The sequence below is a fragment of the Polaromonas sp. P4_F6 genome (genome assembly GCF_056401275.1).
On the sequence record NZ_JBFUJQ010000007.1, the window covers coordinates 62,672 to 279,186 of the forward strand.

193 protein-coding genes, 1 pseudogene and 1 riboswitch (1 of these 195 cut by a window edge) are annotated in these 216,515 nt (G+C 64.6%); of the genes and pseudogenes, 117 read left to right on the plus strand and 77 right to left on the minus strand.

Annotated features, from left to right (window positions below):
- The 9 genes from aceK to AC1DUN_RS16945 form a co-directional block, all read left to right on the plus strand.
- A protein-coding gene (gene aceK / locus AC1DUN_RS16905; RefSeq protein ID WP_477714964.1) for a bifunctional isocitrate dehydrogenase kinase/phosphatase crosses the window boundary here: on the plus strand, window positions 1–473 show its end. The gene continues 1,405 nt to the left of window position 1, outside the view; only the last 473 of its 1,878 coding nucleotides appear in the window; the start codon falls outside the window, past its left edge; its stop codon occupies window positions 471–473.
- A gap of 44 nt (window positions 474–517) precedes the next feature.
- Window positions 518–1,207, plus strand: coding sequence for a hypothetical protein (locus tag AC1DUN_RS16910; RefSeq protein ID WP_477714965.1), 690 nt, complete (start codon window positions 518–520; stop codon window positions 1,205–1,207).
- A gap of 28 nt (window positions 1,208–1,235) precedes the next feature.
- Window positions 1,236–2,429, plus strand: a complete 1,194-nt coding sequence (locus tag AC1DUN_RS16915) for an acetyl-CoA C-acyltransferase (RefSeq protein WP_477714966.1) — start codon at window positions 1,236–1,238, stop codon at window positions 2,427–2,429.
- A gap of 6 nt (window positions 2,430–2,435) precedes the next feature.
- Window positions 2,436–3,110 carry an SDR family oxidoreductase gene (locus AC1DUN_RS16920; RefSeq protein WP_477714967.1) on the plus strand — a complete coding sequence of 225 codons (675 nt, stop codon included), beginning with the start codon at window positions 2,436–2,438 and terminating at the stop codon, window positions 3,108–3,110.
- 45 nt (window positions 3,111–3,155) lie between these two features.
- Complete coding sequence (locus tag AC1DUN_RS16925) at window positions 3,156–4,286, plus strand: acyl-CoA dehydrogenase family protein (RefSeq protein WP_477714968.1); 1,131 nt, start codon at window positions 3,156–3,158, stop codon at window positions 4,284–4,286.
- 11 nt (window positions 4,287–4,297) lie between these two features.
- Window positions 4,298–4,711, plus strand: coding sequence for a rhodanese-like domain-containing protein (locus tag AC1DUN_RS16930; RefSeq protein ID WP_477714969.1), 414 nt, complete (start codon window positions 4,298–4,300; stop codon window positions 4,709–4,711).
- Complete coding sequence (locus AC1DUN_RS16935) at window positions 4,711–5,133, plus strand: YchJ family protein (RefSeq protein WP_477714970.1); 423 nt, start codon at window positions 4,711–4,713, stop codon at window positions 5,131–5,133. The genes AC1DUN_RS16930 and AC1DUN_RS16935 overlap by 1 nt, the downstream gene beginning before the upstream one ends.
- 52 nt (window positions 5,134–5,185) lie before the next feature.
- Window positions 5,186–5,848 (plus strand): HAD family hydrolase, encoded by a 663-nt coding sequence (locus AC1DUN_RS16940; RefSeq protein ID WP_477714971.1) that lies wholly within the window; start codon window positions 5,186–5,188, stop codon window positions 5,846–5,848.
- Between the two features lie 82 nt (window positions 5,849–5,930).
- A complete protein-coding gene (locus tag AC1DUN_RS16945) occupies window positions 5,931–6,317 on the plus strand; it encodes a YciI family protein (protein ID WP_477714972.1) in 387 nt (128 codons plus the stop codon).
- A gap of 166 nt (window positions 6,318–6,483) precedes the next feature.
- On the opposite strand, the gene AC1DUN_RS16950 is transcribed toward AC1DUN_RS16945, so the two are convergent.
- Window positions 6,484–7,278: a hypothetical protein gene (locus AC1DUN_RS16950; protein WP_477714973.1), complete on the minus strand. Its 795-nt coding sequence runs from the start codon at window positions 7,276–7,278 to the stop codon at window positions 6,484–6,486.
- Window positions 7,279–7,455: 177 nt separating this feature from the next.
- Between AC1DUN_RS16950 and AC1DUN_RS16955 the strand changes: the two genes are divergently transcribed.
- The gene (locus AC1DUN_RS16955; RefSeq protein WP_477714974.1) at window positions 7,456–8,613 is read left to right on the plus strand and encodes an aminotransferase class V-fold PLP-dependent enzyme; all 1,158 of its coding nucleotides are present in this window, start codon (window positions 7,456–7,458) and stop codon (window positions 8,611–8,613) included.
- A 33-nt stretch (window positions 8,614–8,646) separates the two neighbouring features.
- Here the strand turns inward: AC1DUN_RS16955 and AC1DUN_RS16960 are convergent, their stop codons facing one another.
- The gene (locus AC1DUN_RS16960; protein WP_477714975.1) at window positions 8,647–9,075 is read right to left on the minus strand and encodes a hypothetical protein; all 429 of its coding nucleotides are present in this window, start codon (window positions 9,073–9,075) and stop codon (window positions 8,647–8,649) included.
- Here AC1DUN_RS16960 and AC1DUN_RS16965 point away from each other — a divergent pair.
- Window positions 9,040–10,341 (plus strand): HipA domain-containing protein, encoded by a 1,302-nt coding sequence (locus AC1DUN_RS16965; protein WP_477714976.1) that lies wholly within the window; start codon window positions 9,040–9,042, stop codon window positions 10,339–10,341. The two genes, AC1DUN_RS16960 and AC1DUN_RS16965, sit on opposite strands and share 36 nt — an antisense overlap.
- On the opposite strand, the gene AC1DUN_RS16970 is transcribed toward AC1DUN_RS16965, so the two are convergent.
- Together AC1DUN_RS16970 and AC1DUN_RS16975 are read right to left on the minus strand one after the other, a co-directional pair.
- The gene (locus AC1DUN_RS16970) at window positions 10,338–11,018 is read right to left on the minus strand and encodes a glutathione S-transferase family protein (protein ID WP_477714977.1); all 681 of its coding nucleotides are present in this window, start codon (window positions 11,016–11,018) and stop codon (window positions 10,338–10,340) included. The two genes, AC1DUN_RS16965 and AC1DUN_RS16970, sit on opposite strands and share 4 nt — an antisense overlap.
- A gap of 52 nt (window positions 11,019–11,070) precedes the next feature.
- On the minus strand, window positions 11,071–12,108 hold the full coding sequence (locus AC1DUN_RS16975) for an AraC family transcriptional regulator (protein ID WP_477714978.1): 1,038 nt from the start codon (window positions 12,106–12,108) through the stop codon (window positions 11,071–11,073).
- Window positions 12,109–12,256: 148 nt separating this feature from the next.
- Here AC1DUN_RS16975 and AC1DUN_RS16980 point away from each other — a divergent pair, with 148 nt between their 5' ends.
- From AC1DUN_RS16980 to AC1DUN_RS17045, 14 genes and pseudogenes are all read left to right on the plus strand, one after another.
- On the plus strand, window positions 12,257–13,879 hold the full coding sequence (locus tag AC1DUN_RS16980) for a carboxyl transferase domain-containing protein (protein WP_477662438.1): 1,623 nt from the start codon (window positions 12,257–12,259) through the stop codon (window positions 13,877–13,879).
- A 24-nt stretch (window positions 13,880–13,903) separates the two neighbouring features.
- Window positions 13,904–15,040 carry an acyl-CoA dehydrogenase family protein gene (locus tag AC1DUN_RS16985; RefSeq protein ID WP_477714979.1) on the plus strand — a complete coding sequence of 379 codons (1,137 nt, stop codon included), beginning with the start codon at window positions 13,904–13,906 and terminating at the stop codon, window positions 15,038–15,040.
- Window positions 15,033–16,190, plus strand: coding sequence for a dienelactone hydrolase family protein (locus AC1DUN_RS16990; RefSeq protein ID WP_477714980.1), 1,158 nt, complete (start codon window positions 15,033–15,035; stop codon window positions 16,188–16,190). The genes AC1DUN_RS16985 and AC1DUN_RS16990 overlap by 8 nt, the downstream gene beginning before the upstream one ends.
- The gene (locus AC1DUN_RS16995; protein ID WP_477714981.1) at window positions 16,187–16,978 is read left to right on the plus strand and encodes an enoyl-CoA hydratase/isomerase family protein; all 792 of its coding nucleotides are present in this window, start codon (window positions 16,187–16,189) and stop codon (window positions 16,976–16,978) included. Before AC1DUN_RS16990 ends, AC1DUN_RS16995 begins: the two co-directional genes overlap by 4 nt.
- Window positions 16,975–17,649 carry a DUF4126 domain-containing protein gene (locus AC1DUN_RS17000; protein ID WP_477714982.1) on the plus strand — a complete coding sequence of 225 codons (675 nt, stop codon included), beginning with the start codon at window positions 16,975–16,977 and terminating at the stop codon, window positions 17,647–17,649. The genes AC1DUN_RS16995 and AC1DUN_RS17000 overlap by 4 nt, the downstream gene beginning before the upstream one ends.
- Window positions 17,642–19,633, plus strand: a complete 1,992-nt coding sequence (locus AC1DUN_RS17005; protein WP_477714983.1) for an acetyl/propionyl/methylcrotonyl-CoA carboxylase subunit alpha — start codon at window positions 17,642–17,644, stop codon at window positions 19,631–19,633. Before AC1DUN_RS17000 ends, AC1DUN_RS17005 begins: the two co-directional genes overlap by 8 nt.
- A 41-nt stretch (window positions 19,634–19,674) precedes the next feature.
- A complete protein-coding gene (locus tag AC1DUN_RS17010) occupies window positions 19,675–20,613 on the plus strand; it encodes a 2-hydroxyacid dehydrogenase (protein WP_477714984.1) in 939 nt (312 codons plus the stop codon).
- A 169-nt stretch (window positions 20,614–20,782) separates the two neighbouring features.
- On the plus strand, window positions 20,783–21,703 hold the full coding sequence (locus tag AC1DUN_RS17015) for a hydroxymethylglutaryl-CoA lyase (RefSeq protein ID WP_477714985.1): 921 nt from the start codon (window positions 20,783–20,785) through the stop codon (window positions 21,701–21,703).
- A 1-nt stretch (window position 21,704) separates the two neighbouring features.
- Window positions 21,705–22,199, plus strand: a pseudogene (locus tag AC1DUN_RS17020) (YbaK/EbsC family protein); the annotation flags it as partial.
- Window positions 22,200–22,208: 9 nt separating this feature from the next.
- The gene (locus tag AC1DUN_RS17025) at window positions 22,209–22,460 is read left to right on the plus strand and encodes a DUF1289 domain-containing protein (RefSeq protein WP_477715139.1); all 252 of its coding nucleotides are present in this window, start codon (window positions 22,209–22,211) and stop codon (window positions 22,458–22,460) included.
- A gap of 21 nt (window positions 22,461–22,481) precedes the next feature.
- Complete coding sequence (locus AC1DUN_RS17030) at window positions 22,482–23,132, plus strand: 2-hydroxychromene-2-carboxylate isomerase (protein WP_477714986.1); 651 nt, start codon at window positions 22,482–22,484, stop codon at window positions 23,130–23,132.
- A gap of 243 nt (window positions 23,133–23,375) precedes the next feature.
- Window positions 23,376–25,034, plus strand: coding sequence for an MFS transporter (locus tag AC1DUN_RS17035; RefSeq protein ID WP_477714987.1), 1,659 nt, complete (start codon window positions 23,376–23,378; stop codon window positions 25,032–25,034).
- 154 nt (window positions 25,035–25,188) lie between these two features.
- Window positions 25,189–25,341, plus strand: coding sequence for a hypothetical protein (locus AC1DUN_RS17040; RefSeq protein WP_477662428.1), 153 nt, complete (start codon window positions 25,189–25,191; stop codon window positions 25,339–25,341).
- A gap of 180 nt (window positions 25,342–25,521) precedes the next feature.
- Window positions 25,522–25,995 (plus strand): hypothetical protein, encoded by a 474-nt coding sequence (locus tag AC1DUN_RS17045; RefSeq protein WP_477714988.1) that lies wholly within the window; start codon window positions 25,522–25,524, stop codon window positions 25,993–25,995.
- Between the two features lie 256 nt (window positions 25,996–26,251).
- On the opposite strand, the gene AC1DUN_RS17050 is transcribed toward AC1DUN_RS17045, so the two are convergent.
- Window positions 26,252–27,364: an ABC transporter substrate-binding protein gene (locus tag AC1DUN_RS17050; RefSeq protein ID WP_477714989.1), complete on the minus strand. Its 1,113-nt coding sequence runs from the start codon at window positions 27,362–27,364 to the stop codon at window positions 26,252–26,254.
- A 190-nt stretch (window positions 27,365–27,554) separates the two neighbouring features.
- Here AC1DUN_RS17050 and uvrA point away from each other — a divergent pair, with 190 nt between their 5' ends.
- From uvrA to AC1DUN_RS17070, 4 genes are all read left to right on the plus strand, one after another.
- A complete protein-coding gene (uvrA, locus tag AC1DUN_RS17055; RefSeq protein WP_477714990.1) occupies window positions 27,555–33,428 on the plus strand; it encodes an excinuclease ABC subunit UvrA in 5,874 nt (1,957 codons plus the stop codon).
- Between the two features lie 194 nt (window positions 33,429–33,622).
- Window positions 33,623–34,237 (plus strand): type IV toxin-antitoxin system AbiEi family antitoxin domain-containing protein, encoded by a 615-nt coding sequence (locus AC1DUN_RS17060; RefSeq protein ID WP_477714991.1) that lies wholly within the window; start codon window positions 33,623–33,625, stop codon window positions 34,235–34,237.
- A complete protein-coding gene (locus tag AC1DUN_RS17065; RefSeq protein WP_477714992.1) occupies window positions 34,234–35,103 on the plus strand; it encodes a nucleotidyl transferase AbiEii/AbiGii toxin family protein in 870 nt (289 codons plus the stop codon). Before AC1DUN_RS17060 ends, AC1DUN_RS17065 begins: the two co-directional genes overlap by 4 nt.
- 101 nt (window positions 35,104–35,204) lie before the next feature.
- Complete coding sequence (locus AC1DUN_RS17070) at window positions 35,205–36,173, plus strand: tripartite tricarboxylate transporter substrate binding protein (RefSeq protein ID WP_477714993.1); 969 nt, start codon at window positions 35,205–35,207, stop codon at window positions 36,171–36,173.
- Here the strand turns inward: AC1DUN_RS17070 and AC1DUN_RS17075 are convergent.
- Window positions 36,160–36,744 carry a TetR/AcrR family transcriptional regulator gene (locus AC1DUN_RS17075; RefSeq protein WP_477714994.1) on the minus strand — a complete coding sequence of 195 codons (585 nt, stop codon included), beginning with the start codon at window positions 36,742–36,744 and terminating at the stop codon, window positions 36,160–36,162. The two genes, AC1DUN_RS17070 and AC1DUN_RS17075, sit on opposite strands and share 14 nt — an antisense overlap.
- A gap of 106 nt (window positions 36,745–36,850) precedes the next feature.
- Here AC1DUN_RS17075 and AC1DUN_RS17080 point away from each other — a divergent pair, with 106 nt between their 5' ends.
- On the plus strand, window positions 36,851–38,089 hold the full coding sequence (locus AC1DUN_RS17080) for an MFS transporter (RefSeq protein ID WP_477714995.1): 1,239 nt from the start codon (window positions 36,851–36,853) through the stop codon (window positions 38,087–38,089).
- A gap of 2 nt (window positions 38,090–38,091) precedes the next feature.
- On the opposite strand, the gene AC1DUN_RS17085 is transcribed toward AC1DUN_RS17080, so the two are convergent.
- Window positions 38,092–38,886 carry an HAD-IIB family hydrolase gene (locus tag AC1DUN_RS17085; protein WP_477714996.1) on the minus strand — a complete coding sequence of 265 codons (795 nt, stop codon included), beginning with the start codon at window positions 38,884–38,886 and terminating at the stop codon, window positions 38,092–38,094.
- Between the two features lie 222 nt (window positions 38,887–39,108).
- Window positions 39,109–39,181, plus strand: a riboswitch (S-adenosyl-L-homocysteine riboswitch).
- A 103-nt stretch (window positions 39,182–39,284) separates the two neighbouring features.
- Here AC1DUN_RS17085 and ahcY point away from each other — a divergent pair.
- From ahcY to AC1DUN_RS17120, 7 genes are all read left to right on the plus strand, one after another.
- Window positions 39,285–40,715, plus strand: coding sequence for an adenosylhomocysteinase (gene ahcY, locus AC1DUN_RS17090; RefSeq protein WP_477714997.1), 1,431 nt, complete (start codon window positions 39,285–39,287; stop codon window positions 40,713–40,715).
- 146 nt (window positions 40,716–40,861) lie between these two features.
- Complete coding sequence (locus AC1DUN_RS17095; protein WP_477714998.1) at window positions 40,862–41,884, plus strand: TlyA family RNA methyltransferase; 1,023 nt, start codon at window positions 40,862–40,864, stop codon at window positions 41,882–41,884.
- Between the two features lie 8 nt (window positions 41,885–41,892).
- The gene (gene metF, locus AC1DUN_RS17100; protein WP_477714999.1) at window positions 41,893–42,723 is read left to right on the plus strand and encodes a methylenetetrahydrofolate reductase [NAD(P)H]; all 831 of its coding nucleotides are present in this window, start codon (window positions 41,893–41,895) and stop codon (window positions 42,721–42,723) included.
- A gap of 24 nt (window positions 42,724–42,747) precedes the next feature.
- The gene (locus AC1DUN_RS17105; protein ID WP_477715000.1) at window positions 42,748–43,347 is read left to right on the plus strand and encodes a septal ring lytic transglycosylase RlpA family protein; all 600 of its coding nucleotides are present in this window, start codon (window positions 42,748–42,750) and stop codon (window positions 43,345–43,347) included.
- Between the two features lie 128 nt (window positions 43,348–43,475).
- On the plus strand, window positions 43,476–44,129 hold the full coding sequence (locus AC1DUN_RS17110) for a GbsR/MarR family transcriptional regulator (protein WP_477715001.1): 654 nt from the start codon (window positions 43,476–43,478) through the stop codon (window positions 44,127–44,129).
- A 2-nt stretch (window positions 44,130–44,131) separates the two neighbouring features.
- Window positions 44,132–45,547 (plus strand): cytochrome ubiquinol oxidase subunit I, encoded by a 1,416-nt coding sequence (locus AC1DUN_RS17115; RefSeq protein WP_477715002.1) that lies wholly within the window; start codon window positions 44,132–44,134, stop codon window positions 45,545–45,547.
- Window positions 45,540–46,571: a cytochrome d ubiquinol oxidase subunit II gene (locus AC1DUN_RS17120; protein WP_074579774.1), complete on the plus strand. Its 1,032-nt coding sequence runs from the start codon at window positions 45,540–45,542 to the stop codon at window positions 46,569–46,571. The genes AC1DUN_RS17115 and AC1DUN_RS17120 overlap by 8 nt, the downstream gene beginning before the upstream one ends.
- Window positions 46,572–46,692: 121 nt before the next feature.
- Here the strand turns inward: AC1DUN_RS17120 and AC1DUN_RS17125 are convergent, their stop codons facing one another.
- The 3 genes from AC1DUN_RS17125 to AC1DUN_RS17135 form a co-directional block, all read right to left on the minus strand.
- Window positions 46,693–48,765 (minus strand): protein kinase domain-containing protein, encoded by a 2,073-nt coding sequence (locus tag AC1DUN_RS17125; protein WP_477715003.1) that lies wholly within the window; start codon window positions 48,763–48,765, stop codon window positions 46,693–46,695.
- 8 nt (window positions 48,766–48,773) lie between these two features.
- The gene (locus AC1DUN_RS17130; protein ID WP_477715004.1) at window positions 48,774–50,759 is read right to left on the minus strand and encodes a sensor histidine kinase; all 1,986 of its coding nucleotides are present in this window, start codon (window positions 50,757–50,759) and stop codon (window positions 48,774–48,776) included.
- A 165-nt stretch (window positions 50,760–50,924) separates the two neighbouring features.
- Entirely contained in the window at window positions 50,925–51,887 is a 963-nt protein-coding gene (locus AC1DUN_RS17135; RefSeq protein WP_477715005.1) for a 23S rRNA (adenine(2030)-N(6))-methyltransferase RlmJ, read from the minus strand.
- A 205-nt stretch (window positions 51,888–52,092) separates the two neighbouring features.
- Between AC1DUN_RS17135 and rplM the strand changes: the two genes are divergently transcribed.
- The 6 genes from rplM to mdtD all read left to right on the plus strand — a co-directional run bounded on the left by rplM (window position 52,093) and on the right by mdtD (window position 56,385).
- Window positions 52,093–52,521, plus strand: a complete 429-nt coding sequence (gene rplM / locus AC1DUN_RS17140; RefSeq protein ID WP_007867557.1) for a 50S ribosomal protein L13 — start codon at window positions 52,093–52,095, stop codon at window positions 52,519–52,521.
- Between the two features lie 10 nt (window positions 52,522–52,531).
- Window positions 52,532–52,924, plus strand: a complete 393-nt coding sequence (rpsI, locus tag AC1DUN_RS17145; RefSeq protein WP_007867568.1) for a 30S ribosomal protein S9 — start codon at window positions 52,532–52,534, stop codon at window positions 52,922–52,924.
- Window positions 52,925–53,144: 220 nt separating this feature from the next.
- The gene (locus AC1DUN_RS17150) at window positions 53,145–53,852 is read left to right on the plus strand and encodes a DUF6776 family protein (protein ID WP_074579768.1); all 708 of its coding nucleotides are present in this window, start codon (window positions 53,145–53,147) and stop codon (window positions 53,850–53,852) included.
- A 55-nt stretch (window positions 53,853–53,907) separates the two neighbouring features.
- Complete coding sequence (locus tag AC1DUN_RS17155) at window positions 53,908–54,309, plus strand: bactofilin family protein (RefSeq protein ID WP_074579766.1); 402 nt, start codon at window positions 53,908–53,910, stop codon at window positions 54,307–54,309.
- A gap of 170 nt (window positions 54,310–54,479) precedes the next feature.
- Entirely contained in the window at window positions 54,480–54,845 is a 366-nt protein-coding gene (erpA, locus tag AC1DUN_RS17160) for an iron-sulfur cluster insertion protein ErpA (protein WP_007867577.1), read from the plus strand.
- Between the two features lie 118 nt (window positions 54,846–54,963).
- Window positions 54,964–56,385, plus strand: coding sequence for a multidrug transporter subunit MdtD (gene mdtD, locus AC1DUN_RS17165; RefSeq protein ID WP_477715006.1), 1,422 nt, complete (start codon window positions 54,964–54,966; stop codon window positions 56,383–56,385).
- 84 nt (window positions 56,386–56,469) lie between these two features.
- Here mdtD and AC1DUN_RS17170 read toward each other — a convergent pair whose 3' ends face one another.
- The gene (locus AC1DUN_RS17170; RefSeq protein WP_477715007.1) at window positions 56,470–57,432 is read right to left on the minus strand and encodes a DMT family transporter; all 963 of its coding nucleotides are present in this window, start codon (window positions 57,430–57,432) and stop codon (window positions 56,470–56,472) included.
- Between the two features lie 129 nt (window positions 57,433–57,561).
- On the opposite strand from AC1DUN_RS17170, the gene AC1DUN_RS17175 reads away from it, so the two are divergent.
- From AC1DUN_RS17175 to AC1DUN_RS17190, 4 genes are all read left to right on the plus strand, one after another.
- Window positions 57,562–58,497, plus strand: a complete 936-nt coding sequence (locus tag AC1DUN_RS17175) for a LysR family transcriptional regulator (protein WP_477715008.1) — start codon at window positions 57,562–57,564, stop codon at window positions 58,495–58,497.
- 67 nt (window positions 58,498–58,564) lie between these two features.
- Entirely contained in the window at window positions 58,565–61,495 is a 2,931-nt protein-coding gene (locus AC1DUN_RS17180; RefSeq protein ID WP_477715009.1) for a DUF2339 domain-containing protein, read from the plus strand.
- Entirely contained in the window at window positions 61,492–62,928 is a 1,437-nt protein-coding gene (locus AC1DUN_RS17185; RefSeq protein ID WP_477715010.1) for a DUF3999 domain-containing protein, read from the plus strand. The genes AC1DUN_RS17180 and AC1DUN_RS17185 overlap by 4 nt, the downstream gene beginning before the upstream one ends.
- A gap of 19 nt (window positions 62,929–62,947) precedes the next feature.
- Window positions 62,948–63,604: an FABP family protein gene (locus AC1DUN_RS17190; RefSeq protein ID WP_477715011.1), complete on the plus strand. Its 657-nt coding sequence runs from the start codon at window positions 62,948–62,950 to the stop codon at window positions 63,602–63,604.
- Here AC1DUN_RS17190 and AC1DUN_RS17195 read toward each other — a convergent pair.
- Complete coding sequence (locus AC1DUN_RS17195) at window positions 63,601–64,086, minus strand: Lrp/AsnC family transcriptional regulator (RefSeq protein ID WP_477715012.1); 486 nt, start codon at window positions 64,084–64,086, stop codon at window positions 63,601–63,603. The genes AC1DUN_RS17190 and AC1DUN_RS17195 overlap by 4 nt on opposite strands.
- A gap of 135 nt (window positions 64,087–64,221) precedes the next feature.
- On the opposite strand from AC1DUN_RS17195, the gene glmS reads away from it, so the two are divergent.
- From glmS to AC1DUN_RS17210, 3 genes are all read left to right on the plus strand, one after another.
- Window positions 64,222–66,072, plus strand: a complete 1,851-nt coding sequence (gene glmS / locus AC1DUN_RS17200) for a glutamine--fructose-6-phosphate transaminase (isomerizing) (protein ID WP_477715013.1) — start codon at window positions 64,222–64,224, stop codon at window positions 66,070–66,072.
- A gap of 663 nt (window positions 66,073–66,735) precedes the next feature.
- A complete protein-coding gene (locus AC1DUN_RS17205) occupies window positions 66,736–67,728 on the plus strand; it encodes an alpha/beta fold hydrolase (protein WP_477715014.1) in 993 nt (330 codons plus the stop codon).
- 120 nt (window positions 67,729–67,848) lie between these two features.
- Window positions 67,849–69,270, plus strand: coding sequence for an MFS transporter (locus AC1DUN_RS17210; RefSeq protein WP_477715015.1), 1,422 nt, complete (start codon window positions 67,849–67,851; stop codon window positions 69,268–69,270).
- Between the two features lie 35 nt (window positions 69,271–69,305).
- Here the strand turns inward: AC1DUN_RS17210 and AC1DUN_RS17215 are convergent, their stop codons facing one another.
- Genes AC1DUN_RS17215 through AC1DUN_RS17225 form a run of 3 tightly spaced genes read right to left on the minus strand, consistent with a single transcriptional unit; the run spans window position 69,306 to window position 77,267 of the window.
- Window positions 69,306–72,155 carry an ATP-binding protein gene (locus AC1DUN_RS17215; protein WP_477715016.1) on the minus strand — a complete coding sequence of 950 codons (2,850 nt, stop codon included), beginning with the start codon at window positions 72,153–72,155 and terminating at the stop codon, window positions 69,306–69,308.
- Window positions 72,148–74,997: an ATP-binding protein gene (locus AC1DUN_RS17220; protein ID WP_477715017.1), complete on the minus strand. Its 2,850-nt coding sequence runs from the start codon at window positions 74,995–74,997 to the stop codon at window positions 72,148–72,150. Before AC1DUN_RS17220 ends, AC1DUN_RS17215 begins: the two co-directional genes overlap by 8 nt.
- Window positions 74,998–75,020: 23 nt before the next feature.
- A complete protein-coding gene (locus tag AC1DUN_RS17225; RefSeq protein WP_477715018.1) occupies window positions 75,021–77,267 on the minus strand; it encodes a TonB-dependent receptor in 2,247 nt (748 codons plus the stop codon).
- 299 nt (window positions 77,268–77,566) lie between these two features.
- Here AC1DUN_RS17225 and AC1DUN_RS17230 point away from each other — a divergent pair, with 299 nt between their 5' ends.
- The gene (locus tag AC1DUN_RS17230; protein ID WP_477715019.1) at window positions 77,567–78,799 is read left to right on the plus strand and encodes a hypothetical protein; all 1,233 of its coding nucleotides are present in this window, start codon (window positions 77,567–77,569) and stop codon (window positions 78,797–78,799) included.
- Between the two features lie 20 nt (window positions 78,800–78,819).
- Window positions 78,820–79,617 carry a hypothetical protein gene (locus AC1DUN_RS17235; protein WP_477715020.1) on the plus strand — a complete coding sequence of 266 codons (798 nt, stop codon included), beginning with the start codon at window positions 78,820–78,822 and terminating at the stop codon, window positions 79,615–79,617.
- 38 nt (window positions 79,618–79,655) lie between these two features.
- On the opposite strand, the gene AC1DUN_RS17240 is transcribed toward AC1DUN_RS17235, so the two are convergent.
- The gene (locus AC1DUN_RS17240; protein WP_074579614.1) at window positions 79,656–80,297 is read right to left on the minus strand and encodes a LuxR C-terminal-related transcriptional regulator; all 642 of its coding nucleotides are present in this window, start codon (window positions 80,295–80,297) and stop codon (window positions 79,656–79,658) included.
- A gap of 346 nt (window positions 80,298–80,643) precedes the next feature.
- Between AC1DUN_RS17240 and AC1DUN_RS17245 the strand changes: the two genes are divergently transcribed.
- The 4 genes from AC1DUN_RS17245 to AC1DUN_RS17260 all read left to right on the plus strand — a co-directional run bounded on the left by AC1DUN_RS17245 (window position 80,644) and on the right by AC1DUN_RS17260 (window position 84,244).
- Complete coding sequence (locus AC1DUN_RS17245) at window positions 80,644–81,888, plus strand: MFS transporter (RefSeq protein ID WP_477715021.1); 1,245 nt, start codon at window positions 80,644–80,646, stop codon at window positions 81,886–81,888.
- 91 nt (window positions 81,889–81,979) lie between these two features.
- Complete coding sequence (locus AC1DUN_RS17250; protein WP_477715022.1) at window positions 81,980–82,756, plus strand: alpha/beta fold hydrolase; 777 nt, start codon at window positions 81,980–81,982, stop codon at window positions 82,754–82,756.
- Between the two features lie 512 nt (window positions 82,757–83,268).
- On the plus strand, window positions 83,269–83,511 hold the full coding sequence (locus tag AC1DUN_RS17255; protein WP_477715023.1) for a DUF2933 domain-containing protein: 243 nt from the start codon (window positions 83,269–83,271) through the stop codon (window positions 83,509–83,511).
- Window positions 83,512–83,575: 64 nt separating this feature from the next.
- Window positions 83,576–84,244, plus strand: a complete 669-nt coding sequence (locus tag AC1DUN_RS17260) for an L-2-amino-thiazoline-4-carboxylic acid hydrolase (RefSeq protein ID WP_477715024.1) — start codon at window positions 83,576–83,578, stop codon at window positions 84,242–84,244.
- A gap of 122 nt (window positions 84,245–84,366) precedes the next feature.
- Here AC1DUN_RS17260 and AC1DUN_RS17265 read toward each other — a convergent pair whose 3' ends face one another.
- Together AC1DUN_RS17265 and AC1DUN_RS17270 are read right to left on the minus strand one after the other, a co-directional pair.
- Entirely contained in the window at window positions 84,367–84,897 is a 531-nt protein-coding gene (locus AC1DUN_RS17265) for a cupredoxin domain-containing protein (RefSeq protein WP_477715140.1), read from the minus strand.
- 45 nt (window positions 84,898–84,942) lie between these two features.
- On the minus strand, window positions 84,943–85,398 hold the full coding sequence (locus tag AC1DUN_RS17270) for a hypothetical protein (protein ID WP_477715025.1): 456 nt from the start codon (window positions 85,396–85,398) through the stop codon (window positions 84,943–84,945).
- A gap of 97 nt (window positions 85,399–85,495) precedes the next feature.
- Between AC1DUN_RS17270 and AC1DUN_RS17275 the strand changes: the two genes are divergently transcribed.
- The gene (locus tag AC1DUN_RS17275; RefSeq protein WP_477715026.1) at window positions 85,496–86,422 is read left to right on the plus strand and encodes a LysR substrate-binding domain-containing protein; all 927 of its coding nucleotides are present in this window, start codon (window positions 85,496–85,498) and stop codon (window positions 86,420–86,422) included.
- Window positions 86,423–86,545: 123 nt separating this feature from the next.
- On the opposite strand, the gene AC1DUN_RS17280 is transcribed toward AC1DUN_RS17275, so the two are convergent.
- The 8 genes from AC1DUN_RS17280 to AC1DUN_RS17315 form a co-directional block, all read right to left on the minus strand.
- Entirely contained in the window at window positions 86,546–86,902 is a 357-nt protein-coding gene (locus tag AC1DUN_RS17280) for a copper-binding protein (protein ID WP_477715027.1), read from the minus strand.
- A 12-nt stretch (window positions 86,903–86,914) separates the two neighbouring features.
- Window positions 86,915–87,400 (minus strand): DUF411 domain-containing protein, encoded by a 486-nt coding sequence (locus AC1DUN_RS17285; RefSeq protein ID WP_477715028.1) that lies wholly within the window; start codon window positions 87,398–87,400, stop codon window positions 86,915–86,917.
- A 25-nt stretch (window positions 87,401–87,425) separates the two neighbouring features.
- Window positions 87,426–87,923, minus strand: a complete 498-nt coding sequence (locus AC1DUN_RS17290) for a cupredoxin domain-containing protein (RefSeq protein WP_477715029.1) — start codon at window positions 87,921–87,923, stop codon at window positions 87,426–87,428.
- Window positions 87,924–87,936: 13 nt separating this feature from the next.
- On the minus strand, window positions 87,937–88,074 hold the full coding sequence (locus AC1DUN_RS17295) for a hypothetical protein (protein WP_477715030.1): 138 nt from the start codon (window positions 88,072–88,074) through the stop codon (window positions 87,937–87,939).
- A gap of 21 nt (window positions 88,075–88,095) precedes the next feature.
- Window positions 88,096–89,508 (minus strand): multicopper oxidase family protein, encoded by a 1,413-nt coding sequence (locus AC1DUN_RS17300; RefSeq protein WP_477715031.1) that lies wholly within the window; start codon window positions 89,506–89,508, stop codon window positions 88,096–88,098.
- 30 nt (window positions 89,509–89,538) lie between these two features.
- Window positions 89,539–90,960 (minus strand): TolC family protein, encoded by a 1,422-nt coding sequence (locus AC1DUN_RS17305; protein WP_477715032.1) that lies wholly within the window; start codon window positions 90,958–90,960, stop codon window positions 89,539–89,541.
- Window positions 90,961–90,970: 10 nt separating this feature from the next.
- A complete protein-coding gene (locus AC1DUN_RS17310; RefSeq protein ID WP_477715033.1) occupies window positions 90,971–91,279 on the minus strand; it encodes a hypothetical protein in 309 nt (102 codons plus the stop codon).
- A gap of 128 nt (window positions 91,280–91,407) precedes the next feature.
- Entirely contained in the window at window positions 91,408–91,794 is a 387-nt protein-coding gene (locus tag AC1DUN_RS17315; RefSeq protein WP_477715034.1) for a hypothetical protein, read from the minus strand.
- A gap of 345 nt (window positions 91,795–92,139) precedes the next feature.
- On the opposite strand from AC1DUN_RS17315, the gene AC1DUN_RS17320 reads away from it, so the two are divergent.
- The 4 genes from AC1DUN_RS17320 to AC1DUN_RS17335 all read left to right on the plus strand — a co-directional run bounded on the left by AC1DUN_RS17320 (window position 92,140) and on the right by AC1DUN_RS17335 (window position 98,684).
- Window positions 92,140–92,538, plus strand: coding sequence for a hypothetical protein (locus AC1DUN_RS17320; protein WP_477715035.1), 399 nt, complete (start codon window positions 92,140–92,142; stop codon window positions 92,536–92,538).
- A gap of 76 nt (window positions 92,539–92,614) precedes the next feature.
- On the plus strand, window positions 92,615–93,901 hold the full coding sequence (locus AC1DUN_RS17325) for a TolC family protein (RefSeq protein ID WP_477715036.1): 1,287 nt from the start codon (window positions 92,615–92,617) through the stop codon (window positions 93,899–93,901).
- Window positions 93,898–95,526 carry an efflux RND transporter periplasmic adaptor subunit gene (locus tag AC1DUN_RS17330; RefSeq protein ID WP_477715037.1) on the plus strand — a complete coding sequence of 543 codons (1,629 nt, stop codon included), beginning with the start codon at window positions 93,898–93,900 and terminating at the stop codon, window positions 95,524–95,526. The genes AC1DUN_RS17325 and AC1DUN_RS17330 overlap by 4 nt, the downstream gene beginning before the upstream one ends.
- Complete coding sequence (locus AC1DUN_RS17335; RefSeq protein WP_477715038.1) at window positions 95,523–98,684, plus strand: efflux RND transporter permease subunit; 3,162 nt, start codon at window positions 95,523–95,525, stop codon at window positions 98,682–98,684. Before AC1DUN_RS17330 ends, AC1DUN_RS17335 begins: the two co-directional genes overlap by 4 nt.
- Before the next feature lie 106 nt (window positions 98,685–98,790).
- Here the strand turns inward: AC1DUN_RS17335 and AC1DUN_RS17340 are convergent, their stop codons facing one another.
- The 12 genes from AC1DUN_RS17340 to AC1DUN_RS17395 form a co-directional block, all read right to left on the minus strand.
- Window positions 98,791–99,942, minus strand: a complete 1,152-nt coding sequence (locus AC1DUN_RS17340; RefSeq protein ID WP_477715039.1) for an ABC transporter substrate-binding protein — start codon at window positions 99,940–99,942, stop codon at window positions 98,791–98,793.
- 141 nt (window positions 99,943–100,083) lie between these two features.
- Entirely contained in the window at window positions 100,084–100,797 is a 714-nt protein-coding gene (locus tag AC1DUN_RS17345) for an ABC transporter ATP-binding protein (protein ID WP_477715141.1), read from the minus strand.
- A 19-nt stretch (window positions 100,798–100,816) separates the two neighbouring features.
- Window positions 100,817–101,569, minus strand: coding sequence for an ABC transporter ATP-binding protein (locus AC1DUN_RS17350; protein ID WP_477715040.1), 753 nt, complete (start codon window positions 101,567–101,569; stop codon window positions 100,817–100,819).
- Window positions 101,569–102,582, minus strand: a complete 1,014-nt coding sequence (locus AC1DUN_RS17355; protein ID WP_477715041.1) for a branched-chain amino acid ABC transporter permease — start codon at window positions 102,580–102,582, stop codon at window positions 101,569–101,571. Before AC1DUN_RS17355 ends, AC1DUN_RS17350 begins: the two co-directional genes overlap by 1 nt.
- A gap of 5 nt (window positions 102,583–102,587) precedes the next feature.
- Window positions 102,588–103,505: a branched-chain amino acid ABC transporter permease gene (locus tag AC1DUN_RS17360; protein ID WP_477715042.1), complete on the minus strand. Its 918-nt coding sequence runs from the start codon at window positions 103,503–103,505 to the stop codon at window positions 102,588–102,590.
- Between the two features lies 1 nt (window position 103,506).
- Window positions 103,507–104,691, minus strand: coding sequence for an ABC transporter substrate-binding protein (locus AC1DUN_RS17365; RefSeq protein ID WP_477715043.1), 1,185 nt, complete (start codon window positions 104,689–104,691; stop codon window positions 103,507–103,509).
- Between the two features lie 73 nt (window positions 104,692–104,764).
- On the minus strand, window positions 104,765–105,085 hold the full coding sequence (locus AC1DUN_RS17370) for a non-heme iron oxygenase ferredoxin subunit (RefSeq protein WP_477715044.1): 321 nt from the start codon (window positions 105,083–105,085) through the stop codon (window positions 104,765–104,767).
- Between the two features lie 3 nt (window positions 105,086–105,088).
- Window positions 105,089–105,577, minus strand: a complete 489-nt coding sequence (locus AC1DUN_RS17375; RefSeq protein WP_477715045.1) for an aromatic-ring-hydroxylating dioxygenase subunit beta — start codon at window positions 105,575–105,577, stop codon at window positions 105,089–105,091.
- Complete coding sequence (locus AC1DUN_RS17380) at window positions 105,574–106,863, minus strand: aromatic ring-hydroxylating dioxygenase subunit alpha (RefSeq protein ID WP_477715046.1); 1,290 nt, start codon at window positions 106,861–106,863, stop codon at window positions 105,574–105,576. Before AC1DUN_RS17380 ends, AC1DUN_RS17375 begins: the two co-directional genes overlap by 4 nt.
- Before the next feature lie 39 nt (window positions 106,864–106,902).
- Complete coding sequence (locus AC1DUN_RS17385) at window positions 106,903–107,598, minus strand: fumarylacetoacetate hydrolase family protein (RefSeq protein WP_477715047.1); 696 nt, start codon at window positions 107,596–107,598, stop codon at window positions 106,903–106,905.
- A 33-nt stretch (window positions 107,599–107,631) separates the two neighbouring features.
- The gene (gene gtdA / locus AC1DUN_RS17390) at window positions 107,632–108,681 is read right to left on the minus strand and encodes a gentisate 1,2-dioxygenase (RefSeq protein ID WP_477715048.1); all 1,050 of its coding nucleotides are present in this window, start codon (window positions 108,679–108,681) and stop codon (window positions 107,632–107,634) included.
- Window positions 108,682–108,718: 37 nt separating this feature from the next.
- Window positions 108,719–109,702 carry a 2Fe-2S iron-sulfur cluster-binding protein gene (locus AC1DUN_RS17395; protein WP_477715049.1) on the minus strand — a complete coding sequence of 328 codons (984 nt, stop codon included), beginning with the start codon at window positions 109,700–109,702 and terminating at the stop codon, window positions 108,719–108,721.
- 152 nt (window positions 109,703–109,854) lie between these two features.
- Between AC1DUN_RS17395 and AC1DUN_RS17400 the strand changes: the two genes are divergently transcribed.
- On the plus strand, window positions 109,855–110,760 hold the full coding sequence (locus AC1DUN_RS17400; protein WP_477715050.1) for a LysR family transcriptional regulator: 906 nt from the start codon (window positions 109,855–109,857) through the stop codon (window positions 110,758–110,760).
- Between the two features lie 103 nt (window positions 110,761–110,863).
- Here AC1DUN_RS17400 and AC1DUN_RS17405 read toward each other — a convergent pair whose 3' ends face one another.
- From AC1DUN_RS17405 to AC1DUN_RS17430, 6 genes are all read right to left on the minus strand, one after another.
- The gene (locus AC1DUN_RS17405; protein ID WP_477715051.1) at window positions 110,864–111,397 is read right to left on the minus strand and encodes an arsinothricin resistance N-acetyltransferase ArsN1 family B; all 534 of its coding nucleotides are present in this window, start codon (window positions 111,395–111,397) and stop codon (window positions 110,864–110,866) included.
- A 235-nt stretch (window positions 111,398–111,632) separates the two neighbouring features.
- The gene (aptA, locus tag AC1DUN_RS17410; RefSeq protein WP_477715052.1) at window positions 111,633–112,982 is read right to left on the minus strand and encodes an omega-aminotransferase AptA; all 1,350 of its coding nucleotides are present in this window, start codon (window positions 112,980–112,982) and stop codon (window positions 111,633–111,635) included.
- A gap of 24 nt (window positions 112,983–113,006) precedes the next feature.
- The gene (locus tag AC1DUN_RS17415) at window positions 113,007–114,299 is read right to left on the minus strand and encodes an NAD(P)/FAD-dependent oxidoreductase (RefSeq protein ID WP_477715053.1); all 1,293 of its coding nucleotides are present in this window, start codon (window positions 114,297–114,299) and stop codon (window positions 113,007–113,009) included.
- Window positions 114,296–115,030 (minus strand): amino acid ABC transporter ATP-binding protein, encoded by a 735-nt coding sequence (locus AC1DUN_RS17420; protein WP_477715054.1) that lies wholly within the window; start codon window positions 115,028–115,030, stop codon window positions 114,296–114,298. Before AC1DUN_RS17420 ends, AC1DUN_RS17415 begins: the two co-directional genes overlap by 4 nt.
- Window positions 115,027–115,689 carry an ectoine/hydroxyectoine ABC transporter permease subunit EhuD gene (gene ehuD, locus AC1DUN_RS17425; protein ID WP_477715055.1) on the minus strand — a complete coding sequence of 221 codons (663 nt, stop codon included), beginning with the start codon at window positions 115,687–115,689 and terminating at the stop codon, window positions 115,027–115,029. Before ehuD ends, AC1DUN_RS17420 begins: the two co-directional genes overlap by 4 nt.
- Window positions 115,690–115,696: 7 nt before the next feature.
- The gene (locus tag AC1DUN_RS17430; protein ID WP_477715056.1) at window positions 115,697–116,455 is read right to left on the minus strand and encodes an ABC transporter substrate-binding protein; all 759 of its coding nucleotides are present in this window, start codon (window positions 116,453–116,455) and stop codon (window positions 115,697–115,699) included.
- 142 nt (window positions 116,456–116,597) lie between these two features.
- Here AC1DUN_RS17430 and AC1DUN_RS17435 point away from each other — a divergent pair, with 142 nt between their 5' ends.
- The gene (locus tag AC1DUN_RS17435) at window positions 116,598–117,392 is read left to right on the plus strand and encodes an IclR family transcriptional regulator (RefSeq protein WP_477715057.1); all 795 of its coding nucleotides are present in this window, start codon (window positions 116,598–116,600) and stop codon (window positions 117,390–117,392) included.
- Window positions 117,393–117,420: 28 nt separating this feature from the next.
- On the opposite strand, the gene AC1DUN_RS17440 is transcribed toward AC1DUN_RS17435, so the two are convergent.
- The 6 genes from AC1DUN_RS17440 to AC1DUN_RS17465 all read right to left on the minus strand — a co-directional run bounded on the left by AC1DUN_RS17440 (window position 117,421) and on the right by AC1DUN_RS17465 (window position 123,140).
- The gene (locus tag AC1DUN_RS17440; protein WP_477715058.1) at window positions 117,421–118,584 is read right to left on the minus strand and encodes a M20 aminoacylase family protein; all 1,164 of its coding nucleotides are present in this window, start codon (window positions 118,582–118,584) and stop codon (window positions 117,421–117,423) included.
- Complete coding sequence (locus tag AC1DUN_RS17445; protein WP_477715059.1) at window positions 118,581–118,964, minus strand: helix-turn-helix domain-containing protein; 384 nt, start codon at window positions 118,962–118,964, stop codon at window positions 118,581–118,583. The genes AC1DUN_RS17440 and AC1DUN_RS17445 overlap by 4 nt, the downstream gene beginning before the upstream one ends.
- Window positions 118,965–119,084: 120 nt before the next feature.
- Window positions 119,085–119,588: an Lrp/AsnC family transcriptional regulator gene (locus AC1DUN_RS17450; RefSeq protein WP_074579680.1), complete on the minus strand. Its 504-nt coding sequence runs from the start codon at window positions 119,586–119,588 to the stop codon at window positions 119,085–119,087.
- Between the two features lie 43 nt (window positions 119,589–119,631).
- Entirely contained in the window at window positions 119,632–121,032 is a 1,401-nt protein-coding gene (locus tag AC1DUN_RS17455; RefSeq protein WP_477715060.1) for an aminotransferase class III-fold pyridoxal phosphate-dependent enzyme, read from the minus strand.
- Between the two features lie 125 nt (window positions 121,033–121,157).
- On the minus strand, window positions 121,158–122,084 hold the full coding sequence (locus AC1DUN_RS17460; protein ID WP_477715061.1) for a 2-hydroxyacid dehydrogenase: 927 nt from the start codon (window positions 122,082–122,084) through the stop codon (window positions 121,158–121,160).
- Between the two features lie 156 nt (window positions 122,085–122,240).
- Window positions 122,241–123,140, minus strand: a complete 900-nt coding sequence (locus tag AC1DUN_RS17465) for a GNAT family N-acetyltransferase (protein WP_477715062.1) — start codon at window positions 123,138–123,140, stop codon at window positions 122,241–122,243.
- Between the two features lie 293 nt (window positions 123,141–123,433).
- Between AC1DUN_RS17465 and AC1DUN_RS17470 the strand changes: the two genes are divergently transcribed.
- The 5 genes from AC1DUN_RS17470 to AC1DUN_RS17490 all read left to right on the plus strand — a co-directional run bounded on the left by AC1DUN_RS17470 (window position 123,434) and on the right by AC1DUN_RS17490 (window position 128,712).
- A complete protein-coding gene (locus AC1DUN_RS17470) occupies window positions 123,434–124,102 on the plus strand; it encodes a haloacid dehalogenase type II (protein ID WP_477662796.1) in 669 nt (222 codons plus the stop codon).
- 19 nt (window positions 124,103–124,121) lie between these two features.
- The gene (locus tag AC1DUN_RS17475) at window positions 124,122–124,481 is read left to right on the plus strand and encodes a cupin domain-containing protein (protein WP_477662795.1); all 360 of its coding nucleotides are present in this window, start codon (window positions 124,122–124,124) and stop codon (window positions 124,479–124,481) included.
- The gene (locus AC1DUN_RS17480; protein ID WP_074579690.1) at window positions 124,478–125,761 is read left to right on the plus strand and encodes an NAD(P)/FAD-dependent oxidoreductase; all 1,284 of its coding nucleotides are present in this window, start codon (window positions 124,478–124,480) and stop codon (window positions 125,759–125,761) included. The genes AC1DUN_RS17475 and AC1DUN_RS17480 overlap by 4 nt, the downstream gene beginning before the upstream one ends.
- A 156-nt stretch (window positions 125,762–125,917) precedes the next feature.
- Window positions 125,918–127,492, plus strand: a complete 1,575-nt coding sequence (locus AC1DUN_RS17485) for an ABC transporter substrate-binding protein (protein ID WP_477715063.1) — start codon at window positions 125,918–125,920, stop codon at window positions 127,490–127,492.
- Between the two features lie 44 nt (window positions 127,493–127,536).
- A complete protein-coding gene (locus tag AC1DUN_RS17490) occupies window positions 127,537–128,712 on the plus strand; it encodes an MFS transporter (RefSeq protein ID WP_477715064.1) in 1,176 nt (391 codons plus the stop codon).
- Window positions 128,713–128,723: 11 nt separating this feature from the next.
- Here AC1DUN_RS17490 and AC1DUN_RS17495 read toward each other — a convergent pair whose 3' ends face one another.
- From AC1DUN_RS17495 to AC1DUN_RS17515, 5 genes are all read right to left on the minus strand, one after another.
- Complete coding sequence (locus AC1DUN_RS17495) at window positions 128,724–129,224, minus strand: Lrp/AsnC family transcriptional regulator (RefSeq protein ID WP_477715065.1); 501 nt, start codon at window positions 129,222–129,224, stop codon at window positions 128,724–128,726.
- A 32-nt stretch (window positions 129,225–129,256) separates the two neighbouring features.
- Window positions 129,257–130,600: an aspartate aminotransferase family protein gene (locus AC1DUN_RS17500; protein WP_477715142.1), complete on the minus strand. Its 1,344-nt coding sequence runs from the start codon at window positions 130,598–130,600 to the stop codon at window positions 129,257–129,259.
- Between the two features lie 5 nt (window positions 130,601–130,605).
- Window positions 130,606–131,652, minus strand: coding sequence for a phosphotransferase (locus AC1DUN_RS17505; protein ID WP_477715066.1), 1,047 nt, complete (start codon window positions 131,650–131,652; stop codon window positions 130,606–130,608).
- Window positions 131,649–132,314 carry a haloacid dehalogenase type II gene (locus AC1DUN_RS17510; RefSeq protein WP_477715067.1) on the minus strand — a complete coding sequence of 222 codons (666 nt, stop codon included), beginning with the start codon at window positions 132,312–132,314 and terminating at the stop codon, window positions 131,649–131,651. Before AC1DUN_RS17510 ends, AC1DUN_RS17505 begins: the two co-directional genes overlap by 4 nt.
- A gap of 159 nt (window positions 132,315–132,473) precedes the next feature.
- Window positions 132,474–133,799: an NAD(P)/FAD-dependent oxidoreductase gene (locus AC1DUN_RS17515; protein WP_477715143.1), complete on the minus strand. Its 1,326-nt coding sequence runs from the start codon at window positions 133,797–133,799 to the stop codon at window positions 132,474–132,476.
- Between the two features lie 345 nt (window positions 133,800–134,144).
- Between AC1DUN_RS17515 and AC1DUN_RS17520 the strand changes: the two genes are divergently transcribed.
- Window positions 134,145–135,137, plus strand: coding sequence for an ornithine cyclodeaminase family protein (locus AC1DUN_RS17520; protein ID WP_477715068.1), 993 nt, complete (start codon window positions 134,145–134,147; stop codon window positions 135,135–135,137).
- An 84-nt stretch (window positions 135,138–135,221) separates the two neighbouring features.
- On the opposite strand, the gene AC1DUN_RS17525 is transcribed toward AC1DUN_RS17520, so the two are convergent.
- From AC1DUN_RS17525 to AC1DUN_RS17540, 4 genes are all read right to left on the minus strand, one after another.
- On the minus strand, window positions 135,222–136,205 hold the full coding sequence (locus AC1DUN_RS17525; protein ID WP_477715069.1) for a threonine/serine dehydratase: 984 nt from the start codon (window positions 136,203–136,205) through the stop codon (window positions 135,222–135,224).
- Between the two features lie 15 nt (window positions 136,206–136,220).
- A complete protein-coding gene (locus AC1DUN_RS17530) occupies window positions 136,221–137,714 on the minus strand; it encodes an aldehyde dehydrogenase family protein (protein ID WP_477715070.1) in 1,494 nt (497 codons plus the stop codon).
- Between the two features lie 149 nt (window positions 137,715–137,863).
- Entirely contained in the window at window positions 137,864–138,790 is a 927-nt protein-coding gene (locus AC1DUN_RS17535) for a 2-hydroxyacid dehydrogenase (RefSeq protein ID WP_477715071.1), read from the minus strand.
- A gap of 5 nt (window positions 138,791–138,795) precedes the next feature.
- On the minus strand, window positions 138,796–140,556 hold the full coding sequence (locus AC1DUN_RS17540) for a dihydroxy-acid dehydratase (RefSeq protein WP_477715072.1): 1,761 nt from the start codon (window positions 140,554–140,556) through the stop codon (window positions 138,796–138,798).
- Window positions 140,557–140,848: 292 nt separating this feature from the next.
- Between AC1DUN_RS17540 and AC1DUN_RS17545 the strand changes: the two genes are divergently transcribed.
- From AC1DUN_RS17545 to AC1DUN_RS17575, 7 genes are all read left to right on the plus strand, one after another.
- Window positions 140,849–141,517 carry a haloacid dehalogenase type II gene (locus tag AC1DUN_RS17545; RefSeq protein ID WP_477715073.1) on the plus strand — a complete coding sequence of 223 codons (669 nt, stop codon included), beginning with the start codon at window positions 140,849–140,851 and terminating at the stop codon, window positions 141,515–141,517.
- A gap of 187 nt (window positions 141,518–141,704) precedes the next feature.
- Window positions 141,705–143,324, plus strand: coding sequence for an ABC transporter substrate-binding protein (locus AC1DUN_RS17550; protein ID WP_477715074.1), 1,620 nt, complete (start codon window positions 141,705–141,707; stop codon window positions 143,322–143,324).
- A 187-nt stretch (window positions 143,325–143,511) separates the two neighbouring features.
- Entirely contained in the window at window positions 143,512–144,468 is a 957-nt protein-coding gene (locus AC1DUN_RS17555) for an ABC transporter permease (protein WP_477715075.1), read from the plus strand.
- Window positions 144,465–145,334, plus strand: coding sequence for an ABC transporter permease (locus tag AC1DUN_RS17560; RefSeq protein ID WP_477715076.1), 870 nt, complete (start codon window positions 144,465–144,467; stop codon window positions 145,332–145,334). The genes AC1DUN_RS17555 and AC1DUN_RS17560 overlap by 4 nt, the downstream gene beginning before the upstream one ends.
- Window positions 145,334–147,175, plus strand: a complete 1,842-nt coding sequence (locus tag AC1DUN_RS17565) for an ABC transporter ATP-binding protein (RefSeq protein ID WP_477715077.1) — start codon at window positions 145,334–145,336, stop codon at window positions 147,173–147,175. The genes AC1DUN_RS17560 and AC1DUN_RS17565 overlap by 1 nt, the downstream gene beginning before the upstream one ends.
- A gap of 66 nt (window positions 147,176–147,241) precedes the next feature.
- Complete coding sequence (locus tag AC1DUN_RS17570) at window positions 147,242–148,693, plus strand: NAD-dependent succinate-semialdehyde dehydrogenase (protein WP_477715078.1); 1,452 nt, start codon at window positions 147,242–147,244, stop codon at window positions 148,691–148,693.
- Between the two features lie 136 nt (window positions 148,694–148,829).
- Complete coding sequence (locus AC1DUN_RS17575; protein WP_477715079.1) at window positions 148,830–150,125, plus strand: D-amino acid dehydrogenase; 1,296 nt, start codon at window positions 148,830–148,832, stop codon at window positions 150,123–150,125.
- A gap of 147 nt (window positions 150,126–150,272) precedes the next feature.
- Here the strand turns inward: AC1DUN_RS17575 and AC1DUN_RS17580 are convergent, their stop codons facing one another.
- Window positions 150,273–150,974, minus strand: coding sequence for an MSMEG_1061 family FMN-dependent PPOX-type flavoprotein (locus AC1DUN_RS17580; RefSeq protein WP_477715080.1), 702 nt, complete (start codon window positions 150,972–150,974; stop codon window positions 150,273–150,275).
- Between the two features lie 121 nt (window positions 150,975–151,095).
- Between AC1DUN_RS17580 and AC1DUN_RS17585 the strand changes: the two genes are divergently transcribed.
- A complete protein-coding gene (locus tag AC1DUN_RS17585; RefSeq protein WP_477662779.1) occupies window positions 151,096–151,884 on the plus strand; it encodes an AraC family transcriptional regulator in 789 nt (262 codons plus the stop codon).
- 39 nt (window positions 151,885–151,923) lie between these two features.
- Here AC1DUN_RS17585 and AC1DUN_RS17590 read toward each other — a convergent pair whose 3' ends face one another.
- The 3 genes from AC1DUN_RS17590 to AC1DUN_RS17600 form a co-directional block, all read right to left on the minus strand.
- Window positions 151,924–152,739, minus strand: a complete 816-nt coding sequence (locus tag AC1DUN_RS17590) for a sugar phosphate isomerase/epimerase family protein (RefSeq protein ID WP_477715081.1) — start codon at window positions 152,737–152,739, stop codon at window positions 151,924–151,926.
- Between the two features lie 148 nt (window positions 152,740–152,887).
- Window positions 152,888–153,928 carry an NADP-dependent oxidoreductase gene (locus AC1DUN_RS17595; protein WP_477715082.1) on the minus strand — a complete coding sequence of 347 codons (1,041 nt, stop codon included), beginning with the start codon at window positions 153,926–153,928 and terminating at the stop codon, window positions 152,888–152,890.
- Window positions 153,929–153,930: 2 nt separating this feature from the next.
- On the minus strand, window positions 153,931–155,172 hold the full coding sequence (locus AC1DUN_RS17600) for an MFS transporter (RefSeq protein WP_477715083.1): 1,242 nt from the start codon (window positions 155,170–155,172) through the stop codon (window positions 153,931–153,933).
- Window positions 155,173–155,258: 86 nt separating this feature from the next.
- On the opposite strand from AC1DUN_RS17600, the gene AC1DUN_RS17605 reads away from it, so the two are divergent.
- Window positions 155,259–156,260, plus strand: a complete 1,002-nt coding sequence (locus AC1DUN_RS17605) for an AraC family transcriptional regulator (protein ID WP_477715084.1) — start codon at window positions 155,259–155,261, stop codon at window positions 156,258–156,260.
- A 42-nt stretch (window positions 156,261–156,302) separates the two neighbouring features.
- Window positions 156,303–156,962: an alpha/beta fold hydrolase gene (locus AC1DUN_RS17610; RefSeq protein ID WP_477715085.1), complete on the plus strand. Its 660-nt coding sequence runs from the start codon at window positions 156,303–156,305 to the stop codon at window positions 156,960–156,962.
- A gap of 45 nt (window positions 156,963–157,007) precedes the next feature.
- On the opposite strand, the gene AC1DUN_RS17615 is transcribed toward AC1DUN_RS17610, so the two are convergent.
- On the minus strand, window positions 157,008–157,703 hold the full coding sequence (locus AC1DUN_RS17615) for a FadR/GntR family transcriptional regulator (protein ID WP_477715086.1): 696 nt from the start codon (window positions 157,701–157,703) through the stop codon (window positions 157,008–157,010).
- A gap of 179 nt (window positions 157,704–157,882) precedes the next feature.
- Here AC1DUN_RS17615 and AC1DUN_RS17620 point away from each other — a divergent pair, with 179 nt between their 5' ends.
- Together AC1DUN_RS17620 and AC1DUN_RS17625 are read left to right on the plus strand one after the other, a co-directional pair.
- Window positions 157,883–158,764 carry a fumarylacetoacetate hydrolase family protein gene (locus AC1DUN_RS17620; protein ID WP_477715087.1) on the plus strand — a complete coding sequence of 294 codons (882 nt, stop codon included), beginning with the start codon at window positions 157,883–157,885 and terminating at the stop codon, window positions 158,762–158,764.
- A 95-nt stretch (window positions 158,765–158,859) separates the two neighbouring features.
- On the plus strand, window positions 158,860–159,861 hold the full coding sequence (locus AC1DUN_RS17625) for a tripartite tricarboxylate transporter substrate binding protein (RefSeq protein WP_477715088.1): 1,002 nt from the start codon (window positions 158,860–158,862) through the stop codon (window positions 159,859–159,861).
- A 28-nt stretch (window positions 159,862–159,889) separates the two neighbouring features.
- Here AC1DUN_RS17625 and AC1DUN_RS17630 read toward each other — a convergent pair whose 3' ends face one another.
- The gene (locus tag AC1DUN_RS17630; protein ID WP_477715089.1) at window positions 159,890–160,816 is read right to left on the minus strand and encodes a LysR family transcriptional regulator; all 927 of its coding nucleotides are present in this window, start codon (window positions 160,814–160,816) and stop codon (window positions 159,890–159,892) included.
- 98 nt (window positions 160,817–160,914) lie between these two features.
- Between AC1DUN_RS17630 and mdlC the strand changes: the two genes are divergently transcribed.
- From mdlC to AC1DUN_RS17670, 8 genes are all read left to right on the plus strand, one after another.
- Window positions 160,915–162,543, plus strand: a complete 1,629-nt coding sequence (mdlC, locus tag AC1DUN_RS17635) for a benzoylformate decarboxylase (protein WP_477715090.1) — start codon at window positions 160,915–160,917, stop codon at window positions 162,541–162,543.
- A 64-nt stretch (window positions 162,544–162,607) separates the two neighbouring features.
- The gene (locus AC1DUN_RS17640; RefSeq protein ID WP_477715091.1) at window positions 162,608–164,059 is read left to right on the plus strand and encodes an aldehyde dehydrogenase; all 1,452 of its coding nucleotides are present in this window, start codon (window positions 162,608–162,610) and stop codon (window positions 164,057–164,059) included.
- 16 nt (window positions 164,060–164,075) lie between these two features.
- Window positions 164,076–165,041: a Bug family tripartite tricarboxylate transporter substrate binding protein gene (locus tag AC1DUN_RS17645; protein WP_477715092.1), complete on the plus strand. Its 966-nt coding sequence runs from the start codon at window positions 164,076–164,078 to the stop codon at window positions 165,039–165,041.
- Between the two features lie 130 nt (window positions 165,042–165,171).
- A complete protein-coding gene (locus tag AC1DUN_RS17650; RefSeq protein ID WP_477715093.1) occupies window positions 165,172–166,842 on the plus strand; it encodes an FAD-dependent oxidoreductase in 1,671 nt (556 codons plus the stop codon).
- A 33-nt stretch (window positions 166,843–166,875) separates the two neighbouring features.
- On the plus strand, window positions 166,876–167,841 hold the full coding sequence (locus AC1DUN_RS17655; RefSeq protein ID WP_477715094.1) for a Bug family tripartite tricarboxylate transporter substrate binding protein: 966 nt from the start codon (window positions 166,876–166,878) through the stop codon (window positions 167,839–167,841).
- 164 nt (window positions 167,842–168,005) lie between these two features.
- On the plus strand, window positions 168,006–168,839 hold the full coding sequence (locus AC1DUN_RS17660) for an intradiol ring-cleavage dioxygenase (RefSeq protein WP_413327935.1): 834 nt from the start codon (window positions 168,006–168,008) through the stop codon (window positions 168,837–168,839).
- The gene (locus AC1DUN_RS17665) at window positions 168,836–169,912 is read left to right on the plus strand and encodes a maleylacetate reductase (RefSeq protein WP_477715095.1); all 1,077 of its coding nucleotides are present in this window, start codon (window positions 168,836–168,838) and stop codon (window positions 169,910–169,912) included. Before AC1DUN_RS17660 ends, AC1DUN_RS17665 begins: the two co-directional genes overlap by 4 nt.
- A 69-nt stretch (window positions 169,913–169,981) precedes the next feature.
- Entirely contained in the window at window positions 169,982–170,692 is a 711-nt protein-coding gene (locus AC1DUN_RS17670; protein WP_477715096.1) for an enoyl-CoA hydratase/isomerase family protein, read from the plus strand.
- Window positions 170,693–170,858: 166 nt separating this feature from the next.
- On the opposite strand, the gene AC1DUN_RS17675 is transcribed toward AC1DUN_RS17670, so the two are convergent.
- The 6 genes from AC1DUN_RS17675 to fdxA form a co-directional block, all read right to left on the minus strand.
- Window positions 170,859–171,800 (minus strand): electron transfer flavoprotein subunit alpha/FixB family protein, encoded by a 942-nt coding sequence (locus AC1DUN_RS17675; protein ID WP_477715097.1) that lies wholly within the window; start codon window positions 171,798–171,800, stop codon window positions 170,859–170,861.
- 13 nt (window positions 171,801–171,813) lie between these two features.
- Entirely contained in the window at window positions 171,814–172,563 is a 750-nt protein-coding gene (locus tag AC1DUN_RS17680; RefSeq protein WP_477715098.1) for an electron transfer flavoprotein subunit beta/FixA family protein, read from the minus strand.
- Between the two features lie 75 nt (window positions 172,564–172,638).
- Window positions 172,639–173,832 carry an amidohydrolase family protein gene (locus AC1DUN_RS17685; protein WP_477715099.1) on the minus strand — a complete coding sequence of 398 codons (1,194 nt, stop codon included), beginning with the start codon at window positions 173,830–173,832 and terminating at the stop codon, window positions 172,639–172,641.
- A gap of 31 nt (window positions 173,833–173,863) precedes the next feature.
- The gene (locus tag AC1DUN_RS17690) at window positions 173,864–174,562 is read right to left on the minus strand and encodes a TetR family transcriptional regulator (RefSeq protein WP_477715100.1); all 699 of its coding nucleotides are present in this window, start codon (window positions 174,560–174,562) and stop codon (window positions 173,864–173,866) included.
- 106 nt (window positions 174,563–174,668) lie between these two features.
- The gene (locus AC1DUN_RS17695) at window positions 174,669–175,442 is read right to left on the minus strand and encodes a ferredoxin--NADP reductase (RefSeq protein WP_477715101.1); all 774 of its coding nucleotides are present in this window, start codon (window positions 175,440–175,442) and stop codon (window positions 174,669–174,671) included.
- A 56-nt stretch (window positions 175,443–175,498) separates the two neighbouring features.
- On the minus strand, window positions 175,499–175,825 hold the full coding sequence (gene fdxA, locus AC1DUN_RS17700) for a ferredoxin FdxA (RefSeq protein WP_477715102.1): 327 nt from the start codon (window positions 175,823–175,825) through the stop codon (window positions 175,499–175,501).
- 276 nt (window positions 175,826–176,101) lie between these two features.
- Here fdxA and AC1DUN_RS17705 point away from each other — a divergent pair, with 276 nt between their 5' ends.
- The 11 genes from AC1DUN_RS17705 to AC1DUN_RS17755 all read left to right on the plus strand — a co-directional run bounded on the left by AC1DUN_RS17705 (window position 176,102) and on the right by AC1DUN_RS17755 (window position 189,111).
- On the plus strand, window positions 176,102–177,739 hold the full coding sequence (locus AC1DUN_RS17705) for a 6-hydroxynicotinate reductase (RefSeq protein ID WP_477715103.1): 1,638 nt from the start codon (window positions 176,102–176,104) through the stop codon (window positions 177,737–177,739).
- A gap of 12 nt (window positions 177,740–177,751) precedes the next feature.
- Window positions 177,752–178,663 (plus strand): UPF0280 family protein, encoded by a 912-nt coding sequence (locus AC1DUN_RS17710; protein WP_477715104.1) that lies wholly within the window; start codon window positions 177,752–177,754, stop codon window positions 178,661–178,663.
- 22 nt (window positions 178,664–178,685) lie between these two features.
- Entirely contained in the window at window positions 178,686–179,327 is a 642-nt protein-coding gene (locus AC1DUN_RS17715) for an amino acid synthesis family protein (RefSeq protein WP_477715105.1), read from the plus strand.
- A gap of 45 nt (window positions 179,328–179,372) precedes the next feature.
- Window positions 179,373–179,957 (plus strand): amino acid synthesis family protein, encoded by a 585-nt coding sequence (locus AC1DUN_RS17720; protein WP_477715106.1) that lies wholly within the window; start codon window positions 179,373–179,375, stop codon window positions 179,955–179,957.
- A 67-nt stretch (window positions 179,958–180,024) separates the two neighbouring features.
- Complete coding sequence (locus AC1DUN_RS17725; protein ID WP_477715144.1) at window positions 180,025–181,215, plus strand: ABC transporter substrate-binding protein; 1,191 nt, start codon at window positions 180,025–180,027, stop codon at window positions 181,213–181,215.
- A 102-nt stretch (window positions 181,216–181,317) separates the two neighbouring features.
- Window positions 181,318–183,216, plus strand: a complete 1,899-nt coding sequence (locus AC1DUN_RS17730) for an ABC transporter permease (protein WP_477715107.1) — start codon at window positions 181,318–181,320, stop codon at window positions 183,214–183,216.
- Window positions 183,213–183,992, plus strand: a complete 780-nt coding sequence (locus AC1DUN_RS17735; RefSeq protein WP_477715108.1) for an ABC transporter ATP-binding protein — start codon at window positions 183,213–183,215, stop codon at window positions 183,990–183,992. Before AC1DUN_RS17730 ends, AC1DUN_RS17735 begins: the two co-directional genes overlap by 4 nt.
- On the plus strand, window positions 183,992–184,729 hold the full coding sequence (locus AC1DUN_RS17740; RefSeq protein ID WP_477715109.1) for an ABC transporter ATP-binding protein: 738 nt from the start codon (window positions 183,992–183,994) through the stop codon (window positions 184,727–184,729). The genes AC1DUN_RS17735 and AC1DUN_RS17740 overlap by 1 nt, the downstream gene beginning before the upstream one ends.
- Window positions 184,722–184,973 (plus strand): hypothetical protein, encoded by a 252-nt coding sequence (locus AC1DUN_RS17745; protein WP_477715110.1) that lies wholly within the window; start codon window positions 184,722–184,724, stop codon window positions 184,971–184,973. Before AC1DUN_RS17740 ends, AC1DUN_RS17745 begins: the two co-directional genes overlap by 8 nt.
- Window positions 184,970–185,467, plus strand: a complete 498-nt coding sequence (locus AC1DUN_RS17750; protein WP_477715111.1) for a (2Fe-2S)-binding protein — start codon at window positions 184,970–184,972, stop codon at window positions 185,465–185,467. Before AC1DUN_RS17745 ends, AC1DUN_RS17750 begins: the two co-directional genes overlap by 4 nt.
- Window positions 185,464–189,111, plus strand: a complete 3,648-nt coding sequence (locus tag AC1DUN_RS17755; protein ID WP_477715112.1) for a molybdopterin cofactor-binding domain-containing protein — start codon at window positions 185,464–185,466, stop codon at window positions 189,109–189,111. Before AC1DUN_RS17750 ends, AC1DUN_RS17755 begins: the two co-directional genes overlap by 4 nt.
- Here the strand turns inward: AC1DUN_RS17755 and AC1DUN_RS17760 are convergent.
- Window positions 189,108–190,334 carry a CaiB/BaiF CoA transferase family protein gene (locus tag AC1DUN_RS17760; RefSeq protein ID WP_477715113.1) on the minus strand — a complete coding sequence of 409 codons (1,227 nt, stop codon included), beginning with the start codon at window positions 190,332–190,334 and terminating at the stop codon, window positions 189,108–189,110. The two genes, AC1DUN_RS17755 and AC1DUN_RS17760, sit on opposite strands and share 4 nt — an antisense overlap.
- A 136-nt stretch (window positions 190,335–190,470) precedes the next feature.
- On the opposite strand from AC1DUN_RS17760, the gene AC1DUN_RS17765 reads away from it, so the two are divergent.
- Complete coding sequence (locus tag AC1DUN_RS17765; protein WP_477715114.1) at window positions 190,471–191,376, plus strand: LysR substrate-binding domain-containing protein; 906 nt, start codon at window positions 190,471–190,473, stop codon at window positions 191,374–191,376.
- On the opposite strand, the gene AC1DUN_RS17770 is transcribed toward AC1DUN_RS17765, so the two are convergent.
- Window positions 191,368–191,763 carry a RidA family protein gene (locus AC1DUN_RS17770; RefSeq protein WP_477715115.1) on the minus strand — a complete coding sequence of 132 codons (396 nt, stop codon included), beginning with the start codon at window positions 191,761–191,763 and terminating at the stop codon, window positions 191,368–191,370. The genes AC1DUN_RS17765 and AC1DUN_RS17770 overlap by 9 nt on opposite strands.
- Before the next feature lie 155 nt (window positions 191,764–191,918).
- On the opposite strand from AC1DUN_RS17770, the gene AC1DUN_RS17775 reads away from it, so the two are divergent.
- Window positions 191,919–192,896: a LysR family transcriptional regulator gene (locus AC1DUN_RS17775; RefSeq protein WP_477715116.1), complete on the plus strand. Its 978-nt coding sequence runs from the start codon at window positions 191,919–191,921 to the stop codon at window positions 192,894–192,896.
- A gap of 33 nt (window positions 192,897–192,929) precedes the next feature.
- Window positions 192,930–193,166 (plus strand): hypothetical protein, encoded by a 237-nt coding sequence (locus AC1DUN_RS17780; protein WP_477715117.1) that lies wholly within the window; start codon window positions 192,930–192,932, stop codon window positions 193,164–193,166.
- 33 nt (window positions 193,167–193,199) lie between these two features.
- On the opposite strand, the gene AC1DUN_RS17785 is transcribed toward AC1DUN_RS17780, so the two are convergent.
- Window positions 193,200–194,207 carry a transporter gene (locus tag AC1DUN_RS17785; protein WP_477715118.1) on the minus strand — a complete coding sequence of 336 codons (1,008 nt, stop codon included), beginning with the start codon at window positions 194,205–194,207 and terminating at the stop codon, window positions 193,200–193,202.
- A gap of 203 nt (window positions 194,208–194,410) precedes the next feature.
- Here AC1DUN_RS17785 and AC1DUN_RS17790 point away from each other — a divergent pair, with 203 nt between their 5' ends.
- From AC1DUN_RS17790 to AC1DUN_RS17850, 13 genes are all read left to right on the plus strand, one after another.
- A complete protein-coding gene (locus tag AC1DUN_RS17790) occupies window positions 194,411–195,415 on the plus strand; it encodes a LacI family DNA-binding transcriptional regulator (RefSeq protein ID WP_477715119.1) in 1,005 nt (334 codons plus the stop codon).
- Window positions 195,416–195,451: 36 nt separating this feature from the next.
- The gene (locus tag AC1DUN_RS17795; protein ID WP_477715120.1) at window positions 195,452–196,465 is read left to right on the plus strand and encodes an ABC transporter substrate-binding protein; all 1,014 of its coding nucleotides are present in this window, start codon (window positions 195,452–195,454) and stop codon (window positions 196,463–196,465) included.
- Between the two features lie 38 nt (window positions 196,466–196,503).
- Entirely contained in the window at window positions 196,504–197,325 is an 822-nt protein-coding gene (locus tag AC1DUN_RS17800) for an ABC transporter permease (RefSeq protein ID WP_477715121.1), read from the plus strand.
- Window positions 197,326–197,329: 4 nt separating this feature from the next.
- A complete protein-coding gene (locus AC1DUN_RS17805) occupies window positions 197,330–198,127 on the plus strand; it encodes an ABC transporter permease (RefSeq protein WP_477715122.1) in 798 nt (265 codons plus the stop codon).
- The gene (locus AC1DUN_RS17810; protein ID WP_477715123.1) at window positions 198,117–199,202 is read left to right on the plus strand and encodes an ABC transporter ATP-binding protein; all 1,086 of its coding nucleotides are present in this window, start codon (window positions 198,117–198,119) and stop codon (window positions 199,200–199,202) included. The genes AC1DUN_RS17805 and AC1DUN_RS17810 overlap by 11 nt, the downstream gene beginning before the upstream one ends.
- A complete protein-coding gene (locus AC1DUN_RS17815) occupies window positions 199,199–200,023 on the plus strand; it encodes a phosphodiesterase (protein ID WP_477715124.1) in 825 nt (274 codons plus the stop codon). Before AC1DUN_RS17810 ends, AC1DUN_RS17815 begins: the two co-directional genes overlap by 4 nt.
- Before the next feature lie 240 nt (window positions 200,024–200,263).
- On the plus strand, window positions 200,264–201,547 hold the full coding sequence (locus AC1DUN_RS17820) for a phospholipase D-like domain-containing protein (RefSeq protein WP_477715125.1): 1,284 nt from the start codon (window positions 200,264–200,266) through the stop codon (window positions 201,545–201,547).
- A gap of 256 nt (window positions 201,548–201,803) precedes the next feature.
- Window positions 201,804–202,451: an aldehyde dehydrogenase iron-sulfur subunit PaoA gene (gene paoA / locus AC1DUN_RS17825; protein ID WP_477715126.1), complete on the plus strand. Its 648-nt coding sequence runs from the start codon at window positions 201,804–201,806 to the stop codon at window positions 202,449–202,451.
- A complete protein-coding gene (locus AC1DUN_RS17830) occupies window positions 202,448–203,404 on the plus strand; it encodes an FAD binding domain-containing protein (RefSeq protein ID WP_477715127.1) in 957 nt (318 codons plus the stop codon). The genes paoA and AC1DUN_RS17830 overlap by 4 nt, the downstream gene beginning before the upstream one ends.
- On the plus strand, window positions 203,401–205,620 hold the full coding sequence (gene paoC / locus AC1DUN_RS17835; protein WP_477715128.1) for an aldehyde oxidoreductase molybdenum-binding subunit PaoC: 2,220 nt from the start codon (window positions 203,401–203,403) through the stop codon (window positions 205,618–205,620). The genes AC1DUN_RS17830 and paoC overlap by 4 nt, the downstream gene beginning before the upstream one ends.
- A 305-nt stretch (window positions 205,621–205,925) precedes the next feature.
- Entirely contained in the window at window positions 205,926–207,476 is a 1,551-nt protein-coding gene (locus AC1DUN_RS17840; protein WP_477715129.1) for a type I restriction-modification system subunit M, read from the plus strand.
- The gene (locus AC1DUN_RS17845) at window positions 207,473–208,714 is read left to right on the plus strand and encodes a restriction endonuclease subunit S (protein ID WP_477715130.1); all 1,242 of its coding nucleotides are present in this window, start codon (window positions 207,473–207,475) and stop codon (window positions 208,712–208,714) included. The genes AC1DUN_RS17840 and AC1DUN_RS17845 overlap by 4 nt, the downstream gene beginning before the upstream one ends.
- 2 nt (window positions 208,715–208,716) lie before the next feature.
- The gene (locus AC1DUN_RS17850; protein WP_477715131.1) at window positions 208,717–211,902 is read left to right on the plus strand and encodes a type I restriction endonuclease subunit R; all 3,186 of its coding nucleotides are present in this window, start codon (window positions 208,717–208,719) and stop codon (window positions 211,900–211,902) included.
- Window positions 211,903–211,929: 27 nt separating this feature from the next.
- On the opposite strand, the gene AC1DUN_RS17855 is transcribed toward AC1DUN_RS17850, so the two are convergent.
- From AC1DUN_RS17855 to AC1DUN_RS17865, 3 genes are read right to left on the minus strand one after another with little or no spacing between them, the layout of a single operon-like run.
- Entirely contained in the window at window positions 211,930–212,709 is a 780-nt protein-coding gene (locus AC1DUN_RS17855; RefSeq protein WP_477715132.1) for a citryl-CoA lyase, read from the minus strand.
- Between the two features lie 19 nt (window positions 212,710–212,728).
- Window positions 212,729–214,255 (minus strand): class I adenylate-forming enzyme family protein, encoded by a 1,527-nt coding sequence (locus AC1DUN_RS17860; RefSeq protein WP_477715133.1) that lies wholly within the window; start codon window positions 214,253–214,255, stop codon window positions 212,729–212,731.
- Window positions 214,256–214,280: 25 nt separating this feature from the next.
- The gene (locus AC1DUN_RS17865) at window positions 214,281–215,276 is read right to left on the minus strand and encodes a Bug family tripartite tricarboxylate transporter substrate binding protein (RefSeq protein WP_477715134.1); all 996 of its coding nucleotides are present in this window, start codon (window positions 215,274–215,276) and stop codon (window positions 214,281–214,283) included.
- Between the two features lie 160 nt (window positions 215,277–215,436).
- On the opposite strand from AC1DUN_RS17865, the gene AC1DUN_RS17870 reads away from it, so the two are divergent.
- Window positions 215,437–216,240 carry an IclR family transcriptional regulator gene (locus AC1DUN_RS17870; protein WP_477715135.1) on the plus strand — a complete coding sequence of 268 codons (804 nt, stop codon included), beginning with the start codon at window positions 215,437–215,439 and terminating at the stop codon, window positions 216,238–216,240.
- Window positions 216,241–216,515 lie beyond the last annotated feature (275 nt).

Here is a 216,515-nt window from a genome sequence, read left to right on the forward strand (position 1 = left end):
CCATCAAGGACCTGGTGGCCGCCAACATCTTCCCCGGCGACATGCTCTGGAAGAACTTCGGCATCACGCGCCACGGCAAGGTCGTGTTCTACGACTACGACGAGATCGAATACATCACCGACTGCAACTTCCGCAAGGTGCCCGCCGCCCGCAACGACGAAGACGAAATGAGCGGCGAGGTCTGGTACTCCGTCGGGCCCAAGGACGTGTTCCCCGAAACCTTTGAGCCCTTTTTGCTCGGCAACGACGCGGTGCGCGAGGTCTTCATGAAGCACCACGCCAACCTGCTGGATGCCGAGTTCTGGCAAAAACACCAGGCCCGCATCCAGGCCGGCCATGTGCACGATGTTTTCCCTTACGAGCGCGAAAAGCGTTTTATCGCGCTGCACAGCCCGGGCGAGGCCCACGACGAAGTGCTGACCCAGCTGCCGCCCGAACCGGCTCTCACAGGCCTCAGCGGCCTGACGCCCTGAACCAGTCCAACAGTGACCGGAACAAACAGCGAGGCAAGAAAGACATGACGATATCAACTCCACTCATCAGGGCTTGGGCGCTTTTTGCGGCGCTGGCCTTTTTCTGCGGTTTCGCTTTCTCGCAGGACATCTCGCTGTTACCCAAATACGGCAATGGACAAAAGAGCGAACAGCAAAAAGCGGCAGACGCCGAATTCCTGAGCCAGGTTGACGCCCGCTACCCGGGTGACAGGCCAAAGGCGGCGAAAGAGGTCTCGGATCGGGGCTGGCAGTTGCTGCGCCAGGGCAATCTGGCAGATGCCATGCGCCGCTTCAACCAGGCCTGGTTGATTGACCCGAAGAGCGTGCCCTCGCTATGGGGAATGGCCGCAGTGTCTTCTTACAGTGACCAGGGCCTTCTCGCTTCATTGAGCCTGTTTGCGGAAGCCGAAAAGCTGGCGCCCGACGACATCGATCTTGCCGTTGATTACGCCAAAACCATCGGTATTGCGGCAGGCGTGGTGAGCAACCCCACCATGATGGCCGAGGCTGTCAGGCGTTATGAGGCCATCTACAAAAAAGCACCGGGCCACACGCTCAACCTGCAAAACTGGGCCATCGCCGAGTACACCAGCGGCAATTACCGTATGGCCTGGACGCACCTGAAGCTCGCCGAGGCCACTCCGAAACGAGCCGATATCGACCCGAATTTCGTCAAGGCGCTGGAGGCAAAAATGCCCCGGCCCGCCAACTAAGCTGAATCAACTGAAAGGAAACACGACCATGTCCAGCTCCAACCAAGATTCCATCGTCATCCTCGGCGCAGCCCGCACCCCCATGGGCGGCTTCCAGGGCGACTTCACCAGCCTCTCGGCCCACGACCTGGGCGGCGCCGCCATCAAGGCCGCCATTGAACGCGCCGGCATCGCGTCGGAGAAGGTCGACGAAGTGCTGTTCGGCAACTGCTTGATGGCCGGCCAGGGCCAGGCCCCGGCGCGCCAGGCCGGCTTCAAGGGCGGCCTGCCCGCCAGCGTGGGCGCGGTCACGCTCTCCAAGATGTGCGGCTCCGGCATGGAAGCCACCATGCTGGCCCACGACCAGCTGGTGGCCGGCAGCCGCGACGTCATGGTCTCCGGCGGCATGGAAAGCATGACCAACGCGCCGCATTTGCTGCTCAAGGGCCGCAGCGGCATCCGTATCGGCCACGACCGCATCTATGACCACATGATGCTGGACGGCCTCGAAGACGCCTACGAACCCGGCCGCGCCATGGGCACTTTCGGCGAGCAGTGCGCCGAGAAATACCAGTTCACCCGCGAAGCGCAGGACGCCTTTGCCACCGCCAGCGTCAACCGCGCCAAGGCCGCCACCGAGTCCGGCGCCTTCAAGGCCGAAATCACCCCCGTTACCGTCAAGGGCCGCAGTGGCGACACGGTGATCTCCATCGATGAAGGCCCGGGCAAGGTCAAGCTCGACAAGATTCCCACGCTCAAGCCCGCTTTCAAGAAGGACGGCACCATCACCGCCGCCTCCAGCTCCTCCATCAACGACGGCGCCGCCGCCCTGGTGCTGGCCCGGGAATCGACCGCCAAGGAACTGGGCGCCAAGCCCATCGCCCGCATCGTCGGCCACGCCACCTTCGCGCAGCAGCCTGAGTGGTTCACCACCGCACCGGTGGGCGCCGTCAACAAGCTGCTCAAGAAGATAGGCTGGAGCGTCAAGGACGTGGACCTCTGGGAAGTCAACGAAGCCTTTGCCGTCGTGCCCATGGCCGCGATGAAGGAACTCGGCATCAGCCACGACATCGTCAACGTCAACGGCGGCGCCTGCGCGCTGGGCCACCCGATTGGCGCATCGGGCGCCCGCATCATCGTCACGCTGATCCATGCGCTCAAGGCGCGCGGCCTGAAAAAAGGCATCGCCACGCTGTGCATAGGCGGCGGCGAAGGCACGGCGCTGGCCCTCGAGTTGGTCTGAACCACGATGAAGGTCCTCGTCATAGGCGCATCGCGCGGCATAGGGCTTGAATTCGCCCGCCAGTACCTGGCCGAAGGCGCGCAGGTCATTGCCACCGCGCGCGACGACGAAGGCCTGCAGCGCCTCAAGGGCCTGGGCGCCAAGGCCTTGCGCCTGGACGTGGCCCAGCCCGCCAGCATCAGCGGCCTGGCCTGGCTGCTCGACGGCGAGGAAATCGACATCGCCCTCTATGTGGCCGGCGTCTTCCCGCACGGCGACGCGCTGACGCCGCCCACACGCGAGGCCTTTGACAACGCCATGCACACCAATGTGCTGGGCGCCATGCAGGCGATTCCGCAGGTCGCGCCCCTGGTCGAGGCGGTGCGCGGCGGCGGTGGGCGCTTTGCCTTTATCAGCAGCGCCATGGCCAAAATAGACGGCGTGGAAAACAGCCGCGGCTGGGTCTACCGCGCCAGCAAGGCTGCCCTCAATATGGTGGTCGCCTCGGCCCAGCACGACTACCCCAAGGCCATCATGGTCGCCCTGTCACCGGGCTGGGTGCAGACTGACATGGGCGGCAGCGGTGCGCCGCTCACCACGGTGCAAAGCGTGACTGCCATGCGCGCCACGCTGGCCGGGCTCAAGCCCGCGCACAAGGGCGCTTTTCTTGATTACGACGGCCGCCGCTTCGGCGCCTGGTAAGCCTTTCACGGCTTTCGTTTTTCCACATTCATCGCAAGGCACAGCATGTTGCTCAACCAGGACCAGGAAATGATCCGCGACGCGGTCCGCGCGTTCGCGAAAGAAGAACTCTGGCCCCATGCCGCGCGCTGGGACAAGGAGCACCACTTCCCCGTCGAAGCCCACAAAGGCCTGGCCGCGCTGGGCGCCTACGGCATCTGCGTGCCTGAAGAGTTTGGCGGCGCCAACCTGGACTACCTCACGCTGGCCCTGGTACTGGAAGAAATCGCCGCCGGCGACGGCGGCACCAGCACCGCCATCAGCGTCACCAACTGCCCCGTCAACGCCATCCTGATGCGCTACGGCAATGCCCAGCAGAAAAAGCAGTGGCTGACAAAGCTGGCGCAAGGCGAGATGCTGGGCGTCTTCTGCCTGACCGAGCCGCATGTCGGCAGCGACGCATCGTCGCTGCGCACCACGGCCGTCAAGCAGGGCGATGAATACGTGCTCAACGGTGTCAAGCAGTTCATCACCAGCGGCAAGAACGGCCACGCCGCCATCGTCATTGCCGTGACCGACAAGGGCGCCGGCAAAAAAGGCATGAGCGCCTTCATCGTGCCCACCAGCGCGCCCGGTTATGTGGTCGCGCGCCTGGAAGACAAGCTGGGCCAGCATTCCAGCGACACCGCGCAAATCAATTTTGACAACTGCCGCATCCCGGCCGAGAACCTGATTGGCAGCGAAGGCGAGGGCTACAAGATCGCCCTGGGCGCGCTCGAGGGCGGCCGCATAGGCATCGCCGCGCAAAGCGTGGGCATGGCGCGCAGCGCGTTTGAATTCGCCCTCGACTATGCGAAAGAGCGCCAAAGCTTTGGCACCGCCATCTTCAACCACCAGGCCGTGGGCTTTCGCCTGGCCGAATGCGCCACCAAGATCGAAGCCGCGCGCCAGCTGATCTGGCACGCCGCCAGCCTGCGCGACGCCGGCCTGCCCTGCCTGAAAGAAGCCGCCATGGCCAAGCTGTTTGCCAGCGAAATGGCCGAACAGGTCTGCAGCGTGGCGATCCAGACCCTGGGCGGTTATGGCTATGTGAACGACTTCCCGGTCGAACGCATTTACCGCGACGTGCGCGTGTGCCAGATCTACGAAGGCACCTCCGACGTGCAGAAGATCATCATTCAAAGAGCCCTGGCCTGAGGAGACAGCAAATGCCCATCACCAAAGGATTCCGCGCCCTGGTCGACGAGGCCATGGCCCAGGTCAAGACTTACAGCGTCGACGAAGTCAAGGCGCGCCTGAACGACCCGAAGGTGCAAATCGTCGACATCCGCGACGTGCGTGAACTCAGCGCCGGCACCGTCGTCGGCAGCTACCACGCGCCGCGCGGCATGCTCGAGTTCTGGGTGGACCCGGCCTCGCCTTATCACAAGCCCCTGTTTGCCGACGAGGGCAAGGAGTTCATCCTATTCTGCGGCGCGGGCTGGCGTAGCGCCCTGGCCACCAAAACCCTGCAGGACATGGGCATGCGCAATGTCGCCCACATAGACGGCGGTTATGCCGAATGGGTCAAACAAGGCGCGCCCACGGAGACACTGGAAGAACGCAAGGCCAAAAAGGGCTGATGGCGCAGATGCCCCAGCCCGCAGCTTCCCAAGCCTGCCCCTGCGGCCGCCAGGCTAGCAAGCGGCCCCTGGCCTATGCCCAGTGCTGCGGCCGCTACCTCGACCACTTTGACACCGCCCCCGCACCCGACGCCGAGTCGCTGATGCGCTCGCGCTACACCGCCTTTGTGGCCGAGCGCGACTACTACCTGCTCGCCACCTGGCACGCCAGCCACAGGCCGACAACGATTGATTTCGATCCCGGCGCCAAATGGCTGGGCCTGGAAGTGCGCAGCCACCGCCAGCTCGACGCCACGCACGCCGAAGTCGAATTTGTCGCGCGCCAGAAAAGCCCGGGCAGCCCGGCCGTGCGACTGCATGAGCGCAGCCGCTTCGTGCGTGAAGCCGGCCGTTGGTACTATGTGGACGGCGACGCGCTCTAGAAGTAGAAGCCCGGCCGCCGTGGCGTGAAGCAACAAAACAGAAAGGCTCCCGGTGAAATTCGACGCGGTGTTATTCGACTGTGACGGCGTGCTGGTCGACAGCGAACCCATTACCAACGGCGTGCTGCGCGACATGCTCGAAGAGCGCGGCTGGAAGCTCAGTCCCGCCGAATGCATGCGCATTTTTGTCGGCAAGGCCGTCAAGGACGAAGCCGCGCTGATCGCCGCCAACACCGGCAGCCCCTTGACCGAAGAGTGGATGGTCCAGTTCCGCGAGCGCCGCAACCAGGGCCTGATGCGTGACCTCAAGGCGATTGCCGGCGCCGTCGACGCCATCGCCAAGGTCCATGCGCTGTACGGCGGCCGCATCGCCTGCGCCTCGGGCGCCGACCGCTTCAAGGTCGAGCTGCAGCTCGAAAAATGCGGCTTGATGCCCTTCTTCAAGGGCCGCATCTTCAGCGGCCACGAGCTGCCGCGCTCCAAACCCTTTCCCGACGTCTACCTGGCCGCCGCCGCGGCCCTGGGCGTGGACCCCAAACGCTGCGCCGTGGTTGAAGACACCGTCACCGGCGTCACCGCCGGCGTGGCGGCCGGCTGCACGGTATTTGGCTACAGCCCGTCTGAAATGGGGCATGACGCCCCGAATGCCCTCAAAGCCAGCGGCGCATCCCAGGTGTTTACCGACATGGCGGACCTGGCGGCCTTGTTAAGCTGAAATTTTTCCCGGCCGGCATGTCGATTCCGGCCTGCCCCGTTCGTCGTAAAGGTGTCATCAACCACTTTTCGAAGGAAACACCATGAAATACCTCTGCCTCGCCTATTACAACCCCGCCGACTTCGCCGCCATGGCGCCCGCCGACGTGCAGGCCCTGGTCAGCCAGTGCCCGCCCAAGGACAAGGAACTCAAGGCCACCGGCCAGCTGCGCCTCAGCGCCTCGCTGGGCGAGCCCGGGCAGACCATTCGCATCCAGCCGCGCGGCGGCAAGCCCAAAGTCACCGATGGCCCCTTCACCGAAATCAAGGAACTGGTGGGCGGCTTCTTCATCATCGAGGCCGACAGCCGCGACGAAGCCGTGCGCCTGGCCTCCATCCACCCGGCCGCCACGCTGGGCGAAACCGTGGGCTGGCGCATAGACATGCACCCCATTGGTTTTTTTGAGCAGTACACCGGCAAGGCGGCCTGAACGCTGAGCCGGGGCGCCCGCGGGGCCAGGGTTAACGTGCATGAGCTACGGCGCACGCGGTCCAACGCGACAAGAAAACACCCATGACCCCACGGGCAACCCCTTCAAGGCCGCCCTCCAGGCAGACAAGCCCCGGATCGGCTCCGATCCGCAGCATGGTTGCCCGCTATGAATAAACCAGCGTAATCACGGTGAAGGCCGCCACAAGGCCCCAGGCAAACGTCCAGTACAGGACCTTGCTCACCGTCATTTTTGTTCTCTTGCGCCATGGCGGAACAGGCCGGCTGGCTTGGCTTGGTGAAGTGATAGGCGCCGGCCAGCTGTAAGGCGCATTGGCGTCAAGAGGCGGCCAGGCCGTGAACGGATATGCGCCTTCGTCAAAAGCACTGCCCATTGCGCGTTCCAGTCCGGCCGCAAAATGCGCGTCTTCCGGCGTGTTTGCGGCTTCTATGTTGCGAACGATTTCCCGCACCTCGTCACGGGACTGTTCCAGGCTGTGAAGTTCGCGCAAGATTCTGGCGAGGCCTGCTTTGCCAGTTGTCGCGGCCGCGTCGCCGGCGATAAAAAAGCGCCCCTTCGTTTCATTCGCCAGGATCGCCGCAGTCAGGGCCTGCATGAAATAGGCCGCCTGCGACCGCCCGCTTGCGCTTCGGGTTTGAAGCTCCCAGGTATAGGCATCGACTTTGGCCAGCAGCGAGGCCGCGCCTTGGGCTGCCTTGGGGTCGGCAGCCACCGGCACGTATCCGAATCCCACCAGCAGTGCCTGGCCCGGCAGGATGCGTTCGAGGAAAGCAGGCGCCTCATGAATGGCCACATACAAGGTGCCCAGGGCGTTCATTTCCAGCAAGCGGTTTTCCGGATGGATCTCAATGCGAAATCCCGCCTCGCTGAATCCTCGAACCAGTCGGGCCTCGAGACCAAGCAGGTCGTTGCCCAGGAATGCGTGAATGTCGATGCTCATAGAGGGGGGGGGGCTGGGTTACGGTTTTGGGCCAGCTTAACCCTGCAAGGGGAGCCTTCTTCAGGTTCCGATCGCAAGACGGTGGGCCTCAAGCGCCAAAACCCTCCCCGATTGTCAAAAAGCGCCATCCTGCTAAGCTGGCTCCCCGACTTTTCAACAAAAGATTGCGAGACAAACATGCCCGGACTTCTGCCTAACGTAGACCCAGACGGTTTGCTGGAATTCTCCGTCGTCTACACCGACCGCGCGCTCAATCACATGTCGCGCAGCTTCCAGGGCGTGATGGGCGACATCTCGGCCATCCTCAAAGAGGTCTACCACGCGCACTCGGTCGCGCTGGTACCCGGCAGCGGCACCTACGGTATGGAAGCGGTGGCCCGCCAGTTCGCCGCCGGCAAACATGTCATGGTGATCCGCAACGGCTGGTTCAGCTACCGCTGGACGCAGATTTTTGAAATGGGCAACATCCCCGCCTCGCACACCGTGCTCAAGGCCCGCAAGACAGCGGCAGGCGCCCAGGCGCCGTGGATTCCCGCGCCGGTGGCCGACGTCGTCGCCGCCATCGCCAAGGAAAAGCCCGCCCTGGTCTTTGCCCCGCACGTGGAGACCGCCTCCGGCATGATGCTGCCCGACAGCTACATCCAGTCCGTCGCCGCCGCCGTGCATGCCGTCGGCGGCCTGTTTGTGCTCGACTGCATTGCCTCCGGCGCCATGTGGGTGGACATGAAAGCCACGGGCGTAGACATCCTGATATCAGCCCCACAAAAAGGCTGGAGCAGCTCACCGTGCTGCGCCATGGTCATGCTCAGCGAACGCGCACGCACCGCGATAGAAACCACCACAAGCTCCAGCTTTGCCTGCGACTTGAAAAAGTGGCTGCAAATCATGGAAACCTACGAAAAAGGCGGCCACGCCTACCACGCAACGCTACCGACAGACGCCCTCACACGCCTGCGCGCCACCATGAAAGAGACGCAAGACTACGGCTTTGCCAAAGTGAAGGCCGAACAAGAGGAACTGGGCAGCAAGGTGCGCCAGCTGTTCGAAAGCCGCGGCCTGCCCAGCGTGGCGGCCGAGGGCTTCAAGGCCCCGGGCGTGGTGGTCAGCTACACCACCGACCCCGACATCCAGTCAGGCAAGAAGTTTTTAAACGAAGGCCTGCAAACCGCCGCCGGCGTGCCGCTGCAATGCGATGAAGGGCCTGACTTCAAGACCTTTCGTGTGGGGCTGTTTGGGCTGGAGAAGTGGCACAACGTGGACCGGACTGTGGCGAATCTGGCCGGAGCTTTGGATGGAATTGGGGTGGGGGTCAAGGCTGCGGAGGCCCTGGTTTGAGTTCAAAATCCTGTGATCCCAGGATTTTGTTGATTAAATATCGGTTTTCCGATAAAAATCCTGTGATCCCAGGATTTTATTGACCAAATATCGGTTTTCCGATAAAAATCCTGCAATCACAGGATTTTTATGCAAATACCTATCCACTCCGTCGCCGAACTTGGCCTTGCGCTTAGGGCGGTGCGCCGCAGCAGCAGAGTCCGCCTCGACGACATGGCTGCCACGGTCGGCGTGAGCAAGCAGTTCGCTTCCGACCTGGAACTCGGCAAGGAAACCGTCCGCATGGGCCTTGTCTTCAAGGTCTTGGAAGAGATGGGCCTCAAGCTTTGCGTCGACATCCCCGACACTTCGGGTGCCGAACTCAGGCTGTTGCAGGGCAAAGCCGGGCGCAAGCCCACCCCCACTAATAACAATAAGCGCTAAGCCGTGCGCACACTCAACGCTTACCTCAACGACCAGCATGTCGGCACCCTCAGTGAGGGCAACGACCTTTGGAGTTTCGAATATGACCCCGCATGGTCGCAGGCCCCCGGCAGCTTCGACCTTTCCCCAGCCCTGGACCGCGCAAACCCGTTGCACCAGGACGGCGCCACCCAGCGGCCCGTGCAGTGGTACTTCGACAACCTGCTGCCCGAAGAAACCTTGCGCCAGGCCCTGCTCAAGGATGCTGGCATCCAGGGTGACGACGCCTTTGCCCTGCTGCAATACCTGGGAGCGGAGTCCGCCGGCTCGCTGGTGCTGCTGCCGCCCGATGCGCAAGCGCCCGCGCGCGGCAACCTCAAAGCCCTGCACGATGAAGAACTGAGTCAACGCATCTGCGATCTGCCGCGCAAATCCCTCAGCAGCGGCGCGCCCAAGCAGATGTCCGTCGCCGGTGCCCAGCACAAGCTGCTGGTGGTCTACCGCAACGGCGATCTTTTTGAGCCCATGGGCGGCGAGCCCTCCACCCACATCCTCAAACCCAACCACCTGAGCGACGACTACCCCAGCTCCGTCATCAACGAATACGCCATGCAGCGCCTGGCCACCCGGCTGGGCCTGGGCGCGCCCGCCGTCTACCGCCGTTATGTGCCCGAGCCCGTCTACCTGATAGAGCGCTTTGACCGCGCCGCGGACGCGCAAGGCATCACCCAGCGCTTGCATGTCGTCGACGCCTGCCAGCTGCTAAACAAATCGCGCGGGTTCAAAAACACGTCCGCCAGCCTCGAAGCCGTCGCCGCCTGCATCACGCTGTGCCGCAACCGCGCCGAAGCCAGGCTGCGCCTGTACCGCTGGCTGGTCTTCAACCTGCTCATCGGCAACGATGACAACCACCTCAAGAACATTTCCTTCCGGGTCAGCGACCAGGGGATAGAAGTCTCACCACCTTACGACATGCTCTCCACGGCGGTGTACCACACGCCCGCGTATGCCGAGGCGCGCGCGATGTGGCCGGACGTCCAGCTCATGATCCCGCTGCCCGGCGCCGTGCGCTTTGGCGAAGTGAACCGAGAGGCCGTGCTGGCCGCGGGCGAAGCGCTGGGCTTGAATCGGCGTATCGGTGAGCGTGAGCTTGATCGTTTGGCCAAGGCTATGCCCGAGGCTATGCAGGCGGTGGCGGCTGAGATCGAGGCTCAGAACACGGACGGACCGGCGGAGGCCAAGGTGTTTTTTGGGGGCGAGTTGAGGCTGCTGCGTGCGGTGGAGCGTGTGGTGTTGCCGTTCATGCTTGGGCGGGTGAGGGTTTAGACATTGCCCGGCCGCATGTCCGGTGCCGGCGTAGTGGGGATGCCCTGGTCCAGCGCGGCCTGGTGTTGCGCCCGCAGGGCACGCTGGAATGCCGGGCGTTGCTCCAGCTGCTGGCGGTAACGACGCACGGCGTCGGGGAATTGCGTTGCCAGGCCAAGGTGACCGGCCAGCATGAGGGCGTAGTGGACAGACACGTCGGCTGCGGTGAAGCGGCCGGCGCAGAGAAACTCCTGTTGTTGCTGCAGGGCGGCGTCCATGGCTTTCAGCCGGGCGAGGAACCAGCGGCTGTAGTCTTGCGCGACCTGGGGCTGTTTGCGTTCCTCGGGTTCGAAGTGGGTATAGCGCAGCACCAGGGTTTGCGGAAAGGTCAGCGTGGCTTCGCCCATGTGCAGCCAGTTCAGGTAAGCGCCATAAGCTGGGTCTGTCAGCGGGACGTCCAGCTGGCCGGGGCTGTGTCGTGCCGCCAGGTATTGGCATATGGCTGCGGATTCGGTCATGCGGGTGTCGCCGTCCACCAGCAGCGGCACGGTGCCCAGGGGGTTGTCCGCCAGGAATTCGCGGGCCAGCGCGCGCGGCGGAAAAGGCAGCATGCGCAGCGTGTAGGGCACGCCCAGCTCTTCGAGCATCCACAAGGGTCGGAACGAGCGGGCGCTGACGCAGTGGTGAAGGGTGATCATGCGCACAGTCTAGGGTGGCACGCGTCACAAGTCCTGCCACGAAGGGGGCAAATCAGGCCAGTGGCTGGTTTCCCTGCCGAAACTCCGCGGGTGACTGGCCGCTCCATTCCCGAAACGCCCTCGTAAAACTCTTCTCATTCCGAAACCCCGAAGCCTCAGCCACCTGCTTGATGGGCTTTGACGTCCGCAGCAACAAGTCTTTCGCTTTTTCAAACCGCACCTCATCCTTGAGCTGCTGCAGCGAAGCCCCTTCCTCCTGAAGCTGGCGATGTAAAGAGCGTGGTGACATGTTCAAAGCTGCGGCCAGGGTTTCCGCGGTATGTGAGGCGCCTGCTGCCGGGTTGGCAAGCGCCTGCCGCACCTGCTCCACGAGCAAACGATCCCGCCGGTACTGCAGCACCGTCAGCGGCAAGGCCCGCTGCAGCATCTGCTGCAAGGCTTTTTCATCACGGCGTAAAGGCAAGGCCAGGTAACGCGCGTCAAATTTAATCTCAGCCTGCGCGGCCTTGAACTGCAGGCCGGGGCCGGGGAACATCAGTGCGTAAGCCTCCACATGGGCCGGCGCCTCAAACGGGAAGCGTGCGCCCTGCAGGGGAATGCGCGAATCCACATACCAGCAGGCCAGGCCGTGGATATTGCGCAGCACATGGACGATGCCGAATTCGCCCACCTGGCCGGGCACCTTCTCTTCGACCGTGATCGCGGCTGTGTCGCCGCTGGTCGTCAGGCGAAGAATGATGTCGTCGGTGATCAGCGCGTGGTGGCGGCACCAGCGTTTGAGGGCTATGCCCAGATTCGGCGAGCTGATCGATGCGCGGGCCAGCATGCCGTAGCTGCCCCAGGGCAGTTTGCGGCCGAAGGCGCCCAGGCCTTCGTCGTCCAGTTCCTGCATGGCGGCGCCGGAGAGGACTTCCATCTGGCGGGCCGTGATGTGGGCGTTGGCCTGTTTGAGCTGGTTTGGCGTGATCTGTGCCAGTTTCAGGGCTTGCTCGGGGCTTTGACTGTAGCGCTTGTAGGCCGCTGTAATGCTTCTGGCAAAGGCCATGGGCGTGGCGGCGATGGGCGGGCTGGCGGGGCTGCGGGAGGGCATGGGTTGATTCTCGGTGCCGTTGGCAGGATTTGCAACCTTGTTGGCGGCCTGCCGGGGGCGGGTTTTCGCTAAGCTGGCTGTTTGGCGCTAAGGTGGGAGCCCTGCGCCTTCTTCATGCCTTTTCAGCGCCCCCATCAGGAAAAAATCCATGTCCGCTCTTGAGACCCAGCTCAACGCCCGTTCCGCCGACTTCCAGGCCAATGCCGCCGCCATGCGCGCGCTGGTCGACGACCTGACGGCCAAAGTCGCCAAGGCCGCCCAGGGTGGCGGCGATGTGGCCCGTGCGCGCCACACCTCACGCGGCAAGCTGCTGCCGCGCGACCGGGTGCAGATGCTGCTGGACCCGGGCACGCCTTTCCTCGAGCTTTCGCCGCTGGCCGCGTTTGCCATGTACCCGGATCGCGACGGCACCGACAGCGCGCCTTGCGCGGGCGTGATCGCCGGCATAGGCCGCATCAGCGGTGTGGACTGCATGATTGTGTGCAATGACGCCACCGTGAAGGGCGGCACCTATTACCCGATGACGGTCAAAAAGCATCTGCGCGCGCAGGAGATCGCCCAGCAGAACAACCTGCCTTGTGTCTACTTGGTCGATTCGGGCGGCGCCAACCTGCCCAACCAGGACGAGGTGTTTCCGGACCGCGACCATTTCGGCCGCATCTTTTTTAACCAGGCGAATATGAGCGCCCAGGGCATTGCGCAGATCGCCGTCGTGATGGGCAGCTGCACGGCCGGTGGCGCTTATGTGCCGGCCATGAGCGACGAGACCATCATCGTCAAGAACCAGGGCACCATCTTTCTGGGCGGCCCGCCGCTGGTGAAGGCCGCAATTGGCGAGATTGTCAGCGCCGAAGACCTGGGCGGCGGTGATGTGCACACCCGGCTTTCGGGCGTGGCCGACCACCTGGCGCAAAACGACCCGCATGCACTGGCGCTGGCGCGCCGCGCCGTGGCCAACCTGAACCGGCAAAAGCAACCCGGGCAGGTGCTGCGCACGCCGGTGCCGCCGCTGTACCCGGCCGAAGAACTCTATGGCGTGATCCCGACCGACACGCGCAAGCCTTACGACGTGCGCGAAATCATTGCGCGCATTGTGGACGGCAGCGAGTTTGCCGAGTTCAAGGCGCGTTACGGCGCCACCCTGGTTTGCGGTTTTGCGCATGTCGAGGGCATGCCGGTGGGCATCATCGCCAACAACGGCATTTTGTTCAGCGAATCGGCGCAAAAGGGCGCGCATTTCATCGAGCTGTGCTGCCAGCGCAAGATCCCGCTGGTGTTCTTGCAGAACATCACGGGTTTTATGGTGGGCAAAAAATACGAGGCCGAGGGCATTGCGCGCCACGGCGCCAAGATGGTGATGGCCGTGGCCACGGCCCAGGTGCCCAAGTTCACCATCATCATCGGCGGCAGCTACGGCGCGGGCAATTACGGCATGTGCGGCCGGGCTTATTCGCCGCGCTTTTTGTGGATGTGGCCGAATGCGCGCATCTGCGTGATGGGCGGCGAGCAGGCGGCCGGTGTGCTGGCGACTGTCAAGCGCGACGCGATTGAAGCCAAGGGCGGCAGCTGGAGCGCCGAGGAGGAGGCCGCCTTCAAGCAGCCGGTGCTGGACCAGTTCGGCCACCAGTCGCATCCCTACTATTCAAGCGCACGGCTGTGGGACGACGGTGTGATTGACCCGGCGGATACACGGCGTGTGCTGGCGCTGGGCTTGTCAGCCACGCTGAACCAGCCGATTCCCGAAACCAAGTTCGGCGTATTCCGCATGTAAGCCAGGCCCTCCACAAAGCCGGCCATGGACAACATCTACATCACCCCCGAGCACGAACTGCTGCGCGAGCAGGTCGCGCGCTTTATCGCGCGTGAGGTTGAGCCTTTTGCCGCGGCCTGGGAAGAAGAAGGCTGCGTGCCGCGCGAGGTGCTGCGCAAGCTGGGCGAGGCCGGCCTGCTGGGCCTGATGTATGAGGCCGACTACGGCGGCGCCGATGCCGATGCCTTGACCAACCTGGTGTTTGCCGAGGCGCTGTCGCAGTCCACCTTTGGCGGCTTCATCATCACGGTGCTGGTGCACACCGACATGGCCAGCCCGCATTTGTTCCATGCGGGCAATGCGGCGCAGAAGGCCCAATACATGCCGGACGTGATTGCCGGCAAGACGATTACCGCGGTCGGCATCACCGAACCCGGCGCGGGCTCGGATGTGGCCGGCATGCGCATGACGGCCAAACGTGATGGCGACGAATGGGTGCTTAACGGCACCAAGATGTTCATCACCAACGGCGTTCATGCCAACCTCTACTTCATCGCGGCCAAAACCGGCACGGCGCGCCACGATGTGTCCATGTTTATCGTTGAAAAAGGCACGCCGGGTTTTACGGTGGGCCGTGCGCTCAAGAAGACGGGCTGGCTCTCGTCCGACACGGCTGAGCTGGTGTTTGACAATGTCCGCATCCCGGCCGGCAACCTGCTGGGCGAAGAGGGCAAGGGTTTTTATTCGGTCATGAAAAATTTCCAGACCGAACGCATCGCCCTCGCGGCCATGGCGGTCGGCCATTGCACCCAGGCCCTCAAGATGACGCTGGACCATGTGCGCCAGCGCCAGGCCTTTGGCGCGACGCTGTGGGACAAACAAACGATTCGCCAGCGCATCGCCATGCTGGACGCCAAGACCCGCGCGGCGCGGCAGTTCATGTACCACTGCGCGTGGTCGGTCACCCAGGGGCGCGACATTGTGCAGGAGGTTTCCATGCTCAAGGCGCTGACGGGCGAGCTGGTCAACGAAGTGTTGTTGACTTGCCAGCAGTTCCACGGCGGCATGGGGTTTATCCGCGAGACCGCGATAGAGCGCCTGTGGCGCGATGCGCGTGTGCTGGGCATAGGCGGTGGTGCAACCGAGGTGATGCTTGAGGAGGTGGCAAAACGTTATGACTGACATCCCTCGTTTATGGTTGCTGGGCGTCTTGCTGTGCACCGGCCTGGCCGGCCAGGTGCGTGCGCAGGAGCCCGAGCTCAATGCGGCGCTCAATGAGTCCGTGCTCATGGTGTCCAAAAAGGCGCTCATAGGCAGCACCGAGCTTGAAACCACGGTGTACAAGCCCGACGGCCCCGGGCCTTTCCCGGTGGTGGTGATCAACCACGGCAAGTCGTTGGGGGACCCGCGTTTCCAGTCGCGCTACCGGCCGTCCATTGCGGCGCGCTATTTTTTGCAGCGCGGTTATATGGTGCTGGTACCTATGCGCCAGGGTTTTTCCAAATCGAGCGGCGGTTATATAGGCGGCGGCTGCAATGTGGAAAGCAACGGCCGTGTCCAGGCCGAGGACGTCAAGGCCGTGCTCGACTACGTGCTGGCGCAGCCCGATGCCGACAAAAACCGCATCCTGGTGCTGGGCCAGTCGCATGGCGGCTGGACCACGCTGGCCTTCGGCACGCTGAATTACCCCGGCGTCAAAGGCCTGGTCAACTTCGCGGGCGGCCTGCGGCAGGAAAGCTGCGCGGGCTGGCAGGCCAACCTGGCCAGGGCCGCGGGCAGCTACGCGGCAGAGACCCAGCTGCCCTCCCTATGGTTTTACGGCGACAACGACAGCTATTTTTCGCCGTCCACCTGGCAGGACATGGCGGCGCGCTACAACAGCGGCGGCGAGAAAGCGCGTGTGGTCGCCTTCGGCACCTTCGGCAGCGATTCGCACAGCATGTTCGGCTCCAGCAAAGGCCAGGGCATCTGGCAGCCTGAAGTCACGCGTTTTCTTGAAAAGATTGGCCTGCCTAGCCAACCCCTGCCGGCGTATGCGCGCTTTGCGCCCTCGGGCCCCAAAACCGAGCTGCCGCCCAAGACCGATTTTGCGGCCATCGATGAGGAGCCCAAGGTGCCCTCGCTGTCGGCGGCCGGCAAGGCGGGCTACAAGGTCTTCCTGGGCAAGGATGTGCCGCGCGCCTTTGCCATAGGCCCCGCCGGCGGCTGGGGCTGGGCCGAAGGCGGCGACGATCCCGCCAAACGCGCGCTGGACAGCTGCAACCGCCACGCCACCACCGCAAAATGCAAGCTCTATGCCGTCGATCACGACGTTGTCTGGACCACACCATGAACCACCTGAGCATCCATACCGAGGCGCTGGTCGCCACCGTCACCCTGAACCGCCCCGAGGTGCGCAACGCCTTTAACGAGGAGGTGATCGCCGAGATGACCCAGGCCTTTGTCGAGCTGGGCATGCGCGACGAGGTGCGCTGTGTGGTGCTGGCGGCCCAGGGGCCGGCTTTTTGCGCGGGTGCGGACCTGAACTGGATGCGCAGCATGGCTGACTACACCTACAAACAGAACATGGAAGACGCGGGCCGCCTCGCGACCATGCTGCAGGCCGTTTATGAATGCCCCAAGCCCGTCATTGCCCGCATACAAGGCGATGTGTATGCGGGGGGCATGGGACTGGTGGCGGCTTGCGACATGGCCGTGTCCGTCGATACCGCCGGCTATTGCCTTAGCGAAGTCAAGCTGGGCCTGATCCCGGCCACCATCAGCCCTTATGTGATTCGCGCCATGGGCGAGCGCGCGGCGCACCGCTACTTTTTGACGGCCGAGCGTTTTGACGCGGCCGAGGCGCTGCGCATCGGTTTTGTGCACGAGGTCGTGGCGGCCGAGGCGCTGGACGCCAAAGTCGCCGAGCTCGTGAAAGCCCTGGTCAATGCCGGCCCCGAGGCGGTGAAGCTGTGCAAAAAACTGGTGCAGGACGTGGCGGGGCAGGCCATCACCCACGAACTCACGCAGATGACGGTGCAGGCCATTGCCGATGTGCGTGTGAGCCCCGAGGGCCGCGAGGGCGTGCAGTCCTTTTTGCAAAAGCGCAAGCCCGACTGGTTGCCGGCCAAACCATCATGAACACCCTGGACACCGCACAACTGATCGCCCTGGCTGGCGCGCTGGGCTGGGCCAGCGGCGTGCGCCTTTACCTGGTGGTGCTGCTGACCGGACTGGCCGGTTTTATGGGCTGGGTGCAGCTGCCGTCGGGCCTGCAGCTGCTGGCCCATCCGGTGGTGCTGGGCATCAGCGGGTTTATGGTGTTTGTGGAATTTTTTGCCGACAAGATCCCGGGCCTGGATTCCTTGTGGGATGTGGTGCACGGCGTGATCCGCATCCCGGCCGGCGCGGCGCTGGCGGCCGCGGTGTTTGGCGGCGACAACGGCCTGGGCGCGCTGGTCGCGGCCCTGCTGGGCGGCACCTTGGCGGCCACCAGCTTTGCCGCCAAAGCCACCAGCCGCGCGGCCATCAATACCTCGCCCGAGCCCTTCAGCAATATTGGCGCCTCGCTGCTCGAGGACGGCCTGGTGCCGCTGGGCCTGTGGCTGGCGATTGTGCATCCCTTTGTTTTTGTGGCGCTGCTGGCCCTGGTGCTGGTGCTCAGTGTCTGGCTGATACGGGTGTGCTGGCGATTCTTGCGCCAGCTCTTTATCCGTGTCGCGCGGATTTTCAGCGGCAGGCCGGACCCGGGAACCACCGCCGCTTTTACCTTGAAGTCTCCTTTCTCAAAACAGAACGACCACCATGTTTAAAAAAATACTGATCGCGAACCGCGGAGAGATCGCTTGCCGTGTTGCAGCGACCGCCAGACGCATGGCCATCCAGTCCGTCGCCGTGTATTCCGATGCCGATGCGGGCGCCAAACATGTGGGCTTTTGCGACGAGGCGGTGCACATAGGCGGCAGCGCGCCCAAGGGCAGCTATTTGCGCTGGGAGCGCATCATCGAAGCGGCCAAGGCCACGGGCGCCGAGGCGATACACCCGGGCTATGGCTTTTTGAGCGAGAACGAGGAGTTTGCCCAGGCCTGCGCTAGCGCCGGCCTGGTCTTTATAGGCCCGCCGGCCTCGGCCATCAAGGCCATGGGCCTGAAGGCCGAGTCCAAACAGCTGATGGAAAAAGCCGGTGTGCCGCTGGTGCCGGGTTACCACGGCAGCGACCAGGACCCGGCGCTGCTCAAGCGCGAGGCCGACCGCATTGGCTACCCGGTGCTGATCAAGGCCAGCGCGGGCGGCGGCGGCAAGGGCATGCGTGCGGTCGAGAAAAGCGAGGACTTTGAAGCCGCGCTGGCATCCTGCAAACGCGAGGCCATCAACAGCTTTGGCGATGATGCGGTGCTGGTCGAAAAATACGCGCAGCGCCCGCGCCATATCGAGATACAGGTGTTTGGCGACACGCATGACAACTACGTTTACCTGTTTGAGCGCGACTGCTCGGTGCAGCGCCGCCACCAGAAGGTGCTGGAAGAAGCGCCGGCCCCCGGCATGACCGAGGCCATGCGCAAGCAGATGGGCGAGGCGGCCGTGGCGGCCGCGCGCGCCGTGAACTACGTGGGCGCCGGCACCGTGGAATTTATCGTCGAGCAGCGCAGCGATGGCTCCATGAACTTCTTCTTTATGGAGATGAACACGCGGCTGCAGGTGGAACACCCGGTGACCGAAGCGATTACCGGCCTGGACCTGGTGGAATGGCAGTTGCGCGTCGCCTCCGGGGAAAAGCTGCCGCTGGCGCAAGAGCAACTGCGCATCACCGGCCATGCCATCGAGGCGCGCATCTGCGCCGAAACACCCGACAACAATTTCCTGCCGGCCACCGGCAGCCTGCATGTCTATAAAAAGCCGGCGCACACGGCTTTTGAAAGAGGGCAAGTGCGTGTGGATGACGGCGTGCGCGAGGGCGATGCGATCTCGCCCTATTACGACTCCATGGTGGCCAAGCTCATCGTGCATGGCGCCACGCGTGAAGAGGCGCTGGCCCGGCTGGACGACGCGCTGGCCCAGACCCGCATCGTGGGCCTGAGCACCAATGTGCAGTTTTTGCGCTATGTGGTGCGCAGCCCTTCGTTTGCCAAGGCCAACCTGGACACCGCGCTGATACAGCGCGAAGAAGCGGTGCTCTTCAAGCAGGAGCCCGTGGGCCTGGCCATGGCGGCCGCCGCGGCGGTGGCGAAACAGCTGCTGGACGAACGCGCCCTGGCGGGCGACGACCCGTTCAGCCGCCGCGACGGCTGGCGTTCGCATGGCGTGGTGCAGCGGCGCTTTGAGTTTGAATTCCATGGCGAGCCGGCCAAGGCGGTGTTGACTTATGGGCATGACGGTGCGCTGCATCTCGCGCTGGGCGATGTGGCGGGGCCATTGCTGTTTGCTGAAACTGCGCAGGGCATAGAGGTTCAATTCGCGGGCCGGCGCATGACGGCGGCCGTGTATGCGCAGGGCGAGTTGGACCATGTGTTTACCGCCAAAGGCGCGACGCAAATCCTCTCCATAGACCTGCTGGCCCATGCGGGCGAGGCCCAGGCCGAGGGCGGCCGCCTGACGGCGCCCATGCCGGGCAAGGTCGTGTCCTTTGCGGTCAAGGCCGGCGACAAGGTGAGCAAAGGCCAGCCGCTGGCGGTGATGGAGGCCATGAAGATGGAGCACACGATTGCCGCGCCGGCCGACGGCACGGTGCAGGAATTGCTCTATGCGCCGGGCGACCAGGTCAACGAGGGTGCGGAATTGTTGAAAATAGCCGTTTGAATTTGTTTTGGCTCCAAACGTAATTTCAGCGGGATTTTTTCATGCGCATCAGTTTTTGCTGTTCCGACACCAAACCCCAGCCCTGGGTGGACGGCCTCAAGGCCGCTTTTCCGGATGCCGATGTGGCGCTGTGGTCCGCAGGCGCCGAGCCGGCCGACTACGCGGTGGTCTGGCAGCCGCCCCAGCAGTTCTTTGACGAGCAGCAAGCGCTCAAGGGCATCTTCAACATAGGCGCTGGCGTCGATGCGCTCATGAAGCTGAAGCTGCCGGCCGGCGTGCCGGTGGTGCGGCTGGACGATGCCGGCATGTCGGCACAGATGGCCGAATTTGTCTGCCATGCGGTGATACGCCACTTCCGCGAGCTGGACGGCTACGAGGCCGACATTGCCGGGGGCAAGTGGTCTTACCGCAAGCCGCGTTTGCGCACCGACTATCCCATAGGCGTGATGGGCCTGGGCGTGCTCGGTGAACGTGTGAGCCGGGCGCTCGCGCAGTTTGATTTTCCAGTCAATGGCTGGAGCCGCTCGCCCAAGGTGGTGGAGGGCGTGCATTGCTTTTCAGGCGAGGTCGGCAGTGCGGGCTTCCAGGATTTCCTGGCGGCCAGCCGCATCCTGGTCTGTTTGCTGCCGCTGACGCCGGACACCCAGGGCATCATGAACCGCGACACGCTGTCGCGGCTGCGGCCGGGTGGCTATGTCATCAATGTGGCGCGCGGCGCCCACCTGGTGGAGGAGGACCTGCTCGCGCTGATAGACAGCGGCCAGCTGGCCGGCGCGACGCTGGATGTATTCCGCACCGAGCCGCTGCCGGCGGAGCATGCCTTCTGGAAACACCCCAAGGTCACCATCACGCCGCACACCTCGGCCCGCACGCTGCGCGAGGAAAGCATTGCCCAGATCGCGGGCAAGATACGCAGCCTGGCGAGTGGCGCGTCTATAAGCACCCTAGCCGGCGTGGTTGACCCAAAAAAGGGATACTGAAGATGTGGCCCCCACGCTCCCCCACTGCGTGTAGCCTGCGGCTTCTCCCTGCCCCTTTCATCACGGGAGGGGCCGCTGCGCCTGCGGCCCGGCAAAGCCGGTTCCGCGGCCCCTGCTTGGTTGAGAACCGATTGCCGGTGGGCGACCACCCGTCTCCTGAAAGAGCCCCATGAAACTACCTTCCAAAGTCAAGCTCGTCGATGTCGGCCCCCGCGACGGTTTGCAGAATGAAAAAGCCCAGGTGCCGGCCGCCGTCAAGATAGAGCTGGTGCACCGGCTGCAGGACGCGGGCCTGACCGAGATTGAGGTCACCAGCTACGTCTCGCCCAAGTGGGTGCCGCAAATGGCCGACAACGCCGAGGTGATGGCCGGCATCCAGCGCAAGCCCGGTGTGCGTTATTCGGTGCTGACGCCGAACATGAAGGGCTTTGAAGCCGCGATTGCGCCGCCGCGTGAACTGTGGCCCGACGAGATCGTGGTCTTCGGCGCGGCCAGCGAGGCCTTCAGCCAGAAGAACATCAACTGCTCGATCGCCGAAAGCATTGAGCGCTTTCGCCCCGTGGTCGAGGCCGCGCGTGAAAAAGGCATTTATGTGCGCGGCGCCATGTCCTGCACCGTGGGCTGCCCTTACGAGGGCGAGATCGCGCCCGAACGTGTGGACATGCTGGCCGGCCTGATGAAGGGCATAGGCGTGCAGCATGTGGGCGTGGCCGACACGATAGGCGTGGGCACGCCGCTCAAGGTGCAGCGCGCACTCGACGCGACGCTCAGGCATTTCGACATCAACGATGTGTCCGGCCATTTCCACGACACCTACGGCCAGGCCCTGGGCAACACCCTGGCCTCGCTGCAGATGGGCGTCTGGCAGTTCGACACCTCCTCGGCCGGCCTGGGCGGCTGCCCCTTTGCCAAGGGCGCGACCGGCAATGTGGCGACCGAGGACGTGGTCTATCTGCTGCACGGCATGGGCATTGAAACCGGCATAGATCTGGACAAGCTGATTGATGCCGGAAAATTCATCAGCGACTTCCTGGGCCGCAAACCGAATTCCCGCGCGGCCACCGCGCTTCTGAATAAACGAGCGAATTGATATGTGTGGTGCTGAATTAAAGACTTTGCCTGAGGGTGTTCAACGTGTGGCGGCTGTGCTGCGCGAATGCGGCCATCCGCATATGCCCGTGATGCTGGACGACGCGGCGCGTACCGCGCAGCAGGCGGCCGATGCGCTGGGCGTGCGCCTGGGGCAGATCGCCAAGAGCATCATCTTTCGCCGCAAGTCGGACGATGCCGCGGTGCTGGTCGTGACCTCGGGCGACAGGCGGGTCGATGAACGCAAGGTCGAGGCCCTGGTCTGCAGCGACGGCAAGCGCGTGGGCCGGGCCGATGCGGATTTTGTGAAAAGCAAAACCGGTTTTTCCATAGGGGGCGTGTCGCCCGTGGGGCACATCAGCCAGGCCGTGGTGCTGGTGGACCTGAGCCTGATGCGCTTTGACGAGGTCTGGGCCGCCGCCGGCCATCCGCATGCGGTGTTCAAGCTGATGCCGCAGGAGCTGGAGCTGCTGACCGGCGCGCCGGTGGTCGACGTGGCCGTGGATATGGGCGAGGAGGCCATCGCGCGCGAGCAGGCCGTGGCCCGGGTGACGGAGCGCGGCCGCACGGTGGACGCCGCGGGCGACGATGTGCCCTCGCCCTGTATCTCGGTGTGCCGCGTCAATGCCGACAGCGGGCTGTGCGAAGGCTGCTTTCGCACCCTGGGCGAGATATCGGCCTGGGCGCGCTCCGGCCCCGAGGCGCAGCGCGAACTCTGGCGCACCATAGGCCAGCGCATGGCGGCCGTACGGGCCTGAACATTCAAGGCAGAGGGTTTCATGAAACACATCACTTTTTATTTTGATTTCATCTCTCCCTATGCCTACCTCGCCTTCGAGCAGCTACCCGAAGCCCTCAAGGGCCTGAGCTACAGCGTCAGCTACCGGCCGGTGCTGTTTGCGGCGCTGCTCAAGCACCACGGCCAGCTGGGCCCGGCCGAGATCGCGCCCAAGCGCGACTGGACCTACCGGCAGGTGCTGTGGCATGCGCACAGCAAGGGCATCGCCCTGCAGATGCCGGCCAGCCATCCCTTCAACCCCTTGCCGCTGCTGCGCCTGGCCAGCGCCTGCGGCACGCCCGACGATCCGGCCAGCCCCAACCGCTATGTCTGCGAAACCATGTTTCGCCATGTCTGGCAGGGCGGCGCCGAGGCCGCGGATGCGCAGCGGCTTGCGGCGCTCGCGGCGCAGCTTGCAGCGCAGCGCACGCTGGGTGATGACGAGGCCAAGGCGCAACTCAAAAAGAACACCGACGAAGCGATTGCGCACGATGTGTTCGGTGTGCCCGCGATGGAAGTCGACGGCAAAATTTTCTGGGGCTTCGATGCGCTGCCCATGCTGCGCGAATACCTGCTGGGCAACAGCTGGTTTGAAGGCGAAGGCTGGAATGGCGTGAGCAAGGTCGCCGTGGGCATTTCGCGCAAGGCCTGAGCGCGTAAGCACGCGTGCAGGCGTGTAAGCGAGTTTTACGCCGCGCGTAAAAAGGTTCTAGGCGTTTTCCCGGAGCGGCTTCGTATGCTGAAAAGTTTCTCAAGGGTTTCCCCTTGAGTTGTCAGCCACGCATAAGTTTCACGCAAGCTCCTGTTATTTTCACGTCAGAGCTAGGTCAGGGACTCCAAAAATAATCAGTGCAGCTTCCATACCGGAGGCCTTCACTATTTGGAGACACACATCATGGCAACAGCCGTCGACAACAGACCCATGACCGCCGAGCAGAAGAAGGTGATCTTCGCCTCTTCGCTCGGCACGGTATTCGAGTGGTACGACTTCTACCTCTACGGTTCATTGGCCGCCATCATCGCCAAGCAGTTCTTCAGCGGACTGGACGCGGGCTCGGCCTTCATCTTCGCGCTGCTCGCGTTCGCCGCCGGCTTCATCGTGCGCCCCTTCGGCGCGCTGGTGTTCGGCCGGCTGGGCGACATGATCGGCCGCAAGTACACCTTCCTGGTCACCATCGTGATCATGGGCTTGTCGACCTTCATCGTGGGCCTGCTGCCCAACTACGCGTCCATCGGCGTCGCCGCGCCGGTGATCCTGATCGCGCTGCGCATGCTGCAAGGCCTGGCGCTGGGTGGTGAGTACGGCGGTGCCGCCGTCTACGTGGCCGAGCACTCGCCCCAGGGCAAGCGCGGCGCCTACACCTCCTGGATCCAGACCACGGCCACGCTGGGCCTGTTCCTGAGCCTGCTGGTGATCCTGGGTGTGCGCACCGCCATGGGCGAAGCCGCTTTCGCCGACTGGGGCTGGCGCGTTCCGTTCATCGTCTCCATCCTGCTGCTGGCCGTGTCGGTCTACATCCGTTTGTCGATGAACGAATCCCCCGCCTTCCAGAAGATGAAGGCCGAGGGCAAGACCTCCAAGGCCCCGCTGTCCGAGTCCTTCGGCCAGTGGCGCAACCTGAAGATCGTGATCCTGGCGCTGATCGGCCTGACCGCCGGCCAGGCCGTGGTCTGGTACTCGGGCCAGTTCTACGCGCTGTTCTTCCTGACGCAGGCGCTGAAGGTGGACGGCCCCACGGCCAACATCCTGGTGGCCTACTCGCTGATCCTGGGCACGCCGTTCTTCGTGATCTTCGGCACGCTGTCCGACAAGATCGGCCGCAAGCCCATCATCATGGCCGGCTGCCTGCTGGCCGTGGTCACCTACTTCCCGGTGTTCACCGCGCTGACCAAGGCCGCCAACCCCGACCTCGCCGCCGCGCAAGCCAAGAACAAGGTGATCGTGACCGCCGACCCGAACGAGTGCTCGTTCCAGTTCAACCCGACCGGCACCGTCAAGTTCACCAGCTCCTGCGACATCGCCAAGCAGGTGCTGGCAGGCGCATCGGTGAGTTATGACAACGTCGCCGCACCCGCCGGCACGGTGGCCAGCATCAAGATCGGCGAAAACGCCATCCCCAGCTACACCGCCAAGGGCCTGAGCGCCGACGACGCCAAGAAGAAGGACGCCGAGTTCAAGAAACTCATCGCGGACGACCTGAAGGCCGCCGGCTACCCCAGCAAGGCCGACCCGGCCAAGATCGACAAGATCACGGTCACCCTGATCCTGTTCTACCTGGTGGTGCTGGTGACCATGGTCTACGGCCCCATCGCCGCCATGCTGGTCGAGCTGTTCCCGACCCGCATCCGCTACACCTCGATGAGCCTGCCGTACCACATCGGCAACGGCTGGTTCGGCGGCCTGCTGCCGACGACCGCCTTTGCCATCGTGGCGCAGACCGGCAATATGTACAACGGCCTCTGGTATCCCATCATCGTTGCCGGCATGACGCTGGTGGTGGGCACCTTGTTCATCAAGGAAACCAAGGACGTGGATATTTACGCCAACGACTGATTGGTGTGATCGCCGGGCGGGCCCAGCGGCCCGCGCCGGTTTGTGAGGCTCAAGAGCCTTGTGATATTGCAGGCCCTCGTCATCCATGTGCCGGGGGCTTTTTTTTGGCCTTTTTTTGTTTTGTTTTGTTTTTGTTTTTTTGGAGAAGAGAAAAATGTGGAAACTCGTGCTCGGATTTATCGTGATTGCAGGCCTGGCCCTGTTCCTCTTGAACAAGGGCGGTGACATAGACCTCAGCGGTGAAAAGCATGGCGCCTTGCCCGCGCCGGCAGCGCCGGCCGCCGCCGCTACTCGCGCCGTGGCGTGAGGTATTGCCGCAAGAAGCGTTTCCAGTTGCAGGACATGGCCGCGACCCGTGCCCAAAAAGGTGCATTGGTGCTAAAAATGGGGTAAATTGAATCAGGGGCAACAAAAAAGTGTCACAAATGTCTCTGCATTACGCACAGCTGTCTGCGTTCCCCCTGGCGTACTTACTGGAGACCCGCTGATGATTTACACCAAGACGGAATTGGGCCAATCCGCATTGCAAGACCGTTCCATCCCGATGACACCGAGGCAACGCTCGGCCTTCATCATGTTTGACGGCAAGCGCAGCATGGAAGAGGTGGTCAAGGCCACCGCGGGCCTGGGCGTCACGGCTGAAGATATTTCCCACCTGCTGTCGCTGGGCCTGCTGGCGCCCGCCGCGGTGCAGCCGCCGGCCCCACCCGCCGCCCCGGCGCCCGCCGTGTCCGCGCAGAACGCCGACGGCTCACCCACACTGAGCGCACAGGAACACTATTCCAGGGCCTACCCGATCGCGACGCGGCTCACTGCCGGCCTGGGCTTGCGCGGTTTCCGGCTCAACCTCGCGGTGGAAGCCGCGACCGACATCGACAAGCTCAAGGAGCTCGCGCCCAAGATCAAGGAAGCCGTGGGCCCCGAGAAGTTCAAGGAACTCGAGAACGCGCTTTACTTCTGAGCCAGCCTGACGGCCTCACTGGCCTGGCGCCGCGGGTTTGCGAACTTGCAAGTGGGGGCCGCGAACCGGCTCTGCCGGGCGCAAGGCGCCTGTCCCCCACGGGGGGAGGTGACGCTACACGAAGTGAGCGTCGGCAGGGGGGGCGAATCCACGGGGCCGCGAACCGGCTCTGCCGGGCGCAAGGCGCCTGTCCCCCACGGGGGGAGGTGACGCTACACGAAGTGAGCGTCGGCAGGGGGGCTACCTTTTAAGGGGGCTACCTTTTAAATTTGCCGTCCGTGCCGATGATGGACAGGTCGGCGAAATCCAGGCCGGTGTGGTCTTCGGGGCTGTAGCTCACTTCCAGCCCGCCTATGTCGTACTTGCGCAGGCCTTCCAGCGCCGCCTGCAGTTTTTCGCGCGTGGGCTTGGCGCCGGCGCGGCGCAGGCCTTCGACCAGCACCTTGGCCGCGGCAAAACCTTCGAGCATGGCGGGGCTCACGTCGGCCTGGCCCTTGGCCTTGGCCAGCTCCTGGGCTTCCTTGACCATGGGGAAGGCGATGGAGCGCTCATACGGAAAGACCTGGGTCACGATCACGCCGCGGGCGTTGTCGCCCAGGCTTTTCACAAAACCGCCCGAGGCGTTGTTCGACAGCGTGACGAGCTGTGCCGTGGAGCCGGCCGCGCGGAAGGCCTTGATGCCGTCGACCACGGCCTGGCCCGAGGCGACCATGATGACGGCCTGCGCATTCGACTGGTAGACCTTGGGCGCGATGGGCCCGAAGTCGGGCTTGCTGCGGTCGAATTTTTCAAGGATGGCCGGCTGCAGCTTGGCCGTGGCCAGGCCTTTTTGCGCACCCATCACGCCGTCGGCGCCGAAGCTGTCGTCGGCATAGACGATGCCGATGCGCGTGATGCCCATGGAGGCGAGGTGGGTGACGGCTTTTTCGGCCTCACGCTGGTAGGTGGCGCGCACATTGAACACATGTTTCCTGACGGGCTGGTGCAGCACCATGGCGCCGGTGGACGGGCCCACCAGCGGCACGCCGTATTTGTCGAGCAGGGGGATGATGGCCTCGGTGTGCGGCGTGCCGCGCGTGAGGAACAGGGCCACCACGTTTTGCTCTTCCACCAGCTTGCGGGCGTTTTCCGCCGCGAGCTTGGGATCGAACTTGTCGTCGACCGACACCAGTTCCACCTTCTGCCCGTTCACGCCGCCCTTGGCGTTGACGGCATCGATATAGAGCTTGGCGCCTTCGGTGGTTTCCTTGACGCCGGCGCCCACGGGACCGGTGAAGCCCGCGGTCTGCCCAACGAGTATCTGTGCCTGGACCAGCTGGCCCAGGGCGGCCATCACAAGGGCCGCGCACCAATGTTTTGTTGTTGACATGGTATGTCTCCTTAAATCGATCCCAGGTCGGCAAAGTTAAACACGAAAGCGCGAAAACAGTCAGCAGGAAAACCAGAATGCGCCCTAATTGGCGGCGGCAAAAGTGCACAAAAGGGGCATTAATCCGCATACTCCGCACGGCCAGAGGCTTTGCCTAGAATGTTTGACCTCTTCAGGAAAGACCGCACTCATGTCCCAGGGAACCATCCGCATCCGCGGCGCGCGCCAGCACAACCTCAAAAACCTCGACCTTGATATTCGCACCGGTGAAATGACGGTGGTCACCGGCCCCAGCGGCTCGGGAAAATCCTCGCTGGTGTTCGACACCCTGTTCGCCGAAGGCCAGCGCCGCTATGTGGAAACTTTCTCGGCCTATGCGCGCCAGTTCCTGGACCGCATGGACAAGCCGGCCGTCGACAAGGTCGAGGGCGTGCCGCCGGCCATCGCCATCGACCAGACCAACCCGGTGCGCAGCTCGCGCTCCACTGTGGGCACCATGACGGAGCTCAACGACCACCTGAAGCTGCTTTATGCGCGCGCCGCGCAGCTCTTCGACAAACAGACCGCGCAGAACGTGCGCCACGACACGCCCGAGTCGATTTACGCCGAACTGATGGCGCGCACCCAGGAAGGCGACCCGCGTGTGGTGCTGACCTTCCCGGTCGAGCTGCCCGGCAACACCAGCGCCGAGCAGGTCGAGCAGTGGCTGTCGGTCAGCGGCTTCACGCGCGTGCATGCGCAGCGCGATGTGGCCACGCCGGCCGGTCCGCACAAGCTGCTGGACGTGGTGGCCGACCGCTTTCGCACTCACGCGGTGGAGAAGTCCCGTGTGATGGATGCGATTGAAACCGCGCTCAAGCGCGGCGGGCGCCTCAATATCTATGTGCAACATACGGAGGATGGCCAGCCCGACGTGATGTGGCGTTTCTCCACGGGCCTGCATTGCCCCGACAGCGACCTGCGCTACACCAACCCCACGCCCTCGCTGTTCTCCTTTAACTCCGCCATGGGCGCCTGCGAGACCTGCCGCGGTTTCGGCCGCGTGATCGGCGTCGACTACGGCCTGGTGATTCCCAACGACAAGCTGACCTTGCGCGCCGGCGCGATCAAGACCATACAGACGCCGGCCTGGAAGGAAGCCCAGGACGACCTGATGCGCCACGCCGAGGCGGCCGGCATCCCGCGTGACACGCCCTGGTACAAACTCACGCCGGCGCAGCAAGGCTGGGTCATCAACGGCATGCCGGGCTACAAGGACGGCAGCTGGAAGAAGCAGTGGTACGGCATCAAGCGTTTTTTCGAGTACCTCGAAAGCAAGGCCTACAAGATGCACATCCGCGTGCTGCTGTCCAAGTACCGCAGCTACACGCCTTGCGAAACCTGCGGCGGCGCGCGCCTCAAGCTCGAATCGCTGCTGTGGCGCCTGGGTTCCAAGGAGGCCGCCGACGCGGTGCTGCCGCCGGTGCAGCGCTTCATGCCGGTGGGCGTGCAGTGGAGCCGCGAGCAGCTCGAGGCCCTGCCGGGCCTGGCGCTGCACGACCTGATGCGCCTGCCCATAGACAGGCTGCGCGAGTTCTTCAGCGGCCTGTCGCTCAACGTGATGGGCGACGACGCCGAGATCCAGGCGCTCAAATCGCTGTTCGAGGAAATCCAGACGCGCGTCAAATACCTGTGCGACGTGGGCATTGGCTACCTCACGCTGGACCGGCAAAGCCGCACGCTCTCGGGCGGCGAGGTGCAGCGCATCAACCTCACGACGGCGCTGGGCACCTCTCTGGTCAACACGCTGTTTGTGCTGGACGAGCCCTCCATAGGCCTGCACCCGCGCGACATGAACCGCATCACCCAGGCCATGCACCGCCTGCGCGACGCCGGCAACACCCTGGTGGTGGTGGAGCATGACCCGGCCGTGATGCTGGCGGCCGACCGCATGATAGACATGGGCCCGGGCCCGGGCGAGAAGGGCGGCCAGATCGTGTTCGACGGCACGCCCGAGGACCTCAAACATGCCGACACGCTGACCGGCGCCTACCTGGGCTCACGCAAGCAGGTGGGCATGGGCTTCAAGCGCGCGGTGACCGAGAACACGCCCCGCCTCATCCTCGAAGGCGCGCGCGACCACAACCTGAAAAACCTCACGGTGGACTTCCCGCTGCAACGCCTGGTCTGCGTGACCGGCGTCAGCGGCTCCGGCAAGTCCACGCTGATGCAGGACATCCTGGCGCCGGCGCTGCTGCGCCAGTTCGGCAAGGCGACCGAGACGCCGGGCCTGCACGACCGGCTGCTGGGCGCCGACCACCTGACCGACGTGGTGTTTGTCGACCAGTCGCCCATAGGCAAGACGGCGCGCTCCAACCCGGCCAGCTATGTGGGCGCCTGGGATGCGGTGCGCGACCTGTTCGCGCTGGCGCCGCTGGCCAGGCAGCGCAGCTACACCGCCACCAAGTTCAGCTTCAACAACGGCGACGGGCGCTGCCCGACCTGCGGCGGCTCGGGTTTCGAGCATGTCGAGATGCAGTTCCTGAGCGACGTCTACCTGCGCTGCCCCGATTGCGACGGCAAGCGCTACCGCGCCGAGATCCTCGAGGTGACGATTGAGCGCAAGGCCGTGGGTGACCTCAAGCCGCGGCTGCTCAATGTGTCCGACGTGTTGGACCTCACGGTCAGCGAGGCGATTGCGCTGTTCGCGCAGGACCGCGAGGTGGTGCGCTCGCTGCAGCCGATTGTGGACGTGGGCCTGGAATACGTAAAGCTGGGCCAGCCCGTGCCCACGCTGTCGGGCGGCGAGGCGCAGCGCCTGAAGCTGGCCGGCTTTTTGGCCAATGCCAGCAAGACGGCGAGCGCGAGCAAACAGGCGCTGGCGCTCCGGCAGCCCGGCCGCGGCACGCTGTTCTTGTTCGACGAGCCGACCACCGGCCTGCACTTTGACGACATCGCCAAGCTGATGCGCGCGCTGCGCAAGCTGCTGGAGGCCGGCCATTCGCTGATCGTGATCGAGCACAACCTCGACGTGATCCGCTCGGCCGACTGGCTGATAGACCTGGGTCCCGAAGGCGGCGAGGGCGGCGGCCTGCTGGTGGCCCAGGGCACGCCCGAAGAAGTGCGCAAGCACCCGACATCCCATACGGCGCTGGCGCTGCGCGAGTACGAGCAGGCCATGGGCAAGGTGCACGGCGTGGAGGAATCGCGGCCCAAGGTGTGGGCCACGCGGCCGGTGTTCTCGAACCTGATCCAGATCGTCAACGCCAAGGAGAACAACCTCAAGAGCCTGTCGGTCGACATTCCGCGCGGCAAGTTCAATGTGGTAACCGGTGTCTCGGGCTCGGGCAAGTCCACGCTGGCCTTTGACATCCTGTTCAACGAAGGCCAGCGGCGCTACCTGGAGTCGCTCAACGCTTATGCGCGCAGCATTGTGCAGCCGGCGGGCCGGCCCGAGGTGGACGCGGTCTACGGTATCCCGCCCACCGTGGCCATCGAGCAGCGCCTGTCGCGCGGCGGGCGCAAGTCCACCGTGGGCACGACCACCGAGGTCTGGCATTTCCTGCGCCTCTTGTATGTGAAGCTGGGCATACAGCATTGCATCAAGGAAGGCGCGGCCGTGATGCCGCAAAGCCCCGAAAGCATCGCGGCCCAGCTGCTCAAGACCTACCGCGGCCAGCACATAGGCCTCTTGGCGCCGCTGGTGATCGCGCGCAAGGGCGTGTACACCGAGCTGGCCGACTGGGCGCGGCCGCGCGGCTACACACATTTGCGCATAGACGGCGAGTTTTTGCCGACCACCGGTTTTCCGCGCATAGACCGCTTCAAGGAGCACACGGTGGAGTTGCCGGTGGCCGACATCCATGTGTCGCCCGAGAACGAGGCCGCCCTGCGCGCCGCGCTGGCGACCGCGCTGGAGCACGGCAAGGGCGTGGTCCATGTGCTGGCACCGCTGGACGGCCTGCGCGGCGCGATGATGGCCGGCGCCAGCGCGAAGAACATCGGCAAGCTGATTGCGTTTTCGACCAAGCGCGCCTGCCCGGTCTGCGCCACTTCGTACGCTGAACTCGACCCGCGGCTCTTCAGCTACAACAGCAAGCACGGCTGGTGCCCCGACTGCGTGGGCACGGGCGTCAAGCTCACCAAGGAACAGCGCAAGGTGTTTGACGACTCGGTGATGGACGACGACAACAAGGGCCGCGAGCAGAGTTTTGCCGAGCCCGAGGTGGAAGACGTGGCCGGCACCGCCTGCCCGAGCTGCGAAGGCACACGCCTGAACGCCACGGCCCGCGCGGTGAAGTTTGCCGGCGTCGGCATTGCCGACATCGCGGCGCTGTCGGTGACCGATGTGCGGCGCTGGGTGGAAAAGCTCGCGCTGCTGGGCCGCGAGGCCGGCATTGCGCGCGACCTGATTCCCGAGATCAAAAGCCGGCTCGAGTTCCTCGAGGACGTGGGCCTGGGCTACCTCACGCTGGACCGCGGCGCGCCCACGCTCTCGGGCGGCGAGGCGCAGCGCATACGCCTGGCGGCGCAGCTGGGCTCCAACCTGCAGGGCGTCTGCTACGTGCTGGACGAGCCGACGATCGGCCTGCACCCGCGCGACAACCAGATTTTGCTGGGCGCCTTGGGCAAGCTCAGCGACCGTGGCAACACGCTGGTGGTGGTCGAGCATGACGAGGACACGATTCGCCGCGCCGACAACATCATCGACATAGGCCCGGGCGCGGGCAAGCGTGGCGGCACGCTGGTGGCGCAGGGCACGGCGGCGCAGCTGTCGGCCGTGCCTGAGTCGCTGACGGGGCGCTACCTGGCGAATCCGCTGATACACCCGCTGCATGCGCGGCGCGAAACGCGCAAGGGCGCGGCGCCGGTGGCCGTGGTGAGGGAGGCGCCGGTCGATACAAACGCCAAGCCCGTGAGCAAACAGAAGGCGGCCCTGCTCAAGGCCGCGGCGCTCAAAGCCGCCGCGGCCAGCGCCAGTGCGCTGCACAACGCGGCGCCGCTGGCGGCCGGGCCTTTCACATCCTGGCTCACGGTGGTCAATGCCGACCTGCACAACCTCAAGGATGTTTCGGTCACCGTGCCGCTGTACCGCTTGGTGGCGGTGACGGGCGTGTCGGGCTCCGGCAAGTCGACGCTGGCGCGCGACGTGCTGCTGACCAATGTGCATGCGGGTGTGACGCAGCGCTCCACCAAATCCGGCCGCGACGCCGACGACAAGGGCAAGACGCCGGACTGGACCGGCTGCGAGCGCATCGAAGGGTATGCGGCGGTGGACCGCGTGCTCGAGGTTGACCAGACGCCTATCGGCAAGACGCCGCGCTCTTGCCCGGCCACCTACATCGGCTTCTGGGACACGATTCGCAAGCTGTTTGCCGACACGCTGGAAGCCCGCGCGCGCGGTTACGGCGCCGGGCGCTTTTCCTTCAACACCGGCGAGGGCCGCTGCCCGACCTGCGAAGGCGCGGGCGTGCGCACCATAGGCATGAGCTTTCTGCCCGACGTGAAGGTGCTCTGCGAAACCTGCCACGGCGCGCGCTTCAACCCCGAGACCCAGGCCGTGACCTGGCGCGGCAAGAACATCGGCGACGTGCTGAAAATGGAAGTGGACGAAGCGGTGGACTTCTTCGCCTCCATGCCCAACATCAGCCACCCGCTGCAGCTGCTCAAGGATGTGGGCCTGGGCTACCTCACGCTGGGCCAGCCTTCACCGACGCTGTCGGGCGGCGAGGCGCAGCGCATCAAGCTGGTGACCGAACTGAGCAAGGTGCGCGACGACATCACGCGCCGTGGCCAGAAGGCGCCGCACACGCTGTATGTGCTGGACGAGCCCACGGTGGGCCTGCACATGGCCGACGTCGAAAAGCTGATCCATGTGCTGCACCGCCTGGTCAATGCCGGCCACAGCGTGGTGGTGATCGAACACGACCTGGACGTGATCGCCGAAGCCGACTGGGTGATTGACCTGGGACCGGACGGCGGCAATGCGGGCGGGCGTGTGGTGGCATCGGCGCCGCCCGAGGCCGTGGTCAAGCTGGGGACGCATACCGGGAAGGCCTTGCAAAGCGTATTAGCGCGGGCTTGAACATCCCCGTCCAGGCTCACTGCGTGTAGCCTGTTTCCCCCTCTCGAGGGGGCGGCGCCTGCGGCCTGGCAAAGCCAGTTCCGCGGCCCCTGCTGGCTTGCGGCCCTTGCGATCACGTGTGGCTGGGTGGATTTGTTCCAATAATTCGTCGAATATTTGCATTCGACGAAAAAATGGAACATACTCCTGGGGCCATGAACCCCCAATCCAAGGTCATCCATACCCAGCGCGTTCTTGATCTGGCCCGCCAGAAGGGCATGCTGCGCCCTGGCGACCTGCAAGGCGTCGGGGCTGCAAGGGTGATGCTGACCCGGATGACGGCCAGCGGCCAACTCGAAAAAGTGGGGCGCGGCCTGTACCGGATTCCGGGAGCCAGTACCTCGGAGCACGAAACCCTCGCCACGGTCGCGACGAGGGCGCCGCAGGCGGTGTTTTGCCTGCTCACAGCCCTGCAGTTCCATGGCCTGACCACCCAGCTTCCGCGCCAGGTGTGGATCGCCATGCCGCGCGGCAGCCATGTACCCAAACTGGATTACCCGCCGCTGAAGATGGTGCAGTTCACCGGCGATGCCTATACAGAAGGCGTGGAAGTCTTTGAGCGCGATCAGGTGCCTCTGCGCGTCTACGGCGTGGCCAAAACCGTGGCCGACTGCTTCAAGCACCGCAACAAGATCGGCCTCGACGTGGCGGTGGAGGCGCTGCGGGATGCGCGTTCGCAAAAAAAGGCAACGGCCGACGAGCTCTGGCATTTCGCCAAGATTTGCCGCGTAGCCAATGTGATGCGCCCCTACCTGGAGGTGATCGAGTGAGCAAAGACCTGGCCGCATCAGTGCGGGCGCGCCTTTTGAACAAAGCGAAAGCCGAACAATCGGACTTCAACGGTGTGCTGGTCCGTTATGCGCTGGAGCGCTTGCTGTACCGCCTGAGCCAGTCTGCACACGCCGACCGCTTCCTGCTTAAAGGCGCAATGTTGTTCACGCTCTGGTACGACATGCCGCACCGGCCCACACGCGACGTGGACCTGCTGGGCTTTGGCCCCAGCGACCTGGCGTCCACCACGCAAACCTTCAGGGAGATTGCCTCCGTAGCGGCAGAGGACGGCATGCGCTTTGATCCTGAAAGCGTGCTTGCTGAAGAAATCCGTAAAGAGGCGGGCTACGCCGGGGTGCGCGTTCTCCTTAACGCGGAGTTGGCCGGTGCGCGCGTGAAGACACAAGTCGACATCGGTTTTGGTGACGCGGTGACGCCCGGGCCGGTACACGCTGTTTATCCCGTCATGCTGGATGATTTTCCGGCGCCGACGCTGCAGGCCTATCCGGTGTACACCGTGATTGCGGAAAAACTGCATGCCATTGCCTTGCTGGGCATGACCAACAGCCGCCTGAAGGATTACCTGGATTTGTCCGTGCTGCTGGAACGCGAGGTGCTGGACGCGGACATTCTGGCGAAAGCGATTGCCCAAACTTTTCGGCGGCGCGGCATGCAGGTGTCGACGGCGCTGCCCATAGGGCTGAGTGACGAATTTGGGAATGACGCATCACGGCAGGCTTTATGGCGGGCCTTCCTCAGGAAGAATCAACTCACCGGAGTGCCACTGCCCGAATTGGTCGCTGCGTTGCGCGCCCGATTTGAACCCGCATTGCAAGGCGCTTCGTTGGCGGCTGGGTTGCAATAAGCCGGCTGACACTCGTGCGACAGCCCTTCAGGTGTTGCCCTGATTCGCCAAAGCCAATCGCCGGGCATGATGGCAATATTCCAAAAAAAGGAGACACGCCCATGCAACGCCGCCCTTTTCTGCACACCGCCGCCGCCCTGGCCCTGATCGCCGCGGGCGCCATGCCGGCCCAGGCGCAGACCTTTCCGGCCAAGCCCATCAAGCTGGTGATCGCGTTTCCGGCCGGCGGGCCGACCGACATCACCATGCGTTCGCTGGCCGACAACGCCGGCAAGATCCTGGGCCAGACGGTGATCGTGGAGAACAAGCCCGGCGCGGGCGGCACCTTGCCGGCCCAGCAGATGCAAAGCGCGGCGGCCGACGGCTACACGCTGGCGCAGATCCCGCTGGGGGTGTTCCGCCTGGGCTACACGACCAAGATCAACTGGGACCCGGTCAAGGACATCAGCTATGTGATCAATGTGACCGGCTATGCGTTCGGCATCGTGGTGCCGGCCGACAGCCCGTTCAAGACCTGGGCCGATTTTGTGGCCTATGCCAAGGCCAACCCGGGCAAGCTGACCTACGGCTCCACCGGCACGCTGACCAGCCCGCACCTGACGACGGAACTGGTCGCGCAGAAAGCCGGCATCGAGCTGCAGCACGTGCCTTACAAAGGAAGCGCCGATTTGATGCTGGCGCTGGTCAGCGGCCAGCTGATGGCCGGCGCCGACAGCACCGGCTTTGCGCCGCAGGTCGAAGCCGGCAAGCTGCGTGTGCTCAATACCTGGGGCGAGAAGCGCCTCGACAAATTCCCGAACGCGCCCACGCTCAAAGAGCTGGGCTATGACATCGTGCAGAACTCGCCCTTTGGCATAGGCGCGCCCAAGGGCACGCCGCCCGAGGTGGTCAAGCGTTTGCACGATGCCTTCAAGAAGGCCATGGAGGAGCCGAGTTATGTGGCGGCGCTGGCCCGCTATGACATGCTGCCGAACTACCTGAGTTCTGCGGATTACACCAAGTTTGCGCAGGACACGGTAGTCCGCGAAAAAGTCTTGATCGACAAACTGGGCCTCGCTAAACCCAACTAGCGGGCTCGATACCGGCCAGCACAAACAATTCATCGGCTAATTGATCGGCTAGCGCCGGCTCCACGCCCGAACCAAAAATCAACCGGTAAACAATGGGGGCCATCATGTGGTCCAGCACCTGCTGCACCGTGGGTGTGGCGTCGCCGCGCGCCTGGGCCCGGCTCACCAGCAGCGTGGCTTCGGCGCGGCGGTTTTTCAGGCAGTTGGTGTCTTCCGGGCCGGCCAGCGCGGCCGCCGCCTTCAGCATGGAGGTGCATCCGGGCTTGTTGAGGTGGGTGATCAACTCCCGGGCCCAGGCCGCGAGTTCAGCCTTCAGGTCGCCGGTTTCGGGCAGGGGGCGGTTCGGGTCCAGCCGCTGCGTCGCGGTTTCGCCGAGCAGGCCGTTCACGTCGCCCCAGCGCCGGTAAATGCTGGAGGCGCTGACACCGGCGCGCTCGGCCACGGCCGGCACGGTCACCTTGTCGCGGCCTTCCTGGGCAATCAGTTCTTCGAGCGCCTTGCGCACCACGGCCTGCACCTGGGCGCTGCGGCCGCCTGGGCGCTTGTTCTGGGGTGTTTGTGGAATGCTCATCAGGGCCGATTTTAGCCTAAAAGCAATGATCTTTGCGTTAATTTTCAAACCGGTATAGAATTCGCAAACGCAAATAAATTCGCTTTAAGAAAGTCGAGCGTTTCCCATGAGCACACCCGCCGCCCCCTCTTTGCAAGCCTCTTCCGCCGCGACGGCGCCGCGTTGGCAACTGCCGCCCGCGGCTGCTTTCCCGCTGCTGGCCGTCCTGTTGTTCGCATTTTTTGTGGCGGGCAGTGCGCCTTCGCCGCTGTTTGTGGTGTTCCAGCAGCAATGGGGCTTTTCGCCGGCGCTGCTGACGGTGGCGTTTGCGATTTACGCGATCGCGCTGCTGGCCTCGCTGCTGGTGGCCGGCTCGCTGTCCGACCACATAGGCCGGCGCCCCGTGGTGTTTACCGCCTTGCTGCTGCAGGCCGGCGCGATGCTGACCTTTCTGCTGGCCGAGGGCATCAACGGCATCATTGCCGCGCGCATTGTCCAGGGCATCGCGACCGGCATGGTCAGCGGCGCATTGACGGCGGCGGTGGTGGAGGCGGCCCCGGCCGCGCAAAAACGCCTGGGCGCGATGATAGGCAGCGTCTCGCCGCTGGCGGGCCTGGCCGTGGGCGCGCTGCTGACCGGCGTTGCGGTCAAGTTTGCGCTGCACCCGGTGCCGCTGGTGTTCGGCGTGCTGGCCGCCATTTGCGTGACCGGTGCGCTGGCCACCTTGTTCCTGCCTGAAAGCGTGACGCCGCGTCCCGGCGCGCTGGCCTCGCTGGTGCCGCGCATTTCGATCCCGGTGCAGGCGCGCGGCGAGTTTGTGCGCGGTGTGCCGACCATGCTGGCGGTCTGGTCGCTGGCGGGCCTCTACCTTTCGCTGGTGCCCTCCATGCTGCAGCAGATCTTCGGCATCCACGACGGCATCGTCAACGGCCTGGCGATTGCCACCTTTTTCGGCCTGGGCGCCGCGTCGCCGACCTTGCTCAAAAGCCTGCCGCCCGTGCGCATGAGCGCCCTGGGCATGAGCTTGCTGGCTGTCGGCGTGGGCCTGGTGGCCGTCTCGCTGGCCGCCCATTCCGTGGCCTTGTTTTTTGCGGGAACGGCGCTGGCCGGTTTCGGCGGCGGCTCGGCCTTTTCGGCCCAGGTGCAGACGCTGGCCCCGCTGGCGCAACCGCATCAGCGCGCCGAACTGTTCGCCGCGCTTTATGCCACCAGCTACCTGGCGTTCAGCGTGCCGGCCATGCTGGCCGGCCGGCTGATCGCGCCGCTGGGCCTGCCGGCCACGGTGGAGGGTTATGCCACGCTGGTGCTGGCCGTGGCCGCGCTGGGCGCCTGGCTGCGGTGGACTTCGGTGCGCCGCGCGGCTTAACCCTAACCCAGAAGGGCGCGGGCTACTTCGGTAAAGCCCGCGCCGCGCTCGCCACGCGTCACATAACGCGGCAGGTGTGCGAGCTGCGGCACAAAACGCGCAATATTCGCCACGCCCACGCTGTTGGCAAAGGTCTTGAACATCAGCTGGTCGTTGGTGGAGTCGCCCACATACACCCATTGAGCGATCTCGGCGTCCAGGTCACGCTGCCAGAGTTCACGAACAATCCAGCGCGCGCCCTCCAGCTTGTTGTGTTCGCCGTACCAGCCGTTGATATGGATGCTGCTCACGGTGGCATGCATGCCCTCGCTTTTCATGAGCGCCACCACGGCGGCAATCTGCGCGTCGCTGAGCTGCACGAACTCGCTGTGGTCTATGGCGATGTCGGTCTCGCGGCCCGGCGAGTCGGTGGCGCGGGCCACGCCGGGCATCTCGCGCTCTATGCGCGCCAGCACGGCCTGCATGCGCGCGAAGTTGTTGCTGCGCGTCGCCGCATCTTGCTGGTAGATTTTGGACAGCGGTCGTGGCGCGGCGCTTGTGGCATCCGGCAGCAGCGCCACGGCGCCGTTCTCGGCCACGATGGCATCGACGGGCCAACGCGCCGCGAAAGGCTCACTCCAGCCCACGGGCCGGCCGGTGATGGCCACCACCCTGAGTCCTGCGGCCTTCAAGGCACCCAAAGCCTGCAGCGCATCGGTGGTGATTTCCCCCTCGGTGGTCAGCGTGTCGTCGATGTCGGTAAAGAGGCCGGTGACGGCCCGGCGTTGCGCGGCGGGCCAAAGGGGGAGTTCTTGCATGGTGAAATTTTCTCACGGGGATGTGCGTCATCAGTAGGTGCCGCGGAACCGGCTTTGCCGGGCCGCAGGCACCGTCCCCTGCAAGGGGAGAAGGGCTACACGAAGTGAACCCGATAGGGGTGTGCCAATTTTTCGGCTTTGCCGGCCCCAGGCGCCGCCCCCTTGAGGGGGGAGCAGGCTACACGAAGTGAGCCTGAACGGGGGAGTTCGGTATAATCATGGCTTCCTGAGGAGCGTTGCAAGCCACACCACGTGGACCAGGCTCAGGACTTCATTGCAACCACGCTCACCCGCATGCGCTGTCTCTCAAGCCGGGTGAATGACTGAATTCCCCCTCCCTTGAATGCCGCATGCCCGTGGCGATTTTGCCCAGTTACGTTTGATTTTTGGAGAACCGTATGAGCGCCGTCCTGAAGCCTTCCACCGACCACATCATTGCCGACATTTCGCTTGCCGCCTGGGGCCGCAAGGAACTGAACATCGCCCAGACCGAAATGCCCGGCCTGATGGCCATCCGCGAAGAGTTCGCCAAGGCGCAGCCCCTGAAGGGCGCGCGCATCACCGGCTCGCTGCACATGACCATCCAGACCGGCGTGCTGATCGAGACCCTGCAGGCCCTGGGCGCCGAGGTGCGCTGGGCTTCGTGCAACATCTTCTCGACGCAGGACCACGCCGCCGCCGCGATCGCCGCCGCCGGCACGCCGGTGTTCGCCATCAAGGGCGAAACCCTGGCCGACTACTGGGACTACACCCACCGCATCTTTGAATTCAGCGGCGCCAAGGGCACGCCTGAAGAAGGCCCCAACATGATCCTGGACGACGGCGGCGACGCAACGCTGCTGATGCACCTGGGCAGCAAGGCCGAAAAAGACGCCAGCCTGATCTCCAAGCCGACCAGCGAAGAAGAAACCTGTTTGTTCAATTCGATCAAGGCCAAGCTCGCGCAAGACCCGACCTGGTACAGCCGCCGCCTGAAGAACATCATCGGCGTGACCGAGGAAACCACCACCGGCGTGCTGCGCCTCAATGAAATGTCGGCCAAGGGCACGCTGGCCCTGCGCGCCATCAACGTGAACGACTCGGTCACCAAGTCCAAGTTTGACAACCTGTACGGCTGCCGCGAATCGCTGGTCGACGCGATCAAGCGCGCCACCGACGTGATGGTCGCCGGCAAGGTTGCCGTGGTGGCCGGCTATGGCGACGTGGGCAAAGGCTCGGCCCAGGCCCTGCGCGCACTGAGCGCCCAGGTCTGGGTGACCGAGATCGACCCGATCAACGCCCTGCAGGCCGCGATGGAAGGCTACAAGGTCGTGACCATGGAATACGCCGCCGACAAGGCCGACATCTTTGTGTCCGCCACCGGCAACAAGAACGTCATCACCTACGCCCACATGGCCGCGATGAAAGACCAGGCCATCGTCTGCAATATCGGCCACTTCGACAACGAAATCGACGTCGCCTCGCTCGAGAAATGCAGCTGGGAAGAGATCAAGCCGCAAGTCGACCACGTGATCTTCCCGGACGGCAAGCGCATCATCCTGCTGGCCAAGGGCCGCCTCGTGAACCTGGGCTGCGGCACCGGCCACCCGAGCTTTGTGATGTCGTCGAGCTTTGCCAACCAGACCATCGCGCAGATCGAGCTCTTCACCAAGAAGGACGCTTACGAAGTCGGCAAGGTCTATGTGCTGCCCAAGCACCTCGACGAAAAGGTCGCGCGTTTGCACCTCAAGAAGGTGGGCGCGGTGCTGACCGAGCTGAGCGATGAGCAGGCGGCTTACATCGGTGTCTCCAAAGCAGGCCCGTACAAAGCCAATACCTACCGCTATTAAGGGCTTCCCCCTCTCCCGCTGGGAGAGGGCAGGGGTGAGGGCCAGCGGCGACAAGGGCCCAGCGAGATTTTTTGAGGCCACCGGCCCTCACCCTGACCCTCTCCCAAAGGGAGAGGGGACAAGACCGGCCCATTCCACGGAGCACCATGCGCGCAGACCTCTTCCTCGTCGACCACGGCCATGCCGCCACCCGCTCCCAGGCCCAGCGCCTGATTGCCTCGGGCGTGCAGTGGCGCGCGGAAGCGGACGCCCCCTGGAAAAAGATCGCCAAGAACGGCGACGAGATTCCTGAAGGCGCCGAGCTGCAGCTGCTGGACACCACCGAAGCCAAGTACATCTCGCGCGGCGGGCTCAAGCTCGAAGGTGCGCTCAAGGCCACGGGCCTGTCCGTGGCCGGCCTGCGCTGCCTGGACATAGGCCAGTCCACCGGCGGTTTTACCGATTGCCTGCTGCAGCACGGCGCCGTGCAGGTGGTGGGTGTGGACGTGGGCCACGGCCAGCTGCATGCCAGCCTGCGGGGCGATCCGCGTGTGGTCTGCATCGAAGGCCTCAATGCGCGTTCCATGACGGCCGCCGACCTGGTGGCCGGCCATGCGGGCGACAGCGGCGACATGGACTTTGGTGATGACTTCGACGATGAAGATGAGGGCGAAGAGGGCGAAGAAGACCCGGCCATTGAAGCCAACTTCGACTTCCTGACCGGCGACCTGTCCTTTATCTCGCTCACGCTGGTGCTGCCCGCGGTGGTGCGCCTGCTCAAGCCCGGCGGCGATTTGCTGATGCTGGTCAAGCCGCAGTTCGAGCTGCAGCCCGGCCAGGTCGGCAAGGGCGGCATTGTGCGCGACCCGGCGCACTTCGCGTTTGTGGAAAAGCGTTTGCGCGATGCCTGCGCGGCCCTGGGCCTGGAGGTCAAGGCCTGGCTGGACTCGCCGATTGAAGGCGGCGACGGCAACCGCGAATTTTTTATCCAGGCCGTCAAAGGTAGTGATGTGGCCGGCGAGGACCAGCCGCTGCCGGCCGCGCCGCAGCGCAAGGTCGCCAAGCGTGTGCCGCGCGCCGAGCTGCGCGCCTCCCGCGCGCCGCACGAAGACTCCGAACTCGCGCATGCCGGCCAGCCCGGACCGGCGCGCGGCAAGCGGCGTGACAAGAAAACCGATAACGACGAGTGAGATCCGAGATGAACCTGCCCCTGAGTTTTGAATTTTTCCCGCCCAAGACGCCCGAAGGCGCGGCCAAGCTGCGTGCGGCGCGCCAGGCGCTGTATGCGCACAAGCCCGAGTTCTGCTCGGTCACCTTCGGCGCTGGCGGCTCCACGCAAGAGGGCACCTTCGGCACCGTGAAGGAAATCCTGGACGAAGGCATGGCCGCGGCCTGCCATTTTTCCTGCGTGGGCGCGACCAAGGCCACAGTGCGCAAGCAGCTGGCCGAGCTGCGGGCCATGGGCGTCAAGCGCCTGGTGGCGCTGCGCGGCGACCTGCCCAGCGGCTATGGCGCCGGTGGTGAATTCCATTACGCGAGCGACCTGGTGGCCTTTATCCGCGAGGAAACCGGCGACGCCTTCCACATCGAGGTGGCGGCCTACCCCGAAGTCCACCCCCAGGCCCGGTCGGCCGACGCCGACCTGCAGGCCTTTGTCAAAAAGGTCAAGGCCGGCGCCGATTCGGCGATCACGCAGTATTTTTTCAATGCCGACGCCTACTTCCGCTTTGTCGACGATGCGCAGGCTCTGGGCGTGGACCTACCCATCGTGCCGGGCATCATGCCCATCATCAGTTCCACGCAGCTCATGCGCTTTTCCGACGCCTGCGGCGCCGAGATTCCGCGCTGGGTGCGCCTGCGCCTGCAGGGCTTTGGCGACGACACCGCTTCCATCAAGAGCTTCGGCCTGGATGTGGTCACCGGCCTGTGCGAGCAGCTGTATGCCGCGGGCGTGCCCGGCATCCATTTCTACACGATGAACCAGGCCGCGGCGACGGCCGAAATCATCGGGCGGCTGCAGCGGGCCTGAGCCCGGCCACCGATGCGCGAGGGTGTGGTCCGCAGTCTTCGTGCCGCTGGTGCGGCAGCCTTGATCGCCTGGCTGGCGGCCTGCACGACAGCGCCGACCGCACCACCAATCGGCCCCCGCGCGGCCACGCCCCGGCCCGCCCCGGCGCCGCAGCATGACGCGCCCGGCCAAGCCGTCGATGAAGTGCCGGCCCCTGTCCCCCTCACCGAGCGGCCCCGTCCCGAACTGCTGGGTGGCGAAGTGCCGCGCGAGTTCCAGCGCGGCACCGCCTCCTGGTACGGCCCGCGCTTTAACGGCAGGCGCACCGCCAGCGGCGAGCGTTTTGACATGCGCGAGTTCACCGCCGCCCACCGCACGCTGCCCTTCGGCACCCTGGTGCGCGTGCACAGCCTGGTCAACGGCCGCGACGTGGACGTGCGCATCACCGACCGCGGCCCCTACGCCGGCAACCGCATCATCGACCTGAGCCGCGCCGCGGCCGAAGAACTGGGCATGCTGGGCATGGGTTTCAAGGAAGTGGTGCTGCTGGTGCCGGAGTCCACACCCGAGGTGGCAGTGGCGCCGCCGCCGGCCAGGAAGCCGGTGCGCAAACCGCGCCGCGCTTCGCCCGCCAGTCGGCGCTAGCGGCCTAAGCCGGCGCCTGACCGACCGGCTCGCAGGGTTAATCCAAGGTGGCGTCTGCAACAGTGGTTTCAATTTATTAGAATTTCAGTAATTCCTGAAAATTCAATAAGTCAAAGAGGCCCGGCGCCATGAATCTTCCCCCCTTGACCCAGCGTTTTGTCCTGCATTTCGGTGAAATGGGCAGTCGCTGGGGCATCAACCGCACCGTGGGGCAGATTTATGCCCTTCTTTATGTGTCCCCTCGGGCCTTGAATGCCGATGAAATCGGTGAGGCGCTGGCGTTCTCGCGCTCCAACGTCAGCATGGGGCTCAAGGAGCTGCAATCCTGGAACCTGGTGCGCCTGCAGCACCTGCCCAATGACAGGCGCGAGTATTTCCAGGCGCCCGAAGACGTCTGGGCCATCTTCCGCACCCTGGCCGAGGAGCGCCGCAAGCGCGAGATCGACCCGACGCTGTCCATGCTGCGCGATGCGCTGATGGAGCACCCCGCGCATGCGGACGATATCCACGCCCAGGCGCGCATGAAGCAGATGCACGACCTGATCGAGCTCATGACGGGCTGGCTGGCCGACGTGCAGAAAATGGACTCGGCCACGCTGGTGAGTCTCATGAAAATGGGCGCCAAGGTGCAGAAGCTGCTGGAGATGAAAAACAAGGTCGCCGGCAGCATGAAGGCAGGTTTGACAGGCCGGGCGGCATCCCCCACAGTGGCAGCCACGCCTTCCGATGCGCCCGAACCCGCGGCGGCGCCTGCCAACCTTCCCGATGACACCAGGAGTTGACGATGGACGGACTTGACGCATTCCTGTTGGCCCGCATCCAGTTCGCGGCCAACATCACTTTCCACATCCTGTTCCCGACCATCAGCATCTCGCTGGGCTGGGTGCTGCTGTATTTCAAGCTGCGCTTCGTCAAAAGCCAGGACCAGTTCTGGATGGACGCCTACCAGTTCTGGGTGAAGATCTTCGCGCTCACCTTCGCCCTGGGCGTGGTCAGCGGCATCACCATGAGCTTCCAGTTCGGCACCAACTGGCCGGGTTATATGCAGAAGGTCGGCAACATCGCCGGGCCGCTGCTGGCCTATGAGGTGCTGACGGCCTTCTTCCTGGAAGCCACCATGCTGGGCGTGATGCTGTTCGCGCGCGAACGCGTCAGCGAGACCATGCATACCGTGGCCACCCTGCTGGTGGCGGGCGGCACCACGCTGTCGGCCTTCTGGATCCTGGCGCTCAACTCCTGGATGCAGACGCCCGCGGGTTTTGAAATGATCAACGGCCAGGCGCATGTCGTGAGCTGGCTGCAAGTCATCTTCAACCCGTCCTTCCCTTATCGCCTCGTGCACATGCTGCTGGCCTCGGGGCTCACGGTGGCCTTTCTGGTGGCGGGCGTGTCGGCCTACCGCTGGCTGCGCGAGGACCGCGGGGCCGAGGTGATGGCCGGGCTGAAGACCGGCATCTACATGGCCGCGATGCTGATCCCGCTGCAGATCGTCGCGGGCGACCAGCACGGCCTGAACACGCTGGAGCACCAGCCGGCCAAGCTGGCCGCGATGGAGGGCATCTGGAAAACCGAAAAAGGCGTGCCCGCGATCCTGTTCGCGCTGCCGGACGAAAAAGCCAGGGAAAACCGCTACGAGATCGCGATCCCCAAGCTGGCCTCGCTCTACCTCACGCATTCGCTGGACGGCGAGGTCAAGGGCCTGGACCAGTTCGAGGGCAAACACCCGCCCGTGGCGCCGGTGTTCTGGGCCTTCCGCATCATGGTGGGCGTGGGCATGCTGATGCTGGCGGTGAGCTGGGCCAGCGTGCTGCAGCTGGCGCCCTGGAAGAAAGACCCGTCGCGCACCCTGACGGTGTGGCACGCCCGCGTGCTGGTGGCCATGACCTTCGCGGGCTGGGTTGCCCTGGTCGCCGGCTGGTATGTGACCGAAATCGGCCGCCAGCCCTGGCTGGTGACGGGCGTGCTGACGGCGGCCGACGCGGCCTCCAAGGTGCCGGCGCCGCGCATCGCGCTGACGCTGTCGCTGTACCTGTCGCTGTACGCGGTGCTGCTGGCGTCCTATGTGTCTGTGGTGTTTTACCTGGCGCGCCACAAGAAGCACGCGGACAAGCCTTTCGGCGAGGACCGCAGCGCGGGCGAGACCGAAAAGGACCTCAATGTCGTGAACTATCCCGAAAAGGAAGGAGCTCCCCATGCTTGACCTGGCCCCTGACCTGACGCAAGCCGCCGGCTGGATGCCCATCGTCTTCCTGGTGGTGATGGGGCTGGCGATGCTGGCCTATGTGATCCTGGACGGCTACGACCTGGGTGTGGGCGTGCTGATGCGCCGCGCCAGCGACGACGACAAGGACACCATGATCGCCAGCATAGGCCCCTTCTGGGACGCCAACGAAACCTGGCTGGTGCTGGGCGTGGGCATTCTGCTCACGGTGTTCCCGTTGGCGCACGGCGTGATCCTGGGTGCGCTCTACCTGCCGGTGGCCTTCATGCTGATAGGCCTCACGCTGCGCGGCGTGGCCTTTGACTTTCGCGTGAAGGCGCGCGCCAGCCACAAGCCGCTGTGGAACCGCATGTTCTACACCGGCTCGCTGCTGGCGAGCTGGTCGCAGGGCTATATGCTGGGCTCGCTGATCACCGGCTTCGCTGCCACCTGGTGGACGATTGTGTTCAACGCCGTTATCGGCGCCGCACTGGTGGCGGCCTATTGCCTGCTGGGTTCGGGCTGGCTCATTATCAAGTCCGAAGGGGCGCTGCAGCTGCAGGCCGTGCGCTGGGCGCGCGCCAGCCTGTGGTTCACCATGGCCGGGGTGGCGGCAATCTCCATTGCCACGCCGCTGGTCAGCCACAGCATCTTTAACAAGTGGTTCTCTTTCCCCAACATCGTGCTGCTGCTGCCCATTCCCGCCGCCACGCTGGTGCTGTTCGGCGTGATCTACCGCAGCCTGCAGCGCCTGCCGGTACGCCTGGCGCAGGGCAATGAGTACGGCGCCTGGGTGCCCTTCGGCGCCACGGTGGGGGTGTTTTTGCTGGCCTTTTACGGCCTGGCCTACAGCCTGTTCCCGTGGCTGGTGATAGACAGCCTGGACATCTGGAAAGCGGCCGCCGCGCCCGAAGCCATGGGCGTGATCCTGGCCGGGGCGGCGGTGGTGCTGCCGATGATCATTGGCTACACCGTGTTCGCTTACCGTGTGTTCTGGGGCAAGAGCACGGCGCTGAAATATTAGCCCCCACGCTCCCCCACTGCGTGTGGGTCGCTGCCCCCCGAGGGGGCCGCTGCGCCTGCGGCCCGGCAAAGCCGGTTCCGCGGCCCCTGCTGGTGCAGAGAGAGCCCCTCGGTCTCCGTGTTTACAAGCTGATTTCGGGCGCAGGGGCTACCGCTTCGAGCTCCAACAGGAAGGCCTCTGCCGATTCGTAGCGCTGCTCGGGGTCTTTGGCCATCAGCTTGTTGACGACGCCCTGCAGGTCGGCGTGGGCGGCCGGCAGCGGGGGCGTCTCGGCGTTCAGGTGTTTGGCCAGCAGCAACTCCAGCGACTCGGCGATGTAGGGCCTGCGGTGGGCCAGCATTTCGAACAGCATCACACCCAGGCTGTAGAGGTCGGACTTGGCCGTCACCTTGCGGCCGGTGGCCTGCTCGGGGCTCATGTAATAGGGTGTGCCCACCACGTCGCCGTGGTGGGTTTGCGTCAGGCCCATGTTTTGCGACTGCATGATGGACTTGGCGATGCCGAAATCGGCCAGCGCCACGCTGCCGTCGGCGCGCAGCATGACGTTTTCGGGCTTGATGTCGCGGTGCACGATGCCGTGCGCATGGATGGCCGACAGGGCCTGGGCGACCTCGCGCGCCACCGTCAGCGCCTGCGGCCGCGTCAGGCTGGGGCCGAACAGGCTGCGCAGGTCGCCGCGTTCGAAGTACTCCATCGCGATGTAGGCGTGCTCGTCGGTAAAGCCCTGGTCATAAATCTTGATGACGTGCGGATGGTCTATCTTGCAGAGCAGGGCGTATTCCTGGATGAAGCGCACCAGGTGCTCGGAAGCCTCCTTGCCGCGCGAATCCAGCACCTTGAGCACGATGGGCAGGCCGTCGGATTCGCGCTCGCTCAGGTAGACCTCGGTCATGCCGCCCGCGCCTATCTTGCGCGTGATGCGGTAGCCCTTGAGCCGCACCGGCTCGCTGCCGGCGTCGAAACGCAAATCCTTGAGTGCCGAGAGCTTGGAGTCCAGCGCGCCCTTGACGGCGCGCGCGGTGATGTCGGAATTGGCGCGCACCGCGTCGCTGATTTCGCGCGCGCGCTCGGTCAGGCTGGCCATGCCGTGGATCTTGTCTTCCATGGTGGTGACCAGGCCGGTGACCTCGGCCACGTCGATGGCCAGGTTTTTGCCCGGCACCACCAGCGAGGTGTGGGTGCCGGTCTGTATGCCGGTGCCGGCCAGGGCCAGGGCCTCTTCGCTGGCCATCACCGTCCAGCCCATTTCCTCGGAGGCGCTTTCCAGGCGCGCGGCCAGGGTCACGGTTTCGCCCACGGGCGTGACTTCCTTGTTCTGCTGCGTGCCGAGCTGGCACAGCGTGACGGCGCCGCTGTGGATGCCCACGCCCATGGCAAAGGGCGGCAGGGCGCGCGCGCTGAAGCGTTCGTCGAGCCAGTCGCGGAATTCATGCGTGGCCAGCGCCATGGCCAGGGCGGCGGAAATCGCGCGCCGCGGGGCCGGCAGCGGCGAGCCGGTCATGGTGTCGGAAAACACGGCCATCAGGCCGTCGCCTATGAACTTGATGTGGCGGCCGCTGTTCTTGAGCACGGGCTCGGAGGCACGCTCGAAGTATTCGGTGAGCAGCTGCGAGACTTCGGCGGCGCTGAGCTTTTCGGCGATGGAGGTGAAGTTGCGTATGCTGGCGACCAGCACGGTGGCGCTGGAGAGCTCCTCGGTCTGCGCCGTGGCCGGGATGTCCATGGGGATGGAGTCGGGCTGGTCGCCGCTGATGCGGTGCGAAAAGGCCGCGCGCAAGCGCTGTTCGCCGGCCGCCACCTCGGAATCTATGGCTTCGCGCACACGCGCTTTTTTCTTGAGCTGCGCGTTCACCGCGTCCAGCAGCTCGGCGCGGCTGAAGGGCTTGGACAGGTAGTCGTCGGCGCCGGCCGTCATGCCGCGGCGCATGCTGTCGCGGTCGTCGAGCGCGGTGAGCAGCATGAAGGGGGTGTTGGCCAGTTCACGGTCGGCGCGCACGGTGGCCAGCAGCTCGAAGCCGTTCATGCCGGGCATGCCGACGTCGGAGATGATCAGGTCGGGCCGGCTGGCGCGGGCCAGCGCCAGGCCTTGCAGGCCGTCGGGCGCGGCGGCGGTCTCAAAGCCCTCAAGCTTGAGCAGGCGCACGATGTTGCTGCGGATGGCGTCGTCGTCTTCAACGATCAGGATCAGGGTCATGTCTATCCTCAGGAGATGGGCAGGCTGACCGTGAACCGGGTGCCCGCGCCTGGCGTACTCGCCACCTCGATTTTGCCGTGGTGCAGGTCGACCGCATGTTTCACGATGGCCAGGCCCAGGCCGGAGCCCTGCCGGTTGCCCACGTTGGAGCCCCGGTGGAAGCTCTCGAACAGGCGCGGCAGGTCCGACGCCGGTATGCCTATGCCCTCGTCGCCGACCTGCAGGACCAGCTCGTCACCCTCCTGGCCTTGCCGGCGGTCCAGCGTCAGCACCACCACGCTGCCGGGGGCCGAATATTTGCAGGCATTGGTCAGCAGGTTGGTGCAGATGTGGCGCACCAGCCGCTCGTCGAGCATGACCAGCTGCGAAAACGCATCGTGGCCGACCGGCGCCTCGAATTCGATGGCGTGCTGGCCGGCGTCGCTGGTGTGCACCTCGGTCACCAACTTGCGGCACAGCGCCGCGATGTCCAGCGGCCGCAGGTTGAGCCTGAGCTTGCCGGCATCGGCCTGGCCGACGGTCAGCATGTCCTCGAGCATGCCCTGCATGCGCTTTACCGCGACCACCAGGTCGGCCATGATGTCCTGGCGCTCGCGGTGCGTGATTTTTTCGCCGTAGTGCTCGATGAGTTCGGCCGAGGAAAGAATCGTGGCCAGGGGCGTGCGAAATTCATGCGAGGCCATGGAGACGAAGCGGGTCTTGAGCTCGCCCAGTTCGCGCTCGCGCACCAGCGCGCGCCGGGTTTCCTCGTCGGCCTCCTTGCGGCGCGTGATGTCCACATAGGTCCAGACCGAGCCGTCCTCGGGCCGGCTGCGGTCCAGCGCCGAGCCGTCCAGTTGCACCCAGATCAGCTCGCCGTTCTTGCGGCGCATGCGCGCCTCGGCCGAGAACAGGCCGGTCTGCATGATCTGCGTGTAGGCCAGCGCGCCCAGGCGTTCGAAGTCCTCGTCGCTCGGGTAGTGCACCCGGGTTTCCTGGCCCAGCAGCTCCGCCGGGCTGTAGCCCAGCATGGCGGCCAGCGTGCGGTTGAGCCACTGGTGGCGCCGCTCCTTCAGGAAGGTGACGCCGACGGCGGTGGTTTCCAGGATGGCCTCGCGCTGCACCAGCGCGCTCTTGAGCTCCTCGTCGAGCCGGCGCCGTTCGCTGATGTCGGACATCAGCACCAGCAGGGCCGGCTCGCCGTCCCATTCGATGCGCGTGCCGTAGATGCTGGCCCAGCCGGTGCGCAGCGCGGGCGCCATGGCCTCGCGCGGCGGCGTGATGAAACGGGCCTCGTAGGCGTTGACCATGGTGCCCGACTGCATGAGCTCGCGCCGCTGCTGCACCATCAGGCGGTCGTCCGGATGGATCAGGTGCATGGAGGGCAGGCCTATGAGCACGCCGCCGAACAGCGCCTGCGCGCTTGCGTTGGCGAAGCGGACTATGCCTTTTTGCACCACCAGGATGGTGTCGTTGACGTTTTCCACCACGGCGCGGTAGCGCTCGGCGGCCGAGCGGGTCAGGGCCTCCAGCCTCTTGCGTTCGGTGACGTCCTTCAGGAAAAAGAGATCCGCCGGCGCACCCTCCCAGTCCACCAGCACGCCGTTGATTTCCACCCAGGAGACGGTGCCGTCGTCGCGCTGGAATCGCGCCTCAAAGGCTGGAACGACGTTGCCGGCGGCGCGCAGCTTGTGTTTGCCGGAAACAAAGTCGCGGTCTTGCGGATGGATGAACTCGATCATGGGCCGGTCGGCCATGGTCTCGGCCTGCGTGCCCAGCAGGGCCAGGCAGGGCGGATTGGCAAAGCGCAGCAGGCCGCCCTGGCCGACGCAGATGTTTTCGGTCGCGAGGTCGACCATGGTCTGGTAGCGCGCCAGCGAGGCCGTCAACTCGCGCGTGCGCAGCGCGACCCGGCGCTCGATTTCAGCTTCCAGGGTGTCTTCTTTGGTCGCGCTTCGCCCGCGGCCGGGTGCGGCCGTCGTGGCGGAAGAGCTTGGATGGGCCTGGGCGGGCATGGAAGATCGTGAAGCGCCGGTGGGAAAAGAGATGGGTGGAATGCGGGACAGGGGGTACGGGCAACCTTGCCACAACTCATTGCGGCGGTAAAGACAGGAAAACATGCGCGCCGCGCGGCGCAAACCGGCTAGGCGGCGCGCGCAGTGTGTTGTCCCCGTGATGCCTTAGCCGCCGTGCTCGAGCGTGAAGCCCGCGTTGCGGTCCTGGCCCAGCAGCGCGACCATTTGCGGCAGGGCGGCCTGCAGCCCGGCCTTGAGTGTGTGGGGCGGGTTGATGACAAACATGCCGCTGGCGGGAAGCCCGGGGCGAACGACCTCGCCGCTTGTATCTGTCGTTAATTTGCTCGATTTGACCGTTAAAGTGGCATTCAGCCAGCTGCGGCTGCTTTTGACGGCCAGGGTTTTGAGTTTGCGCGGCAAATCGTGCGCTTCGGGCCGCGGAATGATGGGGTACCAGACCACATAGGTGCCGGTGGCAAAGCGCTTGAGGGCGTCGGCCATGCAGGCCGCCACGCGCCCGTAGTCGCTTTTCATCTCATAGCTGGGGTCGCACAGCACCATGGCGCGGCGGGCCGGCGGCGGCAAAAAGGTTTTCAGGGCTTCAAAGCCGTCTTCGCGGGAAACCGCAACCTGGCGGCCCACGCCCAGCTGTTCGATGTTGCCGGAAAGCGACTTGAAATCGGTGGGGTGCAGCTCGAACAGCTTGAGCTTGTCGCGTCCGCTGAGGAATTGCTGCTCGATAAAGGGCGAACCCGGGTAGATCTTGAGGTGGGCGATGTCGCCGGTTTCGGCGAACTGCGGGTTCAGGCCGCGCAGCAGGTCGATATAGTCCTGCAGCAGCGGTGCCATGGCCTCGGGTGCTACGGTTTTAGGAGCGGCTGGCGCCTTTTTGGCGGGGGCGGGAGCCGCTTTGGGCTCGGACAGCAGGCGGAAAATGCCTTCCTGGGCTTCGCCGCTGGTTTCGGTGTAATCGCCGTCCAGCCGGTACAGGCCCGCGCCCGCATGGGTGTCGATCACGGTCAGCGCCGTGTCTTTCTGGGTCAGGTACTTCATCAACGCGATCAGCGTGGTGTGCTTGAGCACGTCGGCGTGGTTGCCTGCGTGGAAGGCGTGGCGATAGGAAAACATGGCCTATCCTACCTTCTTGCCGGGGGGAAATGCCTTAAAAACGGCCGAATATTGACGCAAGTCCTTGATTTTTCATATAATCGAGGGCTCTGCAGCGCCTAGTGGTTCCGCGGCAGGGCTCGCAAATACTGCCTAAGAGGTTCTCATCAGAAGAACACCGACCGCAGAAAAGAACCCGACAAACCATTTTTTCGAAAGAAAACTCATGAAAACGTTCAGCGCAAAACCCGCTGACGTGACGCACGAGTGGTTTGTGATTGACGCGACCGACAAGGTCCTCGGACGAGTAGCCAGCGAAGTTGCTCTCCGTTTGCGCGGCAAACACAAGGCCATTTACACGCCTCACGTCGATACCGGTGACTTCATCGTCATCATCAACGCAGCCCAGCTGCGCGTCACCGGCGCCAAGTCGACCGACAAGATCTACTATCGCCATTCCGGATATCCAGGCGGCATCACTGCCACCAACTTCCGCGACATGCAAGCCAAGCACCCCGGCCGCGCTTTGGAAAAAGCCGTCAAGGGCATGCTGCCCAAGGGCCCGCTCGGCTACGCCATGATCAAGAAACTCAAGGTGTACGGTGGTGCAGAGCACCCGCATACCGCCCAACAGCCCAAAGTGCTGGACATCTAAGGAGCTATTGATGATTGGTGAATGGAACAATGGCACCGGCCGTCGCAAATCCAGCGTCGCCCGTGTGTTTATCAAAAAAGGCACCGGCAAGATCACGATCAATGACCGTGACATCCAGGTGTTCTTCGGTCGTGAAACCTCGATCATGATCTGCCGCCAGCCCCTGTTTCTGACGAACCACGTCGAGACGTTTGACATCATGGTCAACGTCCACGGCGGCGGCGAGTCCGGCCAGGCCGGCGCGGTGCGCCACGGTATCACCCGTGCGCTGATCGATTACGACGCAACGCTGAAGCCGGCCCTGAGCCAGGCCGGCTTTGTGACGCGCGATGCACGTGAAGTCGAACGTAAAAAAGTCGGTTTCCGTTCTGCCCGCCGCCGCAAGCAGTTCAGCAAGCGCTAATCCGCTTCGCTCCCAAAAAAGCCGCCTGGTTTGCGCCAGGCGGCTTTTTTCATGGCCGATGCGTTTTTTCGGCTGTTTCGGCTGCCTGCTTGCCGTTAAGGGTGTGGACGGGCAAAACACCCGGATGCAAACCCTTACCTCGGTTTGCCGGGTTAATACTCGATGCGGGCCCCGTCTGCGTGCACAATGCACTCCCGAACCGAAAACCGCAGGGCCTTCCTTGAAATTTCGCCTGTTCCGCCGCCGCCTGACCATCAGTTCCCCGCGTATGTCGGTGCGCAGCTCGCTCCCCTGGCCACTGCGCTGGATCGCCGGCGCCCTGATGCTGGGATTTTCGGGCGCCATCGCGCTGTGGGCCTTTGAATTCGGCAAGGGCATCACCGGCACGGACAGCGGCAGCAAGGAGGAACTGGTCCTGCTGCGGCAGGAAGTGGCCAACCTGCGCGCCGACCGCGACAAGGCCCAGTCCATTGCCAACACCTCGGGCAGCCTGCTGACCGCCGAAAAAGCCGCCCAGGAAAAAATGATGAGCCAGATCCGGCAGCTGGAGGCCGACAACCGCGGCTTGCGCGACGATCTCGGCTTTTTCGAAAAACTGCTGCCGGCCGGCAGCGCCGAAGTCGCCACCATTCGCAGCCTGCAGGCCGAAAAACTGTCCGACACCCAGCTCAGGTGGCAGGTGCTGGTCATCCAGGCCGAGAAAGCCGCCCCGAATTTCAACGGGAAACTGGACCTGACCGTCCATGGAACCCAGGCCGGCAAGCCCTGGAGCATGACTTTGCCCGGAGGTCCGCAAACTTTACAGTTCAAACAGTACCGGCGTGTGGAAGGTGTCCTCGACTTGCCACCCCAAGCCGTGGTACAAACTGTTACAGCTAAGGTCATTGAAGGAACAACGGTCAGATCCGCCCAGACCTTTAAGCTTTGAATTTCCCCCCCGCCATCCCGCCCACCGCCACACCGACCCAGCACAGGAATCTTGTATGTTTGGAAAAAAGAAACAGCCGCCCATCAAAAGCCTGATTGCCCAGGGCAGCTGTATTGAAGGCAACCTCAAATTCACCGACGGCCTGCGCATAGACGGCGAGGTCATAGGCGACATACGCGCCGCCGAAGGCGGCTCCAGCATCCTGGTGATCAGCGAATCCGCCACCGTGACCGGCTACATCCACGCCGACCACGTCATCATCAACGGCCGTGTCATGGGGCCCGTCCATGCTTCCGAGCTGCTGGAGCTGCAGCCCAAGGCCAAGATAGAGGGCGACGTTTCCTACAAGGCGCTTGAAATGCACCAGGGCGCCGTCATCTTTGGACAGTTGCGCCCTACCACGCACCCCGAGCTGGAAGAAAAGCCCACGCTCAAGCTGGCGGCCAACAACATCTGAGCCGGCAGGCCCAGTTTTGCGAGTAAGCGCTCACAAGTAGGGCGGTGCGGCCTAACACGCATGGGCGTTATGGTTGATTGAATTGCTGTACTATTTGCCCATCAGCGCCGCCAGAGCCTGAGCCCTGAATCGCGGACGCTGTTCGCCCTGATGATCAATTGGAGTTCCCCATGAGTGCCGTAGCCGAAAATATCCAGACCGACATGCCCGCGCCCTTTGTCTTCACCGACAGCGCCGCGTCCAAGGTGGCCGAGCTGATCGCCGAGGAAGGCAATCCCGACCTGAAGCTGCGTGTGTTTGTGCAGGGCGGCGGCTGCTCCGGCTTCCAGTATGGTTTCACCTTCGATGAAATCACCAACGAAGACGACACCACCATGACCAAGAACGGTGTGTCCCTGCTGATCGACGCCATGAGCTACCAGTACCTGGTGGGCGCCGAGATCGACTACAAGGACGACCTTGAAGGCGCCCAGTTCGTCATCAAGAACCCGAACGCCACCAGCACCTGCGGCTGCGGCTCCAGCTTCTCGGCCTGAGGCGCTTCCCAACGCTCCCGCTTTAAAAGCCGCCCTTGAGGCGGCTTTTTGCTGCCCGGCGATTTCCTTCCTCTGTTCAAGGCGGTGAACCAAGTCCGCTATTTCCCCTCTCTCATCCATGCAAGCAGAAGAAAAATCATTGCGTGTGCTGCTCTGGCTGGTGGCCATAGGCTTCTTCATGCAGACGCTGGACGCCACCATCGTCAACACCACCCTGCCGGCCATGGCCCGCAGCTTTGGCGAAAGCCCCCTGCGCATGCAGTCGGTGGTGGTGGCTTATTCCCTCACCATGGCCATGCTGATTCCCGCTTCGGGCTGGATCGCCGACCGCTTCGGCACGCGGCGTGTGTACGTGGGCGCGATTTCCTTGTTCGTCATCGGCTCCATTGCCTGCGCAATGTCCGCCAACCTGATGCAACTGGTGGCGGCGCGTGTGATGCAGGGCATGGGCGGGGCGCTGCTGCTGCCGGTGGGCCGGCTGGCCGTGCTGCGCGCCTTTCCGCGCGAGCGCTTTTTGCAGGCCATGAGTTTTATCGCGATCCCGGGCCTGGTCGGCCCGCTGATAGGCCCTACCCTGGGCGGCTGGCTGGTCGAGGTGGCCACCTGGCACTGGGTGTTCCTGATCAATATTCCGGTGGGGCTGCTGGGCGGCGTGGCGACAGTGTTCTATATGCAGGACAACCCGCGGCCGCAGGTGCCGCGCTTTGACCTGCCGGGTTACCTGTTCCTGGCCTTCGGCATGGTGGCCGTGTCGCTGGCGGTCGACGGGCTGTCGGGCCTGGGCCTGAAGCAGGCCGGTGTGCTGGTGCTGCTGGTGTTCGGCCTGGCCAGCCTCACCGCCTACTGGCTGCACGCCGCCAGGCGCCCCGACCCGCTGTTTTCGCCCAAGCTGTTTTCCGTCCCCACGCTCAGCATAGGCCTGCTGGGCAATCTGTTCTCGCGCCTGGGCAGCTCGTGCATGCCCTTCCTGGTGCCGCTGCTGCTGCAGGTCAGCCTGGACTATTCGCCGCTGCAGGCCGGCATGATGATGGTGCCCGTCGCCGTGGCCAGCATGCTGGTCAAGCGCGTCACCACGCCGCTGATCACTCGCTACGGCTACCGCCGGGTGCTGGTCACCAACACCGCGCTGGTGGGTTTCACCATGGCAAGTTTCGCGCTCGTCACGCCGGCCCAGCCGCTGTGGCTGCACATCGTGCAGCTGGCCTGCTTTGGCGCGGTCAACTCCATGCAATTCACCGCGATGAACACGGTGACCCTGCGCGACCTCGACAGCGGCATGGCCAGCAGCGGCAACAGCCTGCTGTCCATGGTGCAGATGCTGGCCATGAGCATGGGCGTGGCCGCCGCCGGCGCGGTGCTGGCCGCTTTCACGGGCTTTTTCGGCACCGGCGAAGTGCAGCAAACCCTGCACGCCTTCCAGGCAACTTTTGCCGCGATGGGGCTGATCACGCTGGCCTCGGCGGGAATCTTCTGGCAGCTTTCGCCGGAGGTGAGGGTGGTGAAGAAGGCTGAAGCGTCCGAGGCGTCGGGACAAGGGTAGTTTGGCCGGTTCTTGTTCCCCGGCGGGCGGGGAGGGATGGGAGGCGCGCGCGCCGGGGAGCAAACCAGCCAAATACCCAATCGCTTATTTAACGCGATTCACCAAAAACACCCCAAAAATCGCCAACCCCCCACCGACCAAAAGACTCGTACTCAAAGGCTCACCGAGGATGAGCCAACCCAACAACACCCCAAACACCGGCACAAGGTTGTTGAACACCACCGTGCGTGCCGCACCCAGCTGCCGCAGGCCTTCGTAGTACCAGACAAAAGCCACGGCCGTGCCCAGCACGCCCAGGAAGGCCAGGCCGGCCCAGACTTCGGGGGTGAAGGAGTCGGCATGCACATGGGGCATGTCGCGCAGCGCCAGCAGGCCTAAAAACAGCGTGCCCCATATCGCCGCCCACAGCGTGGCGAGCACGGGCGACAGGCCTTGCAGCAGCTTGCGGCCGACCAGGGTGTAGACGGCCCAGGCGCAGACGGCGCCGAACATCGCGAGCTCGCCCTTGCCCAGCGACTGCATGAGTTGCGACAGGTCGCCGCGCGTCACCACCACCCAGACGCCCAGCAGGGCCAGCGCCACGCCCAGCCAGCGCGTGGCCGACAGCCGGTCGCCCAGCAGCGCGGCGGCGATCAGCAAGGTGACTACCGGGTTCAGGGCAATGATCAGCGAGGTGCGCCCGGCCGGCAGCACCGACAGCGCGGTGAAGAACAGCAGGTTGTAGGCAAAGATGCCGGTCGCGCCCAGCGCCATGGTGCCCAGCAGCTGGCGCCGCGTGATGCGCGTGAGGGCGCGCAGGCCTTCGGTGAAATGCAGCGTGACCAGCAAGGCCAGGGTGGCGAACACAAAGCGGATAAAACCCGCGGTAGCCGGCGGCAGGTGGGCCGAGATCACGCGCCCGGCGATAAAGGTGCCGCCCCACAGGACCGGCACGCAGGTCAGGCGCAGGTACAGGCTCCAGAGCTTGCGGCTGGCGGGTGCGGGCGTGTGTGGAACCGGCGCGGCGGCGGTGGAAGCCAGGGTGGCGGATGGGGAGGCAGTGGTCATGAGAGGAGGGCTTAGGCCTGGAGGGCTTGGGTTGAGGGAAAACCGTCAATCAGGTAGATTTGATGCATGAGATTAATTGTTAAATTACTCACTATCAAATGAGTATTTACTCATGAAGGTTTGTTCACCATGACCCTGGCCCAGCTCGAAGTGCTGATCACCCTGGACGAATGCCGCAGCTTCTCGCGCGCGGCCATGCGCCTGGGCACCACCCAGTCGGCCGTCAGCCATGCGCTGCGCGCGCTGGAGACCGAATTCGGCGTCAAGCTGGCGCTGCGCGATGCCTCCGGCGTGTCCATGACCGACGCCGGCGAGCGCCTGCTGCTGCGCGCCCGCGAGATGACGGCGCTGGCCGCCACCATGGCGCAGGAGCTGGGTGACGCAAAAGAACTCAAGACCGGCACGTTGCGCATAGGCTCATTCGGCCCGACCTCCACCGTCAACCTGCTGCCGCCGCTGCTGGCCGCCTTCAAGCAGGCCCACCCCGGCGCGCAGGTGCGCATCGAGGAGGAGAGCGACGAGGTCATCGACGAGTGGCTGCTGCAAAAACGCGTGGAGCTCGGTTTTGTTGTGGTGCCCGATGAACGCTTCGAGGTGCTGCCGCTGGTGCAGGACGAGTTTGTCGCCATCCTGCCCGCCGGCCATGCGCTGGCCGCGCACCCCGCCGTGCCCGTCAGCGCGCTCAACGGGCTGGACTTTGTGCTGACCGAAGCCGGCTGCGGCCCGGTCATCGTGCCCATCCTGCAGAAAAACATCACCCTGCCCAAGGTGCTTTACCACTTCACCCAGATCATCTCCATCCTGCAGTTTGTGCAGCGGGGTCTGGCGGTCTCGGTCGCCGCGCGCCTGGCGCTGCCCGATGCGCCCCAGGGTGTGGTCTACCGGCCGCTGCTGCCGGCGCAGCCGCGCACCGTGGGCCTGGCCTGCCTGGACGTGGCCAAACTCTCGCCGCTGGCGCGGGCCTTCTGGGAGACCGCGCGCGAGCGGGCACGTGCACAGGCCGGGCCCAAGCCGGCCCCCGCCGGCAAAGCCCGGGCCGTTCGCGATGCGCCGGTCGGCGTCTGAGGCGCGCCGGCCACCGTCGACCCATCAAGTACCATCAGCCCCATCCATAAAAGGGGAGGGCTGGGCCATGATCATCTGGAGCATTGTGTGGGGCGCCATCCTGGGCTGGTTCTGGCCGGGTTATGGCGATGCCGGCGTTTTCCTGGGCGCTTTCCTCGGCTTTTTTGCCGGCCTCTCCTTGCGCTGGGCCGTGCGGGCCGAAGTGCAGGCCGCCTGGAAAAAAGCGCCGCAGCCAGCGGCGCCCGCCGTTCGACAGGCCCCGGCTGCACCCAGGGAGAGTGAAGAAGAAGCCCACGCGCCGACGGCTTCATCGCCGCTGCCGGTTCCCATTCCCCCGCCACCCGCCAGCGCCGCCGACAACGAAGCAGCACAGGCGCCAGACCTGGCACCCAACGGCCTGCCGCGCGCGCAAGCCGCCGCGGCGCCCGCCGCCCCCAGCGCTGCTGCACGGCCTGCCTACAAACCGGCCGAACCCAACGCCGTGGAGCTGGCCCTGCTCGCCGCCAAAAACTGGTTCCTGGGCGGCAACACCATTGTTCGCGTGGGCTTGGTCATCCTGTTCATAGGCCTGTCATTCCTCGCGCGTTATGCCGCGTCGGCCGGGCTGTTCCCGGTGGAGCTGCGCCTGGCGGCCATAGGCGCGGCGGCCATCGCGCTGCTGGCCGTGGGCTTTCGCAAGCGCCACGACAAGCCCGGCTTCGCGCTCGCGCTGCAGGGCGCCGGCGTGGCGGTGATGTACCTCACGGTGTTCGCGGCCTTTCGCCTCTACGGCCTGCTGGAGCCGCTGCCGGCTTTCGCGCTGATGATCATCGTCTGCGGCCTGAGCTGCGCGCTGGCGCTGCTGCAGGATTCGCGCGCGCTCGCGGTGGCGGCCTTTGCCGGCGGCTTTGCCGCGCCGCTGCTGCTGTCGACCGGACAGGGCAGCCATGTGGGGCTCTTCAGCTACTACACGGTGCTCAACCTGGCGATCCTGTTCATCGCCCACAAGCGTTCCTGGCGCGTCCTCAACGTGGTCGGTTTTATCGCCACCTTCGGCGTGGCCACGGCCTGGGGTGTGCTCAAGTACGCACCCGCGCATTACGCCAGCGCGCAGCCTTTTCTCATAGTCTTTGTGCTGATCTACCTGTTCACCGCCATCCTGTATGCGCGCAACACGCCGACCCGGCTGGGCAACGCGGTCGACACCATGCTGGTGTTCGGCACGCCGCTGGCGGGCTTCGGCCTGCAGGCCGGACTGGTGCGCGGCATGGAGCTGGGCACGGCCTTCTCGGCGCTGGGCTTTGCCGCGCTGTACCTGCTGGCGGCCATGCTGCTGGCGCGGCGCGCGCTGGCCGGCTACCGCCTGCTGATTGAATGTTTCATCGCCGTGGGCGTGGGCTTTGCCACGCTGGCCGTGCCGCTGGCGCTCGACGCGCAATGGACCTCGGCTGTCTGGGCACTCGAGGGCGCGGGCGCTTTCTGGGTCGGCATGCGCCAGGCGCGCTGGATGGCGCGCGCCTTCGGCCTGCTGCTGCAGGGCGTCGCGGCCATGGCCTTCCTCGGCGGGCTCGACGGCGCGGCCGGCGGCCTGGGCCACCATGTGTATGCCATTCCTTTCGGCAACCCGGCTTTTATAGGCGCGATGCTGATCGCCTTGCCCGCGCTGCAGCTGGCCTGGTGGCTGCGCAAGCCCTTGCCGCACAGCGAGTCGTCCTGGGCCAAGGGCTATGCGGGTGTGGAATCGCAGCTCAGCGTTCCCGTCTATCTTTATGGCTTTTTCTTCTGGTGCCTGGGCTGGCTGCTTGAAATCGCGCGCCGCGTGCCGGCCCTGGAGGCCGACGCCATGCCTGTGCATGTCTTTAGCGAGCGCACCACCGGCCTGCTCATGATGCTGGCCGTCGTCGCCAGCGCGGCCCTATCCATGCTGCTGGGCCTCAAAAAACAATGGCCGGTCGCGACCTGGCCCGCGCGCATCAGCGTTGCCGTGCTGGCGCTGGGCTACCTGGCGCAGACCGGCGAAGGCTACCGCGTACTGGCCACGCCGGCCTGGGCCGTCTGGCCGGTGGTGCTGGTGCTGCACTACTGGATGCTGCGGCAGACCGACCGCCTGGCGCAGGCCCCCGTGCTGCCCGGCGGCGAAGGCCGCGCATCGCCTTTCGGCTTTCTGCATGCGGCCGGCGCCTGGCTGGTCACCGTGCTGCTGGCCGATTGCCTGTGGTCGGGCATAGGCAAGGCCGAACTCTGGCGCACCTCCTGGGCCGGCGTGGTGCTGCTGGTCAGCGCCATCGCCGTGCTCATGCTGCTGGCCACCTGGGCCGGCAAGGCCAACCGGCAGGCGCAGCGCCAGGGCTTCGCCTGGCCGCTCAATCCGCATGCGCAGGCCTATTACTGGCTGGCGGCCCTGCCGCTGGTGGTGCTGGTCTTCTGGGGCACGCTGCTTGCTGCCGTGCACTCCTCGGGCCATACCGCGCCCCTGCCTTACATCCCGCTGCTCAACCCCACCGACCTGGCCCTGGCGCTCGCGCTGGGCGCGCTGGTGTTCTGGCGCCGTGTGCTGGTGACGGCCGCGCCGCCGCCGGCCGGCGCGGGCTGGGCCATGGGCCGCAACGCGCTGGTGGCGCTGGCCCTGCTGGTGTTCATCGCGGTCAACACCGTCTGGCTGCGCGTCGCCCACCACTTTTTCGGCGTGCGCTGGGATGCCGGCGCGCTGTTCGAAAGTTTTGTGGTGCAGACGGGCTACGCGATTTTGTGGACCTTGCTGGCGCTGACCCTGATGGTGCTGGCGCACCGCCGCGTGCAGCGGCCGCTGTGGCTGGTGGGCGCGGGCCTGCTGGGCCTGGTGGTGCTCAAGCTGCTGCTCATCGATCTGTCCAACGCCGGCGGCGCCGAACGCATCATCGCCTTCATCGTGGTCGGCGTGCTGATGCTGGTGGTCGGCTACTTCGCGCCGCTGCCGCCCAAGGCGCAGGCCGCCGCGCTCCCCGATGCCCAAGACCTGAAAGAAGAGGCCCAGCCATGAAAAGACATCTTCGGTTTTTAACGCTCGCGCTGTCGGCCGGCCTGGCCGCGCCGCTGCCGCTGCTGGCGGCCGATCCGCCGGACGCCGGCAACGCGAAGTCCTATGCCATCCGTATTCCCGTCGCGCCGGCCGACGCCCCGCTGCAGCGCCTGCTGTTGCCGGCCGAGGCGCTGGTGCGGCTGCAAAACGCGGGCTATGCCGACCTGCGCCTCTTCAACGCCGCCGGCCAGCCCGTGCCCATGGCGCTGGCCAGCGTGCCGACGCAGACCTCCACGCAGGAGCACAGCGTGAAGCTGCCCGCCTATCCCATCCTGGGCGCGGAGTCCGCCGCCGCGACGGGGCTGGAAGGCCTGTCGCTGCGCATCGAAGAGCGCCAGGGCAAACGTGTGGTGCAACTGAACACCAATGGCGGCACCACCACTGCCGCGGCCGGGCCGCAAAAAGTGCTGGGCGTGTTGCTCGATGCGCGCAAGCTCAGCGAGCCCGCGGCCGGCATGACGCTGGACGCCGACCTGCCGGTCGGCCAGCCCGTCACGTTTAACGTGCAGGCCAGCAAGGACCTCAAAAGCTGGCGGCCGCTGGCCGGCACCGTGCTCTACCGCGCCGATGCCTCGGCCTCAGCGGCCAGCCTGGGCGACACCCGCCTGGACCTGGCCATGGCCGACCTCAAGGACCACTATTTGCGCGTCAGCTGGGGCACCGCCGCCGTCACCGTGCGCGGCGCCACGCTGCTCACCTCCCAAAGCACCGCCGTGCGCCAGCGCGTCAGCGCGAGCATGGCCGTACCCGCGCTCACCAATGCGCATGAGCTGGCGTTTACGCTGCCCTTTGCCACGCCGGTGGCCGCGCTCAAAATCACGCCGCAGGGCAGCAATGTGCTGGTGCCTATCCGCGTGCTGGGCCGCAACCACCGCGAGCAGCCCTGGGCCTTGCTGGCCACCACGGTGGTCTATCGCCTGGGCGCGGCCGGCAAGGAGCAGGCCAGCGGCCCGGTGGAGATCGGTGGCGCCTCGGTGCGCGAAGTGAAGATAGAAGCCGACGCCAAGACGCCGGGCTTTGCCGCCTCGCCCGAGATCACTTTGCAGTTCGAGCCCGCGCAAGTCGTGTTCCTGGCCAGCGGCCAGGGCCCGTTCACGCTGGCCGCCGGGCTGGCCGGCCCCGCTGGCGCCGCGGGCGCTTTCCTGCCCATGGCCAGCCTGATCCCGAACTACCAGCCCTCGCAGGAAAACACGCTGCCCCTCGCGCGGGCCGATGTGTCCAAGGCCGAGGCCAGCGGCGGCGCAGTACTCGCCGGCCCGCTGGTGGCCGCCGCGCCGCCAGCCGGGGGCTTGCCCACGCGCAGCCTGGTGCTCTGGGGCATCCTGCTGCTGGGCGTGCTGGCCCTGGCCGGCATGGCCTGGGGCCTGCTCAAACAAACCAAAAAGACCGCCTGACCCTGCCCGGACATTCGCCATGAGCAATAACACCTTCCCCAAAGACATCTACACCGAACCCGAGGTCGATCCCGACACCCTGGCCAACCTGGGCCCGCTGCGCGCCATGGCCGGCATCTGGGAAGGTGCACGCGGCGCCGACGTCAAACCCGTGGCCACCGGCACCAAGACACAGGCTTATATAGAACGCTACGAGCTGCACCCGATAGACGCGCAAACCAACGGCCCGCAGGCGCTCTATGGCTTGCGGTATCACACCTTCATCCACAAGCCGGGCTTTACCAAGACCTATCACGACCAGGTCGGCTACTGGCTGTGGGAGCCCGCCACCAGCACCGTGTATCACACGCTCGCGATTCCGCGCGGCCAGGTGGCCATGGCCAGCGGCAAGGTCGCCGCCGATGCCACGCAGTTCGAGCTGGTCTCCGAGCGCGGCAGCCTGACCAACGGCATCGTCTCCAACCCCTTTATCGAACACGCCTTCACCACGCTGGCCTGGCGCATCGCCGTCACGCTCAATGCCGATGGCAGCTGGTCCTACTTCCAGACCACGGTGCTGCAGATAGAGGGCCGCGACCAGCCCTTTGACCACACCGACCGCAACACCCTGGTCAAGGTCGGCGAGCCCGCGCTCAATCCCAAGGCGCTGGCGAAGCAGCAGGGCGGCGGCGCCTAGGGTGCAAGCAAGACGCGGGGCGAAAACTTCGCGCGCCGCGTGCTGAAAAAAGCCTTCACATTGCGCACATTCGCATCGCTGGTAAACAGCCGCTGCGCCAGCGCCAGGTAGCGCGGCATGTCAGCCACGTGCACCACCAGCATGAAGTCCGGCCCCGGCGACACGCGGTAGCACTGCTGCACCGCTTCATCGAGCACCACACGCGCCTCAAAGGCCTCCTGCTGCTCGGCGCCTTGCCGCTCCAGCGTGATCTCCACGAGTGCCGTGAGCCCATGGCCCGTGATCGCGGCCAGCTTGTCGACATTGAGCAGCGCGACATCGCGCTCCACCAGGCCCGCATCGCGCAGGCGCTTGACGCGGCGCAAGCAGGTGGGCGGCGAGATATGGACCTGCTCGGCCAGGGCCTGGTTGCTCAGCGAGGCGTCGGTTTGCAGGCTGTCCAGCAGCTTGAGGTCTGTCTCATCAAGTGCTATTTGTTCCATAATTGAACTTTAAATGGAATAAGATTCAATCGGCAAAGAAATATGAAATTAAATTCCATAAATAGACAAAAATCAATCACATAACAAAATCTCAAGCACGTAGCATCCACACATCGTTCTTCAGGAGACCTCCCCATGTGCGGCATTGTTGCTTCCGTTTCGACCCGAAATATCGTTCCCATCCTGGTGCAGGGTTTGCAGCGCCTCGAATACCGCGGTTATGACTCCTGCGGCGTCGCCGTCTATGCCGACGGCCTCAAGCGCGCGCGCAGCACCTCGCGCGTGGCCGAATTGCAGGAGCAAGTGAGCGCAGACAAACTCGAAGGCGCCACCGGCATCGCCCACACGCGCTGGGCCACCCACGGCGCGCCCGAGGTGCACAACGCCCACCCGCACTTCAGCCACGGCAGCGGCGCCGCGTCGCAAAGCAAACCCGGCAAGGTCGCGCTGGTGCACAACGGCATCATCGAAAACTACGAAGAGCTGCGCACCGGCCTGAAGGCCAAGGGCTATGTCTTCGAAAGCCAGACCGACACCGAGGTCATCGTCCACCTGATGGACAGCCTGTATGACGGCGACCTCTTCGAAGCCCTCAAGGCCACCGTCGCGCAACTGCACGGCGCGTATGCGATTGCCGCCTTCTGCAAGGACGAGCCGCACCGCGTCGTCGGCGCGCGCGCCGGCTCGCCGCTGATCCTGGGCGTGGGCAAGGACAAGAGCGAGAACTTCCTGGCCAGCGACGCCATGGCCCTGGCCGGCGTGACCGACCAGATCGTCTACCTGGAAGAGGGCGACATGGTCGACATTCAGCTCGGCAAGTACTGGATCGTCGGCAAGGACGGCAAGCCCGCGCAGCGCGAGGTCAAGACCGTGCAGGCCCACAGCGGCGCCGCCGAGCTGGGCCCCTACCGCCATTACATGCAAAAAGAAATTTTCGAGCAGCCGCGCGCGATTGCCGACACGCTCGAAGGCGTGGAAGGCATAGTGCCCGAGCTCTTCGGCGACCAGGCCTTCCGCGTGTTCAAGGACATAGACTCCGTCCTCATCCTCGCCTGCGGCACCAGTTATTACAGCGGCTGCGCCGCCAAGTACTGGCTAGAGTCCATCGCCGGCATCCCCACCCAGGTCGAAGTCGCCAGCGAATACCGCTACCGCACGTCGGTGCCCAACCCCAAAACCCTGGTCGTCACCATCACCCAGAGCGGCGAAACCGCCGACACCCTGGCCGCGCTGCGCCATGCGCAAAGCCTGGGCATGACGCAGACCCTGACCATCTGCAACGTCTCCACCTCGGCCATGGTGCGCGAATGCAAACTCGCCTACATCACGCGCGCCGGCGTCGAGATCGGCGTGGCATCGACCAAAGCCTTCACCACCCAGCTCGCCGGCCTCTTTTTGCTCACGCTGGCTCTGGCCCAAAGCAAAGGCAAACTCAGCGAGGAAGAAGAAGCCGGCCACCTCAAAGCCATGCGCCACCTGCCCGCCGCCCTRCAAGCCGTGCTGGCGCTGGAGCCGCAAGTCATCAGCTGGGCCGAAGACTTCGCCAAAATGGAAAACGCGCTCTTCCTCGGCCGCGGCCTGCACTACCCCATCGCCCTCGAAGGCGCGCTCAAGCTCAAAGAGATCAGCTACATCCACGCCGAGGCCTACCCCGCAGGCGAACTCAAGCACGGCCCCCTGGCCCTGGTCACCAGCGCCATGCCCGTGGTGACGGTGGCCCCCAACGACACCCTGCTCGAAAAACTCAAAAGCAATATGCAGGAAGTCCGCGCCCGCGGCGGCGTCCTCTACGTGCTGGCCGACGCCGACAGCCACATCGAAAGCGGCGAAGGCCTGCACGTCATCCGCATGCCCGAACACTACGGCGCGCTCAGCCCGCTGCTGCATGTGGTGCCCCTGCAGTTGCTGGCGTATCACACCGCTGTGGCGCGCGGGACGGATGTTGACAAACCAAGAAACCTGGCCAAATCCGTCACCGTAGAGTGACGGATTTGGGGCGGCGTGGAACGCCGCCCGGCGAAGCCGCCAGGTTTATTGGTTTGGGGGACGCTCACTTCGCGCAGCGAAGTTATGCGGCCACACAAACCGTTTTCAGCGTGAGGGGAGCACTCATATCGCGAAGCGATGTGATGTGATCACCACACGCCCCGCAACTTGGCAAAGTCTGTGACCGTCGAATGACGGTCACAGGTGCGCGCTAGCGCACTGCGGGGTTTGGTGGACGCTCACGTCGCGCAGCGAAGTTACGCGGCCACACAAGCCTCTCCCCTCGCAATCTTGCAAAGAGCGTGACCGTCGAATGACGGTCACGGTGCGCGCAGCGCACTGCGAGGCTTGGTGGACGCTCACTTTGCGCAGCAAAGTTATGCGGCCACACAAACCGTTTTCAGCGTGAGGGGAGCACTCATATCGCGAAGCGATGTGAGCGGCCATACAAGTCGCACCCCCTCGGGCCAGACGAGATACCCCCATGTCGGAGTCCGTGGGCGAGCCCGGCAAACCAAAAACAGTGGCAAAGACCCACCAATAGGCCAAAAGGCAGAGATTTTGCTAGCCCAAGCAGACAGGGAATTCTTGTTCATCCGAAAGATGACCTGCAAGCAGTTGGATTAAAGAATGAGATCTCTTCAACCAATACCTGGACATGCAATGACTGACCCCGCCAAAGCCGATCGTTCCTCCCCAATCCCTTTCACTCGCCGCGGCATGCTGGCCAACGTAGCCATCCTGAGCGGGGCTTCCATCGGTCTGATGGCCACTGCCTGGCCGGCGGTCGCTGCATCTGCTCCGGTCGCCAATGAAGGCCGGGTTCCTGGTTTTGTGGCGCGCAATGCCGACGTCAACGGCACGCGAATTCACTATCGTGTGGGTGGCAGCGGCCCGGCTGTCGTGCTTCTGCACGGCTATGCGGAGACCAGCCACATGTGGAACCCGTTGATGCCGCAACTTGCGAAGACCCATACTGTTATCGTCCCCGACCTTCGCGGCGCCGGCGGATCGGCCAAGCCAGAAGGTGGCTACGACAAGAAGAACATGGCCGTAGATATCCATGAACTTGTGAAATCGCTGGGCATTCACAACGTCGCTGTTGTGGGCCACGACATTGGGCTCATGGTGGCGTACGCTTATGCCGCTCAGTTCCCGGGCGAAACCAGCCGCGTGGTGCTGATGGACGCGTTCTTGCCGGGCATCGGCAACTGGACAAATGTCTGGCTCTTGCGTGATTTGTGGCATTTCCATTTTCACGGACCGACGCCGCTGGCGCTCGTCAAAGGACGTGAACGAATCTACTTCGAACACTTCTGGAACGACTTTGCGGCCAACCCCAAGCGCTCGGTGTCCGAAGCCGACCGCCGCCTTTACGCAAGTGCCTATGCGCAAGAAGGAGGCATGCGCGCAGGCTTTGAGTACTTCAAGAATTTTGAAAAAGATGCCTCCGACTTTGCGGCGCTGGGCAGTGCCAAGCTCACCATGCCCATGCTGGTGCTCTCGGGCGAGAAGGCCGGGGGTACTTTTTTGATCGAGCAAGGCCGGCTCGTTGCGAACGATGTCAAAGGCGTGGTCGTGAAGGGCTCCGGTCATTGGCTGATGGAAGAGGCGCCTGACCAGGTGATTCCTGAGCTGCTGCAGTTCCTGGGTTAGGCACGGATCGTGCATTCGTGCCAACCAGCCATGGCTCTGCGGTAGTCGGCCACGTACTAGATGGTGCACTGAACGGCAGCTTCGGCAAGCTGCGGTTGCTGGTCAGTCAATATGGTGCGTATGCTGCTCATCGCAGGTGCTGCGCAGCTGGAGGTCATGGCCTCAATCAATCGCTACACGTTATCATGCGACACCATTGACCGGTACGAATCGAACTCTCCGATGCCATTGACCTCCGACGCAAGCATCACCTCACCTCCAGAACGCATCTCCCGCCTGCAAGTGATTGCGTTGCTGGTTTGTATAGTTGCCTTTGCATTTGATCTGTTCGAGATATCGATGGGCAGTGTTTTGTCCGCCGTTTTTTCAGCGCCGCCTCATCAGATACCGGCTCCGGACCTTGCCTGGCTTCTTTCGTCTGTCTATATAGGCGCCATCATCGGTGCACCCACCTGCGGCTGGCTGGCTGACCGATATGGCCGGCGGCTTGTGCTGGCAGGCTGCCTGGCGTGGCTGTCTCTGGCGTCGCTTGGCGCCGCATACAGCGCGCAGGCGTTGCCGCTTGGAATTTTTCGCGGTTTGTCCGGTGTCGCGCTGGGGGCGTTCCCCCCATTGATGGTGGCCTATCTGGCAGAAATCATGCCGGCTTCGCGGCGGGGCATGCTGTTGTTTATAGTCTCCGCGCTGGCCTTCCTGGGCCCGCCGCTGGGCATCTTTTTGATTCGTGTGATGGCGCCGCTTCAGCCTCTGGGGATGGAATCATGGCGCTGGGCTTTCGTGGCCGGCTCATTGGGAGCAGCGATCACCGCCGTATTTTTCCTGTGGCTTCCCGAATCGCCCCGATGGCTGCGGGAAGGTCAACAAGGACAGTCGCCGGGCCAGCGTTCGGATGCAAGTGCGTCGCGTTGGGCAGCCTCGCCGACCGCCATCAGGCTGCGCTCCCGCGTGAGCGACGGACCCTCTACCTACCAGGCGACAGATTGGAAAACGCCTCGCAGCCGGCATGGTGTGCGTTTGGCTCTGGTGTATTCGCTCAATTTCCTCAGTCCGTGGTTTAGCGTCGGGTTCATTCTGGTGTCGGGTGCTTTGCTGGTACAAAAAGGCTTCCAGCTCTCCGATACCCTGTTGTACATCGCCGTTTCCACCATGGGTCCGACGATCGGCTCATTGATCGCCTCCGCCGTGGTGGATCATGTGCCGCGGCGACTGGTGTTGGCGGTATGCGCAGCAACCATGCTGGTGGCCGGGGCCATATTCTCCGTGAGCCAGACCCTGTTGCCGCTGGCCGCTGCCAGCCTGCTTTTCAGCATTTGTTTTGCTTTGTACGTTCCAGCCTTGAACTTGTATGTGGCAGATCTGTTTGCCACCCGCGTCAGGGCCTGGGCGATCGCCACCGCGTGGACTTTCAACCGCATAGGTGCCGCGTTGCTGCCATTTGTGCTGCTGCCGGTCCTGAAAAGCGCTGGGCCCGTCGCCATGTTCTCAATCATTGCCGCTGCGCTCGTTGCGACCCTGGCGCTGCTGAAGTTTGACCCGATCTGAGCCAGGCGGGGGGTGCGATCCTCAGCGGCAAGAGCTCAGCCGGATGCGGATCTTTTTTGCGCCAGCTCGGCCAACAACGATGCCGCAGCTCTCAGGTCTCCAGTGCCATGCCCTTCCTGGAACCGCGCGTAAATTGCCGCAAGCGCTTCGTGTGCCTGCTCATACCTGCCGCTCAAGCCCCAAACCCGCGCCAGGCTCATGGTCGCGCGCAGCTCCCAAGCCAGCGCGCCTTGTTGCTTCGCCAACGCTTTGGCCTCTTCCAGTAGCAAGCATGCCGGCGCAAATGCCGCGGCGTCACCGGATTGCAGCAATGCCTCTGCCTGACTCCTCAGTGCCTCGGGAGCACACCATCCGAGCGAGCCGGCACGCACACGCCTGAGCGTGTCCTGCCCCAGCAAGGCGGTATTGAAAGTACACAGGTGGTCGCGCATCTTCGCGCTGGACGGCTCCGTGGCCTCAACCAGGCTTTGAAGCCGGGAAGATATCCCGCCGTCGGTCTCAACAGCAAGACTGAAGGCCGTCTCCCACTCCTGCCAGAAACTGAAATTAAAGCTGCGCGCCACTTGTCGAAGGCAACTTAGCCTTGTGCGCGCCGCCACCATATCCCCTCGCCATAGTGCGATGGGAATGGCCGCGAGCGCATAGACCTGGCAGAGAACCGCCGAATTGTCATCGTGGGTCAGAGCCAGGGCCTGTTGAACAAGTTCCTCGGCCTGCTCCGGCATCCCCATGATCCATCGCTCCCGGGCCATGACGATGCGGATCGAAACACCCATCGCCACATAAGACCCATAGTATTTAATCGGAATTCCGAGTGCCTGGTTGGCGTACACATACTGGATCGGTTCCACCGCTTCGGCGTACCGACCCTGAAAGTGCAGCGACTGCGCCAACATCCTGGAGCCTATCAATTTGCATACCGGATCCGTTGCAAGCACTGCCACACGAAGCATCTCCCGTGACCAATATTCACTCTCCATGTACTCGGCCATCTGGAGCGCAATGCTGAAATGCACGATCATGGGAGCAGCGGCCAGTTCAGGCATGTCGGCAGCGTACGACATGGCGATAGCCCGGTTCAAACGCTCTGCATGCACTTGCTGGTCCTGGGGTAGCTTGTGCGGCAGCAATAGCGGAATGGACAACAGGCGTATCACGGTCTCTGGGTCGGCGTCAGGTATTCGGGGGAGGGCTTCCACCGCTTTGTTGGCCCACTCGTCATACTCCAGCAGCAGTGTGGTCTGAGTTCCCAGGGCGACTGCCGACAAAGCCAATTCCAGGCTGAGGCGAATGTCACGCTGAGAGGAAAAAGCCCAATTTGAGGCGGCCCGCAGGTCGTCGGCATAGAAGCTGTAGGTTCGTCGCCACTCTTGCCTCGGCAAAGTCGTCCATACTTTTTCGGCATCGCGCAGGACATCGCGCACATACAGCGCATGTTGCCGTGCCACTGCGTCGTGTTCGGAACTCAGGGCCAATTTTTCCCTCGCATAAGCGCGGCTGGTATCCAGCAATCTGAGCACCGCATGGCCCCGAGCGTCGCTGCTGGCAAGCAAGGACTTGGCTATCAGGTTCAGTATGGTTTCAGTAATCTCGTCGGGGTCGTCTTCCTGGAACGAGACTACCCGACTGGCTGCATCCAGATGGAAGCCTCTTGGAAAGATGGCCAGCCGGCGAAACACAGTCTGCTCCAGCCCGGAGAGCAATCCGTAGCTCCAGTCCAACATGCGGGCCAAGGTCCGGTGTCGCTCAGGTCCTCGATGGATGGGGTTGGCAAGGGCCAGTAAATGTATTTGCATCTGCCCCACAAGTGCTTCGGTTCCCAGGGTGGGTGCGTAAGCCGCGATCAGCTCGATCGCCAGTGGTATGCCATCCAGCTGCCGGCATAAGGCCACCGCGGATGCAACGTTGCCGTCCGTCAATTGGTAGTCTGGCGCACTCCGACGCGCGGCCTGGGCGAATAGCTGAATGGCCGGGAAGTTCAACGCTTCGTTCGCCGACAGATGGTTCTCGATATCGGGCAAACCCATCGGATCCAGACGGTGCAGGCGCTCACCGAGCGACTTCAGCGGCTCCCGGCTGGTCGCGAGGACATGAACCTGCGGGCACGCCGACAAGATTTTCTCGACCAGATTCGCCACGGGTCCCACGATGTGTTCGCAGCTGTCCAGCACCAGCAACAGATGCTTTCCGCGCATCAGATTGATCAGGACCGTCGCGTCCGAAACCATCTCTACTTCCATGGCCGAGGCGATGGTGCCTACCAGCAGCCGCGGCTCCGTGATGGGCGCCAAGTCGACGAAACTCACGCCATCGGCGTAGCCTGTGCTCAACAGTTGCGCAGTTGCGATGGCCAAGGTCGTTTTTCCCAGCCCCCCCGCTCCCAGGACGGTGACCAGGCGGTGCTGAGACAGCTTGGCGGCAACTTGGTGAATGGCCTCTTCGCGCCCGAACACCGGCGCTCGCCTCGCGGGTAGGCGCGATGACCGGTGTGAGGCGGTCTCAGGTCCGTCGACGGCCTCCACCCCCACCGAAGCGGGCAACACCAGGCTGAATCCTTGTGCGGGGTGAAAAGCGATGTAGCCCGCAGCCGGAGACAGCGCTTTCAAACGCCTGTTAAGCCCGGCAATGCGGGACCACAACCGGTTGTTGCTCCCAGCGACCAAAGCGCCCATGTGCATGGCCAGCGCGGATCGGCTCACCGCTTCGCCAGACTGCTCGACCAGGACGGACAAGATCGCCAGGTCCCCGCCGTCCAACGCCAGCAATTTCCCGTCGAAATGGAGTTCGCCCGCGGCGGAAAACCACTGATAGAGTCCATAGGCGGGGCCGTCGGCAGCATCACCGGCGGCAGCCCTGCGGCTGTCGATACTGTTTCGGTCAGGCATGCTGTGCAACGCTGCTCGCCAGTTGCGACTCCAGCTCACGCATCAGCAAGCGGGCTGCGGTGTGGTCTGCGGTCTCGGCTCCTTCCGAAAACTGATTCAAGGTTCGCGCCAGAAGCGCTTGACCTTTGTCCAGGTTTCCCCGAAAGCTCCACAACCTGGCCAGACTGTGCGCACAACGCAGTTCCCACGACAAGGCGCGTTGCTGTTGTGCCAATTGCAAGGCTCGGTTCAGAATGGCCTCGGCCTCATGGATTCCAGAAGGCCCCGATTTCTTGTACAGGCTCTCTGCCTGCGCGCGCAGGACTTCAGGCGCGCACCACCCAGCCATGCCGCTTTCAGCGCGGAGCACGCTGTCCACCGTCACCAGATCAGTACACAGCGTGGCCAGCATGTCCGAGCTGACCGGGTTGGACGAATCTTTCAACGCCGACAGCACGTCGTTGGCGTCCATGGGACGCCGATGCATGGCCCAGCCCATGTGCAAAACGCGGTGCCACGCTTGCCAATAGCTCTGTGAATAGCGCACGGCATACTGTCCCAACGAGCCTAGCAATAGTTCGGCCCGGGCGTCACCTCGCCAAATGGCAATCGGCACCGCCGCGAAAGCCATTGCGTAGGGGTAGGCCGATGGGTGTTCATGGACGCTTAACTCGACGGCGCGCTCCGCCACCACGACGGCTTGGTCTACGAGCCCCTGGATCCAGAGGATGCGCGCGAGCATGATGCGCATGGAAACTTGCGGGGAGATTTGATGGTAATACCGGCTGGAGGGGTGGTCGACGGGATCCTCCAGTACGCGCTCAATGATCGCTCGAGCTTGTTGGTGTTCACCGAGGTAGTGGCAACTGAGCATCATGAATCGGTCCGACAGCAGCTTGGCGGAGGGGTCATAGGGATGCTCGGCTATTTGGCCAATGCGTGCGGCGACCTCCTTGGATCTTCTGTAGTCTCCAGACCCGAACGAGCGGGTGCACATGCTGTAGAGCGCCTCCACGGTATACCGCGGCGAGTTGGTCTCCTCGATCAGCGCAGTGATGCGGGTGAAGATTTCCTCCTGGCCGGCAGCACTGCTGACTGCCAGGCTGTTGGAAAAACACAAAGAAGCAAGCAATCGCAGTTCAAGAACCGGGGGTAGTGCGGCCACCCGTCTCATGGCTTCCATGGCAACTTTTACGCGGGCCAGGTGAATGTCGAAATTGTCCAGTTCGTAAGTTAGTTCCAGCGCGGCACATGTCAACATGACGCCGAGAAGATCGTCACCTCCGGGCGAAAATGCCCAGTCGAGCCCGGCGCGCACGTCGTCCTGGCACGTGCCGTAAATGGCCATCCATTCTGATCGCGGAATTTCGGTTTTCTTCATGCGGGAGCGATCAAGGAATGCTTGAAAGTGTTGCGCATGGCGGCGTGCAAGTTGCCGGGCTTCACCGCTGCCCTCGAGCTTTTCTTTCGCATAAATGCGCGTTGTCGACAACAAACGGTACTGGATGACGTTTCCGCTGGTGTCGGTGACCACGAGCGACTTGGCCGCCAAGCTGGCAAGGCTATCGATGACGTCCGACGGCCCGACGTGATCGAACGAAACAACGCTGATGGCTGATTCCAGAGCGAACGACGAGCTGAACACGGACAGGCGCCGCAGCACGATACGTTCGAACTCATTGAGCAGGTCGTGGCTCCAATCGAGCAGCGCCTGCAGCGTCTGATGACGGGGCAGCGCGGTACGGCGCCCCCGGCGCAGCAGCCTGAACATGTCATCCAGTCGATTGACAAGGCCTCGCAGGCCAAGGCTGTCGATGCGACCGGCAGCCAGCTCAATAGCCAGCGGCATACCGTCCAGTTGCTGGCACAGATGGGCCACCAGCGGATAGTTATCGGGAAGCACGGCAAAGCGATCGTTGTCTGCGGTGGCACGCTCGATAAAGAGCTGCAGCGCAGGGTACTTGATGGCCTGCTCAAGACTGTCGGACACCGAAACGTCCGGCAGGCCAAGTGCGGCCAGCCGGTATACCCATTCGCCCTCGGATTTCAGCGGCTCCCTGCTTGTCGTGAGCAGATGGATGTCAGGCGCACTTCTGGCGATATGCTCGGTCAGTTGTGCCGCACCGTCGATCACGTGTTCGCAATTGTCGAGGACGATCAGCATCCGGCGTTCGGCCAGGTAAGACCGCAACGCGAGCAATGGGTCCCTGGCTGGAAGCGAGATCCCCAAGACGGAGGCCAAGGCGTTCGAAACCAAGGCGGCGTCGGTGAGGGGCGCGAGATCCACGAACCACACACCGTCGACGTAGTTGGCCAGTCGCTCTTCCGCAACCGCGAGCGCCACGGTGGTCTTGCCCATGCCCCCGGCCCCCACGATGGAGACGAAACGCCTGGCCTCCAGATGTTTGTGCAGGTCGGACACCGCGTCGGATCGCCCTATGACCTTGGACAGTCGAATCGGCAGGTTATGCATGACCGCAGGAGCAGCCTTGGGCACAGCTTCTGTGGAGAGCGAAGGCTCTACGGCATGCTTGATGGCCATGACAAAGCTGTATCCACGGCCAGGCACGTTCAGAATGTAGCGCTCACTGACGCCGCCATCGCCGAGCGCTTTTCGCAGTGCGGAAATATGCACGCGCAGACTGGTGGCCTCCACCACCGTGCGGGGCCAGACGTAGGACTCCAGTTCCTCGCGGCTGACGACATCGCCGGCCCGGTCAACAAGGACGATCAGCAGATCCATGGCCCGGCTACCCAGCCGAACCGGCTTTCCGGCTTCGATCAGCAGCTTACGGTGTGGATAAAGCAGGAATGGGCCGAACGACAGTGCGGTATCCGGGGAAGTAGCGCGTGCGTCTGTCATGGGAATTCCTGAAGCGATAAGCCCTAGAAACTGTATCTTGCGGTCAGCAAGGCGGTCCGTGGAGCGTTATAGAACACCGAATCGACCCCTACCGGAGCAATGCGGGTGCGTACGAGAGCATAAGTCTTGTTCAGCAGGTTCTTGATCCTGAGCGACACACTCCATCGCCCGTTCGGGTCGGTGTAGGTGGCATCCACATTGACATAGGTCTGCTCCGGCGACTTCAGGTCGGGCGTGTTGGCCACGTCGGTGAATTGGGGTGCGGTGTATTGCACGCTGCCAGTCAGCGCCAGGGCCCCGCCACCCGACATGGGCACCAGGTGACGCAAGCTGGCACTCAATGACACATGAGCCGCATAGGGAAGATCGTTGCCGGTAAAGTTGCTGGCAGCAGCTCCGGTGGGGTTTGCAAATTGATCAAATCGCGCTTGCAGAAATTCAGCCGCCAGTGTCCATTGGGTTTGGCGCGCGAGCTGGCCGGCCAGTTCCACATCCAGGCCATAGGTCTTGGCCCTGCCCGCATTGACCAGCACGGGATCCGTTACCACCACCCCGTTGACAACGCTGTTGGACAGCGAAGCCAGGTAGTCCCGGTACTGGTTGTAGAACAACGCGGCGCTGGCCGTGAGCTTGCCGTCAAAGAAGCGCCCCTTGCTCCCCAGCTCATAGGTGGTCACGCGCTCAGGATTGGCCGCTACCTGCGCGGACAGCAGGGACTCGGCCGCGCGATTGAAGCCGGCAAATTTTGCGCCTTTGGTGTAACTGCCGTAGAGGAATATGTCGGGTGTCCACTGATGCTCAAGGCTGATCCGGGGCAGCAGGCCGCTTGTTGCGGTAGACAGGTTGTTGGCGTCGTACACCTGTGTCGTTCGCACCTGTTGAGCCTGCGTCAGCCAGAATCGGTTGAACCCGGTTTCCTGGGTGTGATATGCGCGCAAGCCCATGGTGAGTGCCGTTTGCGCTGAAAACGCATGCCGGAGCTGGCCATAAAGGCCGACATCGCGTGTCTGCTGATACGTCTGTGCTTCGGTGTATCTGGTAGCCGGTGCACCGGGCGGTGTCGCCGCAAGAAAGCGATCGAATGCGAAGTTGTCCGCGATAAACATCAGCCCTACCGTCCACTGGTTTGTGCCGGCGTCGCGCTGCAACTGCAATTCTTGAGACAACGTCCGCTGTTCCACGGTCTGGGACAATGTGTACCGCTGCACGGCGAGTCCGCCGAAGTCGGCCACTGTCGGGTCATCACGGTAGCCGCGCAATGCCGTGATGGACTTGAACACGGTGTCCGGGTTGACTTGACTGGTGATCTTCAGCGACGTACCGCCTGCGATGCGCTTGAAGGCGCCAGCGTCCACCGCGGTAAAAGTGACGCGTGGGGCTGCTCTTGGATCATTCAAAGGAAAGTTCGATGTGTTGGTGTCCGACGTGTCTTTCAAGCCGTCAATAGACCACACCACACTATTTCCGCCGGATGTCTGCCATCGGAATTTCGCTCGAAATTGCGTGGCGTCGAGCCTGTTAACGTCTTTATTCAAGGTGGCGTTGTGGCCAAATCCATCGTTGCTACGGCGGGAAAAGGCGATGCTGGCGGTTGTCGGCTCCTCGGCCGTTCCACCTATGGCGCCGGTTGCAAAGCCATGAACTTCTCGCGCCCCCTGGCTGCCAAAGCCCGCGGATAGCCAAGCCGAGCGTTCAACAGTGGGATCGGCAGAGATGAGCTTCACCGCGCCGGCCGTCAGATTTTGTCCATACAAGGTTCCCTGCGGCCCGCGCAACACCTCAATGCGTTCCATGTCCGGCAGGTCCCACAGGGCGTTGGCATAGCCGCGCACAAGCGGCACATCGTCGACGTAGATCCCCACCGCCTGACTCATGGCCGGTAATGACACGCCGACCCCACGGATGCCTACGGCCTGCGGCTGATTGCTAAAGCCATTCGGCACTGCAACGCCAGGTACAAGCGCCACCAAGTCACTAAGTTGGGCTACGCCCTTGGCCTCGATCTCGGCCTCGCCCACCACGCCCACAGACATCGGCGTTTTGCGCAACACGGTTTCGCGGCGCTCAACGGTTACCACCACTTCCTTGAGAGATGGAGTCGCTTCTGAATCTTCGACCGGCAAGCCCTGCGCATTGACCTCCGTTAACCCTGAGACCACCAGTAACGGAGTGAGCAGTCCCGCTGCCACACGTCTGCACGCCCGATATGTTCTTTTTTGCATTTGAATTCCCGCCACGATGGCCCATTTTCGGCACTGATCCAGAATCATGCAGCGCTGCATTGCGTGCAGTGTTAATCGTTGTGAATTTGATTTGGAAGCGGCTCAAACGGGCGTCGTTTCGGGTGATTCGAAGCATTTCCGCTGCGAAAGGTTGTTAAAGAACAACACCGCTTGCAGCAGCGACGTTCCCGCTACTGCCGAGACCGCTCCATCCAAAAGAGGTAACAAAAAGGGGCCTCTTGGCCGATAGACCTGGCCGGGCCGCGCGAGAGATAGTTGCCTGGCGCGGATGGCTGAAGGCCGCGCAGTTCCCAACGCATTTCATCCACTATTTGTAAAAGGCCGATATGACATTCAAGCCTCTACTAGTGCTGGCAGCTATGACGCTGCTATCTCACGTTAACGGGGCGCTCGCCAGTGAGCGCATCGCTTCCGCCACCAAATTGACCTTTGGCGATGCGAGCACTCTGTTTATTGCGGATTGGAAAAATGGGCGCATTCATGCGGTTACCGTTCCGATCTCTACGGCAAAGGCGGACGCCCCTGCGCCCTTCAATCTAAGCGACATCCAAGGGCCAATCGCCGGCGTGCTGCGCGTGAGCCGCAGTTCGCTTCGGTTTGAGGACATGGTGGTGCAGCCTGGCACCGGCCTTGCGTACGTCGCAGTGACCATTCAACAGGGCAAGGCGACGACCCAGCCCGCAGTGGTGACGATTAACTCCGCGGGCAAGGTTCAAAGGATTGATCTGGCGAATATCGCCCAAAGGTCCACTGCAGTTACCGACCTTCCAGGTGCAGACGCAAATTTCTGGCGTACCTTGCCGTATCGAAGCCTGACGGTTACCGACATGAAGTTTTACGAGAACAAACTGTATGTCGCGGGGCTGTCTAACCAGGAATTCGCATCCACGCTGCGTGTATACGACTACCCATTCACCGGCAAGCCTTCAGCTACGACGGTTGAGATTTACCACCCAGTCCATGATCAGATCGAGACGCGGGCACCCATTCGGGCTATGACCATCATGTCACTGTCGGGTGTGCCCACCTTGGTGGCCGCTTATACCTGCACGCCGCTCGTCACAATTCCGTTAACCGATCTGAAAGCCGGCACGCACATTACCGGCAAAACCGTGGGTGAGCTCGGTTGGGGAAACGCGCCGACCGGCATTGTCACGTTCAGCGCTGGAGAGGAAAACTATGCCCTGATCACCAATAGCAGCCGCGCCGCGGACCTGCTTTCGTTTTCGGTGATTTCGGATGCCGCCGCCAAGCCAGGGTTGAACACACCCATCAAATGGCCGACAGAGCCCTATCTAGGGGCCAAATCAGTCATGGTGCCTATGAGCACCGTTATGCGGCTGGACAACCTCAGTAAAGAGCTTTTGCTGGCGCTCCGGCGCGATGAGGCATCGGGGCGGATGCAACTGGTATCCATTCCCAAAGGCGCCTATTTGCGTTTGAGCGATTTTGTCAATGAGTACGACTTCAAAGATTACAAATACCCGCCTAACGACAAGTGGAGCGGTTACCACAAGTATTTCCGTGCCATCGAAGGTTTCTCCGAGCTGTCTCAGTGAGAAAAAAGGCGGGGCAGCTTATGAAAGTGGTGTTCACATCAGCACTGACCATTGTCATTGCCACGATGTGCGGCGCTGTGAGCAGTGCCCCGAAGATTCTGCCGTCGGGCGAGAGCGTGCCTGAAAATCTCTTGCGGATTGAACTGGTATTGGACAGGCCCCTGGGAGGTGTGTTGGACATTTCCCGCGTTTCACTGATGGATGACAGGGGAAATCCAATAGCTGGCGCTTTTTACGACATCCCGCTGGCCAGCCCAGACGGGAAGCGAATTGCCATACTGATGCATCCCGGGCGCGTTAAAACGGACGTTGGGCCCAATAGGCAAGCAGGCTTGGCGCTTCGGAACGGCCAACGCGTCGCCATGACCATCGCCGATCCCCAGCTTCCTCGTCCCATTAGAAAATCGTGGAACATATCACCTGCGATTCGTGCCCGGATCGATACCCAGGCGTGGCGGCTCCTATTGCCCAAGCCTGGCGGTCGCGAGCCTCTGGAAATCCAGTTTCCTGCCGCGCTGAATGCGAACGCCAAGGACCTGATTGCGGTGTCAGCCTCGGATGGACGGCGCCTGGAGGGGCGCGCGACCTTGTCACAGGGGGAAAGGCATTGGCGATTTCGACCCGAAACGGTTTGGAAGTCGGGTCATTTCGAGGTACGGGTGCATGCAAGCCTCGAGGATCCTCAGGGCAATCGCATGTGCGCGGCCTTCGAACAGGCCGGGCAAAGCGCGATCGCCTGCGACGAAGATGCCCGGATTCCTTTCGAGGTCATCAATGAGACGGCGCGACGGGGACTCCGAAAATTGCGGGAGCTCTAAACATGGGCGCCTGCCGGGGAGCGCTACCGACGCCCCCACTAGGCAGAAGTTGCTACCCTCGGCGACGCGGCCACGTCGGCCGGCGAAGATGACAGCAAACCCCGCCGCTCAGCCAGCTTTGCGACCTCTGTTCGGCTCTTGGCTCCGAGCTTTTCAAAAATCGTCTTGAGGTGCGACTTGACGGTGCCGACTGCGATGTCGAGCTCGCGGGCGATCACCTTGTTGCCGCAGCCTTCAACAACAAGGCGCAAGACCTCGACTTCCCGGTTGGTCAAAGTCGCATGTGCCATGCTGTCCGCCAGACGCCGAGCCGCAGGCGCGCACAGGTGGCGCATCCCACGGTGCACGGTCCGAACCGCGACCATCAGTTCTGGCAGGTCGCATCCATGAACCAGGTAGCCTCGCGCGCCTCGCTCCAGGGCTGTCCTGATCTCCCACTCGCTTTCGCGAGCGGTCAGTATCAGTACTTTTTGGCGATAGGGGGAGGCGCTGCCCTCCGCCTTGGCCTCGTCGATAAGCTGCAGGCCCCGTTCGTAATCTGCGACGACGACATCGGCATTGGCTTCGCCCTGCGGCACCCAGGCTAGATCGGGCTCTTCGCCAAATGCCGCCTTAAGCCCGGTGCGCACCAACGGGTCGCTGCAAAACACCTGCACCCCGATCCTGAGGGAATTAAGCATGGTCTGACTCCACGGTTCCTATCGGCGGGCGAAATGCACGCCGGTGGTGTAGCCGATGATCGTTCCTCTCCTTGCCGAGGGGGAAGTGAATTGCTGTGAATTCCATTTGACGCCCTATGCGGAACACTACACGGTGTGAATTTGTGTGAATGCAACCCGCCTGAGCGCGCGATTTCCTTGCATCACGCCGGCAAGCGCGGTAACTCCTCCAAAAGGAGGACGTGCACATCTCCCATTACGCCGCCATGAAGGCCTTGTTTCCGGGAGATGTGACGACTTGAGCCCGTCCGTATTCTTCAATCAAACCACTAACGCTTCAGAAAACGGCCACCACGGACGACATTCAATGAACAAGCCGGGCACCTTCACCTCGAGCTCGCCGATTCCGGTCGGCAAGCGGTCCTCCATGGCCATCTACGCGCTGACGATAGGCGCCTTCGGGATTGGCACGACAGAGTTCGTCATCATGGGTTTGCTGCTTCAGCTAGCGGCAGACATGCATGTCAGCGTACCCACGGCGGGGCTGCTGATCTCGGGCTACGCATTGGGCGTTTTTGTGGGTGCTCCGGTACTGACGGCGTTGATGAGCCGTGTGCCGCGCAAGAAGGCGCTTCTGGTCTTGGTGGGAATCTTCACACTCGGAAACATGGCCTGCGCGCTGGCACCCAACTATGTGGCGCTTATGGTCGCCCGCGTCATCACCTCACTTGCACACGGAACATATTTTGGCATTGGCGCCGTCGTAGCCACGAGCGTGGTGTCGGCAGATCGCAGGGCGGCAGCGCTGTCAACAATGTTCACTGGACTCACGGTAGCGACCCTCCTGGGTGTGCCGGCCGGCTCGTGGCTCGGGTTGCATTTTGGATGGCGTTCCACGTTTTGGGCGGTATCCGTCATCGGCCTTGTAGCGATAGCCGTCCTTGCCATCTTTGTGTCGGCGAAAGAGGCTGGCTGCGGTAGCCGTGTGTCACTACGGGAGGAATTCACGGTCCTGGGCCGAGCTCATGTGTTGCTGGGACTGGGAGCGACCGTCTTTGGCTTCGCTGGCGTGTTTGCAGTCTTCACATATGTTCAGCCCTTGCTGACGCAGGTCACGGGATTCGTGGAGTCGCAGGTCTCAGTGATTTTGCTGATGTTTGGCGTGGGCATGGTTTTGGGGAACGTCATCGGTGGTCGCTTGACAGACCGCGCACCGGTGCGAATGCTGCTTGGATCGCTCACGGCATTGGCCGTCATCCTCGTGTTGATGGGGTTCGCCATGGAAAACCGTGTGACCGCAGTCCTTTTTGTCGGACTGCTTGGCACAGGAGCGTTTTCTACAGTGGCGCCACTACAGCTGCGAGTGCTGAACAAGGCGCAGGGGGCCGGGCAGAGCATGGCTTCCAGCCTCAACATCGCTGCGTTCAACCTCGGAAACGCCCTGGGAGCATGGCTGGGTGGTGCGGCCATCATTCAAGGAGTCGACCTGGCGCACCTTCCATGGGTGGCCGCAATACTGACACTGTCCGGCTTGGCCTTGGCCGCCTGCAGTGTTCTAAAGGAGCGAACTTTCGATCTCAAAAGATTGCCCTCGGGCGTAGCCGCCGGATAAGCCGCTAAGCGCCGCCGCGCCCGAATCGACCGGCCTTGACTGTTTCATCAACCGCGCTGACGGGGTCGGCGCATTTTCCAAAGGAGATTCCATGTTCAAGTTAATCCCGCGTACCCTTGTGGTCGGCATATTGGCCTTCTCGGCCGTAAGCGCAGGGGCCGCCGGCCCCAAGCCGACGATCGTCCTTGTCCATGGCGCTTTTGCCGGCTCGTCCAGTTGGAATGGAGTCGTTGCGGAGTTAACCAGGCAGGGCTACCCCGTCGTTGCAGCAGCCAACCCCTTGCGCGGCGTGGCAAACGATGGTGCGTACGTGGCGTCGCTGATGAAGTCAATCGCCGGCCCGGTTGTGCTTGTCGGGCACTCATACGGCGGCTCGGTCATTTCGGCCGCAGCCAATGGTCTCGACAAGGTCAAAGCACTCGTGTTCGTCGCAGCCTTCGCGCCCGCCGAGGGCGAGAGTGCGCTGGCCTTGACCGGGAAATTCCCGGGTTCGACGCTGCCGCCGGCCCTGGCTGCACCAGTGCCACTTCCCGATGGCGGTGAAGACCTTTACGTCCAGCAAGCCAAGTTCCCGCAACAGTTCGCAGCGGACGTTCCTCTCGCCGAAGCCAGGGCCATGGCGGCCACACAGAGGCCGGTCAAGGCAGCGGCCCTGCAAGAAGCCTCTCCCGCGCCGGCTTGGAAGTCAATTCCCAGCTGGGCCATTTATGGTACGGATGATCTGAACATCCCGCCAGCAGCGATGGGCTTCATGGCCGAGCGTGCCCAAGCCAAGAAGACTGTGGTGGTCAAAGGCGGATCCCATGCGCTGATGGTTTCGCATCCCGCAGAGGTGGCTGCACTCATCCAGGAAGCAGCGGCAAACTGACGTCCATCGCAAGTTGAGTCTGAATAACGTGTTGCCGCCGAATTTCCGGTGGGGGTTGCGGGCACGAATCCGAATCCATGCATTTCAGAAGGGGTCCGCCGCTGTTTACGACTTCAGGTTCGTTAGTTGTAAATTCTTAACGCCGCGGACCCGCATGGATCTTCGGCCCCTGTGTACGACTTTAATTTCTCAGAATAACGCCGCCCGGCGAGGCCGCCAGGTTTATCGGTTTTGGAGAGCGCTCATATCGCGAAGCGATGTGATGTGATCACCAAACGCCCCTCGCAATCTTGCAAAGAGCGTGCCTGTTGAATGATGGTCACGGTGCGCGCAAGCGCGCACCGTGGGCCCGGTCTCATCCGGCCGCAGGTACTCCTTTGCTGCTTCGGCGGCACCCGAGCGGCAAGTGCTTGCAGATGCGGCTGCGGCCCCCGAAAGTCCGTCTCGGTTGATGCAGGTCAAGTGCCCGCACCGGCCGCCGGCGCATGCTGCGGGTAACTCAGGAGCCCCCCATGGACCCGCATCACACCCGCCCTTCATTCTGGAAGACGCCCTTCGGCATCGTCTCCACCATCGTCGCCCTGGTCGCGAGCGCCTGCCTATGGGTCGCACACCGGGATCACGTGCTCGCCCTGCTGCCCTTTGCACTGCTGGCCGCCTGCCCGCTGATGCATGTCTTCATGCACCACGGACACGGCCATGGCGGCCATTCGCACGCCGGGAGCCAGGACAGCAATGGCCCGCGAAACGGCTAAGACAGCCGAGCCCGCCTCGGGGCGGGACGGCAGGCGTGGAAGAGGACTCGCGCAGGTCCGCAAAATGAATGCCACTTCTCACCTGGACCCGGCTCTCGAGGCCCGTCGCCGCCTGGGAACCCTTCTTGTCACGGTGCCAGGCTTGCTGAACCGACATTTGCGGCCAGTGCTGGGGTGGCACCGTTTCGTCTTCATTCCAAAAGTGTTCGCCCTTGCCGGGACTTACAAGAAACAATTTTCCAGGCCGGAAGACGACGCGCAGCTGCGGCGCGTTAAAGCTACTTTCCTGCTGGTCGGTATCCTCTACAACGAGCTGGCGAAAATGAAGGGCGCCGAACGCGCATTGTCGACAACACAATCCTTCCTGCATGACCTGGGTTGCGCCGTGCAGCGAAAAGCCTACTTCCCGCCTGACGGTGAGGCCAGGACTTGGGATTATTTTCATGATGCGCATGAGACGCAGATGCGAGAGGGCTTCATCAGCACGAACGAGAATGACGGTATCCACCGTTCGGACGAACGGGTCGCGCTCGACATCGTTCGCTGCCGATTCCACGAGTGCTTCAGGGACATGGGCAACCCGGCCATCACACTGGCGTTCTGCCGCTCTGACGAGACGGTGTTCAACGAATATTCGCCGATGATGCGCTTCCACCGGGGGCCCGCGCCGGCGAACACGATTGCGCGCGGGGCGGCGCGCTGCACGTTCATTTATGAACGGCAGTCTCCCTGAAGCCGAGGCGGATCGTGCTTGTTACGCAGTTGCCGCAGCCTGGCGGAAGATGCGAGGAACGGCCTCCCCGGAGCGCCTGACAGGGCTTTGGGCGTCACCTTGACGGTGCACCACGCTCGCAGTTAGTGCTTGTGAGCCTTGCCGTGGCCGTCGCTCTTTTCCGCGGCAAGGACCTTGATCTTGCCGACCATTCCGGCTTGGTAGTGGCCGGCAATCAGACATGCGAAGTCGAAATCGCCTGAGCGGTTGAAGGTCCAGACCAATTCACCGGCCTCGCCGGGCGCCACATGGGCCATGTAGGGCTCGTCGTGCTCCATGGCCGGAAACTTCGCCATCAGGGCGGCGTGCTCGTCAAGCTCCTTCTTGTTGCCGATCACCATTTCGTGCAGCATCTTGCCGCCGTTCTTCACGACGAACTTGACGGTCTCGCCCTGTCTGACTTCGATTTTGTCCGGGGTGAAGCGCATGCTGTCCGTCATGACCAGTTCAACCGCGCGGTCGGCCGCCTTGGCGTCGCCCGCGATGCCCCAGGCCTTCTGTTCCTTCTTGACCGGCCCGGTCTTCTTCTTGCTGTGGTCTTCGCCTTCATGAGCCGCGGCTCCCTGCGACACGCCCATCAGTGCCGCGGCCAGCAGTGCGATTCGTACTTTCATCTGGATGTCCACGATTGCGTACATTTGCAGCAGTCTTTTGGCGTCTTACCTGGACGGGGCAGCCTCGATCAGCTTGAGCGCCTGCTTCATGCTCTCCACAGCCTCGGTCTCCAACGCTTCATAGACCGGCTTCTCGTGATTGAGCTGCGCGAAGATCTCGCGGGCCTTGGCGACTTTCGCCGGGTCGTTGATCTTGGGGTTGGCCAGTGCCGCCTCGAGCCGCTTGTACTCACTGGAAAGGAACGCGGGCTGCTCACCGAGTTCGCGCAGGCCGGCGTTGGTGAGGCTTCGAATGCGCAGCAGCATCTTGACGTCAGCCTGGTCCATCTGGCCCTGGGCACGCTCCAGTGCCAGGCGCGCCTGGATTGCCTCGTTGCTATCGAGCTTCTTGCTCGCCGCGACTTGCTGGTATCTGGCGATGTCCGGGCCGAAATCGTGCGCCTGGGCGCCGGCCATTCCCTGCACCAGCGCGGCTGCAATAACAGCGATTCGAATGTTCATGTCAGTTTCCTCTTGGTGGGTTGAACGCATTTGCAGTCTAAGATCGACTCTATAAGATATTGGATAGATTTGTTTTCACTCAATAATGGAAAGTTATATGCGTGTGAATGAGATCGAGACCTTCCGGGCCATCATGTCGAGCGGCTCGGCGCGCAAGGCTGCCGGCCTGCTGGGCGTGACGCAACCTGCGATCAGCCAGTCGCTCAAGCGCCTGGAAGCCGAGGCCGGCTTCGCCCTCTTTCAGCGCTTGCGCGGGCGGCTGCAACCCACCCCCGAAGCGAAGGCCTTGCTGGTGGAGGTCGAGCGCGTATTCGTTGGCCTGGGAGCGATTGAACATCGTGTCAAGAGCCTCAGGGAATTCGGGGTCGACCAATTGCAGGTGGCCTGCTATCCCGCGTTCGGACTTGGTTTCATGCCGCGATGCCTGAAGCAACTGATGGCCTCTGCCGCGAAGGGTCCCCGGCCCCATGTATCCCTGCAGATCCTCAGCTCAAAAGAAGTGAAAGATCGGGTCGTATCCGGGTTGGCCGACTTCGGATTGATGGCCGATGAGGTGTCCGTGGACGGCCTGGAGCCGACGACATTCGCGACATTTCCCGGCGTGGTCGTGATGAAAAAAGGGCACCCGCTCGCCAGGCACAAGCAGATCCGGCCGGAACAGCTTGCCGAGTTGCCTTTCCTGGCGTTGAATCCCGAAGATGCATCGAGGCGGAGGTTGGACGCGAAGCTCGCCGAGCATGGTGTCACCCTGTCGGTGTCTGTTCACACGCCCTATGCGGTCAGCGTGTGCGAGATGGCGCTGCACGGCCTCGGCGTGGGCGTCGTCAATCCGATCACGGCGCTGGATTACGCCGACCGCGGCCTGGTGGTGCGCAAGTTGAGCGTGGATGTGATGTTCTCGTGCCTTTTGGCGATCCCGGCGGGCCAGGTCTTGTCGGGCACCGCGAAAAGATTCCTGTCGCTCATGCGGGCTCAACTGAAGGCCGACGAACAAAAACTGCAGGAGTATTTGAAGGCGGCTTGATCAACATTCGAACAGGGAGCGGCGGTTTGACGCCATGCCCTTGACCGGAGCGCATCAGATCCAATGGGTCGATGCCCCGGGCCCGCCGCGGACCGTCACCGACCCACGGCGACCCGGGTCGCCCTATTGGGTTGGCTGAATTTCCGTGACCACAATAGCGCCGCCAGCAGATTCGGCCCTGAACCGGATCTTGTCGCCCGCTTTGACGGTGTCCAGCATGGCTGCGTCCTTGACCTGAAACACCATGGTCATGCCCGGCATGTCGAGATTTTTGATTTCGCCGTGCTTGATGGTGATCTTCTTGGCTTCTTTGTCCACCTTGCGGATTTCCCCATCGGCCATCTCGGTCGAAGGTTTCGCAGCCTCTTTTTTCGCTTCACCCATCGGCATGGCGCCGCTAGCGGGCTTCGCGGTCGATTGCGCGTGTGCGGCGCCGGCAAACAGGGCAGCGAGGATCAGAAGGGTTTTGAGGGATTTCATGGTCAGTTCCTTTCAGGAAGCAGTGGAAGATTTTGAGAAATAAGACTTAAAAATGCTGGTGCTGCCATCGGCTTTGACCAGCAGCACGTCATAAGCGTCTTTGCGTTTTCCGTAGACGGGGCCGTCCATGCCCGGTGAGCCCACGGGCATGCCGGGCACCGCCAGGCCGACCGCTTTCGGGCGTTCTGCCAACAGGCGCTGAATGTCACGGGCAGGCACATGGCCTTCAAGGGCATAGCCGTCCACCTGCCCGGTGTGGCATGAGCCCAGCTTGGCAGGAATGCCGAGCCGGGCCCTTGCCGCCGTATTGCCGCTGTCGTGGACCCGCACATCAAAGCCGCTGTCCTCCAGGTGTTTCACCCAGTCTTTGCAGCAGCCGCACTCGGGGTCTTTCCAGACTTCGACCAAGGGACGGGTTTTGGCGGACACCGCGCCACCCAGACCGAACTGGGCGCCGGCCATTATCGAAAGAGCTTTGAGAAACGAGCGTTTTTGCATGGGGTCCTCCGTCGGGATTCAGGTGTTATTTGGAAGCCACCACCGTGACTTTGCCCATCATCCCGGCCTGATAGTGGCCGGCGATCAGGCAGGCATAGTCAAAAGTGCCTGGCTTGTTAAAGGTCCAGATGATTTCGCCGGTCTTGCCGGGGCCAACGTGGGCCATGTAAGGCTCCTCGTGCTCCATGCCGGGAAACTTCATCATCAGCGCGGCATGGTCGTCCAGGTCCTTTTGGGTGCCTAACACCATTTCGTGCATGGTTTTCCCGCCATTCTTGATGACAAATTTGATCGTCTCGCCTTGCTTGACTTCCAGTTTGTCGGGATCGAAGCGCATGTTGTCGGTCATGGTGAAAGTCACTGTGCGGGTCACGGTTTTAGCATCGCCGGCAATGCCCCATGCCTTCTGTTCCTTTTTAACGGGGCCTGCCTTTTTGGCGTGGTCTTCGTCGCCGTGCGCCATGGCGAACGTGCTTGTGCCGGCGATCAGAACGGCGAGGATTGCGGTGTTGATTTTCTTCATGGGATTCCTTGGGTTAGCGTTGATGAGAAGGTGAAGGGGAAGAGTCAGCGGACGCGGTGTACACGCGCAGCTGGGCATGGCGACTGACCTGCTCCGAAGCCAGGCGTTCGGTGCAGGGAAGGGAGAACTTGAGAGCCGTTGTGTATTTCATGGGTTTTCCTTGGGTAGGGGATCAATGCTTCATGCCGCCCATGGGCTTGCGCACCTGGACCTCCACTTCCTTGGCGGGCATGTTCTGGACCGGCATGGACTTGCCGCCCTCCGCGGCAAAGCGCGCGGGATTGGGCAAGGAACCCGTCCATTCATAGGCCACCTCACCGGCGGGGTGCTTGTACCAGCCCGGATCCTTGTAATCGCCGGCCTTCTGGTCCTTGCGCACCTTCACCACCGAGAACATGCCGCCCATCTCGACCGAGCCGAAAGGTCCGGTGCCGGTCATCATGGGCGCGGTATTGTCGGGAAGGGGCATTTCCATCTCGGCCATGTCGGCCATGCCGCGTTCGCCCATCACCATGTAGTCGGGAATCACGTTGGTGATCTCCCGGGCGACCTTGCGGTGATCCACACCAATCATGGTCGGCACGTCGTGACCCATGGCATTCATGGTGTGGTGGCTCTTGTGGCAATGGAAAGCCCAGTCGCCTTCCTCGTCAGCCAGGAACTCGATTTGCCGCATCTGGCCCACGGCGACATCGGTCGTGACCTCGTACCAGCGCGTGGATTTGGGCGTTGGTCCGCCGTCGGTGCCGGTCACCAGGAACTCGTGCCCGTGCAGGTGAATCGGGTGGTTGGTCATCGTCAGGTTGCCGATGCGTATGCGCACCTTGTCATTCTTGCGAACGACGAGAGGATCGATTCCTGGGAACACGCGGCTGTTCCAGCTCCACAGGTTGAAATCGAGCATGGTCATGATCTTGGGGGTGTAGGCGCCTGGATCAATGTCATAGGCATTGAGCAGGAACACAAAATCGCGGTTCACCTCATCGATCAGCGGGTGCTTGGCCTTGGGATGGGTGATCCAGAAACCCATCATTCCCATGGCCATCTGCGTCATCTCGTCGGCATGCGGGTGGTACATGAAGGTGCCGGGGCGTTTGGCCACAAACTCGTAGACAAAGGTCTTGCCCACGGGAATGGCCGGCTGGGTCAAGCCCGATACGCCATCCATGCCGTTGGGCAGCCGCTGGCCGTGCCAGTGCACGCTGGTGTGCTCCGGCAGTTTGTTGGTGACAAAGATGCGCACCCGGTCGCCCTCGACCACCTCAATGGTGGGCCCGGGCGACTGGCCGTTGTAACCCCACAGGTGCGCCTTGAAGCCGGGCGCCATCTCTCGCACGACTGGCTCCGCCACCAGGTGGAACTCCTTGACGCCGTTGTTCATGCGCCAGGGAAGCGTCCATCCATTGAGGGTCACCACCGGGTTGTAAGGCCGACCGGTGTTGGGCACCAGGGGCGCCATGGTGTCGGGCTTGGTCTGCAGCACGGGTTCGGGCAGTGCCGCCATGGCGACCCTGCTGACCGCAGCGGCGGCCACCGCGGTGGTCAGCGCGCCGGCGCCGGTCAGGAAATTTCTTCTGTTTGTCATTTGGTTTTCCGTAAATTGTTGGGGCCGGGCTTAGTGGCCACCTTCGGCGCCAGCACCGGCAGCGCCCGACACGGACATCGCGCCCATGGCAGTCGGTTTGCCGATCATCGAAGCAGCCAGCGCGGCGTCGGCCAGCCAAAACTGCTGGTAGGCGTTGATGGCGGCCGTGACGCTGGAGATCTGCTCACGGGTATCGGCCAGAAGCTCGAAGACACCGATCAGCATCCCGTTGTAGCGAAGCACGTTCTCTTCGGCCATCGTCTTGCGCAGCGGAACGACCTCGTCGCGGTAATGCCTGGCGACGTCATAGGCCGTGCGATAGGCCGAATAGCTTTCGCGCAGCTGGGACGAGGCGCCGCGCACCGTGCTTTCGTACCGGTTGGCCGCGGCCAGGGACTGCGCGTTCATCGCGTCGCGCCGGGCCGATCCCCAGTCGAAGATCGGCAGGCGGATGCCCAGCTCGTAACCCCTGCGGGACTTCCTGGTTCCCTCCGCATCGTCGAAGACGGTGTCGCGGCGGATTCCGAGCTCCACATCCACCAGGCTGGTGAGCAGGTTCAGGCCTTGCGAACGCCCGGCCACGTCGAGCTGATGGCGCGCCATCTGGACGTCAATGCGCTGCTCGGTCGCGTTGGCGCTCACCGAAGCAGGCTGGCGAGGCTCTTTGGGCAGATCGGGCAGGCGTTCAGGCAGCTTCAACCGGTCGGCCTGGGCATCCGTCAGGCCCAATTGCCGGATCAACTCCTCCCGCGCGGCCGTCGTGGCGTGCCGGGCGGATGCCAGCAGCGCTGCCGAGTCGGCGTAAAAGCTCTGCTGGCGAGCCCGCTGCAGTTTGTTGAAATTCCCCACCTGCTGCATGCGCCTGGCGAGTTCGGCGCCTGCTTGAGCGGCCGTGTTGACCTGTTCCGCGTACTGCAGGCTTTGCTGCGCGGCAACGGCCCGCACCCAGGCCTGGCGCACCTGCGTCACCTGCTCGACCACGCTGGCACCGAGCTGCACCTTGGCCTGGGCGACCTGCCCGCGCGCAATCGACACGCGCTGGGGCAAGGTCAACAAGTCCAGCAAGCCAAACGACAGCAGACGCCCAAGCTCCAGTTCCGGGCCCATGCGGGTGCGCTCAAAGGTAAACAGCGGATTGGCGATACGGCCGTTTTGGCTTGCCGTGGCCATATCGGACCAGCTTTGGGCCAACAGGGCCTGCACCGCAGGGCTGTTGGCCAGCGCCAGCTGGACGGCGTCGTCCATGCTCAGCGGCTTGGCCAGCAATTCGTCCGTGAGTTTGCCGCGCGCCTGGCGCTGCTGATCGGTACGGCTGAGTTCAAGCTTGCCCTGGCTGAAGCTGTTGGTGCTGCCGTTGGTGTCCTCAAGGGTCTGGTCAAAGTTGACCGAGGCGCAACCGGCCAGCACAAGGGTCGCTGTGGCGAGCGCGCCGAGTTTAAAAATGGTGTTCATGGTGCCTCTGTCAGGGTTTGGCCGGCGCGTTTCGCGCATCGCCCGACGGCGCTGCTTCAGGCGCCTGCGCTTGCCTGGCTTCCTTGGCGTACACACGCCAGCCGCCAATTCGGGCGGCGGCGTCGTTGGCTTCCTTCCAGTTGACCGTGGCTTCCTCGGTGTAGGGCTTGTAGCCGTCCATGGCCGAGCGAAAGGCCGGAGGCGGGCTCGCCTGGGTGGTGGGCGCCGGTGTGGCGGCCGGTGCGGGGCTTTGTGCGGTCGACAGGCCAGGCAAAGCAGATATCAGAACCAGCCCGTAGGCCAGCAGGGGTTTAAACATGGGATTCCTCGCGGTTTCATGGAACGGCGACAACAAAGGCATCCCCCTCAAGGGAGATCAGCTTTGATGGCGAACGATGAAAAGCACCCGCGCTACGGACCGGGAAGGTCCGCAGCCAGCCGGGTGCGTCAGGCGCGAGGTGGTTTCTCGGGCAGGGCCGAGGGAACGCTGTGGATCAGGGCCGAAGGCTCGACGTATGCAGCGTTGGGAGCGGAATGAATTGCCACTGTCTGAGGGGCGGCGGTCATGCCGACAAGGTTGCAGCAAGAAGCACATACGCCGCATTTGTGGGCAGCGTCGGGCAACTGGTTTTGCACGTCCAGGGCCTGTTCGGAATCGGCGGCCTGCGTTGCCTCTGCATGCATTGCGTGCTCGTGACCATCATTGGAGGCATCCGCATGATGATGGTGAGCCTCCGGATCGCTTGGCGCCTGCAGAATCATATGGTCGGCGCTCTTGCCGCAATATTGCATGGATGCCGAGGCAAAGCCCTGCATGGGCAAAGCCAGCATCATGAGCCAGAGCAGGAAGGTGCAAAAACGCGACATAGGGTCTTGATTCTATAGATTCATTTTGGTTCCGCGTGAGCGCGCGATAGCGAGCATGCCGTGGGGATGCTTCGCGAAAGTGGAGGAATACCCGCGACGGCAAACTATGGCACAGCGACACCGTTCAAGCACTTTAAACCTTACCCCTATGGCAAGGTCAAGCGTCTTCGTCGAAGCTCCTGTAAGAATTTGAAGCGCAGTACAACATGACACGGGCGACCAGGCTGCCCGCTGCAATGCAGCCGAGTGATGCGGCCCAAGCTGAAACTTTCCCGCGTACCTCTGGTCACATATGTCCATTAAACTCAGCCCATGACCCGAAACCGTCGCCACCGCCTGATCACAGTGCTCTTCGCACTGGTCAGCTTGCTGTTCATGCAGCTGGCGGTGGCTGGCTATGTTTGCCCCGGTTCCGGATCCAAAATCGCCGAAGCGGCCGCGATGGCCGAAGCCGGCATGCCTTGCGCCGAATCCATGCCGCTCAGCATGGACGACCAGCAGCCCAACCTGTGCCATGCGCACTGCCAGACCGGCCAGCAGTCCGCCGATAAGCACGAACTCAGCTCTCCCATTTCTCTAGGCGCCTTGCCCGCCAATTTCAGTTTGCAGGTTGCCATCCCGGTGTTCTCTGAAGCGCCGCTGCAGGCGCCTCATTTGCAGCGCACCACCGCGCCCCCTGCCTCCATCCGGAACTGCTGCTTCCGCCTCTGACCTTCCAGACCGCCTAGCTCCTGTCTGATGCGTTTTCCGTGCATCGACAGGTCGTTACCCGTGCTCTGGAGGTTTTATGTTGATTCCCTTTCCGATTTATCGGATTGCCGCTGCGGCCTTGATGGTCGCGATGGCGTCCGCGTCGTGGGCCGCTGACCCTTTGACCCTGATCGAGGCACAGCGCATCGCCGTCGGCCGGTCCCAGCAATTGGTGGCCCAAGGCGCGCTGACTGTAGCGGCTCGCGAGCAGGCCATCGCGGCCGGCCAGCTCCCCGACCCGGTGCTCAAATTCGGCATCGACAACCTGCCGGCCGACGGTGCGGACCGCGGCAGCCTGACACGCGATTTCATGACCATGCGCCGCATCGGCGTCATGCAGGAAATCACCCGCTCCGAAAAGCGCCAACTGCGCTCGGAACGTTTTGAACGTGATGCGCTGCGGGTGCAGGCGCAGCGCCAGCTAACCCTGACCAACCTGCAGCGCGACACGGCGCTGGCCTGGCTGGACCGCTATTACACCCAAGCCATGCGCGAACTGGTGCAGCAGCAGATTAAGGAAACCCGGCTGCAGGTGCAGGCGGCCGACATCGCCTTTCGAAATGGCCGGGGCAGCCAGGCGGATGTGTTCGCCGCCCGTAGCGCGGTGATCCAGCTGGAGGATAGGCTCAGCCAGATTGACCGGCAGTCACGCAACGCCGGTTTGATGCTGGCCCGCTGGGTGGGCGCGCCGGATGCAGAGCGACCACTGTCCGGATCGCCGCCCTGGCAAACCACTCCGTTGCAGGGTGAGGTTTCAAGCGAACACCTCAAGCAGCACCCTGATCTGCTGGCCATGAGTGCAGAAGTTGACGCCGTGGAAACCGATGCCAGATTGGCCCAAGCGAACAAACAAGCCGACTGGAGCGTCGAGGCCAGCTACGCCCAGCGCGGCCCGGCGTACGCCAACATGATTTCCATCGGTGTCTCCATTCCGTTGCAATGGGACCAGAAGAATCGCCAGAACCGCGAGCTGGCCGCCAAGTTAGCGATGGTGGACGAAGCCAAGGCCCGCTACGAGGACATGCTGCGCAACCATGAGGTCGAAGTCCGTGGCTGGCTCAGCGACTGGCAAACGGGCAAGGACCGGCTAGCCCGGTACCGCAATGAGCTGATCCCTACAGCCCGCCAGCGCACCGAGGCTGCACTGACAGCCTATCGCACAGGCAAGAGCGACCTCGGCGGCGCGCTGGCCGCACGCCGCGATGAGATCGATACCCGTATGCAGGCCCTGACGCTGGAAATGGAAACGGCGCGATCCTGGGCCCAGCTCAATTTCCTCGTCCCCGAACACAGCATGCCGGCACAGGCCAAGGAACAGCCATGAACAAAAAATACCTTATTACCGCGCTGGTCGCTGCCGGCGTTCTCAGCGCTGCGGGCTATGGCCTGTACGTCCTGGGCATAAAAAACGGCAGCAGCATGGCGGCAGTCGCCCCACCCAGTGAAGCGCCAGCGGCTCCAGCAGCTTCGCCCACAGCCGGCCCCCAAGGCATCGCCGAAGGTGAAGAGGCCACGCGCCGTCACATCAGCGCGGGCCTCAAGGCGGGTGATACCGATCCCGTCACCGGCCGCAAGATCCTGTACTACCAGGACCCCATGGTGCCGGGCAGCAAGTTCGACAAACCCGCCAAGTCACCATTCATGGACATGATGCTGGTGCCGGTCTATGCGGACAGCGGATCCGATCAGGGCAAGGTCACCATCAGCCCACGAATCCAGCAGAACCTCGGGGTTCGCACCGCTACCGTCACCGAAGGCACGTTGTCGCCTCAGGTCTCCGCGGCCGGCAACATTGCTTTCAACGAACGCGACCAGGCCACCGTGCAGGCCCGGGCGACAGGTTATGTTGAGCGTCTTCATGTACGCGCCACGCTGGATGCGGTGGCCAAGGGCCAGCCTTTGGTGGACCTGTATGTCCCGGACTGGGTGGCGGCTCAGGAAGAGTTTTTGTCCCTCAAACGCATGCAGGGCAATGACCTCGGTTCGCTGGTCGACGGTGCGCGCCAGCGCATGCGCCAGGTGGGCATGAATGACGAACAGATCCGCCTGGTGGAGGCCAGCGGCAGGGCGCAAGCCCGCACCACGATCATGGCGCCATTGGGCGGTGTGGTGGTGGAGCTGCTGGCACGCGAAGGCATGACGGTGTCGGCGGGGATGACCCTGTTTCGCATCAACGGACTCTCCACAGTCTGGGCCAATGCCGAAGTACCCGAGAGCCAGGCGGCGCTGCTGCGTCCCGGCGCCAGGGTACAAGCCCGCAGCCCGGCCGTGCCTGGTACGACCTTCGAGGGTAGGGTGCAAGCCATCCTGCCGGACGTCAACGCGGCGACGCGTACGCTGAAAGCCCGGTTGGAGCTGGTCAATCCGGGTTCACGCCTGGTGCCGGGCATGTTCGTGACCATGCAGTTCATGGACATGCGCGCCGAGAAGGCTTTGCTGGTCCCCACAGAAGCCGTGATCCAGACCGGCAAACGCACGGTCGTGATGCTGGCCGAGGAGAACGGCCGCTTCCGGCCCGTAGCGGTCGAAGCTGGCATTGAAAGCGGCGGCCAGACAGAAATCAAAAGTGGCCTGCAGGCGGGCCAGCGTGTGGTGGTGTCCTCGCAATTCCTGGTCGACTCGGAAGCCAGCCTCAAGGGCGTGGAGGCCCGCCTCAACAGCGAGGCTGCCCCGCCACTGGCGCGGCATCCCGGCGAAGCGCAGGTGATCGCCATCGACAAGGACGGCGCCGTGCTGGCCCATGGCCCGCTGCCCACGGCCGGCATGGGCGCCATGACCATGGAGTTCAAGGCGCCGGCCGGCGGCATGCCGCGCAATGTGGCCAAAGGGGACAGGGTCCAGTTCGAGTTTGTGATGCCCAAGGACGGCGAGCCGACCTTGACCTCCATCAAGCCTGTGGCACCTGCTTCCCCAGCGCCAAAAACTCCGGCCTCGGGAGCTCAGCGATGATGGCCCGCCTGATTCGCTGGTCCATAGGCAACCGCTTCCTGGTGCTGCTGGCCACGCTGATGATCGCCGCCTGGGGCGTGTACTCGGTGATGAGAACGCCGCTGGACGCCTTGCCCGACCTGTCGGATGTGCAGGTCATCATCCGCACCACCTATCCCGGCCAGGCGCCCCGCATTGTGGAGAACCAGGTCACCTACCCATTGACTACCACCATGCTGTCGGTGCCGGGGGCCAAGACGGTGCGCGGCTATTCGTTTTTTGGTGATTCCTACATCTATGTGCTGTTTGAGGACGGCACCGACCTGTACTGGGCTCGCTCCCGCGTGCTGGAGTACCTGAACCAGGTCCAGTCGCGCCTGCCGGCGGCGGCCAAGGCCTCGTTGGGACCGGACGCCACCGGTGTGGGGTGGATTTACCAGTACGCCCTGATAGACCGCAGCGGCACCCAGGACGCCGGGCAATTGCGCGCCCTGCAGGACTGGTTTCTCAAGTACGAACTCAAGACCGTGCCCAATGTGGCCGAGGTCGCCTCGGTTGGCGGCATGGTGCGCCAATACCAGATCGTGCTGGACCCGGACAAACTGGCCTCCTATGCGATTGCGCATACCAAGGTGGTCGAAGCCATCCAGAAGGCCAACCAGGAAGCCGGCGGCTCGGTGCTGGAGCTTGGGGAGGCCGAGTACATGGTGCGGGCCTCGGGCTATTTGCAAAGCCTGGAGGACTTCCGCGCCGTTCCGCTTATGACCTCGGCGGCCGGCATTCCGGTGCGCCTGGGCGATGTGGCGCGCATCCAGATCGGCCCGGAGATGCGCCGCGGCATTGGCGAACTGGACGGCGAAGGTGAAGCCACCGGCGGCGTGATCATCATGCGCTCCGGCAAGAATGCGCTGGAGACGATTGCTGCCGTCAAGGCGAAGCTACAGACCCTGCAGGCCAGCCTGCCTAAGGGGGTTGAAATCGTCCCGACCTACGACCGCTCAGGCCTGATCGAGCGTGCCGTGGACAACCTCACGCACAAGCTACTGGAAGAATTCCTGGTGGTGGCCGTGGTGTGCTTCATCTTCCTGTTCCACCTGCGCTCGGCTTTTGTGGCCATCATCTCGCTGCCGCTGGGCATCTTGGCCGCCTTCATCGTGATGCACTACCAGGGCGTTAACGCCAACATCATGTCGCTGGGCGGTATCGCGATTGCCATCGGCGCCATGGTGGACGCCGCCGTGGTGATGATCGAGAACGCCCACAAGCACCTGGAACATTGGGGTCACAATCACCCAGGCGAAACCTTGGAGGGTGATGCGCGTTGGCGGGTGATTGGCGATGCGGCGGCTGAGGTCGGACCGGCGCTGTTCTTCTCGCTGCTGATCATTACCTTGTCGTTTATCCCGGTGTTCACCCTGGAAGCCCAGGAAGGACGCCTGTTCTCGCCGCTGGCATTTACCAAGACCTACGCCATGGCGGCAGCGGCCGGGCTGTCGGTGACCTTGATTCCGGTACTGATGGGCTACCTGATTCGCGGCCGGATTCCCGATGAGAAGTCCAACCCGCTGAACCGCCTGCTGATCGCCCTTTACCGGCCGATGCTGGAGGTAGTACTGCGCGCGCCAAGGCTCACCTTGCTGGTCGCCGGTATCGTCCTGGCTATCAGCCTCTGGCCGTTGCAGCATATCGGCGGCGAGTTCATGCCGCGGCTGGACGAGGGCGATTTGCTCTACATGCCGTCCGCGCTGCCGGGCCTGTCGGCCGGCAAAGCCGGCGAGCTGCTGCAGCAGACCGACCGATTGATCAAGACCGTGCCCGAGGTCGCCAGCGTGTACGGCAAGGCCGGCCGCGCCGAGACAGCGACTGACCCGGCCCCCATGGAGATGTTTGAGACCACCATCCAGTTCAAGCCGCGCGAGCAGTGGCGAGCCGGCATGACCCAGGACAAGCTGGTGGAAGAACTGGACCGCATCGTCAAGGTGCCAGGCCTCTCCAATATCTGGGTGCCGCCGATCCGTAACCGCATCGACATGCTGGCCACCGGCATCAAGAGCGCGGTAGGCGTCAAGGTGGCCGGCGCCGACCTGGTCACGATAGACCGGTTGACCGGCGAGATTGAGCGGGCGCTCAAGGACGTTCCCGGCGTAACAAGCGCCCTGGCCGAGCGCCTGACCGGCGGGCGCTACATAGACGTCAATATCAAGCGCGATGCGGCATCCCGCTTTGGCCTGAACATTGCCGACGTTCAATCGGTCATCAGTTCTGCCGTGGGCGGCGAGAACATCGGCGAGACGGTCGAGGGTTTGCAGCGCTTTCCGATCAACATGCGCTACCCCCGGGAAATCCGGGACTCGCTGGAAAAGCTGCGCAGCCTGCCCTTTGTGACGGAACGCGGCCAGCGCCTGGTGCTCTCGGACGTGGCCGACATCCGCATCACCGACGGCCCGCCCATGCTGCGCAGCGAAAACGCCCGCCTGTCAGGCTGGGTCTATGTAGACATCCGAGGGCGCGACCTGCGCTCGGCCGTGCAGGACATGCAGAAAGCGGTCGCGGAAAAGGTCAAACTGCCACCCGGCTATTCCGTCTCCTGGTCCGGCCAGTTTGAGTTCCTGGAGCGTGCCACCGCCAAGCTCAAGGTGGTGCTGCCGTTCACCCTGCTGATCATCTTTGTGCTGCTGTATCTGACCTTCAGGCGCTTTGACGAGGCCTTGCTGATCATGGCTACGCTGCCGTTTGCCCTGGTGGGCGGCATCTGGCTGCTGTACCTGCTGGGCTACAACCTGTCGGTAGCGGGCGCCGTCGGGTTTATCGCCCTGGCCGGGGTTTCCGCCGAGTTCGGCGTGATCATGCTGCTGTACCTGAAGACCGCCTGGGATGACCGACTCTCCCAAGGCAAGACCACGGCGGCCGACCTGCTCGATGCGATCCAGGAAGGTGCGGTATTGCGCGTGCGGCCCAAGGCGATGACGGTGGCGGTCATTCTGGCCGGCCTGTTTCCCATCATGTGGGGAACGGGAACCGGTTCCGAGGTCATGCAGCGCATTGCCGCGCCCATGGTCGGCGGGATGATCACCGCTCCCTTGCTGTCCATGTTCGTCGTTCCAGCCGTGTATCTGCTCATGCGCAGGCCTCGGGAGCACCGGGTCGCCGGCAAGCTGCTGAATTCCATCGAAATCTGACCCAGGTATGGAGTGAACCCCTAGGACTGGACCACGGGGCCCACTCTCATTGGTGTTCGACGTACTTCATTCATGGCAACCCGCGCACTGCGGGGTTTGGGGGCGCTTATTTTTGAAGGTTGCCGCTGGAATTCACGATGGAGAGGTCTACACCCCCCCAGCCGGTCCGCTGGCTGGCTGTGTAGTTGACAAAGACACCTCCCAGGTTGTATTCGCCCAGGCTGGACAAGGCTTGCAGCACGCCGGCGCGGGTCGGCGTCTTGCCCGCGCGCCGGACGGCTTCCACGGCAATCTTGGCGCCCATATAGCCTTCGAGGCTTGAGAAAGACAGGGCCTCGCCCGGTGCGTACTTCTTCATGTCAGCTTGATATTCGGTGATGACCGGCTTGGAAGGAACAAAGGGGAAAGGCACCGCCTGGCTCAACACGATGCCGCGTGCCTTGTCCTTGCCGACGGCATTGACCAAACCGTCGTGCAGCAGCACCGACAGGCCGTAGATCTGCACCGCCCCCCCGGGGACGTCGCGGACAGCCTTGACGAATTCAAACGCAGGCTTTCCCGCGGCCAGCAAAATAATGCCCTTGGGGCGGATCTCCGTGATGGCGGCTGCGGCTGCGCGAACACTCGCATCCAGCTTGTCGGGTGCGGCGTCAAGCACCTGCTGCGTCACGATTTTGACGCCCTGCGGCCCGCTGAGCTGGGTCGTCAACTGCGCCAGGGGCGGGCCGAAGGCGACGCTCATATTGACGATGGCCAGCGAGTCCTTGCCCCAAGTCTTGGCTTCCTTGAGCAGGCTGCCAACTTCATCCGCATAGCCGCTGCGCAGGGGAAACACATTGCTGGCGGAAACCACATTTTTATCGCCCTGCAGCGGCGCGATCAGCGCGATGCCGTTCTTGCCCGGCAAGTCCTGTTTGGCGATTTCGGCGAGTCCGCCGCTGTTGAGAAAGCCCAACAGCCCTACCACCGCCGGATCGCCGATGAGTTGCTGGGTCAGCTCAAGCATCTTCGGGGCCTGCAGGCCGTCGTCAAGCGTGACCAGCTTGAGCTTGTTGCCCTGCAGGGTGCTGCCCGCATTGACTTTGTCGAAATAGGCCTGGATACCTGCTGCCATGCCTTTGGCGTTCGCCGCCGATGTCGGATTGGTCTGCGAAGCGACCTGCCCGAAGACAAGCTCGATGGCGTGGCTGGACATCGGCAAGACCAGGATCACAAGCGCGGCCATGGTGGCCTTGAGGTGGGTGCAATTGAGAGCCATGTTGTCTCCTTTATTACTTTGGCCAGTACATCACCAAAGAAAAGTAATTCAAATGGGTTAAACCCCGAGATGTCGTACTACGCTGACCGAACGCAGCCCTCAAGCAATAAGTTCGGTCGCCGAACTTGCTGTGAAGGTGATTCAGACGCCCAGGTATTGGTGAACGATTTCTGGCTGCCCGCGCAATTCATCCGAGCTGCCTTGCCAGACCACGCGGCCTTTTTCAATCACAAAGTGCCGGTCGGCCAGGCCCATGAGCGCTTTCACGTTTTTATCGATGACGATCTGCGACAAGCCTTCCTTCTTCAAGTCAGCAAGGGCACGCCAGATTTCGTTTCGAATCACAGGGGCCAGGCCCTCCGTTGCTTCGTCGAGCACCAGCAGCCGCGGGTTGGTCATCAGCGCGCGGCCGATGGCCAGCATTTGCTGCTCGCCCCCCGACAGCTGTGATCCCAAATTAGCGCGACGCTCTTTCAACCGTGGGAAAAAAGCATAGACACGGCGCAGGTCCCAGGGTTCTCCGTGGCTCTTTTTGTCGTCCCGGGCGGTCGCCACCAGGTTTTCCTCGACCGTCAGATTGGGAAACACCTGCCGGCCTTCGGGCACCAGCGCCAGGCCCTGGCGCGCGATGCGGTGCGAAGGTAGACGGTCTACACGGGCGCCAGCCACCGACACGCTACCGGAGGCCACGGGCAGCATGCCGAACAAACATTTGACGGTGGTGGAGCGGCCCATGCCGTTGCGCCCCAGCAGGGTGACCACCTCACCCGGGCCGACGTCGAACGAGATGTCAAACAGCGCCTGCGCATGGCCGTAGGAAGCCTGCAGGCCTTGGACGGATAAAAACGGTGTCATGATTTTTTCCTTGTCCGCTTCATGCTTCGGCTTCTTCACCGAGATAGACCGCCCGCACTTCCGGATGGTTGCGGATTTCCTCAGGCGTTCCGGTGAACAAAATCTTGCCGTAGACCAGAACGCTGATGCGGTCTGCCAGCGCAAACACCGCATCCATGTCGTGCTCAACCAGCAGGATGGTGTAGAGCCGTTTCAGACTTTTCAGCAGCGAGATGACGGCGGCGGATTCCTGAACACTCATGCCGGCCATGGGTTCGTCCAGTAGCAGGAACTTCGGCCCGGCGGCCAGGCTCATGGCCAGCTCCAGCTGCCTGCGCTCGCCATACCCCAGGTCGGCCGCCGCAACATGGAGGCGATGCGCGAGGCCGGTGGCTGCCAGCGCTTCTTCGGCGAATTTGCGTGCTTTTTTGTCCGCCAGCATCGGCATCCAGAACTTGAAGGCATGCTGGCGTGAACCGAGCGCCGCGAATGTGGCGTTCTCCAGCACGCTGAAGTCCTCAAAGATCGAGGTGATCTGGTACGAACGCAACAAGCCAAGCTTTGCGCGTTCATGAATCGGCAAGGCGGACACATCCGTGCCCTCGAACCAGACGCGGCCGCTGTTCGGCGCCAGCTCGCCCGACAGCTGGTTGATCAGCGTGGTCTTGCCGGCACCGTTGGGGCCGATGATGGCGTGCAGTTCTCCCTCGCCGATGTCGAGCGACACCGCGTCGGTGACCAGCAGCGCGCCGTAGCGTTTGGTGAGTGATTCGGTGCGAAGTACGCTGGCCATTACAGGGCTCCTTGCGCGGCATCCGTCGCCGCAACGACCGATGGAGCGGCTTTGGGGACCGGCTTTTCCCGGGAATCAAAGCGCTGCAGCAGCCCGATGATCCCGCGGTTTCCCAAGAGCGTGACAATGACGATGAAGGGACCGAAGATGACCATCCAGTGTTCGGTGTATCCCTTCAGGATTTCTTCCAGACCGAGGAAAACCAGCGCCCCCATCAGGGGGCCGAACACCGTGCCCAGGCCGCCGATCACCACGATGACGATCAGCTCGCCCGAGACCGACCAGGCCAGCGTGCTGGGCGAGGCGAAGGCATTGAGGTTGGCCAGCAGCAGGCCGGCCACGCCGCACAACATGCCCGACATCACATAGGCCAGCAACTGGTAGCGCAGCACCGGGATGCCGGCGGCATTGACGCGTCGCGTGTTCTGTTTGGCCCCCCGGATCACCATGCCGAAGGGCGCGACGCGCAGCCTGGCCAGCCACCAGATCGACAGGACCAGGACCACGAAGGCCACAACGTAGACGCTGGTCGCGGACGACAGGTCGAGCGGGCCGAAACGGCTGGGCTGGGCGATGGACATTCCGTCATCGCCGCCGTAGTTCTTCAAGCTCACGAACAGGAAGTAGCCCATCTGGGCGAAGGCCAGCGTGATCATGATGAAGGCGATGCCGCTGGTGCGCAAGCTGATGGCGCCCGTGACCAGCGCGACCAGGCCGCACGCACCCAGGCACAGCGCGAGGTGCATCCAGCCGTTGCCGATGCCGTGAAAAGAGGCCAGGCCGACGGCATACCCTCCGAGCCCGAGAAACAGCGAATGGCCGAAGCTCACCAGCCCGCCGTAACCCAGCGCCATGTTCAGCGCGCAGGCGGCAATGGCGTAGATGATGATGCGCGCGAAGAAGGCGACATAAAACGGCTGGCCGGTGGCCTGCGCGACGAAAGGCACGGTCGCCAGCAACAGCAGGACCAGCAAGGGAACCCAGGTGCTGGGGCGTGAAAGAAGTGGGTTCATGGTTGTCACCTGTTGGCTGGAAAGAGGCCTTGCGGACGCCAGGCCAGAACCACCGCCATCAGCAGGTAGACCAGCATGGAGGCCAGCGCCGGGCCGGCCGCGTCGGCGAGCGAGCGTTCGGTGACCTGCCGCAGCATGAAGGGCAAAAATGCGCGGCCCAGGGTGTCGACGATGCCGACAATCAGCGCAGCATAAAAAGCGCCTGTGACCGAGCCGATGCCACCGATCACGATGACGACCAGTGTCGTGATGAGCACCGACTCGCCCATGCCGGACTGCACCGACAGGATGGGCCCGGCCATCGCGCCGGCAAGGCCTGCGAGCATGGCACCGACCGCAAACAGCATGGCGTTGAGCAGGCGGATATTCACGCCGAGCGCGGCGACCATCGCGGGGTTCACCGCGCCGGCCCGGATCAGCATGCCCACGCGGGTCTTGTTGATCAGCAGCCAGGAACCCACAGCAACCACCAGTCCGACGACGATGATGGCAAAGCGGTAGGCCGGGTAGCTGAAGCCGGCGACGGGGATGGCGCCGCTCAGAAACTCCGGCACCTGCAAAAAAACCGGCTGCGGGCCCCAGATGATGCGCACCAGTTCATTGAAGAACAAGACCAGGCCGAAGGTGGCCAGCACGTGGTCGAGATGGTCGCGCCGGTAGAGGCGCGCGACCGCGACGAACTCCAGCGCCAGGCCCAGCAGCAGCGAGCCCAGCATGGCCGCCAGCAGCGCCAGCCCGAAGGAGCCGGTGTACTGGAAGGCCGTGGCCGCGAAGTACGCGCCCATCATGTAGAGCGAGCCGTGCGCCAGGTTGACGAAGCTCATGATGCCGAAGACCAGCGTCAGGCCTGCCGCCAGCAAAAACAGCAGGACGCCGTACTGCAGGCCGTTGAGCAACTGCGCGAAAACAATCGTGCCGTTCATGTCACTTCAGCGCGCACTGCGCATGGTAGGCATCGGACTGCTTGGGCAAGGGGGTTGCGATGAGCTTTCCGACGACATTGCCGCCGCTCTTGACGGCTTCGAACGCGTAGTAGTTCTGCACCGGCAGGTTGTTGTTGTTGAACGCGAATGTGCCGCGCACCGACTTGAACTCGCTGCCGGCCGCCTTGACCGCCGCGGCGAGTGCCTTGGCATCGCCGGCCTTGGCCTTGCCCAGGGCGATATTCAGGATGTTGGCCGCGTCGTAGGCCGTCGCCGCGTATGCGCTGGGCGTGCGTTTGTATTTGCGTTCGAAGTCGGCAACGAACTTTTTGTTCTCCGGCGTGTCAAGCGCCGCGTCCCACATCGCGCCGCTGATGCTGCCAAGGGCCGCGTCGCGCAGGCCCGGCAGGGTTGTGCCGTCGACGGTGAAGACGGAATACAGCGGCACTTTGGCCATCAGGCCGGCCTGGCTCATCTGCTTGATGAAGTTGACGCCCATGCCGCCCGGGTAGAACACAAATACCGCATCGGGCGCGGCAGCCTGCAGTTGCGCCAGTTCGGCGGAGTAGTCAGGCTGGTTCACCTGCGTGTAAACCTCGTCCACGACCTGGCCCTTGAAGTAGCGCTTGAAGCCGGCCAGCATGTCTTTGCCGGCCTGGTAGTTGGGCGCCATCAGGTAGACCTTTTTCAGGCCCTTGTCCTGGGCCAGCTTGCCCATGGCTTCGGCCGCGCCGTCGTTCTGCCATGCGGCGGAAAACACATTGGCCTTGCAACCCGCGCCGGCCAGCGGCGACGGGCCGGCATTCGTGGCGATGGCCACGGTGCCCGACTCGACGATGCGCGGCAGGCTGGCCATCAGCACATTGGAAAAGCTCAGGCCCACGATGGCATCGACCTTGTCCTTGTCGATGAACTTTCGCACGATCTGGCTGCCGATCTCAGGCTTGAGCTGGTCGTCTTCCTTCAGCACCGTGGCGGCCTGGCCGCCTAGCTTGCCGCCCAATTGCTCGACCGCCAGCATGAAGCCGTCGACCTGGTCCTGGCCGACGATGGCCTGCGGGCCGGACAAGGGTGCCATCAAGCCGATGGTGGCGGCGGCGCTGAACTGGCTGGCGCCGGCCAATACGAGCCCGGCCGCGGCGGTCAATGCATTGCGGCGAAAAGGCGTTTTGGGTGCTGGGTTCATGGTGTGTTGTCTCCTGTTTATCGTGTGGTCGGGTGGTCGGGTGGAATGGCGAAGGGGCTGAAAGGCTGCGGGTTCAGTCGGAAATTTGCACGAAGACGCGGCCGCCCTCGATACGCACGGGGTAGCTGCGAACGTCCTGCGTGATCGGCGCGCAGGTGCCGCGGCCGTTGCGCACGTCGAACTTTCCCTGGTGCAGCGGGCATTCAATTTCATAGCCGTCAAGAAAGCCGTCGCACAGGCGGGCATGGCCGTGGGTGCAGATGTTGTCGGTGGCGAAAATGCTGCCCTCGACCTTGTAGAGGGCGATGTCGCGGCCGCCGACCTGCAGGCCGATCACGTCGTCTTCGGGAACGCCGGCTTCTTCGGTGGCGTCCAGCCAGTTGGAGTTGCTCATGATTTAAATGGGGTAGATGATGGAATTGGGGATCATTTCGCTGTCGTATACGCACAGCCGCGAAGCGAACTTCAGGCCTTCGGGGGTGCGCACGATCACGTCGATGTAGCGGCCGACGTTGAAGACCGTCGACTCTTGCGACAGCTTGGTGCGAAAGACCGCGTAGTTGGCCTCCGACTCAAAGCGATCGCCGCCGGCCGCGCGAATCAGCGGCGCACCGACGACGTGGCGCTGGTAGTAGGGGTCATGGAACAAGGTCTCGCGGATGCCATAGACACGGTCTTTGAGCATGCCCTTGCTTTCAAAAAGCAGGGTTGCCAGCGGAAAACCGCGTTCATGGTTTTCCCGCGGGACCAGCTTGTAAAGGCAGTCCTCGGTGAAGAACTCCGGCCACAAATCCCAGTCGCCCGAATCGACCGCCTGGGCGTAGTCGGCATACAGCTGCGAGATTTGCAGATAGTCTTCGAAATTGACGGCGGCGGCGGTGGTCATACATCAGCCTCCATCACTTCACGCCAGTATTGGTACATGCCGCGTATCAATGTTTCCGTGACCATGTGGTCGGTGTCCTCGACGGTGCGCCCGCCGAGCTCGGCCAGGGTGCGGTGGCCTGGCTTCTGCTCGAAACCCTGTTGCGAGAACTCGATCACCTCACCATCGTCGGCCGACACAAAGCCGGCCGGGCCGAACAGGTTGGCCTGGCGCAGCCGGCGCTGCGTCATCTCTGGCGTGTCGTCCTCAAAGCCAAAGTGCGTCCATACGAAATCGAAGGAACCGTGGCCGTCGGGCTGGATGTGGCGCGTCGATACGCTGTTGACCTGCTGCTGCAGGATGACGCTGGGAAACAGGGTCATCATCACCGCGGTCGGGCCGCCCCACCAGGGCTCGGGCACGATGTCAAGAAAGCGCGGATCGTTGAGTTCCATGCTCTCTTTGAAGCTGGACACCTGGGTGACCTGGTCCGCCTTGCCCGACTGGCCGCGCGTGGAAATCATCGCGGCGTGGCGGTGGCGCGCATCCATTTTGAGTTCGGACTTGTTGTCCGCGCGCCAGAGGCCGAAGGTGACAAACCAGGTGTGCAGCAGGCCGGGGTGGTAGGGGTCCTTGATGTTTTCCTGCATCAGCTTCCAGTTGCCCGGGATGCGCTGGCGGTTGTAGCCCAGGATCTTCAGCTTCCGGCCGTCAAAGAGACGGTCGAAATAACCGAGGATCACCGGTCCAAGAAAGTCCTCGAGGGATTCGATGCCGTGGTCGAAGCTGGCAAATACCACGCCGCCGCGCGTGGCGACCTTCAGCTTGTTGAGGCCGTGGTCGGTGGTCTTGAAGTCCGCCGGCATACCCCCGTTGACCTTGCCGTCCTGCTTCACGCCGCGCCGGAACGGCACGCCCTGCAGGTCGCCCTTCAAGGTGTAGCTCCACTGGTGATAGGGGCACACAAACTCTCTTTTGTTGCCATGGCGTTCGCGGCAGAACTGCATGCCACGGTGGGCGCAAACGTTTTCGACAACACTGACGCCGCCGTCGGTGTCGCGCACCATGATCACCGAGCGTTCCCCGATCACCGTGCGCTTGAAGTCGCCGGCGTTGGGGATCTCGGCGTCAAGGCCGACGTAGTTCCAGTGTTTGGTGTAGAAAAAACGTTCAAGCTCTTTCCTGTGCTGGTCCGGGTCGGTGTACGCCATGAAGGGAATCCGGCTTGTGCCTTCGGACTCCCAATGGATCTTGATGGGAAAGGTGCCGGTGGATCCGGTCGTTGTTGGGGTGGTCGATGCGGTCATCGCTGTCTCCTTTTTCTTCGGTTAATCAGCGCCCGTGCTTCAGGCGGTCACCGTGACCGTGATGCCCGCCAGGCCGGCGATATCGCCTTGCATGACATCGCCCGCAAGCACGGCGTTCACGCCTTCGGGGGTCCCGGTCATGATGATGTCGCCGGGCTCCAGCGTTTCATATTCGGAAAGATAGGCGATGCATTCCGGGACCGACCAGATCAGCTTGGCGATGTCTGAGGATTGGCGGGCGTCGCCGTTGACGGTGACGCTGATGGCGCCTTGCGCGACATGGCCGCCGTCGGCCACGCGTGACAGCGCGCCGACGGGGGCCGACAGCGAGAAGGACTTGCCGAATTCCCACGGGCGGCCCTTGTCGCGCGCGTCGAGCTGCAGGTCGCGGCGTGTCATGTCCAGCCCCACGCCGTAGCCGTAGACATGGTCCAGCGCATCGGCCGCGGCGATGTCGCGGCCGCCCTTGCCGATGGCGACGACGAGTTCGATTTCGTGGTGGAAGTTGTTCGTCTTCGGCGGATAAGGAATGCTGACCGGCGACGACGCATCGACGGCCGCGTTGGCCGGTTTCATGAAAAAGAACGGCGGATCGCGATCCGGGTCCTTGCCCATCTCGCGCGCATGCGCGGCGTAGTTGCGGCCCACGCAAAAGATCCGGTTGACGGGAAAGCGCTCGCGGATGCCTGCGACGGCGAGCGTGGGAGTGGCGGCGGGTTCGATGGCGTAGTTCATGGGATGGTGTTCCGTTGAAAAGTTGAAAGTCGTTCAGGCGCGGTGTTCGCGCCACAGGCCGAGGGCCTGCTGCACCGGGCGGTCCGAATAGCTGAAGAGCACGGTATCCGGACCGGCGCGGAACTGGTGGCTATGCCAGGAGGGCACCACCATCACGTCGTTTTCATCGAGGCGGACGGTCTTGCCTTCAATGCTCGCTTCGGCGTGGCCGCTGAGGCACACGTACACCGTGCCATCGGTGCAGCGGTAGGGCCGTGTCTCAAAGCCTGCGGGAAGCAGCTGGGAGAACGCCGCCATCGTCGGCATGGGCGAGCGGCCGGTGGCCGGGTTGACGTAACGCTGCTTGTGGCCGAAGTGCGCGTCAGGCTCGCTGCCTGCGGCAACGGATTTCAACGATGCCAGCGTGCGCTCCCAGGGATAGACAAACACCTTGGTCGGCTCGGCAGGCTGCTGGTAAAAATCGACAGGCACCATGTTGGCGCCGTAGCGCGCCAGCGCATCGCCCTCCGGCCGGACGACGGCCTGGTAGTTGCTGTCGCTTTTCTCGGCGAATCCCGCATCGAGGAAACGCACAATGGGAATGTCCAGTCCGTCGAGCCACACCACCGGCTGATCGCCCGGGTTGCCGTGGTCGTGCCAGGTCCAGGCCGGTGTGATGATGAAGTCGCCGCGGCGCATGGTCGTGCGTTCGCCATCGACCGCCGTGTAGGCGCCTTCACCGTCCAGCACCAGCCGCAGCGCGGACTGGGTGTGGCGGTGCGCCGGCGCCACTTCCCCCGGCATGATGAGCTGCAGGCCGGCATACAGCGACTGTGTGATGCAGGATTGGCCGCGCAGCCCGGGGTTTTCCAGAATCAGCACGCGGCGTTCCGCCTCAGCCGCGCTGATCAGCGTGCCCGCTTCCATGACCCGTTGGCGCACGTCGGCGTATTTCCACAGATGCGGGACCGCCGGCGACTTCGGCGAGTGCGGCACCAGCGCGCCCAGCACTTCCCATAAGGGCGTCATGTTGCCCGCGCCGATGCGGTCGTAATAGGCTTTGCGGCTCAGCTGGGAATCAAGGTCGGTATTTCTGCTGTTCATGGGGGTTCCTGTTGTTCGATCTGATCGGTCTGATCGCTCAAGTGCCGCTGGCATAAAACGCGTCGGCATAGATTTGTTCGGGCAGCACGCCCATCTGGCGCACCAGCAGGCTGGTGGCCTCAACCATGGGGGGCGCACCGCAGAGATAGGCACGGAAGCCCTCAAGCCCCGGCCAGTCCTGGGCAATGGCTTCGGTGACCAGGCCGGTGCGGCAGCCGGGCGCCTGGCCGGATGCCAGCACGAGGTGCACCTTCAGTTGCGGATGCTGGCGCTGAAGCTCCGCCAGCCACTCGCGGCCATAGACGTCGCGTTCGGAACGAACGCCGAAATACAGGTGGATGCTGTTGCGCATGCCTTCGGCAATGACGCCGCGGATGATGGACAGAATCGGCGCCAGGCCTGTACCGCCGGCCACGCAAAGCATCGGCCCTTCATGCTTGCGGCGCAGGTAGGCCGAACCCAGCGGGCCGCTGACGCGCACCGCGTCGCCGACCTTCAGCGTATTGGCGATATAGCCCGTAACGCGGCCCTCGGCGACCAGGCGCACGTGGAACTCCAGCTCGCCGTCGGCACACAGGCCCGCCATGGAGTAAGGCCGGATGTGCTCGGGCGTGAACTGGAGCTGGGCGTACTGCCCCGGTGAAAACTCGATGGGCTTGGCCGGTTTCAGCCGCAGGCGTTTGATGTCGTGGGTCTGGTCTTCCACCGCGACGACGGTGGCCTTGACGATTTTTGCCGTATGGACAACGACCTCGTCGGGCTCGGGGATCTCGACAATGCAGGATTCCGTCAGAAAGGTCTGGCAGGCCAATACGTACTGGTCGCCATCCGCCACCGGCCGCTGCGCTTCCCCGCCCGAGGCGAGCACTTGCCCTTCGACGAGCTTGCAGCGGCAGGTGCCGCAACGCCCGGCCAGGCAGCTGTAGGACACCGGCACGTCGTTGGCGCGCAGGGCGTCGAGCAAGTTCACCCCTGCGGTAACGCTCAGCGTACGCTGGAGAGGGCGGACAAAAATTTCCATCGTGCTTGATCTGGTGGGTCTCGTGGGCAGCGGCAATCAGGGGCATCCGCTGCAATGAGGCCATGATCAAAGACCCACCAAAATCAGTCAATACAATGGCGTTAATGTTCTATATCATTTGAATCAATACTCCATACCACGAGGGGCCACAGATGGAACTCAAGGACATTGACCTGAACCTGCTGGTGATCTTTAACCAGCTGCTGACCGAAAGAAAAGTCTCCAAGGTGGCGGAGAACCTCGGGCTGGGACAGCCCGCCGTCAGCAACGCCCTGGCGCGCCTGCGCAAGCTGTTTGGGGATGAGCTTTTTTTGCGCACGTCGAGCGGCATGCAGCCCACGCCCTTTGCGGACCAATTGGCCGAATCGATAGGTTATGCGCTGGGCATGATCCACGGCGCGATCAACGTCAAGAATTCATTCGACCCCGCCAGCAGCAAACGGAGCTTTACCGTCGGGATGACCGACATCGGCGAAATCTACTTCCTGCCTCTCTTGATGGAAAAAATCCAGAAAGTGGCGCCCGGGGTTTCCATCAGCACGGTGCGCAATACCACCGTCAACCTGAAAGATGCCATGGAGGCGGGACACGTCGACCTGGCCATCGGGCTGTTACCCCAATTGAAGGCCGGATTCTTCCAGCAGCGTCTGTTCTCTCAACAATACGTTTGTGTGTTTCGCAAAAACCATCCACTGGACAAGCGAAAGATTTCCCCAGCGGATTTTTTTGCAAGCGACCACGTCGTGATTGCGTCCGCGGGAACCGGACACGGGAAAGTCGACGAAATTCTGGACAGCGGTTCACAAAAAAGACGCATACGCCTCACGGTTCCCCATTTCGTCGCGATTGGCCATATTCTTCAATCGACCGACATGGCGGCCACGGTTCCCGAGCGCCTGGCCGAAAAAATGGCGACGCCATTTAATCTCAGATACGTCAACCATCCCGTCAAGTTGCCGCAAATCGCCATCAATCTTTTTTGGCACGCCAAGTACCACAAGGACCCGGCAAACCAGTGGCTCAGGTCGCTTGTCTTCGAGACGCATTCGGACCGTTGATCCGCCGGCCCCGGCTTGTCTGGCCGGCAGTGAAAGCGCGTGGCCGCCGAGGATGCGGTTTCCGGCAAGTTCAGAAGGAAAACCCGCCGCGACAGGCCGGGATTTACCGGCCCTGATACGCCTTCAGTGGGCCAGGTTGCGCAAGTGCCTGAAGGGAGCGCTGCCACCAACCCACGTCGTGCCAGGCATTCAACTTGTAGCCGACCTTTCGGTAGATTCCGAGCGGCTCAAACCCCATCGATTCGTGGAGCGCCACACTCGCAGCGTTCGGAAGGGCAATACCGGCAAAGGCTTGCGCGTAGCCCAGCGTCTTCAGCTCCTCCAGCAGCGATTTGTAAAGCTGTTTGCCGATGCCTTGGCCGCGGGCGTCACTGCGCACATAGGCCGTCACGTCCACGGACCACTGGTAGGCGGCCCGTTCGCGATGCTTGCTGGCATAGACATAGCCGCTGACCTGGCCTGAAGCATCAAGACTCACCAGCCAGGGAAAGCGCTGCAGCGTGGTCGCTATGCGCATCCCCATTTCGTCGGCCGTTGGCGGCTCCAACTCGAACGAAATGGCTGTCTCGCGCACGATCGGGGCGTAGATCGCGGCAATGGCGGGTGCGTCATCTGTCGTGGCGGTACGGATATCCATGGTTAAACGCGCGCGGTAAAGGAGTGGCCAAAGTTTTCTTGTCCGGCATTTTGGGCGGGAGCAGCGGCACCCCAAATGCGCGGATCCCAAGGGCTGCGGAAATCCACAAGGGCCCCGTCAGTAGACATCGATCGGTTTGAACTGTCCAGAAGAGATTTTTTTCTGGAAGAGATGCGAGCTTGGGGCGGTATGAAGTGCTGTGCCGGAGAAACCGGCGGGGTGGTGGCTTGCCGGCTCAGCTGGTCTGCATCAGCGTATCGCCCAGCGCCGCAACAAGGCTGTCGATTTCCGCCTTCGTGGCGATGAAGGGCGGCGCGAGCTGGATGGTGTCGCCGCCGTAGCGCACATAAAAGCCCTTTTTCAGCATGGCCATCGCAATCTCGAAGGGCCGGCGTGCCGGCTCGCCCGGGTGTGCGTCTATGGTCAGGCCCGCCGCCAGCCCATAGTTACGGATGTCGGCAACGTGCTTCACACCCTTGAGACCGTGCACGGCGGCTTCGAAATGCGGCGCGAGGGCGCGCACGCGGCCGATCGCGTCTTCCTTGCGCAGCAGGTCGAGTGCGGCCACGCCCGCGGCGCAGGCCACCGGGTGGGCCGAGTAGGTGTAGCCGTGCGGGAATTCGAGCATGTAGTCGGGCCCGCCGGCCGCCATGAAGGTGTCATAGATTTCCTGCCTCGCCACCACGGCGCCCAGCGGCTGTACGCCGTTGGTGACCTGCTTGGCCAGGTTCAGGATGTCGGGCGTCACGCCGAAAGCCTCAGCCCCGGTCCAGGCGCCCGCGCGGCCGAAGCCGGTGATCACCTCGTCGAAAATCAGCAGGATGTTGTGGGCGGTGCAAATCTCGCGCAGGCGTTGCAGGTAACCCACGGGAGGGATCACCACACCGGCCGAGCCCGAAAAGGGCTCCACGATGACGGCGGCGATGTTCGACGCGTCGTGCAGGGCGATCAGGTTCAGCAACTCGTCGGCAAGCTCCGCCCCTTGCGCCGGCATGCCTCGCGAGAAGGCATTTTTCTTCAACTGGGTGTGCGGCAGGTGGTCGGCCTCCACCCCCTGGCCGAAAAGTTTGCGGTTGGCGCCAATCCCGCCCACCGAGATGCCGCCGAAGTTCACACCGTGATAACCTTTCTCCCGGCCGATGAGGCGCGTCTTGCTCGCCAGGCCCTTGGCCCTCCAGTAGGCGCGCGCCATCTTGAGCGAGGTGTCGGCGGCTTCCGAGCCCGAGCCGGTAAAGAAGACGCGGTTCAATCCCGCGGGCATGAACTCGACAATGCGATTGGCCAGCTCGAAAGACAGCGGGTGCCCGAACTGGAAGGCCGGCGCGTAGTCGAGCCGCGCCATTTGTTGGCTCACCGCGTCGGTCAGTTCCTGGCGCCCATGGCCTAGCCCGCAGCACCACAGCCCTGACAGCCCGTCGAAAATCCGGCGACCGTCCGCGTCCTGGTAATAACTACCGCTGGCGCTCACCATCATGCGCGGATTGGCCTTGAATTCGCGGTTTCCGGTATAGGGCATCCAATGCGCGGCCAGCCAGGCCGCGTCGGTGCGCGCGGTGCCGGGCGCGCCTTGTTCGTTTGTCGTCATGATGTCGGTTCCTTTCGAGTCGAGTCAGCTGAAGCGGTCCAGCAGCGAGTACCAGGCCACACCGGCGGCGATGTAGAGGCGCTGCAGCCCGTGCAGCGGGATGGGGCGTATGGGGCTGATGGGAAACGGGAACACATCGGTGCTTCCCGTCATGCGGGCGGCCAGGTGTTTGCCCATCGACGTGGCCATGGCGATGCCGCGGCCGTTGTAGCCGAGGGCGATCGTGATGCCGGGAGCGGGCTCATGCACATGCGGCATGAAGTCGCGCGTGATCGCTATCCGGCCGGACCAGCGGTACTGGTACTTCACGGCGCCCAGCTGCGGAAACAGCAATTCCACGGATCGTTCGAGATGCCGGAAATCCGCCGGTCCGCTGGGGTCGGCGAAATGGCCGCGCCCGCCCATCAGCAGGCGGCCCTGCGCGTCGCGGCGAAAGTACAGCAGCAGCCGCTGCGTGTTGGACGCCGTCTGGCCGCCGGGCAGGATGGTGTCCGCCGCCGCCCCTTTCAAGGGTTCGGTGGCAACGATAAAGCTGTTGGCCGCGAGCACTGTCTGCTCAAGCTGGGGCCACAGCGCGCCGGTATAGCCGTTGGTGGCGAGCAGCACACGTTCGGCGCTCACCGTCGGGCCGCCGGCCGTGTGGACGATCCAGCGCCCCCCCTCGCGCTGCAGGCCGCTGACCAGTGTGTTGCCGTAGATGCGTGCGCCTTGCGCGAGCGCGGCACCCGCCAGGCCGCGCGTGAAGGCCAGCGGCTGTATGCTGCCCGCGCGCGGGTCGAGCCAGCCGCCGGCGAAAGCCTCGCTGCCGACCCGGCGCGCGACCTCGGCGCGATCCAGTACCTGGGTTGGCACGCCGCGGCGCTGCCATTGCTGCGCGCGCGCATGCAGGCCCGCGACCGCTTGTGGCGAATGGGCCAGTTGCAGCCAGCCGCGGCGCAGCGGCTGGCAGTCGATAGCGTGGCGCTCGATCAAATCAAACACCAGGTCGCCCGAGCGATCCAGGGCGTCAATCAGCCGCTCACCCTGCTTCGCGCCCAGCAGGTGCACCAGCGCATCGGGATCGTGCTTGAGCGTGGGGTTGACCTGGCCGCCGTTGCGTCCCGAGGCGCCCCAGCCCGGCTCGCTGGCTTCGAGGACGCAAGTGGACACCCCGGCCTCGGCCAGGTGCAGGGCGGTTGACAGCCCGGTGAAGCCTGCGCCGACGATGGCCACGTCGGTTTGGATCGATTCGCGCAGCGGCGGTGTGGGCGGCGCGGGGGGCGCCGTGGCCGCCCACACCGATTCGGCGGCGGGCAGCCCGGGACGGGAGATTTTCATGGTTGCGGTCTGAGGACGCGCCGCAGGAAGTCCTGGGTGCGCGCATGTTGGGGTGAGGACAGCAGCTGTTCGGCGGTGCCGGCCTCGACGATGCTGCCGCTGTGCAGGAAGCAGACGCGGTCGGCGACTTCGCGCGCGAAGCCCATCTCGTGGGTGACGACCACCATCGTCATGCCCTCGTCGGCCAGGGCGCGCATCACGGTGAGCACCTCGCCCACCAGCTCGGGATCGAGCGCCGAGGTCGGCTCGTCGAACAGCATGGCCTTGGGTTTCATGGCCAGCGCGCGGGCGATGGCCACGCGCTGCTGCTGGCCGCCCGACAGCTCCGCGGGCCAGGCCTCGGCCTTATGCGCCAGGCCCACCTTGTCGAGCAGCGCCATCGCCTCTTGCCGCGCCGTTTCCGCGGGTTCGCGCTTGACGTACAGCGGGCCCTCCATCACGTTCTCCAGCGCCGTGCGGTGCGGGAACAGGTTGAAGCGCTGGAACACCATGCCGACGCTGCCGCGCAGCGCGTGGATGGTTTTGGCATGGCGGTCGACGCGCTCGCCGAGCACGCGGATCTCGCCGCCCTCGTAGGACTCCAGCCCGTTGATGCAGCGCAGGGCGGTGGACTTGCCGGACCCGGACGGACCGATCAGGCATACCACCTCGCCGGCGCCCACCTTGAAGCTCACGCCTTTGAGCACCTCGTTGTCGCCGAAGCGCTTGTGCAGGTTGTCGACTTCGATCATCGTGTTTTCCTCGCGCCCATGCGCGCTTCCAGCCGGCGCAAGCCATAGACCAGCGGCAGGCTCATCAGCAGGTACAGCAAGGCGACCAGGGTGTACACCGTCATGTTCTGGAAGGTGGAGGACGCAATCAGCTGGCCGGCCCGCGTCATCTCGGCCACGGTGATGGTGGAAACCAGGGACGAGTCCTTGAGCATCATCACCAGCGTGTTGCCATAGGGCGGCAAGGCGATGCGAAAGGCTTGCGGCAGGATCACGCGCCGCATGATCATCGGCATGCGCATGCCGATCGCCTGGGCCGCCTCCAGCTGGCCGGCATCCACCGCCTCGATGCCGGCGCGAAAGTTCTCCGCCTGGTAGGCCGAGTACGCAATACCCAGGCCTATGACCCCGGCCTGGAAGGCGCTGAGCTGCACGCCGAACTCGGGCAGCACAAAGTAGATGTAGAACAGCTGCACGATGATGGGCAGCCCGCGGATCACGTTGACCAGCGTACCCGCCGCAAGAGAGAGGGCCCGCCAGTGCGAGACTTTCATCAGCGCCAGCACCAGGCCCACGACGCTGGAAAGCACAAAGGACAGCACGGTCACCTGGATGGTGACCCACGCACCCTGCAGCAGGATAGGCAGGAACTCGACCGAGTGCTGGACGAAGCTCGTCATCGCGGCCTCACAGGTTCCACTTCTTGATGATCTTGGCCAGCGTGCCGTCGGCCTTGATGGCCGCGATGCCCTTGTTCACGCGCGCCAGCATTTCGGCATCGCCCTTGCGCACCACCAGGCAGACGTCGCCCACGTTGCTGGCTTTGTAGTCCTTGGCCAGCTTGACGTTCGGGTTCACGCCCTGCGACAGCTGGTAGGCGACGATAGGCTGGTCGCCCAGCCCGGCCTTGATGCGGCCCAGTGCGATGTCGCGCATCATGTCGGCGATGGAGTCGTAGCTGCGGACCTCCTTGAAGCCGCCTTTCTTGTTGAGCATGTCGATGAACACGGTGCCCACCTGCGCGCCGACCGCCTCGCCCTTCAGTTCGTCGAGCGTGGCATAGGGCTTGGCGTCATCGGCCTTGACGATCAGGCCCTCTCCGTAGGAATAGACGGGCTGGCTGAAGTCGACGACTTCGGCGCGCGCCGGCGTTTTGAGCATGCCGGCCGAGATGATGTCGATCTTGCTGGCGGTCAGGGATGGGATCAGCGCCGAAAACACCGTCTGCTGCACCGCCACCTTGAAGCCGGCGGCCTGGCCGACAGCCGCGGCCGTGTCCACCATCATTCCCTGGACGGAGTTGGTTTTGACGTCAAGAAAGGTGAAGGGCACCCCGGTGGCGGTGGCGCCGACGTTGTAGGTCGCCTGGGCGAAGGCTGCGGAAACCAGCGCGGCCGAGGACAGGCCAAGTGCCAGGCGGGCGAGAGTGCGAAGAATCGATTTCATACATGCTCCTAAAGGGTGCGGTGGACGGATGATGAATCGAATATAGCAATCAACATGCCAGTATTCAATTCATGTGAATCGATATGCGATACGATATAGAATGGGATTTACCCCAATAAAGCGCCAATAAAGCGTCGAATCCATGGAAGAAACCCTTGCCGCGACCCCTCCGGACCTGCTCTTTAACCAGTCGCTGGAAAAAGGCCTGGCCGTCCTGCGCGCCTTCAATGCCCAGCGCCGCACCATGACGCTGGGCGAGGTGGCCGCCGCGACGGAGATGACCAAGAGTTCCGCGCAGCGCATGGTCTACACGCTGGAGCAGCTGGGTTATGTGCGCAAGCACCCGCAGACGCGGCGCTACCAGCTGACGCCGCGCGTCATGCAGATCGGGTTCAACTACCTGGCCGCGGACGCGTTGATCGACATGGCAACGCCCTTCCTGTCCGAACTGGCGCGGCTGACGGGCGAAACCTGCAACCTCACCGAGCCCGACGGAACCGAAATGGTGTACGTCGCCCGCTTTGTGAGCGCCAAATTCGTGCCCATCCACATGCCTATCGGCAGCCGCATCCCCATGTATTGCACCGCGTCGGGCCGCGCTTTCCTGAGCACGCTGCCCGAAGACGACGCGCGCCAGTTGCTCGCCCAATCGGATACCGTGGCGCACACCGAGCACACAACCACGGATGTCGAGGAGATCATGGCCCTGCTGCGCACCGCGCGGCGCCGGGGTTATGCGATCAACCGGGAGGAGCTGTACCTCGGCGACATGACCGTCGCCGCGGCCATCGTCGGCGCGCAGGGCATGCCCATGGGGGCGGTCCATGTGGTGGCACCGACCAGCCGCTGGACCCTGTCCGAGCTGGAGCAGCGGCTCGCCCCGGCGGCGCTCGAATGCGCGCGGGCGATCAGCAACTCGGTGCGCGCTTTGGGTTGATGACGGTCACGGTGCGCGCAAGCGCATATCAGCCCGCGAGCGCAAGGCTCGCCACCTGGACAAACCAGCTGATGCCCAATGGCAGCACCTCGTCGTTGAAGTCGTAGCTGGGATGGTGCAATGAGGGGCTGTCTTCGCGCCGCGGGCCCGCGCCCTGGCCCAGCCAGAGGTAGGCGCCGGGCCGGGCCTGGAGCATGAAGGCGAAGTCCTCGGAGGTGAAGGCCGCCGAGGGCGCCATCGAGGCCTTCAGCCCCGCGGCTTCGGCGGCGCGCAAGGCCAGCGCCGCTTCCTGCGGCGTGTTCACGGTGGCGGGGTAGTAGCGCACATACTCCACCTCGATCGCGGTGCCTGTCGCCTGGGCCACGCCTTGCGCGATCTGCCGGATGGACGCTTCTAGGGTGTCCTGCACGTCCGCATCAAAACTGCGCACCGTGCCCGTGAGCTCGACCGCCGAGGGCAGCACGTTGTGCGACTGGCCGCCGCTGATGCGCGTGACCGAGAGCACCGCGTTCTCGGTCGGCGGAATCCGGCGCGACGTGATGGTGTGCAGCTGCGAGACCAGCTCGCTCGCGGCAAGCACCGCATCGGGCGTGCGGTGCGGCTGGGCCGCATGGCCTCCCCGGCCGCGGACCACGATGTCGAAGCGATCGGCCGCCGCCATGATGGCGCCCGGCCGCGTCTGGGCGGTGCCGGCGGGCAGCTCCGGCCAGTTGTGCAGGGCATAGACCGCGTCGCAGGGGAAACGCTTGAAGAGCCCTTCCTGGACCATCACGCGTGCGCCGCCCCGGCCTTCCTCGGCCGGCTGGAAGATGAAGTTGACGGTTCCGTTGAAGCGGCGCGTGCGCGCCAGGTGGCGTGCCGCGCCCAGCAGCATGGCGGTGTGCCCGTCATGCCCGCAGCCGTGGTGGATGCCGGGGAAGCGGCTGACATAAGGCTTCTCGCCTTGTTCAAGAATCGGCAGCGCGTCCATGTCGGCGCGCAGGCCCACGCTGCGCCCCGCGGTGCCGGCGCGCAGCACGCCGACAACACCGGTGCCGCCTATGCCTTCATGCACTTCCAGCCCCAGGTCGCGCAGGGCCGAGGCGACGATGCCGGCGGTCCGGTGCTCCTTGAAGGCGAGCTCCGGATGCGCATGCAGGTCGCGCCGCAGCGCGACCAGCTCGGGCAGCAGGTCCGCAATCTCCCCGGTCATTGGAAGGCCTGGCGTGCTGCCCGAGGCTGGCTGGCAGCCGTGAGGTACTGCCCGGGCGTCATGCCGAACACGGTCTTGAAGTGCCGCGAGAGATGGCTTTGGTCGTAAAAGCCCGCCTCGCTGGCCGCGCTGGCGACCGGCATGCCCTGCCGCATCAGGGCTTGCGCGCGCGCCAGGCGCAGCCGGCAGATGTAGCGATGCGGGGACACACCGACTTGCTGGCGGAACACGGTGGCAAAGCGCCATATGCTGAGCCCGGCGAGATCGGCCAGCTCCGTCAGCGATAGCGCCTGGTTGAGGTTCTCGTTGATGTGCCGTTGCACACGCTGGATCACTGCGGCCGAGCGGGCAGGCGCCGGGATGCGGGGAGGAGGGTTCATGCTGCAAGCGTAGGCCGGCCCCGCCGGAGATGGCACCGGAAACGGGCGCCGGCGCAGCAGCAAATGTCGAATCAGGCCGGGCTGCAGCAAAAGCTGCGGCCCCCGGCCTGCTCAGCCCGCTCAGGCGTGGGGCTGCATCAGCTGCTCGATGGGGTAGTAGTTCTTGACGAAGGGTGTCTTGATGACGATGTAGCTGAAGTATTTTTCGATGCCGATGTTGGCCTCCAGCAAGCCCTCGACGATCTCCTGGTAGTGGTTTACGCCGCGCGTGACGAACTTCAGCAGGTAGTCGTAGCCGCCGCTGACCAGGTGGCATTCCACGATCTCGTCGATGGGGCGTATGCTCATCTCGAACTTGACGAAGTCCTCGCGCTTGTGGTCCTGCAGCGTGACCTCGGTGAACACCAGCAGCGTGTCGCCCAGTTTCTCGAGCCGGATCTGCGCGCCGTAGCCGGCGATGTAGCCGGCCTGCTCCAGCCGCTTCACGCGGACCAGGCAAGGGCTGGGCGACAGGCCGACGGCGTCGGCGATTTCGACGTTCGAGGCGCGCCCGTTCTTTTGCAGATGGCAGAGGATGCGCAGGTCAAGGCGGTCGAGTTTGGGGTTGCCGGTAGAGGTATTCATTGTTAACCCCTTTTATGCAAGTTCCGCGCCCAAGTCAATCAGGTCAAGCCAGTGCGCGCCGCACGTCGGGCTGCTCGAGCACGGTGTCCAGGGTGCGGTTCAGCCGCTCGAACATCTGCTCGAACTCCGAGGGCGTGAAGCACAAGGCCGGCGCAAAACCCAGGATGCTGTCGCCGAAAGCGCGGAAGATCAGGCCGTTCTCGTAAGCCGCCTTGGCGATGCGGTCGGGCAGCTGCAGCGCCGGGTCGAAGCGGGCCTTGGTGTATTTGTCGCTCACCAGTTCGAGCGCGCCCAGCAGGCCGCGCGAGCGTGCATCGCCCACCAGCGGATGGCGCAACATGGAGCGCAGCCCCGCTTCGAAGTGGGGCGCGACGCGCTGGCCGTTGGCGAGGATGCCGCCCTCTTCGTAAAGGCGTATGACTTCCAGCGCTACGGCGGCGCTCACCGGGTGCGCGGAGTAGGTGGCGCCGTGGCCCACCAGCGCACCTTCGGGCGTGCCGTCGGCAATACCCGCGTACACGCGCTCCGACATCAGCAGCGCGCCCATGGGCGCGTAGCCGGATGTCAAGCCCTTGGCCACCGTCATCAGGTCGGGCGATACACCCTCGGCGTCGCAGGCGAACATGGGGCCGGTGCGGCCGAAGCCGGTGATCACCTCGTCGGCCACGAACAGGATGTCCAGCTCGCGGCAGGCCTGGTGCATGGCCTTGAGCCAGCCCGCGGGCGGCACGATCACGCCGCCCGAGCCCTGGATAGGTTCGCAGAAGAAGGCCGCGACGTTCTCCGCGCCCAGCGCGTTCACCTTCTCGCGCAATGAGGCTACCGAAGCCGCGATCAGCGCCTGCGGGTCATTGCCCGCGGGGCTGCGGTAGAGGTAGGGCGAGGGGATGTAGTGCTGCTCGGGGCGCGGCAGGTCAAAGCCGCGGTGGAAGGCGGGCAGGGCCGTGAGGCCCGCGCCGGTGGACGATGAGCCGTGGTAACCGCGTTCCAGCGCAATGAAATGCTTCTTGGCCGGCCGGCCCGTGCTGTTGTAGTACTGCACGATAAGCCGCACGGCCGCGTCCACCGCCTCGGAGCCGCCGAGTGTGAGGTATACGTGCTTCAAGCCCGGCGGCGCGATCTCCACCAGCTTGGCGGCCAGGCGTATGGCCGGCTCGCTCGCGTAGCTGAAGTAGCCGGTGGCGTAGGGCAGCTCGCGCATCTGGCGCGCGGCGGCCTCCACCACACTTTCGTGGCCGTAGCCGATATTGACGCACCACAGGCCCGCGAAGGCATCGAGCAGTTCGCGGCCGTCGGCGTCGCGCAGCCAGGCGCCCTTGCCGGAGCGCAGCACCGTGGCGCCGCGCTGCTCATGGCCGCGCCAGTTGGCCACGGGGTGGATCAGGTGCGCCCGGTCGAGCGCCACCAGCGAAGAATCGAGGGAAAGGGTTTTGGTGGACATCATGGGCACAAGCTTAGGCGCGAGTGCGCAGCGGGTGCTGCGGCTTGTCCCCTTGCGCGCGCACGACCATGCTGTTGTTTGCGGGCCTACGGTAGAAGATTCTGCGGGTCTGGGGCCCCTGGACGAGCCTAGTACCCGCGCGAGCGGTCCACCACGCCTTCAAGCGGCAGGCCGAAGGCGTAGCGCCGCAGGTTGTCCAGCAGCGCCTCGCCCGCGGTTTCCGCCTGGGTCGCGCTGGCGATGTGGGGCGTAAGCCAGATGCGCGGGTGCTGCCAGAACGGGTGGCCCTGCGCCGGGGGCTCCGGCTCGCAGACATCCAGGACGGCGGCCGAAAGCCGCCCGCTGTCCAGCGCGCTGAGCAGCTCCGCTTCCACCAGGTGGCCGCCGCGCGCGGCGTTGACCAGGCAGGCGCCTTGCGGCAGCGCGTCGAACACGCGCCGGCCCAGGATGCCGCGTGTTTCGGGGGTGAGCGGCAGCAGGCACACCAGGATGTCGGTGCGGGCCAGGAACTCGTCCAGCTGCGCCTCGCCGCTGTAGCAGCGCACGCCTGGCTCGTTGCGGCTGGAGCGGTTCCAGCCCGCGCAGTCAAAGCCGAGCAGCCGCAGCTGCGCCAGGGCCGCGCGCCCCAGCATGCCCATGCCCATCACGCCCACGCGCCGCGTGGAGGCCGGCCGCACGGGCCGTTCCTTCCATTGGCTGAGGCTTTGCTGGTGCAGGTACAGCGGCATCTCCCGGTGCAGCGACAGCACGGCCCAGCTGATGTATTCGCACATGCAGGCCGTCAGGCCCGGCTCCACCATACGCACGACGGTCAGCCCGGGCGGCAAGGCAGAGAAGTCGAACTGGTCCACGCCGGCCCCGACCGAGAACAGGATCTCCAGCTTGGGAAGGGTTTCGGCGATGCGCGGCGGGGGCTCCCAGGCCGCGAGAAAACGCACCTGCGCCGGGTCTTCGATTTCCGGCCAGGTCCAGAACGGCAGCTGCGGCATTTTGCGGGCGAACTGCCCGGCCCACACCGCCCCGCGCTGCGCGGGGCCTTTATATAAAAAAGCCATGTCAGTTTTCCATGATGCCGCGCACGGTTCGCGACGCGTGAGAGCCAATGTTCAATACAAGTGCCCGCGCGGAACCGGCTTTGCCGGGCCGCAGGGGGCGTCCCCTGAGGGGGGAGCAGGCTACACGAAGTGAGCCTGAACGGGGGTGGGCCATTCCTAGCCCATAGCCTGACTGACCAGCGCCCAGCCACCAAATGTCGGCCCGCGCTCCAGCGGCCCGCCGCGCACCATGGTCGTGACCGTGTCCACGCGAGGCAGGCCCTGTGCCTCCAGCCATTCAGGCAGCCCGCTGGCGGCGTCGACGTCGATGCGCAGGAACTTGCCGGCATAGTGGCTGCACCAGTGGCCTATGAGTGCCTGCGCCCCCGCAAGATCGGGTGCCACCACGGGGCCGATGGCGTGGCCGCGCCCGAAGCGCCGCACGACGGAAAAGCCGACCGCTTCGCCCCCGCTTGCCAGCACCACCGCTTCGCCGTCGGCCAGCAGTTTGCGCAGCATCGCTTCACGCGGCATGCCGGCGCTTCGCGCATCGAGCGCGGCCAGTGTCTTCGCGTCGTTGCGGCCCAGCGGGCGCAGCCGCATGCCTTGCGGCAGGGCCACCAGCTGGGCCGGGGCCGCCAGGCCCTGGTGCTGCCGGACCTCGCCCGTGATCGCAAAGCCCATGCGTTCGTACAGGCCGCGGCCTTCGGGCGTGGCGTGCAGCAGCACGGTGCGCCCGTCCAGCCCGGCCATCACCGCGTGCATGAGGTGCTGGCCCACGCGCTGCCCCTGCATGCGCGGCGCCACCACCACCAGGCCCACCGTCGCGTGCTGTTTGCCCCACTGCCAGTGCACAGCCGTGCCCACCAGTTCACCGTCGCGCACCGCGGCCACGCCCTGGCCGTGCGCTACGGCGAACTGCCAGTCTTCCAGCCGGTGCGGCCACTGGAACTCGCGCGACAGCGCCTGCGCGGCTTCAAGGTCATTCGTCGTCAGGCGCCGTAACGACACCCCGTCGGGCAGGGCGCGGCCCACCGCCGCAAGTGCGGCCTGTGGATCAAATATGTGGTCGGACATAGGGCTTTCCTTCAAAACTTCCGCTCGTCAATACATCGATACATCGATCGCGGTTTGGGGGTGATGATGCTTGGCGGGGTGATTTGAGGCTTGTACGATCTTGGCGCCCGCCGCCGCCGCCCGCAGAACGGCACAAAGCGCCTCGTGCCCGCCGCAGTCCGGATGAATACTTTGCGCGCGCCGCGCAGAACCGCAACAACTGCGGCGAATGCTGCCTACGATTGCTCCTGTATTGAACCGTCGCCTTAATCCTTTCTTCTTCACCACCGCCACCACAACCCACGAGGCAAACCATGATCTTCCGTCCCAAGTACATCACCTTCGACTGCTATGGCACGCTCACCTACTTTCGCATGCACGAAGTGGCCCACGGCATTGTCGGCGACCAGCTGCCCGCCGAGCGCATGCAGCAATTCATCAAGGACTTCAGCGCCTACCGGCTCGACGAGGTGATGGGCGACTGGAAGCCTTACGACCAGGTGCTCAAGTCTGCCTGGCAGCGCGTGTGCAAGCGTCACGGCGTTCCCTACCGCGACGAAGACGGCCAGAAGTTCTACGACGCCGTGCCCACCTGGGGCCCTCACACCGACGTGCCTTTCTCGCTCACCCGCGTGGGCCAGAAGATCCCGCTGGTGATCCTGTCGAATGCGATGAACGAGCAGATCCATTCCAACGTGCGCAAGCTCGAGGCGCCCTTCCACAAGGTGTACACCGCCCAGGACGCCGGCGCCTACAAGCCGCGCCTGCAGGCCTTCGAGTACATGCTCGACCAGCTGGGCTGCTCGCCCGACGACATCCTGCACGTGTCTTCCAGCCCGCGCTACGACCTGATGTCGGCCCAGGACATGGGCATCAAGAACAAGGTCTTCGTCAACCGCGGCCACGAACCCAAGCCCAGCGAGCTCTACAGCCACGCCGAGATCCGCGACATCAACGGCCTGCCCGCGCTGGTCGGCCTGTGACCTGAAAGGAAAAGACACTGTGAGCAACCTGACTTTCTTCAAGCTGGATGACCTGGGCGAGGGCCGCGAGAGCCTGCCGGTGCCCGAGAAGCTTTTGGCGGGTGACCCGCGCTTCACGAACTGGGACGTGGATCAGACCGCCGACGGCAAGCTGCGCACCGGCGTGTGGCAGACCACCCCCGGCACGCTGCGCTCCATCAAGGGCGGCGTCTGGGAGTTCTGCTACATCCTGTCGGGCGTCTCGGAGCTGGTCGAGGACGGCGGCAAAACCTACCGCGTGCAGGCCGGTGACGCCTTCGTGATGAAGCCGGATTGGGTGGGCGTGTGGCGCTGCATCGAGACCACGCGCAAAATCTGGACCATTTACGGCAGCGCATGAAGCTCGAATCCTTCTGGACCGATACCACCGCGCCCTTCGAGGGCCGCAGTGACGAGCTGCCCGCCAAGGCCGACGTGGTGGTTGTGGGCGGCGGCTTCACCGGCCTGTCGGCGGCCCGCAGGCTGGCCATGCGCGGCGCCCGCGTGGTGGTGCTGGAGGCATCGGTGGTAGCCGCGGAGGCCTCGGGCCGCAACGGCGGCCATGTGAACAACGGCCTGGCCGTGGACTATGCCACCGTCGCCGCGCGCGTCGGCGTCGAACGCGCCGCCGCCTGGTACCGTGCCTACGACGACGCGGTGGACACCGTGGAGCGCATCGTGCGCGAAGAGGAGATTGCCTGCGATTTTCACCGCCGCGGCAAGCTCAAGATCGCCGGGCGGCCTGCCCATTACGAGGCGCTGGCGCGCGGCTTCGAGCGCCTGCGCCGCGAAGCGGATTCCGAGGTCGAACTGGTGCCGCCGCAGCGCATCCACGAAGAGGTCGCTTGCGACCGGTTCGCCGGCGGCCTGCTGTTCAAGAAAAGCGCGCAGATGCATATGGGCCAGTTCGGCCGGGGCCTGGCGGAAGCAGCAGCCCGGCGCGGCGCGCTGATCTATGACCACGCGCCGGTGCAAAAGCTGCAGCGCCTGCACGGCCATGCCTACCGCGTGCACACGCCGCGCGGCACCGTGGACGCCGACCAGGTGCTGGTGGCCACCGGCGCCACGCGCCATGGCGCGTTCTCCAGCTTCTCTTACTGGCGGCGCCGCATTGTGCCCATCGGCAGCTTCATCATCGTGACCGAGCAGCTCGATCCCGCCATGGTGAAAGCGCTATTACCGCAGCGCCGCACCTACACCACTACCGACACGCTGCACAACTACTTTCGCCTCACGCCGGACAACCGCCTGGTGTTCGGCGGGCGCGCGCGCTTTGCGCTGTCCAGCCCGCGCTCCGACGCCAAGAGCGGCCAGGTGCTGCGCGAGCAGATGGTGGCGATGTTTCCGCAACTGCGCGACGTGCGCATCGCCTACTGCTGGGGCGGCATTGTCGACATGACGCAGGACCGCCTGCCCCACGCCGGCGAAACCGAGGGCCTCTATTACTCCATGGGCTACAGCGGCCACGGCACGCAGATGTCGGTGCACATGGGCGAGTGCATGGCCCGCGTGATGGCCGGCGACCTGGCGGCCAACCCCTGGCGCGACAACCCCTGGCCCGCCATCCCGGGCCATTTCGGCACCCCGTGGTTCCTGCCCGCCGTGGGGCTGTACTACACGATCAAAAACAAGTTCGCCTGAGATCAGGGCCCACCCCCGAAGCGCCTCCGGCGCCTCCCCCTCAGGGGGCGCACCCAGTGGCCCGGCAAAGCCGGTTCCACGGGTGCCCTCGATAACACCCCTGGACTGCGTAAGCCGTGGGCGCTGCGCACGACGAGCCACTAAAAGGAGACATGCATGAACGACAACAACCTACTCATTCCAAGCCGGCGCGACGCGCTGGCCGTGCTGATGGCCGGCGGCATGCAGGCCACATTGGCGGGCGGCCTGGCCTGCGCGGCGGTGGCGGCGCAAGCGGCAGCGCCGCGCAAGGGTGGGCGCATCAAGGTGGCCGGCGCGGCTGCCTCACTCAACGACACGCTGGACCCGGCCAAGTTCTCCAACCATAGCGACTACATCCGTGGTTGCATGTTCTACAACGGGCTGACCTCACTGGATGGCAGCCTCACACCCCGGCCGGCGCTGGCTGAGGAATTCATCACCACGGACGCCACAACCTGGGTGTTCAAGCTGCGCCGGGGGGTGACCTTTCATGACGGCAAACCCTTCACGCCGGCCGACGTGGTGTTCTCCATCATGCGCCACAAGAACCCGGCGACCGGCTCCAAGGTCAAGGCGCTGGCCGAGCAGATCGAAGAGGTCAAAGCCACCGGACCGCATGAAGTGACCATACGCCTGGCGGCGCCCAATGCCGACCTGCCGGTGATCCTCGGCACCTGGAGTTTCCTCATCCTGCGCGACGGCGTCAGCGACGTGAACGCGCACATGTCGGGCGTGGGCACAGGCCCCTACAAGCTCAAGGACTTCAAGCCGGGCGTGCGCTCGCTGGCGGTGCGCAACGACAACTACTGGAAGCCCAACCGCCCTTATCTGGACGAGATCGAGTACGTAGGTATAGGTGACGAGGCAGCGCGCGTCAACGCATTGCTGACCGGTGAGATCGACCTGACCATGGCGATCAAACCGCACTCGGTGGACCGCATCAAGAGCAGCAAAAAGCACGCCATCTTCGAGACCAAGGCGGGCCTGTACACCGACCTCATCATGCGCCGTGACAGCGGGCCCGGCGCCAACCCGGACTTCGTGCTGGCGATGAAGCACTTGTTCAACCGCGAGCAGATGCTCACGTCCATCCTGCTGGGTTACGGCGAGGTGGCCAACGACCAGCCCATACACCCTAGCGACCGTTTCTATTTCAAGGGGCTCAAGCAGCGGGCCTACGACCCCGAAAAAGCCAAGTGGCATGTGCAGAAGGCCAACCTCGGCAGCGCGGCCATCCCGGTGGTGGTGTCGCCCGCAGCCTCCAATTCGGCGGAGATGGCGCTGGTGATGCAGCAGGCGGCGGGCCAGATCGGGCTTAACCTGGAAGTGCGCCCTATGCCGGCCGACGGCTACTGGTCGCAGCACTGGATGAAGCACCCCGTGGGCTTTGGCAACATCAACGCGCGGCCGTCGGCCGATTTGATGTTCACGCAATTCTTCAAATCTGATGCGCCGACCAACGAGTCTGCCTGGAAAAACCCCAAATTTGACCAGCTGCTGCTGGCCGCGCGCGCGCAACCCGACCAGGCCAAGCGCGCCAACATGTATGCCGACATGCAGGTCATGATCCACGAAGACAGCGGCATCGGCATTCCCCTCTTCATGTCCAGCATTGACGGGCACAACAAAAAGCTCAAGGGCCTGTCGCCGATCCCGCTGGGCGGCTTGATGGGCTACAACTTTGCCGAGAACGTCTGGCTCGACGCGTGACCAACAGCCTGGCCTGACGGCTGCGCTCACAACCTTGCCATCTGATGCCTGAGTCCTCGCGACCCCGGCTGCGGGGACCAGGCGGCGAGCTGGCCCGGCTGATGCTGGCGCAGCTCTTCCTCAACGCCTGTTTCACAGGCACCCGCATGGCCGCGCCGCTGCAGGCGCTGCGCCTGGGCCATGGCGAGGCGGCCGTGGGCTTGCTGATCGCCCTCTTCGCACTGGCCCAGGTCTTTCTTGCGCTGCCCGCGGGCCGCTACTGCGAGCGCCATGGGCTGAAGCGGCCGATTGCGGCCGCGGTGGTGGTGGCCGTGGCGGGCGGCGGGCTGGCGGCGGCGTGGCCGGTGTTCCCCGTGCTGTGCGTGGGCGCCTTCCTCACCGGCGGTGCGGGCGGAGTCGCGATCATTGCGATGCAGCGCCACATGGCGCGTGTTGCGAGCGAGCCGGCCGCACTGAGGCAGGCGTTTTCGTGGCTGGCGATCGGCCTGGCCTTGTCCAATTTCCTGGGCCCGGTCCTGGCCGGCGTGGTGATCGACAGCGCCGGCTTCCGTGCGGCCTTCCTGGCCATGGCCGCGCTGCCGCTGATCGGCTGGCTGTCGCTGCGAGGCGCGGCCGACCCCGTGCCTGCCGCGCCTGGCGGCACCGGCCGCAGCGCCGGCGCCTGGGACCTGTTGCGTGAGCCGGGCCTGCGCAGGCTGCTCATCGTCACGGGCCTGCTGTCGGCGTGCTGGGATGTTCATACCTTCGTGGTGCCGGTGCTGGGGCACGAACGAGGCTTGCCCGCATCCGTCATCGGCGGCATCCTGGGCGCCTTCGGCATCGCCGCGGCGGCCGTGCGCCTGCTGACGCCGCTGGTGGCGGCGCAACTGCGCGAATGGGTGATCCTGTTCGGCGCGATGCTTGCCACGGCCGTCCTGTTCGGTGTGTATCCGCTGGTGCAGGCGCCGCTCGCCATGGGCGTGTGCTCGGCGCTGCTGGGTTTCAGCCTGGGCAGCACGCAACCCATGGTGATGAGCCTGCTGCACCAGCTGTCACCCGAGAACCGCTACGGTGAAGCGGTCGCGGTGCGGGTGATCGTGATCAACATATCGAGCGTGGGGATTCCCATGGTGTCGGGCTTGGCCGGTTCGCTGATCGGGGCGGCGGGCGTCTTCTGGGCCGCGGGGGTGATGGTCGGCGCAGGTGCCCGGCTGGCGGCCGGATTCAGGCCGCGGGCTTGAGGATCGGCGCGTCAGCCTCTCTCCAGCTGCGCCGCGATGAGATTGAGCGGATGCGTGCGCTTGCGCGATGACTGGCGCAGGACGATGCGGCTGGTGAATTTCCCGATTCCGATATCGTCCTGCAGCAGGCGCTCCATCAGTGCCTGGAAATGGGCGACATTCGGCGCCACGATTTTGAGCAGGTAGTCGTAGCCGCCGCTGACGTTGTACCACTCGACGATTTCGCCGTGCTGGTCAATGGCCTGCTCGAACTTGCGGAAGTCCGGAGGCCGGTGGCTGCTGATCGTCACTTCGGAAAAAACCACCACGCAGTTGCCCAGCTTCTCCAGCGCGATGTCGGCGCCATAGCCGCGAATCACGCCGATGTCCTGCAGCCGTTTTGTTCGCACCAGACAGGGGCTCTGGCTGAGGCCCACGGCTTCCGCCAACTCGACATTCGAGCAACGCCCCTCGCGCTCAAGGTGCGCGAGGATCTTGAGGTCGAAGCGGTCCAGGGACATTGCTGGGGTCATGGCCGGATGGTAGCGCCGGATGCCGGTTGCGGCTAGGCCGTTCGCGCTTCAGCCAGGGATTCGTCGAGCGCCTGGATGACGAGGCCGGCTTGGTCCGCCGAGAGCACCAGGGGCGGGCGGATCTTGAGCACGTTGTGCCCCATCGCGCAGGCGCTGATCAGCACGCCCTTGTCGCGCATGCGGTTGACCACCTGGCTCGTCAGGCCGCGGTCCGGCGCGCGCGATGCCCGGTCGGAGACGAGTTCGACCCCGACAAACAGGCCCGCCCCGCGCACGTCGCCGATGGCTTCGTGCCGGGCTGCCAGGGCGGCGATGCCGTCGTGAAGAATCTTCCCCACTTGGGCGGCATGCTGCACCAGCCCGTCCCGCTCTATGGTGTCCAGCACCGCCAGCGCCGCCGCGCAGGAAACGGTATTGCCCGCAAAGGTGTTGAAGTAGCGCGAGTGCTTACCGAATTCCGCCAGAACGTCGGCGCTTGCCAGCAGCCCCGCGATGGGTTGGCCGTTGCCCATCGGTTTGCCCATGGTGACGATGTCGGGCTGCAGGCCGTGGCGCTGGAAACCCCAAAGATGTTCGCCCGTGCGCCCGAAGCCGGGCTGGACTTCGTCGGCAATGAAGAGGCCGCCGGCCCGTTTGATCGCGTCAACCGCGCCCTTCAGGAAGCCCGCCGGCCCGGGGAGTATGCCGTCGCTGGTGAACAGCGAATCGACAATCAGCGCGGCCGGCTTGATGCCATGGCGCCGCAGGTCGGCGATGGCCGCCTCGACGTCGCGGGTAAAGCGTTCGGACAGGTCGGCGCCCCCGGCGTGGTACAGGCGCGGTGCCGGCACCAGGCGCACATGCGCGCCGAGGTCGACGCTCACGCCCAGCGAGGGCGAGAACTTGGACACGGCGTCGGTGATGCCGTGGTAGGCGGTGTCGGTCACGATCATGCCGGTGCCGCCGGTGCGCACCTTGGCGATGCGATAGGCGAGGTCGTTGGCCTCGCTGCCCGTGCAGGTCAGCATCAGGTGGGCGAGCTCGGTACCCGGCACGCTCGCCAGCAGGCGTTCGGCCAGTTCCAGGATCGTGTCATGCAGGTAGCGCGTGTTGGTCGCCAGCGTCTGCACCTGGCGGCAGATGGCCTCGGTCACCGCCGGGTGGCAATGCCCCAGCGAGGTCACGTTGTTGTAGGCGTCGAGGTAGCGGCGCCCTTCCGGGTCTATCAGCCAGGCGCCTTCGCCCTTGACGATGTGCAGCGGCCGTTCATACATCAGGCGGTAGGCCGGGCCGAGCAGTGCGTCGCGGCGCGCAATCATCTGCTCGGTGGCCGGGCCCACGTCGGCGCGGCCGGGGACATAGGCATTGACCATGTTGAGGTCTATCGTGCTTTTCATGCTTTTCATTGAGTGGCTCCTGTGGGTAGGTGTACGCCGGCCAGCAGCCGGTCGCGTGCGGTGTCGCGGGAAAGATCGGCCATCTGGGCCAAGCCTTCCCACGCCGCGGGGTTGTGTCGCATGATGTAGGCGCGGTTCTCGGGATAGCGCGCGGCGCGCCATTCCGAAATCAGCGCCGTGATGAGGTGGCGCGTGGCCAGGAGGTCGGCAACGATTTCCTGCTCCGCGCCGGCCAGCGGCAGCACCGCGTGGTAGGCGGCCACGAACTGGGCCGGCCCCTCGAAAGGGTCGGGGCAGCCGGCCATATGGAAGGCGGCGGCTGTCGCCACCTCGCCGACCAGCGGCGCATGCACCATGTCGCCGAAGTCGATGATGCCCACGATGCGCGCTTGATCGTCGGGAGCGACCAGCACGTTGTAGAGGTGGTAGTCATTGTGGATCACCTGCGACCGCAGCGATGCCAGGCGCGGCAGCACGTGCACCTTGAAGCGCTCCATGAATACCTGGGCCAGCGCGCGGCGCTTGCCGTCCACGAGGCTGTCCAGCTGTTCGGTCAGCCGGTGCGCCGTGGCGACGTTCCACAGCAAGTCATGCGCCGCGCCCGGATGCGCGAAGCCGTGCAATGCGTGGTTCAAGCCGGCAAGCCCGGCCCCCATGGCGCGTCGCTGCGCGGCGGTGCGTTCGGTCTGGCGGATCTGGATGCCGTCCAGGTAGCTCAGCATGCGCACGCGTGTCTGAACACCCTCGGCGAGCTTGATGGTGTCATGCGTGTGCCCTTGCAGTGTCCGCACGACGCGGGGCACCGGCTGCTCGGGCGCGGCGCGGGCAATGTGCTCGAGCGCCGCGATCTGGAAGTCGACCACTGCGGGCGGTTCGGAGGGGTTGCTGATCTTGAAGACGTAGCGGCGGCCGTCCGACGCCTCCACCAGGCAGTTCTGGTCGCGTTCGCCCGCCAGCGGCTGGGTGCTGCCCTCGATGCCGTAGAGACGATGGACCAGCGCCTCCACCGCCGCGGGGGCCAGGTCGGGCGCGGTGGTGCTCAGCTGGGTCATAGGCCGAGCAGACCGGGAAGCTGGCGGACGTCGGTCAGCCTGCTGACGCCGAAGTTTTCAGACGTCGGCTCGTGGCCGCGATCAATAAAAGCCTTGGCCATAAAGCCCAGGTCGGACGCCGTCATCAGGTCGTAGCGAAAGCTCGACGAGACATGCATCATCTGGTCGGGCGCGCAGCCGAGCTGGTCGAACATGTATTCAAAGGTCTGGAAGCGCGGTTTGTAGGCGCGCGCCTCTTCGGCGGTGTAGACCGCGTGGAACTTCGCCTTGAGGTGGGCAACGCTCGCCGGGATCAGGTCGACCATCGAATTCGACAGGATCACCAGGGGCACGTGCGGCGCGATGGCCTCCAGCACCTCGACGACGTTGGGGTGCGGTTGCCAGGTCGGGATGGCGTCGTACAGCGCCACGGCGTCCGACGGTTGGTAGTCGACACCGTGCGCCTTGCATGCCCGCATGATCGAGTTCTCGACAACATTGAAGAATGGCTTCCACTCGCCCAGGACCTCGTCAAGGCGATAGGCCCGGAAGCTGTCGAGGAAGGCCGGCATGCGGCCGGCCGGCACGCGGCCTTCGAACAGGCGCTTGGCGGTGGGGCCCATCTCGAAGTTGATGAGCGTGCCGTAGCAGTCGAAGCTGATGAATTTGGGTTTGAATGTCATAGAAGATCCACGCTGTTGGGGTGGATACAAGTCTATGAATTCGCCGCCTTTTGAAATGCCGCAATCACAGGCGGCGCAAGTGGAATCCGTTTCAATCCGGGGCCTTGCCGGAATTTTGCATGGCCCCGGCTTTCAGCCGCCGCGTCCGCGGCGCGCCTCTTAGAAATCCGCCACCTTGCCCCAGGCCGATGCATTGAACCGCGCAGGATCAAAAGGCTTGGGGTCAAAGATCGGCTCGGCCCCGGACACGATGTCGGCGATCAGGTGGCCCGCGCCGGGGCCTATGCCGAAACCGTGGCCCGAAAAACCCGCGGCCAGGATCAGCCCGGGCACCTGCGGCAGCTCGCCGATGCCCGGCACACCATCGGGCGTGCTGTCGATATAGCCCGCCCAGGTGTTGGCGATGCGGGCTTCACGCAGTGCGGGCAACAGCTTGACGGCACGGCGGTGGGTTTCGCGGACACCCGCGGCGTCGGGCCTGGGGTTGAGGATGCGCGCCCGCTCCATGGGCGTGATGTCGTCCAGCTTCCAGCGCGCGCGGGTTTCGTGGCCCCAGCGCATGCCTTCCAGGCCGCCGGGGAACACATTGCGCCAGCGCTTGGCGAACATGGGGATGAACTGCGGCGCAAAGCGCAGCAGCTGCGGCGTGGGGTCGGCGCGCCCGCGGCCGCTGATGGCCAGCACGTAATGGCCGTCGGGGCGCCGGGTGACGGCGACGTTGGGGCCGGCCAGCGCGGCCGGCAGTTGCTGCGCCAGCGGAGCCACACGCACGATGGACTGGCGTATCGTGGCCAGCGGAAACCGCACGTCAAGCTGGTTGCAGAAGGACGATGCCCATGCACCGCCCGCGAGAACGGCGGCGCGGGTTTTGATGGTCCCGGCTTCGGTGACGACGCCGCTGAGGCGGCCGCCCTCCATCTCGATGCCGCGCGCGGCGCAGTTCTGGTGGACCGTGCCGCCCAGCTTGATGAGCGCGGCCGCAACGGCGGGCGCTGCCTTGGCCGGGTCGGCCGTGCCGTCGCTGGGCGAGAACACGCCGCCCTTCCACGCGCGGCCGGTGGCCCGCCCGCGTTCGGAAGCTTCGCTGCCGCTGAGCATGTGGGTGGTCACGCCGGCGGTGATCGCGAATTCGCGCCACTTGGCCCAGCCCGCAATCTGGGCCTCGTCATCGCTGAGGTAGAGCAGGCCGCAGCGCTTGAAGCCCGTGTCTTCGCCGCTGTCGGCGGCAAACTGGTCCCAGAGCTCCAGGCTGCGGGTGGCCATGGGCAGCTCGCGCGCGTCGCGGTTCTGCTGGCGGCACCAGCCCCAGTTGCGGCTCGATTGCTCGGCGCCTATGCGGCCTTTTTCGATCAGGGCGACCGACAGCCCGCGTTTGGCCAGGTAGTAGGCGGTAAACACACCGATGATGCCGCCGCCGATCACGACGACGTCGGCGCTGGCCGGCGGGGTGGACGAAGTTTCCAGGAGGCGCAGCGGTTGCGGCAGGGTAGGTGGCATCGTCGTTGCCGCGCCCTGGGCGCGTTGCATGGTCAGCGGTGGGTTCATGCTGCCATGGTAGAGGCTGGCGGGCAACCGGTGCTGCCGGATTGCGGCCTTCTTGCAACGAACAATGCTGTTCTCGGTGGATGGGAAGGAGATTCTGCTCCAGGGCCGCCGCGCCATACAACAGCCCATGCAAAGCCCGACTGGCCCGGCCGGCTGCCTGTGCCGCGCGGCGCCCTGAATACCGGGGTTTCTGTGCGGCGGCCGTGTGAAAACAGGATTTTGTGCAGGCCCTTCGTGTTGTACTTGTCCATGCAGGAATACAGAACGACCAGAGAGAGACCACCCGTGAAAACACTGCTGCTCAAGAAAGAAGAAGTCCGCGGATTGATCCGCATGAAGGAAGTCATAGGCACGGTGGAGGAGGCCTACAAGGCCTTCAACAGCGGCCAGGTGATGCAACCTCCCTACATCGGCATCGACCTGCCTTCCCACCGCGGGGAGATTGACTTCAAGCTGGGCTACAACCAGGGCAACGAAATGATCTCCATGAAGGCGTCCTCGGGCGGGTTTACCGGCAACCCGGAGCAGTACGGGGTGCCCAACGGCATGGGGACCGTGCTGCTGTTCGACGGCATGAGCGGCGCCCTGGTCTGCGTGATGGACGGCAGCCTGCTCACAGGCCTCAGGACCGGCGCGTGCGGCGCCGTCTCGGTCAAGGCGCTCGCAAGAAAGAACGCGAGCAGGATCACCTCGATAGGCACCGGCAACCAGGCCAGGATGCAGGTACGCGCCATCAGGGAGGTGATGAAGATCGAAGAAATCCATGCCTGGGACCATCATCCCGAGACACTGGCCAGGTACAAGGCGGACATTGAAAGCGAATTCGGCATTCCCGTGGTCATGGCCAACTCCAAGCAAGAGGCTGTAGCCAACGCCGACATCCTGATCACCACCACCCGCGGGAAAGGCTCGCTGGTGGAAGCCCAGTGGATCAAGCCCGGCACCCACATCGTCGCGATCGGCACGGATGCGCCAGGCAAGCAGGAGTTCGATCCGCAGATATTCCGCGGCGCGAAAGTTGTCGTCGACTCCATCGCCCAGTGCATCGAGAAGGGCGAAACACAGCACCCTTTGAAGCAGAAGATCATGGCCCAGGGCGACATCCACGCGGAGATCGGCGAGATCCTGCTGGGCAAGAAGCCGGGGCGCGCGAATGACGACGAGATCACGATCTTCGATTCCACCGGCATGGCCATTCAGGACAACACGACGGCGGCGAAGATTTACCGCAACGCCATTGAGAACAAGGTCGGCGCCTTCTTCGATTTCCTCGAATAAGATTTCACCGGAGCCATAAAAAAAGCCGCTCAGCGGCTTTTTTTTGCTCCAAATGCTTGCTCCGGGTATTTGCTCGAACTGCGCTTATCCAGCGTCTTTGTAGATCTCGGCCAGGTCGCACAGGTCCCAGTTCCCGCCGGTCAATACCGTGCAGACCTTCTCATTCGGCCTCAGCTTGACAAGGCCGGCCAGCAAGGCCCCGACGCCGATGGAGGCTGCGGGCTCGGCGATCAGCTTGGCATCCCTGGCCAGCGCGCGCATGCCGGCGACGATGTGCTCGTCTTCCACGAGGATGATCTCGTCCACATACTTCTCGATGATGGGGAACGGGTTCTGGCCCGGAACGCTGATTCGCAAGCCATCCGCGATGGTGTTTTTCAGCGGAAGCGAGGTGCGTTGCTTGTTGATCCGGCTCTGGAAGTACTTGGGCGTCAGGGCGGGTTCCGCGCCTATGACCCGCACCGACGGCTTGGTTTCCTTGATGGCGGTGGCGATTCCCGAAATCAGGCCGCCGCCGCCCAGGGGAACGATGACCGTGTCCACATCCTCCAGGTCCTCCAGGATCTCGCATCCTATGGTTCCCTGGCCGGCCATGACCAGCGGGTCTTCGAAACCGTGGACCGCCGTGTACCTGTTCTCTTCGGCGATCTCGCACACCCTTTTCCAGCGGGCGGCCGTGTCCCCGTCGAAAAGAATGACTTCCGCTCCCAGGGCCTGGGTGTTCTCGATCTTGATCCTGGGCGTGGTCACCGGGACGACAATGATCGCCTTGACGCCCAGCATCCTGGCGGCATAGGCGATGCCCTGGGCATGGTTGCCCGAAGAAGTCGCAATGAGGCCGTTGGCGATTTGCTCTCGTGGCAGCGACAGCGCCTTGTTCAAGGCGCCCCGAATCTTGAAGGCGCCCGTGATCTGCAGGGTTTCAGGCTTGAGGTAAAGCTGGCAGCCAAGGGCTGGCTCGATCTTCTCTGCCCGCAACAAGGGCGTATGCCGAATGTGCGGCTTCAGCCGTTCCCGGGCTTCCCGGATGTCCTGGAGGGTCGGGTAGTTGCGCATCTTGGCTGTCACTTTCGAATGTTGTTGTCAGTTGGGCTCGCCCTGCCAGCCCAGGATGGACTTGGTCTCCAGGTACTCCTGCAGCCCCTCGACCCCATACTCGCGCCCATTGCCCGAGTGCTTGTAGCCGCCGAAGGGGGCATGCGGGTTCCAGGGCGGGTTGTTGATGTGCACCTGGCCGGAACGAATCCTGGCCGCGACCGCGCGCGCCGCGGCCAGGTCCCGGCCCTGCACGTGCGCGCCCAGCCCGTAGACGGTGTCGTTGGCGATCTCCACGGCTTCATCCACGCTGTCATACGGAATGATGGCCAGCACCGGCCCGAAGATCTCTTCCTGCGCGATGCGCATGCGCGTATGCACGTCGGAAAAAATCGTCGGGCGCGCGTAAAAGCCGCGTTCCAGGCCCTGCGGCCGGCCGGGGCCGCCGCAGACAAGCCGCGCGCCTTCGGCGATGCCCGCATCAATCATTTCCTGCACACGGTTGAACTGCGCGCGGTTGGCCACCGGGCCGTGCGTGGTCTGCGGCGAACGCGGGTCGCCCACCACCAGGGTGGCGGCCGCCTCGCAGGCGATGCGCTCGACTTCCGCCAGGCGCTCGCGCGGCACGATCATGCGCGTCGGGGCGCTGCAGGACTGGCCCACGTTGCGAAAGCCCGCCGCCACGCCGGCCGCCACGGCACGCGTGAAATCCGCATCCGGCAGGATGAGGTTGGGCGATTTGCCGCCCAGCTCCTGGGCCACGCGCTTGACGGTGGGCGCTGCAGCCTGCGCCACCAGGACACCGGCCCGGTTCGAGCCGGTGATCGAGATCATGTCCACGTCGGGATGCGCCGACAGCGCGGCGCCCACCTCCAGCCCGCTGCCGTTCACGAGGTTGAACACACCGGCGGGGATGCCGGCGTCGCGCAGCACCTGGGCGAAGAGCAGGGCGCTCAGCGGGGACAGCTCGCTGGGCTTGAGCACCACGGTGCAGCCTGCCGCCAGGGCGGGGCCGACCTTGGCGGTGATCTGGTACAGCGGCCAGTTCCAGGGCGTGATCAGCGCGCAGACGCCGATGGCCTCGCGCATGATGGCCACGCCCTCGCGATGGATGAGGAAGGGATAGCTGCCCGCGAGGTCGCGCGCCACGCGAATGTGCTCCGCCGCCATGGGCACCTGTGTGCCGCGCGCCGTGCTGATGGCGGCGCCCATCTCGAGCGAGATCGCCTGGGCGAACAATTCCGCCCGCTCAAGGATCAGGCTGTGCACGCGGTCCAGCAGTGTGGCCCGGCTCTGGGGGGAACTGACAGACCAGCCGGCGAAGGCGCGCCGCGCCGCGATCACTGCCTCGTCCACGTCCTGCGCATTGCCCCGGGCGATCTCCGCGATGGTCTCCTCCGTTGAGGGGTCGACGACGGCGGCCCGGCCATGGCCCAGGGGCAGCACCCATTCACCGTCTATGAAAAGGCGGTCCAGGTGGCCGGCACTTGCAAGCTGTTCAACGAGGCGCATTCCCTCGTCGATGGCGTCGTTTTTCCCCATGATTGCCTCTCAAAAGAATTGAAGTCATGGTACTGCCGGGGCCTGAAACAGGTGTGCCGTTTCGCTGTGGGGATTCGGCATGAATGGTGCGCAAGCGGGGCATAACCGCAGCATCTGCGGCGGGGATTCGATGGGATGCGCTGCGTGCCTCAATACCCCCGCCCCCGGTCAACCACATCCCTCAGCGCTTCCCCGCGCTGAGCCCGCCGGATGTTCTCCAACAGGATCGGCGCCGCGCTCTCGGGCTGCGTCATGCTCGCCACATGCGGCGTCACAAAAACCCTTGGATGCGCCCAGAAAGGATGCTCGGGCGGCAGCGGCTCCGGTTCAGTCACGTCGAGGATGGCGCGCGACAGCTGGCCTGAATCCAGGGCTTCAATGAGATCGGCATCCACCAGATGCGGCCCACGGCCCACGTTGACCAGGGCCGCGCCTTTGGGCAGCGCCGCAAACAGCTCGCGATTCAAAATGCCTTTTGTCGCCGGGGTCAGCGGCAGCAGGCAGATCAGCACATCACAGCCCGCCAGGAAAGGCTGCAGCTGGTCGGCGCCGGCAAAGGTTTCCACGCCCTCCAGGGTGCGTGGCGAGCGGTTCCAGCCGCGCAGCTTGAAGCCGAACGCCGCCAACCGCTCCAGCACTGCGCAGCCCAGGCTGCCCAGGCCCATGACGCCCACGGTGCGGGCCGAGGCGGGCGGTACTTCGAGCGGGTTCCACACGCGTGCCGCCTTGTGCGCCATGTAGTCAAAAAAGTCGCGGTGCAGGGCCAGCACGGCCAGGCTCACGTATTCGACCATGCCGTTGATGATGCCGGGCTCGACCATGCGCACCAGCGGAATGTGGGCGGGCACGGCGGACAGGTCCACGTGGTCTATGCCGGCGCCCGAGGAGAACAGGACTTTAAGGTTCGGCAGCTCAGCGAGAAAGCCCGGGGGGGCCTGCCAGGCGATCAGGTATTCCACTTCCTTGAGGTCGCCGGCGTTGGGCCAGACACGGAAGTCCAGGTCGGGTGCGTGCCGGGCGAAGTACTTGGCCCAGCCTGCCGCGCGCGCGGCGTCGGATCGGTAGAGGATGCTCATGGGTCTTACCAGCCTCCCACCCAGCCGGTGAAGAGGCCTTCAGGAAGGGTGTCTTCGTCGGCGCCGCGCAGGAAATCAAAGTCGCAGCCCAGGTGGGCCTGCTCGATGTGCTCGTCGTAAAGCTTGCGGTAGCCACGGTGGTGCGTGCGCGCCGGCGCTTGCCATTCCTTGCGGCGGCGCTCCAGTTCCTCGGGGGCTACGCAGAGTTCCAGCCGGCGCCTGGCAACGTCAAGCTCGATGATGTCGCCGTCGCGCACCAGGACGAGCGGGCCGCCAATGGCGGCTTCGGGCGAGACATGCAGCACGGCGGCGCCGTAGCCGGTGCCGCTCATGCGCGCGTCGGAGATGCGCAGCATGTCGCGCACACCGCGCTCCATGAGCTTGCGCGGGATGGGAAGCATGCCCCACTCGGGCATGGCCGCGCCCACGGGGCCGGCGTTGCGCAGAATCAGCACGCTGTTCTCGTCAATGCCAAGGGCGGGGTCGTCAATGCGGTCGGCAATGGTCTGCACATCTTCGAACACCACGGCGCGGCCGCGGTGGCGCAGCAGTTTCGGGTCGGCGGCGCAGGTCTTCATCACCGCGCCGTCGGGTGCGAGGTTGCCTTTGACGACGACCAGCGGCTCGCCGGGCTTCACGGGCTTGTCCAGCGGGCGTATCACCTCGGTGTCGGTGACCTCGGCGGCCGCGATGATGTCGCCGATCGTGCGGCCATCGACGGTACGCGCATCCAGGTGCAGCAGCGGCGCCAGGGTCTTGAGCAGGGCGGGCACGCCGCCGGCCGCCATGAGGCGCTCGGTCAGGTGCTCACCGGCCGGCTGCACGTTGGAGATCAAAGGCGCGCGGCGGGCAATTTCGTCGAAGCGGTCCAGCGCCAGCGGCACGCCCACGCGGCCGGCCAGGGCCAGCAGGTGGATGATGGTGTTGGTCGAGCCGCCCACCGCGCACAGCAGGGTGATGGCGTTGTCAAAGGCGCGCGCGTCGAGAATTTCTTTCGGGCACGGGCCTCCTTCGCCGGCCATGCGGGCGCTGCGGCGGCCCACTTCGCGCGCGATCTGGGTGCGGCGGCCGTCGACCGCCGGGACCATGCTGCTGCCGGGCAGCGCCACACCCAGGGCCTCGCCAATGGCCGCCATGGTGGAGGCCGTGCCCATCTCGGCGCAGTGGCCCGGTGTGCCCATCACGTTTTTCTCGAAGGCCGCGAACTCGCACTGCGACAGCTTGCCGGCGCGCAGGCTGTCGACGATGCGCCAGACGCCCGTGGCGTTGCCCAGGTCGCCGCCTGTCATGGAGCGCGGCGTCGCCGGGCCGCTGGCCAGGAAGATAAAGGGAACGCCGGCGCTGGCCGCGCCCATCATGAGCGCCGGTTGCGTCTTGTCGCAGCCGCCCAGCAGCACCACCGCATCGAAGGGATGGGCGCGTATGCATTCCTCCGTCTCCATCGCCAGCAGGTTGCGAAAGGGGAAGGAGGTGGGCTTGATGATGTTCTCGCTGAGCGACATCAGCGGCGCCTCAAACGGGATGCCGCCGGCTTCGAGGATGCCGGTCCGTACCTCCTGCGCCAGCACGCGCAGGTTGGAATTGCAGGGGTTGATGTCGGACCAGGTATTCAGGATGCCCACAACGGGGCGCGTCATCAGGTCTTCACGGCTCCAGCCGGCTGCAGCCAGGGTGGAACGGTGCACAAAGCCGGGAAGGTCGTCCTTGCGGAACCAGCGTGCGCTGCGCAGCGGCCGGCCGGAGGAGGTGGTGTCGTTGTTGTCCATGATTGCCCTCGATAAATGCCTGCTTAAGGCGCGCTGTAGGCCAGCGAAAGACCCACGAAAGGCCCACTGAAGAATCGAAGTCATGGTACCCACCCGGGCCGGATTTGATGTGCCGTTTCGCCGCGGGCATTCGGCATGAACGATGCGCACGCGGCGCACAACCGCAGCATCTGCGGCGGCGCTTCAATAGCATTCATGGCATGGCAGCGGATTCGCTCGCGGCCCCTTTCATGACCTTGACCTTTCATGATCTTTCAATGACCTTCCAGCTACTTCCCAAGGAGACGCTTTCATGACCTTTCGCCCCAAGTACATCACCTTTGACTGCTACGGCACGCTGACCTATTTCCCCATGCACCAGGTGGCCTACGACCTCTACGAAGGCCAGCTGCCGCCCGAGCGCATGCATGTATTCCTGAAGGATTTCGCCGACTACCGCTTCGACGAAGTCATGGGCGACTGGAAACCCTACGACCAGGTGCTCAACTCGGCGCTCAAGCGCGCCTGCAAGCGCCACGGCCTGGCTTTCAAGGACGAGCATGCGCGCACGGTTTACGACGCCGTGCCGACCTGGGGCCCGCACGCCGACGTGCCGCACGCCCTCACGCGCGTGGGCAAGAAGATTCCGCTGGTGATCCTGTCCAACGCCATGAACGAGCAGATCCATTCGAACGTGGCCAAGCTGCAGGCGCCCTTCCACAAGATCTACACCGCGCAGGATGCCGGCGCCTACAAGCCGCGGCTGCAGGCTTTTGAGTACATGCTGGACCAGCTGGGCTGTGCGCCTGAGGATGTGCTGCATGTGTCGGCCAACCCGCGCTACGACATCTTCCCGGCGCAGAACCTGGGTATCGTGAACAAGGTGTTCGTCAACCGTGGTCATGAACCGCGCCCCAACGATGCCTGGAGCTTTGCCGAGATTCGGGACATCAACGGCCTGCCGGGCCTGGTCGGCTTGTGAAAACCCGTTCGCGGCCCCGGTTAGGCCGCGAACAGGTTCCGGGACGTTCGGCAGCGCACCGCACACCATGCCGCCGGCCGTCCACAAAACCGCAGTTTTAACCACGCACCCCCGTACGATCAAGGTATATCCCCGGCCGCGCGGTGCTCCAATGCCTTTACCCCCCACGAGAAACCAGGAGAACACCATGGCAGATAAGAAGCAACTAAGCGGCCTGATCGGCCCTGAAGAGAGCACGCGCATTCTTGGTGCGCTGCAGCGCGGTGCAAACCGCCGCGACGTGCTGGCCATGCTGATGGCCGGCGGCATGCAGGCCACGCTGGCCGGCGGCATCGCGGGCGTTGCTACCAGCGCGCATGCGCAAACGCCGCGCAAGGGCGGCCGCATCAAGGTCGCCGAAGCCAGTTCCGGGGTGAGCGACACCCTGGACCCGGCCAAGCAGGGCAACGCGACCGACTATTCCCGCGGCTTCATGTTCTACAACGGATTGACCTACCTGAACGGGAGCCTGACACCGCAGCCCCAGCTGGCCGAGGAGTTCAGCACCAAGGACGCCAAGACCTGGATCTTCAAGCTGCGCAAGGGCGTCACCTTCCACGACGGCAAGCCGCTCACGCCGGCGGACGTGGTGTTCTCCATCATGCGCCACAAGAACCCGGCCATCGGCTCCAAGGCCAAGGTGCTGGCCGACCAGATCGAAGACGTGACGGCCACCGGCCCCAATGAAGTCACCATCCGCCTGGTGGCGCCCAATGCCGACCTGCCGGCCATCCTGGGCACCTACCACTTCCACATCGTCAAGGACGGCACAACCGATTTCAACGCGGGCATTGGCACGGGGCCCTACAAGGTCAAGGAGTTCAAGCCCGGCGTGCGCGCGATCGCCGTGCGCAACGAGAACTACTGGAAGCCCAACCGGCCTTACCTGGACGAGATCGAGCACGTGGGCATCAGCGACGAAACGGCGCGCGTGAACGCGCTGCTGGCGGGCGAACTTGATCTGATCGCCCGGGTCAACCCGCGCTCCATCGACCGCGTCAACGCCAGCGGCAAGGCCGTTATCTTCGAAACCAAGGGCGTTTCGTACACCGACCTGATCATGCGGCGCGACAGCGGCCCGGGCGCCAACCCGGACTTCGTGATGGCCATGAAGCTGCTGTTCAACCGCGAGCAGATGCTCAAGTCCATCCAGCTGGGCCGTGGCGTCGTGGCGAACGACCAGCCCATCAATCCGGGCGACCGCTTCTTCTTCAAGGGCCTGAAGCAGCGCCCCTACGATCCCGAGAAGGCGAAGTGGCACTTGCAAAAGGCCAATCTGGGCAGCGCCGCCATCCCCGTGGTGGCCTCAACGGCCGCCACCAGCTCGGTGGAGATGGCCCTGGTGCTGCAGCATGCGGCGCGGCAGGCCGGCCTGAACCTGGACGTGCGCAACATGCCGGCCGACGGCTACTGGTCGCAGCACTGGATGAAGCACCCGGTCAATTTCGGCAACATCAACACGCGCCCCACGGCCGACCTGGCGCTGACCCTGTTCTTCAAGTCCGACTCTCCCACCAACGAGTCCGGCTGGAAGAACGAGAAGTTCGACCAGTTGCTGGTGGCCGCGCGCGGCGAAACCGACCAGGCCAAGCGCACCCAGATGTACGCCGACATGCAGGTCCTGATCCACAACGAAGGCGGTATCGGCATTCCGATGTTCCTCTCCAGCCTGGACGGCCACAGCAAGAAGCTCAAGGGCTTGCAGGCGATCCCGCTGGGCGGGATGATGGGGTCGAGTTTCGCGGAACACGTCTGGTTGGACACTTGAAACACCCCCGAAGCGCCTTTGGCCTCGCGGCTCCCTCAAGGGGGGCGAGACCCGCGGCTCCAGACCGACCTGCGTCGGTCTGGACGGGTCGAGCAGTGGCTGCCTCTGGCAGCCACGCGGCCTGCAAGGCACCTCTGCGGCCCGGCAAAGCCGGTTCCGCGCGGGCACTTGGAACGGAAAAAACGCAATGAACCTTACCATCCTTAAATTAGTGGCCAACCGGATTGTTGCCGGCCTGGCTTCGCTGCTGGCGGTGTCGGCGGTGGTGTTTGCCATCACCGCCGTGCTGCCGGGCGATGCGGCCGAAGAGAAGCTGGGGCAGGACGCCACGCCCGAGGCGGTGGCGGCGCTGCGCAAGGAGATGGGCCTGGACCGCAGCGCGGTGCTGCGCTACTTCGACTGGCTGGGCGGCATGGCCAGGGGCGATGCGGGCAAGTCGGTGGTCACCGGCATGCCGGTGGGTGAGGCCGTTAACAGCCGCCTGCCCGCCTCGCTGCTGCTGGCCGCGGTGACGACGGCATTTTCCGTGCCGCTGGCCCTGGGCCTGGGCATCCTGTGCGCCTTGCGGCGCGGATCGGCCTTCGATCGCTTCATCAGCATGGCGACGGTGGCTGTCGTGTCGGTACCGGAATTCCTGGTGGCCACGCTGGCCGTGCTGGTGTTCGCGGTGCAGCTCAAATGGCTGCCTGCGCTCTCCTACGATGTCAACATTTCCTCGCCGGGCGAAATGCTGCGCTCCTTCGCCTTGCCGGTGCTCAGCCTGGGCAGCGTGATCGTGGCGCAGATGCTGCGCATGACGCGCGCGGCCGTCATCGACCAGATGGCGGCGGCCTATATCGAGATGGTGCGGCTCAAAGGCGCGAGTGCCGCGCGCACCGTGCTGTTCCACGCGCTGCCCAATGCCATCGGCCCCATCGCCAACGCGGTGGCGCTCAGCCTCTCGTACCTGTTGGGCGGTGTGATCATTGTTGAGGTGATCTTCAATTACCCGGGCATCGCCAAGCTCATGGTGGACGCCGTCTCCCAACGGGACATGCCCCTGGTACAGGCCTGCGCCATGATCTTCTGCGCCGCCTACCTGATCCTGGTGATGCTTGCCGACGTGTGCGGCATCGTTGCCAACCCACGATTGAGGCACCAATGAACGTCGCCACTCTTGTACCTTCGACGGCGGCCACGAAGCGCCGCGCCTGGCTCTCGGGCTGGTCCCGTGCCGGCAAGTTCGGCCTGGCCGTGCTGGCCTTCTGGGTGGCCGTGGCGATCTACGCCTGCTTCGTGCCTGACAACGCGCTCGGCGAGATGTCCGATGCCGGCGTCTTCCAGGGCATGAGCGCGCAGCACTGGCTGGGCACCGACTACCTGGGCCGCGACATGCTCCTGCGCATCGTTGCGGGCACGCCCTACACCATAGGCGTGGCTTTCATTGCGACGCTGATCGCCTGCGGCGTAGGGGCGGTGCTCGGCCTGCTGGCCGCCGTGACGGGCGGCGCGGTCGACGCGGCGCTCAGCCGCGTGCTCGACACCCTGGTCTCCATCCCGAGCAAGATGTTCGCGCTGGTGATCATTGCCGGCTTCGGCTCCTCGGTCCCGCTGCTCATTGCGGTGACGGCCATCGTCTACATGCCGGGCGCCTACCGCATCATCCGCTCGCTGGCCGTGAACATCAACGCCATGGACTACGTGCTGGTGGCCCGCGCCCGCGGCGAGCGCCACGCCTACATCATGCGCCGCGAAATCCTGCCCAACATCACCGGCCCGCTGCTGGCCGACATGGGGCTGCGTTTTGTCTACGCCCTGCGCCTGCTGGCGAGCCTGAGCTTCCTGGGCCTGGGCGTGCAGCCGCCCATGGCCGATTGGGGCTCGCTGGTGCGCGAGAACCTGGGCGCCTTGCCGGTGGGCGGCGTTTCGGTGCTTGCCCCCGCCCTTGCGATCGCCGTGCTGACGATCGCGATCAACCTTGTGATCGACAACTTGCCGGGCCACACCGACGCCGATCGGGAGAAACATTAATGGGCGCTACTGTCCTTGTCAAAGAACTGCGCGTGGTCGCGCAGGCCGCCGGCGGCGGCGAAACGGAAATTGTCAAAGGCGTGTCCTTCCGCATCGAACCCGGCGAAGTGCTGGCGCTGATCGGTGAGTCCGGCTCCGGCAAGACCACCATAGGCCTGGCCCTCATGGGCTACGCGCGCAGCGGCTGCCGCATCGCCGGGGGCAGCGTGCGCATCGGCGACACCGACGTGCTGGCGCTCACCGAATCCGAACGCCGCCGGCTGCGCGGCCGCCGCGTTTCGTACATCGCGCAGAGCGCTGCCGCTTCGTTCAACCCCTCGCGTACCATCATGGACCAGGTGGTCGAGACCGCGCACATCCACTCGCTGATGCCGCGCGCCGAGGCCGAGAAAAAAGCCGTGACGCTGTTCCGCGAGCTGGCGCTGCCGCAGCCCGACACCATAGGCCAGCGCTACCCGCACCAGGTTTCGGGCGGGCAGTTGCAGCGGTTGATGGCCGCGATGGCGCTGATGAGCGACCCGGACCTGGTGATCTTCGACGAGCCCACCACGGCCCTGGACGTCACCACCCAGATCGAGGTGCTGCACGCCTTCCGCCGCGTGGTGCGCGAGCGCAAGACCACGGCGGTTTATGTCACCCACGACCTGGCGGTGGTGGCCCAGATGGCCGGCCGCATCCTGGTGCTGCGCGACGGTGCCGAGCGCGAGATTGGCACCACGCAACAGATCATCACCACACCGAAAGACGACTACACGCGCAGCCTGATCGCCGCCGCCAACCCCAAGGCGCGCACCGGTGAGGCGCACGCCGAGGGCGCCACGCCGCTGCTGGAAGTGCGCAACCTGGTCGCCGGCTACGGCCCGCTGGACAAGCACGGCCGGCCCGCCTCCCCGGTGCTCGACGACGTGAGCCTGCGCCTGTACCGCGGCCAGGCCATCGGTGTGATCGGTGAATCGGGCTCAGGCAAGACCACGCTGGCGCGCGTGGTCGCCGGGCTGATAGGCCCCGCCGGCGGCCAGATCATGTTCGACGGCAAGCCGCTGCCGCGCCTGGTATCGCAGCGAACGCCCGAGGAACTGCGCCGCATCCAGATCGTGTTCCAGATGGCGGACACGGCGCTCAATCCTTCGCACACCATCGCCGACATCCTCGCCAGGCCGCTGCAGCTGTACCGTGGCCTGAAGGGCGAGGCGCTGGACAAGCGCATCGCGCAGCTGCTGGACCTGGTGCAACTGCCGCAGGCTTGCGCACGGCGCTTGCCCGTGGGGCTGTCCGGCGGACAGAAGCAGCGCGTCAACCTGGCGCGCGCGCTGGCTGCCGACCCCGACCTGATTCTGTGCGATGAAGTGACCTCGGCGCTGGACACCGTGGTGGGCGCCGCCATCCTCGACCTGCTGGCACAGCTGCGCAAGGAGCTCGGCGTGTCCTACATGTTCATCAGCCACGACATGAACACCGTGCGGGCCGTGTGCGACGAGATCGTGGTGCTGTATGCCGGCCAGAAGGTCGAGTCGCTGACCCGCTCGGCTTTCGCGCATGCGCCGCGCCATCCCTACTTCCATCTGCTGGCGAACTCCGTTCCGGAATTGCGCCAGGGCTGGCTGGAAGAAGTCGGGGCGGCGCAGCGCGCGGCCCTGCCGCTGGTGCAGGCGCCCGTAGACCGCGCGGGCATCTGCAGCTTCCTGGACCGCTGTCCCTTGCGTGTGGCCGGCCTGTGCGACAGCAAGACGCCGCCGCGGCGCGAGCTCGAAGGTGGGGTGGAGGTGTTTTGCCACCGCAGCGCCGACGAACTGCTGCAGCTGCAAAAGACCAAGGCGCAGCCGCAGGAATGCACGGCCTGATCCGCGGCCGTTGCATACGAATTGAATTGCCCTGAACCGAACTGAACTGAACTGAACTGAACCGACATGGAAACACTGAACTTCATTGAAGGCCGCTGGCAAGCGGCCCAGGACGCCCGCCAATTCGAGGTGCGCAACCCGGCCGACGACAGCCTGATCGCCACCATCGCCGATGGCGGCGCCGCCGATGCGCGCCTGGCCGCCGATGCCGCGGCCGGGGCGCTGCACGCCTGGAAGGCGCGCCCGCCGCGCGAGCGTTGCCTGATCCTCAAGAAATGGCAGGCTCTGATAGAGCGCGACGTGGAGCCGCTGGCCGCGCTGATCTCTCGCGAGCAGGGCAAGCCGCTGGCCGAATCGCGCGGCGAGATCGCCTATGCCGCGGGTTATGTCGAATGGTTCGCGGAAGAGGGTGTGCGTGCCCACGGTGAAGTCATCGCCGCGCCCGTCACCTCCAAGCGATACATCGTGCTGCGGGAAGCCGTCGGTGTCGTGGCCGTGGTCACGCCCTGGAATTTCCCGGCCGCGATGATCGCGCGCAAGATTGCGCCCGCGCTGGCCGCCGGCTGCACCGTGGTCGCCAAGCCCGCCGAAGACACGCCGCTGACATCGCTGGCGCTGGTGAAGCTGGCCGAGGAAGCGGGCGTGCCACCGGGCGTGCTCAACATCGTGCCCGCCTCGCGCGATCGCACGCCGGAAGTGGTCGGCGAATGGCTGGCCGACGGGCGCGTGCGCAAGATCAGCTTCACCGGCAGCACGCCGGTGGGCAAGCTGCTGGCGCGTGAGTCCGCCACCACGCTCAAAAAGCTGTCGCTGGAGCTGGGCGGCAACGCGCCCTTCATCGTGTTCGAAGATGCCGACATCAACGCGGCCGTCGAAGGCCTGATGGCCTCGAAATTCCGCAACGGCGGCCAGACCTGCGTGAGCCCCAACCGCGTGTACGTCCACCAGACGGTGCACGACCGTTTTGTCGACAAGCTGGCGGCCCGCGTGGGCGCGCTGAAGGTCGGTCCCGCAACCTGGCCGCAGGCCGAGATCGGTCCCATGATCAATGCCCGTGCGCTGGACAAGATAGAGCGCCATGTGAACGACGCCGTGGCCAAGGGCGCCAAGGCGGTGGTGGGCGGTTGCCGCGTGCGCAACGACGTGGCCACCGGGCCCAACTACTACGCGCCCACGGTGCTGACCGGTGCCACCAAAGAGATGGCCCTGTCCTGCGAGGAAACCTTCGGCCCCGTGGCCGCCATCTTCCCCTTCGCGACCGAAGAGGAAGTTGTCGCATTGGCCAACGACACGCCTTACGGCCTGGCCGGTTACTTCTATTCGAACGACGTCAAGCGCATCTGGCGCGTGGCCTCTGCGCTGGAGACCGGCATGGTCGGCATCAACGAAGGCGCCATCGCCGCGCAGGCTGCGCCCTTCGGTGGCGTGAAGGAATCGGGCTACGGCCGCGAAGGCTCGCACTGGGGCCTGGACGACTACCTGCACACCAAGTACCTCTGCCAAGGTGGATTAGCGTGACACCCCCGAAGCGCCTTCGGCGCCTCCCCCTCAAGGGGGCGCACCCTGCGGCCCGGCAAAGCCGGTTCCGCGAGTGCTCTCGCTTGGCACCTCGACCTGCGCACGCCTTGTGTTTCTTGCAGTTTGAGGAGCGAACATGAAAGTACTTGTTCTGGGCGCCGGCGTGATCGGTACCACCACGGCCTACTACCTGGCCCGGGCGGGCCATGAGGTGACGGTGGTCGACCGACAGGCCGGCCCCGCGCGCGAGACAAGTTTTGCCAATGCCGGCCAGGTGTCGCCGGGTTATGCCGCACCCTGGGCCGCGCCCGGCGTGCCGCTCAAGGCGCTGCGCTGGATGTTCCAGAAGCATGCGCCGCTGGCCATAGGCCTGGACGGCAGCATGGACCAGCTGCGCTGGATGTGGCAGATGCTGCGCAACTGCAGCCCGCGGCGCTATGCGGTCAACAAGGAGCGCATGGTGCGGCTGGCCGAGTACAGCCGCGACTGCCTGGCGCAGCTGCGCGAGGGCACCGGCCTGCGCTATGAAGGCCGCGAGGGCGGCACACTGCAGGTGTTCCGCACCCAGGCGCAGCTCGATGCTGTCGGCAAGGACGTGGCCGTGCTGCGCGCCGCGGGCGTACCCTATGAACTGCTGGGCCCCGAAGACCTGCTGCGCGCCGAACCGGCCATCGCCACCGGGCCGCTGGTGGGCGGCCTGCGCCTGCCCGGCGACGAAACCGGCGACTGCCACTTGTTTACCACCGGTATCGGCCACCTGGCCCAATCCATGGGCGTGCGTTTTTCTTTCGGCGAGGCCATAGACCGTGTCGAAGTCTGTGCCGGCCAGGTGGCCGGCGTGCTGCAGGGCGGCCGCCTGCTGAAAGCCGATGCCTATGTGATGGCGCTGGGTTCGTATTCCACGGCCATGCTGGGCGAGGCCTTGAAGATCCCCGTCTATCCGGTCAAGGGCTATTCGATCACCGTACCCATCGCCGACGCGGGCCGCGCGCCGGTGTCGACCGTGCTGGACGAGAGCTACAAGATTGCCATCACCCGTTTTGACCGCCGCATCCGCGTGGGCGGCATGGCGGAACTGCGCGGCTTTGACCTGCGCCTGAACCCGCGGCGCCGCGAAACGCTGGAACTGTGCCTGAACGACCTGTTCCCCGGCGCCGGCCATGTCGAGGACGCCACCTTCTGGACCGGCCTGCGGCCCATGACCCCGGACGGCACACCGCTGGTGGGCCGCACGCCGCTGCCCAATCTCTACCTCAACACCGGCCACGGCACGCTGGGCTGGACCATGGCCTGCGGCTCCGCGCGCCTGCTGGCCGATGTCATGAGCGGCCGCGCACCCGAGATCCGCGCCGACGACCTTTCGGTGCAGCGTTATGCGCAGCCGGAATCACGGCCATGGGCCGGCCCTTGGGGGGCGGTCCAATTCGACTAACTGCTTGTGAACTTGTTTACGACTATTGCCCAGAACAAGCGCACTGCGGGGTTTGGTGGACGCTCACTTCGCGCAGCGAAGTTATGCGGCCACACAAATCCTCCCCCAATCTTGCAAATAGCGCGACAGTCGAATGGCAGTCGACCTTCAGTACAGGTCATTGCGCACTGATTGATCGTAGTGTTTGTTGATTTGCTGAACCTGCGCGTCATCGAGATCGCTGGAGGCATCGTGGAGCCGGCTGATGGCCGCGAGCATGTCACCCACTGTGGGCAAGGTGTCGCGATCCAGCCTTGAGCTGTGCTCCCAGAGCTGGGCACGATTGACGGCCTTGCCGCAGTGGAACAGCACCTCGTCGATCTGCACGACGGTTGCTGCCTTGGGTGTGCGCATCCCTTCGCGAAGATCGGACAACAAGTCATGATCGGTAGAGACGCGTCCCCGGCCGTTGATGCGAAGAAAGATCTCCAGCCCCGGGAACAGAAAGACCATTGCAAGCCGCCGGTCGCGCTGCAGGTTTCGCAATGATTCGATCCGGTTGTTGCCCGGCCAGTCGGCAAATGCGACCGTGTTGTCGTCGAGTACGTGAACAAAGCCGGGCGGGCCGCCGCGCGGCGAGGCGTCCAATCCATGCTCGCTCCCCGTCGCCAGGCAAAAGAATGTGGCTTTGCGCAGGTATGCCTTGTGAAAGTCGACCAGGTGGTCCAGCACGGCACGCTGGATTCTTTCGGACGGCGGCGCATAGAGCGCGTCGAGATCAGCTTGCGGCACTTGGGCGTCCGCTTGCGCTTGCCGGGGCTTCGCTGGGGTCGCGTCTTGGGTGGGCGATCCGGCGTTTTGTGTCTTCATGAGAGGGCCTTCTTAAAAGTAGAAGAAGTAAAAGAAGTAGAAGAAGTAGAAGACCCCAAGCCTAAGCACGATTCAATGGCTCCCGTAAACTGTATCGGCCATTCAATATCTCAAATCCGCCATGCACGACCCCATGAGCCACCTGGACGACTACATCAACCTGGCGGGCGGCCCGGTGCTTTTTGCCGCGGAAGGCCGCCATGAGGATGAGCTGGCGGCGCAGCCGCACCAGCATGCGCGCGGCCAGCTTTTCGGTTCCATGCGTGGTTTGTTGTCCGTGGGTGTGCAGGAAGGGGTCTGGCTGGTGCCGGCGATCCACGCTGTGTGGCTGCCGCCTCGCCAAATGCATTCCGGACGCACGCATGGGCCTTTTCACGGCTGGAGCGTGTATGTTGCGGAGTCCGCCTGCGGCGACTTGCCGCCACAGCCTTGCACCATCCGCTTGTCCGGGCTGCTGCGTGAAGCCGTGCTTCGCGCCGCACGCTGGCCTGTCAATGCCAGTGAACCCCTGAGCGGCGCGCAGGCGCACCTTGCCGGCGTCATCCTGGACGAAATCCGGACACTGCCTGTTGAGCCGCTCGGCCTGCCTTTGCCGAAAGACCCGCGCCTGCAGCGTGTCGCTCGCGCCCTGATCGCGGATCCGGCGGATGATCGCGACATGGCGCACTGGGCTGATTTCGCGGCCGTGAGTACGCGCACCTTGACCAGGCGCTTTGTTGCCGAGACAGGCTTCAACTTCACGGAATGGCGGCAGCGTGCCCTCTTGATGCGGTCGCTTGAAATGCTGGCGGCGGGCGCCGCCGTGACGACGGTGGCCCTGGACCTGGGCTATTCCACCGCGAGCGCCTTCATCACGCTTTTCCGCCGCACCTTTGGCGAGACCCCCGCCGCCTACAAAGCCCGCCTGTGAAGCCGCGCGGGCGGCACGGCGAGGGGGCGCTCTCCTTCCTCACGCCGCAAGCCGGGCCAGCACACGCCGCGTGGCGGCAAGCGCCCGCCGCGCACGTTCCGTGGCGCCGACAGTGAGCGCCAGCGTATGCGCCGGCACTTCGAGGCTGAGCGGGATGTCGCGCGGCGCCGCGCGCAGAAGGCCGGGCAGGTCCACCTCGCCATCACCGGGAAACAGGCGCTCGCCGCGGGCCTCGGCGAGGATGGCGTCCATCGTCGGCGGAATGGCCGCGGGCACGTCACACAGCTGCATGAAGCGCAAACGCGAGGGCGGGATGTTGGCGATGTCCGTGATGCGGCTGCGCGAGCGGCTCAGGTGGAAAGCATCGATCAGCACACCCGCGTTGCCGCGGCCGGCGTGCTCGACAATGCGCGCGGCCTGGGCCAGGTCTTTCGCGTCGGTCCAGGGCATGAACTCCAGGGAGGGGGCCAGCCCATAGCGCCCGGCGAGGTCGCAGAATGCGGCGAAGGTGTCGGTCAGCCGGGCCTCATCGGAATCGTTGCCGGCCACGAGCAACTCGCTTGCGCCCAGCCGGGCGGCGGTGGCCATCGCGGCTTCGTAGTCGCCGATCCGGGTGTCGGGCTTGAGACGAAAGATCTCCACATCGAGCACCTTGACGCCGGTGTCCGCCAGGCGAGCCTCGACTTCGCGCAGCATAGCCGTGTCTCCCACGATGTCGTATTGCGGCTCGGTGGGCGTTGCGGGCAGCAGGCGAATGCCGACATGGCTGAAGCCGGCATCAAAGGCGCAGCTCACCATCTCGGGTGGCGTCAGCTCCAGCACGGTCAGGGCGGCGAGTGAAATGGGGCGGGTCATGTTTTTGGCGCTGGCTCTTGGGACAGGGGTCTGGACAACAGCAATTTACCGCCAAAACAAGCGAGGGCTTCAGCGCGACCGGGAAAGTTTGAGCGGCCGCGCACCCGAGATCCGCGCCGACGACCTTTCGGTGCGGCGCTATGCGCCGCTACGCCTCCAGGCGCACGACCACCTTGCCGGCGTGCCGGCCCTGCAGCAGGTCTGACAAAGCGGCGGGCGCATTTAAAAGGCCGTCTACAACGCTTTCCCGCGCCTGGATCTGCCCGTTGTCGACCCATTGCTCCATGTCGCGGCGGAACACATCAAAGCGCGGGCCGTAGTGGTCAAGAATGATGAAGCCATGAACCTGCACCCGCTTTTGCAGGATGGCGGCCAGGAACTGCGGCATGTGATTGGCGCCGGATGAACCTGCCGCGTCGTTGTAATGCGCGACAAAACCGCACACCGGCATGCGGGCGCCGATATTGAGCAGCGGAAGCACCGCCAGCAGCACCTCACCGCCGACGTTCTCAAAGTACACGTCTATGCCGGCCGGGCATGCGGCGGCAAGCTGCGCCGCAAACAAGGGCTCGTGCCTGTCAATGCAGGCATCAAAGCCCAGCTCGGCTACGGCCTGCCGGCACTTGTCAGCACCGCCGGCAATGCCCACGACGCGCGCGCCCTTGAGTTTGGCGATCTGGCCGACCATGGCGCCCACCGCGCCGGTCGCGGCGGCGACCACCACGGTTTCACCGGCCTTGGGCCGGCCTATGTCCAGCAGGCCGACATGCGCCGTGAAGCCCGGCATTCCGAGCGCGCCCAGCGCCAGCGAAGGCCTGGCCATGTCGCCCAGGGCCTGCAGCTCGTTGCCGTCGCTCACGGCGTAGTCCTGCCAGCCGCTGTTGGCGAGCACCAGCTCACCGTTGCGATAGGCGGGATGCCTGGATTCGATGACGCGGCTGACGGTGCCGCCCGGCATGGTGCCGCCCAGCGGAACGGGTGGCGCGTACCCAGGCCCGGTTTTGTCCATCAAGTTGCGCATATACGGGTCCAGCGAAAGGAACTGCGTTCGCAAGAGCACCTGGCCTTCACCCGGGCGCGGCACGGGCCCGGTCACAAGGTGGAAGTCGGACGCGACGGGCAGGCCGCGCGGGTGCGCCGCCAGAGTGATGCGCCGGTTGATGGGGGCGTGTGCTTGCGGACTTGTCATGATCAGCTTCGCACCCCGGCCATGGCGGGAACAGGGCCGCGCCGCCAGGCCAGCAGCCCGCCCAGGGCCACGGCCACCATGGCAAATGCGGGGGCGCCGAGTGCGCCGGTCCGGTCGACGATCAGGCCGCCCGCGATGGCGCCCGTGGCAATCGCAACCTGGAAGGCGGCGACCAGCAAGCCGCCCGCGGCTTCCGCCTGGTCGGGCGCGGCGCGCACTATCCAGGTCTGAAAGCCCACCGGGAATGCGCCGAAGGCGAAGCCCCACAAGCTCACAGCCACGGCGGTGACCACGGTGGAGCTGCCGCCCACCAGCAGCGCAGCTGCCAGCACGGCGATCATTGCGCTGCCGGCGACGATGGCGTAGCGCTCGCCGTGCCCCGCCAGCCAGCCGCCCGCGAAGTTCCCGAAGAAACCGCCTATGCCGTAGCCCAGCAGCACGGCGGAAATCGCCGCCACGGGCAGTTTGGTCACGTCTTCCAGCACGGGCCGGATATAGGTGAAGCCCGCGAAGTGGCCGGATATGACCAGCAGCACCGCCAGCAGCGCAATGCGCACCGGCCCGCGCGTGAGCAGGTCGCGCAGGCCCTTCAGGCTGGCCTGGTCGCGCGGTGGCAGGGCCGGCAAGGCCGCCAGCTGCACCACAAAGGCCAGCAAGCCGACAACGCCTGCCGCGACAAAAGCGCTGCGCCATCCCCAGAGACTGCCCATCCAGGCGCCCACGGGCGCCGCGCAGACGGTGGCAATGGAGACGCCGGTCAGCACCAGCGACATCGCGCGCGGGAAGAGCCGCTCAGGCACCAGGCGCATGGCCAGCGCCGCCGCCATGGACCAGAAGCCACCGAGCGCGACACCCAGCACCACACGCGCGAACAGCAGCACCGAAAGCGAGCCGGCCGTTGCGGCCAGCAGGTTGGACACCAGCAGCAGCGTGGTGAGCGCCAGCAGCACCCGTTTGCGGTCAAAGCGCGCCGTCAGCAGGGGGATGGTGGGCGCGGCCACCGCGCCGACCAGCGCCGTGGCCGTGACGGCCTGGCCCGCGGCACCCGCCGTGACGTGCAGATCGGCCGCCATGGCGGTCAGCAGGCTGGCCGGCAGGAATTCCGCCGTGACCAGGCCGAACACGCCCAGGGAGAGGGACGCGACCGCCGGCCAGAGCGCGGCGGCCTCGGCGGGTGGATGGTTGGCGGGAGGAGCGCCTGCGGACAGTGGATCCAGGCAGGCAGAGCAGGAGTTGGATGACATGGGATATGAAGCCTTGAAGCCTTGTTGGAGACAGGGTTGCCAGCTTAGGCCTAGCATCGACAGCTTTCCATGGCGAAAGAGCCGAAATGCTTGACGATTCCTCCAGAACTTTCACGCCCGTCGTTCAGCCTCCCCATGAATACGGGGGTCTGCCCGCTGCGGGCCCTGATCCCCTCACCCAGGTCCTGCTCGGCCTGCGCCTGGAGGGCGTCGAGTACGGCCGCTGCCTCGTGCACGCGCCCTGGGCCATTTCCTTTGACGCGCAGCCCGCCGCGCGCTTTCACTTCGTTGTCAGCGGAGACTGCTGGATGCACACGCCGCAATCCGGCTGGATGGCGCTGAAGGCCGGTGACGCGGTGCTGCTGCCGCGCGGCACGGCCCATACCCTGGCCAGCTCACCCGAGGTGCCGCCGCTGGACCTCGCGAGCTTTGACCGCCAGCGGCTCGCGGACGACATCTACCTGCTGCGCGATGCAACGCCCGCGGCGCAAACACCGTCCCACACCATGTTCTGCGGCAGCATGACCTTTAACCTCGACCCCCTGCACCCCTTGCTGGCCATGATGCCGGAGGTGATACGCGCCAGCGAGCTGGCCCAGCGCGACCCGGGCGTGCCCATGCTGCTGGAGGCCATGGAGCGCGAAGCCTCGCTCAACCGCATAGGCGCTTGCGGCATCCTGGCCCGCATGGCCGACGTGCTGGCCGCGAGCATCATCCGTGCCTGGGTGGAATGCGCGTGCAGCAACTCGACAGGCTGGATCGCGGCACTGCGCTCGCCCGGCGTGGGCAAGGTGCTGGCCGCCATCCACGCCTCGCCCGAGCAGGACTGGAGCGTGCCGGAACTGGCGAACATCATGGGCGCCTCGCGCTCTCGGTTTGCCCAGGCCTTCAAGGAATCGGTGGGGGAGAGCCCTGCCCGCTACGTGGCCCGCATCCGCATGTTCCAGGCCCGCAACTGGATCGCGCAGGACGGCATGCGCGTCACCACGGCCGCCGACCGGCTGGGTTTCGACTCCGAAGCCTCCTTCAGCCGGGCATTCAAGCGTGTCATAGGCCACCCGCCCAGCAAGGCGCGCGCTGCCGTGTGAGCGAGGCATTGCCCCGCTGTTTCATGCGAGAGGACAAACAGGATGGCAAGGTTTGTTTTGGTGCCGGGTGGCTGGCATGGGGGCTGGGCCTTTGAGGCGGTCAGCAAGGCGCTATCCCATGAAGGCCACGAAGTCCAGGCGCTCACGCTATCCGGACTGGGTGACGAGCCCTCTCATGGCGCCAATCTCGACACCCACATCAGCGAGGTGATTCAGGCGCTTCGAGCGCACGATACGCCTGCCGTACTTGTCGGCCATTCGTATGGCGGCATGGTCATCACCGGCGCGGCGGACCGGCTCCCCTCGGGCGTCAAGGCCCTTGTGTATGTCGATGCCTATGTGCCCGACAACGGTGCCTCGCTCTGGTCGCTCACCACCCCGAACTACCGGGAGCGCTTCATCGCCGGCGCGGCCGCGGACGGCTTGTGCTGCGCACCGGCCGCCCATCTCGACAAGCGATGCCGCCCCCATCCCATGGCCACCTTTCTGCAGGCCATCAAATTGACCGGCGATTGGCGCCAGGTCCCCGGCAAAGCCTTTGTCGCGGCCTTCGGCTGGGAGGGCAGCCCCTTCGTCGCGTTGTACGAGCGCCTGCGGCTGGACCCTGGATGGGCCACACATCGGCTTGAATGCGCGCACGATGTTCCGCGGCTGGCGCCTGAAGCGCTCACGAAGATTCTCTTGAACTACGTGCAGGCCTGAACGAGCCCTTGGCAGGGCGTGCGCGTATGCCGGCGGAGTGATCCCTCAGGAGCCCAGCAGGTTTCGCCGCACATGCAGCAAATGCTCCCTGGTGTAACTGATGGCGCGCTCCAGGTCGCGGTCCGCCAGTGCATTGACCAGCTGGCGGTGTTCCGCCTGGTAGGACAGGCGCCTGTCCGGCGTCAGGCTGCGGCGTTTGAGCGCGCCCCAGTCATCCTGGTCGCGCGCCCGGTTGATCAACTGGAAAACATGGGTGACCAGGGAGTTGTGGGCCGCCAGCGCGATGGTTTCGTGCAGCCTTCCGTCCCAGACTTCGAACTCTTCCATGCTTTGGGCCGCCTCCGCCTTGTCGCAGCAGTGCAGCATCTTCGCGAAGTCGCTTTGGGAGGCGTTGCGAATCACCATCTCGACAATGCTGGGCTCGATCGCAAACCTGAATTCCATCAATTCGGCGGGACTGATATTGCTGGAAATGCCCGCCAGCGCCTCGGTGAAGCCAGCCGCGGCAACCGGCGCCATGGCTTGCGGCTGGAAGTCCTTGCTGACATAGGTTCCGCTTCCCACGGTCTGGGTGATGAGCCCGGCCGTTTTCAGCTGTGCCAAAACCCGCCGTACCGTGGACCTGCCGATGTTGAAAGACTCGCTGAGATGCCGCTCCGTATCAATCCGGTGCCCGGGCGCCCATTCGCCTGAATTGAGCTTGTCCAGGATTGCGTCCTTCAGTACCGCCGCGTTGTCCATTGCTTGTTCCCTTGAATGCCAAATCATAGCAAGATGGTTGGCGTGATCCACCTTGAATCAGCCCAATTTAAACCAATTTGAGAATTTAAGCTGAAATTTCGCCTCGATATTGTCGATATTGGTTCTAAAATAAACCAAGACGAGCAAATTGGGTTGATCGTCGAACCAATTGGAGTGTTATGAAAATCGGACGCGTTTCTTACCAGGGCCGGGTGCGCATGGTGCTGGTCGATGAGGCCAGCAGCAAAGTTTCTTTTGTCGGCGGAAGTTTTGCCCAGCACCTGAACCCGGTGCAGGCTGTGATCGAGCGCCGCATGACCGCTGCGGAACTGAAGCCACTCATCGAAGGTGAAGCCGGTTTTGCGGACGTCAGCTTCCTGGCCCCGGTTTCGGTGCCCGTGCGCAATATCTTCGCCGTCGGCAAAAACTACACCGAGCATGCCGCGGAGTTCGACAAGAGCGGCTTTAACGCGACCAGCGGCGCGGCGGCCGTTCCCGCCTTCCCGCAAATCTTCACCAAGGCGACGACCTCGCTGGCCGGCCCGCGAGACGATATCCGTTTTGACCCGGCGCACACCAGCTCCGTCGACTACGAAGGCGAAATCGGCGTGGTGATAGGCGCGGAATGCCGCAATGTTTCCAAGGCCGATGCGCTCGGCAAGGTGTTCGGTTTTATCGCGCTCAATGACGTGACGGCGCGGGACCTGCAGAAGAACCATGCGCAGTGGTTCCTCGGCAAGTCATTGGATACCTTCTGCCCGCTCGGCCCCTGGATATCCACCGCTGACGAGTCGCCCATCGCATCGCTCAAGGTCCAGACCTGGGTCAACGGCGAGTTGCGCCAGACCGGCGTGCTGGCCGATCTGATCTTTGACGTGCCGACCCTGATCGCGACGCTGTCCAAGGCGATGACCCTGCTGCCCGGCGACATCATCGCGACCGGCACGCCCGTGGGCGTCGGCATCGGCTTCACGCCGCCCAAATTCCTGAAGGATGGCGACCTGGTTCGCGTGGCGGTGACCGGCCTGGGCGAGCTGAACAACCGCGTTCGCCCACTGTGACGGCGGGGCACTCCGCGAGGAGTGCCTGCGCGGTGTTCACGCTCCGCGCATCAGGCAAGCAAAGACAAATCAATTCAATGGATGGAGACAAGAAGATGAACGACTCAAGCAGGAACCGGGCGCCCGTCGCATCGGCGGCAGTGGCGGTGATGGCTGCGATGGCGCTCTTTAGCGCCTTGCCGGTGATGGCGCAGGAGGCCTACCCGGGCAAGCCCATCACCATGGTCGTGCCCTTCCCGCCGGGCGGCGCGGCCGATATTGTGGCGCGGCCTGTCGCGGAGGCCATGGGGCGCTACCTCAAGCAGCCCGTCGTGATCGAAAACAAGGCCGGCGCGGGCGGCGGCATCGGCATGGCGCAGGTCGCCAAGGCCAGGCCCGACGGCTACAGCGTGCTGCTGGCGCTGTCGTCCATCGTCGTGCTGCCTGAAGCCGATGCGGTGCTCAAGCGCGCGCCCATGTTCGCGCTGTCGCAGCTCAAGCCCATCGCGCGCTTCACCGCCGACCCGGTCGTGCTGGTGGTGAATGCCAACAGCCCGTGGAAGGATTTCAAGCAGTTCAGCGCGGCCGCCAAGGCCAAACCCGGCGGCTACTCCTTCGGCTCCTCGGGCAACTACGGCACCATGCACGTGCCGATGGAGCAGCTGAAGGCCGCCACCAACACCTCCGTGCTGCACATCCCCTACACCGGTGCGGGGCCGGCGGTGGTGGCGCTGCTGGGCGGCCAGGTCGATCTTCTCGCTACCGGGCCTTCCACGGTTACCAGCCACATCCAGGCGGGAAAGCTGAGGGCGCTGGCCCAATGGGGCAATGGACGCATCCCCACGCTTGCGGACGTTCCCAGCCTGAAGGAGCTCGGCATTCCCGTGACCTACTCGCAGTGGACGGGGCTGTTTGTGCCGGCTTCAACGCCCGATGCCGTGGTGGCCCGGCTGCGGGAGGCCGCGAAGTTCGCGGCGACCGACGCACGCGTCGTGCAGTCCCTGCAAACCGCCGGCACTTATATGCAGTACCAGGACACGCCTGAGTTCACCAGCTTTGTGGCCCAGGAAGCGGGCGTCATGGCCAAGGTCGTGCAGCGGATCGGCAAGCTGGAGTAAGGGTTTAAGCAGGCCTGAATGGAGGCCTTTATGGGCGGAGCCCGCTCGCGGGTTTCGCCTCGTTTTTGAACAGCTCCACAAAAAGCCGCCGCATCCATTGGTGGGCCGGGTCGAGGTTGAAGCGGTGGCTCCAGTGCAGCGACACGGTGAAAGTGCTGCGCGGCAGGGTGTTGGACAGCAGGGCGTAGCGCTCGGTGTTGGTAAAGCGCATCGCGATGGCGCGCGGCATCACCACCGCCAGGTCGGTGCGCTCGATGATGGCGGGCAGGGCCAGAAAATGTTCCGACGTCAGCACCAGCCGGCTGTCCAGCCCGAGTTCCTGCAGGATGCGGAAGGTCTCGGAGTGCGAGCGCACGGCGACGAACTCCAGCCGCCGCAGGTCCTGCACCTTGCCTGCTTTGTGTTTCGCCGCGAGCAGCGGGTGCCCGGCGCGCACCAGCACGGCATAACGGTCGCTCAGCAACTCCATGCGCTCCGTGCCGCTGACGGAGGGCAAAAAACCCAGGGCAAAGTGGATGGCACCGGTCTCCAGCGCATCGGCGATCTGGGCGTGCGGCAGCGGTGCGGTCTGCACGCGTATGCCCGGCGCTTCGCGGTGCAGCGCGGCCACCAGCTCGGGCAGCAGCCGGGCTTCACCGATGTCGCTCATGTGCAGCCGCAGCGTCATGGTCGAGCGTGAGGGGTTGAAGGCGTCGTCTTCCCGAAGGACGTCCTGGATGGACGCAATCGCCGGCTGGATCACGCTGGCCAGGCGTTCGGCGCGCAGTGTGGGACGCATGCTGCCGCCGGTGCGCACGAACAGGGCGTCGCCGAGCGCGAGCCGCAGCCGCGTCAGGCCCTGGCTGGCCGCGGGCTGCGAAAGGCCCATGGCGTCCGCCGCGCGGCTGACGCTGCCCAGCCGGTAGACCGCCTCGAAGAGCCGAAGCAGGTTCATGTCCAGCTGGTCAATATTCATACGGTGAATTTTACGGTATACGTTTCATTGCATTGACGCATGTTGCCGCCCTTGCGAGACTTGCCTTCATTCAAGTGCCATTCAAGTTGGAGACATTCATGGATCAAGTTGTTGTGCCGGCCGCGACCCGCCAGGGCGAAGCGGTGGAGTTGGTAACGGTCAGGGAGGCGGTGTTCCGGCTGCTGCGCTCCTTCGGCATGACCTCCGTCTTCGGCAACCCGGGCTCGACCGAGCTTCCCATGTTCATGAACTTCCCGGAAGACTTCCACTACGTCCTGGCCTTGCAGGAATGTGTGGTGCTGGGCATGGCCGACGGCTACGCGCAGGCCACGCGCAACGCGGCCTTTGTGAACCTGCACTCGGCCGCGGGCGTGGGCCATGCGATGGGCAACATCTTCACCGCCTTTCGCAACCGCACGCCGCTGGTGATCACGGCCGGCCAGCAGGCGCGCTCCATCCTGCCCTTTGATCCCTTCCTCGGCTCCACGCAGGCCCCCGAGCTGCCCAAGCCCTACGTGAAGTGGAGCGTGGAGCCCGCGCGCGCCGAGGATGTGCCCCTGGCGATCGCGCGCGCTTATTACATCGCCATGACGCCGCCTTGCGGGCCGGTGCTGGTGTCCGTCCCCTCGGACGACTGGGCGGTGAAAACGCTGCCGGTCGACGCGCGCGAGGTCAGCCGCTACCTGCGTCCCGAGCCCGGCCTGCTCGCCAAAATCGGCGATGCGTTGGACGCCGCCCGCGCGCCGGCCATCGTGGTCGGTGCCTCGGTCGACCGCGACGGCGCGTGGAACGAGGCCATCGAGCTGGCCGAGCGCCACAACGCGCGTGTCTATGTCGCGCCCATGTCGGGGCGCTGCAGTTTCCCGGAAGACCATCCGCTGTGGGCCGGCTTTCTGCCGGCCATGCGCGACCGCATCGTTGAACGGCTGGCCGGCCACGACCTGGTGTTCGCCCTTGGGGCGCCGGCATTCACCTACCACGTCGAAAGCAAGGGCGCGCACCTGCCCGACGGGGCCCGGCTGGTGCAACTGACCGAAGACCCCCAGGTCGCCGCCTGGGCGCCGACGGGGACCTCGGTGGTCGGCAGCATACGGCTGGGCTTGCTGGACTTGCTGGCCCGCCCCGCGCCCGCGCCGAGGGCGGCGCCTGCGCTGCATGTGCGGCCCGCCCGCGTGCCCGAGCCTTTGCCGGGCGAGCGCCTGCCGGTGGCCTGGGTGCTGCAGACGCTGACCGATGTCCGTCCGCGCGACAGCATCATCGTCGAAGAGGCGCCCAGTGCGCGGCCCACCATGCACGGCCACCTGCCGATTTTCGAGTCGGAAACTTTTTACACCATGTGCAGCGGCGGCCTGGGCTGGGGCTTGCCCGCGTCGGTCGGCGTTGCCATGGGCAAGCCGGGTGCGCGTGTCATCGCGCTGGTGGGGGACGGCTCCGCGATGTACGCGATCCAGGCGCTGTGGAGCGCCGCGCAGCTCGGCCTGGCCATGACCATCGTGATCCTGAACAACCGCCGTTATGCGGCGCTGCACGACTTCGCGCGCATCTTCGGCTACCAGCCAGATGAACCCGTGCCGGGCACCGAGCTGCCCGACCTTGACTTCGTCGGCCTGGCCGCCGCCCAGGGCGTTCGCGGGCTGCGTGTGGCGCGCGCCGACCAGCTGCGCCCCGCGCTCGAACAGGCTTTGCGGTCCACCGAGCCCATGCTGGTCGAAGTCGAGATTGCCTGAAGGAGACAGCAAGGCAAAAACCAAAAACAACAAACACGGTTCAAAACACAAGGAGACAAAAGACATGAGCAAGATATCGATGTTGATCAATGGCGAGTCGCGGCAGGCCGCCAACGGCGCCACTTTCGAGCGCCGCAACCCGCTCGACGGCACGGTGGCCACCACCGCCCCCGCGGCGACGGTGGCCGACGCAGTAACGGCGGTCGATGCGGCCGCCGCCGCGTTTGAGACCTGGTCGCGCACCGGTCCCGGCGAGCGCCGCGCGCTGCTGCTCAAGGCGGCGCATGCGCTTGAAGCCAAGGCAGAGCAGCTGACGGCGGCCATGGCCGCGGAAACTGGCGCGGCCGCACCCTGGGCCGGCTTTAACGTGCACCTGGCCGCCGGCATGCTGCAGGAAGCGGCCGGCCTCACCACACAGATCAGCGGCGAGGTCATCCCCTCCGACGTTCCCGGCAGCCTGGCGCTGGCGGTGCGCCGCCCGGCCGGCGTGGTGCTGGGGATCGCGCCCTGGAATGCGCCGGTGATCCTGGGCGTGCGCGCCATCGCCACGCCGCTGGCCTGCGGCAACACGGTGGTGTTCAAGGGCTCGGAACTGAGCCCCGCCACGCACGGCCTGATTGTGGAAGCCTTCAAGGACGCGGGCTTTCCGCCCGGCGTCGTCAACTTCATCACCAACGCACCGGCCGATGCGGCGGCCGTGGTGGAGGCCATCGTGGCCCACCCGGCCTTGCGCCGCGTGAACTTCACGGGATCGACCCGTGTCGGCAAACTGCTGGCCGCGACCTGCGCCAAATACCTCAAGCAAGCGGTCCTCGAGCTTGGGGGCAAGGCGCCCATGGTGGTGCTCGACGACGCCGACCTCGACGCCGCGGTCAACGGCGCGGCCTTCGGCGCCTTTGCCAACAGCGGCCAGATCTGCATGAGCACCGAACGCATCGTGGTCGACAACAAGATCGCCGATGCCTTTGTCCAGCGGCTCGCCGCCAAGGCGGTGAAACTGCCGCTGGGCGACCCGCGCAAGGGGCCGGTGGTGCTGGGTTCGGTGGTGGATGCCAGCCCGGTGCAGCGCTGCAACGCCCTGATCGACGATGCGCTCGCCAAGGGCGCCAAGTTGGTCTGCGGCGGCAAGGCGGAGAACACCCTGATGCCCGCGACCCTGCTGGACCATGTGACATCCGCCATGCGCATCTACCACGACGAGAGCTTTGGGCCGGTCAAGCCCATCGTGCGCGTCGACGGTGTGGAAGAGGCCGTTCGGGTCGCCAACGACAACCCCTACGGCCTGTCGGCCGCGGTGTTCGGGCGCGACGTCGCGCGCGCCTGGGAGGTGGCCAACCGCATCGACACGGGCATCTGCCACGTCAACGGGCCCACGGTGCACGATGAGGCGCAAATGCCCTTCGGCGGCGTCAAGGACTCGGGCTACGGCCGCTTTGGCGGCCGCGCCGGCATCGATGCCTTCACCGAGTTGCGCTGGATCACAGTGCAGACCACGCCCCGCCACTACCCGTTTTGACAGCAGGAGACCCACCATGAAACCATTGCTCGCATCCCTCCTGCTCGCGGCCGGCCTCTGCGCGGGCCTGCCCGCGCATGCCCAGAACTGGCCGAACAAACCGATCAGGATCATCGTCAACTTCGCGCCCGGCGGGGCGGCCGACCAGCTGGCCAGGCTGATCGCCCCGCCGCTGCACGAGGCGCTGGGCCAGCCCGTGCTGATCGAGAACAAAGGCGGCGCGGGCGGCAACCTGGGCGCCGAGTCCGTCGCCAAGTCGCCGGCCGACGGCTACACCCTGCTCATGGCGTCGGGCGGCACGGTGTCCATCAACCCGCACCTGTACACCAAGATGAGCTTCGACCCGGCGAAAGACCTGGTACCGGTGGCTTCGGTCGCCCGCGTCCCTTTCTACCTGGTGGTGCGCGCCGACAGCCCGGTCAAGGACTTCAAGGGCCTGATCGCCGACCTCAAAGCCCACCCCGGCCAGCGCGCCTTCGGCTCGCCCGGCAGCGGCAGCTCGCCGCACCTGGCCACGGAAATGATGAAGAGCGAGACCGGGACCTTCGCGGTGCACGTTCCCTACCGCGGCGCGGCACCGGCCCTGACCGACCTGCTGGGTGGGCAGATCGACTTCCTGTTTGATCCCGGCATCGCGCTCCAGCATGTGAAGACCGGCAAGCTGCGCATGCTGGCGGTCGGCAGTCCGCAGCGTGCCCCGCAGGTGCCCGAGGTGCCCACGCTCGATGAACTGGGGCTCAAGGGTTTTGATGCTGATGCGGTGTTCGGCCTTTACGCACCCGCGGGCACGCCGCAGGCCGTGATCGACCGTGTCAATACCGAAGTCAATCGTGTGCTGAACCAGGCGGCGACCAAGGAGCGCATTCTTGCGATCGGCAACGTGGCGCTGCCGCTCAAACCCGCGGAGTTCGGCCGCAAGGGCGCGGAAGACTCCAGGCGCTTCGGCAAGCTGATCCGCGACCGCAAGATACAGGGCGACTGAGCGCGGCGGCCCTTGCCGCCAGCCTGTCGGGCTTTGTCTCTCGCACGGGCCGGCCACCCCGGTCATTGCGGCTGCGCCATGGCTGAGGACAAGGTCTTCGGCAAACACCACCACAAAGGAATAAAACGCCATGCCTCCCCCAACCGAGCCGCAGCTGCTCGAGACCGATGTCCTGGTCGCCGGCGGCGGCCCCTGCGGCCTGATGCTCGCGAACGAACTGGGCCGACGCGGCGTGTCTTGCCTGGTGGTCGATGCCAAGCCCGGCACCGCCTTCAATCCGCAGGCCAACGCCACCCAGGCCCGCACCATGGAGCACTTCCGGCGCCTGGGTTTTGCCCACGAGATACGCGCGCTCGGCTTGCCCGCCGACCACCCGACCGACATCGCCTACTTCACACGCTACGCGCGCCATGAGCTGTCGCGCATCAGCCTGCCCACCGCGGCCGAGGCGCAGGTCAGGATCAAGTCCATGACCGGCTCGTGGAGCGCGGCCGAACTGCCGCACCGCGTGTCGCAGAAATTCGTCGAGCAGGCCCTGCGCCGCCATGCCGAAGCCTGGCCCTCGGCCGAGCTGCGTTATGGCTGGTCGCTGGAGCGTTTCGTTGAAGAAGAAAGCGGCGTGAGCGCGAGCGTGCGCCCTACCGCCGGCGGCCCGGCGCAGGAAGTGAAGGCCAAATACCTGGTCGGCGCCGACGGCGCGCGCAGCCTGGTGCGCCGCCAGCTGGGCATCGAATGGGGCGGCGTCACCGGCATACAGCGCGAGTTCATGGGCGGAAAGATGTTTGCCGTCTACCTGCGCGCGCCGGGTTTTCTGTCGGTGCTGCGGCATCCCAAGGCCTGGATGTATGTCGCGGTCAACCACCAGCGGCGCGCCTTCATGGCCTCGGTCGACGGTGTTTCGGAGTACGCCTTCCATGCCGCGCTGCGGCCCGGGGAAGACGCCGACAACTGGACCGAGGACGACGCCCGCCGCGTCTTCGCCGAAGCCGTGGGCGTGGAGCTGCCCATCGAGATACTGTCCATGGGCACCTGGCTGGCCGGCCATGCGCTGGTTGCCCAGCGTTTCCAGCAGGGCCGGGTGTTTATCGCCGGCGATGCGGCCCACCTGTTCACGCCGACCGGCGGCCTGGGCTATAACACCGCCATCGAGGACGCGGTCAACCTGGGCTGGAAACTCGCCAGCGTTGTGCGCGGCCAGGCGCCCGCGGCGCTGCTGGACAGCTATGCGGCCGAGCGCAAGCCGCTGGCCGAACGCAACACCGGCTACGCGCGGCGCTTTGCCGATTCAGTAGGGCTGTTCGCCGCCAAGGCCGAGCTCGACGAGGCTTCGGAGCAGGGCGAGGCCGAGCGCGAGCGCGCGGCCCGCTACTTCGGCGAGCACGCCAGGCTGGAGTTCAACATTCCCGGCGTCACCTTTGGTGGCCGCTACGACGGCTCGCCCGTCATTGCCGGCGACGGCGCGGCGCTGCCGCCCGATGAGCCCAACCGCTACACCGCCACCGCGAGCCCGGGAGGGCGGCCGCCGCATGCCTGGCTGGACGACGGCCGCTCGCTGTTTGATTGTTTCCACAGTGAATGGACGCTGCTCGCGCTGGGCCCGGATGCGCCTTCCACGGCCGCTTTCGAAACCGCCGCGCGAGCGCTTTCAGTCGACCTGCGCGTGGTGCGGCTGCCGCAGGCCTCGCTGCGCGAGCTGTATGAAGCGCCGCTGGCGCTGATACGCCCCGACCAGATTGTTGCCTGGCGCGGTGCGGCGGCGAGCGACGCGGCGGCCGTGCTGATGCGCGTCACGGGCCGATGACAACGCCATAACAACAAAAATAAGGAGACTTGAATGAAAAACGCAATCCGCCAAATCCTCCAACTGCCGGCCGTTGCAACGGCCTTGGCGCTGCTCGCACCGGCGCAGGCCCAGACCTGGCCCAGCAAGCCCGTGCGCATGGTGGCCTCCTTTCCGCCCGGCACGCCGGGCGACTTGATTGCCAGGCTGATCCAGCCCGCCCTGCAGGCAGCGTGGAAACAGCCCGTCATCGTCGAGAACAAGCCGGGGGCGGGCGGCAATATCGCGGCCGGGGAAGTGGCCCAGGCCAGGGATGAGCACACCCTGCTGGTCGGCCCCGACACCGTGCTCACGATCAACCCGCATCTCTACAAAAAGCTGGGCTTCGATCTGCGGCAGTCGCTCAAGCCGGTGACCTACTTCGCGAGCTTTAACCAGATGCTGGTTTGCAACCCGGCCTCCGGCGTCAACACACTCGCCAGGTTCACCCAGCTTCCCGCCGGCAACACCTACGCCTCCGGCGGGCCGGGCACGCCCAGCCACATGGCCATGGAAATGCTGCTGGCGGCCACCGGCACCCGGCAGACCCATGTGCCCTACAAAGGGCCGGGGCCGGCCGCGCAGGACGTGCTCGCGGGCCATGTGGGCTGCGGTTTTATCGTCTCTTCCGTGGTGCTGCCGCATGTGCAGAGCAACCGGCTCCTGGCGGTCGCCGTCTCCAGCAAGGAGCGCTCGGTGCTCCTGCCCGCGGTGCCCACGGTGGCCGAGAGCGGCCACGCCGGTTTCGACGCGACCTTCTTCGAAACCCTGATGGCGCCCGCAAGCCTGCCCGCCGCCGTCGCGGAAAAAATCCATCGCGACGTGCGCGCCGCACTGATGGCGCCGGCCATCAAGGCAAGGCTGGCGGAAATGGACCTGCGCGTGGAGGCCGGCACGCCGCAGGAATCCGAGAAGCGCAGCCGCGAAGACTTCGCCAAGTGGGGGATGATTGCACGGCAGACACAACTCCAGCTGGACTGAGATGAAACACCCCCTGAGTCGCTTCGCGCCTTCCCTCTCAAGGGGGACGACGCCTGTGGCCGGGCCAAGCCCGTTCCACGGCGTCCGCTGGCCTTGCGCGTGCCAGTTTCATGCGATGTGGATGGCGCGCAGCGCAACAGATTACCGAAAAAAGGAGAGCCGCCATGCGCAACCTTGACCGCAACACCATCACCGAAGCCGTGCTCGCGCGCCATGCCGCGGCGGCGGACCCGCGCTTCAAACACATCATGACCAGCCTGGTCAATCACCTGCACGCCTTCGCGCGCGAGGTCGAGCTCACCGAAGAGGAATGGTTCAAGGGCATTGAGTTCCTCACGCGCTGCGGCCACATCACCGACGACAGGCGCCAGGAGTTCATCCTGCTGTCCGACGTGCTGGGCTTGTCGATGCTGACGGTGGCGATGAACAACGACAAGCCGGCAGGCTGCACCGAGGCCACGGTATTCGGCCCCTTCCATGTGGAGGGCGCGCCGCACTACGAACTCGGCGCGGACATCGCCAACGGTGCGCGCGGCATCCCTTGCCTGGTTCGCGGCACGGTGCGCGGCGCGGCGGGGGAGGCGGTGCCGGGCGCCCACATCGATGTCTGGCAGTCCGACGAAGAAGGCCTGTATGACGTGCAGCATGCGGAGATCGACCATGCGCAGGCGCGCGGAACCTTCAATGCCGATGCCAAAGGGGGCTACCACTTCCGCTCCATCCTGGCCGTGCCCTATGCCATACCGCATGACGGCCCGGTCGGCGACCTGCTCAAGGCGGCGGGCCGCCACCCGTGGCGGCCCGCCCACCTGCACTTCATGATCAAGGCCGAAGGCTATGAAACCCTGATCACCCATGTGTTCCGCAGCGACGATGCCTACCTCGACTCGGATGCCGTGTTCGGCGTGCGCCAGTCCCTGGTCGCCGACTGGAAGCCCCAGCCCGACGGCAGCTACCTTGTCGAATACGACTTCGTGCTCAATCCGTCCCGGCCATGAAGGAGTTCATCTACAACGGCCAACCCTCGCGCGTGGTGTTTGGTGCCGGCGCGCTCCAACACCTGGAGCGGGAAATCGAATTGCTCGGAGCGCGCAAGGCGCTGGTGCTGTCCACGCCTGAGCAGCGGGACCAGGCGCAAAGGGTGGCCGACCGCCTTGGGAGCCGCGCCGCCGGCATTTTCGCCAGGGCCGTCATGCATGTGCCGATAGAGACGGCACGCGAGGCGCGCGAAGAGGCGCGCCGGCTGGGTGCCGATTGCGCGATTGCCATCGGCGGCGGCTCCACCACCGGCCTGGGCAAGGCCATCGCGCTGGACTCGGGCCTGCCCATCCTGGCCATCCCCACCACCTACGCCGGCAGCGAGATGACGCCCATCTACGGCATCACCGAGGCCGGCTTGAAAAAGACCGGAAGGGATGCGCGCGTGCTGCCGCGCACGGTCATTTACGACCCGGCGCTGACACTGACTTTACCCGTGGCGCTGAGTGTGACCAGCGGCATGAATGCGATAGCGCACGCCGCCGAAGGCCTGTATGCCCAGGACAGCAACCCGGTGATGGACCTGATGGCCGAAGAGGGCATACGCGCGATCGCGCAGGCCTTGCCCGGAATTTGCCGGCGTGCCGATGACTTGGGCGCGCGCGGCGAAGCGCTGTACGGCGCCTGGCTTTGCGGCAGCGTGCTGGGCAACGTGGGCATGGCCTTGCACCACAAGCTGTGCCACACCCTGGGCGGCAGCTTCAAGCTGCCGCACGCCGAAGTGCACACCGTCGTACTGCCCCAGGCCATGGCCTTTAATGCAGAGGCCGCGCCCAGGGCCATGGCCCGCATCGCGCGCGCTCTTGGGGCCACGGGCCGCAGCAGCGCCGCGGCGGGGCTGTTTGACCTGGCCCGCGACAACGGCGCGCCGGTGGCGCTCAAGGACATAGGCATGCAGGCCTCGGACCTGGACCGCGCGGCCGACCTCGCCGTGCAAAACCCCTACTGGAACCCGCGCCCCATTGGGCAGGCGCAGCGCGGCGAGATCCGGCAATTGCTGCAGCGCGCTTATGAAGGCGTCCGGCCGGATTGAGTGGCTGTCTTTGCGGCGATAGAGTCGCCGAGCAGCACGCGGGTGGTTTCCTGGTTCAGAATCACACCCATGACAAGCCCCAAATTGCTCATCGAAGTCGCGGACGGCATCATGGCCGTCTCTTTGAACCGCCCCGACAAACTCAATGCCATCGACAACGAACTGGCCCGCGCGCTGCTTGGCGCGATTGAGCAGGCCGCGCGCGACGACAAAGTCAGGGTGCTGCTGCTGCGCGGCAATGGCCGGGCGTTTTGTGCGGGCAGGGATGTCAGCGCACCGCCCACGGAAGACGACCTGGTGCTGGTGCAGGCGGTGGCCCAGGCGCTGGTGTCATTGCCCAAGCCGGTTGTCGCTGCTGTCCATGGCTGGACCGTGGGCGCCGGCTTTGAGTGGATGCTCAATGCGGACATCGTGCTCGCGGCGGAAAGCGCGCGTTTCAAGCTGCCCGAGGCATCGCTTGGGGTTTTTGTGACCGGCGGATTGACGGCAACGCTGCCCGCCTACGCGGGTCTTGCGCGCGCCAAGGCGTTGATGCTGCTGGGCGAGGAGTTCTCACCCGCGCAGGCGCAGGCCTGGGGACTGGTCTGGAAAGTGGTTCCCGACCTCGAACTCGAATCGGCTTCGCGGCAGACAGGCGACAGGCTGGCGGCGCTTTCGCCGGAAGTCGCGGCCAGCTTTAAACGGGTCCTCAACGAAACCGGGCTTGGTCGCTTTGAGGGGGCGATTGCGCTGGAGAATGAGGCCCAGCGGGCGTTGGGAGGTCAGGCCGAGGCAGCCTGACAGCCAGCAATTTCGCTGCTTGTCTCCAAATTTCTCGCTCCTTCCCCCTTTGGGGGAAGGTTGAGATGGGGGCCTTTGGCCGTGGCAAAAAAAGCGCTTGCTCAAGCGCAGCCGGCCCCCACCCCTGCCCTCCCCCAGAGGGGGAGGGAGTTAACTCACTAACACTTCACAAAGCCGCAACCAGCTCAGGCACAGCCGTGAACAGGTCAGCCTCCAGGCCGTAGTCGGCCACGCTGAAGATGGGCGCTTCGGGATCCTTGTTGATCGCCACGATGACCTTGCTGTCCTTCATACCGGCCAGGTGCTGGATTGCGCCGCTGATGCCGGCCGCGATGTAGAGCTGGGGCGCCACGATCTTGCCGGTCTGGCCCACCTGCCAGTCGTTGGGGGCATAGCCCGCATCGACAGCGGCGCGGGAGGCACCGAGTGCCGCGCCCAGCTTGTCGGCCAGCGGCGTCAGCACTTCGCTGAACTTCTCGCTGGAGCCCAGCGCGCGCCCGCCCGAGACAATGATCTTGGCGGCCGTCAGCTCGGGGCGGTCGCTCTTGGCGATCTCGGAGCCCAGGAAGCTCGACTTGCCGCTGTCGGCCACGCCGGCCGGCGTTTCAATCGCGGCCGAGCCGCCGCTGGCGGCCGCCGCGTCAAAGCCCGTGGTGCGCACGGTGATGACTTTGGTGGCGTCCAGGCTTTGCACGATGGCGATCGCGTTGCCGGCGTAAATGGGGCGCTCAAAGGTGTCTGCGGCGTCGACCTTGGTGATGTCGGAGATCTGGCCGACATCCAGCGTCGCGGCCACGCGCGGGGCGATGTTCTTGCCCGAGGCGGTGGCGGGAAACAGGATGTGCGAGTAGTTGCCGGCAATGGCCACCACCTGGGCGGCCATGTTCTCGGCCAGGCCGTGGGCGAAGTGCTCGCCTTCGACGTGGATCACCTTGGCGACGCCGGCAATCGCGGCGGCGGCCTTGGCGGCGGCTTCGGCGCCCTTGCCGGCCACCAGCACGTGGACCTCACCACCACACTGGGCGGCGGCCGTCACGGTGTTGAGGGTGGCGGGCTTGATGCTGGCGTTGTCGTGTTCTGCTACGACGAGTGATGCGAGTGTGGTCATGTCATCAGTCCTCTTAAATTACTTTGGCTTCGTTCTTGAGCTTGTCCACCAGGGCGGCCACGTCGGCCACCTTGACGCCGGCGCTGCGCTTGGGCGGCTCGCTGACCTTCAGGGTCTTGATGCGCGGCTTGACGTCCACACCGAGGTCTTCGGGCTTGAGGCTGTCGAGCTGCTTTTTCTTGGCCTTCATGATGTTGGGCAGGGTGACGTAGCGCGGCTCGTTGAGGCGCAGGTCGGTGGTGATGATGGCCGGCAGCGTGAGCGAGAGGGTTTCCAGGCCGCCGTCGACTTCGCGCGTGACCTTGGCGGTGCCGCCTTCGACTTCGACCTTGGAGGCGAAGGTGGCCTGGGGCCAGCCCAGCAGCGCGGCCAGCATCTGGCCGGTCTGGTTGCAGTCGTCGTCGATCGCTTGTTTGCCGAGGATGACGAGCTGGGGTTGTTCTTTCTCGACCAGGGCCTTGAGCAGCTTGGCCACGGCCAGGGGCTGCAGTTCCTCGGCGGTTTCGACCAGGATGGCGCGGTCGGCGCCTATGGCCATGGCAGTGCGCAGGGTTTCCTGGCATTGCGCGACGCCGCAGCTGACGGCGATGACTTCGGTGACGACGCCTTTTTCTTTCAGGCGGGTGGCTTCTTCGACGGCGATCTCGTCAAACGGGTTCATGCTCATCTTGACGTTGGCGATGTCGACACCGGTGCCATCGGATTTGACGCGGACTTTCACGTTGTAGTCGACTACACGTTTGACGGGGACCAGAACCTTCATTGACCCATTCCTTGATGCTTGATGAATAAATGGCGCGCAGGGCTACCCCCGCGCGCGGGAAAAATGGAGGCGGCCTCAGGCCGCGACGATCTGGGGAATCTGCGTGGCCGGCGGCGTATTGCGGCTGCGGCCGCAGCGCACCAGGCCGTCAATCATCACCATGCCGACGCCGGGGATGTCGCCGCGCTGGATGCTGTCGAGGATGTCGCGCCCGGCGGAATGCTGGGCTTTGTCCATGAAAACAAAGTCGGCATCGCGGCCGGTTTCTATCAGGCCGCAGTTGAGTTTGCGGATGCGTGCCGTGTTGCCGGTGGCAAAACAGAAGGCCAGCTCCGGGGGGATGTTGCCCAGGCTGCAGAGCAGGGAGATCAGGCGCAGCATGCCCAGCGGCTGGACACCCGAGCCGGCCGGGCCGTCGGTGCCCAGGATGACCCGGTGCGGGCACTTGAGCTGCAGCGCTGCCTGGGCGGCGGCGATCGCGACCTTCTCATTGCCGTTGTGGACGATCTCGATGGCGCGCGAGGACTTCTCGCAGAGTTCGCAGACATGCGCCTCCGACAGCGCCGTGTGCCCGCCGTTGATGTGGCCTATCACGTCCGCATCGGCTTCCAGCACCACGTCCTTGTCGATCAGGCCTGAGCCCGGAATCGACGGGCCGCCGGTGTGTATGGTGCTCTGGATGCCGTACTTGCGCGCCCAGCCGACCATCTCCTTGGCCTCGTAGCCGGCCTTGACGGAGCCCAGGCCCACTTCGCCGAGCAGCGTGACGCCGGCCTCGGCCAGGTCCTTGAAGTCCTGCTCGGTCATGCCTTTTTCGATGATGGGCGCGCCGGCCAGGACCTTGACGCCACCCGGGCGGAAATTGTCGAACGCGCGCTGCGCGGTGATGGCCAGCGCCTTCAGTCCCACGATGTCCTTGGGCCGCCCCGGCAGGTGAACTTCGCCGGCCGAGATCATGGTGGTGACGCCGCCGTGCATGGTCGAGTCTATCCAGCCGATCTGGTTCTGGCGCGGCGTCCAGTCGCCGAAGACCGGGTGCACATGGCTGTCGATCAGCCCGGGCGCCACGCAGGTCTGCTGCGCGTCGATCACGGTCTGCGCGTGCGCGGTGTCGCAATCCTTGGCCTTGCCGACGGCCACGATCAGGCCGTCGTTCACGACGATGGTGTCGGCGTCGAGGATGGGGCGGTCTATGTCGCCGGACAGCAGCAAGCCGATGTTTTTGATGACGACTTTTCCTGACTTGCCGGTCGATGCTGCTTCTGCCATGGGTGGCCTCTTTTCAGTGTGTGTGGGGAAATCAGGGGTTCAGCATGACGGTGCGCAGCACGGTGCTGATGATGAAGGCCTGCCACTGGGCCAGTGCTTCAGGCGACTGCAGGTCTTCGCCGAGAAAGGCCGACAGCGTGTGGCGGTTGGAGATGTAAAAGTAGCCTGTCGCCGCGATCAGCAGGTAGACATTGCGGGCGGAGATGTCGGAGCGGAAGATTTTCTTGCGCACGCCGCTTTCCAGCAGCTGCCGGATGATGGCGATGGCAGGCGACGAGTAATCTCGCGCGCGCTGCGACTTGGCGATGTGCTTGCCGCGGTGCAGGTTCTCCGTGTTGAGCAGCGTGATGAACTCCGGGTTCTTGCTGTAGTAGGAGACCACGAAGCAGATCACGTCCGTCAGGGACTCGATGGGATGCTCGACGTCCAGCGACAGCTCGAGCTCCGCGTCGTTCATGCGGCGGTACATGTCTTCGAGAACTTCGATGAACAGGCCTTCCTTGCTGCCGAAGTAGTAATAAATCATGCGGTCGAAGGACTTGGCCGACTTGGAGATTTTCTCCACGCTGCCGCCGTCGTAGCCGTAACGCGCGAAGACCTTGGTGGCCGCGCGCAGGATGTTGTCGCGTGTGGTTTGCGCGGCCTGCTCCCGCACGCCGGGCCGTTTGGCTGCCGCGCGTTTGGGTGTCGCGGCGCGTGGCGTGGTGGTTTTGGCGGTCTTCACTGTCATGGATGGGTGTCCGGTCGCGGTTGGCAAAGGGGCGGGCGCAAGGCCGCCGGGGAAGAAATTTCCCGGGTAGTGTAGGGCGGAAGCAAACGCCGGGCCATCTTCTTCCTCATTGCTCGGCGAAGGCGCGTTCAATCACGAAGTCGCCCGGCCTGGAGGTGTTGCCTTCCGTGAAGCCCTTGCCCTCGAGCATGTGCTTGAGGTCCTTGAGCATGCCGGGGCTGCCGCAGATCATGACCCGGTCGTGCGCCGCGTCCAGCGGCGGCAGGCCCAGGTCCGCCTGCATCTTTCCGTTTTCGATCAGGTCGGTGACGCGCCCCATGTTGCGGTAGGCCTCCCGCGTGACGGTGGGGTAGTACAGCAACTGCTTGGAGATCAGGTCGCCGAGGAATTCGTGCTGGGGCAAATGCTCGACGACCAGGTCGTGGTAGGCCAGTTCGTCGGCCTGGCGCACGCCGTGGACCAGCACGACCTGCTCGAACTGTTCATAGGTCGCCGGGTCGCGGATGATGCTCATGAAGGGCGCCAGGCCGGTGCCGGTCGAGAGCAGGTACAGCCGCTTGCCCGGCAGCAGGTAGTCGATGACCAGCGTGCCGGTGGGCTTGCGCCCGACGATGATCTTGTCGCCGACCTGGATGTGCTGCAGGCGCGAGGTCAGCGGGCCGTCTTCCACTTTGATGCTGAGGAACTCCAGGTGCTCTTCATGGTTGGGGCTCACGATGCTGTAGGCGCGCAGCAGGGGCTTGTCGTTGACCCTGAGGCCGATCATGGTGAAGTGCCCGTTGCTGAAACGCAGCGAGGTGTCGCGGGTGGTGGTGAAGGTGAACAGGCGGTTGGTCCAGTGGTGGACGGACAGGACGGTTTCTTCGTTGAATGCGCTCATGGTGGTGGGGGTGTAAAGAGTCGGTATGAAAGAGTTGCGCGCCGGGCCGCTGGCCTTTAGCCGAGATCCAGGCCCGCCAGCTTGTCGGTCTTGTCCTTCCACAGCTCGGCGTCCGGCAGGGGCGCGATGCGTTTGGAGATGGTGGGCCACAGCTTGGCCAGCCTTGCGTTGATTTCCAGGAAGGGCTTGAACTGCTCGGGGGTGTCGGTGTCCGCGTAAATCGCGTTCACCGGGCATTCCGGAATACAGACGGCACAGTCTATGCATTCGTCCGGGTCTATGACCAGGAAGTCCGGGCCCTGCTTGAAGCAATCCACCGGGCACACGTCCACACAGTCGGTGTATTTGCATTTGATGCAGGCGTCGGTCACTACGTGGGTCACAAGAACTCCTTTGCGCGGCGGTTCGGGCCGGCTATCGTCGATGCAGGCAATGTGCCACATTAATGTAGTGGACGCAACATTTAAGTTAAGTGTTCACAACATTTTTAAAAATAAATTGGAGGCCGCGGTGCAAATCCTATTGCGCGGCAATTCCGTATCCGCTACATTGAATTTAAATGTAGCAAATGCAACATGTAAATTAAGTGCGCACTACATTGGGGATTGCGCCCCGGAATGGCGCCCCGGGATGGGGCCGGTGCGAACAAGGTGAACACGATGACCGAACACACAAAAACGGACGGCCTGCCGGGCATGGACGGCCTTCCCCAGGTGCTGGAAAAGGCCAGGCCGCGCAATGAGCGCATGAACAGCGAGAAGATCGAGTGCAACGCCTGCCCGGTGCTGTGCCAGATTTCCGACGGCCGCAGCGGCGCCTGCGACCGCTATGCCAACCACGGCGGCACCCTGGTGCGTGTGGATCCCGTGCTGCTGCTGCGCCGCACCCTGTCGGGTTCGGAGCCGCAGCTGGTCTCCTTTGCGGGGCGTGAAGCCGCGGCGCAACCCGCGCCGCAGGGCGGCGTTGCGGGCGGCCTGCCAGCGGCGGCACCGTCACCGGCCTGGAGCGGCGACCTGTTGCTGGCCGACGAGGTGTTTGTCACCGGCGTCGGTTCGTCGACGACCTACCCCGACTACAAACCCGCGCCCTTCATTGTGTCGTCGAAGGCGGCCGGCGTCGACATGGTCACCGTGGTCACCGAAGGGATCTTCAGCTACTGCAGCTTGAAGGTGAAGATAGACACCGACCGCTTCCTGGGCGCGGAGCAGGCCAATGTGCGCTGCAAGGGCGAAGTGGTCGGCCACGTGACGACGGCCGAATACGGTTCCCAGATGCTGTCGCTGGGCGGCGTGCACCACCTGACCGGCGGCAGCAAGAAGGAAGGCCGCGTGACGGTCGAGATGATGCAGGCGCTGGGCAACAAGCAGGCCGTGGAGTTCACCATCGACGGCGGCTCGCAAATCCTGATCCAGGCGGGCCGCGCGCCCATCGTGAACGGCGTGGAAGAAAAACGCATGCGCGTGGGCTGCGGTTCGGCCACGGTCGGCATCTTTGCCAAGCAGCTGTTCGGCAAGCTCGACGAGGTCGTGGTGGTCGACGACCACATCACCGGCGTGCTGACCGAGCACCAGGCCGGCCGCTGCCTGGACATGCCGCCCTCCGGTATCAAGATGCGCGGGCGCAAGTCGACGCCGGGGCGCTATTTCCAGGTCGCCAATCCCGGTGTGGGCTGGGGCGGCACCGACATCGCCGACCCGCTGTCCATCATCGAAACCTGGGATGCATCCGTGGCCTGGCCGGGCCTGCGCCTGCTGATGACTTCCACCACCGGGGAGCATGCGAGTTGGTATGTGCTCGACGAAGCGCTCAACCCGGTCGAGCAGGAGATGCCGCCCGAAGTGCGCCGCATCGTGGAGCGCATCGGCGAGAACTGCGAACCTTCCCTCTCCACCGTGCTTTTCCTCGGCGGCGCCGGCGGCAGCCTGCGCGCCGGCGTCACCGAAAACCCGGTCCTGCTGACGCGCGCCATCAAGGACGCGCTGGTGAACGTCACCTGCGGCGGCGCGCCGGCCTATATCTGGCCGGGCGGCGGGATCACGGTGATGGCCGACGTCATGCGCATGCCGGACAACAGCTTCGGGACCGTGCCCACGCCGGCCATCGTCGCGCCGATTGAATTCAGCATGAAGCTGGACGACTACCGCGCGCTGGGCGGCCACATGGACCATGTGCGCACGCTGGAGCAGGCGCTGCACCGCGGCGCCTGGCACAACGAAGGCGCGCCCACGGCCCTGGCCTGGGCCGCGCTGCCGGCGGCCAACCCCTGGCCGCTGGCGCGTCCTCCGCTGCTGGGCTGAGGCTTTCCCGCCATGAACGCCCAACGCACGCAACTGCCCGACGGCCGCTGGCATTTCCAGCATGGGCCCATGGACATCGTCATAGGCGCCAACGGCAGCCCGGCGGCGGTGGAGGCGGCGCATGAGCAGGCCTGGCAGCGCTTTGGCGGCATTCTCGGCGAACTGGTGCGCGAGCTGCCTGTGCTGCGGCTGCCCGTGCAAGGGCCGTGTCCGCTGAGCGGCCCGGTGGCGCGGCGCATGTGGCATGCCTGCCGGCCCTACCGGAGCGGCTTCATCACCCCCATGGCCGCGGTGGCCGGCGCGGTGGCGCAGGAGCTGGTTGCCTGCTACGCGGCAAGCGGCATCACGCGGGCCTGGATCAACAACGGCGGCGACATCGCGCTGCACCTCGTGCCTTCGCAGTCGGTGCGCATAGGCCTGTATGCGGATATCGAGCGCCTGGGCGTCGATGAAATCCTGGACGGCGTGCAGACCGACGGGCAGTTCGAGGTCGACAGCGCCCTGCCCGTGCGCGGCGTGGCCACCAGCGGATGGCGCGGCCGCAGCTTCTCACTGGGCATCGCCGACAGCGTGACCGTGCTGGCGCGCACCGCCGCCGAAGCCGACGCGGCCGCGACCGTGATCGCCAACGCGGTGGATGTCGCCGATGCGCGCATCCGGCGCCTGCCTGCCTGCGAATTAAAGGACGACAGCGACCTCGGCGCCATTCCCGTCACGGTGGAGGTGCCGGCGCTGGAGCCCGAGCTGGTGAGCCGCGCGCTGCACGCGGGCCTCAGGCGCGCCCAGACCTTGCGCGCGGCGGGCCTGATCTGGTCGGCGGTGCTGGTGTGCCAGGGCCAGTTCATGACCACCGCCGCCGGCGCTTCGGTGCAAAGCCTGGACAGCCACCGCGGCGGCCGGCAAGCTGGTTCGGTATTTGCTTAATGAAATGAATGGACCTTCAACCATGATAGAAATCAGGCGCATCTTTACGCACGTGGAGCAGATACGGCACGAGTTCGGCCCCGAGGCGCCCACGCCGCTGCTGCGCGGCGCGATTGCCGCGGTGCTGGCCAACCCCTTCGCCGGCCGCTATGAGCCCGACATCCTGCCCATGATGGATGCGCTGCAGCCGGTCGGCATTGACATGGCCCAGCGCCTGCGCGCCGCGATGGACGTCCCGGCGGAGCGCATCGAGGGCTACGGCAAGGGCGCCATCGTCGGCGCGGCCGGGGAGCTTGAGCACGGCGCGCTCTGGCATGTGCCGGGCGGCTATGCCATGCGGGAACTGCTGGGCTGGAAGGGCGACCGCAATGCCTACGCCAAAGGCAAAGCCGAGGAAAAAACCGGGCAGCCCGGCAACGCGCTGTCCATCGTGCCCTCCACCAAAAAAGTGGGCGGACCGGGGACGGCGCTCGATGTGCCGATGACACACGTCAACGCCAGCTATGTGCGCAGCCACTTCGATGCCATCGAAGTGCGCGTGCCGGGCGCGCCCCTGCCCGACGAAATCGTCTTCATCCTCGCGATGAGCACGGGCCCGCGCATCCATGCGCGCGTAGGCGGCCTGGCCGCCAGCGTGATCGCCAAATGGGACGGCCTGCGCTGAGTTCGGCGTGAGCAGCATCCACATACATTGAGACAAGGAAACACCATGAGCGCGAAGATCCGAAAAATCATTGTCCAGGTCGATGAGACGCTGATCGAAATGGGCAAACCCGTCACGCCGCCCACACGCCGGGCGCTGGCCATGGCCGTGATTGAAAACCCCTTTGCCGGGGCCTACGTGGAAAAGCTCGACGCGCTGATCGCCATCGGCGAAGAACTCGGCGGCCTGCTCGGCCAGAAATGCGTGCAGGCCCTGGGCATAGAGCCGGGCCAGGCGCAGAGCTACGGCAAGGCCGCGATTGTGGGCGAGGCCGGCGAGCTCGAACATGCCGCGGCCATCCTGCACCCCAAACTCGGCGCGCCCCTGCGGCAGGCGGTGGAAAAAGGCGCGGCCCTGGTGCCGTCCAGCAAAAAGCGCGGCGGCCTGGGCACGGCCATCGACGTGCCGCTGGGGCACAAGGATGCGGCCTTTGTGCGCAGCCATTTCGACGCCATGGAAGCGCGTGTGGCCGACGCGCCGCGCGCCAATGAAATTGTGGTTGCTGTCGTCGTCACGGACAGTGGCCGGCCACTACCGCGCGTGGGCGGATTGCAGGTCCACGAAATCAAGGGCGAGGACGGGCTGCGCTGACGCGGGGCCTGCCAGCCATCAATCTGATCCACGACAAACAGGAGTATTTATGAAGATGCACCCCAAGATGCTGAGCGCCGTGACCCTGCTGGGTCTGATGGCTTCGATGATGATGACGGCGCGTGCGCAGGACGTCATCAAGATCGGCGAGGTCAACAGCTACAAGGCCCAGCCCGCCTTCCTGGAGCCCTACAAGAAAGGCATGGAGCTGGCCGTCGAAGAACTCAATGCCGCGGGCGGCATCAACGGCAAGAAGGTGCAGCTGTTCATCCGCGACGACAACGCCAATCCCGGTGACGCGGTGCGCGCCGCCGAGGAGCTGGTCTCGCGCGAGAAGGTCGACGTGCTGACGGGCTCCTTCCTCTCCAACATCGGCCTGGCGCTGACCGACTTCGCCAAGCAGAAAAAATTCTTCTTCCTGGCGGCCGAGCCGCTGACGGACAAGATCGTCTGGCAAAACGGCAACCGCTACACCTTCCGCCTGCGCACCTCGACCTATATGCAGGTCGCCATGCTGGTGCCGGAAGCCGTCGCGATGAAGAAAAAACGCTGGGCGGTGGTCTATCCCAACTATGAATACGGCCAGTCCGCCGCGGCCACCTTCAAGACCCTGCTCAAAGCCGCCCAGCCCGATGTGGAATTTGTGGCCGAGCAGGCCCCGCCCCTGGGCAAGGTCGATTCCGGCAGCGTGGTGCAGGCCATGGCCGACGCCAAGCCGGACGCCATCTTCAACGTGCTGTTCGGCGCCGACCTCTCCAAGTTCGTGCGCGAGGGCAACACCCGCGGCCTGTTCCAGGGCCGTGAAGTCGTGAGCCTGCTGACCGGCGAACCCGAGTACCTGGACCCCCTCAAGGAAGAAACGCCCAACGGCTGGGTGGTGACCGGTTATCCCTGGTACGGCATCCAGACGCCCGAGCACAAGGCCTTCTTCCTGGCCTACCACGGCAAATACAAGGACTATCCGCGCCTGGGCTCGGTCGTCGGCTACAGCGCCATCAAGTCCTTGGCCGAAGGCATGAAAAAAGCCAAGTCCACCGACACCGAGAAGCTGATCACGGCCTTCCGCGGCCTGCATGTGAGCACGCCCTTCGGCCCCGTGGTGTTTCGTCCTGAAGACCACCAGTCCACCATGGGCGCCTATGTGGGCCGCACCAAGAATGAAGGCGGCAAGGGCGTGATGGTCGATTACCGCTACATCGACGGCGCCAAGGTCCAGCCCAGCGCCGCCGAAGTCAAGAAGATGCGCGCCGCCGACTAAAAGCACGGGCGCACCGGCCCGCCCGGTGCGCAGGGGCCCCGGGCGCGGCGGATAGGCCGCCGCGCCCGCGGGCTGCCGGTTTCCCGCAAAAAAGGTTTATTCATGAGCTTTTCAGGCTTTATCGTGCAACTGCTCAACGGCCTGGCCGGTGCGTCCTCGCTGTTCCTGGTGGCGGCGGGGCTGTCGCTGATCTTCGGCGTCACGCGCATCGTCAACTTCGCGCACGGCTCTTTTTTTATGGTCGGCATTTATGTCGCCTATTCCCTGGTGGCCGCGCTGGGCAGCACCCTGGGCTTCTGGCCGGCCCTGCTGCTCGCGGCGCTGGCCGTCGGCGTGCTGGGCGCCCTGGTGGAAATCCTGCTGCTACGCCGCATCTACCGCGCGCCTGAGCTGTTCCAGCTGCTGGCCACCTTTGCGCTGGGCCTGGTGATCAAGGACGGCGTGCTCTGGTTCTGGGGCGCTGAAGAGCTGCTGGGCCCGCGCGCGCCCGGCCTGACGGGTTCGGTCTCCATCCTCGGGCGGCAGTTTCCCTCCTACGACATCTTCCTGATCGTGGCCGGCCCCGTCGTGCTGGGCCTGCTCTGGCTGCTGCTCACCAGGACGCGCTGGGGCACGCTGGTGAGGGCCGCCACCCAGGACCGCGAGATGGTGAGCGCGCTCGGCGTCAACCAGGCCTGGCTGTTCACGGCCGTGTTCGCGCTGGGCGCCTTGCTGGCCGGCCTGGGCGGCGCGCTGCAGCTGCCGCGCGAACCCGCCAACCTCGAGATGGACCTCAACATCATTGGCGCCGCCTTTGTGGTGGTCGTGGTGGGCGGCATGGGCTCGATTCCCGGCGCCTATGTGGCGGCGCTGCTGATCGCCGAGCTCAAGGCCATCTGCATCTGGCTGGGCCTGGTCGAGATCGCCGGCATCAGCATTTCCTTTTCCAAGCTGACCCTGGTGGTGGAGTTCCTGGTCATGGCCGTGGTGTTGGTGGCCAGGCCCTGGGGTTTGTTCGGCCGGCCCCAGGCGCCCAGCCGCCATGCGGGCGCGGCGGAGGAACCCCTGCGCCGACCGCAGCGTCTTTATAAGGTCGGCGGTGCGGCCTTGCTGCTGTTGCTGGCCCTGGTGCCCGCGCTCGCGGCGCAATCGCCCTATGTCACCGTGCTGCTGATCGACCTGCTGGTGGCGGTGCTGTTTGCGGCCAGCCTGCACTTCATCATGGGCCCGGCCGGCATGCATTCCTTCGGCCACGCGGCGTATTTCGGCCTGGGCGCTTATGGCGCCGCTTTGCTGGTGCGCAGCCTGAACCTGCCCATGGAGCTGGCGCTGGTCGTGGCGCCCCTGGTGGCGGCGCTGGGGGCTTTTGTCTACGGCTGGTTCTGCGTGCGCCTGTCGGGCGTCTACCTCGCGATGCTGACGTTGGCCTTCGCGCAAATCACCTGGGCCATCTGCTACCAGTGGGACGCCTTCACCGGCGGCAGCAACGGGCTGACCGGCGTCTGGCCGGCCGCCTGGCTGGCCGACAAGCGCGTCTACTACTACCTGACCCTGGTCCTGGTGGTGGGCGCGGTGCTGTTCATGCACCGCATGCTGTATTCGCCCTTCGGCTACGGCATGCGCGCGGCGCGCGATTCGGTGCTGCGCTCGGACGCCATCGGCATGAACGTCAAGCGCATGCAATGGGCGGCCTTTGTGATTGCGGGCGCGTTCGCGGGCCTGGCCGGCGCGCTCTACGCCTTTTCCAAGGGCAGCATTTCGCCCGAGAGCCTGCATGTGGGCAAATCCATCGACGGGCTGGTGATGGTGCTGCTGGGCGGCATCCAGACCCTGGCCGGGCCGGTGGTGGGCGCGGTCACCTTCACCTGGCTGCACGACACCGTGGCGCGCAACACCGACTACTGGCGCGCCATGCTGGGCGCCATCATCCTGATCCTGGTCTTGCTGTTTCCGCAGGGGATCGCGGGCTTTGCCAAACAGCTGCTGGCCAACCGGCGCGGCGCGGCGGGAGAAAAATCATGAGCTTGCTCAAGGTCACGGGCCTGGGGAAATCGTTCGGCGGCGTGCGCGCGGTGGACGGCATCAACTTCGAACTCGCCGCCGGCGAACTGCTGGCCCTGATAGGCCCCAACGGCGCCGGCAAGTCGACCACCTTCAACATGGTGAACGGCCAACTGCGCGCGGACAGCGGCTCCATCCAGCTCGACGCCCAGGAGCTCGTCGGCCTGGCGCCGCGCGACATCTGGCGGCGCGGCGTCAGCCGGACTTTCCAGATCGCCGAGACCTTTTCCTCGCTCACGGTGGTGGAGAACGTGCAGATGACGCTGCTGTCGGCGGACCACAAGATGTTCTCCATGTGGCGCCGCGCGGCGGACCACAAGCGCGATGAAGCGCTGGCCCTGCTCGAGCAGGTCAACATGAAAGCCCAGGCCGACCGGCCCTGCAGCGTGCTGGCCTATGGCGACGTCAAGCGCGTGGAGCTGGCCATGGCCATGGCCAACAACCCCAAGCTGCTGCTCATGGACGAGCCCACCGCGGGCATGGCGCCGCGCGAGCGCAACGAGCTGATGGCCCTGACCAAGCAGCTGGTGCTGGACCGCGGCATGGCGGTGCTGTTCACCGAGCACAGCATGGACGTGGTCTTCGCCTATGCCGACCGCATGATCGTGCTGGCGCGCGGACGGCTGATCGCCGAAGGCAAGCCGCTGGAGATCCGCGATCATCCCAAGGTCCAGGAAGTCTATTTCGGCAGCGGCAAGACCTTCGAGAAAAAAGCCCTGGTAAAGGAAGCAGCCTGATGAGCACCGCGAAGGAAGTCCTGTTGCAGGCCACCGGCTTGTCGGCCTGGTATGGCGCGGCCCAGATCCTGTTCGACGTCGGCCTCAATGTGCGGCGCGGCGAAGTCGTCGCCCTGATGGGGCGCAACGGCGCCGGAAAATCGACCACGCTCAAGACCCTGATCGGCATGCTCGACAAGCGGCGCGGCAGCGTGTCCTTCCTCGGCAAGGACATTTCAAGAAGCGAGCCCCACCATGCGGCCCGCATGGGCCTGGGTTTTGTGCCGGAAGACAGGCGCATCTTCACCGACCTCACGGTGACGGAAAACCTCGAGGTCGGGCGCCAGCCCGCGCGGCGCTGGCCCGACGGCAGCGAAGCGCCGCTGTGGACGCCGCAGCGGCTCTTCACCCTGTTTCCCAACCTCGGTGAAATGCCGGGCCGTGCCGGCGGCCGCATGAGCGGCGGCGAGCAGCAGATGCTCACCGTGGCGCGCACCCTCATGGGCAACCCCTACCTGGTGCTGCTCGACGAACCCTCCGAGGGCGTCGCGCCCGTCATCGTCGAGCAGATGGCCCACATGATTCTGGAGCTCAAGGCCCAGGGGGTCAGCATTCTTTTGTCGGAGCAGAACATGCACTTTGCCGAACTGGTGTCCGACCGGGCCTATGTGCTGGAGAAAGGGCAGATCCGCTACGAAGGCTCCATGGCCGACCTGGCGGCCAACGACGAAGTGCGCCGTGCCTACCTGAGTGTCTAGCTGTCTCCACCACCAGGAATCCTATGAAGCTGATCCTCCATGCACGCCGCCTGGCCCCGGCCCTGCCGGCCCTGAAACTGGCCGCCGCGGGATTCGCCCGCGCGAGAACTTCATCGCGGCCCTGGAAGGCGTGGGCACGCTCGATGTGGGCGACTTCCGCGTGGAATACGGCCCCGGCAACCACAACGGGTCCGGTTTTGTGGAGCTTGAGATGTACACCGCAGCGGGCAGCCTGATCCGATGACCCTGAATGCCGTCACACTGTCCGTCAACCGGGTGGAGCGCACGCTGCCGGTGCCGGCCGGCACCTGCCTGCTGACGGTGCTGCGCAACGACCTCGAACTGAACAGCCCCAAATACGGCTGCGGCCTGGGCGAGTGCGGCGCCTGCACCGTGCTGGTGGACGGTGTTGCCGCGCGTGCCTGCGTGATCCCGGTGGGCGGCGTGGCCGGCCGCGAGATCACCACGCTGGAAGGACTGGGCACGCCTGAGGCGCTGCATCCGGTCCAGCAGGCTTTCATCGAGGCGCAGGCCGCCCAGTGCGGCTACTGCCTGAACGGCATGATCATGATGACGGTGGCCTTGCTGGCGCGCAACCCTTCACCCGGCGAGCATGAGATACGCCGCGAGCTGTCGGGCAACCTCTGCCGCTGCGGTACCCACCTGGAGATCATGCAGGCCGTGCTGCGCGCGGCCGAACTGACCCGGCAAAACATTGCCCAGGGGAAGGCGGCATGACGCGCCGCGCCGACACGCCGCGCACGCGCGCGGATTTCCAGGCGGCCGCCGGTGTGCTGCTGGTCAGCCGCGAACCACCCCCGCCGCCGCCGCCGGCCAAGGGCCAGCCGGCGCTGGTCAGCGGCAACCCGCGCGAAGGCCTTGAAATCCTGGTCGCCGTCTGGGACGACGGCAGCGTGACGGCGCTCAACGGCCATGTGGACCTCGGCACCGGCCTGCGCACGGCGCTGGCCCAGATCGTGGCCGAGGAACTGGACGTCGCGCTGGGGCAGGTCAACATGGTGCTGGGCGACACCACGCGCGCGCCCAACCAGGGCGCGACCATCGCCAGCGCCTCCATCCAGGTACACGCCATTCCCTTGCGCACTGCCGCGGCGCAGGCGCGGGCCTGGCTGCTGGCGCGCGCCGCCGCCGTGCTGCAGGTGGATGCCTCGCTGCTGTCGGTGCGGGACGGGCGCGTGTGCGTCATCGGGCAGGAAAGCCGCGCTGTGGACTACGGCGCTTTGGTGGCGCTGCAGCACACACAGCTTCTGCTGGCGCCGGACACGCCGGTCAAGGCGGCGGCGGACTACCGCATCGTGGGCACCAGCACGCCGCGCGTCGATATCCCGGCCAAGGCCACCGGCGCGCTGACCTTTGTGCACGACATGCGCGTGCCCGGCATGCTGCACGGCCGTGTGGTGCGCCCGCCCTATGCCGGGGCCGACCACGGCGACTTCATCGGCAACACGCTGGAGTCGGTTGATGAATCCTCGATCGCGCACATCCCGGGCATACGCGCCGTGGTGGTGATACGCGATTTTGTCGGCGTGGTGGCCGAGCGCGAGGAGCAGGCCGAGCAGGCGCTGCGCGAGCTGCGCGTCCAGTGGAAATCCTGGCCCGGGCTGCCCAGGCTGGACGACCTCGAGCAGGCGATCCGCAACAACCCGTCCACGCAGCGCAAGCTGGTCGACGAGGGCGACGTCGATGCCGCCATGGCGGGCGCGGCGCAGGCGCTGGCGCGCAACTATGTCTGGCCCTACCAGATGCACGGCTCCATAGGCCCTTCCTGCGCGGTGGCCGACTGGCGGGCGGAGCGCCTGACGGTCTGGGCCGGGACCCAGAACCCCCACGTGCTGCGCGCCGACCTCTCGCGCCTGACCGGCCTGGCCGATGTCGACATAGACGTGATCCGCATGGAGGCCGCCGGCTGCTACGGCCGCAACTGCGCCGACGACGTGGCGGCGGACGCGGCCCTGCTGTCGCGCGCCGCCGGCAGCCCGGTGCGCGTGCAGCTGACCCGCGAGCAGGAACACGCCTGGGAGCCCAAGGGCGCCGCGCAGCTCATGCAGGTCAACGGCGGGCTCAACGAAGACGGCTCGGTTGCGGCCTATGACTTCCAGACCTCCTACCCCTCCAACGGCGCGCCCACGCTGGCGCTGCTGCTGACGCGCACCGTGGAGCCGGTCGCGCAGGCCTTCGAGATGGGCGACCGCACCGCGCGCCCGCCCTACGACTACGGCAACCTGCGCGTGGCCGTCAACGACATGCCGCCCATGCTGCGCGCCTCCTGGCTGCGCGGCGTGTCGGCGCTGCCCAATTCCTTCGCGCACGAATCCTATATCGACGAGCTGGCCACCGCCGCCGGCGTGGACCCGGTCGAGTTTCGCTTGCGCTACCTCAAGGAGCCGCGCGCCGCCGAGCTGGTGCGCGCCACGGCCGAGCGCGCTGGCTGGGTGGCGCATACCGGGCCGCAGCAAGGGCTGGCCGGCGAGGCGGCAGACATCCTGCACGGGCAGGGCTTCGCCTATGCCCGCTACGTGCACAGCAAGTGGCCGGGCTTTGGCGCCGCCTGGGCCGCCTGGGTGGCCGACGTCGAGGTCAACCGCAAGACCGGCGAGGTGCATGTCAGGCGCGTGGTCGTCGGGCATGACGCTGGCACGCTGATCAACCCGGCCGGCGTGCAGCACCAGATCCACGGCAATGTGGTGCAGACCACCAGCCGCGCCCTGACAGAGCAGGTCACGGTGGAGCCGCAAAAAAACACCGTCGTCGGCCTCGAATGGGGCAGCTACCCCATCCTGAATTTCCGCGACGTGCCGGTGATCGAAGTCGTCACCATGGCGCGCCCCGGTGAGCCGCCGCTGGGCGCGGGCGAGTCGTCGTCGGTGCCGGGCACGGCGGCCATCGCCAATGCGATTTTTGACGCCACCGGTGTGCGCTTTCGCCAGCCGCCGTTCACACCCGAGGTGGTGCGCGCGGCGCTCAACCCCGAGCCCGAAAGCCCACCGCCCGCCTTGCCCTTGCCCGAGCGCCGCGCCGTGCGCATGCCTGGAAGTGCCGCATGGCCCAAGGGATTGGGCGCCTGGTCGCGCGCCGGCGCCCTGCTGGCGGGCGTGTTCGGCGTTGTCTGGGCCTTGCTGGGTGGGCGCTCGGTGATTGCGCCCATGACGCCTATGGCACAGTCCGGCGCCTCCATCTACACCGCGGCGACGCTGGAGCGCGGCCGCCAGCTGGCGGCCGCCGGCGACTGCGTGGTCTGCCACACCGCGCCGGGCGGCATTCCCAATGCCGGCGGGCGGTCCATGGACACGCCCTTCGGCAAGATCATCACGACCAACCTCACGCCTGACGTCGAAACAGGCATTGGCAACTGGTCCTTCAGCGCCTTCCAGCGCGCGATGCGCGAAGGCATTTCGCGCGACGGCCGTTACCTGTATCCGGCCTTTCCCTATACCGCCTTCGCCAGGACCAGTGACGAAGACCTGACCGCGCTGTATGCCTACCTGATGGCGCAGCCCGCCGTGCACTCCGCCCATCCAGCGACACGGCTGGATTTTCCTTTCAATGTGCGGCCCCTGATGGCCGGCTGGAACGCGATGTTCCATGACCCCTCGCCCTACAGTGCCGACCCGGCGCGCAGTGCCGAATGGAACCGCGGCGCCTACCTGGTCAACGGCCTGGGGCATTGCGGCGCCTGCCATACGCCGCGCAACGCCTTGGGCGCTGAGCGCGGCGGCCAGGCTTTCCTGGGCGGCGCCACGGTCGACGGCTGGGAGGCGCCCGCGCTCACGGCGCTGTCGCGCGCGCCCGTGCCCTGGACGTCTTCGCAGCTCTACGCCTATCTGCGCAATGGCTATGCGCCGCAGCACGGCATTGCCGCCGGCCCCATGGCACCCGTGGTGAAGGAACTGGCCGTGCTGCCCGATGAAGACATTCGCGCCATGGCCAGCTACCTGGCGTCTTTCAACGAAGCGCTGCCTGAGGCCGAAAGCGCCGAACGCGCGCGGCAGGCGGTGCTGTCCGTCCAGCAGTCCGCCACCAGCCTGCTGGGCCCGGGCCAGCGCCTGTTCAACGGCGCCTGCGCCTCCTGCCACCACGACGGTGACGGCCCCCGCCTGCTTGGCGTGAACGTGCCGTTGGCGCTCAACAGCAATCTGCACAGCGCCCGGCCCGACAACCTGGTGCGCACGATTTTGCAAGGCATCAGCGCGCCCGCCGGCAAGGACATCGGCTTTATGCCGGCCTTCCGCCACAGCCTGGACGACAGCCAGGTCGCGGCGCTGGCCAGTTATATGCGCAGCCGCTATGCGCCGGCCGAACCCGCCTGGCAGGGCCTGCCCGCCACGGTGGCGCGCCTTCGCGCGACGCCGGGCGAGCACTAGGTGTGCTGGCTCGCGGCGCCACCGGCCAGCCACTGCGCCAGCACCTCGGCCGTGTGCTGGCCCAGCAGCGGCGGGGGCCTGTGGTAGCTGACGGGCGAGCCGGAAAGGCGTATGGGGTTGGCCACCAGCGGCACCTCGCCCGCCAGCGGGTGGGGCAGGGCCATGCGCAGGCCGCGGGCTTGCACCTGCGGGTCGGCAAACACTTCGTCGATGCGGTTGATGGGGCCGCAGGGCACACCGGCGGCTTCCAGCGCGGCGATCCAGTCCGCCGAGCTGCGCATCACCGTGGCTTGCCTCAGCAGTGGCAGCAGCACGGCCCGGTGGGCCACGCGCTGCGCATTGCTTGCAAAGCGCGCATCCCGCGCCCATTCGGCATGGCCCGCGACGGCGCAGAAGCGGGCGAACTGCTCGTCGTTGCCGACCGCCAGGATGATGTCGCCGTCCGCGGTCGGGAAGTCCTGGTAGGGCACGATGTTGGGGTGCGCATTGCCCATGCGGCGCGGCAGCTGCCCGCCGGCCAGGTAGTTGGAGGCCTGGTTGGCCAGGCAGGCGACCTGCACGTCCAGCAGCGCCAGGTCGATGTGCTGGCCCAGGCCGGAGCGTTCGCGCTCCGCCAGCGCGGCCTGCACCGCCACCGTCGCATACAGGCCGGTCATGATGTCCGTCAGCGCCACGCCGACCTTTTGCGGGCCGGCGCCCGGCTCGCCGTCCGCGCCGCCGGTCACGCTCATCAGGCCGCCCATGCCCTGGATCAGGAAGTCGTAGCCCGCGCGCGACGCATAAGGCCCGGTCTGCCCGAAGCCGGTGATGGAGCAATACACCAGGCGCGGGTGGCCGTCCTTCAGGCTGGCGTAGTCCAGGCCGTAGCGTTTGAGGCCGCCCACCTTGAAGTTCTCCAGCAGCACGTCGGCCTGGCCGGCCAGCGCCCGCACCTGCGCCTGGCCTTCGGGCGTGGCGATGTCAATGGCGACCGAGCGCTTGTTGCGGTTGGCGCACAGAAAGTAGCTGGCCTCGCCGGTGTCCCGGCCCGAGGCGTCCTTGAGGTAGGGCGGCCCCCAGGCGCGGGTGTCGTCGCCGCCCTGCGGCTTTTCGACCTTGACGACGTCCGCGCCCAGGTCGGCCAGCAGTTGCCCGGCCCAGGGGCCGGCCAGCACGCGCGACAAGTCCAGCACGCGGATGCCGCTGAGCGGTGGCGGGCGCACTGCGGAAGAAGGGGAAGCCATGGGTGGGAATCTCCGGGAAAGAAGCAGTCAATGGGAAAAGCTTAAAGGCGCAAGCCGCCCTTCGCAAACGATGATTCGGCACCCGTGTGTGCCCAAAAAGAATTCCGACAACCTTGCCCGCAGGAAAGCCCACCCCATGCGCCGAAAAATCCCCTCCACCACCGCGCTCGCCTTGTTTGAATCCGCGGCGCGCCACCAGAGCTTCACCCACGCGGCGCAAGAACATTCGGTGACCCAGAGCGCCGTCTGCCGGCAGGTCGCGGGGCTGGAGGATTTCCTGGACGTCAAGCTCTTCAGGCGCACCAAGCGCGGCGTGCTGCTGACGGACGCGGGCATGCACTACGCCCGCCGGGTGCGCGCGCGGCTGGACGACGTGGAGCGCGACACGCTGGAGATGATGGCCAGAGGCGGCACGGGCGGCGTGCTGGAACTGGGTGTGGTTCCCACCTTCGCGGCGAAGTGGCTGCTGCCCAGGCTGGGGGGCTTCCAGCGCCAGCACCCCGAGATCACGGTGCACCTGTCGTCCCGCACACGGCCTTTCCTGTTTGCCGAAACCACGCTGGACGCCGCCATCTGCGCCGGCGAGGCGGGCTGGCCCGGCACACAATCGTCCTTTTTGATGGACGAAAGCATGGTGGCCGTCGGCAGCCCGGCGCTGGTCACGCCCCGGCGCGTGCTCAAGGCCGACGATGTAGAGGGCCTGCCGCTGCTGCAGATGAGCACGCGGCCCTATGCCTGGCGCCAGTGGTTCGCATCCCTGGGGCTCGAAGTTGCCGGCGACATGGCCGGCGCGCGCATGGAGCTGTTTTCGATGGCCGCGCAAGCGGCCGTTCACGGGCAAGGCCTGGCGCTGATCCCGCGCTTCCTGATCGAAGACGACCTGGCGCAGGGCCGCCTGGTGCAGCTGACCCGGCACGAGTTCCTCAGTGACCGCCGTTACTACCTGGTCTGCCCCGAACAGAAGCTGGGCAACAGCATGCTGGCCTTGTTCAGGGCCTGGGTGGAAGCCGAGGCCGCGAAGTACAGGGAATCATCAGGCTGATGGGAGTTTGGCAATCACCTTGATCTCGAACTGAAAGCCATAGAGCCAGGTCACGCCGACGGCCGTCAGCGTGGGGTGGGGTGCCTCGCCCCAGTACTCGGGCACCACCTTCCAGATCGTTTCGAAGGTCGATTGCGGATCGACCATGAAGACGGTCACGTCCACCACGTCCTCGAAGCTGCTGCCCGCCGCTTTCAGGATGGCGTTCAGGTTGTCGAAGGCGAGGCGGACCTGGGTTTGAAGGTCGGGCTCGGGGGAGCCATCCTCGCGGCTGCCGACCTGGCCCGATACAAACAGGAAGCCATTGGACTTCAGCGCCGGTGAATACCGGTTGCGGTCATAAAGCGCCCGGCGCCCGGGCGGAAAAACAACTTCACGTTGTGCCATTCATCTTTCTCCTTGCAAATAGGCCGAAACCGGCCTGTGGTTGACGATGAAGACACTGTAGGGCGCAGTGCCTTCCCGATAAACAGGCAAGCCTGTCCATCACTGTTCGTAAAATCCAAACAATCACCCAAGCCGGGAAAGCACGGGAAGCACAGATGGACCGTTTCGACGCAATGCAGGCCTTCGCGCGCGTGGTGGAAGCGGGCAGCTTCACCAGGGCGGCAGAGACTTTGCACATGAGCAAGACCAGCGTGACCCAGCTGGTGCAGCAGCTCGAGGCGCGGCTGCGCGTGCGGCTGCTGAACCGCACCACACGCCAGGTCAGGCTCACCGCCGACGGCGCGGCCTATTACGAACGTGTGTTGCGCGTGCTGGCCGATGTGGACGATGCCGAGACCAGCCTGTCCAGCGCCTCGGCCTCGCCCAGGGGCCGGCTGCGGGTCGATGTGCCCAGCCCGCTGGCCCGCATGATTCTGGTGCCGGCCCTGCCGGACTTTCATGCGCGCTACCCCGAGATCCAGCTCGACATGGGCGTCAGCGACCGCGTGGTCGACGTGATAGGCGACAACGTGGACTGCGTGGTGCGCGGCGGCGAGCTCACCGACCAGTCGCTGGTGGCCCGCCGCGTGGCCGACCTGCAGCTGGGGGTGTATGCCGCGCCCGGCTACCTGGACCGCGTCGGCACGCCCTCGCACCCGCGTGAGCTGGAGGGAACGCTGCACCACATCGTGGGTTTTCTGTGGGCGCGCACCGGCAAGGCCTTTCCCTATGCCATGCACCGCGGCGAAGAGAGCCTCAAGGTGCAGGGCCGCCACCTGTTCGCTTTTGACGACGGCAACGCCTACCTCGCGGCCGGCCTGGCCGGCCTGGGCGTGCTGTGGCTGCCGGACTATATGGCCGGGGCGCATGTGGACAGCGGCGAGCTGCTGCCGCTGTTCCAGGACTGGCGCCTGGACCCCATGCCGCTGTATGTGGCCTTTCCGCCGAACCGCCATGTCAGCGCCAAGCTGCGGGTGTTTATCGAGTGGGTGGCCGAGTTGATGGCGCGGCATGCGCCTGTCGGCGGCCCGCTTGATCGCAAGGAACGGGCGAGTCCAGCCCCACGGCCGCGCAGGTCGCGAAAGACCTCCTAGCCCTGGCGACATTCAATTCAAGGAGTATTCAACATGGACATTCTTCGCGAGGCCCTGCTTTGCGCGCGCGCGGGCCGCTGGGATGAGGCGCACACCCTGGTGCAAAGCGACGAGTCACAGACGGCCGCCTGGCTGCACGGCATCCTGCATGTCCAGGAGGGCGACCTGGGCAACGCCGCCTACTGGTACGGCCGGGCCAAGCGGGATTTCGGCGGGCGCGGGACCGTGGATGAAGAGCTGGCGCGCTTTGAGGCCGGGTTGCCCTCCTAAGCGCTTCGTCCCCCAGGCGTTTTACAGGCCCGGCTATTGCTTCTGCCGGTAAACGTACAAGGCCGCAAAGGCGGTGAAGACGCCGATGATGGCGACGATCACCATAAAGCCGTGCGGGTGCTGGGCCAGCGGCACGCCGCCCACGTTCATGCCCAGCAGGCCGGCCACGATGTTGATGGGCAGGGCCAGCACCGTCACCATGGTCAGGGTGAAGACGCTGCGGTTGGTTTCCTCGCTGACCTGGGCGGCGATCTCTTCCTGCAGCAGCTTGATGCGCTCCTTGAGCTCCGACAGGTCGCGTATGGTCAATGAAAACTCCTCGGTGGCCTGGCGCAGCTCCTCGAGGTCGCCCTCGCTGACCCAGGGCGGCGGCAGGCGCAGCAGGCGGAACAGCGCGCCCGGCTCGGGCGCCAGCAGGCGCTGCAGCCGCACCAGCACACGGCGCAGCTTGCCCAGGTCGGCGCGGCGGTTGTGCAGCCGGCCCACCAGGAATTTGTCTTCCACCACGTCGACCTGCACCGTCGCATCGCGCACGATGCGCACCAGCACGTCGCCCTGCTCGCGCAGCAAGTGGTTAAGGAAGGACACCGAAGACGCCAGCGGCTTCTTGCCGTTCTTCACCGCGTCGCGCAGCCGGTCTATGGAGCGCAGCGGGTGCGAGCGCGCGCTCAGCGCCATGTGCGGCCCCACGTTGAGCCACAGGCTGGCCATCTCGGCCGGGTCGAAGGCGAATTCGTAGGCCACGTCGTTGACCACGGCGATCAAGGTGTCGTGGGCGTCCTCGATGCGCGTGGAGCGCGAGCCCTCGTGCAGTGCCTCAAAAAACTCCGGCACCGGGTTCAGGTGCTTGCGTATGCTGGCCTCGGCCACCGCATCGCTGAGGTTGAAGTGCAGCCAGACAAAATCCGACTTGCCCTTGGGCTCGCCATTCTTGAGCCAGGCCGCCGCCTCCATCAGGTCCACAGGCACGCCGGGCGCGCCGTTTTCAAAGCGGTAACCGCAGAGCAGGCCGGTCTTGTCGGCGCCGTAAGTGATGTCCATTCAGGGAGGGGCGTGAAGCTGGCAGTAGGGCAGGGGAGCTTGGGGCTCAGATTCTGAAAGAGGTCCCACAGTGTGTAGCCCCTTCATGACGGTTCGGTGACAACCAAGCCAAGCCAGGGCGCGAGTCCGGGCCCATCCACCTCTATGTCATAAAGAGGTCATTTTTGGCGGCTCCAATGTAAACGATTACATGAGGAGTGCGAGTGAGCATTCAGGCAGTGGCGGAACAGGCGGGCGTGTCGGTGGCAACGGTGTCACGGGTGTTTAATGCGCCCGGCAAGGTCAGCCCCGAAACCCGTGCGCTGGTCGAAAAAGCCGCACGTGAACGCGGCTACCTGCCCAATGCCAGCGCGCGCTCCCTGCGCACCCAGCGCAGCCGCGTGCTCGGTGTGGTGCTGCCCACCTTGCTCAATCCGGTGTTTGCCGAATGCCTGGAAGGTATCGCGCGCGCGGCCACGCGCGCCGGCTATGCCATCCTGCCGCTGACCACCAACTACCGGCTTGAAGAGGAAGAGCAGGCCGTCAACCTGCTGCTGGCCGGCCGCGCCGACGCCATGATCCTGGTGGTCTCCAGCCCTGAGACCTCCGCCGCGCTGCAGCGGCTGGGCGCCGCGCAATTGCCTTATGTGCTGGCCTACAACCGCCACCCCGCCCACCCCTGCGTGTCGGTGGACAGCGAGCAGGCGGTCGCGGCGCTGGTGGCGCGGCTCGCGGCCCTGGGCCATACGCGCATCGCCATGGTCAGCGGCCAGCTCAGCGCCTCCGACCGCGCCCAGCAGCGCCGCCGCGGTTTTCTGCAGGGCATGGCGGCGGCCGGCCTGGCCAACCCGCGGGTGCTGGAAGTGCCTTTTGTGGAAACCGCTGTCAGCGACATCACGGCCCTGTTGGTGCGCGAGCCGCAGCCCAGCGCGCTGGTTTGCTCCAACGATTTGCTGGCCATACGCAGCCTGCGCGCGGCGCACCTGGCCGGGCTCTCGGTGCCGCGCGACCTGAGCGTGGTGGGTTTTGACGGCATCGCGCTCGGCGAGGACCTGCGGCCCATGCTGAGCACCATCACCCAGCCCAATGCCGACATAGGCCGCTGCAGCGTCGAGCTGCTGGTGCAGGCGCTGGCCGGCGGTGCCGCCCTGACACCCGATAGCAGCCTGTCGCTGGCCCACGGTTTTCGCGAAGGCGAATCCTGCGCCGCGCCCTCAGTCAACCCCTAGTCCCCTCACTCTCACTTCATCCACAACGGAGTTCTTATGAAAACATCTTTGCAACGACTCGCCCACGCCGCCGTGCTGGCGCTGGGCCTGGCCGCCGGCGCCAACGCGCTGGCCCAGACCGCCATCTGCTACAACTGCCCGCCCGAATGGGCCGACTGGGGCACGCAGCTCAAAGCCATCAAGGCCAAGACCGGCGTCACCGTGCCGCCCGACAACAAAAATTCCGGCCAGTCGCTCGCGCAGATGATGGCCGAAAAAACCAACCCCGTGGCCGACGTGACCTACCTGGGCGTGACCTTCGCCATCCAGGCGCAAAAAGACGGCGTGGTCGGCACTTACAAGCCCGCCGCCTGGAGCGAGATTCCCGACGGCCTCAAGGACCCGCAAGGCCACTGGTTCACCATCCACTCCGGCACCTTGGGTTTTATGGTCAACGTCGATGCGCTCAAGGGCAAGCCGGTGCCGCGTTCCTGGGCCGACCTGCTCAAGCCCGAGTACAAAGGCCTGGTCGGCTACCTCGACCCGGCCTCGGCCTTTGTCGGTTATGTAGGCGCGGTCGCCGTCAACCAGGCGCGCGGCGGCACACTGGACAACTTCACGCCCGGCATCGAGTACTTCAAGGCGCTGCAGAAGAACGAACCCATAGTCCCCAAGCAGACCTCGTATGCGCGCATGCTGTCCGGTGAGATCGCCATCCTGCTGGACTACGACTTCAACGCCTACCGCGCCAAATACAAGGACAAGGCCAACGTCGAGTTTGTGATCCCGGCCGAAGGCACCATCGTCGTCCCCTATGTCATGAGCCTGGTGGCCAAGGCGCCCAATGCCGACAACGGCAAGAAGGTGCTGGACTTTGTGCTGTCCGACGAAGGCCAGGCCATCTGGGCCAATGCCTACCTGCGCCCGGTGCGCGCCAGCGCGATCTCCAAGGAAGCCCAGTCGCGCTTCCTGCCGGCCAGCGAATACGCGCGCGCCAAGAGCGTGGACTACGCGCGCATGGCCGCCGTGCAAAAAGGCTTTTCCGACCGCTACCTGAAAGAAGCCCAGTAAGAGAAGCCCAGTAAACCGGCCTGGTAACGAGAGCAGCCATGAGTTCCTCCACCTTCGCGCCCCCGCGCCTGCTGCTGGCCTGCGCGGCGCCGGCAGCCGCTTTCTTCGCGGCCTTCTGGCTTTTGCCGGCGGTGCAGCTGCTGGCCTTGCCCGGCAAGCTGGGGTGGGGGACTTATTTTGTCGTGCTGACAAACACCCGCTACCTGCAAAGCCTGCTGCAAACCCTGGGCCTGTCGCTGGCGGTGACGCTGGCCACGCTGGTGCTGGGCGGGCTGGTGGGCATCACGCTGGCGCGCGCGCGCTTCGCGGGGCGCAAGCTGCTGCTCTCGCTGCTGGCCTTGCCGCTGTCTTTTCCGGGCGTCATCATCGGCTTCTTCATCATCCTGCTGGGCGGGCGCCAGGGCCTGGTGGCCGACCTTGCCGATGCGCTGGGCCTGGGCCGCGTCACCTTTGCCTACGGCCTGGCCGGGCTGTTTTTCGGCTACCTGTATTTTTCGCTGCCGCGCGCCATCGTGAGCTACACCGCCGCGGCCGCCGCCATGGACTTCCCGCTCGAAGAGGCCGCGCGCTCGCTGGGCGCCTCGCGCTGGCGTGTGGTGCGCGACGTCTGGCTGCCCGAGCTTGCGCCCACCACCCTGGCCTGCGGCGCGATTGTGTTCGCCACCGCCATGGGCGCTTTCGGCACGGCCTTCACCCTGGCCAGCAAGTTCGAGGTGCTGCCCATCACGATTTACAACGAGTTCACCAACTACGCCAACTTCGCGCTGGCCGCCAGCCTGTCCATCACGCTGGGCCTGATCACCTGGCTGGTGCTGTTTCTTTCGCGCCGCGCCGCCGGCCCGGCCGCGGCGGGGGCTTGACGCCATGAAAACCCCTCGCCAGGTTTCCCTGCCGCTTGTGCTGCTGACGGCGCTGGTCGCCGTGTTCATGCTCGCGCCCATCGCGCTCTCGGTGCTCGCCGGGCTGGTCAACAACTACAGCGCCGGCCTTAAAAGCGGCCTCACGCTGCGCTGGCTGGGCGAGGTGTGGGAGCTCTACGGCGGCACCGTCGCCGCCTCGCTGCTGCTGGCCCTGCTGTGCGTGCTGGGCAATTTGTTCATAGGCATTCCCTGCGCCTATGCGCTGGCGCGCAGCCGGTCGCGCATCGCCCGGGTGTTTGAGGAGCTGCTCACGCTGCCGGTGGCCGTGCCCGGCCTGGCCACCGCGCTGGCGCTGATCCTGGCCTATGGGCAGATCAGCGGCTTCCGGCAAAGTTATGCCTTTGTTCTGGTGGGCCACATGGTGTTCACCTTGCCCTTTATGGTGCGCACCGTGTCCTCGGCCTTCCAGCGGCCCGAGCTGTATTCATTGGAAGAAGCCGCGCGCACCCTGGGCGCCGGCTTCGCGCAGCGCTTTATGGGCGTGCTGCTGCCGGCCGTGCTGCCCGCCATCGTGGCCGGCTGCCTGATGGTGTTCACGCTCTCGGTCGGCGAGTTCAACCTGACCTGGATGCTGCACACGCCGCTCACGCGCACGCTGCCCGTGGGCCTGGCCGACAGCTATGCCTCCATGCGGCTGGAAATCGGCTCGGCCTACACCCTTGTCTTTCTTCTTGTCATCCTCCCCGTGCTGTGGGGCCTGCAGGCCGCCGGCACCCTGATTGAAAAACACCATGGACGTTGAACGCACACGCGTGGACATCACCCGCGTAGATATTTTCCACTGCGCCAAAACCTATGCCGACGGCACGCGCGGCCTGCAAGCCACCTCGCTCTCGGTGGAACCCGGCGAGGTGCTGGCCCTGCTGGGCCCCTCCGGTTGCGGCAAGACCACGCTGCTGCGCCTGGTCGCCGGGCTCGAAGTGCCCGACGCCGGCAGCCGCATCTTGTTTGGCGACACCGACGTCACCCACCTGCCGGTGGAGCGGCGCGGCATAGGCATGGTGTTCCAGCACTATGCGCTGTTCCCGCAGATGAGCGTCGAAGCCAACATCGCCTACGGCCTGCGCGTGCGCGGTGTGGACGAAGCCGAGAAGCGCCGCGTGGTCGGCGAACTCATAGATCTGGTGCGCCTGAACGGCCTCGAGACAAAACGCCCGGCCGAGCTCTCGGGCGGCCAGCGCCAGCGTGTGGCCCTGGCCCGCGCCGTGGCCGTGCGCCCGCGCGTGCTGCTGCTCGACGAGCCGCTGACCGCACTCGATGCCAAGCTCAAGGAATCGGTGCGCGATGAACTCGCCGAGCTGCTGCGCCGCCTGCACATCACCGCCATCCACGTCACCCACGACCAGCAGGAAGCGCTGGCCATTGCCGACAGGCTGGCCGTGATGCAGGCCGGCCGCATTGTGCAGGTCGGCCGCGGCGAAGCGCTGTACCGCACGCCCGAGCATCCATTTGTCGCGAGCTTTCTGGGCCGCGTCAATCGGCTGGAGCGCGACGAGGCCGCGCGCGCCGCCCATGTCGTCAGGCTGGGCGACATGGACATCGCCTGCCCGCCCGCCTGGCAGGCACAGGACAGTGTGCTGGTGCGGCCCGAAGACATCGAGGTCGGCGAAGTCACCGCCGGCTGGAGCGATGCCGTGGTGTCGCAGCGCGTCTTCCTGGGCGACCGCATACAGCTCAAGCTCTTGCTGCCCGGCCAGGCCAGCCTCAATGCCGAAGTCGGGCGCGACCACCCCGCCTGTATGGGCGACGCCGTCGGCATACGCATACAGCCGCAGCATCTCATGCCCGGCAGCGAACTCTCACCTACATCCTTATGACCACCTCACTGCTGCAACTCTCAGACCTGCACATACGCGAACCAGGCCGCCTGGCTTATGGCCGCATCAACACCGCGCCCTACCTCGCGCGGGCGGTTGCCTCCATACTCGCGCTGCCGCAACAGCCCGATGCCGTCGTCATCACCGGCGACCTCACCGACTTCGGCCGCGCGGCCGAATACGCGCATCTGCGCGAGCTGCTCACGCCCCTGGCCATGCCGGTCTACCTGATGCCCGGCAACCATGACGAGCGCGCGCAGCTGCGGTCAAGTTTTCCCGATCACGCCTACCTTCGAAGTGATGGCTTTGTGCAATACAGCATCGCCATAGGCGGCCTGCAGCTGATCGCCCTGGACACCGTGGTGCCCGGCGCCAGCGAAGGCAGCCTGTGCGAACACAGGCTGGCCTGGCTGGCCCGCGAGCTTGAGGCCCATCGCGGCCGGCCCGTGGTGATTGCCATGCACCACCCGCCCTTCCAGACCCTGATAGGCCATATGGACGACATAGGCCTGCTCAGCGGCGCGGCCGAGCTCGAGGCACTGGTCAGCCGCTACCCGAATGTCGAGCGCATCATCTGCGGCCATTTGCACCGCGCCATCCAGGTGCGCTTTGGCGGCACTCTCGCGGCCACCGTGCCTTCACCGGCCCACCAGGTGCGGCTGGACCTCGCGCCCGACGCCGCCTCGGCCTGGATGCTGGAGCCGCCCGGCTTTGGCCTGCATGTGCTGCCGGAGGGCGGGCGCCTGGTCAGCCATACCGTTGCGAGCGGCGAGTACGAAGGCCCTTTCCCTTTTCATGAAGGCTCGGTGTTGATCGACTAATGCTGGAGCTATGGCGAGGGTCGTAATAAAAGAGTTATCCGCAGATTTCGCAGATTTACGCAGATAAAGACAAAGCGTGATGCGGGAATGGGGACAAATCCCTTCTCTTCAATCTGTGTAAATCTGCGAAATCTGCGGATATGAATTGACTTGCGACGGCGCAAAAAAGCTTCCCGGCCTCACGCTTTTGGCGTCCGCTCCTACCCGGCCGGCGGATGGACCCCTCCAGAATGCCAGGCCATGCGAACACGTTTTTCCCCCTGGCTCACGGGCCTCGTGGCCTTTGTCGCGGCGCTGGCCGCCGTCCTGCTGGCCCTTAATTTTTCCGCCGGTGAGAAGAAAGTCCGGCAGCAGCTGGTGCGCGAGTACAGCGTGGCGGACCCGCAGTTCCACCGCGCCATGGGCAGCCTGCTGAGCCCCGGCATTGTGGGCGGCAACCAGGTGGTGGAGCTGCTCAACGGCGACCAGATCTTCCCCGCCATGCTGGGTGACATCAAGGCCGCCAAAGCCACCATCAACTTCGAGACCTATATCTATTGGTCGGGCGCCATCGGCAAGCAGTTTGCCGACGCCTTGTCCGAGCGCGCCAAGGCCGGCGTCAAGGTTCACATCCTGCTCGACTGGGTTGGGAGCGCCAAGATGGACGAAGCCCTGCTCAACGAAATGAAGGAATCAGGCGTCGACGTGCGCAAGTTCCACAAACCCGCCTGGTACAACTTCGCCAAACTCAACAATCGCACGCATCGCAAGCTGCTGGTGGTGGACGGCCGGGTGGGCTTCACCGGCGGCGTGGGCATCGCCCCGAAATGGACGGGCGCCGGCCAGGACCCCGAGCACTGGCGCGACTCGCACTACCGGGTCGAGGGCCCGGTGGTCGCGCAGATGCAGTCCACCTTCCTCGACAACTGGCTCAAGGCCAGCGGCCAGGTCCTGCACGGGCAGGCCTACTTTCCCGAGCTCAAGCCCGTGGGCGACATGCCGGCCCAGATGTTCTCCAGCTCGCCCACCAGCGGCAGCGAGAACGTGGAGCTGATGTACCATCTGGCCCTCACGGCGGCCAGCAAAACCATAGACCTTTCCATGGCCTACTTTGTGCCCGATGAGATCAGCATGGGCATCCTGCTCGACGCCATGCGGCGCGGCGTGAAGCTACGCCTGATCACGCCCGGCGAGATCACCGACACCGAAACCGTGCGCGCCGCCTCGCGCGCCACCTGGGGCGCACTGCTGGCGGCCGGCGCCGAGATTTATGAGTTCCAGCCCAGCATGTACCACTGCAAGGTCATGATCGTCGACGGCTTGATGGTGTCGGTAGGCTCCACCAATTTCGACAGCCGCTCTTTCCGCCTCAACGACGAGGCCAACCTCAATATCTACGACGCCGCCTTTGCCGCGCGGCAGACGGAGGTGTTTGAGCAGGACCTCAAGAAGTCCCGGCGCGTGACGATCGAAGAATGGGCGAACCGTCCGCTGAGCGAGAAGTTCAATGAAAAGCTGGCGTCGCTGTTGAATTCGCAGCTTTAGGGCGTGTTGTGTGCATGTCATCGAAGGTCTTCATCTGGGCAAATCTGCGTAATCTGCAGATAAATTTCTATCCACAGATTTCGCAGATTTACGCAGATTGAAAACAAAAAGTCTGCGACCCTGGGTGCATAAATTGCGTCAGCCGACCATAAGCCTGGGCCGACGGGCTGGCCAGGTGACGTCCTACATGGTGCCTTGTGCCACACGCGGATGCTCGATCTTCGCTTTGCTGGTTTAATCACAAAGGTGACCTCCCATGAACAACCCCGACCGCCTCACCGTATCCCGGCGAGGTGTGCTGATCGCTGGCGCCGCCTCGGCGGCCGCCGGCTCACTACACACTGAAACCATGGCCGCACCTGTATCCCCCCAACCTGCCGCTGGCGCCGTGCCCACGGCCCGCGTCACCCTCGAAGTGAACGGCCAGGCGCACACGCTGGACCTCGACACCCGCACCACGCTGCTCGACGCCCTGCGTGAACACCTGCACCTGACCGGTACCAAAAAAGGCTGCGACCACGGCCAGTGCGGCGCCTGCACCGTGCTGCTGGACGGCGAACGCATCAATGCCTGCCTCACGCTGGCCGTGATGCACGAGGGCACGAAAGTCACCACCATAGAAGGCCTGGGCACACCGCACAGCCTGCACCCTATGCAGGCCGCGTTTGTCAAACACGACGGCTACCAGTGCGGCTACTGCACGCCGGGGCAGATCTGCTCGGCCGTAGGCGCGCTCGACGAAATGCGCCGCGGCATTCCCAGCCATGTGAGCGCCGACCTCAACACCCGCCCCCTGCTGTCGCCCGATGAACTGCGCGAACGCATGAGCGGCAACCTCTGCCGCTGCGGCGCCTATTCCAATATCGTCGAGGCCATCACTGAAGTTGCAGGGAGGGCGGCATGAAACCTTTCAGCTATGAACGCGCCGGCAGCCCGGCCGAGGCCGCGGCCGCCGTCATGCGCCACCCCGGCGCCAAATTCATCGCGGGCGGCACCAACCTGCTGGATCTCATGAAGCTGCAGATCGAGGCGCCCACGCACCTGGTCGACGTCAACGGCCTGGCGCTCAACAAGATAGAAGCCACGCCCGAAGGCGGGCTGCGCATAGGCGCTCTGGTGCGCAACACCGCGCTGGCCGCCGACGAGCGCGTGCGGCGCGACTACGGCGTGCTCGCGCGCGCGGTGCTGGCCGGCGCTTCGGCCCAGCTGCGCAACAAGGCCACCACCGCCGGCAACCTGCTGCAGCGCACGCGCTGCCCTTATTTTTACGACACCGACCAGCCCTGCAACAAGCGCCAGCCCGGCAGCGGCTGCAGCGCCCTGGGCGGCCACACGCGCCAGCATGCGGTGCTGGGCGCCAGCCAGGCCTGCATCGCCACCCACCCCAGCGACATGGCCGTGGCCCTGCGTGTGCTCGACGCCACGGTGGAGACCGTCAAGCCCGACGGCGCGAAACGTGTGATCCCGATTGCCGACTTCCATCGCCTGCCCGGCGACACGCCGCATGTGGAGACGGCGCTGCAGCCCGGCGAGCTCGTCACCTCGGTCAGCCTGCCCAGGCCGGCGGGCGGCACGCACATCTACCGCAAGGTGCGCGACCGCGCGTCTTACGCCTTCGCGCTGGTCTCGGTCGCGGCCGTTGTGCAGCCTGACGGCTCGGGCCGTGTCGCCCTGGGCGGCGTGGCGCACAAGCCCTGGCGCGACGATGCGGCCGATGCCGCCTTGCCGCAGGGCGCCAAAGCCGCGGCGGCGCACCTGCTCGCCGGCGCCACCACCACCGAAGACAACGCCTTCAAACTGCCACTGGTGGAGCGCACCCTCGCCGCCGTGCTGGCCCAGGCCAGGAGCGCCGCATGAAATTCGATACCCCCGCCACCAGCAACCCGATTGACCAGCTCAAGGTCATAGGCAAACCCACGGACCGCATAGACGGCCCGCTCAAGACGACCGGCGGCGCGCCCTATGCCTATGAGCGCCACGACGCCGTGCCGGATCCGGCCTATGGTTATATCGTCGGCGCCGGCATCGCCAAGGGCCGCATCGCCTCCATGGATTTGGACGCCGCGCGCGCCGCGCCCGGTGTGCTGGCCGTCGTCACCGCGCGCAACGCCGGCAAGCTCGGCAAGGGCAAGTTCAACACCGCCAAACTGCTGGGCGGGCCCGAGATAGACCACTACCACCAGGCCCTCGCGCTGGTGGTGGCCAACACCTTTGAACAGGCGCGCGCCGCCGCGCAGCTGGTGCGCATAGCATACGAACGCGCGCCGGGCAAGTTCGACCTCGCCGCGCAAAAAGAAACCGCGCCGCTGGCCAAGCCTTCCGATTTCGCCGGGCCGTCCGAGACCCAGGTCGGTGACTTTGCGGGTGCTTTTGCCACGGCGCCCGTGCAGCTGGACGCCAGCTACAGCACACCCGACCAGTCGCACGCCATGATGGAGCCTCACGCCACCACCGCCGCCTGGCAGGGCGACAAGCTCACGCTCTGGACGGCCAACCAGATGATCGACTGGAGCGTGGGCGACATGGCTGCAACGCTGGGCATCCCCAAATCCCATGTGCGCCTGGTCTCGCCCTTTATCGGCGGCGGTTTCGGCGGCAAGCTCTGGGTGCGCGCCGATGCGCTGCTGGCCGCCCTGGGCGCGCGCGCGGCGGGGCGGCCCGTCAAGGTGGCGCTGCAGCGCCCGCTGATGATCAACAACACCACACACAGGCCGGCCACCCTGCAGCGCATACGCCTGGGCGCGGGCCGCGACGCCAAGCTCACCGCCATAGGCCATGAATGCTGGTCCGGCGACCTGCCCGAAGGCCAGCCCGAAACCTCGGCCAACCAGACCCGTTTGCTGTATGCCGGCGCCAACCGCTTCACCGCCACACGCCTGGCCGTGCTGGACTTGCCCGAAGGCAACGCCATGCGCGCACCCGGCGAGGCGCCCGGCTTGATGGCCCTGGAAATCGCCATGGACGAGATGGCCGAAAAACTCGGCCTGGACCCGATTGAATTCCGCGCGCTCAACGACACCCAGGTCGACCCGGAACAGGCCGGGCGGCCTTTTTCGCAGCGCCGGTTGATTGAATGCCTGCACCTGGGCGCCGAACAATTCGGCTGGAATCGGCGCCAGGCCCAGCCCGCCCAAGTGCGCGACGGCCGCTGGCTGGTCGGCATGGGCGTGGCCGCGGCCTTTCGCAACAACCTGCTCATGAAGTCAGCCGCGCGCGTGCGGCTCGACAACACCGGTGTGGTCACGGTGGAAACCGACATGACCGACATAGGCACGGGCACTTACACCATCATCGCGCAGACCGCCGCCGAGGTCATGGGCCTGCCGCTGGACAAAGTGCAGGTGCGCCTGGGCGATTCGGACTTCCCCGTCTCCTGCGGCTCAGGCGGGCAGTGGGGCGCCAACAGCTCCACCGCCGGCGTGTACGCGGCCTGCATGAAGCTGCGCGAAACCATTGCCACCCGCGCCGGCTTCACGCCACTGGGGGCTGTTTTTGAAGACGGCATGGTCCGCGCCGGCGACCGCGCCGTGCCGCTTGCCCAAGTCGCCCAGGAGGCCGGTGACAAGGGCCTGGTCGCCGAAGACTTCATGGAATACGGCGACCTCGGCAAAAAATACCAGCAGTCCACCTTCGGCGCGCATTTCGTCGAAGTCGGCGTCGACGCCGCCACCGGCGAAATCCGCGTGCGCCGCATGCTCGCCGTCTGCGCCGCAGGCCGCATCCTGAATCCCAAGGCCGCACGCAGCCAGGTCATAGGCGCCATGACCATGGGCGTGGGGGCGGCACTGATGGAAGCACTTGTGGTCGACAAGCGCCACGGCTTTTTTGTGAACCACGACCTCGCAGGGTATGAGGTGCCGGTGCATGCCGACATCCCGCATCAGGAGGTGATCTTTCTTGATGAGACTGATCCGGTGTCTTCGCCTATGAAGGCCAAAGGGGTAGGGGAGCTGGGGATTTGTGGGATTGCTGCCGCCGTCGCCAATGCGGTTTACAACGCGACTGGGGTGCGGGTGAGGGACTATCCCATCACGCTGGATAAGTTGCTGGATCGGTTGCCGATGGTGGTTTGAGGAGCTGCCGGCAATTCCCCCATCAACGAAGTCTTTGCCTGCATGACGGCCATAGCCACGCCGGTACTTTCCCCCACGGACGCAATCGGCGTGGTCATGATTGCGGGCCGCTGGTGCGCTTGATCGAGGCGCGGATGGAGGCGTTAGCTGAAGCCTTGAAGGCTACGGTCGAGGAGACTCGGGTGGCCAGTGGGGCCTCGGGATGTTTAAGAAGAGGGTGCAGGGGAATTTGGGAAAATATTAACAGGCTATGACTATGTGCTTCCTCTGTCAGAATACAAGCGATTCAGACATTCAAGGGCGACATGGCATCAGATCTCGTAGCAGTTGAAAGCCGCCTGTGGGCAGCAGCCGACCAATTATGGGCCAACACTGGCCTCAAACCTTCCGAATTTTCGACGCCCGTTCTGGGTTTGATATTTCTTCGATATGCCGACAAGCGCTTTAGTGAAGCCTGCGAAGCGCTTGAAACTAAAGGTATTCCTGTCGACGAACGCGAGCCGATCGATTACCAAGCCGAAGGCGTAGTGTTCCTGCCGGAAGAGGCCCGATTCTCCTACTTGATCGAACTTACCGAAGGGGCTAATCTTGGCAGAGCCTTAGGAACAGCTATGGCGTTGGTCGAAGAGCACAACCCTGAGTTAAGGGGCGTGCTTCCGCGTGGGTACAACTTACTGCCGAATGCTACGCTGGTGGAACTGCTGCGTCTACTGGCTCCGTTAGACTTGAAAGGCGATGCTTTCGGAAAAGTGTATGAGTACTTTCTAGGCAACTTCGCGCTGAAAGAAGGTCAGAAAGGCGGCGTGTTCTACACGCCTACCAGCATCGTGCGGTTAATCGTCGAAATCTTGCAACCATTCCATGGCCGAATTTTTGATCCTGCTTGCGGCTCAGGGGGGATGTTCGTGCAGTCGGCGGAGTTCGTGCAACGCCATCAAAAGAACCCCACCCGTGAACTTACCGTGTTCGGTACCGAGAAGGCCAGCGATACTGTCAAACTGGCCAAAATGAATCTTGCGGTGCACGGCCTGTCTGGTGACGTGCGTGAGGCTAACACCTACTATGAAGATCCGCATAAAGCCCTTGGCCGATTCGATTTCGTGATGGCCAACCCGCCATTCAACGTCTCCGGAGTGGACAAGGATCGGTTAAAAGACGACAGTCGCTTTGCATTAGGCCTTCCAAATACGGATAACGCCAACTATCTGTGGATTCAACTTTTCGCAGCGAGTCTTAACGAAAATGGTCGCGCAGGCTTCGTGATGGCCAATTCGGCCGGTGACGCGCGTGGTAGCGAACTGGAGATTCGCAAGAAACTCATCCAAAGCGGTGCAGTGGATGTGATTGTTGGAATTGGCCCCAATTTTTTCTATACGGTTACTCTGCCTTGCACGCTGTGGTTCTTCGACCGAGCCAAGACGCGTGGACGACGGAAAGACAAAGTACTGTTTTTGGATGCGAGATCCCTCTTCAAGCAAGTAACGAGAGCGATCCGTGAGTTCACGCCGCAACAATTGGAATTCTTGGCGAACATTGTTCGGCTCTATCGCGATGAGGCACCGGAGTTTGCTGAGGGTAGCAAGACCATGTTCGCGGAGAAGTTTCCTCTGAACTCCTATGGTGATGTTCCGGGCCTCTGTAAGGTGGTGACTATAGACGAAATTGCTGCCGCAGCTTGGAGTTTGAGCCCGGGACGTTATGTGGGATTGGCGCCAGGTCAACATCTCAGTGATCAAGACTTTAACGAGCGGCTCTCCTCTTTGAGCGAAGAGCTCTTTGGTCTCAATGAGCAGGCTCACGAAATAGAAAAACTAGTGCTGCGTAATGTCGCCGATATTCTCGAGTTGCATCGATGACAGCTTGGCCACTCACACAGCTAGATAGCCTCTGCGAAGTAACATCTAGCAAGCGAATTTATGCCGAAGAGCTACGAGCCAGTGGTGTTCCTTTCTATAGAAGCAAAGAAATTATCGAAAAGCTAAATGGCCAAGAGGTCGTCTCAACTCCGCTGTTTATTTCAGAGGAACGATTTCAAGAAATTCTTCGTACAAACGGTGCTCCGATAGCCGGTGATTTGCTTTTGACCTCGCGTGGAACGCTTGGTGTTCCGTATCTAGTTCAGGCCAAAGATCGATTTCATTTTGCCGATGGCAATCTGACGTGGTTTAGAAATTTCAGAGGAATGGAAGGAAGATTTTTTAAATACTTCCTTTTGTCTCCAATCGGGAAAGCGGAATTGCAAAAATGCGTGATTGGCTCATCGCAAGCTGCGTACACAATTGCTTCTCTCAAAAAAATTGCGGTGCCACTTCCTCCGCCAAAGATACAGCAACAGATCGTCTCCGTCCTTTCTGCCTATGATGCATTGATCGAGAATAACAATCAACGCATCGCAGTGTTGGAGGAAATGATCCGGTGCATCTATGAGGAGTGGTTTGTTCAATTTCAAGCTGAGAGACCCAATAACAGTCTCCTTTCTGCAGGAGCAAACAATTTGTTGCCGGTTGGTTGGCGCACTGGATGCTTCGGTGATGTGGCGGATAAGAAGCTTGAGCGATATGTCGATGAACTTCATGCGCAGCTTCCTCTGATTGACCTATCGCGCATGCCTCGACGGTCAAATGCAATCGTAGATGTCGGAGTCTCTTCCGAAATCACCACGGCTCGGACTATTTTTCGGAGACGAAGTGTGTTGTTTGGCGCCATTCGCCCGAACTTCCATAAAGTGCTTTTTGCTCCGTTTGATGGCATCTCGAATGTGTCAGTTCATACCCTTCAATCGAAGGCCCCATTTGGACAGGCTTTTCTGTTTTGTACGGCTTTTTCGGACCGATCTATTGCCTGGGCAGTGCAACATTCCGGTGGAATGAAAATGCCGACCATAAGCTGGGAAGTGCTTTCTCGGATGCCGGTCATCCTTCCAACTGCCGATGTAGCGAGAAATTTCGAAGAAATAGTTATGCCCATGCTTGATAACATCTCAACTTTAGTAAGGCAAAACTTGAATCTTCGAGCAACGCGGGATCTGTTGTTGCCCAGAGTGATATCTAGAGAACTGGACTTACCAATCTCTTCGGAGCTTGAGGTCCGCTGAGCATGACTTCATCACCCGGCGTCAAAGAGATCTCTGCCGGCTACGGTGAACTGGCGCTTGTGGAAGTGCCGACAATTGATCTATTGTCTTCTTTGGGTTGGAGCTTCAAAAATCTGTATGCTGAGACTTTGGGTGAGTTCGGCAGCGAAGGGCGAGAGAGCGAATCCCAAGTTATCCTGACTCGCCGCCTACATGCCGCGCTGGTGGTGCTCAATCCCGGTTTGCCAGGCGATGCCTATGCACAGGCCATCGAGCAGCTCACCCTAGATCGCTCCAAACAGATCGCGGTTAACGCTAATCGAGACTTCTATCGGTTGCTGAAGGACGGCGTAAAGGTGAAGGTGTCGGATGAGCATGGTGGATACGCCATAGAGTCTTTACGCGTGATCGATTGGGAAATACCCGCTAACAACGAGTTCTTCCTCGCGTCACAGATGTGGGTTGCTGGTGACATGTATAGGCGTCGCTGCGATCTGATCGGGTTCGTCAACGGATTGCCATTGGTATTCATCGAACTCAAAAAGCCAAGCGTTCCGCTTAAAAGTGCTTTCGACGACAACCTGCGTGACTATCGCGGGCAGTCGGTGCCACAGCTCTTCCATCCAAACGCCTTCATTCTGCTTTCGAACGGTTCTGACACTAAGGTGGGAACATTGACCAGCGAGTGGGAGCATTTCTTCGACTGGAAACGCGTTGATGAAGAAGGCGAGACCGGAAGGGTTAGCTTGGAAAGAGTGCTAAGGGGATTGTTGGAACCAACTCGACTACTTGATTACATCGAGAATTTCACCTTATTTGAAGAGAGCAAAGGTGGGTTGATCAAAAAAACAGCCAAGAATCATCAATTTTTAGGCGTTAACAAGTCGATCGCTCGTCTAGTGAAACTTCGTCAATCGAGTGAACGTGAGCGTAAGCGCTTGGGGGTGTTCTGGCATACGCAGGGTTCCGGAAAGAGTCTGTCGATGGTGTTTTTTACGCAGAAGGTGCTGCGTAAGGTTCTAGGCAGTTGCACTTTTGTCATTGTTACGGATCGGCATGAATTGGACGACCAGATCAGTAAAACATTCAAGGCGACTGGCGCTACGGCGCGAGAGGACGTACGGGCAACCAGTGGCGAACACCTTCAAGAGCTGCTACGGGGCAACGAACGATATATCTTCACTTTGATCCAGAAGTTCAGAAATGAACAAGGGTTACCCTATCCAGAGCTTTCGCATCGATCCGATGTCATTGTGATTACTGACGAAGCACACCGAAGCCAGTATGACATCTTTGCGCTCAATATGCGTAATGCCCTGCCCAATGCCGGCTTCATTGGATTCACTGGAACGCCGCTGATCGAGGGCGAAGCGGAGCGCACGCGCGACGTCTTTGGTGAGTATGTGAGCGTTTATGACTTTGTCCGCTCCATTGAAGATGGGGCTACGGTGCCGTTGTATTACGAGAACCGTATCCCGGAAGTGCAACTGACAAATGAAGAGCTGAACAAGGACATGGAGGCGATCCTAGAAGCGGCAGAACTCGACGAAGACCAGGAAAAGAAGCTCGAGCGTGAATTCGGCCGCGAATATCACATCATCACGCGCGAAGAACGACTCGAAGCTATTGCGCAAGATATGGTGGCGCACTTCACTGGTCGAGGTTATCGGGGTAAGGCAATGATGGTCTGCATCGACAAGGCGACAGCGGTGCGCATGTACGACAAGGTACAAAGACATTGGAAAGTAGAGATTAGCCGCCTGAAGGAAGAGCTAAAGCCTGCACGGGGTGACGCACGCGAAGCGTTGATTGCCCGCATTCACCTGATGGAGACCACGGATATGGCCGTGGTGGTGTCTCAAGGCCAGAACGAGGTAGAAGATTTGCGGGAGAAGGGGTTAGATATCGCTCCGCATCGCCAACGCATGCTGAGAGACTCTTTGGACGAGAAGTTCAAAGATGAGAAGAATGAACTGCGCTTGGTTTTTGTCTGTGCGATGTGGATTACTGGGTTTGATGTGCCGACTTGCTCGACGATTTATCTCGATAAGCCAATGCGTGCACATACGCTTATGCAGACGATAGCCAGAGCAAACCGGGTTGCACCAGGCAAGAGTTCGGGGCTCATTGTTGACTATGTTGGTATCTTCCGCGCCTTGCAGAATGCGCTTGCCACCTACGCTAGGCCGACCGTGGACGGGGTAGAGGGCGGTCCAATACTTGACAAGTCCGAACTGGTTAAAGCCTTGAAAGTCTCAATCAATGAAACCGCACTATTTTCCGAAATTCGAGGTATCAGGCTTGAGATGATTGCCGCATCGCAAGGATTTTCACGCATAGGTTTGATTGACGATGCTGTCGAAGCGTTCCTTGCCAGCGACGCGGACAAGAAGCAGTATTTGCAGATGGCCGGACGTGTTGCTCGTTTGTTCAAAGCAATCTTGCCAGATCCGTTGGCGAACGAACTCGCACCTATAGCCGTACTGATCTCGTACCTGGCTGCAAAGATGCGCGCCGAGACTGAATCGCCCGATATTGCAGCTGTGATGAGCGATGTTGAGAACTTGCTGAATGACTCTATCGCGACGGAGGGATATCGGATTGGGCCAGCGAGCAATCCGGAGGCGCTGATTAATTTGTCAGAGATCGACTTTGAGGCACTCCAATCAAAGTTTGCACAGGGGCATAAACGTACCGAAGCTGAAAAGCTGAAGCGTTTAATTGAAGGAACACTGAAAAACATGCTGAAACTGAACAGCATGCGGGTGGATCTAGCAGACAAGTTTCAGAAGTTGATCGACGCGTACAACGCGGGTAGCCAGAATGTCGAATGGTTCTTTTCTGAGCTCAAGCAGTTCGCTGGAATGCTCACGCAGGAAGAGCAACGAGGCGTCGCAGAGGGTTTAACCGAAGAGGAGTTGGCTCTATTCGACATTCTCACCAAACCAGAACCAGTTCTGACCAAGGCTGAGGAAGCTCAGGTTAAGAAGGTGTGTGGTGAGTTATTGGCGACGCTCAAGCGTGAGAAACTGGTTCTCGACTGGCGTGAGAAACAGCAGGCAAAGGCTGCAGTTATGCAGACATTGAGACTGGAAATGCGCCGACTACCCGAGCAATACAGCAAAGACATCCGGCTCGAAAAAATGGCTCGTGCCTACGCACATGTGTATGACCATTACTACGGTGCGGGGCAAAGCGCCTATCAGTAGGCGAGGCGCTGCTCAATTTCAATTCCCCTAACCCTCCACTCCCACAAACGGCACCGCCCCCTCCACCGTCTCCCAAATAAACCGCCCCGAGGGGCTGTTCTGCTCCTCAACAATATGCGCCACCAAGCCCGCCGCGCGAGAAATCACGGCAAAGCCGCGCATCACGGCGGTGGGCACGCCAATTTCCCCGAGCAAAGCCGCGACGGCGCCGGTGGCGTTGATGGTGATGGGCCGGCCCGCCACTTCATCGACGGCGGCTGAGAGTTGTTCGAGTGCGCGTATTTTGTCCCCAGCCAGTTCAGGTTCGGCGCGGGCCAGCTCTAACAGCTTGTAGGCGCGGGGGTCTACCGGCTTGTGCAAATGGTGGCCGAAGCCGGGGATGGGGCTTTTGAGGGTTTTGTAGTGCTGGGCGATGAGCAGGGCTTCGGCTTCGGGGTCGGCTGCTGATGCGATACGGTCCAGCAGGCCTGAGCAGTTCTCCATGGTGCCCACAAACGAGCTGCCCACGGCCAGCAGGCCGGCGGCTACTGCGCCTTGCAGGTTTTCGGGGGCGCTCATATAGACCAGGCGGGTGGAGATGGCACTGGGCGTGAGGCCGTGTTCCATCAACACAATCAGCACCGCGTCGGTGATGCGCAAGTCCACGCCGCGCGGCGCGCGGTTCAGGATTTGCATGAGCATGACTTCGGTGAAGGTCTTTTTACCCATCAGGTCCTGCACCAGGTCGGCATTGCGGTAATGCAGGCTGGTGAGGGTATGGGTGCACAGGCTGGTGACGGGTTTGGCCTGGGGTTTGGTGCTGCTCATAGGAAGAAGTCTTTCATCATCATGAAGTGGTTGCGGCATCGGCAGCGGCAATGGCCTGCGCGCGCACCGCGCTTTTAAGCACCTTGCCGACCGGCGAGCGCGGCAGGCTGTCGTGGAAGTGAATGTGCTTGGGTGTCTGCACCGGGCCCAGGCGTTCGCGCACAAAGGCAATCAGCTCGGCCTGGCTGGCCTGCCAGCCGGGGCGCAGCTGCACCGCGGCCTGCACGGCTTCGCCCCATTTGTCGTCGGGTAGGCCGAAGACCGCGCATTCATGCACTGCCGGGTGCTGGCCCAGGGCGTTCTCGACGTCGACGGGGTAAACATTAAAACCGCCGGTAATGACCAGGTCTTTGAGCCTGTCCTTGAGGTAAAGGTAACCGCGCTCGTCGATCAGACCGCGGTCGCCGGTGTGCAGCCAGCCGTCAACAATCGTTTCAGCCGTCAGGCCGGGCAGGCGCCAGTAGCCCGACATCAGCAGATCGCCGCGCGCCACGACCTCGCCGACCTCGCCCGCGGGCAGCAGCTGGCCGCCGGGCGCCATGATGGCCACGTCGCTAAACCAGGCGGTGCGGCCCACGGCGGCCCAGTTGCGTTCGTCCTCAAAATCTTCGGGCCGCATCACCGTCAAGATTTGCGGCGCTTCGGTCTGGCCGTAGGTGGTGCCGAGGACCGGGCCGAAGAAGCTGCGCACTTCGCGGATTTTTTCGGGCGGCATGGGGGCGCCGCCGTAGATCAGGCGGCGCAGCTTCGGGAAGTCCGCGCGCGATGCACCGGGCAAGGCCATCAGCATGTAGACCAGCGTGGGCGGCATAAAACTCACGGTGCCGCCCTTGTGCTGGAAGGCCGCGCGCACGGCTTCGGCGCCCGCGCCGGCCAGCAGCACATGGCAGCCGCCCTGGGCCAGTATGGGCAGCAAATAAGTCGAGGTGCCGTGGGTGATGGGCGCGGCCACCACATAACGTTCATGCTCGTCAAAGCCCCAGGCCTGGACCTGGTTGCTGATGGTGGCCATCCAGGCGCGGTAGGTCTGCATCACGCCCTTGGGCAGGCCCGTGGTGCCGCCTGTGAACTTGATGGCCTGCGTCGCCTCGGGCGGCAGCGTGAAGCTGGGGCGCGCCGCGCCCGCGTGCCGCGCGCTCAGGGCCGCCATGCTGGGCGCGCCGTCATTGCCGGCCACGCCGCAGTACACACGCCGGCCTGGTGCACCTGCCAGCAGGGGCGCGCAGTCGGCGTCCAGGATGATGATGCTGGGCTCGGTCGCGTCAATGATGCGGCGGATTTCAGGGGCTGTGCTTTTGGGATTCAGCGGCACCCAGGTCTTGCCGCTGGCCAGCACGGCCAGCAGCGCGGCAATGTGTTCGCTGCTGTTGCCGGCGCAGATGGCGACGCGGCTTTGCGGTTCAGGGTCTATCTCCATCAGCGCGGCGGCAAAGGCCGAGACCCAGGCCGCCAGCGCGTCATAGCGCAGCGTGCCTTCGGGCGCGTCAATCGCAGTGCGCTCGGGCCAGCGCTGGGCGGCGCGCCAGAAAAAATCAATCGGGTTCATGTGAAGCTTTCTTTGCTTTCTTTATCTATTCAGCACGTGCGCCGGACTGTTTCACCACCTCGCGCCAGCGTTTGGCTTCCGACAGCGTCCAGCTGCGCATCTGCGCGGGCGTGCCGGGCTCGGGCGTGGCCGCGAGGTTGAGCAGGCGCTGGCGCACCTCGGGCAGGGCCAGCAGCTTGAGGAGCTCGCTGTTCACGCGCTGCACCACGGCCTGCGGCGTGCCGGCCGGCCCGGCGATGCCGAACCAGGACTGCACGTCAAAACCCGGAAAGCCCGACTCGGCCACCGTGGGCACATCGGGCAGCAGCGGCGAGCGCTGGGCGCTGGTGATGGCGACCGCATGCAGCTTGCCGCCGCGCACATGCGGCAGGACCGAGGGCGCGTTGTCAAACATGGACTGCACCTGGCCGCCCAGCAGATCGGTCACGGCCGGCGCGCTGCCGCGGTAGGGCACATGCAGCATGGGCGCCTTGGCCGCGATCTTGAAGATCTCGCCCGAGAGGTGGATCGACGAGCCGCTGCCCGACGAGGCAAAGGTGATGCCGTTGGGCGATGTTTTGGCGAAGGCCACATAGTCGGCCAGGGTCTTGACGGGCAGCTGCGGGTTCACCACCAGGATGTTGGGCACCTTGGCGATCAGGCCCATGGGCTCGAAGTCCTTGAGCGGATCGTAGCCCAGCTTGTCGTAGAGCGAAGCATTGATGGTGTTGGCGATGGTGTAAACGTAAAGCGTGTAGCCATCGGCCGGCGCGCGCGCGACGATCTCGGCGCCCACATTGCTGTTGGCGCCCGCGCGGTTGTCCACCAGCACCGGCTGGCCCAGCTGTTTGCCAAGCTCGATCGCGACAATGCGCGCAATCACATCGGTCGCGCCACCGGCCGCATAGCCGACGACCAGCTTGATGGGCTTGGCCGGCCAGGCGGCTGCGGGCTGGGCATGAGCGGGCAGGGTGGTGGCGGCGAGGACTGTGAACAGCGCGGCAAGGGCCGCCCGGCGCGATGGGGTCTTGAACAAACTCATATAGCAGTGTCTCCTGTTGTCTCTGTTGTCTCTGTTGTCGGTATGTGGTGCGTGTGCCGGGCTTGGTAACGCTAGCGGCGACAGGGGGAAATTCTTGACCAGGGCCAGCCGGGCAACAAATTCAAACGTCCGGCCAGCGGACGTTTTATAGTCCAGTGCCATGGCCCCGCGTTCTTCCGCTTCCAAACCCTCGGCACCCCTTATCGAATCGGATGAAGGCGGCAGCCGCACCCTGAGGCGCGGCCTGCAGCTGCTGGACGCCGTGCTGCAAAGCGGCCGCGAAGGTTTGCGTGTGGTCGACCTGTGCCGCACAGCCGGCCTGGAACGCGCCACGGTGTACCGCCTGCTGGCCACACTGCTGGAGTCGGGCTATGTCGCGCCGCGCGGCCGCTTCCGTTATGTGGCCGGGCCGCGCCTGGCCCAGCTGCAAACGCCAGCGTCATCACCCTCTGACTTCGCCGCCCGTTTGCAGCCCGTGCTGGCCCGCGTGAGCAAGGCCTGTGGCGACGCGGCCTTTGCCATCGTGCGCGAGGGCCCGGCCTCGCATTGCATCGCACGCCAGGTGGGAACCCACCCGGTACAGATGCTGGTGATACAGGTAGGCACGCGCCAGCCCCTGGGCGTGGGGGCAGCCGGCCTGGCTTTGCTGGCCGCGCTGCCCGAAGAAGACGCGGCGGCAGTCATTGCCGCCAACGCACCCAGCCTGGCGCGTTATGGCGGCATGACGCCGGAGCGGATGGAGATTCTGGTGCGGGCCACGCGCGAAAGGGGTTGGGCTGTGATTGGCAACCACGCGACTGAAGGCGTGTTGGCCGTTGGCGTGGCCGTGGCGGGGCGTGACGGTTTGCCTGCTGCTGCTATCAGTGTGGCTTCTACTATGGAGAGGATGCCTCGGGCGAGGCAGCAGCTAATAGTTCGCTGGATGAAAGAGGCTTTGGTGGCGGTGTTGCCGGACGGGTTGTAGGCCGGTCTTGCTCCGGCGGGCGCTCCTCGGTTCTCTTATCTCCTCTGTTCTCTTGCCGAGGGCAGTTGGCCGGGTCTCGCCCCGGCGGGCGAGGTACTTTTCTTTGCTTCGCCAAAGAAAAGTACCCAAAAGAAAGGCGACCCGCAGTCTGGGTCCCTACGCTGCGCTACGGGCAACCTGCGCTGCTCGACTGCGGAGGGGGTCTGGCTAAACTCGCTACGCTGCGCTTCGCTCAGACAACGCCAGCCCTTATCCCTCCTCCGTCTGCGCTGCTC

Coding starts and splice junctions, on each gene's coding strand:
- AC1DUN_RS17670 (WP_477715096.1), top strand. CDS start 169,982: ATGACAAGCCCCAAATTGCTCATCGAAGTCGCGGACGGCATCATGGCC.
- AC1DUN_RS17600 (WP_477715083.1), bottom strand. CDS start 155,172: ATGTCATCCAACTCCTGCTCTGCCTGCCTGGATCCACTGTCCGCAGGC.
- AC1DUN_RS17005 (WP_477714983.1), top strand. CDS start 17,642: ATGTTTAAAAAAATACTGATCGCGAACCGCGGAGAGATCGCTTGCCGT.
- AC1DUN_RS17045 (WP_477714988.1), top strand. CDS start 25,522: ATGATTTACACCAAGACGGAATTGGGCCAATCCGCATTGCAAGACCGT.
- AC1DUN_RS17310 (WP_477715033.1), bottom strand. CDS start 91,279: ATGTTTAAACCCCTGCTGGCCTACGGGCTGGTTCTGATATCTGCTTTG.
- AC1DUN_RS17730 (WP_477715107.1), top strand. CDS start 181,318: ATGAGCTTTTCAGGCTTTATCGTGCAACTGCTCAACGGCCTGGCCGGT.
- AC1DUN_RS17015 (WP_477714985.1), top strand. CDS start 20,783: ATGAAACTACCTTCCAAAGTCAAGCTCGTCGATGTCGGCCCCCGCGAC.
- AC1DUN_RS16960 (WP_477714975.1), bottom strand. CDS start 9,075: ATGCTGGTCGTTGAGGTAAGCGTTGAGTGTGCGCACGGCTTAGCGCTT.
- AC1DUN_RS17030 (WP_477714986.1), top strand. CDS start 22,482: ATGAAACACATCACTTTTTATTTTGATTTCATCTCTCCCTATGCCTAC.
- AC1DUN_RS17385 (WP_477715047.1), bottom strand. CDS start 107,598: ATGAACTACGCCATCGAACCCGCCGCCACTCCCACGCTCGCCGTCGCA.
- AC1DUN_RS17365 (WP_477715043.1), bottom strand. CDS start 104,691: ATGAACCCAGCACCCAAAACGCCTTTTCGCCGCAATGCATTGACCGCC.
- AC1DUN_RS17775 (WP_477715116.1), top strand. CDS start 191,919: ATGGACCGTTTCGACGCAATGCAGGCCTTCGCGCGCGTGGTGGAAGCG.
- mdlC (WP_477715090.1), top strand. CDS start 160,915: ATGGATCAAGTTGTTGTGCCGGCCGCGACCCGCCAGGGCGAAGCGGTG.
- AC1DUN_RS17275 (WP_477715026.1), top strand. CDS start 85,496: ATGCGTGTGAATGAGATCGAGACCTTCCGGGCCATCATGTCGAGCGGC.
- AC1DUN_RS17830 (WP_477715127.1), top strand. CDS start 202,448: ATGAAACCTTTCAGCTATGAACGCGCCGGCAGCCCGGCCGAGGCCGCG.
- AC1DUN_RS17485 (WP_477715063.1), top strand. CDS start 125,918: ATGAACGACAACAACCTACTCATTCCAAGCCGGCGCGACGCGCTGGCC.
- AC1DUN_RS17660 (WP_413327935.1), top strand. CDS start 168,006: ATGCGCAACCTTGACCGCAACACCATCACCGAAGCCGTGCTCGCGCGC.
- AC1DUN_RS17120 (WP_074579774.1), top strand. CDS start 45,540: ATGCTTGACCTGGCCCCTGACCTGACGCAAGCCGCCGGCTGGATGCCC.
- AC1DUN_RS17495 (WP_477715065.1), bottom strand. CDS start 129,224: ATGACCCCAGCAATGTCCCTGGACCGCTTCGACCTCAAGATCCTCGCG.
- AC1DUN_RS17280 (WP_477715027.1), bottom strand. CDS start 86,902: ATGAAATCCCTCAAAACCCTTCTGATCCTCGCTGCCCTGTTTGCCGGC.
- AC1DUN_RS17760 (WP_477715113.1), bottom strand. CDS start 190,334: ATGGCTTCCCCTTCTTCCGCAGTGCGCCCGCCACCGCTCAGCGGCATC.
- AC1DUN_RS17710 (WP_477715104.1), top strand. CDS start 177,752: ATGAACGCCCAACGCACGCAACTGCCCGACGGCCGCTGGCATTTCCAG.
- AC1DUN_RS17290 (WP_477715029.1), bottom strand. CDS start 87,923: ATGAAGAAAATCAACACCGCAATCCTCGCCGTTCTGATCGCCGGCACA.
- AC1DUN_RS17340 (WP_477715039.1), bottom strand. CDS start 99,942: ATGGCTCTCAATTGCACCCACCTCAAGGCCACCATGGCCGCGCTTGTG.
- AC1DUN_RS17575 (WP_477715079.1), top strand. CDS start 148,830: ATGAAAGTACTTGTTCTGGGCGCCGGCGTGATCGGTACCACCACGGCC.
- AC1DUN_RS17645 (WP_477715092.1), top strand. CDS start 164,076: ATGAAACCATTGCTCGCATCCCTCCTGCTCGCGGCCGGCCTCTGCGCG.
- AC1DUN_RS17840 (WP_477715129.1), top strand. CDS start 205,926: ATGGCATCAGATCTCGTAGCAGTTGAAAGCCGCCTGTGGGCAGCAGCC.
- AC1DUN_RS17220 (WP_477715017.1), bottom strand. CDS start 74,997: ATGACAGACGCACGCGCTACTTCCCCGGATACCGCACTGTCGTTCGGC.
- AC1DUN_RS17605 (WP_477715084.1), top strand. CDS start 155,259: ATGCTTGACGATTCCTCCAGAACTTTCACGCCCGTCGTTCAGCCTCCC.
- AC1DUN_RS17510 (WP_477715067.1), bottom strand. CDS start 132,314: ATGACATTCAAACCCAAATTCATCAGCTTCGACTGCTACGGCACGCTC.
- AC1DUN_RS17445 (WP_477715059.1), bottom strand. CDS start 118,964: ATGAACCCTCCTCCCCGCATCCCGGCGCCTGCCCGCTCGGCCGCAGTG.
- AC1DUN_RS17190 (WP_477715011.1), top strand. CDS start 62,948: ATGAGCAATAACACCTTCCCCAAAGACATCTACACCGAACCCGAGGTC.
- AC1DUN_RS17550 (WP_477715074.1), top strand. CDS start 141,705: ATGGCAGATAAGAAGCAACTAAGCGGCCTGATCGGCCCTGAAGAGAGC.
- AC1DUN_RS17860 (WP_477715133.1), bottom strand. CDS start 214,255: ATGAACCCGATTGATTTTTTCTGGCGCGCCGCCCAGCGCTGGCCCGAG.
- AC1DUN_RS17810 (WP_477715123.1), top strand. CDS start 198,117: ATGGACGTTGAACGCACACGCGTGGACATCACCCGCGTAGATATTTTC.
- erpA (WP_007867577.1), top strand. CDS start 54,480: ATGAGTGCCGTAGCCGAAAATATCCAGACCGACATGCCCGCGCCCTTT.
- AC1DUN_RS17035 (WP_477714987.1), top strand. CDS start 23,376: ATGGCAACAGCCGTCGACAACAGACCCATGACCGCCGAGCAGAAGAAG.
- mdtD (WP_477715006.1), top strand. CDS start 54,964: ATGCAAGCAGAAGAAAAATCATTGCGTGTGCTGCTCTGGCTGGTGGCC.
- AC1DUN_RS17085 (WP_477714996.1), bottom strand. CDS start 38,886: ATGCAAGAACTCCCCCTTTGGCCCGCCGCGCAACGCCGGGCCGTCACC.
- AC1DUN_RS17580 (WP_477715080.1), bottom strand. CDS start 150,974: ATGAAGACACAAAACGCCGGATCGCCCACCCAAGACGCGACCCCAGCG.
- AC1DUN_RS17315 (WP_477715034.1), bottom strand. CDS start 91,794: ATGATGCTGGCTTTGCCCATGCAGGGCTTTGCCTCGGCATCCATGCAA.
- AC1DUN_RS17850 (WP_477715131.1), top strand. CDS start 208,717: ATGACTTCATCACCCGGCGTCAAAGAGATCTCTGCCGGCTACGGTGAA.
- AC1DUN_RS17300 (WP_477715031.1), bottom strand. CDS start 89,508: ATGACAAACAGAAGAAATTTCCTGACCGGCGCCGGCGCGCTGACCACC.
- AC1DUN_RS16980 (WP_477662438.1), top strand. CDS start 12,257: ATGTCCGCTCTTGAGACCCAGCTCAACGCCCGTTCCGCCGACTTCCAG.
- AC1DUN_RS17590 (WP_477715081.1), bottom strand. CDS start 152,739: ATGACCCGCCCCATTTCACTCGCCGCCCTGACCGTGCTGGAGCTGACG.
- AC1DUN_RS17325 (WP_477715036.1), top strand. CDS start 92,615: ATGTTGATTCCCTTTCCGATTTATCGGATTGCCGCTGCGGCCTTGATG.
- AC1DUN_RS17070 (WP_477714993.1), top strand. CDS start 35,205: ATGCAACGCCGCCCTTTTCTGCACACCGCCGCCGCCCTGGCCCTGATC.
- AC1DUN_RS17460 (WP_477715061.1), bottom strand. CDS start 122,084: ATGGCTTTTTTATATAAAGGCCCCGCGCAGCGCGGGGCGGTGTGGGCC.
- AC1DUN_RS17320 (WP_477715035.1), top strand. CDS start 92,140: ATGACCCGAAACCGTCGCCACCGCCTGATCACAGTGCTCTTCGCACTG.
- AC1DUN_RS17110 (WP_477715001.1), top strand. CDS start 43,476: ATGAATCTTCCCCCCTTGACCCAGCGTTTTGTCCTGCATTTCGGTGAA.
- AC1DUN_RS16990 (WP_477714980.1), top strand. CDS start 15,033: ATGACTGACATCCCTCGTTTATGGTTGCTGGGCGTCTTGCTGTGCACC.
- AC1DUN_RS17125 (WP_477715003.1), bottom strand. CDS start 48,765: ATGACCCTGATCCTGATCGTTGAAGACGACGACGCCATCCGCAGCAAC.
- AC1DUN_RS17075 (WP_477714994.1), bottom strand. CDS start 36,744: ATGAGCATTCCACAAACACCCCAGAACAAGCGCCCAGGCGGCCGCAGC.
- AC1DUN_RS17000 (WP_477714982.1), top strand. CDS start 16,975: ATGAACACCCTGGACACCGCACAACTGATCGCCCTGGCTGGCGCGCTG.
- AC1DUN_RS17350 (WP_477715040.1), bottom strand. CDS start 101,569: ATGGCCAGCGTACTTCGCACCGAATCACTCACCAAACGCTACGGCGCG.
- AC1DUN_RS17135 (WP_477715005.1), bottom strand. CDS start 51,887: ATGTTTTCCTATCGCCACGCCTTCCACGCAGGCAACCACGCCGACGTG.
- AC1DUN_RS17650 (WP_477715093.1), top strand. CDS start 165,172: ATGCCTCCCCCAACCGAGCCGCAGCTGCTCGAGACCGATGTCCTGGTC.
- AC1DUN_RS17490 (WP_477715064.1), top strand. CDS start 127,537: ATGCCTGAGTCCTCGCGACCCCGGCTGCGGGGACCAGGCGGCGAGCTG.
- AC1DUN_RS17500 (WP_477715142.1), bottom strand. CDS start 130,600: ATGAAAAGCACGATAGACCTCAACATGGTCAATGCCTATGTCCCCGGC.
- aptA (WP_477715052.1), bottom strand. CDS start 112,982: ATGACGACAAACGAACAAGGCGCGCCCGGCACCGCGCGCACCGACGCG.
- rpsI (WP_007867568.1), top strand. CDS start 52,532: ATGATTGGTGAATGGAACAATGGCACCGGCCGTCGCAAATCCAGCGTC.
- AC1DUN_RS16935 (WP_477714970.1), top strand. CDS start 4,711: ATGGCGCAGATGCCCCAGCCCGCAGCTTCCCAAGCCTGCCCCTGCGGC.
- AC1DUN_RS17675 (WP_477715097.1), bottom strand. CDS start 171,800: ATGACCACACTCGCATCACTCGTCGTAGCAGAACACGACAACGCCAGC.
- AC1DUN_RS17185 (WP_477715010.1), top strand. CDS start 61,492: ATGAAAAGACATCTTCGGTTTTTAACGCTCGCGCTGTCGGCCGGCCTG.
- AC1DUN_RS17565 (WP_477715077.1), top strand. CDS start 145,334: ATGGGCGCTACTGTCCTTGTCAAAGAACTGCGCGTGGTCGCGCAGGCC.
- AC1DUN_RS17250 (WP_477715022.1), top strand. CDS start 81,980: ATGTTCAAGTTAATCCCGCGTACCCTTGTGGTCGGCATATTGGCCTTC.
- AC1DUN_RS17170 (WP_477715007.1), bottom strand. CDS start 57,432: ATGACCACTGCCTCCCCATCCGCCACCCTGGCTTCCACCGCCGCCGCG.
- AC1DUN_RS17155 (WP_074579766.1), top strand. CDS start 53,908: ATGTTTGGAAAAAAGAAACAGCCGCCCATCAAAAGCCTGATTGCCCAG.
- AC1DUN_RS17705 (WP_477715103.1), top strand. CDS start 176,102: ATGACCGAACACACAAAAACGGACGGCCTGCCGGGCATGGACGGCCTT.
- AC1DUN_RS16995 (WP_477714981.1), top strand. CDS start 16,187: ATGAACCACCTGAGCATCCATACCGAGGCGCTGGTCGCCACCGTCACC.
- AC1DUN_RS17630 (WP_477715089.1), bottom strand. CDS start 160,816: ATGAATATTGACCAGCTGGACATGAACCTGCTTCGGCTCTTCGAGGCG.
- AC1DUN_RS17260 (WP_477715024.1), top strand. CDS start 83,576: ATGAATGCCACTTCTCACCTGGACCCGGCTCTCGAGGCCCGTCGCCGC.
- AC1DUN_RS16915 (WP_477714966.1), top strand. CDS start 1,236: ATGTCCAGCTCCAACCAAGATTCCATCGTCATCCTCGGCGCAGCCCGC.
- AC1DUN_RS17345 (WP_477715141.1), bottom strand. CDS start 100,797: ATGACACCGTTTTTATCCGTCCAAGGCCTGCAGGCTTCCTACGGCCAT.
- AC1DUN_RS17720 (WP_477715106.1), top strand. CDS start 179,373: ATGAGCGCGAAGATCCGAAAAATCATTGTCCAGGTCGATGAGACGCTG.
- AC1DUN_RS17370 (WP_477715044.1), bottom strand. CDS start 105,085: ATGAGCAACTCCAACTGGCTGGACGCCACCGAAGAAGCCGGCGTTCCC.
- uvrA (WP_477714990.1), top strand. CDS start 27,555: ATGTCCCAGGGAACCATCCGCATCCGCGGCGCGCGCCAGCACAACCTC.
- AC1DUN_RS17195 (WP_477715012.1), bottom strand. CDS start 64,086: ATGGAACAAATAGCACTTGATGAGACAGACCTCAAGCTGCTGGACAGC.
- AC1DUN_RS17415 (WP_477715053.1), bottom strand. CDS start 114,299: ATGAAAATCTCCCGTCCCGGGCTGCCCGCCGCCGAATCGGTGTGGGCG.
- AC1DUN_RS17050 (WP_477714989.1), bottom strand. CDS start 27,364: ATGTCAACAACAAAACATTGGTGCGCGGCCCTTGTGATGGCCGCCCTG.
- AC1DUN_RS17690 (WP_477715100.1), bottom strand. CDS start 174,562: ATGACAGTGAAGACCGCCAAAACCACCACGCCACGCGCCGCGACACCC.
- AC1DUN_RS17305 (WP_477715032.1), bottom strand. CDS start 90,960: ATGAACACCATTTTTAAACTCGGCGCGCTCGCCACAGCGACCCTTGTG.
- ehuD (WP_477715055.1), bottom strand. CDS start 115,689: ATGACGAGCTTCGTCCAGCACTCGGTCGAGTTCCTGCCTATCCTGCTG.
- AC1DUN_RS17360 (WP_477715042.1), bottom strand. CDS start 103,505: ATGAACGGCACGATTGTTTTCGCGCAGTTGCTCAACGGCCTGCAGTAC.
- AC1DUN_RS17025 (WP_477715139.1), top strand. CDS start 22,209: ATGGGCGAGGAGGCCATCGCGCGCGAGCAGGCCGTGGCCCGGGTGACG.
- AC1DUN_RS17240 (WP_074579614.1), bottom strand. CDS start 80,297: ATGCTTAATTCCCTCAGGATCGGGGTGCAGGTGTTTTGCAGCGACCCG.
- AC1DUN_RS17395 (WP_477715049.1), bottom strand. CDS start 109,702: ATGGAAATTTTTGTCCGCCCTCTCCAGCGTACGCTGAGCGTTACCGCA.
- AC1DUN_RS17870 (WP_477715135.1), top strand. CDS start 215,437: ATGGCCCCGCGTTCTTCCGCTTCCAAACCCTCGGCACCCCTTATCGAA.
- AC1DUN_RS16945 (WP_477714972.1), top strand. CDS start 5,931: ATGAAATACCTCTGCCTCGCCTATTACAACCCCGCCGACTTCGCCGCC.
- AC1DUN_RS17845 (WP_477715130.1), top strand. CDS start 207,473: ATGACAGCTTGGCCACTCACACAGCTAGATAGCCTCTGCGAAGTAACA.
- AC1DUN_RS17765 (WP_477715114.1), top strand. CDS start 190,471: ATGCGCCGAAAAATCCCCTCCACCACCGCGCTCGCCTTGTTTGAATCC.
- AC1DUN_RS17405 (WP_477715051.1), bottom strand. CDS start 111,397: ATGGATATCCGTACCGCCACGACAGATGACGCACCCGCCATTGCCGCG.
- AC1DUN_RS17725 (WP_477715144.1), top strand. CDS start 180,025: ATGCTGAGCGCCGTGACCCTGCTGGGTCTGATGGCTTCGATGATGATG.
- AC1DUN_RS17570 (WP_477715078.1), top strand. CDS start 147,242: ATGGAAACACTGAACTTCATTGAAGGCCGCTGGCAAGCGGCCCAGGAC.
- AC1DUN_RS17855 (WP_477715132.1), bottom strand. CDS start 212,709: ATGAGCAGCACCAAACCCCAGGCCAAACCCGTCACCAGCCTGTGCACC.
- AC1DUN_RS17665 (WP_477715095.1), top strand. CDS start 168,836: ATGAAGGAGTTCATCTACAACGGCCAACCCTCGCGCGTGGTGTTTGGT.
- AC1DUN_RS17450 (WP_074579680.1), bottom strand. CDS start 119,588: ATGAATACCTCTACCGGCAACCCCAAACTCGACCGCCTTGACCTGCGC.
- AC1DUN_RS17595 (WP_477715082.1), bottom strand. CDS start 153,928: ATGACAAGTCCGCAAGCACACGCCCCCATCAACCGGCGCATCACTCTG.
- AC1DUN_RS17440 (WP_477715058.1), bottom strand. CDS start 118,584: ATGACCGGGGAGATTGCGGACCTGCTGCCCGAGCTGGTCGCGCTGCGG.
- gtdA (WP_477715048.1), bottom strand. CDS start 108,681: ATGAACAGCAGAAATACCGACCTTGATTCCCAGCTGAGCCGCAAAGCC.
- AC1DUN_RS16955 (WP_477714974.1), top strand. CDS start 7,456: ATGCCCGGACTTCTGCCTAACGTAGACCCAGACGGTTTGCTGGAATTC.
- AC1DUN_RS17640 (WP_477715091.1), top strand. CDS start 162,608: ATGAGCAAGATATCGATGTTGATCAATGGCGAGTCGCGGCAGGCCGCC.
- AC1DUN_RS17585 (WP_477662779.1), top strand. CDS start 151,096: ATGCACGACCCCATGAGCCACCTGGACGACTACATCAACCTGGCGGGC.
- AC1DUN_RS17455 (WP_477715060.1), bottom strand. CDS start 121,032: ATGATGTCCACCAAAACCCTTTCCCTCGATTCTTCGCTGGTGGCGCTC.
- AC1DUN_RS17245 (WP_477715021.1), top strand. CDS start 80,644: ATGAACAAGCCGGGCACCTTCACCTCGAGCTCGCCGATTCCGGTCGGC.
- AC1DUN_RS17800 (WP_477715121.1), top strand. CDS start 196,504: ATGAGTTCCTCCACCTTCGCGCCCCCGCGCCTGCTGCTGGCCTGCGCG.
- AC1DUN_RS16920 (WP_477714967.1), top strand. CDS start 2,436: ATGAAGGTCCTCGTCATAGGCGCATCGCGCGGCATAGGGCTTGAATTC.
- AC1DUN_RS16970 (WP_477714977.1), bottom strand. CDS start 11,018: ATGATCACCCTTCACCACTGCGTCAGCGCCCGCTCGTTCCGACCCTTG.
- AC1DUN_RS17285 (WP_477715028.1), bottom strand. CDS start 87,400: ATGCAAAAACGCTCGTTTCTCAAAGCTCTTTCGATAATGGCCGGCGCC.
- AC1DUN_RS17735 (WP_477715108.1), top strand. CDS start 183,213: ATGAGCTTGCTCAAGGTCACGGGCCTGGGGAAATCGTTCGGCGGCGTG.
- AC1DUN_RS17795 (WP_477715120.1), top strand. CDS start 195,452: ATGAAAACATCTTTGCAACGACTCGCCCACGCCGCCGTGCTGGCGCTG.
- AC1DUN_RS17210 (WP_477715015.1), top strand. CDS start 67,849: ATGCTGCTCATCGCAGGTGCTGCGCAGCTGGAGGTCATGGCCTCAATC.
- AC1DUN_RS17770 (WP_477715115.1), bottom strand. CDS start 191,763: ATGGCACAACGTGAAGTTGTTTTTCCGCCCGGGCGCCGGGCGCTTTAT.
- AC1DUN_RS17230 (WP_477715019.1), top strand. CDS start 77,567: ATGACATTCAAGCCTCTACTAGTGCTGGCAGCTATGACGCTGCTATCT.
- AC1DUN_RS17785 (WP_477715118.1), bottom strand. CDS start 194,207: ATGGACATCACTTACGGCGCCGACAAGACCGGCCTGCTCTGCGGTTAC.
- AC1DUN_RS17615 (WP_477715086.1), bottom strand. CDS start 157,703: ATGGACAACGCGGCGGTACTGAAGGACGCAATCCTGGACAAGCTCAAT.
- AC1DUN_RS17175 (WP_477715008.1), top strand. CDS start 57,562: ATGACCCTGGCCCAGCTCGAAGTGCTGATCACCCTGGACGAATGCCGC.
- AC1DUN_RS17560 (WP_477715076.1), top strand. CDS start 144,465: ATGAACGTCGCCACTCTTGTACCTTCGACGGCGGCCACGAAGCGCCGC.
- AC1DUN_RS16950 (WP_477714973.1), bottom strand. CDS start 7,278: ATGAGCATCGACATTCACGCATTCCTGGGCAACGACCTGCTTGGTCTC.
- AC1DUN_RS17040 (WP_477662428.1), top strand. CDS start 25,189: ATGTGGAAACTCGTGCTCGGATTTATCGTGATTGCAGGCCTGGCCCTG.
- AC1DUN_RS17470 (WP_477662796.1), top strand. CDS start 123,434: ATGATCTTCCGTCCCAAGTACATCACCTTCGACTGCTATGGCACGCTC.
- AC1DUN_RS17255 (WP_477715023.1), top strand. CDS start 83,269: ATGGACCCGCATCACACCCGCCCTTCATTCTGGAAGACGCCCTTCGGC.
- AC1DUN_RS17225 (WP_477715018.1), bottom strand. CDS start 77,267: ATGATTCTGGATCAGTGCCGAAAATGGGCCATCGTGGCGGGAATTCAA.
- AC1DUN_RS16985 (WP_477714979.1), top strand. CDS start 13,904: ATGGACAACATCTACATCACCCCCGAGCACGAACTGCTGCGCGAGCAG.
- AC1DUN_RS17270 (WP_477715025.1), bottom strand. CDS start 85,398: ATGAACATTCGAATCGCTGTTATTGCAGCCGCGCTGGTGCAGGGAATG.
- AC1DUN_RS17465 (WP_477715062.1), bottom strand. CDS start 123,140: ATGTCCGACCACATATTTGATCCACAGGCCGCACTTGCGGCGGTGGGC.
- AC1DUN_RS17115 (WP_477715002.1), top strand. CDS start 44,132: ATGGACGGACTTGACGCATTCCTGTTGGCCCGCATCCAGTTCGCGGCC.
- AC1DUN_RS17265 (WP_477715140.1), bottom strand. CDS start 84,897: ATGAAAGTACGAATCGCACTGCTGGCCGCGGCACTGATGGGCGTGTCG.
- AC1DUN_RS17010 (WP_477714984.1), top strand. CDS start 19,675: ATGCGCATCAGTTTTTGCTGTTCCGACACCAAACCCCAGCCCTGGGTG.
- rplM (WP_007867557.1), top strand. CDS start 52,093: ATGAAAACGTTCAGCGCAAAACCCGCTGACGTGACGCACGAGTGGTTT.
- AC1DUN_RS17750 (WP_477715111.1), top strand. CDS start 184,970: ATGACCCTGAATGCCGTCACACTGTCCGTCAACCGGGTGGAGCGCACG.
- ahcY (WP_477714997.1), top strand. CDS start 39,285: ATGAGCGCCGTCCTGAAGCCTTCCACCGACCACATCATTGCCGACATT.
- paoC (WP_477715128.1), top strand. CDS start 203,401: ATGAAATTCGATACCCCCGCCACCAGCAACCCGATTGACCAGCTCAAG.
- AC1DUN_RS17355 (WP_477715041.1), bottom strand. CDS start 102,582: ATGAACCCACTTCTTTCACGCCCCAGCACCTGGGTTCCCTTGCTGGTC.
- AC1DUN_RS17740 (WP_477715109.1), top strand. CDS start 183,992: ATGAGCACCGCGAAGGAAGTCCTGTTGCAGGCCACCGGCTTGTCGGCC.
- AC1DUN_RS17335 (WP_477715038.1), top strand. CDS start 95,523: ATGATGGCCCGCCTGATTCGCTGGTCCATAGGCAACCGCTTCCTGGTG.
- AC1DUN_RS17805 (WP_477715122.1), top strand. CDS start 197,330: ATGAAAACCCCTCGCCAGGTTTCCCTGCCGCTTGTGCTGCTGACGGCG.
- AC1DUN_RS17060 (WP_477714991.1), top strand. CDS start 33,623: ATGAACCCCCAATCCAAGGTCATCCATACCCAGCGCGTTCTTGATCTG.
- metF (WP_477714999.1), top strand. CDS start 41,893: ATGAACCTGCCCCTGAGTTTTGAATTTTTCCCGCCCAAGACGCCCGAA.
- AC1DUN_RS17820 (WP_477715125.1), top strand. CDS start 200,264: ATGCGAACACGTTTTTCCCCCTGGCTCACGGGCCTCGTGGCCTTTGTC.
- AC1DUN_RS17685 (WP_477715099.1), bottom strand. CDS start 173,832: ATGGCAGAAGCAGCATCGACCGGCAAGTCAGGAAAAGTCGTCATCAAA.
- AC1DUN_RS17655 (WP_477715094.1), top strand. CDS start 166,876: ATGAAAAACGCAATCCGCCAAATCCTCCAACTGCCGGCCGTTGCAACG.
- AC1DUN_RS17205 (WP_477715014.1), top strand. CDS start 66,736: ATGACTGACCCCGCCAAAGCCGATCGTTCCTCCCCAATCCCTTTCACT.
- AC1DUN_RS17400 (WP_477715050.1), top strand. CDS start 109,855: ATGGAACTCAAGGACATTGACCTGAACCTGCTGGTGATCTTTAACCAG.
- AC1DUN_RS17865 (WP_477715134.1), bottom strand. CDS start 215,276: ATGAGTTTGTTCAAGACCCCATCGCGCCGGGCGGCCCTTGCCGCGCTG.
- AC1DUN_RS17680 (WP_477715098.1), bottom strand. CDS start 172,563: ATGAAGGTTCTGGTCCCCGTCAAACGTGTAGTCGACTACAACGTGAAA.
- AC1DUN_RS17215 (WP_477715016.1), bottom strand. CDS start 72,155: ATGCCTGACCGAAACAGTATCGACAGCCGCAGGGCTGCCGCCGGTGAT.
- AC1DUN_RS17430 (WP_477715056.1), bottom strand. CDS start 116,455: ATGAAATCGATTCTTCGCACTCTCGCCCGCCTGGCACTTGGCCTGTCC.
- AC1DUN_RS17380 (WP_477715046.1), bottom strand. CDS start 106,863: ATGACCGCATCGACCACCCCAACAACGACCGGATCCACCGGCACCTTT.
- AC1DUN_RS17420 (WP_477715054.1), bottom strand. CDS start 115,030: ATGATCGAAGTCGACAACCTGCACAAGCGCTTCGGCGACAACGAGGTG.
- AC1DUN_RS17130 (WP_477715004.1), bottom strand. CDS start 50,759: ATGCCCGCCCAGGCCCATCCAAGCTCTTCCGCCACGACGGCCGCACCC.
- AC1DUN_RS17540 (WP_477715072.1), bottom strand. CDS start 140,556: ATGGACAACAACGACACCACCTCCTCCGGCCGGCCGCTGCGCAGCGCA.
- AC1DUN_RS16975 (WP_477714978.1), bottom strand. CDS start 12,108: ATGCCCTCCCGCAGCCCCGCCAGCCCGCCCATCGCCGCCACGCCCATG.
- AC1DUN_RS17095 (WP_477714998.1), top strand. CDS start 40,862: ATGCGCGCAGACCTCTTCCTCGTCGACCACGGCCATGCCGCCACCCGC.
- AC1DUN_RS17755 (WP_477715112.1), top strand. CDS start 185,464: ATGACGCGCCGCGCCGACACGCCGCGCACGCGCGCGGATTTCCAGGCG.
- AC1DUN_RS17235 (WP_477715020.1), top strand. CDS start 78,820: ATGAAAGTGGTGTTCACATCAGCACTGACCATTGTCATTGCCACGATG.
- AC1DUN_RS17780 (WP_477715117.1), top strand. CDS start 192,930: ATGGACATTCTTCGCGAGGCCCTGCTTTGCGCGCGCGCGGGCCGCTGG.
- AC1DUN_RS17815 (WP_477715124.1), top strand. CDS start 199,199: ATGACCACCTCACTGCTGCAACTCTCAGACCTGCACATACGCGAACCA.
- AC1DUN_RS17610 (WP_477715085.1), top strand. CDS start 156,303: ATGGCAAGGTTTGTTTTGGTGCCGGGTGGCTGGCATGGGGGCTGGGCC.
- AC1DUN_RS17330 (WP_477715037.1), top strand. CDS start 93,898: ATGAACAAAAAATACCTTATTACCGCGCTGGTCGCTGCCGGCGTTCTC.
- AC1DUN_RS17530 (WP_477715070.1), bottom strand. CDS start 137,714: ATGGGGAAAAACGACGCCATCGACGAGGGAATGCGCCTCGTTGAACAG.
- AC1DUN_RS17295 (WP_477715030.1), bottom strand. CDS start 88,074: ATGAAATACACAACGGCTCTCAAGTTCTCCCTTCCCTGCACCGAACGC.
- paoA (WP_477715126.1), top strand. CDS start 201,804: ATGAACAACCCCGACCGCCTCACCGTATCCCGGCGAGGTGTGCTGATC.
- AC1DUN_RS16930 (WP_477714969.1), top strand. CDS start 4,298: ATGCCCATCACCAAAGGATTCCGCGCCCTGGTCGACGAGGCCATGGCC.
- AC1DUN_RS17480 (WP_074579690.1), top strand. CDS start 124,478: ATGAAGCTCGAATCCTTCTGGACCGATACCACCGCGCCCTTCGAGGGC.
- AC1DUN_RS17505 (WP_477715066.1), bottom strand. CDS start 131,652: ATGACCCAGCTGAGCACCACCGCGCCCGACCTGGCCCCCGCGGCGGTG.
- AC1DUN_RS17545 (WP_477715073.1), top strand. CDS start 140,849: ATGACCTTTCGCCCCAAGTACATCACCTTTGACTGCTACGGCACGCTG.
- AC1DUN_RS17625 (WP_477715088.1), top strand. CDS start 158,860: ATGAACGACTCAAGCAGGAACCGGGCGCCCGTCGCATCGGCGGCAGTG.
- AC1DUN_RS17620 (WP_477715087.1), top strand. CDS start 157,883: ATGAAAATCGGACGCGTTTCTTACCAGGGCCGGGTGCGCATGGTGCTG.
- AC1DUN_RS17080 (WP_477714995.1), top strand. CDS start 36,851: ATGAGCACACCCGCCGCCCCCTCTTTGCAAGCCTCTTCCGCCGCGACG.
- AC1DUN_RS16925 (WP_477714968.1), top strand. CDS start 3,156: ATGTTGCTCAACCAGGACCAGGAAATGATCCGCGACGCGGTCCGCGCG.
- AC1DUN_RS17535 (WP_477715071.1), bottom strand. CDS start 138,790: ATGAGCATCCTCTACCGATCCGACGCCGCGCGCGCGGCAGGCTGGGCC.
- AC1DUN_RS17375 (WP_477715045.1), bottom strand. CDS start 105,577: ATGACCACCGCCGCCGCCGTCAATTTCGAAGACTATCTGCAAATCTCG.
- AC1DUN_RS17555 (WP_477715075.1), top strand. CDS start 143,512: ATGAACCTTACCATCCTTAAATTAGTGGCCAACCGGATTGTTGCCGGC.
- AC1DUN_RS17695 (WP_477715101.1), bottom strand. CDS start 175,442: ATGAGCGCATTCAACGAAGAAACCGTCCTGTCCGTCCACCACTGGACC.
- AC1DUN_RS16910 (WP_477714965.1), top strand. CDS start 518: ATGACGATATCAACTCCACTCATCAGGGCTTGGGCGCTTTTTGCGGCG.
- AC1DUN_RS17180 (WP_477715009.1), top strand. CDS start 58,565: ATGATCATCTGGAGCATTGTGTGGGGCGCCATCCTGGGCTGGTTCTGG.
- AC1DUN_RS17435 (WP_477715057.1), top strand. CDS start 116,598: ATGGAAGAAACCCTTGCCGCGACCCCTCCGGACCTGCTCTTTAACCAG.
- AC1DUN_RS17715 (WP_477715105.1), top strand. CDS start 178,686: ATGATAGAAATCAGGCGCATCTTTACGCACGTGGAGCAGATACGGCAC.